The sequence below is a fragment of the Marivirga sericea genome, assembly GCF_900177665.1.
Classification (GTDB): domain Bacteria; phylum Bacteroidota; class Bacteroidia; order Cytophagales; family Cyclobacteriaceae; genus Marivirga; species Marivirga sericea.
The window spans coordinates 57,672-288,357 of the sequence record NZ_FXAW01000001.1; the positions used below are offsets into that span (position 1 = coordinate 57,672).

Genomic DNA, 230,686 nt, shown 5'->3' on the forward strand with positions numbered 1-230,686 from the left:
CTTAGTCAATCCTTCATAGGCTGCGAAATGGAAATAAGTAAATACCAACTGATCTTCCTTGATCAATTCGTATTCTTCTTCAATAGGCTCCTTCACCTTCATTATCATCTCAGCTTTCGCATAAGTGCTTTGAATGTCAGGTAAAATTTGAGCACCTGATTCTACATAATCTTCGTCTAGAAAACCGCTGCCTTCTCCTGCAGTAGCCTGTACAAATACTTGGTGGCCTCTTTTGACCAATTCCTGTGTACCGGCCGGTGTCAAGGCGACACGGTTCTCGTTGTTTTTGATTTCTTTTGGTACCCCAATGATCATAACGCAATAATTTTAATGTTTCCGAATGGGCGCAAATATAAAGTAAACAATAGAATTTTCAGTCTAAGCCAGTAGTTTTTTCCGACACTTTATACGATAATTTCAAAATCAAATTAATATTTTATTTTGAATAGGTATAGTTAGTGTTTGTTTGGTGGAATATTATTTTGACAGAATGAAAAAAGCTAAAAATATAAACTGACTTACGCTTTCCAAACGCTTGTTAGGCTCAACTGTTGAATTAGGATTTGAAAGCCTCATCATTTTGGTTATTTTTGTTGAACTTACTGTAAAGTGGGTGCGTACTTAATTTATAAAACACTTAGCTGATGACAACCACCAAAAGCAAAAAAGATATAAAATCTAAGATCTCAAAAGAAGAAGTATTAAATGACTTTCGTTTAGGATGGGAGAGCAGGCATGCTAGTCTAATGGGCCGAAAAGAGGTTTTTATGGGCAAAGCGAAATTCGGGATCTTTGGTGACGGTAAGGAGTTAGCCCAGTTAGCAATGGCAAAATCTTTTCAAAATGGAGATTTTCGTTCTGGTTATTATCGTGACCAAACCTTTATGTTTGCTATTGGCGAGTTAAGTATTCAGGGGTATTTTGCTCAGCTATATGCTCATACCGATGTAAATGCTGATCCTGCCTCTGCTGGTCGTTTAATGAATGGCCACTTTGCAACGAGAATGCTGGATGAAGCAGGTAAATATACCAAGCTTACAGATAGTAAAAATAGTTCTTCTGATGTTTCACCGACTGCAGCACAAATGCCTAGGTTAGTGGGTTTAGCTTTTGCTTCTAAGCTATTCAGAGAAAATAAGGAGTTAAATAAGAAGGAATTTGAACAATATTCCATTAATGGAAATGAAGTGGCATTTGGTACTATAGGAAATGCATCCACTTCTGAAGGGATGTTCTATGAGTCTATCAATGCTGCTGGAGTTTTGCAAATCCCTATGTTGGTTTCCATTTGGGATGATCATTACGGGATCAGTGTACCTCAGGAATTCCATACGACTAAAGGAAGTATATCAGAGGTTTTAGCAGGTTTCCAAAGATCGAAAGATAAAAAAGGATATGAGATCTTAACCGTGAGAGGTTGGGATTATGAGGCACTTATTGCTACTTACGAAAAGGCTGCCAAAGTATCTCGTGAGGAACATGTTCCTTCAATGGTCCACGTTTTAGAAATGACTCAGCCACAAGGGCACTCTACTTCCGGTTCTCACGAACGATATAAGTCTACAGAGAGATTGGAATGGGAAGCAGAATATGACTGCCTAAACCAGTTTAGAAAATATATCATAAAGGAAAAAATTGCTACTGCTGAAGAGCTAGATGAGATTGAAAATAACGCTAAGAAAACGGCTAAAGACGCAAAAGATGCCGCGTGGAAAGCTTTTATTGGCGAAATTAAGGATCAACAAAAAGAGGCTTTAGGTTTACTGAATAATTTAGCTGAAGAATCAGGTAAAACTGAAATTGCAGAAATTGCTGCAGAGTTAAAGTCAGCAATGAATCCTTTAAGGCTTGACAATGTAAAAGCCGTTAAAAAGTCCTTGAGATTAGTTATTAACCAGGAAGGTGATGCTAAAGATAAGGTCGTGAATTGGTTGAAAGCTGTGATGGAAGAAGGTCGTGATCGATTCAGCTCTCACTTATACAGTGAATCGGAAGAATCTGCGCTAAAAGTAGAAGTCATAGGCGCCAAATATTCAAATGATCCTAAAAAGGTAGATGGTAGAGAAGTTTTACAGGCTTGTTTTGATGCTGCCTTAGATAGAGACCCGAGAGTTTTTGCCTTCGGTGAAGATGTAGGTAAAATTGGGGATGTGAACCAAGCTTTTGCTGGTTTGCAAGATAAGTATGGGGATGTGAGAGTAATGGATACAGGAATTAGAGAATGTACCATAATAGGCCAGGGAATAGGAGCTGCATTAAGAGGCTTAAGACCTATAGCAGAGATTCAATATCTGGATTACTTACTTTATGCTATTCAGATTTTATCTGATGATTTAGCAAGTTTACATTATAGAACTAAAGGTGGACAAAAAGCACCATTAATTATTCGTACCAGAGGTCACCGATTAGAAGGTGTTTGGCATTCTGGATCACCAATGGGTATGATTTTAAATTCCATTAGAGGGATTTACGTTTTAGTGCCAAGAAATATGACGCAAGCGGCTGGTTTCTACAATACCATGTTGCAATCAGATGACCCAGCTTTAATTATTGAGTGTTTGAATGGCTACAGATTAAAAGAATCCTTACCGGAAAACGTAGGTGAATTTACGGTTCCTTTAGGTCAGGTGGAAACTATTAGAGAAGGATCTGATGTCACAATTGTGACTTATGGTTCTATGTGCCGAGTTGTAATAGATGCCGCTAATAACCTAGCTGACCACGGAATTTCTTGTGAAATTATAGATGTGCAATCTTTATTGCCTTTTGATCTTGATTATCAGATTGTAGAATCCATAAAGAAAACGAATAGAGTGATTTTTGCTGATGAAGATGTGCCAGGTGGTGCAACAGGTTTTATGATGCAGAAAGTACTAGAAGAGCAAAAAGCTTACAGATTTTTAGATGCCCAACCTGCTACAATTACTTCAAATGAGCATAGACCAGCTTACGCCTCAGATGGAGATTATTTCAGTAAACCACAGACAGAAGATGTTTTTGAAAGAGTGTATGCAATGATGCACGAATTTGATCCAGAGCAGTATCCAGCTTTGTACTAATATAGAAATTTAAGAGTCAACTTTTCTAAAGTTTTGAACTTTAGGAAAGTTGTTTTTTTAAAAGAGGGTTCTAATTATAATTGATTTTGCACTAAAATTCTTCGCTAATGCTTTTTATAGCATTTTATGATTTTTTTAAACAATAAAAAACCTCAAAAAATAAGGGTTTAATTAAAAAGCGAGGTTTCTTATTCCGTCTTTAGTATTTCATCACCAAATTTTCTTTTACTTTCTTTTTTCTTGACAAAAAAGAAACAAAAAGTCAAGACAAAAAGATGCTTCCACGCTTCAATCCAGCACCCTCCCCGCCTTTTTGTCCTCCATCCCGCTCTCTCCGAGCAAACTTCATTTGGTTTTGAGATATTGAGGTATTAATCAAGAGTACCCTAAAATATACCTTCCGCGATCCTATAAATAGGATCAGATTTTCCCATAGAATAGTAATGCAGACAAGGAGCACCAAATTCAATTAGCTCTTTTGATTGCTGAATGCACCATTCAATTCCTACTTCTTTAGCAGCTGCATTGTCTTTACATTTTTCTAGTTCATCCACCAAAGCATCAGGCAGGTCCAAGAAAAAGGTTCTTGGTAAGGCCGACATTTGTTTTAATGAAGTAATAGGTTTTAAGCCAGGAATAATAGGTACATCAATACCTTCAGCACGGCAAAGCTTCACAAAATCGAAATATTTTTGATTGTCAAAAAACATTTGTGTGACCACATATTCAGCACCTCTTTCTACTTTTTGCTTTAAAATTTTCAAATCAGATTTCATGCTAGGAGCTTCGAAATGCTTTTCAGGATAACCCGCGACACCAATACAAAAATCGGTAGGAGTAGCTGACTGCAATTCTTCGTCAATGTACCGACCGTTATTCATGTCTACCACTTGTTCCATCAGATCAATGGCATAAGCATGTCCGTTAGGATCGGGAACAAATTTATTTTCTGATTTTATGGGGTCTCCACGCAAAACTAAAACTGAATCTATTCCCAAGAAATCAAGGTCTATTAAGGCATTTTCGGTTTCCTCTTTACTAAAACCGCCACAAATGATATGCGGAACCGTGTCGATATCAAATCTATTTTTGATGGCCGCGCAGATCCCTACTGTTCCCGGGCGTTTTCTTGTTGTCCGCTTTTCTAGTAGGCCATTGCCCTTGTCGCGATATATATATTCTTCTCGATGATAAGTGACATCAATAAAAGGAGGTTTGAATTCCATTAGTGGTTCAATGTTCTCAAATAGAGCTTTAATATTCTGCCCTTTCAGCGGTGGTAATATTTCAAATGAGAATACGGTGTTTTTTGCGTTTGCTATATGTTCTGTTACTTTCATAAGTTAGATTTTAGATTCAAGACCCTAGAATCAAGACATGTCTATTGTCTAGGTTCTAGGGTCTATGTTCTGTTAGTAGTTTAGATTTGGTCTAAGCCATCTCTCTATCTCTTCAAATGACTGATTCTTCCGGTTTGCAATATCTTCTACCTGATCTTTCCCAATTTTTCCTAAGCCAAAATAGCGACTTTCAGGATGACCGAAATAAAAGCCGCTAACTGAGGCTGTTGGCAGCATGGCTAGGCTTTCAGTCAGTGTGATACCTGTCTTCTTTTCTACATCCAATAAGTCAAATAAAGTGATCTTTTCAGTATGGTCAGGGCAACCAGGATAGCCTGGAGCCGGTCTGATGCCTTTATATTGTTCTTTTATCAAGCTTTCGTTATCTAATGCCTCATCTTTTGCGTAGCCCCAATATTCAGTTCTGACCTTTTTATGTAGAAGTTCGGCAAATGCTTCTGCTAAACGGTCAGCCAATGCCTTTGCCATTATACTGTTATAGTCATCATGATCCGCTTCGTATTTTGCTGTTAATTTATCTAGGCCAATTCCAGTAGTCACAGCAAAACAGCCCATGTAATCGGTATAATTAGCCTCAGATGGTGCTAAGAAGTCGGAAAAAGCATAGTTCGGATTCTTTTCGCCTTTCTTGTTTTGCTGACGAAGCGTATGGAATTCCGTGAGTTTTTGTGATTTATTTGCATCCTCAAAAATCTCAATGCTATCATGATTTTTGGTGTGAGCAGGATAAAGTCCGAATATCGCATTTGCTGTTAATAGCTTTTGATCTATGATTTCCTGCAGCATTTTTTGCGCATCAGCAAAAAGTTTTCTTGCTTCTTCTCCTTTTTCAGGATCCTTCAATATTTTAGGGTATCGGCCTTTCATTTCCCACGTCTGGAAAAAAGGAGTCCAGTCAATGTATTCTGCAATTTCTTTCAAATCATAATCATGCAGTACCTCACTTCCGATTTTCTTCGGAGTATGAGGTTGATAGTTCTCCCATTCAATTTGATATTTATTTGCCCTTGCTTCTTCTATGCTAACATAATTCTTCGCTTCACCTCTTTTACCATGACCTGCTTTTGCTTCTGCATATTCTCTTTCGATTTCTTTATAAAATTCTTCTTTATCCTTACCCAATAGCTTTCCAGCAACTGTCACAGACCTGGAAGCATCATTTACATGAATTACTGGCCCGCTGTAATTCGGTTTGATTTTCACTGCTGTATGAATTCGGGAAGTAGTAGCCCCACCAATCATAACAGGTGTTTTTAAGCCCCTTTTTTCCATCTCTTCTACAACATAAATCATTTCGTCCAATGAAGGTGTAATCAATCCGCTCATGCCAATAATGTCGACTTCATGCTTTTCCGCTTCCTCCAATATTTTTTGAAGCGGCACCATCACGCCTAAATCGATAATTTCATAGTTATTACAGGCTAAAACTACAGAAACGATGTTTTTGCCTATGTCGTGGACATCACCTTTTACTGTAGCCATTAATATTTTTCCTTTGCCAGATCGCTCTTGTACAGGTTCTTCCGCCCCCAAAGGCCCCCCAGCCCCCAAAGGGGGAGTGCTGAGTGCTTCTAGGATTTTTTTTAGGACAATATCTAACTGGGTTATTACTTCAGAATTGGTAAAACGGAGTACTTTATAGCCTTGTTCCTCTAGCCATTTTGTTCTTTCTTCATCATTGGCTTTATTTTCAGGTAATTGATGAATGAGTCCATCTACTTCTATTATTAGATTTTCTTTTAAATAAAGAAAATCAGCGATATAGCCTCCAATTATGTGTTGTCTTCTAAACTTATATCCTTCAACTTGTTTTCCTTTTAATGCATCCCATAGGACTATTTCGGCATGAGTAGGATGATCATGCCTCATTTGTTTTGCAAAATCTTTCATCAAACCATAAAGTATCGGGTCAGCAGTCTGCCAGTGCTGAGCCTGTGCCACCTTTGGGGGATAGGGGGCTTTGGTGCTGTTTTTTTTCTTTTCGGCTTCAATATAGGGGAGTAGGATAGCCACTGCCTTCTTCATCACTCTAGCACTCTTCACCACTTGTGGTAGAAACATTTTTCCTGATCCAAATAAATCACCCACCACATTCATTCCGTCCATTAGTGGCCCTTCGATTACATCAAGAGGTCGTTCTGCTTGAAGTCTGCTTTCTTCCGTATCCTCTTCTATATATTCTGTAATCCCTTTTATTAAAGCGTGTTCGAGACGTTTGTTTACTGGCTGATTTCTCCATTCCTGTGTGGCCTTTTCTGCTTTTTCTCCTGGTTTAAGATTTTCAGCATAGGCCATTAATCGTTCAGTTGCATCAGGTCTTTTGTTGAATAATAGATCTTCAACATAATCAAGCAGTTCTTTGTCGACTTCATCGTAAACTTCTAGCATGCCCGGGTTTACAATTCCCATATCCAGACCAGCTTTAATAGCATGATATAGGAAAGCCGAATGCATGGCTTCTCTTACTACATTATTTCCTCTAAAAGAAAAGGAAATATTACTGACCCCGCCACTGGTTTTAGCGTAAGGGAGGTTTTCCTTTATCCATTGGACCGCATTGATGAAGTCAACCGCATAATTATTATGCTCTTCCATTCCTGTACCCACCGTGAGTATATTAGGGTCGAAAATAATGTCTTCAGCTGGGAATTCAGCTTCATTCACCAATAGATCATAACACCGTTTACATACCTCGATTTTTCTATCAAAGGTATCGGCTTGACCTGTTTCGTCAAAAGCCATGACCACCACTGAGGCTCCATAATTTTTAATCTTTTTGGCTTTGGCAATGAAATCTTCTTCACCTTCCTTTAAACTGATGGAATTTACAATTCCTTTGCCTTGCATGCACTTTAGGCCTGCTTCAATCACCTCCCATTTGGATGAATCGATCATGAAGGGGAGTCTTGCGATGTCTGGTTCTGAAGCAATGAGGTTCACAAAGTCAGGTAGAACGGTAACAGCATCTAACATGCCGTCATCCATATTGATATCGATGATTTGAGCTCCTCCTTCTACCTGATCTACAGCAATAGCAACTGCTTCTTCGAATTTCTCTTCTCGAATAAGTCTGGCAAATTTTTTCGAACCTGATACATTGGTTCTTTCGCCTATATTTACAAAATTCAGTTCGGGAGTGATGCTTAAAGGCTCTAATCCACTTAATCTCATTAATTTCTTTTGAGGAGCAATTTTATGAGGCTGAGATTTGACAGCGTATTCAGCAATGGCTTTAATATGTTCCGGCTGAGTACCACAGCAACCGCCAATAATATTGACTAAACCTTCATCAAAGTAGCTTTTGATTATTCCGCTCATTTGACTGGGTGTTTCATCATATTCACCGAATTCATTCGGTAAACCAGCGTTTGGATGACAAGAAATAGGGACATCCGAAATTCTAGCTAATTGTTGTAAATACACTTTTAACTGATCGGCACCTAAAGCACAATTAAAACCTACGCTGAGTATTGGGAAATGGCGAATACTGTTCCAGAATGCTTCAACCGTTTGCCCGGAAAGTGTTCTGCCGCTGGCATCAGTAATGGTTCCAGAAACCATAACCGGAATATCAATGCTTTTTTCATCTTTCAATTCTTGAATAGCCATCAATGCGGCTTTACAATTCAGGGTGTCAAAAACGGTTTCTACCAAAAATAAATCGACACCACCCACAGCTAAAGCTTCCGCTTGTTGTTTATAAGCTATTTTTAATTCATCAAATGAAGTCGCTCTGAATCCGGGGCGATTTACATCTGGTGATAAGGAAGCAGTTCTATTGGTCGGGCCGATTGAGCCGGCTACAAATCTAGGTTTATCAGAATATTCTTCCGTTACTTTCCGGGCAATTCTGGCTGATTGCTCGTTGAGTTCCCAAACCAAATCTTGCATATCATAGTCAGCCATTGCAATGGTCGTGCCACTGAAAGTGTTCGTTTCTATGATATCTGCCCCTGCATCGAGATAAGCTCTGTGAATATCTTCAATGATTTTAGGCTGGGTTAAGGACAAGAGATCATTATTCCCTTTCAAATCTGATGGATAATCCGCAAAACGTTCCCCACGGTAATCGGCTTCTGTGAGTTTATAGTTTTGAATCATAGTGCCCATAGCACCATCTAATACTAAGATTCTGTCTTTTAAAATATCTTTTGAAAATCGACTCATTCTGAATATTTCTTTATTTGTATCCAGAAAGTGCCGTGAGGAAGGCTGTTTCTTATCTTTACCAGACTATTTGTCCGGATGGGAGTTAGCACCTTTTCCTTTGGCAAATGCATTGGAAGGGTTGCTAAGACTTCAAAGGGCCCAATCCCTCAGTCTTTCTGGATAAGTATTCCAAAGTAAAGCATAAAAACCCAAATGGTAAAATGAAAGTTCAAAATTTTACAGTAGTAATTTTTTCTCTAGATAAGGAATAAATTTTAATATGCTTATTTACACTATGGGTGAAAGTGAAAATACCTTCGAAAGAGAGGACCGCTATGCAGTGAATGCCGGTAGGAAGTTTTTAAGTTGGTAAGAACGCAGCTTTTTTGTGCTTGCACTATTTCAATTATAGTGGAGTATTTGCTTTCTATTGATCATTTGAAATTAGTATGTTTTTGGTGACCGTTGGTATTCAATGTTAGCTAAAGGTGATGTATGCTAGTCCTATCAAAATAGCGAATCCAAAACTTAGTAGCGTACCAATAAGGATGTATTCAGTTAGTTTTCGATCTTTTGCTCTGGATAAATCTCCGAAGCGAAAAACAGATTTAGCAGCAATTAAGAAACCTATTGCTTGAAATTCTTCTATGAGAATAAAAGTAAAAACAAGTAGCCGTTCTAGCATTCCGATGTACTTGCCGGCTTTAGATAAAGAATCTTGATCTGAATCTTCCTTCAAATCCCATCTTGACATGATGATTTTCATCAGGACAGCTAGTCCGGAGGTTAGGATAATGATACTTAAAAAGAAGAAGTAAAGCTTGTCAGAAAGCTGAAAATTCAAGTTGACTTTTTTAGGAAAATAATATACTGCTAGTCCTAAAACAATTGATAAATGTGCCAATTGATCTAGTGAAAATAATAGCCGTTTGTTAATCTTTTTTTCTAGATTAGTTTTAATGAGATCAATTAGGTAATGACTAGTAGGAATAATTATAAATGCTAGTATGAATTCATTGCTTAATCGAAATAATACTAATAGTAATCCTGCATGGATAATAATGTGGAAGTACAGATATTTTGATTTAGCTTTTTTTAGTTGTTTGTCTTGAATCCATCGGTCTGGTTGAAATACAAAATCACCCAATATATGAGCAATTAAAGCTTTTAAGAGAAATGTTATCATAATAGTTGGGTTTGTTGTTCGAAGTATTTTATAAGTCGGTTTAACTCTTCAAAGCCTGCTCTTTTCAAAGCTACGCTGATATTACTTTGCTTTTTATTTAAAATCTTCGCTATTTCTTTCTGTGTTTTCTCTGGGTTTTCAAATACTGTTTTGATGATAGTTGCTTCCGTTTGAGTCCAATTATTTGCCGTTAGCATGGAGAGAGCGATCATCAAATTAAGCGGTTTGTCCCAGTCTGCATAGGGAGATTTAATTTGGAGGGTTTCTTTTTTAAGATTTTCGAAACAATTGCCTGAATTCTGATAAGCTTCTCCATTTGCTTCGCTTATGGACACTGATTGATGTGATACATCCCCGATTCCTATTGCCATTCGTACATCCTTATTTTTGATTTGCTTAATCGATGCTTTGATGTGAAATACGGAATACAATGCCTGATCAACAGCTAATTTAATTTGAAAGCTATCACCTCTAAATATTTCCCATTCTGCTGGTGACTGACCATATTGATTTAAAACTAGTTTGAGCTCAGTTAGCCAGTCTTGATTTCTGTTTGCTGAGGACTTAATGATGTCTCCTGTTACTACTGCAATCATAGGTGCAAATATACTAAAATATATGACATTATACATATAATACTATTTATATGTATTTGAGCATATATTTATAAATATATGATTTAAGTAATATAATTTCTAGATCTTAAGTCTAAAGTTTTCCAGTGAATTGTAGTAAAATTTGTTTTTTGAAGATCTTAAAAAAATACTATGACAAGGCTATCTCTTACTATCCTCTACTGTAACCTCATTAAGTTTTATAATATCAGTATTTGAATTTGCAGCTTGATCTAAGTCGATATAATAGAAGCAAATATCTCCCTCTTCGTCTTTTTCTCGGTAAAATGCTCTTGATTTATTGAGTTTGTTCTCCATTATAGCGGGTGAAAAGCGATATAATTATAAGGAATACATTTCCGTGTATAGGCAATAAGTTAGTTTTTCATCAGTTAAACTATTAATTCAATTTGAACTATAACCTTAAGGTATGCAAGATATTATTAAAAGAGTAGAAAAAATAGGAGCAAGGTACTCAAATTTTAAGTTTATAGTTTTTCTGGTTCTTTTCTTGATTTCGACAAATTTATTCGCTCAATACTATTCCAAGCAATCAAACATTCATATTTCTGCTTTTCCTGGTTTTAGTAATCATTCTGTGGATGAAATTTCCAATCATTACAAATTATCCTTGAACTTGACCTCAGGTATTACAGGAAGCGTTAGTGGGATAGAGTTGGGTTTGATTTCAAATTACAATTATGAAAAATTCCAGGGTATTCAATTGGCTGGTTTGGTTAATATATCGGGAATCAATAATAGAATTAATCCGAAAGAAAAGTTAGAAGAGACTTTTAAAGGTTTTCAATTTGCTGCAATAAGCAACAAAACTTTCGGAAATGGAGCAGGTGTTCAGATTTCGACTTTTAATACTGCAGTATCAGGTTTTAACGGGCTTCAGATAGCTTTTTTAACCAACAAAGCTAGAAATATAGCTGGATCCCAGATAGCTGGCTTAATCAATTCCTCCACGCTGGGTATGGTTGGTTTTCAAATTGCGCCTTTACTCAACTATTCTGATGGGCAGACCAATGGACTACAATTGGGCCTATTTAACTATGCGAGAACGGCAGGATTTGGTCATGAGCTCAGTAGTTTGTTTAGTGACACATGGCAAATCGGTCTAATTAATTTCAGTAAAGTAAATAACGGGAATCAGATCGGTTTGATTAATATTAGTGGGAATAATGAGGGGGTGCCTTTGGGTATCATTAATGTAGATGCCAGTAGAGGTCATCTCAGTTATAGGGCTACTGATTTATATCTACTCAATATTGCTGCAGCAGCTGGCAGTCGCTTCTTTAGTAACCTACTCCAGTTTGGCTATAATTGTTCCATAAACGGATTACCGGTTTGGGGAATTGCCTATGGACTGGAAAAGGAATGGAGTAACCCAGAAAACTCCAAATTTCTTTCAATGAGTGCTTCCTTGTGGCAACAAAAAGTGAAAGATTTAAAGCTGTTAAAAGGACCAAAAATATTGAGATCTGAATTAATATATGGTTTTAAAATAACTAAACGTAGGGAATTAGAGCTGGGGGTAGCAATCAATTACCAATTAACTAAAGTAGAAAACCAAGAACCTTCCTTGTTAACAATTGGGAATTTCTTTCCAGGCTTGATAGTGGGTATTCAGTAGATAATTGCCATTTGACTTATAATTCTTTAAAAAAAACGGTAATAAATTATTGAAAAACAATAATTATATATATAATTGCAATAACAAATTAGAATTGTAATGAATAATAATCTTTTAAAATACGCAGTGGTTCTTTCGAGGTTAATGCAAATAGGCTATGGCTTACTGATAGTGTTATTTGTATATTTGCTTTTAAAGCCAATATTTAGTTGGCCCCTACCAGCTGATTTAACTACTGATGGAAATAGTATGCTCTTAATAGTGGAATTTACTTCTTTTCAAGAAATTTTAGCAAGCGACTTCAATACTATCTTTTTTGCGGCTAGGGCAATTATTTTGTTGTCTCTATTTATAATAGGGTTACAGTCTTTGATTAAAATTATAAAGTCTATTGAAAGCTTATCAACTTTTAAATTAGACTCAATTATATATTTTAAAAGGATTGGTTTAGTAATGCTGTTGAGTTTTGTTTTATCATGCTTTGACTTAAGTTACCTCGATCACAGCCTTTCCATTTCCTTTTCTCTAGAACTTCAATACCTACTTTTTGCATTTATCGCCTACACAATGGCAGAAGTTTTTAAAGAAGGAAATAGCCTATTGGAAGAAAATCAGTTAACCATTTAAACTATGCCCATTGTTGTAAATCTTGATGTTATGATGGCAAAGCGGAAAATGAGATCTAAGGTCTTAGCGGAAAAGCTGGGAGTAACGGAAGCAAATCTTTCGATTTTGAAAACAGGTAAAGCTAAAGCCGTCAGATTCAGTACCCTTGAAAATTTATGTGAAATTTTAGAATGCCAGCCAGGCGACTTATTAGAATACCAGGAATAACTAAATAAAAGATCATGACAAATTTTAAAATTTTAAATACCCTTGTGGTATTAACAGGATTGCTATGCTCTTTTTATTGTAGAGCGCAAGTAGACAATTGTGATTTACCAGCAATAGATAGAGAGCTGGAAAAAAGAGAAGATAAGGAACAAAGTGTGCGAATGGAAGTAATTCCAGTTGTGCTTGAATACAAGAAAACTGGAGACGGTTTATTCAAACTGATGCGACTAGTCCATAAAATGAATAAAATTGATAAAAAAAATCAAAAGTATTTGGATGAATTATTCTCTGAATGCGGTTGGGATGAGAATTTAAGTGATGCTAGCCATTCTGCCATATTTTTAATTATCGACCATGGTGACATAGAATTTATCAATAAATATATTCATATGGTTAAAGAAAAAGCAGAAGCTGGAATATTGGATCCAGGTGATTATCCAACGGTTCTGGATCGGAAATTGATGTATGAGGGAAAGCCTCAATTATTTGGTACACAAACTTTTAGCGTTTCAGATAGTTCCGATGAAAATAACTATGTATGGCCTGTAGCTATGCCAGAAAAGTTATCACATAGACGAGATTCGGTCAGTCTACCACCTATGTCGGAGTATTTTAAAATAGCAATGGATGAGATGGGAATAAAGATGGTCTGGGATGAATCTATAACAATTGAGCAAGCGTTAGAAATGAATAGAGACTAGCTCGTATCAAACTCATAAAAGACATTTGTTATATTTTTTTTACGGAAGAAGATGTGATTTTCTGATATTCAATTATAGATAACAATTGTAATGATAAATTAGAATATCGTTAAAAATGACGGTAAATTGTAATATAGTTATACAGAGCAATGCTTATGCAAGTTATCTTATAGCTCCGTTTAAGCATGCAGACAAATTATATTCTTTAGTGCAAGTTTGCAGTAGAAATGGTAGTGCTAGAAGCGCAGTTGCTTTTTTAATCATTTGCACTCATTTAAATGGTATTGCTTGCTTAAAATCCGACGGGGTTATTTTGTAAGAGTAAATAAATATGCCATTTTCTTTCCTACGTTTATAACCGTAACATTCTCTCACTGGATCACCATTTATAGCCTTTTCCATACAGTCAGAAGGTAAATCTTCATATAGTTACCTCAGAGAGTCTTGAAAAATAATTTCTCCAAATGCTAATCTTGTTGTCCAGTCTAAAGAACAATATTCACTCGCTCCAAAAAAGCAACTACCCTCTATATTGAGAGAATCCTGCGGCATGATTTCATATTGAAAGCTTTCAGCTCGTTCATCTCCGTAAATAATTATTTCCAACCTATAATCGGTTTCGTTAATGATTCTTCTAATTGCTGTCTGCTCATTTACTTCATGACATGCTGATAATAAGAATAGGAATAAAAGTGGTGTTAAATATTTCAAAGTTGATTATCCTCCCTGATTTGGTCATAAAAACTTGAAATAGCTGTTAATAGACTCTCAGTTGAATTGATATAATTGTTGCGTAAATGGGTGGCAATGCCCGAGAGTGTAGTTCGACTGTAAAGTGCCAGTTGAATTTGTTCTAAAGTGTGGGCTCTCATTTTATTTGAGAAAAACAAAAGCATAAGATTTTAGCCTAATGCTTCTGTATTAACCATTTTTTATTTAAAACTTCTCTGCCAGTTCATAATCAGATTCTTCGATAGTGAAAACAAAAACCTTATCTTCTATTTCCTCATAACCATTATTGGCTACGTCTGGATTATTGAAAATGTTAAAATCCATGATGTTCTTTTTGTTGATCTCACTGCAATAAGCATCTGATATGCAGTATGTAAGTACACTCTCATTGTCAAAAATAACCTGGACTGAATCAGCCCCTTCGGACCATCTTGCAACAGGGTTACAGTTTTGTACTTGACCCCTTTCAATATCACACATGCTTTTCAAAGTGTCTGCACTATTTTCGGCAATTTTAATTTTCTCAAATAAGTTATTGGATACCCATATATTTATCTCTACCAATTTATCAGTTTGATTATCAATTATCCTAGTAACCATTATCGTAGATTCCTGATGGCATGCATTTATAGATAGACAGAAACACAAAAGCCAAACTATTCTTATTATATTCTTCATAGTCTTCATTAATTATCCTCTCTAATATCATTGTAAAAACTGGTAACAGCTGTTAATCTACTCTCAGTTGAATTGATATAATTGTTGCGTAAATGGGTGGCAACACCCGAGAGAGTGGTTCTTCTATCCAAAGCACCTTGAATTTGTTCTAAAGTATATCCTTCAACATCATCATCGGCAAAGTCTAAATTACCATTATTATCATTTCTTTGGTTAGAATTATCAATCAGGTCAATAAAGTATGGTGTGTACTTCCAACTATCATCACCACAACACTCAATACCTGGTCTATCTTCGTCAATCAAACCATTCACTTGAGCAGGATAATACGGTAAAGTAAAATAGTACTCTACAGCTGTAGCCCAACTTTCTCCTTCAATGCCTATACTTAATATCGCATTTGCAGGTGATTTTAAAAAGTGAGAAACATGTGCGAGTTCATGCATGGTTACCTCATACAAGTCGTCTGTTAAAAGCCTATTACCATTATCAAATCTAGTATAAATTTTCACATCATTTCTCAAGACATTAAAGGTTGGGGATATGGGGATATGCCGCGCAACACCCAAAGCATTTGATCTCCCGCTTCTCAGTATGGGCCGTATTTTAGCCGTCACCAAAACCCCGGGTAATTTTAATCGATGTCTTGACGCTTGCGTTCTAAAATGGTAAATAGCGTTTAAGATGGTAGTGCTATTCCAAGCTACTGATTCGTTACCAAAGGGAATGTTCCAGTTCCAGGCACCTCTTCTTTTGGGTCCGTTCAAGTTTATGGAAAAACCTTTCCAGTCCGTTACTTTATGTCCTGCCGTTTCCACCTCAATAGAGTAATTTACCTCTCCTCTAAACCTTTTAGAAATTCTAAACTGTCCGTTGGTAACGCTTGTATTAGCCGACCCCCATTTAAGCAACTTTCGGGCTCTTACTTTACAATATCGTACAGGAACATCTCCTCTATCTACACCAGTTCCAAATCCAGTTCTCTCTTCAACCTGAATTCTTCCAGATGGATTCCATCTCGAGGCACTTCTGCCATTAAGCAGGCTCTCTTCATCCAGATTATTGGTGATCCTTAGGGACTCATATTCCAGAGCGTCCCATACGTCATAAAGCATTCGATTTGGTGCATCGTCATTTTCTTCATCCATCATAAATACTTCATCCAATACTTCGTATTTAATGGCAGGAAATTCATAGTCGACTGGCACTACCGTATATAGCCATGTGAAAGCTTGGCCATCTAATTTAGGATCGTGATACCACTGCCCCATCACCTCAATTTCATAAAGCAAGGGATGATCAAATAAAACCAACGTAGTATCGTCTTCTAGCTGAATCGTTTGGGTTGTATCGCTTGGAAGAAAACGCACATATAAATGTGTGGTATTAATTTCCAACTCCTCAGCAAAGCGAGCATTTCGGAGTAAGTTGTTTAAAGCCTTTTTCATATTTTCAACAGAATAAGGGTTTTGCAATTGCTTACCTAAAACGATTTTTTCGCCTTTTAAGTATTCCTCCGAAATGTAAACGAGCTTTTTGTTTAATTCCTCTTCGCGGTGACACGCCAATGAGTTAAATAGGACTATCACTAATAGTGCTATTCTAAGGAGATGGTTGAATTTATTCACGTAGTAATTATATTATTTTAATTCGACTTTAAATATACAATCGTCAATAAAATAAACTAGCAACCTAGTAGATTTTTATCATAAATAATTTTTACTGATATTGAAATTGCTATGGTGAAACAAAAAAAGCAGCCTTAATTGGCTGCCTTCATGATTTTGCAAGTAATTATCTATAGCTATTATTCTTCTTTTTTTGCTTTCCCTTTATTATTCTTTACTTCTACTAAATCCCCGTCTTCTAAGGTTTTAGAAATAGCTAAGAATGGTCCTTTTACTATGGTTTGTCCGGCAGTTAATCCATTAACTTGAATGAACTCAAAATCGCTAATTCCCGTTTTAACTTCTGTCATTTTAACAGTGTTGTCATCCTGAACTACAAATACTACTTCCTGCTCTTTTTTAGGAGCCCTGGCATTACTTTCAGCCTCAGAAGAAGTTGAATCCTTTTTAACCTCAGGAGATCGTAAGGTAACCGAAGAAAGAGGGACAGTCAGGATATCTTTTTTAGTTTCTGTCATGATTTCGACACTAGCAGTCATCCCTGGTCTAAATGGAGAGTCACCTTCATCATTGATTAGGTCGTTATAAGAAGAATTTAGGATTTTTACTTTAACCTCAAATTCAGTTACGGCATCTTGAGATGCTTTATCGTTGGCGGTGTTAGCAATGGCAGTAACCACCCCTTTAAATTCTTTCTCCATATAGGTATAAGAATCAACTTCAATATTTGCTGTATCCCCAATATTAATCCTAATGATATCATTTTCATTAACATCAACACGAACTTCCATGTTGTTAAGATTGGCAATTCTCATCATTTCAGTACCTGCCATTTGTTGCGTCCCTACTACTCGCTCACCGAGCTCTACGCTCAATTTAGATACAGTTCCGTCTACAGGAGAATAGATGGTTGTTCTTCTCAAATTTTCATTTGCTTCATCTACTGTAGCCTGACTACTTTTAACAGTGTACCTTGCAGCTAATACATTTTTTTCAGAAGCTACTTTGTCATTCTGTGCCACTTGATAATTCGCCACAGCAGATTCATAATCTGAGGTAGAAATCACTTTTTCTTCATAAAGCTTTTTCTGGCGCTCGAAGGTTTGTTTTGCTTGAGTTAGTTGAGCTTTTGCTCTTTCAAGTGATGCTTCTGATTGAGCTAGAGTTGCTTTTTGCTGATTGAGATTAGCTTTCGATCTTTCTAATGCACTTACAAAGTTATCAGGTCTGATTTTAACTAATAGATCACCTTTATTGACAGGATCTCCTTCTTCCACTGCCAGTTCAGTAATCTCTCCCGCCACATCCGGACTCAATTTAACTTCTACCACTGGCTGAACGGTACCACTGGCATTTACTTTTTCAATTATGGTTCTTTTTTGCACTTCTTCCACTTCAACAGTGGTCGATGGCGGTTGACCTATAACACCTGATTTCTTTCCTATAATTGCTGCTACTATTAGAACTACAACAATTCCAACTAGGATATATAATGTTTTTTTATTTGATTTTTTCTTAGCCATGGTTAAAAGTTTAAAGGTTTCCCTTGATAAAAGTCCAGTACTTTAAGTTTAAATATGTAATCGTATTTTGCTCTAATGAGATCAGATTTTACTCTTTCGAAGTCATTTTTTATTTGTGTAAACTCTACCGCATCACTTGCGCCAAGTTCTAATCTTTGCTCTGCATTTCTAAAACTGAGTTCAGAGGCTTCAAAACTATTTTTCAATGCTTCATATGATTTTGCTGCTGCTTTTACATCTAAGTAAGCTTGTTCTATGGTTTGCTGTAACTGATTTTTAACGGAAGTCAATTGGTATTCGCTTCTTTTTTCGCTAATAATAGCTTGCTGAACATTGTTTTTTACTTGAAATCTACTAAAAATAGGAATATTCAAACTTAGTCCTACAAATCTTCTTTGATTAAAATCTAATTGATTTAAATAAGTATTATCTGTAAATTCGGAAGGAACTTCCTGCTGCGTAACGACCACCTCTCCTGTATTTTGAACAACTCCTACAGGACGAGTGATTGTAATATTTTCAGAACCTAAAACTGGGAATTGCTCCGGTGCAGCATCAGAGTAGTTTGTGGATATTCCAGCATTTAGGCTCAAAGAGGGATAATAGCCGCTTCTTGCTACTCCAATACCTCTAATGGCACTTTCTTTTCTGTATTCAGCAGCTTTTATTACTGGTTGATTTTGTAAAGCATACTGATAAACATTTGAAGAAGATTCCATTAACTCTCCTTCATTTGGTTCTGGTAAATTCGGTATTTCAATATCAAAAGACTGCTCTGCAGGTATCTGCAGCGCTTGCTTTAACTGCAGATAGGAGATATTCAAATTATTCTCTGCTCTAACTACTTCTAACTCATCATTTGCCTTTTGTTGTCGGATTTGCAAAAGATCAGCTTGTGCTAAAGCCCCAATTTCCACCTGCTTTTCGATTCTACTTTCTTGGCTTTCAGTTGTCAATAGTCTCAGCTTAGCAGTTTCTAGCAATTCTTTATTGAAAAGGATGTTAGTGTAAAATGTAACCACATTTAAAGTGACGTCATTTTGAACGCTTTGCAAATCCTGTCTTGCCGCTAATTCCCCATACTGATCCCTTTTGATACTGTTATAACGCTGGAAACCGTCAAATAGAGGTAAACTTGCATTTAGACCAGCATTTTGAGAGTTGATACCTCTATCTATGATAGTGTTCGTGAAAGGATCAATAGAACGACCAGTGGAAGTATTAACCCCCAAATTTCCGTTTACTCCGGGTAGATTACTCATTTTAGAACCGAATAAATTGATTTCGGCACTTTCTACATCTAATCCGGATTGTTTGACCTGAAGATTATTCTCCAAGGCATAATCAACACATTTCTGCAATGACCATTTGTCTTGACCGTTTGCATTGAGTCCGATAGTCAAGAAAAAAATTACGATAAAAGTTCTAAGCATAATTATAATTAATAGTTTACATGTCAATATCTGGTATATAGATAACATCCATTACCCAGTCCAGACTTTTAAGGTATTCAAGTGTAATAGTTTTTAATCCAGTATCCATCTCAATTGCTAAACAAGCAATATCATTTTTACCTTTACGGGAAACGCTCATCGTGGCTATATTGGCAGCATCATTACTGATTATATTTGAAATAAAAGCGATACTTCCTTTTGTATCTTTAGCAGTAATGATCAATGTATGCGAAGCGGCTGTAATGTTTGCTGTAAATCCATTGACTTTGGAAATGTTGATAACGCCTCCTCCCAAGCTCTCACCTATAACTTCAACCTTATTCTCCCCCTTAGTTAGATGCAATTTAATTGTATTGGGGTGATAGGTACCAGCACTTCCGACAGATTTGAAAGTATACTTTAGTCCAGCCTCTTCTGCTAACTCAAATGCTTTTTTGATCCGAATATCATCCGTTTTGTAATTTAAAAGACCTGCTACTATAGCTTTGTCGCTTCCATGTCCTTCATAAGTACGAGCAAACGAATTATAGAAAGTGATGATAGCTTCATCAGGGATTCCGCCTAAAACCTTTAGCGCTGCACGTGCAATTCTTACGACTCCGGCGGTATGTGAACTTGAGGGACCAATCATTACGGGGCCAATCATATCAAAAATACTACTTCTTTCTGCCATTTTTTAAAATAAAACCCAATATTAGACAATTAATTGCAGTGGCAAAAGTATTATTGATGAATGGATTAAGGAAGTTTTAAATGAGAAATATATATGATTAATTACAACGGTAATTTAATCCCTTCTGGTTCAGAGACTTTGGAGGTTTCGAACCGGGCTTTTCAATACGGGGATGGAATTTTTGAAACGATAATTTTTAGGAAGAAGGAAATCATGTTTTTCAATGAGCATTGGGAAAGAATTTTAGAGGGGTTAGCATGTTTGAAAATCAATTTGCCTTTTAAAAAGGAAGCATTGAAAAATACGCTTCTTGATTTATTAGATGTCAACGGTTTAATGCGGCAATCAGCTAGAATGAAGCTCTACATTTGGAGAAAGCCAGGTGGTCTATATGCTCCTGAGCAGCAGGATGCGCAATTTTTGGTGACAGCTGAACAATCACAAAGAAAGAAAATACAGAAATTCGATAGGGTGGGCATTGCTAAGACTGTTTTCTTGCAAAACTCAGCTTTCAGCCATTTGAAGACGCTATCAGCCTTGCCTTATGTAATTGCAGGTCTGGAAAAGCAAGAGCGAAAATTCGAAGAACTTATATTGCTCAGTCAGGATGGCTTTATTGCAGAAGCCTCTTCTTCTAATATCTATTTTTTCAATCTCGAAAAAAGGACAATTTATACGCCTTCATTAAAAAATGGATGTATTAATGGCGTTAGCAGAAGGCATCTTCTGAAAAGTGCAGATAAATTTGACTTGAAGGTGCAGGAAATAATGTGGAAACTGGAGGATTTAACTGCAGATTTATCTGTTTTCACTATTAATGTGGCAGGTATTAATTGTATTCAAAAGATTGAAATGAAGAAAATGCAAGAGGGTACGGAAGGAATAAGAATATTGGAGGAGATTTTTAAGTGGTGATTTAGGTATTCGAAAATGGTGGAATGTCTTTTTCAAAAATCAGTTTTCCGGCATCCGGTCTGAAGCAATAGTGCTCCATTCCATTAGTAATGATCATATATTTCGCAGGTAACTGACGATAGTAATTAGAGATTTGAGAAAAAGCTTTGTCTGTTATTTTAACCTCTGGAGCTTTACATTCTACCAAAAAATGGGGTTTCATTTCTCTGTTGTAGACTACTAAATCTGTTCTTTTCCTTCTTTCGTGATATTTTAAGCCTGATTCCATTTTCACAAGACTAGCAGGATAGGATTTATCTTGAATCAAGTACTGTAAAAAATGCTGTCGCACCCATTCTTCGGGTGTTAAAACCAAATACTTCTTCCTGATCGGATCAAAAATATGTATCTTGCCGTCCATTTTACGCAAGTTCACATCATAAGGTGGAAGATTTAATTTTTGCATTCGTTTCGCTTAACTTTGTGGCAATTTAAATGCAAATTACTGACAATTATTTAATCAAAACTCATAAATGAAGACAAAAAAAGAAATCGTAGACAATTGGTTACCACGTTACACAGGAACTGGATTAGATGAATTTGGAGAGTATATTTTACTGACCAATTTCATTAACTATGTAGAAATGTTCGCTAAGCAGTATGACGTGGAAATCAAAGGGCGAGATAAACCAATGCAAACTGCTACAGCGGAAGGAATCACCATTATTAATTTTGGAATGGGGAGTTCCGTTGCCGCTACAGTAATGGATTTACTTTCTTCTATTATGCCTAAAGCAGTATTGTTTTTAGGTAAATGTGGTGGGATTAAGAAAAAGTCGAAAATTGGTGATTTGATTTTACCTCTTGCCGGAATAAGAGGTGAGGGGACAAGTAATGATTATATGCCGCCTGAGGTTCCTGCATTACCATCTTTTCGTTTGCAAAGAGCGGTTTCTTCGATGATCAAGAAGCATGAAATGGATTACTATACAGGAACAGTATTCACTACCAACAGAAGAGTGTGGGAGCATGATGATGAGTTTAAAGACTATCTCAGAAGGATCAGAGCTATGGCAGTCGATATGGAAACAGCTACTATATTAACTGTAGGCTTTGTGAATAGCATTCCAAGAGGTGCTTTACTGTTAGTTTCAGATAATCCTATGACTCCGGAAGGTGTGAAAACGGCCCAAAGTGACCAAAAAGTCACCGGTAGTTATGTCAATTACCACCTTCAAATCGGAATTGACGCTTTGATTGAATTGAAGAATTCGGGAGAATCAGTGAAGCATTTGAAATTTACTGAAACTTTGTTTGATCAGGATTAATAACATACACCTAACAAGTTCTAACTACAGCTAAATCTTAATGATAGAGGGCTTACTGTGAGCGATAAATTCAAATTATATCCAATGGTTTTATAATGCTTCAAAAGTGAATAAGCCTTCACTTAATACATAATTCAATGAGAAACTTATTACTAAGCTTAATTTTAATCACGCTACTTTTTTCTTGCAACAGTAGAGAAAAAGTGGATTCCATTTATTTTAATGGCATTGTCTATACAGTGAATAGTAACTTCGAGAAGGCAGAGGCTTTTGCGATTAAAGATGGAAAATTTTTAGCTGTAGGTTCTTCGAAAGATATTCGAAATCAGTTTCAATCTGACGAGGAAATCGACTTGATGCAAGCGCCTGTTTACCCTGGATTTATTGACGGGCATTCACATTTTATTCGCTATGCAAAAGGCTTGCGAGAAGTTGATTTATTTGGAACTACATCCTTCAACGAATTAATTGAAAGATTACAGCAACATGTAGAGAAATATCCTGATGAGGCTTCTTTGCTTGGTCTAGGGTGGGATCAAAATAATTGGGTTGGAAAACAATTTCCGGACAAGGATACATTGGATTTACTATTCCCAGATAAGGTAGTGATATTGAGAAGGGTGGATGCACACGCTATTTTGACAAATCAAAAAGGCTTGGATTTGGCCGGAATTACGGCTAATACTAAAGTGTCTGGAGGAGAAATTATATTGAAAGCGGGAAAACCAAGCGGTGTGTTGATTGACAATGCAATGGATCTGTTGACAGGCAAAATGCCTGAAATGGATGAACGCAAAAAGCGAGAATTGATTAGCCAGGCGCAAGAAAACTGCTTTTCAGTAGGGATTACTTCATTAGCTGAAGCAGGATTAGATAAATCTCAAATTGATTTACTGGATCAAATGCAGAAAGATAGTTTATTAAAGATGCGAATATATGCTATGATCAACCCTACAGCTGAAAATATGGAACACTATTTCAGTACGGGTCATTATAAAACCAATCATTTAAATGTTCGATCTTTCAAGATCTATGGAGATGGTGCATTGGGTTCCAGAGGAGCTTGTTTATTGGCTCATTATTCCGATGATGAAGACAATTACGGCTTTTTAAGAAGCAAACCACAAGTTTTCGATAGTCTCGCTAGAATTATTTTTGCTAAGGATTTTCAGATGAACACGCATTGCATAGGTGATTCTGCAAACAGGGCTATTACGAATATCTATGCCAAGTATTTGAAAGGTAAGAATGACAGAAGATGGAGAATTGAGCATGCTCAAGTATTAGCAGACAATGATTTTAGTAAATTTGGAGATTATAACATATTACCATCTGTGCAACCGACTCATGCCACTTCAGATATGGATTGGGCGCATGAAAGAATAGGAGAAGAAAGAGTAAAGAATGCCTATGCCTATCAGGAGTTATTACGACAAAACGGGAAACTGGTATTGGGTTCTGATTTTCCGGTAGAAGACATTAATCCAATCTATGGATTTCATGCCGCAGTGGCACGTCAAGATGCAGATGATTTACCCGAGGGCGGTTTCCAGCCGGAAAATTCTTTAAGTAGAGAAGAGGCGCTCAAAGGCATGACACGCTGGGCAGCTTTTGGTCAGTTCGAAGAAAAGGAAAAAGGCAGTATTGAAAAAGGCAAATTTGCTGATTTTGTGATTTTAGATCGGGATATCATGGAAGTGGCTCATGAGGAATTACGCGAGACTAAAGTTATGCAGACAAGATCGGCAGGAGAAAAAGTTTATGCGATAAAATGAAAAAGGACCTAACGATAGCAGAAGCACAAGCGCAAGTAGATGAATGGATTAAAACTATAGGCGTACGCTATTTTAATGAGCTAACCAACATGACGATTTTAACGGAAGAGGTGGGTGAATTGGCTCGCATTATGGCACGTAAATACGGGGAACAATCCTTTAAAGAAAGTGACAAAGGTGCTGAGCTAGGAGATGAAATGGCGGATGTTCTTTGGGTACTGATTTGCTTAGCGAATCAAACTGGGGTGGATTTAACAGAAGCTTTACAGAAGAATATTGAGAAGAAAACTAAGCGAGATAAAGATAGACACAAAGATAATGAGAAGTTGAAATGATGAATAGGCTTTTACTTCTAATCGCAGTATCTTTTGTCGGATGCCAATCAAATACCGATGATTTACCTACTCAAGAATTTATAGACAATGTTTTTACTTTGGAACAAAAGACCAATGCTTACGGGGATACATACTGGCAACCCGATTTGAATGAGGGGATTAGAGAAGTAGATAAATATTATACGTTTTTTAATGATAATCAGCTAGCCTTAAGTTACCTACGATGGAATTTGATCGATGAAAGATTACCTGATTCTATTAAATATTCCATTAAGAGTTATGATGAGGTTCAGAAGAGTTTTCAAAATTTTGCGAATCAAGATCCGCAGATAGTTTCTGCTATGCAAAAGTTAATTTATCCTCAAAATTTCAGAGATGATAAGGAGGTCAGTATTGATAGCTTAGTGGAGTTAAGTGCTAAATTGTACTATGCTCAGTCAGCTGGAGAAGGTAAGGTCGGATGGACATTTTGCGCTGGTAAAAGTAAATTTCCCGAAATCTATGGTGAATCTAAAAGCTATGAATCCATTGTTCTTCAAGCTCTATGTTTTCAAGCAGTATTTGAAGATGAATACTCCACTGGTCAGAATTCAGTATGGGATTTCTTTAATCAAAAAATTCCAGAAGTCTCCTCAGAGATGAATGAAATTGAATACGAAAACTATATAGATCAAGCGAATTTATTGATGTGGGAAAAGATGTCGCAGAGTAAAGAATTACTTAATTTGATGGTGAGTTTTACTAGGCATGAAAAAGCTAAGCACTACTTTCAGATCCGTGAAAAGTAAATAGGGATTCCCCGTAGTATTATTTGTTTGAGCGTAATCATAGCGATTTGATTTAAATTGCCTTCGGAAACTGCATACTAAAACTAGTCAGCTCTCCCGGTTTTGAAACCACATTCAGTTTCCCATTATGCAATTGCATGATTTGTCGGGAAAGACTCAGCCCGATCCCGGAGCCATCTTTCTTAGTGGTAAAAAATGGAATAAATATCCTTTCAATTGCTTCTGGGACAATGCCTTGTCCGTTGTCTTCTACATTGATATAGGTATTCTTTTGTGCCACAATCAGCTTTATGGTAATCTGTGGATTTTGGTGCGTATAAAGTGATTCGCGTGCATTTTTAATGAGGTTAATCAGGATGAGCTGAATCTGCTCCTCATCTGCCCAAATTTCTACTTCATTCTCTGGTAATTGAAGGTCGATTTTAATGTTGGACTTATTTAGTTCTTCAGAAAGTAAGCGAGATACATACAAAATCAGTTGTTTGCTATTTACTTTTTCAAATTGCGGACTTGGTATACTAGTATAATCGCGATATGCATTGATGAAATTGATTAAGCCTCTGCTACGGTTTTCTATGGTCTTTAAGCCTAATTTCAAATCTTCTTGTGACTCTTCAGGAATCAGATAACCCTCCTTCATTTTAACGCCATCTTCACGAAGTATGTCGGTCAATGATCCCACCAAAGTTGCAATAGGCGTGATGGAGTTCATGATTTCATGACGAAGTACTTTCGTCAGATTTTGCCAGGCATCTAATTCATTTTGCTGTAATTCGGTGTAAATGTTTTGGATGGATGCAATCTTCCAATCTTTTTCCCCCATCCTGAGAATGCTGCAATTAATGGATAGTTTTATTTCACTGTTGACTTCAATTAATTCATTTTTACCGGGTTTTAACTCTATCAATCGTTGATGTATTTCGGGTCGAGATTTCTTGATGTCGTCTAAATGTTTTATTTGAGGGGTTAAGAGCAGTTTTTTGGTCATGGTGTTGATAATACCGATCTCACCCTTGCTGTCGAACTGAATTATCCCCGTTTGGATATTCTGGAGGACTGCGGAAATGATTAAGAGATTCTGTTCTTTCTCTGCACGCGTCTGCTTAAAAGCATTGGCCACCTCATTAAAGGCAAGATTGATTTCTTTATAGGATTTTCCAAGGGAATTATCTGCTCCAAAACTAGAGGTAAAATCCGAATAGCGCACAGATTCAAGGAATCGTACCAATTTGTAATTAGTTGCATTTAGAAAACGGACCAGGCCATAAAATTGAATAACAAGCAATCCGAGTAGAATAGTGGGGGCCAAATAATTTTGGCTTTGAAAAAGTAAATAGGCGATAAAAGCCATATTGACAAAAATAAATATCAATCGGAGAATTATTCGAAGACTAAAATGCTTAAGTATCACTTTTTAAGATGTTTAGAGGAGTGCATCATAGGTCATATTTTTCTAGTCTTCTATAAAGAGAAGAGCGTGTGAGTCCCAGCTCCTTTGCAGCCTCGGTGATATTTCCAAAATTCTTATCAAGCGCTTTTCTGATGAGTAGCTTTTCTACTTCTTCTATGTTTAAGTGATTTAAATCAAATTTTGAGTTTTTCTTATCGTCCTTATGGCTAGCATTAAAAAAGAAATCTTCCGGTTGTAAAATGCTGCTGGCACTCATGATCACAGCGCGTTCGATGCTGTGCTGCAGCTCTCGGATATTTCCCGGCCAGTCATATTTCATTAATCGGCTCAGCGCTGCCTCGCTGGCTTTGTGTACTTCCTTATTGTATTTTTTAGCATAGGTTTTAATATAATGCTCTACCAATAATGGTAAGTCCGCTATTCTATCTCTCAGGGCAGGTAGCTGGATTTCTATCGTATTGATTCTGTACAATAGATCCTGTCGGAATTGGCCGGTTTGGATCATTTCTTGAATGGGCATATTTGTCGCGCTGATTAATCGAATATCAATATCAATTGGCGTATTACTTCCAACACGGGTAATCCTACGGTTCTGCAGGGCCGTGAGGAGTTTAGCTTGTTGTGGGGCACTAATATTTCCAATTTCATCTAAAAACAGGGTTCCGGCCTGTGCCATTTCAAATCTTCCCGGGCGATCTTCTTTGGCATCCGTAAATGCCCCTTTTTTATGACCGAAGAGTTCGCTTTCAAATAAGGATTCCGTTACGGCTCCCAAATCAACGGTAACAAAAGCCTCTTCATCCCTATAAGAGTTTCTGTGGATTGATCTGGCAATTAATTCTTTACCCGTTCCGTTTTCACCTGTTATTAAGATATTAGCATCCGTTCTAGCAACGCGTTTGATGGTATCAAAAACCTGTTGCATAGGCTCGCTATTGCCGATGATATCTTTAAACTGCTTATCCAGATCAGCATAAAGCTGCTTGTGTTGAGATTTAAGGGAACTGTTTTCATTACTGACTTTCTTGAGCTTCATAGCCGAATGAAGTGTAGCCAGTAGTTTGTCATTATCCCAAGGCTTCAATACAAAATCAGTAGCGCCTTGCTTGATGGCTTTCACGGCAGTATTTACATCACCATAAGCCGTTATCAAAACGACAATAGCACTAGGATCGATTTCCAGTATTTTATCCAGCCAAAAGTAACCTTCCTGGCCTGTGCTGACATCAATCGTGAAATTCATGTCGAGCAGTATAAGATCGTAATTGTCAGACTGAAGCAGATGAGGGATTTTTTCCGGATTGCACTCCGTATCCACTCTAGAGAAATGCCGCTTTAGGAAAATTTTTGCAGCATTTAAAAGGTCTTGATTATCGTCAATAATAAGTAGCGTACCTGCTTTTTTCTCATTCATTGTGTAAAAGTATTGTTCGGTTGCGATAATAAAGCCAAATAGTCAAAAGCTATACCGTTTTGATAAATATAATTAAAATAAAGATTATAAATGTGGAAAAAGACGGTTTAAGTCATATTGAGGCAATTTTACGGGATGCTAACACATTCATGTATTTCACTACCATGTCCGATATCGGACGTTTACGGTCAGTAGTGGACGGCTTCTTGTTTTGCACGGACTTGTATAAAACTGCGAGAGCTTCCCAGCTCGTGATAAAAAAATCTGGGTACGAGCTGGGAAGCTCGTACCATCCGTGGGTGCAATTATTTTACTTTTTATCATTAACTTGACAATAAGGATTAACAAAACTATAAACTACTTAAATATGAATAATTCAGTCAAATTGCCACAGCTGATTTATAAGGGCAACGAGCAGAAGAAAATGACCTTACATTTGTTTTTACAGATTATAGGCAAGATTCGCTTAAAATCTACTCCACGAAAAAATCACTGGTGGTATGTTACCGAATATGTGTCCACTAAAGGCATTACCAGCGGTGCGGTGCCTTACAATAATGGGTTGGATACTTTTGATATTCTGATCAATGTAAATGAACATCTATTAGAAGTGAGCACCAGTAAGGGTGAATTCGGAAGTTTTTCATTGCTGGGAGGAATAAGCGTAGCGGATTTCTATACCAAGCTTTTCGAAATTCTTGAGCGATTTAACATATCTATTGCTATTATTGATAAGCCTTATGATTTAAATATTGATCAAACATTTGGTGAAATTACAGACTACCATCACTATGATGCAGCCTATACGCAAGACTTCTGGAGAACGATGCTTTGGGTAGATGGGGTATTTAAAGAATTCAGTGGTCGCTTTTATGGAAAGACTTGTCCAGTGCACCTTTACTGGCATTCCATGGATTTGGCTGTGACCCGATTCTCCGGCAGGCGAGCACCCGCTATGGCAAAGGACGCGCGCTTATCTGACAAGGATGCCTATACGCACGAATGCATAAGTTTTGGTTTTTGGGGAGGAGATGAAAATATGCAAGAACCGGCTTTCTACTCCTATACCTACCCAGCTCCGGAAGGATTGGACAAAGAGCCTTTACAACCCTCTGCCGCTCAGTGGGTGGAGAGCAATGGGAGTCCGATGGCGATTTTAACCTACAATAATCTTTTAAAATCAGCTGACCCTTATGCTACATTACTTGATTTTATGGAATCTGCTTATACCGCTGGAGCTAAGAGAGCCAATTGGGATATTGAAGCATTGAATGTACCGAAATTAGAAAATATTTAAAATTTAACAACACTATGATAACTAAAGAATATTCAAATGGTGAAGTAACCATCTTATGGAAAGCCGAAAAAAGCATTTATGCTGGCATATGCGTCAAAACATTGCCGAAGGTTTACAATCCCAAAGATAGGCCCTGGATAAAAGTCGAAAACGCAAGTTCAGAAGAACTGATTGACCAAGTTTCAAAATGTCCTTCAGGCGCTTTAAGTATTAAGAAATAGTAAGACCATGACAAGAATAGAAAGAGAAGATAACGGCAAAAAAGGCCGCTTCATTATTTATGAAAATGATGAATTTGCAGGTGAGATGACCTATGTGTGGGTGGGAGAAACAAAATTCATTATTGATCATACAGGAGTTGAAGAAAATTTTAGCGGAAAAGGATTTGGAGAAAAACTGGTGATGGAAGCAGTAGAATTTGCCCGCAGTAAAGATTTGAAAATCCTGCCGCTCTGTCCTTATGCAAAAAAAGTATTTGAGAAAGACGATAGTATTCAGGATGTTCTTTCATAAGTGCGATTAATACAATACTGTTAGCGCGAGCTTCCCAGCTCGGGCTTTTTTAGCCCGAGCTGGGAAGCTCGTACCATCAGTGGGGGCAGTATTTGACAAATAGAAGCAATGAATAAATCAATTAGTTTAGAATATAAAATAATCAAGGAGGACATCTCCAAATACATCTCTTTGTCGGATGATGAGTTCGATTACTATTTTGGTTTATTGAAAGCTAAAAAGTTTGCTCGTAGCGAAAACCTGCTTCAAAGTGGGGATGTGTGCAAAGAAGCCTACTTTATACAATCCGGATGCATCAGATATTACAACCTAGTGGATGGCGAAGAGCAAACAGGTCAATTCTTTTTTGAAGGAAGTTGGTATAGCGATTACGATAGCTTCCTGTTTGAAAAGCCTACAACTCAAACAATTCAGGCTTTAGAAGAAACCACCGTTGCGGTACTTAGCAAAGCAGCCTTGCAAAAACTATATAAGGAAGTACCAAAATTTGAGCGTTTCGGTCGGCTCATGGCTGAAAACGCCTTCATGGGATTAAGAAAATATACAGAATCCCTGACCCATATCTCCGCAGAGGAAAGATACAAATTATTGATTAAGTCCCGTCCTAAAGTTATGCAGCGAGTTCCACAGCAATATATTGCCAGCTATTTGGGCATCAGGCCACAGTCCTTAAGCAGAATCCGAAAAAATTTGGAGTAGGCTTTCATTTCTTAACATATGTGAATTTCTGAGATAGCGAGTAGAGCTAGTTTTGTATCAATTCAACAATATAAAAGATACGAAATGAAAAAGTTTATTCTACTGGCCATCTTAGCCATTTTAACAGCACAGATCATTCAAGCGCAAGATCAAAAAGTTCCCGTTTACGCTCACCTGGCAATCGGCTACGGGAATACCTTTTTTTATGGTTCTTTGGCAGAAAAAGAGACCATAAACGATGGTAGAGGTTTTGGCCGAAATCAAGGAAATACCCTAAGCACTTTTTTTTATGCAGCTCCGAAAAATTGGAACGGCCTAGGAATTGGAAGCGGAGTTAAAGGGTTCTTTGCTACCCCCAACAATGGAGGCAACAATGAGACTTACCTCTTTAATTATTACCATGTTGGGATTGGTTTAAAGTATCATCCTTTCTCTCGTCAATTTAATGAAGGTTTTTATACCAAGTTCAATTTTGGCTTTGGTCAAATGACAGAGAAAATGAAATATAACGATGAGAACCGCTTTGAACATCAGTTTGCTATTGGCAGCACCTTACTGGGTGCCATTGGTTATGCATTCCCCTTAGGGAATTCGGATAGATTTGCTTTGAATATCGATTTAGAAGCAGAATATTCGGCCCGTAGAGGAGATGTAACCGACTTAGGTGAAGATCAGGAATTTCAGAATAGCCACGTGAGCATCAATTTCGGTCTGAGTTTTTAAGGGCAAAGCTTTCGGGAGGGATTGGGAGTGACAGCATTAAATCTGTTTGTTTCCCAGCAATACTCAATAAAACTAAGTTGCAAAATATATCAGGATCTTGAGAATGAAAATACAGATACATTTTTTTTAATTGTTGCCTTTCCTCCGTCAGCGTGAACTACCCAGATCGTGCCTAAAAAATGCCTAACTGGCAGGGAACTCAAAAGGAAATTAACTAAGGTTGAATTCGGATTTGCAAGTAAGACCACGTTGTAAAACATGGCGGGAACTGAGAGACGGCCTTTTGTTTTTACAAACTTTTACTAAGCTGTTAGTGCGAGCTTCCTAGCTCGCACCAGCAGTTTAAGCTCGCATAAACAGTGATGTAGGAAGTGGTAATATTCCCGCAGGACTCGGAAAAATCCCAACAGGAAGGGTCAATAGTCCAACAGGAAGCGCTCGAATTGTAACAGGAAGGGGTCTCATGTGGCAGGAAAGGAAAAAATCCTGACAGGAAGGGTCATTAGTCCGACAGGAAGGCTAAAATCCTGACAGGAAGCCCCCATAGTCAGTTAGGAAAGCCAAATAGTGGCTTAGTAAGGGGTGAAACGGTCTAGGGAGGAGGTGAAATGGTTGAGGAGTGGGGCGAAGTCATCTAGGAGGCACCAAAGCGCCACTTCCTAGACACTCGGAAAAGTGCGCATTATTCAGGTAGCTTTGGTACCGGATCAGTTGGGATACGATTAAAAAAATAATAAATCGCTGTAATTCCTTTATTTGATGCAACTTATGGTCATTTAGTGTATCTTAACATTACTCAATATCAATTCCCACCCTAAAAAACTGACATGAATACGATCCATAATGAGTTAAAAAATACAGCAAGAGTAGCCGGTATTTGGTATTTGCTAATGGCCATTTCTGGCATTTTTGGATTTCTTATTTTCCATTCAGAAGTATATACATCAGACCCACAGGAGACCTTAACTAATCTGACGGAAAGTGAATCAACAGCGAGAATTCGCTTATTGCTAGAATTTGCTATCATAATTTCTCAAGCACTTACCGCATTGTGGTTTTATAAACTTTTTAGAAATATTAGTCAAACCGCTGCTTTAGCTACTATGATTTGGGGAACAGTAAATTCAATGGTGATTATGTTAAGTGCAATTGCCATGGCGGTCGCTATTTCAGTAGCGGCTTCTGAACTCATAGTTGCAGATAAAATTTTAATGGTGGACTTATTAACAAAAATTAGTGCTAAGTCCTGGAGTATTGGCTCACTATTTTTCGGACTATGGCTGATCCCTTTAGGATTCATGATTACCAGTTCAAAAAGAATGCCTGTATGGTTGGGAAGAGTTTTAATGCTAGGAGGAATCGGCTATTTGCTTAGTGCTTTTATAGGATACGGTGGTGTATCTGCTTCTTGGGTAGGATACCTCACTATTCCTGCTTCTGTTGCTGAATTTTGGATGATTGGATATCTATTGATCTTCGGTATTCGACCAGAAGTTGATGCTGCAACTACAGAATAGATGGATAGAGAAGTCTGGGAAATACCAAAATCGGTAAAGTCATTTTATGAAATTATCCCGCAATCAGAACTTGATGAATATTTTAGAAAAGTAGTAAATCGATAATCAGTTTTCAATAAATAGCTAGCAAAGAACTAACACGCCCAACTTCCGAGGAACTCGGAAAAGCGGGAGGGAGGAAAGTTTAGCGGGCCTGTCTGCCACAGGCAGGCCTGCTTGGGCAGACAAGCCAGCGTTGGTGTCGCGCGTGGAAGCATTAGACTTTCTCTGTGAGGCTATCCTGCCAGCTGGCGGGGATTATAGGGGTGTTGTATTGCTATCAGTTTAGCAGATGTAGCATTAGGTATAGCAGGAAAAGAATAAAGTAAACCCATACAATTTCCCATTCTCACCAAAACCTCCTTCATAAAATCTAAAAATCCCCTTACTTTTCGATTAATTATTGATTTTTGAAGATGTGTTTTATAATTTTCAACCTATATTTAATCATTAATTTCTTCAACAACCAAAACCGGCAATTAATCAATTTTTCTTTTTCCGATACACTCGGTACTGGTTCATGAGAACATTGAATCTGATATAACATGGTATTCGTTGTATCATTTTTGAAATAATGAAGCGTTGGTGTTATTTTCTATGCTTTACAAAGTTAAATAGATAGTAACCTTAATTTTTTGAAATAAAATTTTCAAAATTAGTGAGTGGGGTTTTGAGTAGTTTGAGATTAATTAAGGTATTGATTTTTCAGTAATTCAAAATGAGAATTAAAGTGCTATAGAAGTCCAGAAGTTAGCTAGAAGAAAAGTAATGGACGTAAATAATTAATTAATTTAATTAAATAACTAAATACCTAAAAATAAAATCATGCTTTCAAGAGAAAAATGTATACTAGCCATCAGGAAATGGGAAAAGGCAAGAGCTAATTACAATGAAATTAAATCTTTAATAACCCCTTCAGCTGCTTTCAATTTTAATCAAAAAGATTGTCAATGGCTTAAAGAAAATAATGAAAACAGTAAATTTCACACCTACATAGGAGTTTATGAGGATCGACTTATTTTAATTGTGGCCCCCTTAAATAAAAATGGGAAAGAAAAAGAACTCCCTTCTTATTTATATTCAGAATTAACGAGCTTAACTCAAGAAATAGTAATAACAGAAACAGATACTATTACGATCAAAAAGAGAACAGTGCTCTCTGAGAATCTAGAGATCACAAAATATAGTGAAGAAACGGATTATCCTACCTACAATGAACCAACTATTACTGAAAGAGCTTCTGTAAAAGACATAGAAAAATGGAAAAATGAATGTTTAGATTGGTTTTTTTATGAGTCTAATAAATCAAGAGGAAAAAATATCTTTAGGACCTTTTCTGTCCCTTTTTCAGATATTTCAAGAAAAGATGGACAAGCAAATGAAGTAATTGCTTTCTTTGGATTTATAAAATCTTCCATTTATCAAACACAGTTACCCATATTAGTTTTTGTAGCTATAAATGGTGAAACTAAATCTGCAGAGATTATTCGTTCACAGAACACAAATGGTACTGTTGAAACTAATACACAAGATATGGCGCGTCCATGTCCACCTCTTTGTAAAGATGATATGGATTATATGCTATTAGATTGATGAATAATTATATTTTATCCTCTATTATCTTATCTTATTCATTATTGGTTGTCGCTTTTGCATATGGAATCACCAATGAAAAGATGCGAAATAATGAATTAAGCAGAGGGTACCTTGTCTATTTAGGCTTTATCCTAGTAATAGAGGTAATCAATCATATTTTAATTACATTTTTAGAAACCAAAAACACGCATTATCTCTACCCTTTATACTTTTCAGGTGAGTTTTTGATATTAATGAGCATATGTTTAAAAGGGTTAAAAGCGACTAAAAAGTGGAAAATGATTACCGGCTTAGTTGCAAGTTACATCTTTATTGAAACCACTATTTTGTGGTTTATTTATCAAGATGCATCTACTGGATATGCTAAGATAATCTCTCATTTAATTATTATTTGTGCAGTGGCTATTCTTCTTATTAAGAATATAAAAGAGGCAGAAAAAAATGATCCCAGATGGTTTATTTACGGAGCTTTATTCCTCTATTATAGTGTCTCCTTATTTTTATTTTTGTTGATGAGTCAATTGACAGAACAGAACATTAATATCTGGATTATAAATAACATTCTATCTTCCTTATTATACAGTAGTTTCATCTACACATTTTACAAATTAATAAAATGGAGGTCAAAATAGAATATATAGTGGTTATGATTATCGTACTGTCGATAATCATTACTACTTCTTTTGCGGTATACAGAGCCTTTGTTCAAAAGATATTGAAAGAAAAGTCTCGGCAGCATCAACTGGAGTTGGAATATCAAAAAGAAGTTTCTTTACAATACACTGTTGTCCAGGAAAACGAACGAAAAAGGATCGCAGAAATGCTGCATGATGATGTGGGTAATAAATTAAACATTCTTTCACTTTGGATTAATAATGAAGATACATGGAATAATGATCGCTCTAAGGAGATAATTAGTCAACAAATACCAGAATTAATTGAAGCGGTAAGGACTATATCTCACACTTTATATCCCGCCAATTTGGAAAAATTTGGGTTAATTCTTGAAATTGAATCCTTAATAGCTATGGTTAATGCATCTCTCTCCACTCAATTAATATTGACTCATGATTACCATAGAAAAGATCTTTCATTTGAAGTTAAAATCTACCACATAGTGCAAGAGTTTTTAACTAATGTCATTAAACATGCCCAAGCCACTCAAATGACAATTCATATCCGTGATACTCATTCTTTATTTGCTATGATTTTATCAGATAATGGTATTGGTTTTACTAAAGACTCAGTCCAAAACGGGATAGGACTTAGTAATATCAATGGGAGAATTCGATCCATTAATGCTAAAAGCAAATGGAAGAGTAGAGAAGAAAAGGGCACAAAATTAATTGTAGCATTCCCTAATCATGAATAAGGTAATAAATCTAGCAATAGTCGATGATGAGGCCCTGATATTAGAGGGAATTGCACTTTTGTTTTCAAATGTAAGTCACATTAATGTTGTGCAAGAAGCTAAAAGCGGTTTAGAGTTTCTTGATGCAATTGCAGAGATTCTAGATGAAAACTTTCCTGATATTGCCTTAATTGATATTCAAATGAAACCAATGGATGGGTTTGATTTGGTAGAAGCTTTGAGAGCGAATTATCCCGAGTTAAAAATCATTATTCTTTCTTCTCATTATAAAAGTAACATAATAGGGCACATGATCAAGTTGGGCGTGTCAGCTTTTATTCCAAAAAACTCAAATAAGAAGGAGCTTTTGCAAGCTATAGAATCAGTACATGAAATGGGAGTGTACTTCACAAAAACTGATCAAGAAATGTTGATGCATTTCATGAGAAGTAAATCAAAAGGACCCACTTTAAATCCTGAGCAAGAATTATCTAGCAGAGAAATTGACGTTTTAAAATTAATTTGCCAGGAAAATACAAATCAAGAAATTGCAGATCAACTGTTTTTAAGCAAAAGAACTGTGGAAAGTCACCGACAAAGAATTCTAGAAAAAGTTGGGGCTAAAAACACAGTAGGCTTAGTGGTCTACGCTATAGCTAACGACATACATCCGCTTCCCTAATATTTTCATACCGTATAAATACGGAAGATTTAATTTGGTATTTTCTACTCTAAAATAGCCTAAGATAAATCCGTCTATTTGTAATGTTCATTTACATGAAGCTTCAAACAAAACATGAACAGTGGTGAAATCCGAAAAGCCAATACAATAGAGTAGGAAAATTTTACTATTTAAAAAGAACTAAAGATGTCATTTAAAGATTCACAATTCGATTATCTGTTCAGTGCGATTGCAGACAAATATCCTGCTATTGCCCAAAAGACAGATACTACACAATTTCAATTTGCAGGAAGCCCAATGGCTGCTGCTTGGACTAAAGGGGACTCTTATGAGGCACACCAATTTGCAAATCATGTACCGGCTGATGTAAATGGTTTTTATACACCTAATCCGGGAGAATTAAGTAACGCTTATGGTTCTCTGATTGCTTCTATTGATCCAGGAGTTGATGGAAGTAAGGACCCAACGTATATCAAATTAATAAAACAAAAGCAGGACGCTGAGAGCGCCCAAAAATCTAATTTGGATCAAATGAAGGCAGCTTGGGCTACTTATGTTCAGGCAAATACTGACCCAAAAACTGGACAACCAGCAATGTCTTTTGATGATTGGAAGAACTCTGAAATTGGCGGGCTAGAATATCAAAATGCTATTGATTCTAAACAGGCCGAGTTGGATGATATTACTAAAAATATTGCCACTTTGGTAAAATCTTTTAATGCTGCACTAGCACAAGATCAGGAGAAATTTACTGATGACAAATACCAAGCTCAATACACTAGAAAGGGGACTCCTGTTCAGCTGCCAGAAATTACCATTGAAGGTGACTTAGGACAAGATGTCTCGAATTGGGATAATGCACCTGAGGGAAGTTATGATCTTGACGTTACCTTAACAAAAGATTCTGAGGTTAAAACACCTTGGAAAACGTTAACAAGAACGGATGTTTCTCAACACTGCTTTAAAACTTCAGTTACGTCAAAGACCACCTCATCACGAATTATCAATGATTCGCACTATAAATTGCGTGTAATGTTGAAAGGGTTTAAATCTTATAATATCACTTTTGGTGGTTGGTACGATTCAACCTATGTTAGTCCGAATACTGCGAAGTTTTCTCCAGCTTCCACAGTAAATTCAGAAACATTCTTTGCTGCGAATGGTGGTGCATTACATATGATACCTTCTCAGGTGTGGGTAATGTATCAGCCTGAGATTGAACTAACTATTAGTTCTGAACTTTACAAAGAAACAGTAAAGGGAGATTTAGAATCTAATATCGACTGGTTGGATATATTATCCATGCGCTTTAGCGCTGATGCTGGACACTCAATTGTGAAAGAGGGTGAAACAGTAACGACCATCTCGTTTAAGTCGCCTACGCTTCAAGGCCCTCAGGTCTACGGTGTTACATCTCTTTTAGAAGTTAAATAAATTCATCAATCCAGACTCTTCATCTTGAGTCTGGATTTTAAATCAAAAAATCATGGCAACAATTACAAATGCAGGGACAGGTAGTTTTACTCCAGATTGCTCTAATAAAACCAAAAATCTAGTTCTAGGTGATTATTTAGACGCAAAAATTGCAAATTATATGGGAATTAGCATATCTAGTATTAATGATTTCACGACAGTACGTGTAGACTCACCCTATGCAAATAGCGAAGGTGTTATCAAATCTATGGAAAGTGAAAAGGGATTTGTGAGAGGCTTACGTATTGATCTTCAGAAAGAACAGGATGGTTATGCAACCTTTCAAGTTCAATGGGGAACAGGAAATGGTGCAAAGGGAGGTGCTTATGCAGGTGTTTTAATGCGAGTTAATACCAATTTCACAATGAATGACCTAAGAACGGCTCTTGCTGCAAGCTTCAATTATATTCCGGTAAAATATGCCAGGTTAGATCCTTAATCATAAAATTGATCATTATGAATACTGTTAAATGGAAAAATACAACGAAGAAACATCCTAATGGGGTGTGTGAAGCGGCCACTTCAATCTGGCTTGAACGAATTGCTCAAGCTGGAATTGATTTTGCTAATAATATTACGCCTGAAGATTGTGATAGTCTTCAAAGTAAAGTTGAGAATGGAACCTATACTTGGGCTGTAGACCTTTTGCCATTACTTGGTGGACAAGCAACTTTCCAAGCTTTTGAGGGAGAAAACCCAACGAGTGAGGGAAAGTTCTTATCAATAATATCGGAAATGAATGACAATGATTTTCGTTATATAAGCGCAACAAATTCAATGGGTGGAGGACATGCGTTGGCTGTTTTCAGGTTTAGAGGAAAATACTATGCGTTTGATCCCAATTATGCAATTTATAGTTGCAGCGCATTGGAATCTGAGCTGAAGCTTTTGGCAAAACAAATCTGGTCAAATTTAAGACCGTGGTCAGATATTGCTGTCCGTCATGGAACTATTAACTAGCTGGTTGATAGAGGTCTTTGATAAATACCTATGATTGCACCATCGATTGAAATATGTTGATGGTGCTTTTATAAAATTTTGGTTTTAAAAGTGCTCCCTTTCATTTCCATAATAGATGAAACAGAAAGTGTATAGTTCTTTCTAGAATTATTCGTAATCACAAAAACTCGAAAGTCATTCAAAAAAGTCTAAAAAACCCTCTAAAAGCAATTTTCTTACCATTAAAAATTTCCCTTTTTCACCAAAAACCCTTCATAAAATCTAAAAATCCCCTTACTTTTCGACCAACTACTATATTTTTAGGATGTATTTTATAATTAATCCACTAACTTTATCTTGTAATTTCATCTGCAACCAAAACCTGTACCTATTCAATTTTTCATTTTTTTTGGTTTAAGTGGCATTATAGCTGATGTGATAATGTAGTTTTTATTATATCTGGTATTGTAGGGTAGTGACAGCTTTTGTGTTATTATCCACCTGTTATCAAAATAGCAAATAACAAAATTGAATTTTATGAAAACATCGATTTTTGCAATCTTTATTACTATTCTAACTTTTGGATTAGCGTACTCGCAAAATGCTGAACAAGAATGGTCTTTAAGAAAATCCTACACAACACAGGTTGACTTAGTAGTCAAATTTATTGAAGGTGCAAACGTTAAGCAAAGAACAGCAAAAGCAGGCTTGAAATATCGTTATATTGAAACAATAAATAATAGTGTGTATATAAAATTTTTGGATATAAAATCCTCAAATGATCCCTTTAGAGATGATGATAATTTTGTAAATTCTACGAATGATGAAATAAAATATTTTATTGATCAAGACGATTTAACTAAAATTCATAAAAAGAAGAATGCAAGTTTAGTTTCTGGTACACTATTGGCACCAATAAAAATAAGACCGGAAGAAGAGATAAACGGAGAAACTGTACCTTGGGAATTGTCTACAGATTTAACTTTAGGACAATACATTGGATTTAGACTGCCAATAAGCAAAACAAATGCATACTATTTGACTGTACCAACTGTTACACTTGGGACTAGTTTACTCTCAATAAATAGCTCCAACACAAACCCAGAAACGGAAACATCTACAACTTTGGGTCTTACTTGGTCATTAGGAGTGTTGATTGATTTGAATGGTTTTAATATTGGAATGATGCTTGGTAGAGATTATGCCCCAGGCAGCGCAGGAAAAGATTGGATATATAATGAAAAAACTTGGTTTAGTTTGGGGTTTGGAATAAACCTAACATCTAAAAATAGAGATTTGTAAAAATACTTTAGCTGATAAACTATATAATGACTATGTAAACTAAGTTATTTGACACAACATCTGCAAACCATAAACCTAGGTGGTCCTAGCCAAGGGAGCATATTATAGTTTTAATATACCGTTAAAATATGATAAATAATTTGAAAGAGTGCTTTAAAAAATGGAACCCCCTTTCCCGCCATGCTCCGCATGGTGGCTGCATAAGCTAGCATATTTTTATAATTTGAATTCAAATCTAAAAACCCCCTTATTTTTCGATCAACTCCTGTATTTTTAGGATGTATTTTATAATTAATCCCCTACATTTATCCTTCAAGTTCATCTGCAACCAAAACCTGTAAATATTCAATCTTTCTTTTTTTGGTTTAAGTGGATATAGTTTTAAATATTTAGGATAGTGATAAGTTTAAAATCACTATTGATTTGTTTTGAGTAGTAACATGAAGAAACCTGTCACCATAAATTCCATTGAAGAGATAAAATCTAAACTTTCCAAGATTGATGATCAAGGAAAGAAATCAAGAATCACTAGATTCATTATATCTGCTCTTAGCAGTATTCCTTGGGTTGGAGGTTTTATTGGAGCAAGTTCAGCTTTTCATTCAGAAAAAGAACAAGGGAAGGTAAATGACCTTCAAAAACTTTGGTTAGAAGAACACCATCGAAAGATTGAAGAATTAGCGAATACAATTTTTCAAATTATAGACAAACTTGAGTCATCTGGTGTTGATGTTCAAGACCGAATGGAAACTGAAGAATATTTAACATTAGTACGAAAGGGATTCAAGGAATGGGACAATGCCGAAACTGTAGAGAAAAAAGAATACCTTAGAAAACTGTTGACTAATGCAGCAGCAACAAGTCTATCAACTGATGACATGATCCGATTATTCATTGAGTGGATTAAAAACTATCATGAAACACACTTTATGGTCATTAAAGAAATCTACAAAAACAAAGGGATAACAAGGAGCCAAATTTGGAGTAACATTAGTCAATCGAGACCTGCTGAAAATTCAGTGGAAGCTGATTTATATAAGCTACTTATACGAGACCTAAGTACTGGAGGTATTATTCGTCAGCATAGAGAAACTGACTACTATGGGAATTTTATAAAGAAACCTTCTTCCAGAAGATCAAAATCAGGTTCATCGAGTTACAAATCTGCATTTGACGAAAATGATCTATATGAATTAACCGAAATGGGTCAAAGGTTTGTACATTATACTATGGAAGATGTCGTTACTCAAATTGGTGAATAAAAACAGAATAGAAATAAAGATAATTTATCATATTAATTAAGAAATTGAATCCTCACAAGGCAATCAATCAATCAATCAGTCAATCAATCCAAATCTACAGATTTATACATTATGTGTTCGCCTTCCCCCACCAAAACCCCCTTAATCAAACCTAAAAACCCCCTTATTTTTCGACCAACTCCTGTATTTTTAGGATGTATTTTATAATTAATCCCCTACATTTATCCTTCGAGTTCATCTGCAACCAAAACCTGTAAATATTCAATCTTTCTTTTTTTGGTTTCGGTGGATATTATAGAAAATATAGTGGCAAACGAATTGTCACTATATTTAATCTTTTAGGATAGTGACAACTTTTATGTTACTATCGATTTGTTGTATTTAATTCCTTTCTTAAAATTATTCTGCTAGGCAGTTGGCAGAAAGAGGGCATAAAAAGCGGATTGCTTAGCCTTGAAAAGGCCTAAGTTTTGCGGGCGAGCCGTGGAAGCAGTGTGCTTCTAAACGGTAGAGACCGTTAAAAAACTTAGAGTGAAGTTAGCCGATTCCAGCCATAAAGTCAAGGAATTCAGAGGCTAATGAAAAAGTAATCCTTTTTATGAGGGATTGGATTGGGCTTTCTACCGGCATGACAACGGATTACATAGCCCCAGCTATATACCATTAGGTCATGACTCCAACTGACATGGCAGATGAGGATGAAGGATTTAAGAAAGGAACATCGTATTTTTCAATTACCATTATTTCTACTACTTTAGGAGGAATTGAAAATATACTAAACACAACATCAGCTATCAAATCATTATGAAAGGTCATCAAATAACTAAGATTTCCAATCAAAACGATTGATAGCCTAACGTTACCACCCATTACACCAGAAGTCAATTGCGAATTAGAGAAACCATACTGATATTTCTTTTAAGCTTTCCAACGCTGTCGTTTGGTCAGATTGAAAACAGATGGCAACCAGATAGTGTATACGCAAAGCATGCTATAAAAAGAATTTTGGTTTATCTTAATTCACCGAAAGACTTATCCGAAATAGTTGAATTTGATAAAGCTAGAAGAAAAGTACGTTCAGTAAAGTATAGTGCTTCTTACAATCGAAGAACTAGAAAAAATAAAGCAGTAGAGAAAATTAAACTTTATAATTATGATTCTTTAGACCGACTAATCAATATTAAGGATTCTTTAGGAACAGATTCTATTATTTACCGATTCGGACCTGACGGAAGACTTATTTCGTCTAGAAAGAACTTGGGAAATTTCATTTATCACACAGAGTATTTTTACAATCCCTTCAAGACGACTACAACGCAAATGAGAGATTCAATAGTTGTCTATGAAAAAACTAAAGAATATGAAAAGAGCTTTTATGTTAAAAAGACAAGTGGGTACAATTATGAACCCAAATTAAAAAAAGATTCATTCTTGATAAATGGGGAAATTAACATTGCTTCATTTAAAGATTATCAAGACTTAGAGCGGTTTGAGAATGAAAAAATCCTGAAAAATATCTTCAAACATAACGGACAATTAATCAATTCTGAAGTCAAATCAGTATTTATGAACGACAGAATAAATGAATATGAACTACATTATAATTACTAAAAAAATGGACTCCTCAAGAGCGTAAGAGGATATATATCACGACATTTCAAGTATGAGTACTGGGAATAGACGTGTGGTAACATTCTGTATAAATCATGGCTGTTCACTAGGTTATTGTTGCTTCGGTTCTTCGTAGAGAGTCCGGCAATCCGAAGGATTGGCCTTATTGTATGAAATTAATTTAATAAGCCAATCCTGCGGATTGCCTCGGTAGTTAACGCAAATTTTTATACTTTTAATCAGCCACGAATTTATACAGTGGCGTTATCGGTAATTAAATATCCGTCATTTGAAAGAAATTAATTTAATAGGTCATTTCAAGATTCCTGGCATAAGTGAGCGTGATTTATTGACTTACTTTCAGCAGGGTGATGCTCATACTGAAAATGGCACATATTTCTTTTTAGCAGATCAGATTAAAGTAGAATTCAACAATAAGGAGCATATCAAGTCTATTATGGGCTCTTTGGACTCGATATTTGTAAAACGTGCTCTAAGCGATTTAAGGGAGATTGCCAAAGAATCTGATTTGGAAATTGGAAGGGTTGTCGTACAAGGAGTCAGTCCTTTAACTAGTTATTATCGATATAAAGACCTAATTCAGATATGTCCTTTGAAATCAAAACCCCAACATTTGGCATCAGGTAGATCAAAATTCCCGTTTCCATTTTTACTAGAATTCAAATACAGAACAAGTAAGAATAATGGAATTAGAAATCAAAGGATGCAGCAAGCAAAAGAAAACGCAATCTTGATTTTAAACCTCCTTTTATATGGTGGTATTACAGATGTAAATGCCACTAGCAATGATACACTTTGGGTTTCAGTCCCAACAGACTGGCGAGATCCTACTGATGAAGAAATAGAAATGTTTTGCGACTACAAACACCCAACATCAATGAATCGCACAAATATGTACTTAAATCCTAGCTTCGGTTTAGATGAGAAAGATGTCAATTATGATAGTTTCGCTAACGTAGAAGGGTTGAAATCTATCGAATTAATAGATTTTAAAAAATACTATCAGAGATTAGGTGTAGGATCAGATGATGAAATTAATCTCCCTTCAATAGTAGATATAAACCTTGACAAGTATTTTTCTATCGAAAACAAAACCAAAATTAATCGGGCTCTATATTGGTTGTTAAAGCATCATGAGACATGGAAAGTATCAAAATCTATTTCCTTTAATTGTCTTATACAATCTATTGAAGTGTTAATGGAAACTCAAAAAAACACAGCTCCCTGTAAGGAAAATAATTGCGAACACACGAAAATACTAAATGACATTTGTGAGAAATGTGAGGATCCAATTACCGGCATAGGTCCTACTAAAGCCTTCAGAGATTTCGTGGAAAAATATGCTGGTGATATTCCGAAGAAAATTAAGGATAATCTCTACGGTTTAAGATCCTCAATTGCCCATGGGTCTCTGACTTTAGAAATGGATTCAGCTAGTTTCGGTGGCTTTGACGCTAAATCTCACAATCAGCGACACCTTATGGACATTGGAAGGGAAATTGTCGTTGTTTGTTTATTGAACTGGATGATGAAAGAAAATTAGAATACCGATAACACTGTGTAAAATGCATTAAAACGCATTTTACACTAAACGTTGGCAACAATTTAAGAAAAACCGAAATATATAACATATGAATTATCCTTATTCAACAGCAACCGGAACAATCCAAAAAATATTATCTAAAATACAAAGTGTAGGACAACCAACGAAGCTTGATAAAAATTGGATGTCGTCAATTGGATTTACAAAATCATCTGAACAACGAATGGTTGGAATTTTAAAATTCCTTGGTTTTGCTGAAAAGGACGGAACCTCTCTCGTCCTCGTTTGTAACGAGGATGAGTAAAATCAAGCATTTGTAATGCGGATGAAATGATCCCCCCAATGACGCAAAGCTCTTGAAACTATCTGGTCCAAGCGGACGCTTGAACGAGTGCTAGATTGAACCAGTCTGCAATAGCGCAAGCATCCGCTTGTGCTGTTCACCCTAGCTGATTTCGCAAGTACTTCATTAGGGTCATGTTTTACATAGTGGTCAATCATTCCCAATACCTCTTAAACCTAAAAGAAAGGAAACCGCAACCAAAAATGACTCAACCGCCCCATAAAATGATCTAACCGCACTGAAAAATGACTGAACCGCATTAAAAAATCATTCCCCCGCTTACTAAAATCATTCACCCGCACTAAAAAATCACTAAACCGCGCATTAAAATGATATATCCGATATAACAATTGACTAAACCGCTATCGAAAATGGCTTATCCGCTCCCTTGAGCCATTTTATTGTCCATCTGAGGGATTTCAGGTCAAGATCCTACATGTTAATGCATGGAACATGCTTGTCCCAACTCGTCCTCGTTTGTACCTAGGATGCCTAATCTTAGCAATTTGAAATGCTTTATTCATAAAAATCTTGCAAAAAGCCTTAATTTCAACCAAAGCAGCAGAATGTTTAGACAGTTCAGCAAGAGATTATATTAGAAGAACTGATTTAGTAAAGATTAGCTTCTTGAGTTAAAAACTCCGTTTTTTTTTTTAATCCTCCTTGAAAACGAAGACTAGAAGGGGAAATGCGGGAGGGAAGGAACCGCATCATTACCTTTATTCTACTAGAATTGATTATTAAGGTGGAAAATGCTTGTTAGATGTTCATTTGATGCTGTAGTTAGGCAATCTGGACCACCATGCGGGGCATTTAAGGAAAGTAAACATATTTTTTTTTAGTTGTAGAGATAGTATAAATCTCACTTTTTCCTCTTATATTTCATACTAAACCACGTTTCTAATACCCATCATTAGAAACGATTTAAAATGCATCAGATGAAAAGAAATTATTTTATTATTGTACTGATTACTTGCTTTTATTTAGTGGGTTGCTCAGCTGAAGATGATTTAATTGAAAAGGAGAATATAAAAATATTTAAAAAAGTAGAGAGGTATAGGGATGGTTTGTTTTTTGACAAAGTCATAAACTATGATTCAGATAACAGGATCGAATCTATTGTAGCTAATAAGTATATGGGCGGTGCAGCACCTTTTGAAAGGGTTGTCAGCGTTGCTTATTCTGAATCTACAGTATCCACGATAACTGATGCTTATGACTATGAAGATCCAAATGATACTGATACTGAGATAACCTATAACGTTTCCTCAAACGACAATACCATAGATCTAATATCGGATGATGTAGAAATAGAAATAGCACATTCAAATGGCTTTGTTGATGCAATAATCACAAATTATGGAGGTAGTTACATTGATACTACTTTTTTAAGTAGAGATTTGAACCAAAATTTAATAGCTGTTACTTTTAATAATAGAGCTGTTGTAAATAGGTATTCTAACTTTGATACTGATAAAAAAACAGACCCAGATGGAATTGTTGTTGAGGTTATACATCGAGATATTCTTAGAATATTAGGCTTAAAACTAACGGAAAATAACCCCAGCACTAGTTCACAAACTATATTAGAGGCACCAAGTGTAGTTAAAAGCTATACCTATGAATATGATGAAGAAGGATACATTACCAGAACTTACGATGAAAATTTAATTTTCTATACAGATACATTCTACATAGAAGAATAAAAATGTTTGGACAGTGAGCTAGCATTAATGACTAAAAAATAGAATATACCTGCGGATTGAATAGTCTTTCAAAAGCCCCATTCGACCTCGTATCTCAGGAAAATGCTTAATCCTAGCATTTGAAATGTAATATTATTGAGAATCCTATAAGTTTAATTGTAGAGAATGTAGCCAAATATTTATTAAGTTTAGAAAGAGATTATATTTGAAGAACTGATTTAGTAAAGATTAGCTTTTGAGTTAAAAACTCATGTTTTATAATTCCCCTTTGCAAAGAGGGAATAGTTGCCACTTTGGTAAATTTAATCACCATGCGGAGCATTTCAAGAACGCAGAAAATCAGAATAATTAGTTATTAATTTGTATCTTAGTCAATCAGGAAATAAAAAGACTATGATTGTTCAAGGATCACAACTACCTCAATTCAGTGAGTTGATAGAGGCTTTAAAGACTCAATTTTCAGGCTACTCAGTTTATACTTTAGGGTCTAATTCACAAAAAAGTATAATCGTTCAAAAGTCTTCTTTAATCGGTGCTCAAATTACCGTTAGAGATCAGGAAATAAATGTCGATGCATGTTGCCCTAACTTATTTGTATCGGCAATTTTAGGCTTTATAAGTGCTATTTTTACTCCTTATGCTAAATTTGAAATGAAAATCACTGATTTCTTGAAAGAGAGGTATAGCTGAACGTTCGCGTTCCATTCATGCTATGCAATAAGGTCGCATTAACTCAAATATTGCTTAAAGGCAGCAGAACTATTATTTTCAAAGTGCGGTCCCTATTTTTTCTCCCATTTTCACGTAGGTCTCTAAATTGTTTTTAGTATTCTCAATTAAATCTTTGTCCAATTCAAATGACTTAGAATTGAATAACAAAACAACAGTGGAACCTCCAAAGGCAAAGTAGCCCATTTCTTCTCCTTTTTTGACCGATTTATCAGCTTCAAATGTTGAATTCAAACTACCTACCATAGTTGCTCCAACTGGAATAATCAAAATTTCGCCTCTTTCTGTTGTTTTTAATTTGCAGACCTCTTTTTTATTCTCCGTGAAAACTTCTGTGAATTTTTCTTTGACGCTAATAGGCGATACCGAATAATAAACGCCTTTTATTTCTTCTGTTTGTGTTGGAACTCCATCATATGGGAAATGATACCGATGGTAGTCATTGGGTGCTAGCCTCAAAATGACCATTGATGAATTCGCGTGTTCTTCAGCTAAGGTGTCATTTCGTAAAAATTCTTTTAAAGTGAATGTTTTGCCCTTCACGAAAAAAGTGGATAGCTCAGAAATATTTTCAAATGCTAAAAGTCTACCATCTCCGGGCGAGACCAATCCTTCTTCTATCGGTCTAGCTCCTGGCTTTAACTTTCTGTAAAAGAAATCATTGAAGGTTTCAAATTCGCCTATTTGTTTCTGTGCCTCTGACATATCGATCTTCAAAGACTTCACAAAGGGTTCAATTCTTTTTTTAGATCTGGGGCTGTCCATTCTTTTCCCATACAATTCTGAAATAAATTTTTGCTTGGCTATCGGCAAAATTAATCTTTCTCCAAGGAGATTATGATATAGAAAATTTAATAACTTTTCTCCTGGAGGTCTTTCTATTTCTACACTATTATTAGACCTATTTATGAATTTTATTTCCATTAAATCAGATTATTTTATTCTGGAGCCACTTTTTTTACTTAGGCAAAACATGCTTAACATGCCTTCAAATATATTGCTTTGTTATCTATTTCTAGCAATCTAATGGATAATTAAGTGTTTGGAAAACATTTGTAGTGGCATTCTTATGGTCTCTGATCCGGTAGTTGCTTGGTTCGATCTCAATCATAGTATTTCATTTCTTAAAATGTCTCCCCCTCGGCCTCGTTTGTAAAGTAATTTTAGGACAATTCACTTGAACCAAAAAGACCCGCTTTCGCGGGCCTAATTGTTAACCTAAACAAATCTTATTAAGAGTCTTTTCTTACAATTCGATATTCTTCACTACATCAGCAGCTTTAACTTCGAAATATAACGCTCCTTGAGCTTGTAAAATGTTGAATTTCTGAATGAAGCTTACCATGTCTGTTACTGTTGCTTCATAAATGATATTTTCAGACTCATCTCTCAAAGTGATGAAAACCGGATTGGCATCAGTTTGTAGAACCTTAAGTTCCACCTTGTTATTGTCAGTTCTGCTGGCAGTAGCTACTAAAGCATTAGATGTAGCAGTTATTTCTGTAGTTCCTATAGAAATTTTTTCTTCGTAAGTTGAGTTGCCTTCTTTAACAACAATAGTATACTGTGCACCATTTAATTGGCTCAAGTTGTAAGGTCTGCTAAACCCATCTTTATTCAGGATTTGCTCCTTGAATATCACGTTTCCTTTTTCATCTAAAATCTTTACCGTTACTTTTTCAGAGTTAGAAGGAATAAAAGTAAGGTTCGCCATTTTGTCTGTTTTGTTGGTGGTTACCTTAAATTTTGCAACAACTGTTTTATCATCCTTGTCATTTGCAATTATTGATAAACTTGAAAATAAAATACACGCAACTACTAATAATTTTTTCATCGTCTTTTTTTGTTTTTGTTTTTTGACTCTGCAAAGATGTGGTAGTTATTTTGAATTATAACTATCCATGATATGATGTAATTATTAAGGCAATGTAATTGTGGTGTAAGATTTATTCTCAATAGTTCTCAAATGATTGTTCTGTTTGAGTAAATATATGTATTCTTAACCATATATTATTTGGTTTATAGTCAAAAAATATATGAAAATAGGTTTTAGGATTTCAATGGAACAAATTCTCTTTGTATAGCCTTACTTGCTGTAGAAGAAAAGACCGGACATAACTTTTGCTTAATATTATTCACTTAAATAAATGAATATTACACTTTTTTAGACTAACTATTTTTAAGTTTTCTTCTGTGAGCTAAGAATATAGCTTCTTGTTCTCGCCATATTTTACATGGAGGTAGGCCAAAATGATCTAAACCTCATCCTTTCTCTCCCCAAATCTCCTTGGCTTATTCGCAAAAATCACCACGTCCGAAATCGGACGTTCGCGTGCTATTATGAACGCAGGCATATCCTGATTTTTGCCTTTAAATGCAATTAAAGCTACTTTTATGATACTTGGCACAGAGTTGGTAAAAGTGAATTTGCATTATTACAAAAATTAGATGGATAAGAAAATTGTACAAAAAAAGTGGACGACCAAAAGGTTACTAATGATTGGGGTGGGAGTGCTCGTGTTGAGCCTCATTGTGTACCAATTGCTTTTTGCTGATAACCGTTCCACGCTTAATGTAGATAAAGACCGATTGAGCATCGCTACTGTGCAAATGGGCGAGTTCAAGGATTTTATTCCGGTTACCGGCAATATTGAGCCGGGCCAAACTTTTTTCCTGGACGCCATAGAAGGAGGTATTATTGCGGATATTACCCGAGAATCGGGAGCCAAAGTGGAAAAGGGCGATACCATTTTGACTTTAACCAATTCTAATCTTCAGTTGGAAGTCATGCAGCGTGAAACCCAGCTCTATGAGCAAATCAATAATTTAAGACAAACCCGATTGCTTTTAGATCAAAATGATTTGAGCCAACAAGCGCAATTAGCGGAAATCGATTATCAATTGAAATTATTAAAGCCTCAGTATTCCCGATTTAATACCCTTTATGAAAGTAAGCTGATCTCGGAAAGAGAATTTGAGCAGGTGAAAGAGGAATACGAATACAATCGCAGAAGAAGAGAGTTGACCTACAAAAGCTATAAGAACGATTCCATCGCCCGAGTGTATCAATTACGCCAACTGGCTAATTCAGAGTCAAGAATGCAACGCAGCCTTGATGCTGTCGGGAATATCCTCAATAATTTGACCCTCAAAGCCACCAGAAACGGTCAGCTCTCCACTCCGCAATTGGAGGTAGGGCAGTCAGTAGTTTCAGGTCAGCGACTCGGCCAAATTGATGTCATGAACAATTATAAAGTAAGAGTAGGTATAGACGAATTGTATCTGCCTAGAGTAGATGTCGGCCAGAAAGGAAGTTTTACTTTTTCAGGGGCTGAGTATCAACTCATCATCGATAAGATTTATCCAACTATTAGCAATGGAAGATTTGAGGTAGATATGGTTTTTGCAGGGGAAAGTCCATCTGGTATCAAGAGAGGGCAGACCATCAGAATTAAGCTTGAATTGGGCGCTACTGAAGAGACATTGCTGCTGCCGGTAGGTGGATTTTACAAAGATACAGGCGGTAATTGGGCTTATGTGATTAGTGAGGGAGATGCTTCGGTTGCTTATAAGAAAGCGATCAGATTAGGCCGTAAAAATACCGATTACTATGAAGTGATGGAAGGCCTGGAAGCTGGTGAACGAGTGATTGTGTCAGGTTATGATAATTATGGGGATAATGAGAAGTTGGAGTTGAAGTAGCCCCATAGACCCCAAAAGCCCCCTAACCCGCCAGCTGGCGGGGAACTGGGTGGGTGCGAATGGAAAGGGAAGTGGGGAGTTAGAAGTTAGAAGTTGGATGAGGGATGATGGGTGGTAGCAATGAGGTCAGTACCGAAGGTCAGACCTGGCTGAAAATTGGCTGAGGGAAGTAGGGATTTGGAAGTTGGGTGAGTGATGAAATAGCCCCCTAGCCCCCAAAGGGGGGACTGGTGGGTGCGACTGGAGAAGGAAGTTGGGTGTAGGGTGATGGATGAAGGGTGATACCACATAGGTCAATACCGAAGGTCGGAGCGGTTACGGCTGGAAGTTGGAAGATGGAAGATGGATGAGGGGTGTTGGGTGAAGGGTGATGTGATTGATGAAATGAAATTAGGAAATAGATTATATAAATATTAGAAAGCCCCTTAATCCGCCAATTGGCGGGACATTGGATGACTAATAAAAGTAGATAAACATAAATTGGAATAGGACGGAAGTAGAACTTGCCAACCTGTCAACTTGATAATTTATAAAACGAAAAAATATGGATCATGTAATTAAAACGGTAGAGCTGAAAAAATTATACACCACAGAAGAAGTGGAAACTACGGCTTTGGATGGTATTAACATAGAAATAAAGAAGGGAGAATTTGTCGCCATCATGGGGCCTTCAGGATGTGGGAAATCTACTTTGCTGAATATTTTAGGCCTATTGGATAATCCTAGCGAAGGTGAGTATCACTTTGTGGATCACGAAGTTTCAGACTATTCCGAAAGGCAAAGAGCACAGCTAAGAAAAGGGTCAATAGGATTCGTATTTCAAAGCTTTAATTTGATTGACGAACTAACGGTTTTTGAAAATGTGGAACTGCCTTTACTATACATGAAAGTGCCAGCAGCAGAGCGAAAAACAAAAGTAGAGGAAGTGCTGGGCAGAATGAATATCATGCACCGAAGAAATCATTTTCCGCAGCAGCTTTCAGGAGGTCAGCAGCAAAGGGTGGCCATTTCCAGAGCCATCGTGGCCAAGCCGGATGTGATTTTGGCCGATGAACCAACGGGTAATTTGGATTCAGCCAATGGTGAAGAAGTGATGAAGCTCTTGGAGCAATTGAATAATGAAGGAACCACTATTGTGATGGTAACGCACTCTCCACACGATTCAAACTATGCGCACAGAGTAATCAATTTATTTGATGGAAAAGTGGTCACAGAAAATATCAGGGAGCAATTCCATGTGTAAAATATATTTTTAGAGTACTATTCCAATTGTAGATAAAGAACCGCTATGCTAAAAAACTATATCAAAATCGCTGTCAGGAACATTAAAAGGTATCCATTACGCCATTTTATCCATGTATTTGGATTGGCTATTGGGATTACATCCTGTTTTGTAGTCTTTAAATTAATAAATTTTGAGTATAGCTTTGATAGCTTTCATCAGGATGGCGATCAAATTTATAGGGTTAATACTATGGTGGATTATGGCCGTATGATTAGTATTAGTCCAGGAACACCTCAACCTTTAAATGAAGCCTTAAAGAATGAAATTCCTTCCATAGAAATTACTGCCCCCTTGTATGATGCCGGCAAGTTAACAGTTAGGTCTGGAGATGAATCTAAGAATCTTGGTGTAACTGATCATGTGAGCTATGTAGATAATGGTTATTTCGAACTATTCAATTATAAGTGGCTGGCAGGAGAAGCTTCTTACGCTTTAGATGAACCAAATACAGTGGTATTAACGCTTAAATCTGCTAAAAAATACTTTGGAAACCAGTCACTGAATCAAATTATTGGAAATGAATTATTATACGGAGATACCATTCGGGCGATTGTAAAAGGAGTAGTGGCCAACCATACCAAAACATCTGATTTTGTGTTTACCGATTTCATATCTTACTCCACTGTTTTCAATAAGCAGGGAGAAGATAATTGGTCTTCATTAAGCACTTTGAGCCAAATGTTTGTTAAGCTTTTACCCCAACAGAAGGAAGCCACACTTGACGGGTTGGCTGCCGTTCATAAAAAATATGTGAGTCCGGAGAATGATTGGATGACTGGTTTTGATCTGGAGCCCTTACAAGAAGTCCACTTTTCGAGCACCTTCAACGGTCATGTAGGGAATAAGAAGACTTTAAATGGACTCATGATCATAGGATTTCTGATCCTGATCATAGCATGTGTAAATTTTATCAATTTGGAAACCGCTCAGGCTCAATTGAAATCAAAGGAAGTAGGTATCAGAAAGTCGCTAGGTAGCTCAAGAAAACAATTGATTGGGCAGTTTCTATTAGCGACTTATTTAATCATTTTGTTCGCCATTATTAGTGCTATTCTATTGAGCCATGTGGTCGTTATTTATTTCGAAAATTTATTGCCAAGCGGATTTCATTTAAATTTTTTCGCTTGGGAGAATATCGCTTTCGTTTTGACAGTTTCACTCTTTGTTTTATTTGTTTGTGGAATTTATCCTGCCTTTGTGATTTCGAAATATTCGCCCGTAAAAGCTCTAAAAAGCAAAATTGGTAAACGTAAAAAATTTGATATAAACTATTTCCTTCGAAAAAACCTCATTGTTGTTCAATTTGGTTTTTCAATAGTTTTCATCATTGTGGTGCTAGCTATTAAATCGCAAATGAATTTTCTGTTGAACAAGGATTTAGGTTATGAGAAAGAGGCGATAGTCTATATTGATACACCACGCAATGGCAGCTTTGCTAAAAACAGCACCTTAAAAAATGAATTACTTATAGTCCCCGGAGTAGATGCTGTTAGTTTAAGTTTTGATGAGCTCATGTCCGGGTCGCTCTTTACTGCCACAGTAGGACATGAAACAAGTGGTGAGTTGGAAGAGGTAGAATTACAAATGAAAATGTCGGACACTTCCTATTTGCGATTACATGAAGTACCACTTTTAGCTGGAAGGTATTTTCGAAATAGTAAAAATGAAATTATCCTTAATAATGCTGCCTTAAAAAAAATAGGGTTTGGTAGTCCTGCAGAAGCCATTGGTAAGCCACTTAATTATAGAGGTTCCGAATTAATTGTGGTAGGAATAATTGATGATATCCATACCAGATCTATGTATGAAGCAGTGAAACCTACTATGTTTACTTTCAGCGAAACAAGTTTCAATGTCAATATTAAATTGGCATCTGAAGTAAATATTCCTGCCACTTTAGATGATCTCCAAAAAAGCTATAAAAAAATCTACCCTAACGAAGCACAAAGCTTTCAATTTCTAGATGAAACTGTTGCTAATTTTTACAAAAATGAATTTAGGCTAAGGAAAATACTCTTCTTCGCTACCGCACTTGCTATTTTCTTAAGCGCATTGGGCTTGTTTGGTTTGGTTTCTTTTACTATTTCACAAAGGTTAAAAGAAATAAGTATCCGTAAAATTTTGGGTGCATCCATTGCTGATATTTTACTATTGGTTTCTAAAGAGTATGCCTTACTAATGGTCGTTTCATTCTTATTAGCTATTTATCCTGCATGGTATTTCCTTAACGACTGGTTGAGCAATTTCTACTACAGAATTTCCATGCCAATAGGTATTTATTTGTTATCTGGTACAATAGCATTGTTTTTATGTCTTTGCATTGTCATTCTTCATTCATTTAATGCAGCTAACAGAAATCCTGCAGAAGTACTGAAAGATGAGTAATCAATGAGGATATTTAGAACTGTTTTAAAATACAAAAAAATAGAAGTAAAAGATTTCTAGCTCCGCTATTTAAAAAAATTGAAAAAGTAAACTGGACCAAAATGCTCAAGAACTACATAAAAATCGCTCTTAGAAACCTTACTAGAAACAAAGGATTTACCCTCCTCAATATTACCGGTTTGGTTGTCGGCATGGCGGGTGCAATGCTTATCGGATTATGGATTATGCGCGAAGTCAGTGTGGATCGATTTCATGAGAAGGGTGAGCAAATTTATCAGGCTTGGAATAGGGATAAAGTGGACGGAGAAATCTGGTGCTGGACGACCACGCCCAAACCTTTAGGTCCTGTTCTAAAACAGGACTATCCTGAAATTAATAACATGGCACGCTACAGTAATGCGGGGAACTTAATCTACAAAAAAGAGGAGACTAATTTAAAAGGGAATTCTGCTTTTGTTGATTCTACCTTTTTGCAGATGTTTAGTTTCCCTCTTATTTCTGGAGATCTCAGAAGCGCTTTAGATGAGCCCATGTCAGTAGTGATTACCGAAGAGCTGGCATTGAAGCTTTTTGGTAAAGAAGATGCTGTTAACCAAATGGTGAAAGTGGAAAACAGAATGGAGTTAAAAGTGACAGGGGTTTTAAAAAGCTTACCTGATAATACAGATTTTGATTTTGAAGCGCTTATACCCTGGTCATTAATGGTGCAGATAGGCTATTCCGATAATAGTTGGAGCAATAATTCTGTTGCCACTTATGTAGAGTTGGAGAAAGGGGTCAATGTTTCTCAGCTCAATGAAAAAGTAAAAGGTGTCACTATGGCTCATCGTAGCGGAAGCAGCACAGAGGTTTTCCTGTATCCTTTGGAGGAATTGTATTTAAGAAGTGATTTTGTCAATGGAGTTCCTGTAGGTGGAAAAATTGATTTGGTTTATTTTTTCGGGATGATCGCTATTTTGATCATCGCAATTGCATGTATCAATTTCATGAACCTAAGCACTGCCCGAAGTGAAAAAAGAGCCAAGGAAGTCGGCATAAGGAAGCTTTCAGGAGCACACAAGGGAATGCTGGTAAGCCAATTTCTGATCGAGTCTTTTTTGCTCACAGCTTTCAGTGCCGTGCTCGCTTTTATACTAGTGCAGTTGCTTTTACCTTCTTTTAATACGCTTACAGGAGTACAATTCAGCATGCCTTTTACCAATGTTGTTTTCTGGTCAGGCATTGTCGGTTTCGTGTTGATAACCGCTCTGCTTGCAGGCAGCTATCCGGCATTCTTCCTTTCTTCCTTTCAACCCGTAAAAGTTTTAAAAGGGAGTTTTAAAAAGTCAGGATCACAGTTTTCTCCCCGTAAAATATTGGTGGTAAGTCAGTTTACTTTTGCTATTGTTTTGATTGCTTCCACATTTATCATCAAGCAACAGATTGAATATGCACAGAACAGATCAAAAGGCTATGATCAATCTCAGCTAGTGTATCATAATATGAATGAAGAGATTGAGAAGGGGTTTGGTTCTTTTAGGGAGGAGGCCATCAAACTTAAGTTGGTCGAAGGGATGACGAAATCTATGTCGCCCATTACTCACAGCACTACCAATAGTTGGGGCATGGAGTGGGAAGGCAAGAATGAGGAGAATAAACAGCTGATTCATCGCTTTGGCTCGGATATAAGACCCGTTGAAATTTTCGGTCTTACTTTGGTAGAAGGGCGTGATATTGATGTTACGAAATATGCTACTGACTCCACGGCCATCCTATTAAATGAGGAAGCAGTAAAAGTGATGGGGTTTGAAGAACCCATCGGTCAAATTATATCCGATGGACCAAAATACCATGTAGTGGGTGTGGTGAAGGATTTTGTGATAGGTTCACCTTTTGCAAAGACGATTCCTTTGGTGATAGAAAGCTCTGCAAGCTGGTTTAATACATTTCATATAAAGCTTAATTCCGAATTGAATACTAAAGAAAACTTAGCCTCCATTCAGCAGCTTTTTAGTCGACATTATCCAAACATTCCATTCGAATTTGAATTTGTAGACGAGGCTTTTGCTAAAAATTATCAAGAACAAGAGCGCTTCGCTGACTTGATTACTTTATTCAGCGGCTTAGCGATCATCATCTCATGCTTAGGTTTGTTTGGTTTATCAGCCTATGCAGCCGAGCAAAGACGCAAGGAAATTGGCGTGAGAAAAGTGCTAGGAGCTTCAGTATCACGTATTTTGGTTTTGCTCTCAAGCGATTTTGTGAAATTAGTATTAATTGCGATTGTTATTGCTATCCCGGTTTCTTGGTACCTCATGAGTGCCTGGCTCATGAACTTTGATTATCGCACTGCTATATCAGCTGATACTTTTATAATAACAGCGATTATCGCACTGGTCATTGCTATTGTAACAGTGATTGGCCAGGCGTACAGAACAGCCAACCTGAATCCAGTTAATTCTTTAAAAGATGAATAAGCTCATTGTAAACACAGAAGATCATGCTTAAAAACTATATAAAAATCGCTTTCCGTAACTTAATCAAACATAAGTTATATACAGGAATTAATGTCATTGGGCTCTCGCTGGGTTTAGGTATCAGTATTTTGTTATTTATTTTTATCCAAGATGAGTTCTCCTTTGATAAATTTCATGAAAGGGGAGACCAGATTGCACGTGTGTTGTGGGAGGAAGAAGTTCAGCCAGGAGAAGTTTCTCTATCGGCCTCTGCACCCATGGCGGCTCCCAATGCAATAAAGTCTAGTTTTGAAGAAGTAGTAGGGACCTCTCATGTTATTTCCACTAGTAATTTAACTAAAACTGAGGGAGAAAATGCATTGCTGCAACAAACCACTATTGTAGGGCCTGATTTCTTAAAGATGTTTTCTTTTCCTGTGTTAAAGGGTAGTGAAAACCCTTTGGAAGACAAGTATTCTGTTGCAATCACTGAAAGTACGGCAAAGAAATTTTTTGGCCGGGAGAACCCTCTTGGGAGATCTCTACTGATTCAATTAGGAAAGACCTATGAAGCTTACGAAGTCAAAGCTGTTTTAGCAGACCCGCCCGTGAATTCCAGCATCAATTTCGGATTATTGATTTCCGATCAAAATTTGAGTACCTACATTGGCCAACAAGGGCTGGAGAGCTGGTTTAATAACTATGGTGAGAGCTATGTATGGCTAAAGGAAGGCTATAGTCTAAAATCACTAGAGGAAAAGTTTCCTAACATGATCATTAGTGGGATTGGTCAAGAGCAGTATGATGAAGCAACTTATGCCCTCTATTTGCAACCAATTAAAGAAGCGCATTTAAATCCGGATATCAGTGGTGGTAGCATGGCCGTCACAGATCCTCAATTGCTGTGGATTCTATTTAGTGTAGCCCTTATGATCATGTTGATTGCCTGTATCAATTTTACCACTTTGGCCATAGGCCGGTCAGCAACACGCGCCAAGGAAGTTGGGGTTAGAAAGACCATGGGAGCTGCTTATAAACAGCTTTTCGGTCAATTCATGACGGAATCTTTGATTCTGACCATTGTTTCAACCCTACTAGGTACCTTGATCGCTCAGTTACTATTACCAGTTTTTAATGATTTATTTGAGAAGTCATTGGTCATCAGTTATTCTCTAACCCAAGTCTCGATTATCCTGGGATTGATGCTTCTAATCACCATTGTGGCAGGATCCTATCCGGCTCTATTCTTGTCTAACTTAAAGCCTATACAAGTGCTGAAAGGCAGAATGAGTGTCAATTTTGGAAAGCATAATTTGCGAAAGACTTTAGTAGGTGTTCAATTCTTTATTTCCCTTTTCTTAGTGGCTTGTACCTTAATTATGTATCAGCAAATGAAGAAAATCAATACCTATGATTTAGGTTTTTCATCTGACAATATACTCGAAGTAAAAGTACCGCTAGTTTCTTCAGGTGGAGGTTTTGGTTCTGGGATCAAGATGTCATTTGAGAAAGCCAATCGGTATAAGCAAGCCATCAAAAAACGAGAAGGTATTGCTAATGCAGGTATAGCCATGAGTACTTATGGGAATAATAGTTGGTGGAATGCCGGTTTTCCACAAGATGACGGTACTACCTTTTACTATCGATTCAACATTATTGACACAGACTATGCAAATGTATTAGGGTACGAATTTAAGGAAGGGAGAAATCTTTCTACAGAATTTCCTTCTGATAGTACTGCATTTATTATCAATGAAACCTTCGCAAGGGCAGCAAAGATGGAAAGCCCTTTGCAAGCACAAGTAGGCAGCCCGGGCAGTTATGATGATCACCGAATTGTAGGGGTTGTAAAGGATTTTCACCATGCCGCATTATACTCCGAAATTGAACCAGTGATGATGGCCATGAGCCCGGATGTGGGTCTTTCAGGTATAAATACATTAAACATACCGGGAGGAATGAGTCCTACGGTATTTGTGAAAGCTGGCAGCAATGATTATGAGGAAGTGCTTTCGAGCCTAAAAGACGAATGGGTGAATTTATTTCCTGATGAGCCATTTGATTATAAATTTTTCGATGAGTCTATTCAACAACAATATGAAGCCGATCAACGATTAGGGAAAATGATTGCCATGGCCGCTATTATCGCCATTATCATAGCATCTATGGGCTTATTTGCTTTAGCTTCACTAGCTATCACGGGTCGCTTAAAGGAGATTGGGATTCGAAAAGTGATGGGTGCCAGTCCAGCTAATATCTCTCTGATGTTTAATAAGGAATTCTTGAAAATCACCACAATAGGTATTGTTTTGGCCTTGCCTGTCAGTTATTGGCTTATGAGCAAATGGTTGGATCAGTTTGAAGTGAAAGCGGTTCCCGGCCTGGGTGTATTGATTACGACTGTCCTTCTAGGATTGATATTCACCATCACCATAGTCTCCTTTCAAACGATTAAAGCGAGCTATATGAACCCTGTGAAAAGTTTGAAGGAGGAATAATCAATTTTCTACACACTCTTAAAGAAAAAGAAAATGTTCAAAAACTATCTAAAAATCGCCTGGAGAAACCTTATTAAAAATAAGCTTTATTCCATTATCAATATTACGGGTTTATCAGTAGGTGTAGCCTGTAGTATGCTGATTTTCTTGTATGTTTCAAATGAGCTTTCTTACGATGAATTTCATGAAAATCGCATTTTTAGGGCGACTAGAGACTTAAAGATTGGGGACAATGAAGCCAGTTTTCCCTTTACACCGGCTCCTTTAGCTTCGGTTTTAAATAATGAAATACCCGAGGTGAATCAGGCGATAAGAATTAGAACTTCAGGGTCTTATTTAGTGAAGCGCGCAGATTCTGATGAGTCTTTCAAAGAAGAAGGACTGATGTTCGTTGATTCGGGATTTTTTAAGGTGTTTAGCTTTCCTCTTTTAGAAGGAAAACCAGAAAGCCAGTTTAACGGTCCAAATACTATAGCGATAAGTAAGCGGATGGCAAATAAGTACTTCCCTAACCAAAGTGCCATAAATAAATCTTTGATTTTAGATGGAGAAGATAGGTATATGATCACAGGTGTTTTTGAGGACTTTCCATCAAATTCTCATTTTCAGGCTGACTTTTTGATGTCAATGGCCAACCTCAGCAGAGCTCAAAACACATCCTTTACCAGTAATAATTTTTACACCTATTTTACTGTGGATGATAATGTGGATCCAAAGGCACTGCAAACTAAAATTAATGAGGCGGTAAATGTCTATTTAGAACCGGAAATCATGAGGTTTATGGGGAAAAGCTTGCAGGAGCTTGAGGCCCTTGGAAATTATTATGTGGTTGAAGTTACAGCACTCAAGGACGTCTATTTGAATTCCGATTTTACAATAGATATCGGGTTGATGGGGAATAAGGACTACATCTATCTATTTGCTGCTATTGCTATTTTCATTATCATTTTGGCCTGCATTAATTTCATGAACTTATCCACTGCTCGTTCATCTAATCGCTCCAAGGAAATAGGAGTAAGAAAGGCCTTAGGCTCGAGAAAATTAAATTTGATTAGGCAGTTTCTAGTGGAATCTATCATGGTGAGTTTTATATCCTTCTTAGTGGGTATATTGTTAGTGATCTTGGTTTTGCCAGTTTTCAATAATATTACTGGTAAGACTTTAGTAATGCCTGATGTCAATTTGCTATTTATTGGGGGCTTGTTTGTGCTGGCCTTGTTTGTAGGGCTCTTAGCCGGGCTTTACCCAGCATTTTATTTGAGTTCCTTTAAACCAGTTGAAACGCTAAAAGGAAAGGTATCATTAGGGTCTGGTAATGCTTTTATTAGAAGTGGCTTAGTGGTCTTTCAATTTTTCATAAGTATTCTACTGATTATTGGGACTATAGCGATCTACCAACAAATCAACTTTATTCAAAATAAGGAATTAGGCTTTAAAAAGGAGCGTGTATTGCTGGTAAATGATGCTTATATGCTAAATGAGCAAAGGCAAGCATTTAAAAAAGAAGTGCAGAAGCTCCCTAATGTAGCAGCAGCATCTTATAGTGGCTTTTTACCCGTTAGCGGGTATAATCGAAGTGATAATACCTTTTGGCGTGAAGGGCAGCCACCTACTCAAGATAATGTCGTAGGTACTCAAATTTGGTCAGTTGATCATAATTATTTGGAGACCTACCAAATGGATTTAATATGGGGACGCGATTTCAAGCCCGACCTTGCATCCGATTCTTCTGCTGTAATTATTAATGAAGCAGCTTTTCGAGCTTTTGGCTTTACGGATATGGAGGCAATTAATCACATACAGACCAATGCATTTGATGAGGAGACAGGACAGTTTTCTAACGAAAAATTTGATACCTATAGAGTGTTAGGAGTAGTAAAGGATTTTCATTACGAGTCACTGAAAAATGATATTGGCCCACTGGCCTTCCAATTAAATGATAACAGTAGTGTATTAGCTGTTCAATTGAAAACGAATGATATTCAATCTTCATTAAAAGGCATTGAAGGAGTATGGAACCAGTTTGGGTCCAACTTACCCTTTAGTTATAATTTCTTAGATGCGGAATTTAATGATATGTATAATTCAGAGATTCGGCTTAGTAAAATTTTCACTGTATTCGCGGGTCTGGCCATTATGATCGGTTGCTTGGGGTTATTCGCTTTGGCCTCCTTTATGGCAGAGCAGCGTACTAAAGAAATAGGGATCAGAAAAGTGTTAGGAGCAAGTATCAATGGAATAGTTTTTATGCTGTCCAAGCAATTTTCAAAGCTGGTGGTGATCGCCTTCCTGATTGCGGTGCCATTGGCATGGTGGGGCATTTCAAGCTGGCTGGAAAGTTATACCTACAGAATCTCAATTGGATGGGAATTGTTTGCGCTATCCGGAATAGCGGCTTTTGTTATTGCCTGGATCACGGTTGCTTATCATTCCACTAAAGTGGCATTGAGCAATCCTGCCAAAGTGTTAAAAAGCGAGTAGTATTAAAATACACATTTAGAAATGAGCGCATGCTGAAAAATCACTTAAAAATAGCATTTAGAAATATTAGAAAGTTTGGGCTTAGGTCCTTCATTCATGTCATTGGACTTTCCATTGGAATAGCAGCTTGCTTTGTTGTATATAACTTAGTGAGCTATGAATATAGTTTCGACACTCATCAAGAGGATCGCGATCGAATTTATAGAATCACCTCTGTAACGGGTAATGGACAGGAAGAGTGGCCTAATCCGGGAGCTCCCATTCCGCTGGTAGAAGCCGTTCGAAATGAACTGTCTGCAGCAGAAGAAGTAGTTCCTATTTTTAGTGCTTACAGATTTCTGGTGGAGTCAGCGGATGAAACTGAAAACTTTGGAATCAGTACAAAGGTGGTATTTGCTGATGAAAAATACTTTTCGCTTTTCGAATATAATTGGTTAGCAGGTTCTCCTTCTAGTGCTTTAGATCAACCTAATACGGTTGTCCTAACAAATTCCGTGGCTAAAAAATATTTTGGTGAGCAGCCTTTAAACGAGATTTTAGGGAATGAATTAGTCTACACCGACAGCTTGCGTGTAGTGGTGACTGGAGTAGTAGAAGACGTTAAACAAAAAACGGATTTAATTTTTACGGATTTCATATCCTATGAGACGCTATTGAGCAATAAAGAGATTAGAGCTCGAAGGAATGTAGATGACTGGGGATCCGTAAGTTCAAATGCTCAGCTTTTTGTCAAGCTTGGTGCAGATCAGAAAGAGAAAGCAGAGCATGAGTTGCTTGCGATTAAAGAAAAATACGTTGAGTCTGATGGCAACTGGACGACCAATTTTGAATTTGAGTCATTTGAGGATTTACATTTTTCGGATACATTCAGTGGAAATTCAGCTGATAGAAGCACTTTAAACGGCTTGATTATAATTGGTTTCTTTATTCTGTTTATTGCTTGTATCAATTTTATCAATCTTGAAACTGCTCAGGCTAAATTGAGGTCGAAAGAAGTTGGAGTTAGAAAAACCTTGGGTAGCTCTAGAAAACAGCTGATTACTCAGTTTTTGGTAGAGACTTATGTGATTATACTCTTAGCCATTATTGGGGCTGCATTACTAAGTCAGTTGGCTACATCGTACTTTCAAGAGGTTCTTCCTGCAGATTTTAAATTCGATTATTGGAATATCAATAATGCCCTATTTTTGATCGTACTTTCTATAGTGGTGTTGCTATTGTCTGGTTTTTATCCTTCCATGATTCTTTCTGGCTATAGCCCAATAAAAGCAATGAAGGATAAGTCAATAGGGCATCGGAAGTCTAATTTTCAATATTTCTTAAGAAAAAATCTGATTGTATTCCAGTTCGGATCCTCCATTGCTTTTATCATTGTCGTTTTAGCCATAAATTCTCAGATTGATTTCCTTTTAAATCGAAATATAGGCTTTAATAAAGAAGCTGTTTTGCATATTTCTACACCCTTTCAGGGGACTTTAGACAAAACCAAATTACTAAAAAACGAATTGGAAGCAATTGCTGGAGTGGAAAAAGTCAGCTTAAGCAGCGATATGATGATTTCTGGATCATTGTGGACTAGCACGGTCGAACATGATTTAAATGGTGCTCCTGAAGAAGTAAGCATGCAATTTAAAACTGCTGATACCAGTTATCTGTCCTTGTATGAAGTTCCGATTTTAGCAGGAAGAAATTATACATTAGATCAATCTGAAATTGTCATTAACGAGGCGGCCGTAGAAAAGCTGGGATTAGAAAGTGCTCATGCTGCTCTTGGCAAGCAAGTAGAATATGATAGTATGTATCTTTCGGTTGTGGGAGTGATCCCTAACATCCACACCCAATCTATGCATCAAGCCATTAGACCCATGATGCTGGGCTATGATGAGCGGAACTTATTTACAGTCAATACTAAGCTTGCTCCAAATGTAGATCTAAAAGCTAGTGTGGATGCCATGCAGCAGGCTTTTAAGAAAATTTATCCGAATGAAACAAGAAAATTTCAATTTTTGGATGAGACTGTTGAGCAATTTTATACAAGTGAAGTCCGATTGAGAAAAGTACTGCTTTTTGCTACTGTGATAGCCATTCTGATTAGTTGTTTGGGATTGTTTGGTTTAGCTTCTTTCACCATTGCGCAGCGAACCAAAGAAATTAGCATTCGAAAAGTTATGGGTGCCTCACTTTCCAATATACTCGTGCTGATTTCGAAGGAGTATGTGGTCCTTATCGGCTTGGCATTTCTTTTGGCTGTTTATCCGGCTTGGTATTTTATCAGCAACTGGTTAAATGATTTCCAATTTAGGATAGAAATGCCACTGGGTATTTACTTCATATCAGGAATAATCGCTTTTGTATTGAGTATAAGTATTGTTTCTCTTCATACGTGGAAAGCAGCAAACAGAAACCCCGCAAAAGTTTTAAAGGATGAGTAATGTAGGTCCTTTTGCTAAAGTAATTAAACAGTATTTTAAGTCGCAATCATGATTATATATTTCATAAAACTGGCCTACAGGAATTTTAAGAGGAATTGGATTTTCTCCATGATCAATATATTGGGGCTTGGCATTGCTTTGGCCTCCTGCATTTTAATCTACGAATATGTTTCTAAGGAGTGGAGTTATGATAAATTCCACACCAATTATGAAAGAATTTTTCGAATTCAGCAAACGACTGAAACCTCAGATCAACAGAAGAGAGAAAGTGCTACTACTTTTTCTGCTGTAGCTACCGAACTCAATACTTCCTACGCTTCTATTGAATCATTTACACGGATTCATATTCCCCCTGGTGATGCTGTTTTGCAATACGAAGACAAATTTTTTAGAGAAGAAGGACTCTTAGGGGTGGATACTTCTTTTTTTGATATTTTTAATTTTGCCTTTAAGTACGGAAATGCAACCACTGCCTTGAATTATAATAATGCGGTAGTGCTTACAGAAATAGTAGCGAAGAAGTATTTCGGAGATAGCAATCCTGTCGGAAAGGAAATTGAAATTGAAGGAGCTTACGGATATTATGAAAATGGCAGATATGTAAGAAGAAGCACCCATGTCGTGGGGGGTGTTTTGGAAGAACTACCAAGCAATACACACTTAAAGTTTGATGTTTTAATATCCTTAAATCTATATTATAATCTCGAACAACAGTTATCAAATTGGGGAGATAGCTTCTATACTTACGTAAAATTAAAGAATTTGTCAAAGCAGCCTTACATAGCAGAAGAATTGGATGCTATTGTTACAAAATACAGATCTGATAATAATATGAAGCTTGAATTGCAAAGAATGCAAGCTATTCACTTAGCATCTAACCTAACGAATGAGATTGCCTTAAATGGAAGCGAAAGCTTAACCTGGATCATTACCATTATAGCTGTACTTATTCTCGTAATCGCTTCAACCAATTATGTCAATTTTTCGATCGCTCGATCAATCGATCGGACCAAAGAGGTAGGAATTCGCAAAATTTATTGGGCGAACTCTACTCAACTATTCTTTCAGTTGCTAATCGAATCCTTTTTAATTAATGCTTTTGCTTTACTAGCAGCTTGCCTGTTGATTATAGTGACTCAACCTATCCTAGCTGATTTGCTTGAGATTGATTTGCTCCAGAAATTATATAATCTTCAGTTTCAGATTCTTCTGTTCGGTTTGCTAGTAATAGGTACTCTATTTTCAGGCTTTTACCCCGCCTTTTATATTTCAAGACTTCAAGTAGATAACGCACTAAATAATGCTATCAAAAAACCAAAAGGCCAGTTGCGAAAAGTACTCGTTACCTTTCAGTTTGCTTGCTCTGTTTTAGCAATTGGCAGCACCTTAATTTTATATCAGCAAATGAACTTTATGAAAAGTAAAGACTTGGGAATTGATATTGATAAAACCCTAGTGATTAATGGCCCCAATATTAACACAGGAAATGATTCTATTTATAATTCAAAAGTAAACACATTTAAAATTGAAGCCAACAAGTTGAGCGGTATTGACGGAGTTACACTAGCCAATTTTATTCCTGGGAAAGAAATAAGGGGAAAGGCGAGAGGTTATGTTCGAAGGCTTGGAGTGAATGAGGACCAGGCTGGGACTTACGCATTTTCACAAGTCGACTTAGATTTCTTACCGAGCTTCAATATTGAAGTGTTGGCAGGAAGGACTTTTAATAAATCCTCAGGATCCGATTTGAATTTTAAGAATTCTGTAATCATCAATAAAGAGGCTAGCGAGTTATTAGGTTTTTCTACGCCCGAGGAAGCCTTGGGAGAAAAAATTTATTATAGAATTAATTCAACGCCAACAATTATAGGGGTGGTTGATAATTTTCATCAATATGCGATGGATCAGCGTTATCAACCGATTATTTTCGAAGGTAAAATTGATCCTGAAAAGTATTATTATCTTAAATTATCTGAAAAGATTAACCACAGCAGTTTGCTAAATTTGCAATCAATTTGGAGCAATAATTTCCCCGGGAATCCTTTCAATTACTTTTATTTAGATCAATATTATAACCGACAGTACGAAAGAGATGACCTTTTTATGAAAGCTTTTGTTCTATTTGCAGGACTTTCTATTTTAGTTGCAACCATTGGCTTTTTCGGGTTAATTTATTACACCGCTTCAAGCAAAGTCCAAGAAATTGGCATCAGGAAAATCTTAGGTGCTGAAAGATGGGATATTAGCATCTTTCTTAGTAAAGATATATCTATTATGATATGTTTGGCTACCATCATTTCTCTACCGATTTTGTATTATTTTTCATCAAATTGGCTGCTGAATTATGCCTTTAAAATTGATTTAGTGTGGTGGATGTTCGTCATTCCAATTCTGCTCTTAGTTGCCATTGCGGCTATGGTCATTATAGTCCAAACCTTAAGAGTCTACAATATAAATCCCTCCATTACTTTGAAAGAGGAATGATAGTGAGTCAAACTCTTACTGATTTAATGGCCACCAAAGTCTTATTAAAATTGAAATGCCCGAAATCGGGCGTTACAATTACAAATTTGAACATTCATTATCCCAAAGTCTTCATTTTCAAGTCTTATGGGTACTTTTTATAATATGGCACCTTAATTGGAAAATCAATTAAGATTGAATTTTTTAATAAAAACACTTACCATGTTCAAACATAACCTACTGATCATTTATCGCAATTTCAAACGATTCAAAAGTACTTTCTTTATTAATCTTTTAGGACTCTCCACGGGTATGGCTTGTGCCTTGCTTATCTACCTATGGGTGACTGACGAACTCTCTATGGATAAATTTCATGAGAAGGATTCTCAGCTTTATCAAGTCTATATGCATCATGAAGAAAATGGAGAAATTCGATCCGCTCCCCATGTACCCGCACTTTTAGCAGATGCCTTAGAAGTGGAAATACCTGAGGTGATCACAGCAGTAGAAGATACTGATGCAGATGAATTTGGAGAAGGGTTTTCTTTATCTGTGGGAGAAGATAAAATGAAGGCAAGAGGGAAATTTTCAGGAGCAGAATATTTTCAGTTATTCTCTTTTCCGTTTTTGAAAGGAAATCCAGAAACAGCTTTATCAGATAAGAGGGGAATTGTATTGACTGAATCCCTTGCCAAAAAACTCTTTGGCTCGACTGATGTCATTGGAGAAAGTCTGGCGTGGCAAATACTAAAATTCAAAGGACAGGCGAAGGTTGCTGCAGTTATCGCAGATTTAACTGATAATACTACAGAATCTTTCGAATTTGTACTGCCTTTCACAGTTTTTATTGACGATTTGATGGGGCCAGAACGAAATCACTGGGGCAATTATATTGCGCTAACACAAGTGCAATTGGTAGAAGGGTCAGATGTGGCAGCGGTTAATAACAAAGTGGGCTCTATAATTAAAGAAAAAGTACCCAATACAAACGTAGAGCCTTTTTTTAAGCAATATTCCAGTCGGTATTTACAAGGTAATTTTGAGAATGGGCAGGAAGTAGGAGGCAGGATAAACTACGTGAGATTGTTTGCTATCATTGCCATATTTGTATTGGCTATTGCTTGTATCAATTTTATGAATTTAAGTACTGCACGTGCTTCAAGGCGATTAAAAGAAATAGGGGTGAAGAAAACCATGGGAGCTAGTAGAAAGCACTTGGTTTTTCAGCATCTTGGAGAATCCATTAGCTTGACGCTCATTTCTTTAGGAGTGGCATATTTGTTAGTATTTGTGTTGTTGCCACAGTTTAATGCTATTACCGCTAAGCAGCTTAGCCTAGATTTGACTGTAGATTTAGTGCTAGCCACTATCATGATCACTTTATTCACAGGATTGCTTGCAGGTAGCTACCCGGCTCTTTATTTATCCGGTTTTAAGCCTGTAAGTATTTTGAAAGGTAAGTTTACCACCTCTACAGGCGAATTATGGACTAGGAAGGGTCTAGTAGTTTTTCAGTTTGTGATATCGATCATTCTTTTGGTGTCCGTTTGGGTGGTGTACAAGCAAATTGAATATGTGCAGGATAAAAACCTGGGCTATGATCGTCATTATGTGATTAAATTTCCTATTGAAGGAACGGTAGCCGATCGACTGGAACCCTTCATTAACCAGCTGAAGCAAGTTCCGGGTGTAAAGCATGCTTCGGCTACGACACACTCCATAGTGAAAAGTGGCGCCTCTACAACCGGTGTCACCTGGCAAGGAAAGAATCCCGATAGCAATATATTATTTGAGCAAGCACGGGCATATTATGGTTTGATTGAAACCTTAGGCATAGAAATGAAAGAGGGGAGGAGTTTCTCTGAAAAATTTGGAGCTGAAGAAGAAAAGATAATTTTTAATGAGGCGGCTATTAAAGTGATGGGTTTGGAAGATCCGATTGGCAAAACAGTGACCATGTGGGGCAAAGAAAAACAAATCATCGGTGTGGTAAAGGATTTTCATTTCTCTTCTTTACATGAGGAGGTTTCCCCCATGCTATTTCATTTTGACAAGAGCTTTATGCTGAGCGTTTTCGTAAAAATGCAAGCAGGTCGGCCAGCTGAAGTGATTCAAGGGATACAATCATTGTACAAAGAATTTAACCCGGGATTCACCCTAAATTACGAGTTTCTTGATACGAATTACCAAGCACAATATCAGGCAGAGCAGAGAGTATCTCTATTGTCTCGATATTTTGCTGGAATAGCTATTATTATTTCATGTTTAGGTTTGTTCGGACTTGCGGCTTTCACTGCAGAACGCAGACAAAAAGAGATTGGCATCAGGAAAATATTAGGGGCTGGGGGATTTCAGATTGTAAGGCTTTTATCAGCCGATTTTACTAAAATCGTGCTGATCGCTATTGTGATTGCTTTGCCTATTAGCTATTGGGCAGCACAAAGCTGGCTGCAAGGTTTTGCTTATAGCATTGAACCTTCATGGTACTATTTTGCTGGAGCAGGGGCAGCAGCCTTAGGTATTGCTTGGATCACCATCAGCTTCCAAACCATTAAATCTTTACGAATTAACCCAGCAGATACTTTAAAAGATGAATAATTGGCCTTAATAGCATGTTGAATTTTCTACAAGTATTGTGTATTTTTTGATAAAATACTTTGCGAAAACTGGACTATGAGAGACTGGTTTTGATCAGAAGATGCGCTTTGATATCAAGGTTTTATTGCTAGTTGTTGTCTTGTTTTCTTGAATTAGAATTAACCCGACCACTTCCGAGGAACTCGGAAAAGCGGGAGGGAGGAAAGTTTAGCGGGCCTGCGGAGGGCTGGAGGGAGGAAGCATTAAACTTTCTTGTCCGCCAGCTGGCGGATGGTTCTTTTTTGTCAAGAAAAAAGAATAGGAAAGGACTATTTGCAAATGAAATTCAGAGACTTCAATAATAGATTTACAGTGAATTTAAAGAGATTTAGCACATGATTATTCCTGATGAAATGCATAAATCATTGTCCGATTTCGGACGTATCCTTCCGGTTTTGAACAGGAACGGAAAGAATAAAGCCCTTCATTGGCTTTTAGAGTAAGTAATCGGTAATGGCACACAAATTGAAAAAACACATTAAAAAATATAGAAATGATACAACTTTCAGATATTGACAAATCAATCGCAAATCGATTTAGCAAACAATTCATATTGAAGGGCATAGACCTTACCATTGAAAAAGGTGAATTCCTAACCATAATGGGACCGAGTGGTGCTGGGAAATCTACGCTACTGAATATTATCGGCTTACTGGATGATGCTTCTCAGGGCGAGTATCTTTTGGAAGGTAATTTGATTCATTCACTCAATGATAAAAAGAAATCAGCACTACATAAGGAATATTTTGGCTTCGTTTTTCAGGCCTATCATCTGATAGATGAACTGACAGTCTATGAAAATATTGAAACGCCATTATTATATCGAGGTGTAAAATCTAGTGAGCGGAAAAGCTTGGTGGCTGAAGTCCTGGATAGATTTGGGATTGTTGCCAAAAAGGATCTTTTTCCTGAACAGTTATCAGGAGGGCAGCAACAATTGGTGGGAGTTGCACGCGCTATAATTGGAAAACCGGCAATTCTACTAGCAGATGAGCCCACCGGGAATCTACATTCCTCCCAATCGAAAATTATAATGGAATTGTTCCAAGAGCTTAACAATCAAGGAACTACAATTATTCAAGTAACACACTCAGAAGAGAATGCATCATACGGTTCTAGGATAATCGAATTGGAAGATGGTGCAATTACTAAAGACTATTTGAATGAAACGAAAAATGCAGTATTGTAAACAACTACTACTAGTCCCTTTTATGCTCATTTGTTTTGCTGTTCAAGCGCAGGAAAGCACGAAAATATTAACTTTTGAGGAGGCCATGAAAGTTGGTTTAGAACAAAATATAGCGTTGCGAAAGAATTTGAATCAATTGAGCGCTCTTTCCATGCAGGAAACGCAATCGAAAATTGATTTTTTACCTTCGGTTTCAGCTAATGTTCAAGCAGCGCGTCAAGGTGGGCAACAGTTTCAGCTGGTGGAAGATGGTTTTGAGATTAATAATGTTCAGGCGAACCGATTGTCAGGAAACCTTTCTGCTTCTGTTGATATTTTCCGAGGACTTGGTAGACTTAATCAAATCAAAATGGCCGATCTAAACTATCAAGCTCAAAGGAGTGCAATTGAAAGAAGTAAGCAGCAAGTAGTATTTGACATCGCACAACAATATTTGCAACTATTACTTGATAAAAAGTTGATGGAGATTTCCTCCAATGCAATTCAAGATCAGAAAAATCAGCTAGAAAGAATAAAAGGCTTTGTTTTGACGGGTTTACGACCCCAAGCAGATGCTCTCGCACAAAAAGCTACCTTAGACCAATTGGAATTATCTTTTATAGAAACAGAGAATACTTACTTATTGGACAAGGCACGTCTGGCACAGACTTTACAGCTTGATTTATTAGAAGAGTATGAAGTGTCCGAAGCTTTTGGATCTGCAAGTACATCACTCGAGGCTTACCAATTATCAGAATTGTTTGAGTTAGCCATTCAGAATAGATCAGATCTTCAGCAACTAGATTTGCAGCGCCAGGCGACCAATAAAAATATTGATCTTTTGAAGTCAAATTATCTGCCGACCTTATCTGCTTTTTATCAATATGGGACACAATATAGCTCCTTGAATTCGCTTGGTATTAGTGAACAGTTATTTGATTTATACCCCAATAATACTGTTGGACTGAACCTAAGTATTCCCTTATTCAGCAATTACGTGAACAAATCAAGAGTTGCAACAGCACAAGTAGAATTGGCCAATAGCCGACTTGATGTGGAGGACCTTAAAAGAAGCATATTTCAAGATGTTCAAAACGCATATTTGAATTTCAATGCGGCTATAAAAAGAGTAGAGGTGAGTGAATCAGCATTGAATTCTGCTCAAGAGGCCTATAAGATGCAAAATGAACGCTATGCGGAAGGGATAGCGAATCTTTCAGAGTTATCAATTGCACAGCAAGCTTTAATCACGGCACAAGCTAATCTAGAGCAGGCAAAATTCACTTTATTATTTCAACAAACTATCCTTGATTTTCATACTGGAGTCTTGCAAGTTGAAACACTGAACCAATAAGGGAATTCAATTACGACCTTTCGTCTAGTTTTATTTTTGAAATCATTCAGGCTAATTTATGAATACCAAGTAATGTAAAGAAGGGGCTCAATAGCAATTGTATGACTCCAAATGACATAAAACTAGCTTCTGGGATAGATTTAACAATCTTTAAATGCCATTGGGAAGGATAATTTGAAATATACGCTGGACAGATTTCTCAAGTTGTATTTAACAAAATGTATAAATATCCGTTTTATTTAGAATTTATTTAAATAAATAGTTAGCCTAAACTTAGTGGAAAATGGTACTTATACACATTGTAACAGATAATGAGGAGCAAGCAATTGAAATTACTGATTTGTTAATTGAGAAGAAGCTTATCCTGAATGCTTTAATGATTGAAAAGGCTAAAATGCGTAAACGCTTGAAAGATGGTACTTTTGAAACGCATCCGCAGACATTAGTCATCGGAAAAACAAAAGGCTTGCTTTTTAATGACATCGATTTGTTGCTACGCGAAAAATATGGGAAGATGATGCCAACCTTATACTCTATTGCCATTGTAAATATGGATTGGGACCAAGCTGATGAATTAATGCAAGAGACGCTTAAGATTTAAGAACTTCGTAATTGTAAGCTCTAATAGAACTGCATATTCCATTGCTTTTCGAGTTTTGGAAGGTCATCTATGATCGTAGGCAATCGAGAAAGCTAGAATTTTAAAATAATGACAGAGGCTTTGAGGATACGTGTATTTTATACTAGATTGAAGTACTTTACAGATCAATTAGCTCCTTGATATTTCAATCGTTATGGTAGGAGGATTAAAGTGAGCTTCTGTTATTCTTATGACTCAAGAAGAAATTAAATCCCAGTTTATAGAAAAGGCCTCGCTTAGTGCTGATGCTGTTAGTGATTTCTTTGAAAATGCTGAGTTGATTTCTTTAGCTAAGAACCAGCATCTCATTAAATCAGGATCGTCCCCTGTTTACTTTGTATTAGTCAAATCGGGCTGTCTGATGACCTATTTTAAAGACCGTAACGAGCAGGTGCATGCCATCCAATTTGGTCAGGAAATGTGGTGGACGGGCGATTTAGATGCTATTTTTAATCAACATGCTTCTAATTATGCGATTAAAGCCTTAGTCCCTTCTGAGGTTTACTTGTTAAGTAAAGAGAAGTTTGAAGATCTTAATCAAAAGCATCCTGCATTTGAAAGATATTTTAGAGTGCTGTTTCAGAACGCTTTAATTAGTCATCAAAAGCGTATCATTAGAAATATCTCCTATACGGCAGAAGAGAAATATCTAGAATTCGTCAAGCTCCATCCCCGATTAGAACTAATCGTCCCTCAAAAATATATTGCGTCCTTTATGGGCATCACCCCAGAATTCCTAAGCAAGCTCAAAAGGAAAATGGCAGAATCTTAAACTAGATTAAGATTTATGTTCAAATAGTAAACATTTGTTTAAATAGTAGAACAAGCTGTATAATCTTTGGTTAAATTCACTGTTGTAAATTAAAATATTACTACTATGAATCCGAACGAATATATTACGGGACTACACCACTTAACAGTGAGCGTGGGTAGCGCCCAAGAAGACATTGATTTCGTGACCCAAGTAATGGGCATGAGAATGATCAAGCAAACAGTTCTATTTGATGGATCTGCAAGTGTTTATCATCTATATTATGCAAATGCTGATGCGGAAGTAGGTTCCGTTTGGACTACTTTTCCATTTAAGAAGGCTGGTTTAACAGGTAAAAAAGGCTCTGGTCAAATTGAAGTATCAGGCTTTTCTGTGCACCCAGATGCTATTCCTTTTTGGAAAGAGCATTTAGATAAACACAAGGTAAAAAATTCAGGTATCCTAGAGCGTTTTGGTCAAAAAATGATCCATTTTGAAGATCCCTCAGGTGTAGGGATTGGCGTATTTGGAGATGCAAATGATAACAGAAATGCATGGCAAACAGATGAAATCTCTAAGGAGAATGGTATTAAAGGAATCCACAGTGCTGTTCTTTCTGTAAGAGAGGTTGAAATGATGGATAAATACTTGACCGACATATTGGGATTCTACAAAGTTGGACAAGAAGGACAGTATCACAGATACCACATTAAAGATGGAGGAGCGAGAAAAGTAATTGAATTGCATCATCAACCGGATCTTCCGCAGGGAAGTTGGACTTTTGGAGTGGGTATTCCGCACCATATTGCTTTTGCCACAGGTAACGATGAAGAAAGCGCAAAATTGAAAGCTTATATTGAAGGAACAGGTTATACAGATGTTACAGAGATAAAAGATAGAAATTATTTTCATTCCGTTTACACCAGGACTCCTGGCGGACAATTATTTGAATTTGCAACTTCAGATATCGGATTTGCAGTAGATGAGCCCGAAGATTTGTTGGGGCATGAATTATTATTGCCTCCTTTCTTTGAGAATAGGAGAGAGGAATTAACAAGTTCTCTGGAACCTATTACAGTTCCGCACTATTTGCAAGATAAATAAACGATAGTCATTAACCGACTAAATTGAAGTGAGCATATCCCAAGTGATTGAGATATGCTTTTTTTATGTAAAAAATGTTGAAAGTAAAGTTTATGTATAAGAATTCCAGTGCCTCAAACTGGACATTTTTTCATAGCAAAGACCAATTGAAGGGAGCTTAACCTTTGCTATTAAGTGTCTAAATTTACGCTAAGTTATTTATAAATTCCACTCCAGTTGAATTTTGCACTTCTTCTAAACTGACTCCAGGCATCAGTTCAATTAGCTCAAAGCCCGATTCACCAATTTTAAATACTGCTTTGTCGGTGATCACGATATCTACAGCCTTCATAGCGGTAATGGGCAATGCACATTCTTTAACGAGCTTCGGACTTCCATCTTTATTGGTATGGTTCATGGTAATGATGAGCGTCTTAGAACCAGAAGCTAAATCCATTGCTCCACCTACGCCCAATAAAGGCTTTCCGGGTACAGCCCAATTGGCTAAATTTCCTTGGCTGTCTACTTCTAATCCTCCCATAATGGCCACATCTACATGCTTTCCTCTGATCATGCCAAAAGAGGTGGCGGTATCAAAATAGCTGGCTCCTTTCACTGCAGTCACGGGTATCTTGCCTGCATTTACAGGATTTACCATAGCGCCTGTACCATCGGTAGGTTCTGGCCCTACGCCTAGCATGCCATTTTCAGTATGAAGAATTATTCCGTCTTCTTCTTTGATTAGGTCTGCCACTAAAGTGGGGATACCAATTCCTAAGTTTACGATATGCCCTCTATTTAATTCCTTCAAAGCTCTTCTTGCAATATTCATCCGGTCTTCACCGGCTTTTTTGCTTCCGACTGAAGCGGAAGAACCAAGATGTTCTTTTTGTAATTTGGCTTCTACTAGAAAATCAACAAAACAGGCTTGTGTATGAATTTCATTAGGGTCTAGCTCACCTACCGGTACAATTTCTTCAACTTCTGCAATCACCAAATCACAAGCAGTAGCCATAGCAGGATTGAAATTTTGTTCCGTCATCCGATAGGTCAAATTACCCGCTGTATCTGCTTTCCAGGCCCGTACAAAAGCGATATTTCCTCTAATTCCCTCTACAAATACTTGTTCTATTCCACCAATTGTTTTTGTTTCCATCTTTTCAGCTAAAACTGTTCCAGCTGAAGTCGGAGTGTAGAAACCGCCAATGCCCATGCCTCCAGCTCTGATGGCTTCGCCTAATGTTCCTTGCGGTAGTAAATCATACTCTACCTTGCCCTCCTGCGCCCACTTAACAGCGTTTGGATTGCTGGTAAAGTAGGAGCCAATCATCTTTTTTAATTGACCATTGGTCAACAATCTGTCTCCGCCCAAACCCGGCTCACCCACGTTATTGCCGATGTAAGTCAAGCCTTTTGTGTCAGTTTCAGCAAGAGCATGCAGTAAGTGAACGGGAGCTCCCGTCATGCCAAAACCTCCGCATAAAAGAGTATCATTATTTTTTACTTTTTGAGCTGCTTCTTTCGCTGATATTTGTGGAACTATTTTCATATTATTAAAGTCCTAAGACTTGATTTAGCGCGTTAAATAATTGTTCTTTTGCATCCTTGCGAACTTCTGTAGCTCTGAATGCGATGTGAAAGTCCGGTCGGATTAGTAAACAACCGGAGTCTTTGATGTTACGGATTGTTACCCATTCTCCATACAAATCTGTATAATCTCTATCGGGTCCAATTTGCACCACCTTTATGTCTATATTTAGAGATTTACTTATTTCTATTGCTGATTGAATCCATTCTTCCCCACCTATCCCTGTAAATAGCGTGAATTTGCCTTTTCCAGATACGTCCAAAGTAGATATTTGATGTCCATTGTCTCCCAACCAAACATGGGGCAAATGTGCTCCCGGTCTTGTGGATGCTTGGTAATACAATTCCTGGTCCCGTAAATACTCTTCTTCAGCAGTTCCATCCGAGAAAATAGCGTTAGAGGTATAGCGTTGATTTAATTCTACCCCATGACAGTTAAATTCATACGACTTTAGCGCGATTGCTTTTCTTAAATCTTCTCTTTGTTGCTCTGAAGCAGGATTGTTGTCCTTCAGCTTTTCCATATTGGCTTTCATCTGCTCCGGTTCTATGTTATCTCCTAGTCCTAGGGATTGGAAAATGGGACCAAATTCTTCTATGCTTTTGTTAGCTCTGTCCACTATCTGCTTTGCAATGGGGCCTCTTTCTTTTTGATAGGAATCAAGTATGCCTTCATTTGCTTCACCTTTCACTACTGATGCCAATTTCCATGCTAAATTAAAGGCATCTTGAATAGAAGTGTTAGAGCCTAATCCATTTGAGGGTGGGTGTCTGTGAATAGCGTCTCCCATACAGAAAACCTTCCCGTCTGAAATTTTGGTTGCATAACAGTGATTGACTGTCCAGGTGGAGGTTTGTAATATTTCGATCGGAATGCTGTCGTCACCTACGAGTTTGATGGCGATTTCTTTAGCTAAATCATCATTTACTTCAGGAGGTCCGTCATTAATATCGTAGCCCCAAACTATAAGCCACTCATCCCATGGCCTCACCATGCGAACCAAGCCCATACCGATTCCGCCTACGTTTGATCCGGGCTGCATAACCCAATAGAGTGCACTAGGCCTATGGGCAACATATTTTGTCAGATCCATTTTGAAGACAATGTTCATACTGCCGCCTACTCCCATTTCACCTTCGTAGGGTAGGTTTAAATTTTCAGCTACCTTACTGTTTCCGCCATCTGCTCCTACTAAATATTGAGCTCTAATGCTAAATTCCTCTCCTGATAGCCGATCTCTACACAATACATTTACTCCTGCTTCATCTTGTTCGTGACTGATGTATTCAGTGTCAAATTTATATTTCGAACCTTTTCTTGCCCCAGCGCCTACAATAATGGGTTCTACCAAATTCTGTGGTATATCGCATATTTTTGTGGGACTTGCTAAAGTGTAATCAGCCATTCGGTTAGGTTGATTTCCCCAAGAGTATAATCGCCCCAGTTCTTCACCTGCTAGACTGGTGCAAAAAACATTATTCCCCATTAATTCTTGAGGAACTGCTTTCTGAATTATTTCCTCTTCGATGCCCAGGTCACGAAATACCTCCATGGCTCTTTGATTGGTAATATGTGCTCTTGGTGAGTTAGCTAGCCAACCGTATTTGGTCACGACCATGTTCTTTACACCATAATTACTAAGGAGTGCGGAAGTAGTTGAGCCAGCCGGGCCACTTCCAATTATTAAGACTTCAGTTTCATACCTGGGATTTGACATAACTTTTTCTTTTGTTTGTAAGTTTATATAACGTACATTTGTTTTATAATGAAACAATACTACGAAAATATTGTTTACAAAAAAAACTGTTATGAGAAATTTGACCGAAGAAAATCTTACCGATATCGTATTGGAGCGCATAAACAGCACAGACAAGAGAGGCCAAGAAGTGCTGACCAAATTAATAAAATATCTTCATGCTTTTGTGAAGGACTTAGAACCAACAGAAGAGGAGTGGTTTACAGCGATTGATTTTTTAACTCGAACAGGTAAAAAATGCGATGATAAGCGACAAGAATTTATTTTATTGTCCGATGTATTGGGTGTATCCATGCTAGTTGATGCTATCAACCATAGATCAAAGCAAGAAGTGACTGAAACCACTGTTACGGGTCCATTTCATGCGCCTGCAATGGAAATGAAAATGGGGGATAATATTGCAAGAGGTAAAGAAGCCACCAGTGGTGAGCCTGCTTTATTTCGAGGGAAAATTTTAGATCCGGACGGGAAACCCATTGCAAATGCAAAGATAGATGTGTGGCAATCTAATGATGAAGGATTTTATGACATTCAAGATGACACCCAGCCGGAAATGAATTTAAGAGGGATTTTTACAACGGATGCTTCAGGGGATTTTTGGTTTAGATCAATCAAACCCTCACCCTATCCGGTTCCAACCGATGGTCCGGTCGGTGAAGTGTTAAAAGCATCAGGTAGGCATCCTATGCGACCCGCACATATTCATTTTTGGATTGAAGCTGAGGGCTATCAAACCTTGATTACACATATTTTTGTGGAGGGTGATGAATATTTAGATTCGGACGCTGTTTTTGGGGTCAAGGAATCACTCATATTAGATTTTCCGCTTAACAATAATAAGGAGGATGCGGAAAAATGGGGAGTGAAGTCGCCCTTCAGCGAAGTGATATATGATTTTAAACTAGCAAAAAAGTAACTTATGCAGGACGCTTTTATAATTGATGCGATCAGGACACCCATTTCAAAATTTAGAGGTGGGTTATCCAGTGTAAGGGCAGATGACTTAGCTGCCTTTGTGATAGAGAAGCTGATGCTTCGAAACAGCAGTGTGGATCCAAGCTTAATAGATGATGTGATCCTAGGATGTCATAACCAAGCAGGAGAAGACAATCGAAATGTAGCTCGAATGGCCGCTTTGCTTGCGGGCTTGCCGGAAAGTGTTCCTGGAGAAACGGTCAACCGCTTGTGTTCTTCAGGCATGTCTGCGGTAATTCATGCGAATAGGGCTATTAAAGCCGGTGATGGAGATCTTTTTATTGCGGGTGGCATGGAACATATGACGCGTGGTCCCTTGGTAATGTCAAAATCAGGTATGCCCTATGGAAACGATGCTAAATTGTACGACAGCAGCTTTGGATGGCGCTTTGTTAATCCGAAAATGAAAGAAATGTATGGCACAGAATCAATGGGAGAGACCGCTGAGAATTTGCAAGGAAAGCATAACATTAGTCGCGAAGACCAAGATTTATTTGCTTTTAATAGTCAACAAAAAGCTATTAGAGCTCAAAAATCCGGTCGGCTGGCAAAAGAAATAGCGCTCTTAGAGATTCCGCAACGAAAGTCAGCGCCTGTAATTTTCAAGGACGATGAATTTATTAGAGCAGAGACTACAATAGAAGGTCTTGCTGCCTTAAAACCAGCTTTTAAGAAAGATGGTACTGTTACAGCAGGTAATGCAGCCGGACTAAATGATGGAGCTGCAGCTTTATTAATCGCCAGTGAGAAGGCAGTACAGAATCATCAGCTGAAACCAATGGCGCGAATCGTGGCCTCTCAAGTGGTAGGTGTTAATCCAAGTATTATGGGGATAGGACCGGTGCAAGCTAGCAATCGATCACTGAAGAAAGCGGGTCTCACTATGGAAGATATTGACATAATAGAATTAAATGAGGCTTTTGCAGCTCAAAGTTTAGCTTGCATTCGGTCTTGGGGATTGGCTGATGACGATCCTAGGGTAAATATAAATGGCGGGGCTATTGCTTTAGGACATCCTTTAGGCATGTCTGGCGCAAGATTATTACAAACTGCGGCCATAGAATTGCAAGAACAGAACAAGCGATATGCGCTTTGCACCTTATGCGTAGGGGTTGGTCAGGGCTATGCCACTATCATTGAAAGAGTTTAGATTTAGTGAAGTAGTAATTCTATTTCATCAATAATCTGCATATTTGCATCATGGAGCCAACGATCAAAAAATCAGATTTTGTACAATCGCTAGAAAAAGGATTGAAAGTTATTAGCGCTTTTGATGTAGATAATGCTCAAATGACCTTAACTGAAGTTGCGAAGAAAGTAGATTTGACTCGGGCAAATGCTCGTAGAATCTTGCTCACATTGCAATACTTAGGTTTTGTAAGCTGTGTAGATGGTAAGCAATTTAGTTTGAGCCCAAAGGTATTGACATTGGGGTATTCTTATCTATCCGCTTTACCTTTTCAGGAGCTTGCTAAGCCTTATTTGAAAACTCTGGCTGAAGAAGTAAATGAATCATGTTCAATGTCCGTTCTGGATGGCTACGATATTGTCTATGTGGCACGGGTTCAAACGAACAGAATCATGACCATCTCTTTAGGTGTAGGAACTCGCTTACCTGTTTATGCCACCTCAATGGGTAGGGTCTTGCTAGCAGGGTTGCCTGATAGCGAGATGCAAAGTTTTCTGAGAGGAGTTAAAGCTGAAAAATTAACAACTAATACAATTACTGACTCCGAACAACTAATAAAGCGAATTCAATTGGTAAGAGAAAGAGGCTGGGCACTTGCAGATCAAGAATTAGAGATAGGCGTAAGATCAATTGCCTGTCCTATTAAAGATAAAAATGGAAAAACAATTGCAGCGCTGAATATTAGCGGACATGCGAGTAGAGTGAGTAAAGATGAAATGCAAGAAACATTTTTGCCTCATTTGAAAAGCACAGTAGCGCAAATTGAAAGTGCTTTACATAAATTATAATGCTATGAATTTTAAGTATACATCATATCCTAATCAAGTATTTTTTGGAAAAGGTAAAACAGAAGAATTACCTGAGATTTTGAAAGAGTACAAGAAAGTAATGGCTTTTGGTGAGGAGCGATGGTCCACTCAAATTGAAGCAGTAGGGAATGCCATAGGAGGTAACAAACTTTATTACTTCCCCGAAATTATCCAACATGTTCCACAGCAGTTAGTGGACAAGGCAATGGAAAAGTTGAAGGAAGAAAAACCTGATGTGTTGCTTGCATTCGGAGGCGGATCATCCATCGGGCTGGCAAAAGCTCTTGCCCTAGAGACCAAGTTACCGATTATAGCAGTTCCTACAACCTATTCAGGTTCTGAACAAACAAACATTTGGGGGGTAAGCACAGAAGAAGGTAAAACCACAGGTAAATCAATGGATGTAATGCCGAAAGTAGTAGTCTATGATTCTGATTTGACTGCAGGATTACCCTTGAGTTTAGCCGTGACTAGCGGAATGAACGCAATGGCACATCTTATGGAAGCGATTTATGCGCCTAATGGCAACCCTGTTACGCGTCACCATGCTTTGTTAGGCGTAGAAAAAATCAAGAGCGGTTTAGAAGAGGTCGCCAAAAATCAAAGTTTAACCGAATCAGCTAATGTTGATATTCAGTTTGGAGCCTATTTAGCGGGCAAATGTTTATGTGAAGTGAGCATGTCCTTACATCATAAAATGGCCCATGTGTTAGGCGGAAGCTTCAAATTGGAGCACTCTTACGTTCATACAGTATTACAAGCCTTTGTGCTCAATTATCAGTGGGAGTACCTATCCGATGAGATTAAAAGAGATTTTACTCAGGTGTTAGGCCATCAGCCGGCACATAAGCTGCAGGAACTTTCCTCTCAAGCAGGAGGCCCGACAGATTTGAAAAGCATTGGCTTCAAGAGGGAAGATATTAATAAAGCAGTCGAAATCGTTTTGGCGAAACCTTACGAAAACGTGGCTCCACTTGAAAAAGCTAAGCTAGTTGATATGTTAGTCCATGCTTACGAAGGAAGTTTGGAGGGTTGAAGCTGTGTACTTCTAGTTGCCAATCCTTATCTATTGATCAAAAACCTATCTTAGAAGACATTTTTTCAATCCACTTAAACCTTTGTTTAAAATAATAGTTGTAGATACATATATTGTTGTTGTATTAAATAATTTCTTATGTCACAATCAATACATCTTTTCGAAAATACTGAATTTCAAGGAGCTTCCTTAGCAGATGCTAAAAGTGCTATTATCATGACACATGGTCGAGGAGATAATGCAGATAAAATGAAGAGTTTAGCTCAGGAATTGGAGATCCCTGAGCATACTGCAATAGTATATCCCATTGCTACTGACAATACCTGGTATCCAAAGGGATTCATGGAAGATTGGAGTGAAAATCAACCCTGGTTGGATGCTGCTTTGGATAATTTAGATAGCATATTGAGCCATTTGAATGAAAGCGGTATTGCAAATGATAAAATATTCCTATTGGGCTTTTCTCAAGGAGCGTGTCTATCTTTAGAATATGCCACTAGAAATGCACAGAAATATGCAGGGATAGCCATTTTGAGTGGAGGCTTGATAGGTCCACATATTGAAAAAAGTAACTATCAGGGAGATTTTAACAACACAGAGATTTTTATCGGCTGTAGTGATATAGACCACCATATTCCAGAGCACCGATTACATGAATCAGAAGAAGCTGTAGCCCCTATGGGTGCTAAGGTGGATAAGAGAATTTATCCTAGTATGGACCATATTATTTGCGAAGACGAGATCAATAAAGTGAACCAAATGCTGAAAGCATTATAAATAAACGCATTATGAATTTTAAAGGAATAGTTAAAGGCTTACATCACATTACAGCCACTGTTAACGATGCACAGGAGGACTATGATTTCTATACCAAATTATTAGGTCAAAGACTGATAAAAGAAACGGTTAACTTTGATAATGAAAATGTCTATCATTTTTATTACGGAAATGAAATAGGAAGTCCTTCAACTATATTTACCACTTTTCCATATAAAGGTCAGGGAGTAAAAGATGGAGTGATTGGTTCAGGTCAGGTGTTTGAGACGGTCTTTTCAGCCCCAAAAGGAAGTTTAAATTTCTGGGAAAAGAGATTGCAAGGCGCTGGTGTGGAATTTTCTACTATACAATCATTTGGTCAATCTAAACTACAGTTTAAAGATCCTTCGGGATTAAATATAGCGATTGTTGAAGATGAAAATGATCAAAGAACTCCAATCTGGAAAACCGATGATATTTCTCAAGACGATAATTTAATAGGAATCCACCATGTGGTTTTAGCTATTTCAGATGTGAAAGAAAGTTTAGAGTTTCTACAAGTTTTTGGCTATGAAGTAACTGCCAAGGAAGGCGATTTTACAAAACTTGAAAGCACCCAAAAAGGTGCAGGTAATTCTTTAGTTTTGATGGAGGCAGGAGAGTTGCCGAGAGGAAAAAATGGAATCGGAACAGTTCATCATGTGGCGCATAGAGTAAAAAAAATTGAAGATTCCCTCAAGATTCGAGATTACTTGGTAGACGAATTGGGTTTGAAAGTCACAGAAGTGAAAGATAGAAAGTATTTTCAGTCTATTTACTTCCGAATTCCCGGCGGTGTGCTATTCGAAGTTGCCACTGAAGGTCCAGGCTTTTTGGTAGACGAAAGTAATGAAGAGCTAGGAAGTTCTTTGAAACTCCCAGATTGGCAAGAACCTAAAAGAAAACAGATTGAAGCGGGTTTACTATCCTATAAGAAATAATTAGCATGTTAAAGTCTACAGTATTTTTAATGTGTTTAGTTTTCTTAGCGGGCGCAATTCTGCCTATTCAAGCTGGCTTTAATATTCAAATTGGTAAGTCCGTTCAGCAACCTGTTTTTGCGGCCTTTGCCTCTTTTCTTATTGGGACTATAGCCTTGTTTATTTATTTGTTGTCTGTGAGATTCAATTTTTCCAGCATTTCAGCTACACAATCTGTGTCTCCTATTTTTTGGACAGCGGGAATTTTAGGTGCTTTTTATGTAGCTTCAGTAATCATCATTGCGCCTAAATTGGGGACAGCCTTAACCTTCTCATTAATAGTAGGTGGCCAAATGATCATTTCTCTCATCCTAGATCACTTTGGCTTATTGGGTTTTTCCATTAAAGAAATTAATTGGCAGCGGCTCTTAGGCGTGGTGTTTTTGGTGCTTGGTGTACTGTTGATAAGGAAATATTAGTATCTAAGAATTACTTTATTTTTTGCTGCAATCTTGTTAAAACTGATAAACCTTCTTAAAGCCTTCTAGTCCCTTTTCAGTTAAAGTAGGTCTCACCAAGTTGAAGAATAACTGCATATAATAATCTAGTTTTTCTTCGTCTGCTCCTTTGTAGAATACCTCAGCATCGGAAATCCAAGAATTACTCACCATAAGTAGCGCATGAATCAACATATTTTTTTGCTTTTCGTCTTTGAATGGCTTCATATACCCATTTGCAACCAAGAATCCAGAAATAGTATCTAAAATATTCCATCTTTGGTCAAATTGGTCTTGCGCATGTTTCTTGATATGATCGAAATGGCGGACGACTTTTGTGATACCTAAATAGATAAATTTGTACTTATAGATTTCCTCAAACAGAATCTTCAGTCGGCTCAACATAAATTCCAGGTTGATGACTTCCTCTTTGATACTTTTAAATTGCTGTTCAACATTCTTCTGCATGTTCAGATATAATTGCAAAATAATATCATCCTTTTTAGGGAAGTGATAACATAAATTACCGTAACTAATCCCCATTTCCTCAGCGATAGATTTGCTTGAAATTGCCGAGATTCCATGAGTATTAAATAATATTCTTGCGGTTTCTAATATCTTTTCTTTCGTCTTCATTTATCAGGATATCCGCTACAATATTAATCAAATTTTAGCTCCAAATTAAATATTAGGCATATAGGCCTATTTTATTAAAACTTCTTAGTACATTTGTTAGGCATAAATGCCTAATAACAAAAAATGGAAAAACAGAATTTAAAAGCATATTTAGAATCAGCTGATTTTGTTGATTCGGATCATCCCATGGTGCAGCAGTATGCAAAAGAGGTGACCTACGGTGTGAATAGCATATTAGACCAAGTAAAGTACCTTTATTATGCAGTTCGAGATGGTTTCCGATACGACCCCTATCGATTAGATTTTTCAAAGGAGGCTATGAAAGCTAGCAGTTTACTAAAAAGAGATTACGGCTATTGCGTTGAAAAAAGTTGTCTGTTTGCCGCTGCTTGTCGAGTAATTGGAGTTCCCTCCAGATTGGGTTTTGCAAATGTTCGCAACCACATCGGTACTGCAAAATTGGAAGCTGTATTACAGACTGATGTATTAGTTTTTCACGGCTATGCTGAAATCTTTTTGAATAATAAATGGATTAAAGTTACACCTGTTTTCAATCGTGAACTCTGCGAAAAACTTAATGTAAAACCCTTGGAATTTGATCCTAAGGGCGATTCTATTTTTCAAGAATATAATGAGAAGGGCGCAAAATTTATGGAGTACCTCCATCAGTACGGTCATTTCGAGGATATTCCTTATGAATTTTTCATGGGAGAATTAATCAAGCATTACCCACATCTAAAATCAAAACTTCAAGAAAGAAATTTATTACTAATCAAATAAAAACTATGGAAACCAAAGAAGAACAGATCCAATCACAAACAGGAGGATCATTTTTAATTAACGCTATTCCGGAGAGTATTTTTATAGAAAGTGATTTTTCAGAAGAGCAAAAAATGATGGTCGCTTCAGCCCAAGATTTTGTGCAGCAAGAGGTTAAACCCTTGGCAGACGAACTGGAAAAGCACAAGGATTTAGCGCAAACTATAAAATTATTAGAGAAGGCTGGTGATTTAGGTTTGCTGGGTTTAGGTATACCTGAAGCATATGGTGGAATAGAAGTCAGCTTTAATACTACATTGCGAGTAATTGAAGAATTGGCTAAAACTACGGAATTTTCTCCCGCCTTTGGTGTACAGACCAGTATCGGAATGGCCCCTATTTTATTATATGGCAGCGAAGAGCAGAAAGCCAAATACATACCGAATATGGTAAGCGGAAAATGGAAAGGTTGCTATTGCCTTACAGAACCTGATGCTGGCTCGGATGCCAATTCAGGAAAAACCAAGGCGATTTATAATGTAGATGAAAAAGCTTATTATCTCACTGGACAGAAAATGTGGATTACTAATGCGGGTATTGCTGATGTTTTTACAGTTTTTGCTAAGATTGAAGACGATAAGAATCTTTCTGCATTTATAGTAGAAAAAGGATACGAAGGATTGACTTTGGGCGAGGAGGAAGATAAGATGGGGATTCGAGCTTCTTCAACTCGACAAGTATTTCTGAATGATGTGAAAGTACCAGAGGAAAACCTGTTAGGTACGAGAGGAGAAGGCTTTAAAATGGCATTGAACGTTTTAAGCACAGGTAGAATTAAGTTAGGAATTGGTGGATTAGGAGTTTCTAAAAATGCGATAGATTTTGCATCGGAATATGCTTTAAATCGAAAGCAATTTGGTCAAACTATTAGTTCTTTTGGTGCTATCCAGCAAAAATTGGCTAAAATGGTGGTCAAGACTTATGCACTTCAGGCAGCAGCTTATCGAACTGGTGAAATGATTGACCAAAAGGAACAAGAATTTCAAAAGTCAGGGATGTCTGTGGAGAAAGCTAAACAAAAAGCAGTTTCTACCTATGGAATTGAATGTGCCATTATAAAAGTATTTGGATCTGAAGCGCAGGATTTCGTAGTAGATGAGGGATTACAAATTTATGGTGGCATGGGTTTTTCGGAAGAAGCACCAATGGCAAGACTTTATCGTGATTCGAGGATTAGTAGAATATTTGAAGGAACCAATGAAATTAATCGGATGCTGATTGTTGATATGCTCTTGAAAAAGGCTATGAATGGGGAGTTGGATTTGATGAGTGCCGCTAGTGAAGTTCAAAAAGAATTAAGCAGTATACCATCTTTTTCGGATAATGGAAATACCGATAGTTTAGAAAGATCCGTTCAGATAGTAGCGAACCTTAAGAAATTAACATTAATAATTGCAGGATCAGCTGCCCAAAAGTTAATGATGAAGTTGAAAGATGAGCAGGAAATTTTAATGAATGTAGCAGATATGCTCATTCAGATTTATGTGTTAGAATCTGTGATTGTGAAAACCCAAAGAATGAAAGATAGGCACGGGAAAGAAGCGAGTGCTGCTCAAATTGATATTTGTCAATTATTTATGCTGGAGGCTGTTAAAGAAATTAAAAATTCAGCAGAAGAAGCGTTGTGGTCATTTTTAGAAGGCGATGAAATGAAAATGATGCAAATGGCATTGAAACGTTTTGCTAAAATTGAATCTTTTAACGTGAAAGAATCAAGAAGGCTAGTAGCCCGAAGACTTTTTGATGAAGGGAAATATAATTTTTAGTTGTTTTTGTCCTAATATTGATTGGCATTATTAATTATATATAAAAAGGGGGATTAATTCGATCCCTTTTTTGATAGACTATCGAATTTATACAACTTTTTCTGTGGACCACTTTACACAAACTCAGAATCCAACAATTTTAATATGTTTCATAAGTTTTCCGTCATAATCCAAGTCTGCTACCTTAGGCTGCTTTTTTTCATTGGTTTTATTGGTGTAAATTAATGGAAAAGCTATTTTAGATTTTACAGTTTGGCCTTGGTAAACTGCAGGAATCCAATATTCAGGAATTGAAGCAGTAACTTCCAAGATGGCTTCTTCAAGATATTCTTTATGTTTTCCTAATATATTTTTTTTAACCAAGACTCCTTTTTCGTCAAATTCTAGTTCAAGCAAAATTACTGTATTGATATTTTTTTTTGATGCTTCAGAAGAATAGGTGCGGGAAAGGTTCATTGCCAAAAAATCATATAAATGGACATAGCTACCTAAATATCTAATTTGGCGGTCAGGTTGTAAAGATTGCCATTCTTCATCGAATATAAAGTATGAAGAGCTGTCTTGTTTTAAATAAATTAATTGATTTGAATCATAATCAAAAGTAAGTGCTAATTCTTTGTTTAAATCATAGTAACTCCATTCTCCTACACGATATCCATTCTTTACTTTTCCTTTTTGGTATGGCTCATCGATGTCTTGAATTTGGGCTAATAGATTGAGATTTAATAATATTAGTATAGGTAAAAATAATCTTTTCATTAGGTGTATTTTGGTTTCTTTTTATACTCAAACTTTACAATAGTAATTTACAAAAAATATTTTATTTAAGAATTTTTCGATTGAAGTGTGAAATGACAAACTTCCTTTGAATAAAACTTCTATATTCATTTATCAGTCTAGTTCAAAGTAGTCTTGCCTTGATTCCCTCCATTGGGGTTACGATCTACTCTGTTAAATTAAAGTCTCCAACATAAAAGTTAGGGTCCACTAAAATTTCTGCATTTTCAGGTAGATTTTGCAAAGATTTATAGCTTTTGGAATTAGGTTGTAGCCATTCAGCTTCACCATTTATGAAAATCCTAATTGGCATTTCAAACCCATCAATAGTATTTTCCCATTTGTAAAGTAGTTGATTATTCAAAACCCTGTAAGCGAAGGTTGGAATCTGCGTAGTGCGAAGATATTGGTCAAAAATCTTATCCAAGGATTTGCCATAAGCTTCTGAAATATAATTTTCAACTTGTGAGGTAGTAACAGTTTGATGATAGAATTCTTGGTTCAAGCCCCTTAAAGTTTGTCTCCATTTTTCATCATTATCAAATAATTGACGGATTGTGTGCAACATATTAGCACCTTTGTAATACATATCTCCTGAACCTTCATAGGAAACACCATATTCTCCAATAATGGCTCTGTCATTTTGTATGGATGATCGTACTCCCTGTACATAAGCATTTGCCGCCAGTGAATCATAATGATAATCTAAAAATAGGTTTTCGGAATAGTGCGTAAATCCTTCATGAATCCACATATCAGCTACATCTTTATTCGTAATATTATTCGCAAACCATTCATGGCCGGATTCATGGATGATGATAAAATCGAATTTTAAGCCCCAACCGGTTTGGCTCAGATCTCTTCCTCTGTAACCATTTTTAAACTCATTGCCATAAGTGACTGAACTTTGATGTTCCATTCCTAAGTAAGGGGCTTCCACTAATTTATAACTATCCTCATAAAAGGGGTAGGGGCCGAACCAATATTCAAAAGCTTCCAACATTCTGGGGACTTCCTGAAATTGTTTTTTTGCCTTTGCAAGATTATAACTTAGCACCCAATAACTGCAATCTAAAGCACCTTTTTCACCTTTATATTTTTCTGTGAAATTCACATAATCACCAATATTTAAATTGACGCCATAGTTGTTGATTGGATTACTTACAGCCCAATGATAGGTACGGCTGTTTTTATGCTCTTCTACTTTTCTTAATCGTCCATTTGATACATCTACTAATGGTTTTGGAACGTTTACACTGATCAACATGCTGTCGGGTTCATCTGCTGGGTGCTCTTTGCACGGCCACCATACGCTGGCACCTATTCCCTGATTAGCTGTAGCAATAAAATGCTGTCCATTTTGATCTTTTTCCCATGTAAAACCCCCATCCCATGGAGCATTTTTGGCAACTCGTGGATTACCTGAAAAGTAAACTGTTAATTTCTGAGATGCTCCTTCTAGCTGGGCTTCTTTCAACTGAATGAAATGTGCATTGAATTCGGTTTTGAAGGCTAATTGCGCTCCGTTTTGCACCACGCTATCGATCTGCATTGGTTTTTGCAGATCAAGTTGCATGATTTGATATGGTTCAAGCACTTTATATAGAATAGTATTACTACCAGAAATGAATTTTTTATCGGGGTCCACTTTGGTTTGAAGATGATAATAGCTCAAATCCCACCAAATTCTTTCTTGTGTTAGGCCTCCTTTTAAACTGTCTGCTCTGCTAAACTCTTTTTGTGCAAATAGTACTCCTGTGAATAACGTTAGCGAAAGAATAAGTAGTGATCTAAATCCTATAAAAATTGAGTGACTCATATTTTTTAAAAAAGTTGAATGTTCAAAGACTTTGATTGGCGCTGTAGCCAGTACCTAAAAGTAGGTATTTCGATGAATTTTTTTCATTATTCTGTTGAATTTATCATCTTGCAAGGGTATGATCAGATATATAATTCAAATTGTAATATTTCTGGGTTTTTTCTTTTGCTGTTCATTCTTTGGCCTTACACAAGACACTTGGGATGAATCATTTACGGCATTGCAAAAGGCCGAAAAAGATGATCAATTAGAGTTAGCAGAATCACTTTTAAATAAAGCTCTTGAACAGGCGGAAAACACCTATGGTCAAAAGCATCAGGCTTACGTTCTTACCTTACATCTAGGAGTAAAATTAGCTTTCAAAACAGAAGATTATGCAAGAGGCTTAAAATTAGGCAAGGAAGAATTGCAGTTGATGAATGAAGTCTCGTTCGATCAACAGTCGCAGTTTTATACTCAGTTGCTAAACTATTTATCACAACTACACCTTCAAAATGGAAATATGGCAGAGGCACTGCAATTTTCTAAAGATTATATGGAGGTCTTAGAAAAGGAAGATTTGAACTCCCTTAGCCATGCCCTTGCTGTTTACGATTATGCAATACTTTTGTATCAGGATCAACAAGAAGAAGCTTTAAAATATGTTGAAGAGGCTTTATTACTTCTCAACCAGTACGCAGCTCAAGCAGGATCTCAATATTTAAACTCTCTTTACTATGCGGCTACATTATTGCAAGAAGCAGATCAAATAGATAAAGCCGCTGCTTATTATGACAAAGTAATTGGCATCACTCAGGATAATAACCTTCAAAGTAGTGATCTATGGAAGGTTTCAGCTTATCAAAGGGCATTAATATTTCAAGAGAATAGCCAAAATGATGAAGCGATCTCTTTTTACGAAGTTTTAAAAACTCAACTGGAAAATGATGAGGAAACAGGGAAGGAGTTATATGCCAGTGCCAAGAATAATTTAGGAGTTTTGTATCAAAAAACTGGTCAATCTCAAAAAGGGGAGATTTTATTGTCTTTGGGTGGTGAGGATTTACAAAGTCAATTGAACAGCGCGGCTGTCTCCTTCAATAATGGAGATTATACCACAGCTTTAGCCTTATATTCTTTAGCTCATGATTCGCTTAAGGTTCAAAATCAGTATGATAGTTTGCAGTCAGCTAAAATTCTAGCCCAAAAGGCGTTGGTTTATAAAACAATGGGGCAATTAGATTCCGCTTTACAGTTGTTGTTATTGGTTGATAATGACCTACTGCAACATATTGATGGTAAGAAGGAAGAGAAAGCCTTGACCTACAAAAACACTGGTGATATCTATTTAGAGTTGGCTGATTTTGATTCCGCAGAATTGTTTTTAACTAAAGCTTTGGATCAATTTAATGGCGAAGGCAAGTTAAAAACAGAGATTGAAATTCAAACACGCAATAGTTTAGGAGTTTTGGAGCAAAGCAGAACAAATATTGAAAAAGCTGCTGCTTACTTTACAAAAAATTTGAAACTGATCGAAAAAGTCTTAGGAAAGCAGACGGTTGAATATGCTAATACTTTAAATAATTTAGGGTCATTAAGACTGGAAAATGGCGATTATGATTTAGCTGAATCTTATTTTAAAGATGCGTCCTTTATTTACAGTTCTATTTTTGGTGCTACTCACCAAAGCAATGCCCGAGCTTACGAAAATTTAGGTACTGTAGCACAAAGTAGATCTCAATACAGAAAAGCAGATTCTTTATATCAATTGGCGGAGCGTACCTATTTAAATAGCTTAGGAGCTTCACATCCAGCTTTATTAAATGTGAATTCTAAACTGGCTTTGGTTAAATTAGCAGAAGCTGACTATCCAACAGCTGAGCGCTATTTTCGCAAGACTTTAGACCTTTCAAGTAGTATTTTTGGTGATCAATCAGTAGCTTATGCAGATGCACTTTCGGGAATGGGATTATATTATCAAAGTACAGGGAATTTAAAGGAGGCGAAAAATAATTTACAAAAGGCAATAAGTATTTACATTGATAAATTAGGGAAACTGCATCCTTCATATGTAACCTCTATTGAGAATCTTTCATCGATCTATCAAAGTGAAGGTAATATTGCTGAAGCTTTGCCTCTCCTCAATGAAGCCTTGGAGATGGATTCTATCATTTATGGAGTTCGTCATCCGAAATATGCTACAACATTACATAATCTAGCTTCTCTCTATCTTTCAAATGAAGACTATAAAAAGGCTAAAGATTATTATGAAAAATCTTTAGTAATAGATGAAGCAGTATATGGCATTGAGAATCCCGTATTTGCTAGCACTCAATACAATTTAGCGGTTCTTTTTCAAAAACAAGAACAACATGAAAAGGCAGATTCCTTATTTAGAAAAGTTACCAAACTGAGGAAAGAGGTATTAGGTCAAAATCATCCTGATTATATATTCACACTTTATGGATGGGGCATTCTAAAGCAAGTTGAAAGCGATGTGGATTCAGCCTATGCTCTTTTAAGTTCATCAGTTAACAGTTATTTGTTTTTATTTAAAGAATATTTTCCTGCAATGAGTGAAAGTGAGAAATCAGCTTTTTACCATAAAGTGAATCCTGTTTTTGAAGCTTATAAGGACTTTGCAATTGAAAATTATCAAACCATTCCTAAGTTGAAAGAAGACTTGTTCAATTTACAATTATCAACTAAAGCGATGCTTTTAAATGCTTCGGCTAAAATGCGTAATAAAATTATTAATAGTGGTGATGAAGAATTGATTTCTTTATTTAAAACATGGCAAGATGAAAAGGAAAGAGCTATACAATATTATTCTTATACCGTTGAAGAGCTGAATGCGCAAAATATTGATTTGAACGAACTGGAAGGTACTATCAATAGTATGGAAAAGGAGTTGAGTTTAAAATCTAATTTATTCAATGAAGGTTTTGGGACGGATAGTATTAATTGGAGGAAACTAAAAGAGAGTTTACCACCAAATACTGGAGTTGTGGAGTTGATCAGAGTCATGAAGAGTTTGAAAAATGATTCGATTATTTATGTCGGTCTTATTTTAACTGACACTATGGAGGAGCCTGAAATAGCAGTCTTACAAGAAGGTAGAAGGATTGAAGAACAATATTTTAATGCTTATCAAAATTTAATTAAATTTAAATTGATGGATAAGATCTCCTATGAGAATCTTTGGGAATGGGTAGATCAAAAGATACCACAAAATCTTGATAAATTATTTATTAGTCCAGACGGGATTTATAACAAGATTAATATCAATACTTTATATAGCGAAAATTTAGACCAGTATCTCTTAGAAAAGGATAATATTAGGATTATTACTAGTTCTCGTGACTTAATTAAGGTTCGTAAACCAAAAGAAGATGAAATCCAATATATGGCAGGGGCTGGCAGTGATTTGAATGCATTGCCAAGTTTGGTCTTGATAGGAGCTCCCGATTTTTCATTAGGGAGTACTGAGGACAATATGGATTTAACAGCACAGAATATTGGTCTGATGAGAAATTTTAGTGGAGGAATTCCTTCCCTTCCTGGAACCAAAGTTGAAATAAATGTTATTGACTCTATGACCAGAGCAAATAATTGGTCAGTTCAAAAATTCCTCGATGATGAGGCTAATGAAATTCTAATTGATAGTTTGACTGCTCCTAATGTTTTGCATATTGCTACTCATGGTTTTTTCAAGGCCTATGATGCTGATAAGAAAGTAGCTGGAGTGGAAAACCAAGGGAAAGAAGAGAATCCGCTTTTAAGATCTGGAATTTTGTTAGCAGGTGCTTCTATCGGATTGGCAGGTGGTTTACCTTACGAAAATAGTTTTGAAGATGGCTTATTAACCGCCTATGAAACTATGAATTTAAATTTGGATGGAACTGAGTTAGTGGTGCTTTCAGCATGTGAAACGGGCTTGGGTGATGTGAAAAATGGCGAAGGGGTGTATGGGTTACAAAGGGCATTTTTAGTGGCTGGCGCTGAAAATCTAATCATGAGTTTATGGACAGTGAATGATTATACCACACAGCTACTCATGACAGAGTTTTATAGGCATTGGACAAAAGGAGATAATAAATTCACAGCATTCCGTAAGGCACAGATGAAGATAAAAGAAGAGTTTCCGGAACCTTATTATTGGGCGGCATTTACAATTATAGGAGAATGAAAAAAACTATGAAGAATATTGATAAAATATTTTTATTCACCCTCTTAATATTTTGGTGTTTTTCAGGTTTGGGACAGTCTCAAAAAGACTCTATAGAGCAGGTATTGGACTCCATTTACCCCAAAAAAATTGTAAGTGAAATAAGTACTGAAAAATTTACAGAATATGCACCTAGTATTAGTGCTAATGGGAGGACATTGATCTACGAATCTAATAAGGATGGCTCTTGGAAACTGTATTTGACACGAGATGAAAATGGCACCTGGGGAGATGAAATTTCTTTAGATAGTATCAATAACTTCGGAGATTCTATAGATGTAATCAGTGGTCCCAATTTTAGTTACGATGGAAATAGAATTTATTTCCATGCTTCTTTTGACGATGGGTATGGGTCAGAAGATATCTTTTACTCTGAAAGAATTGGAGACACCTGGTCAAAACCGAAAAATCTCGGTCCAGAGATCAATAGTAGAAGTTTCGATGGCTTTCCTACCATTACTACTGATGGGAAAACGCTTTATTTTGCAAGAAATAGTAAAAACGTTCCGGAAGGAGTAACTGAATTTTGTTATGAAATTTACGTCAGTCAAAAAACAGATAGCGGCTGGACAGAACCTACAGTATTACCATATCCGGTTAATTTAGGGTGTGAAAAGGCTCCTAAAATTATGGCAGATAATCGCACTTTAATATTTGCCTCATTAAGAGAAGGGGGAATAGGTGGATTTGATTTATACCAAACTAATCTTAATGCTGATGGAGATTGGGTCAGTCCAGTTCCATTAGAATATGTGAATACGACTGATAATGACCTATTTTCCTGTATTTCAGCATCAGGAGAAATCATGTATTTTTCAAAAAAGGATGATATTTACAGTGTAGAGATTCCGCAAGAGTACAGGCAATTTCAAAATGTGACGATTCAAGGGTTGATTAGAGATGCTGATAGTCAGGAAGGCCTTTCAGCTGCCTTAAGAATAACAGATGCAAATACTTCAGAATCAATTACAAGCTTTGATAATAATCCTTCAGATGGCTTTTACTCTATCGTTTTGTCAACTGGGAGAGCCTATAATCTGGAAGTGCGTAAAGACGAGTACAGTAGTGCACTTTATTATTACGATCTAAGGGATATTGAAAGTTATAAAGAATACGAACAAAATATTGATTTATTTACAACGGCACATTTAAATGTCAATATCTATGATATTGAATTATATGATCCATTAACAGCTACTATTACAATTAAAAATGATATTGGTCGTACAGTAGAGATTGTGGAATCAGATGGGGAGACTTGGAAAACCAGATTAGACCTTCCCATAGGAAATGCATTTACAGTTGAAGTAGAAAGTGAAAATTTTAAGCCCAAGAGTTTTTCAATTGATTTGAGGGGGTTAATACTTTATAGAGAGTATGAACAAGATATTGAACTGATTCCTGAAAAAGTAGGAGTGCCCATCAATGTAAATGATTTGCTAAGTGGTGGTTCTGTTTCTTCTTCTCAATTAATTATTAGGAACAAAACCAGAAATGAAGAAATTGTAATTTCTGGCAATCAGACCGTCAACCTTAGAGTCGGAGACCGATATTTGGTGGAAGCATCAAGTGATAGAGGGTATGCATTTAATTCCACTGAGATTGGGATTACTAAAGAAGGTAAATTGCAGACAATTGATGAAGAAACTGGTGAAATTAAGAAAGACAGCAAAAGAGTTGAGTTGAGATTGCAGCCTCTGTCAAAAGATGCTAATTTGACATTGAAAGATATTTATTTTGAATCTAATTCCTCGGATCTTTTCGAAAGTAGTTTTGAAGAATTAGACAGAGTAATCAAGCTAATGAAATCCTATCCGAGCATGAAAATTGAGATAGCAGCACATACAGATGATATTGGAGCTGCTGAGTACAATGTGCGTTTGTCAAAAGAAAGAGCAAATAGTGTAATTAACTATGTTACGAGTAACAGTATTGAGGAGGAGCGCTTGATTTCTAAAGGATATGGCGAATCTAAACCAGTAGTGCTCAACGACTCCGAAGAAAATAGGGGCAAGAATAGAAGAGTAGAATTAAAAATACTGGATATTAAATTGGCTCAAAACGATTAAAGAAAATGAAAAATATAATATTCATCATATCGCTTTTAATCCTATTGCCGAATATAAACTATGCTCAGTCAGAGTTAGACTATGAAGATGATATCAATCCCTATTTCTTAGGCGACAGTGTAGATCTGGTTTTCCCATTATTATTTGACTTCTTTAAGAGTAATAATGGTCATCCCGCTACCAATATACAATTAGCGTTGATTTTTGAAGAACGCTACAGAAATGCTCACCCCATCTCTGATTACGAAGCGGCCATCGCCAATGCACAGAGGGCAAAGTTATTATTTGGCCGTGCCCGCGATCTAATTGACGAGCGTGAAGTTCGAAGAAATGCCTGGTACTATCCAAATTTCACTAACCAATTCAAGAGGAATGGTAAACCAGAAGTTGAGTTTGATTCTGTTAGAGTGATTCATGAAAAAGGCTTGAAAGAGGCGGATTCATTTTTGACTTATATGCCCGCAATACATCAGAATTTCATGAAAATGGTGGAGCACTATGATTTATCCTCAAAAAACTTTGTAAGAATAAATGGTGATTATAATTCTTTGAAAGATATTTATTTACTCTATGACGCTGAATTAAGCCAGCGATTTGAATTAGTCAGAAATAGCTATGACTCAACGCTTATTTATTTTAAGAAATATAAGGAAGCTGCTAATGATTATCCACCATTCAATTTAAATCAACAATTAGCATTTAAAGAGATCCAAACTTACAGGCTAGATGGTTTGGTGATTCAAACAGATTTTTTGGTGGATGAAATTGAGCTTTGGGATTACAGTAAATGGATTGTGCAGGTGCAAAAATTAATAGAGACTGAAATCGATCAGTTAAGAAAAGATATAATTGAAATAGAATCAAAGCTTGCGAGTTCTTTTTCTGAGATGGATAATTGGACACCAAATGATTCTATAGATGTAGACCCGATCGAAAAAAAATCGATATACAAAATACGTAAATATGATTTGAATTCTCCAGTCGCAAACGTATTTCAGTATAAAGACGATAAACTAGATTTAATGAATGCACAGAAGAGTCTTGCTGTTTATGATACTGCAATAGATATTTCTAATCAAGTTAAGCTTTATACAATCAATCGTGTTTTTCAACAAACAATTGCACTGGAAAACCAATTGAAAAAGTATAATAGTGAGATTGAAATGAGCAATTTAAATAAAAACAAAGTGTTTTATAAAAAGTACTATGGTGGAATAGAGGACTTTAAAGAATATTTTAAATCAGAAGAAGGAGAATTATTAAATATAAGAAAGGAAACAGCTAATAGATTAAAACGGCAAATTATTGAACAATTTGAAAAGCCATTTAGTCAAGAAATCCCTTGCTACCGGAGGATTCAATTCGACTGGCAAAATCTTGAATATCAGTATGATTCATTAGCCAAAAATATAGCATTTATTAATTTTTCGAAAACTAACGTAAATGAATTAGAATATTTTGGAGGGTACTACTTAAATGCAGACAGTGTTCCTCAAGGATTTTATGGAGCTAAAAATGGAACTACTGTTTCATGGTACAATGCGGTGTCTTCGAATTATAAATCAAATAAAGCTTGGCAAAAGATCACAGCAATGAATGTGGTAGGAGGTGGAGATCTTAACTACCTGTTATATGAAAGCCATATTGATTCCTTAGATTTTAGAAATCAAATAGTTGTTTCAAATGAAAAAGGACAAATAAAGAATAAAATTAAAGTCGATACTCAAGAAAAGCCTGTTGAATTGGTCGCTTTAAGAAATAGCAGCTTGCAATTAGCATTTTATCAAGGTGATGGACTAGGTAATGCTGTATGGCCTAATACCCTCACGATAGCAAAATTTCATCCTGACAGTACTGACTATTCCATCAAGGAAATTGATATAAATGGCAAATATGAAGGGGTCTTTCAAACTGATGCAGGCATTATTATTTTGTCTTCATCTGAAGATCAAAAGAATATTTTCGCCACTCTTCTAGACGTTGATTTCAATGAGCTGAAGAAAAGTAGTTTCTCTTTTTCAGCAGCTACAGAGATCAATTATTATTATCAGCTTAGTGATGAAAGCTTGCATTTAATTAGTAAGAGCGAGAAGGGACATTTTGTCTTTAATGACAATCTTTCTTTACGATATGCAGATATTCCAGTATCTAAGGAAGGTATTTAATATAAATGAATGGGAGATAAAGATCATTGGAAAAATTAAATAAAAGGAAAGCAGTTTAGCATATCAAAGCTGCTTTCCTTTCGTTTTCTATATCACAAAAGCTTTAATCCTACGCTTAACATGATTTGGTTTACTCTCACATTTCCTTCATCATTTCCTAATGTAGCTTGATTGCTTAAATTACCTTCATATCGCAAGTCAATTATTATTTTCGAAATATCCACACCAATACCTGCTTGATAGGCAAATACAGAGCTCTTATATTCTGATACTGCACTATTAGTGTTGTTTGGTATTTCATTATCTAAATTGAAACTCGCTACCGGACCGGCATTAATTCTTAAGGGACCCATCTTCCAACCAACTAAAATAGGTAAATCAATTTTATTTCGATTGAATTCTATGGTTTGATCTTGAACCGGTAGGTTTGGATTAGGATTTATATATTCACCTCTAACAGAATTAAAGTATATTTCAGGTTGAACATAAAAACCAGTTATTTTAATTCTTGCAAAAATACCTCCGTGATAGCTAAACTTGGCATCGCCAGATTTGTACTCACCAACATTGTCTTTTATGCTCAATGTTGTATTACTCACACCGAACTTAGGACCAATAGTGAATATTTGTGCTTTTGCGACTGAACCAATAAAAAATAATAATGCTGTTAATGTAAAAAGCTTTTTCATCTTGATTAATTTTAGTGTTTGGAATGGTATAACGTTTTTTAATATAAATGTTATACTTTCATCGAACAATTCATAAAAAATAGAATGAAGGCGGAAATTGAATTAGAGCTACAATTAAATAGAAGAAAGGAGGTAGGTGGTTACCGTTTTTTGAAAAAACCAGATGAAGGCTTACTTGATTTTAGCTCCAACGATTATTTAGGATTGGCTAAAATGAAGAGTATCCATGATCATAATAGTAATTTTGTTGATAATGGAGCTGCTGGTTCGAGATTACTGAGCGGAAACAAATCTTATCATGAAGAATTAGAAGGTTTTTTATCTGAGTTTTTTAAAGCTAAGTCAGCGCTATTATTTAATTCTGGTTATGTAGCAAATCTCGGAGTGCTTTCTGCTGTTCCTCAGAAAGGAGATACAGTTTTGATAGATGAGCTTTCTCATGTATGTATCAAGGAGGGTGTTCGTCTCGGTAGAGCTAAATATTTCAATTTTAAGCATAATGATTTAGTTGATTTAGAAGCTAAACTTAAAAATTCTGAGGGTAATGTTTTTATAGTAGTAGAATCGGTTTATTCTATGGATGGGGATTTGGCACCTCTAAAGGAAATAGTTGCTTTAGCTACCGAATATGAAGCAGCTGTAATTGTAGATGAAGCACATTCCACCGGTCTTTATGGTGAAAAAGGTTTTGGGTTATGTTGTGATTTAGGATTGGAAGATCAGATATTTGCTCGAATATATACTTTTGGAAAAGCAGTAGGGGCGCATGGTGCAGCAGTATGCGGAAGCAAAATTTTGAAAGAGTATTTGATTAATTATAGCAGGCAGTTTATTTATACTACTGCATTACCTCATTACAGTGTAGCGGCAATTCAAAATGCATTGACTTACAGAATGCATCATCCTGAGTTATGGAGCAATTTAAAATCTAAAATCGATTTGTTTAAGGCTCTCTTAAAGAAAGAGATAAATAGTTTAGAGAGCAAGCATTCGGTTCAAGGTATTATTTTGCAAAGTGCAGAGGAGGCTGTACACTTTTCCAATTATTTAAATAGAGGAGGATTTGATATACGGCCAATCTTAAGCCCTACGGTTGCAAAAGGAAAAGAAAGAGTAAGGATATGCATTCATGCTTTCAATTCTGAAGAAGAAATCACAAATTTGTGTGATCATATCAATCAGTATTTCAAATGAACTATTTTATAACCGCAATCGGTACTGACAGTGGAAAATCACTTTTCAGTGCTATCATCTGTGAAGCTTTAGAAGCAGATTATTGGAAACCTATTCAAGCCGGATTTCCCCGTGATACTGATTATGTTGGAGGGCTTTTGAGTAACTTGAAGTCCGATTTAATACCTGAAAAATACGTACTCAATACTCCAGCTTCTCCTCATTATGCGGCAGAAATTGATGGTGTTAGTTTAGAAGCGCAAGATTTCAATATTCCAAAAACTGACAATGAGCATTTAATAATTGAAGGAGCAGGTGGAGTTTTGGTTCCTATAAATGAAAGGGAGTTTGTAATTGATTTTCCCCAACAATGGGAAATGCCAGTTGTTTTGGTAGCTAACCTTTATTTAGGGAGTATAAATCATACTTTGCTGACTGTAAACGAATTGAAGAGAAGAGGGGTTGGTGTAAAGGGTATAGTTTTCAATGGACCATCCAATCCTGCTAGCGAAGATATCATTCTAAAGTATAGCGGTTATGCTTGTTTATTGAGAATAAAGGATGAAAAAGAGATTAATCATAGCATTGTTCGAAAATACGCTGCGGAGTTAAAAAAGAATTTATGAGTTGGTTAGAAAGAGATAACGAGAGTATTTGGCACCCGTTCACGCAATTGGTAGATGGGTTTGAGCATATAATGGTTGAAAGGGCAGAGGGAATGTATTTACATACTTCTGATGGCAGGAGGATTTTAGATGCCATTTCCAGCTGGTGGGTGAATTTACATGGTCATAGTCACCCTAAAATAGCGGAAGCGGTTGCTAAACAAGCACAGAATTTAGAGCATGTAATTTTCGCAGGATTCACACATGCTCCTGCGATTGAATTGGCAGAAAAACTACTTTCCATTTTACCCGATAATCAATCAAAGATTTTTTATTCCGATAATGGAAGTACGGCCAATGAAGTGGCATTAAAGATGGCTTTTCAATATTGGTACAATAGAGGTAATGAAGAGAGAAAGAAAGTTATAGCCTTTGAGGGAGCTTATCATGGTGATACGTTTGGTGCTATGTCGGTAGGAGACCGAGGACCGTTTTCTGCTCCGTTTTCTCCCTTCCTTTTTGATGTCGATTTTATTCCTATGCCCGTTAAGGGGAATGAGGATGAAGTTATTCAGAAGTTTTATCAACTGGTTGAGTCCGATCAAGTAGCCGCCTTTATTTTTGAGCCTTTAGTGTTAGGATCTGCCGGAATGAAAATGTATGATGCCTCTTTTTTGGATAAACTTATCAATATTGCTCATGATAATGATGTAATATGTATAGCAGATGAAGTTTTTACTGGTTTCGGAAGGACTGGAAAGCATTTTGCTTCAGATTACTTAGAAAATAAACCTGATATATTTTGTCTATCCAAAGGGCTTACAGGAGGGACAATGGCATTAGGAGTTACCTCCAGTACAGCTGATATTATGGAAGCTTATAAGAGTACTGATATCATGAAAACGTTTTTCCATGGTCATAGCTTTACGGCTAATCCCATAGCTTGTGCTGCTTCTATTGCTAGTTTTGAATTATTAATGGAGGAAGATACTCAAAATCAAATTACCAATATCAGTCATTGGCAATCAGAATTTAAAGAAAAGATATCAAAGCATCCAAAAGTTCTAAACAGTAGAGTGCTAGGAACCATCTTTGCATTAGAGTTGAAGACCGAATCCGATACGTCTTATGTGAATGAGGTTCGTCATAAGCTGTATCCTTTCTTTCTAGAAAGAAATATTCTTCTTCGCCCATTGGGAAATATTATTTATATCTTGCCGCCCTATATTATCAAGAAAAAGGAGCTAGAACAAGTTTATAGTGCTGTTGAAGAGATGTTGGAAAGTTTGTAGAAAAACAATAGTAGTAGGTTGATTGCATGTCCATGTAAGTGAATCACCTAAATCTCATTCGTATTTTTCCTTATTTTAATGCGGTTTATTCGTATTTTATTAAATAAGAATTCCTCTAATTTATCAGAGTAATATTATGTCGAATTTTGAAATATCATCAAAAGGAATTCGTCATGAAAAACTTCATCATCATAATCGGATTAGTATTATTAGGGTTTAATACTGCTTTTGCTGCGCAGGACCCGGATAAAAAACCCACCAAATTTCGTATAGTAGCTATAAATGCCTCAGATGATTCAATCGTGAGTGCTTCTAATATAATTACCTTGTTTCAGCCATTCTCACTTGAATTACCTACAGCATTCACACCAAATGGAGATGGTTTGAATGATGAGTTTGGTGCCGTTGCAGAAGGAGTGAAAGAGTATAGATTAGTGATTTATAATCGGTTCGGAGATATAGTTTTCACTTCTACTGATATTAATATGAAATGGGACGGAACTGTACAAAATGAAAGTGCACCCTCCGGAGGTTATGTTTATCAGGTATATGCAAAAGGCCATGAAGGACATGGAGTAGATAAGTCAGGTAAAGTAATGCTAATTAAATAATCATCATCATGAAATCTATATCTTTTAAGTTTTGGACAATTTTTCTTTTCAGTATAATAGCTGTAGCCTATCAATCTTTAGGTCAAATTCAAGCTGAAAAAACTTCAGGATGTTTACCGCTAGTGGTAGAATTCGAAATTAACGCTTATGATTTTCAATCTGTAATTTGGCAAACTGAAGACGGCCAAAGTTCAACTGCTGAAGAGCCAACATTTATTTTTGAAGAATCAGGCGAGTGGCAGGTGACAGCAGATTTGACGCTAGAATCCGGAGAAGTTGTTCAATTGACTTGTGAAACCCCCATTTCTGTATACGAAAAACCTCAAGTTGATTTTTCTGTAGATGATGAAGTTTTTTGTATAGGTGAAAGCATCTTATTTACAAACCTTACAGATAATGCAGATTCTTTTATTTGGTCATTTGGCGATGGTAATCAATCAACTCAAGAAAACCCTACTTATCAATATGAAGAAGCTGGGATTTACACTGTAACGCTTACTGCGAAAGTTGAAGGTGCTTGTCAAGAGATGAAAGTTTTAGAAAATGCTGTTGAAGTTAAAGAAGCCGCAGCAGTAACTATTTCGTCAAGTAGGAATGCTCAGTGTTTGTCTGACGATGAATCTCTCCTTTTCACTTTAGAAGGGAATGTGAGTGATGTCCAATGGAATTTTGGTGATGGAAATACAAAAATTGGTAAAACAGTAGAATATTTATACGCAGCAGTGGGAGAATACACTGTAGAAGTAAATTATTTAAATGAATTCGGTTGTTTGGTAAATGACCAATTAAACACTGTAATTGCAGTTGAAGAACTTCAAGCTCCCGCTGTCAAAGCAAGTGAGACTTCTGTTTGTCTTGGCGAAAACATAACTTTAAGTGCTGAACATCCTTCTCAAAATGGATTTGAGTGGGAGATTAATGGTCAAAATTACCAAGGCAAGAATATTACTTTTATTCCAGAAGTGCAAGGTGATATTACTGTTGTACTAACGTATACGAATTCTGCAGGATGTTCCATTTCAGCTGTTGAAAATGCTTTATTTAGTGTTCAGGAAGTTCAGCCAATAACTATTGATTATGCTTCTTTTACTGGATGCGAACCTTTCAATTTTCTGGCTTCAAATACTACTGCAGGAGCCTCTAGCTATGCTTGGAAAGTGAATGGAAAAACTATTCAAGGTAAAGACTTGAACTACACTTTTGAGAAAAATGGGAATTATAAAGTAATTGCTATCACGAAATATGAAACGGGATGTGAAGTAGAAAAAGAACTTGTTGACAGAATCCAAGTCTACAAAAGGAATACTGAGATAAAGGTCAGTGAATGGCAAGGTTGTGCGCCTTTCAATACCGAGTTCGTGATTTTGAACGGAGGAGCTACTGATGTAAAATGGTATTTAGATGAGCAACAAATTAGTGGGGATAAAGTAGATTTTCAATTCGAATATCCAGGTATTTATTATCCAAAAGTAAGCTATATCAATGATAAAGGATGTACTGTCGATTATGAGTTTGAAACGCCTATAACCGTTTTGGATAGGAGTATTCCCTTGGATGAACCGGAAGTAATTGAATCATGCACATTTACAGAAGTTCAGTTTAACGGTGCTATGGGGTATGATTTCTGGGAGTGGAACTTTGGGGATGGTCATTCTTCTACTAAGCAAAATCCAACGCATAGTTACAGTGATCCAGGGATATATGAAGTAAGTTTAACCACCAACAATAAAAATAGCTGCAAAACCACAATAGCAACATACAATTTGATTAAAATACCTGATTTAGATGTTGAAACTGACTTTACTGTCTCAAAAGGAGAAGAGTGTGGCTATTTTAGCGTTTCCCTTGAGGCTGACCTAGAAGATTGGCAGAACATAAGCTGGTTTTATAATGAAAGTCTTTTGGGAACAGATAATCAGCTGAATGTTTCCTTTATATCATTAGGTGATGTAGGCATAAGCTATAGCATTGGAAGCGGTGGAGAGTGCACAAAAACTAAAGCTATTATGATTCCAAATCCATGGTCTGATTGTGAAAACCCTGAAATTGAAGAGGATGCTGAAGTTAAAACTGGTGATAGCCCTATAGGTAAGTTTCAGTTTTCAAGTTGCAATGCTCCTTACTCAATTGACTTGTTAAATCCCCTGCCTAGTGTCAGTAGTTTTGAATGGAGGTTTGAAGATGGTGAAAAGCATTCGAAAGAGAGTTTTACTAAGGTCTTTAATGAAGCAGGTGAACATAGAATTGGATATTGGGCTAAAGTCAACAAAGATAGTGTGATTTGGGTGGAAGATTATATAACGGTAACCATTAATCAATCCGATATTGACTTTGAATATGAAGCAAGAAAAGTGTGTGAAGGATTTGAGATTTTTGTAAGTCCTGAAAATCCAGAGTTTGAAAATTATGAATGGAAGCTAAATAATAATGAAATAGAATTATCTGCTTCGGGAAGTTTTGTGATCGAAAGGGAAGGTTTGCATGCTATAAGTCTTTCTGCAAGTGGTCAGAATAATTGTGCTACTACTAAAATCAAAAATATTTTTATTGGTAATCGAGAAAATCAATTTATCAGTCCTAAAACATTATGCTTAGGAGAGGATTTAAGCGTTGAACATAATTTACATGGTTTTCAAGATATCAGGTGGGATATGGGAAATGGTGAGCTTATTGATGATTTTGATGCTCCCTATGTGTACAGCTCGTCAGGAGAGTATCAAATTAAAGCAATAGCAACAGACTTTGAAGGGTGCGAGTCCGTATTTGAGTTACCTCACAAACTGTCAATTAAAAATCCAACACCAGAATTTACTGCTAATAAGACGACTGGTTGTGGTGAGACTGTTATTAAATTTCGAAATCAGTCAGAAGGAGCTACATCATGGTTATGGGATTTTGGAAATGGTGCAAGCAGTACAGAAGAAAATCCTCGTATAAAGTTTTTGCCAGGCACTTACTCTGTAACATTGTCTTCTTCGAATGGAAATTGCAGCCAAACTATAACCAAATCTGATTTTATAGTGATTCAAGAGTTAACTAGTGAATTTAGTTTTGAATATAATCAGCCGTGTTTACCTGTAGAAGTACAGTTTACTGATAAAAGTGTCAATGCCGTTAGTTGGTTCTGGGATTTTGGAGACGGAAATACTTCGACCCTTCAGAACCCATTACACACTTTTCATGAGTTGCCTAAAAGCAAAGTAACGCTAACTGTGGAAAATGATAAGGGCTGTAAAGTGACTGAGGAAAAAGCGATGAGTTTTATTTTTATAGCTAGCTTCACGTCTGATATAGAAAAGGTTTGTTTGGGCAATAGCGTACAATTTTCAGCTTTAAACAATGACGCTGTAAGTTGGAAATGGGACTTTGGTGATGGAACCACAAGTACTGAAAAGAATCCAAGTCATTTTTATAAGTCAGAAGGAATTTATGATGTTAAATTGATTGCCGATAATGAAGAAGGTTGTGCCGATATGGTCGTAAAAGAGCAATTTATTCAGGTTTTTCCTGCGGAAGCCGACTTCGAATTAGCGGAGTCCCTTGCTTCTAGCTGTGTTCCAGTACAAGTATCATTTAAAGATTTATCTACTGGTGCTAAGAGTTATTTCTGGGATTTTGGTGATGGAACAACTTCAAAAGTCGCAAACCCCATTCACGTTTATAATAAGGTTGGTGAGTTTGATGTCTCACTGGTAATTACAAATGAACTAGGATGCCAAGATACCTTAATAAAAGAACAATTAGTGAAAGTAAGTGGCCCACAAACTGCTTTTGAGATAGAAGAAAAAGTAATATGTCTACCTCAAAAAGCCAAATTTACTGATAAATCGGTCAGCGCTGTAAAGTGGAAATGGGTATTTGGAGATGGTAATACATCACTGGAACAAAATCCTGAACATTTATATCAAGCGCCAGGTATTTATACTGTTACTTTGATTGCAGAAAATGATCAAGGTTGTGAGCAATTTTTTCAAATGGAAGATGTTAAAGTACTACCAACGCCTACAGTAGACTTTAAAATGGATATTTCGGGAGAGTGTTTTCCAGTCGAGCTTAAACTGACTAACGAAAGCACTGATTTATTAAAGCCATCGTACTTGTGGGAGTTTGGTGATGGACAGACCTCCACAGACGCAAATCCAACGATTTTAATAGAGAAAACTGGAACCTTCGAAGTTTCACTTACTGTAAAAAATGATGAAGGATGCCCTGTTAGCTATACACACAAGAATCAAGTATTCGTTCGAGATACAGTAGAACATAAGGAAGCTGACTTGACTCAAATATTGGTAGAAAACAATCAGGTTAATTTTCAATTAGAACCCTACCAATATAATAATATTTCGCATTACAATGTTTATCGAGATAGTCCAACTGGCTATAGATTGTTACAGAAAATCGATTTGGAGGGACGAGCAAATCAACGCATTATATACGATGATAAGAGTTGTCGTCCTCAAGATATGTCGCATGAATATGTTTTTCAGGCGGTGTCCTTTTGTGATGATACAGTGAGTAGAGACTTATTAACAGTATTTAATACAATACTATTGCAGCCTGAGATCAACGAGGAACATCAAAAGCAAATTAATTGGAATAAGTCAAAAGGCTTTGCAATTGATAATCAGAGGATATTTAGAAAACCGAAAGGAGAGGGGCAATGGCAAGAAATAGCCGTTGTTAAAACTGATGCGGTACAATACCAAGATGTTGAAGATTTATGCCCTGGTCTTTATGAATATAGAGTAGCGGCCTTCGAAAAAAATACATTAAGATCGATAAGTAACTACGTGGAAATTGAAGTAATTGATAAAATCTATGAAGAGCAGGTCGCGAAAATTCAAAACACCACTGTGATGGAAACGGGGGAAGTTTTTACGGAATGGAGCATACCAGAAGCAGGTAAAGGAAAGATCACCGCCTTTGAAATATATAGAAGTGAAAATGGAGGTGAGTTCCAATATTTTGATAGTGTAGAACCTCATGAGCAATACTATATAGATGATGAAAGTGATACTGACAATAATACTTACAAATACCAAGTTAAAGTGATCAATGATTGCTCGATTGATACTGAAAGTAGTGCCGAAAGTAATACTGTGCTGCTGCAAAAGGATGTACAGTTCAGGAAGTATGAACTAAGTTGGAATGCATTTGAAGGCTGGAAAGAAGGTGTTAAAAAGTATGTGATTCAGCGTTTAAACGAAAAAGGAGAATGGGAAACAGTGGAAGAAGTTTCAAGTGATCGCCATAAAATGATAATAAAAGATACTCAAGATTAATTATTGTATTTCTATGCATTTGTTAGAAGGTGATAATTCTAGTAAACTTAATACAGTACAGGAAGACATCAGTTATTGATGGAAATGTATATGATCGGCAGTAAACAAAAAAAGCCACCAAAATTTGGTGGCTTTTCTGCTTGTAGCCCGTAGGGGAATCGAACCCCTGTTTCCAGGATGAAAACCTGATATCCTAACCCCTAGATGAACGGGCCATCACTGCATTTAATCAAAAAATTAGTTTTGAATAAAAAAGGTTAAATCTATTAAAATCAATGACTTAATAACTTTTTTATTAAGTGTCCTAAAGTAGCCCGTAGGGGAATCGAACCCCTGTTTCCAGGATGAAAACCTGATATCCTAACCCCTAGATGAACGGGCCATTTTTAAATGGAGATGCAAATATAGAAGGCTCTTTTTTAATTACAAACCCAAGCATGAAAAAAATGTAAAAATATTTTCTTAACTATGCTTTAGGGCCTCATTTTGAGATTATTGGTATTTCAGAATTAAAAAGAATTCGATAGCTAAGACGAGCTTTCCTAAATATGGTTGGCCATAGCAAAAGCAGAAAAGGCCAGTTGGTTCTTTATATGCAGAAGCTTCCCCTCTCTATAGGTAGCAGTTAATGATTTTCCTTTTATGAAAAATTCTTTGCAAAAGCCTGCAATAGTTTAGGCATCTGAAGAGGAACACACATTTAAGGGGCTCTTTAATCGTAAATGTTGATCAAACTCAGGTTTTAAGCCTGTAATTTGATAATGCTGACAAGTAGGTTTATATTTACATCTTAATTTAACTTAACTAAATAAATTATATCAACATGTCAAACGTAAAAGTTGGAATTAACGGATTCGGGCGTATTGGAAGGTTAACTTTCAGAGCTCTACTGCAAAAAAATAATGTTGAAGTAGTTGGTATCAATGATCTTACAGATACTAAAACTTTAGCACACTTATTAAAGTACGATTCAGTTCATGGTAGATTTCCAGGCGAAATTTCTTTCGATGCTAATTCTTTAATTGTAAATGGAAAGAGCATTTCAGTAACTGCTGAAAGAGATCCAGCTAATCTTCCATGGGGAAAAATGGGAGTAGAAATCGTTTTAGAATCTACAGGTCTTTTTGTAGATGAAGAAAATGCAGGAAAGCATATAAAAGCTGGCGCTAAAAAAGTAGTGATTTCTGCTCCAGCTAAAGGAAATATACCTACAGTTGTCTTAGGTGTTAATGATGATACTATGACAGGAGATGAAACAATTCTATCTAATGCATCATGTACTACTAACTGTTTAGCTCCTATGGCTAAAGTTTTAGACGATACCTTCGGAATTGAAAAAGGCTATATTACAACTGTTCATGCTTATACTGCTGATCAGAATATTCAGGATGCTCCACATAAAGACTTAAGAAGAGCCAGAGCTGCAGCATATTCTATTGTTCCAACCTCTACTGGAGCTGCTAAGGCAGTTGGATTGGTTTTACCTCACTTGCAAGGTAGACTGGATGGTATAGCTATGAGAGTTCCAATTCCAGATGGTTCATTAACTGATTTCACTGTGGAATTGAAAAAAGAGGCTACAAAAGAAGAAGTTAATGCTGCTATGAAAAAAGCTTCTGAAGGTAGCATGAAAGGGATTATGGAGTATACTGAAGATCCAATCGTTTCTATAGATATTGTTGGAAACACTCATTCATGTATTTTTGACTCAGCTTTAACTTCAGTTTCAGGTAAATTGGCTAAGGTTGTGGGATGGTACGATAATGAGGCAGGTTATTCTAATAGAGCAGCAGATTTAATTGAAAGAATATCTAAATAAGTAACTGCAGTAGACTCTAGTTTCTTTGTAGAGTCAAAAACTTGAAAGGCTATCTTTGACATAATGAAAAAGATAGCCTTTTTTAATCCTCTTTATCTTTTCGCAACCATTTCTTCCGCATGATTAGCCCAAAAATAACAGAGAAAGCGATTGCCTTGAAAAATGATTCTTGAATTTGGGTACTCAATGTGGTTTCCTCTTTAAAAAGATACATAAGAAATGAATCAAGTATCCAAAATACTAGAGCAGTTATGCCGATTCGGATGAGAAATGTTTTATTCATTATGAAAGCTTAATTTTTTTTAAGCTACGAGGACTCTTTTGCAAACCCCGTAAATAATTTTGACTGCTTTATTTTGTAATTACTCTTCTAGGGTGTCTTCCAATTCTCTTAGATCCACAGGAACCACACGCGAAACTCCCAGCTCAACCATAGTCACGCCATAAATTACATCAGTGCTCGACATAGTCCTTTTGTTATGTGTTACAATTATAAACTGTGACTCTTTTGAGAATTCTCTTATTATATTATTGAATTTATCAATATTAGCATCATCTAGCGGGGCATCCACTTCATCAAAAATACAGAAAGGTGCTGGCTTTAATAGATAAATGGCAAAGAGGAGGGAAGTAGCCGTTAATGTTTTCTCTCCACCTGACAACTGATTGATGGTTAGAGGACGCTTCCCTTTAGGTTTAGCCATGATTTCTATTTTAGACTCCAAAGGATTGTCAGGATCAGATAATTGCAAATCACATTCATCTTCATGAGTAAATAGTGTTCTAAATACTTTTTGGAAATTATCTTTAATTTTTTCGTATGCTTCTATGAAATTAGTTCGAGCTACTTCATCAATTTCACTTATAGTATTTAATAGTGATTCTTTCGCATTGCGTAAATCTTCACGCTGCGTTAGAATGAAATCATTTCGCTCTTTGATTTCTTCATAAGCCTCCATTGCCATCGGATTAATTGGTCCAATGCGATCCATTCTTTCCTTGAGCTTACTCACAGCTTCTCTTAAATCTTCGGCACTCTCTTCAGTTTCGATTTCTTCTTCCTCTGAATTCATTATTTTATCCAGATCAATATCAAATTCTACTGAAAGTCTCTCCTTTACGCTATTGAGTTCTAGCTTTGTATCGTTCAGATTATTCTGAATTTGCATCAGAAGCTCGTCTACTTGTTCTTTACTGCGCTGAACATTCCGACTTTCCTTCTCAATTTCATCTATTTGACCGCGAGCAGCATAGTAATCTTTTTCCACGTCATTGACGCCTATTTCAATTTGTTCTTTTTCATCATACATACCCAATAATTCATCATCATTGGTTTCTGAGGTGTCAATTATGCCCTTGATTGCTTCTTCATTTTCTTTTAATTCAAATTGATTCTTTTCTAATCTTTCTTTACTGCTTTCAAAAGCAGTTTGCTTGTATCCTATTTCTTGTTCAAGGCTGTTGACTCTATTTTGTTGCTGATGAAATTCAATATTTTCCTGATTGAAAGCCGATGATTTTTGACTTAAAATTTCATCCTGAACACTGAGATCTTCACTGATAAGACTTAATCTTTGTTCAATCTCTTGAAGTTTCTCAGATTTTTCTTTTGCTTCAGGTTTTATACTTTCAATTTCCTCGGCTAAGGTTTCTCGTTGTTGCTCCATACCTTCACGTTTATTAGCGGCACTATTGAGCATTTGCGAAAATTGTTCCTGTTTTGTTCGGATAGAGACATATTCAGAATTTACCTCATTGATTTCAGACTGAAGAATTTCAATGTTTTCTCTGTAACTATGAACTTTTAGGTTATCCAAATCTTTTTGACGGCTTTCTAAGCTCTCTTTTATTTGACTTATCTTTTTGTTTAAGTCTTTAATTTCCACCTGTAGCTTTTCTAGGTTTTTTGCTCTACCAATTCTCTTTCCTTCAAACAGACCTACAGAGCCGCCCGACATGCTGAATTTCCTTTTGGTAACTTTCCCGCTTTGCGTGATGAAAATGCTTTCATTATCGTTAGGGATCGATTTATAGTCCCCTTTTACTACGTAGACGTTGTCTAAAATAAAACCGATTAATTTTTTGTACTTGGCATCGTATTCGACAATTTCCGTAGCTGCAATGGCTTGGTCATAGAGTTTTGAATCACTCGGTTTGAACTTTTCGAAATTATCCAGAATGAAAAAGTGAGCTTTCCCTTTGCTAGCATCACTCAATAAATTAACGGCCTCGAATGCTTGAGCTTCTGTTTCCACTATATAGTAATTCATATAGGGCTCTAAAAAATTTTCAATCGTAATTCGATAATCCTCAGAGCAGGTCAATACATCAGAGAGGAGTGGGGCGTTTTTACCCCATTTTGAGCTCTTTTTTAGAAATTTAATAGCTTCTGGAAAACCTTCTAAATTATCAACCAAGGATTTGGTTAGATTGTATTCATTTTCTCTTGCATCAAGCTTTCGTGAAGATTGGGTTAGTTCTTCCCTTATGAGTTCAATTGTATTCTTATGATCTTCGATTTGTTGATTAAGACTATCTTCCTTGTTTTTAAGATTAGTTAAATACTCATTTTTTTCCTTTAAGACTTTTGATAGCTCTTCTAACTTTGCATCAAACTCTTGCAAACTAGCCGATTGCTCTGTAGTATCGGTACTACTTTTTTCTAATTCTTGTTTTACAGAAGATAGCTGGATCTCTTTGATTTCTAATGATTTATTTAACTGATAAACTTCATTCTGTAAAGCTTTTTGTTGCTGATTTAAAGTATTAACTTCTTCTCGAATAGCAGATGTTTTGTTCTTTTGCTCATCAAATTCTGACTTTAGAACTTCAACTCTTTGCTCCGTTTCAAAGAAGATTTTCTCAGCTGAAGATTTTTCCTGCTCTAAACTTTTGATGCTAAAAGAAGCTCGCTCATTACTTTGTCTATCCTGCTCGATCTGACTTTTTAGACTGTCACTTTTATCTTGTAAAAAGCGTAATCGTTCATTCTTTATTTTCTTCTCACTTTCGTACTGTCTGATCTTATTGACATGTTCATTCAGTGCTTTTTGACGACTTGCCAATAATTTTTCTTTTTGTAATAATTCTGATTTACCTTTTTCTAAGGCAGCTTCTTGTTCAGCTAACTGTCTGTTTAAACTGACTTTTTTATCATTTTCTGCTTGAACTTGTTTATTTAACTTCAAAAAGACCTCTCTCTTATCAGCGACAGTTTTCTTTGCTAAAAGAATACTTTTCTCTTTGTATTCCCCTTTGTATTGATAGTATCGTTCGGCCTGTTTGGCTTGTTTTTCTAGCGACTTCAAGTTTTTCTCTATCTCGTAGAGTAAATCCTCAACTCGTTCTAAATCAGCATCAGTATCGGTTAATTTTTTTAAAGTTTCCTTTTTTCTGATTTTAAACTTGCTGATTCCTGCTGCCTCTTCAAACAATCCCCTTCGAGAATTATCTTTGTCTGTTAAGATATCATCCACCATCTTGAGCTCAATAATCGCATAGCTGTTAGAGCTTATTCCAGTATCCATAAAAAGATTAGTGATGTCTTTTAATCGACAACTTACTCCGTTCAGTAGATATTCACTCTCACCAGTCCTATAGTATCTTCTGGTAATTGTTACGTTAGAGTATTCGGTTGGTAGTAAGTTTTTAGTGTTATTGAAAGTCAGAGATACTTCGGCTAAATTACTTTGCTTACGTTTTTTTGTCCCATTGAAAATAACGTTTTCCATCTTGTCTGAGCGGAGCATTCGAGATTTTTGTTCTCCTAGAACCCATCTTATGGCATCTACTACATTGGATTTACCGCATCCATTTGGGCCTACGATACCTGTGATACCTTTGTCAAAGTTAATGACCATCCGGTCACCAAAGCTCTTAAATCCTTTTATCTCAAGTTTGGTTAGCTGCATAATTTTTACTCAAAAAATCTACGCTCGAAAAAGCGGATAACAAATTTATAATTTATTTGGAGAAGTGGGTAATGATAAGGAATCTTCTGTTTAAAAAATGCTATAACGGTTCGAATAAAACTAATCTATGCAGATAAGAATTGCTTCAAGTATTCAAAAATGATGTAAATAATATTGTAATTAGTTAATTTTTAGTTGAATTTTTATTATTTATGTAGCGGAAATAAAACCAATAATAATCACCAAAACTATGAGTCACCCAAACTTACTCACCTCTACCCGAGAGCCACTTGATATTGAATTGAAAGTTAAAGAAGGAACGATTCCAGAGGATTTATCTGGTTTCGTTTTTATCAATTCCGGCGCTGGAACTGTCAACAGTGGTGGATTGCCTTACGAAAGGAAGCTTCCAAACGGAGAGTTTAATCAAGAATTTGGTTCCCCTGTGATAAATGGTGATGGATATATGTATCGGTTCGATTTCACTGACTCAGGAAAAGTAAAGCTGAAAACGCGATTATTAAAAACCCCCTGTTTTTATGCTGATATTGCTTCGAGCCCGATTTTGAATCCCAACAATCCGTATGCTGAGATAGCTTTTAAGAATAGGGGCTTGGCAAGGATGTCAATGAAATTAGGGACAAGAAATCAAATCAACACCGCTATAACTCCTTTTCGAAAACCTGGTGATAAACAATCTCGATTGCTAGCTACTTTCGATGCTGGTAGACCATTTGAATTTGATCCCAAAAGCCTTGATTTAATTACTCCGATTGGAGAAAACAAATTCTGGAGGGCAGGGACTCCACCTTTTTTAAATAATCCTTTTCCAATGGTGCTAACAACAGCTCACCCTGTTTATGATCCGGAAACTAAGGAGGTATTTAGTGTTAATTTCACCAAGACCACTCGAAACCTATTAAGTGCAACTGAAATTTTTCATTTGATATTTAGTAGTGAAGAAGAGATTGAAAGGAGGTTGGAAGAGAGAATAAGTAGATGGGAGGAAATAGAGGATAAGGAGCAGGTAGTAAAAGAAGTTAATGATTTTTTTTACGAAGAAGCCGCTGAAAAAGAGCCAAAATCTATTTGGGATAAACTTCGACAATGGTACTGGAATTTGATTGGCAGGCATTTTTCAAATGAAGATGCAGTCTACTTAGTCCGTTGGACTGGAGAAAAGAATCCTAAATCTTTTAAAATTGTAAATGAAAATGGTTCAAATATCCAAATTCAGCACAACATGCATCAGATTGGTTTCACGAGAGATTATGTTCTCATGGCTGATACTAACTTCAAATTCACATTAGATGTTATGCTGAATAATCCTTTTCCAAATAATGCAAGAATTGACTCTTTTCTGAGAGAATTGTTGGATGGGGCACAAAATGATTATTCTACCCTTTATATCGTACATAGAAGAGATTTAGTTCCTGAAGCTGAAGAGGTCAAAGCTCATAAGGTGGTGCTTCCGGTCGAAACTGTTCATTTTTCTGCAAACTATGAAAACCCAGGAGGGGTGGTCACCTTACATGCTGCTCATAATTGTAGCGCATGTCCTGCTGAATGGGTTCGATATTATGACGAATGCAAATTACATAATAGGCCTATTGACCCTCAGCGAGTAGGTATGTTGGCTGTTGGCGAGATGGACATTGGTAAAATTGGAAAAATTGTTATTGATGTCAAGAACAGAGATAACCTCGAAGATAAAACGGTCTTTCTTCATCTAGAAGGTAGACCTGGTGAAAAAGATCCAGGCCCACATACTTGGGGAGTTGGGCTTTACACTTATCGTGATATGTTATCACCTGACAAGAATGTAGGAGAGATCAAGCATGTTTTTTGGCAGGCTTACGGTTTAGATGATCAACTTTTAACGGATTTTATTTACAGACTTTATCAAGACCCCAAAAGAAACCGAATTTACAGTGCTGAGCAAATGCTTGAATTCACTAAAAAAGGTGCTCCATTCGTTCTAGAGACCGTTGAGACTGATTCGATGAAGGTCACTGACCACTATAGTTTTCCTCAAGATTGTTTTATGTGGTCTTTACAGTTTATACCCAGTAACTCTTTAAATAATGATATTCCCGAATCTTTGAATGGTTATATTTTATGTACTGTCATCGGGAAGGAGGAAAATATTCCTAAAACTAGTTCTTATTTTTCTGAAATATGGATATTTGATGCGTCTAACCTACATAAAGGCCCTGTGGTTAAGCTAGATCACGATGAACTGCAGTTTGCTTTTACAATTCATTCTGTATGGGTGGAAGAAGCATCTGACGTAAGCCTTCCAGATTATAAAATTGATATAAAACAAGATTACGATGAACAGATAAGACATATTAAACGGAGGTGGTTACGTAAAAAAGTACAATCTTTAATGAAGGATCATGTTTACCCTCATTTTCGATAAATGATTTTTATATTTAGGAATTGTGTGCTAATCTCGCACTGAATTTTTTGAGAAAAATAGATGAAGCTAAATATAGCAGACAGTTTTGGGATCAATTTGAACGATGCTTGGAAGCAAGAGTATAAGCGTATAGGGCACATCTATGCACGGTGGGGGGCTCTCTTGGTTATTTTTCTATTTCCATTGAGCACTATTCCAGAACTTTCGATTGAAAAAGCAAATATCAATGTATGGTATGCATTTCGATACGGCCCATCTCTAGTAGTAGGGATAGTATATTTGCTCCATCAAAAATTTAAGTTTAGCCACGAATTACTTTTTGAAATAATTGCCTTTTGTCTTTTCACGTCTGCGGCTTATATGGTGGATTGTTCCGATTGGATGACTTACTTGATTTCAATTATTACGGTCTTTATCACAAGTGCGGTTTTAGTGATATTGAGGCCTTTCTATTTTGTGATTAATTTTTTTGCGGTTTTCTTGATTCAAGTTTTGGTGCATACCTATTTCTGCGATGCGGGAGTTCTAGATTATTTCATGATGAAGGGGGTGAATATACTATTGGTAGTTGGTATAGCTGCATTTTCGATGGCTGCATTTCGCTACTACATCATGAAAAACAATTTCATGCATCGAGTGGCATTGCAAGAGGCTCATTTTGAATTACAGGAGAGGAATCAGAGTTTAATCAAAGCACAGAAGGATTTACGGTTTAAAAGCGATCAGATTTCAGAGCAGAATGAGGAATTGAAAATGCAAAAAGAAGAGATTCTTTCGCAAAGAGATGCCATGCATTCACAAAAGGATTTCATCGAAAAGCAGAATAGAGATATAATCGGGAGTATTAGATATGCTCAAAGAATTCAATCCGCCATGCTACCGACCGATGCTTTTATCAAGAGCATGTTTCCGAAATCCTTTGTCTTATTCCTTCCGAGAGATATTGTGTCTGGAGATTTTTATTGGGCTGCAGAAGTCAATGGAAAGAAAATACTAGCCGCTATAGATTGCACGGGGCATGGAGTGCCGGGTGCTTTTATGTCATTAGTGGGCGATACGAATCTTAACCAGATAGTCCTTCAAGAAGGTGTAACTGATCCTGCAGAAGTTTTGAACAAGCTTCATGAGGGAGTAAATAGTTACTTAAAGCAATCTCAAAATGAAAATCAAGACGGCATGGATGCTGCCATTGCCGTTATAGACGAAAATGCAAAAACATTTCACTTTGCAGGAGCTCGAAATCCCTTGGTTATCGTAAGAGAAGATCAGCAAATAGAAGTGGTTAAAGGTGATAAGATTTCTATTGGAGGTAAACGAAAGGTAAACAATGACGATCAGTTCACTTCAAATGTTATTGATTATAATCCGAAAAACACTTATTATATTTTTTCTGATGGCTATCAAGATCAATTTGGTGGCCCCAAGGATAAGAAATTCATGGTAGGTAAATTACGAACGCTTCTTCAAGAAATTTCTGATAAGGAAACAACAGATCAGATGTTCCTTTTAAACAAGAAATTTGAGGATTGGAAAAGGGGTTACAGTCAAACGGATGACGTTCTACTAATAGGCTTTAAGCTTAATGAGTTCTGAATATTTATTTCCTTTAGTTTAGATAGTTTTTTTATCTAAAGTTTTAGTAATTTTATAATATGGAAGATTATAAAATCCTCATATATATTGTGCTCTCTATTCTCTATTTTTTATTCAAAGGTAGGGGAAAAAAGAAAAAGCCAGATACTAGAAAGAAAGAAGAGTCTCAATCAACTGAGCAAACCTCCGAAGGAAAGAGGAGACCTAAATCTTTTGAAGAGCTTTTGGCTGAACTAAGCGGTGAAAATCAGCAGCGAAGCATTGAATCGCAAAATGAGTCAGGTGAAATTTTGACGGATAGCGAGGATATTAGACCCCTTTCTGAGCAAGTTGATGAAAGACCTATAAATCAAGAGGTAAGCCAAAAAGATTACGAAAATGCGGATGAAACTCTAAAGGAACTTTACAAAAAAGGAGAGAAGCTGAAAAGTATAGACGAATTAGTAGATATTGAAGAGGTATCCACTCAAAGCAACAGATTTAGAGAGTTCGATGATAAAAAAAGCGAAAACCTTTTTGCAAAAGAAATAAGAGAAGGCTTATCAGATCCTGAAAGTGCAAAGAAAGCAATAGTTTATGCTGAAATCCTTAATCGGAAGTATTAATACTGACTTCGTCTAGATTATAATTTTCGACTATCCACTCATTATTACTGTTTTTCAGCAATTGAGCATTCAACAATATTTTTTGCTCTTTTTCATAATACATTCTGGAATTCTGATAAGAGAGCATGACTCTTGCTTTTGATTTTTTTAGATCAAATTCATCTATTCTAATGTAAAAATGATGCTCAAGCTCTTCAATTTCCTTTTCAGAGGTTATTCTGATAGATTTGTTTCGCACTTCAAATTGGACTTCATCGTTTTCTAGGTCGGGTAGGCCAACCATCAGTACTTCTAGCCTATTGTTAGTTCCCACAAACCGAGGTGAATAGGCAAGGTGCTTTTGAAACTCCTCTATATCAAAAACGCTTTGCATTACTGCTCTTTGTTGATTTCCATTATTAATCTTAGAAGGAAATATCAATGTACAAAAAATAAGAAGACTTGCTAAGTAGTTCATTCTCTAAGATATTAGTGTATTCGAAATATAAATAAAACTATTGAAAAGGAATATACTTTTCGAACCTAAATATGTCGTGAGTACTTTTTACAGCGGCATCAGTTTAATACGAATCTTACTGGAACTACTCTTCTTGAACGTACAGTTTCACCATTTTGCTTTCCAGGAATCCAATCACCGTAATTTTTAATCATATTAACGGCCACTTGATCGCACCCACCACCAATACCTTTTACAGCTTGAATATTGCTCAAACTTCCGTCTTTTTCGATTACAAATTGAATGTAGACTATTCCTTCTATTCCATTTTGAATTGCTTCTTGAGGGTAATTCCCCTTTAAGTCTTCGTTTAGAGCGTCATAAAAAGCTTGTACTCCTTCCCTTGGTTCGGCTTGGTTTTCCACTATAGAAAAGATGGTGTTTTCATCGACAGCTTTAGGTATTTTATCAGTTAGTTTTATACTGTCTTTTTTTAAGATAATCTCTTCAGTAGGGTTTAAGTCACAAGAAAAGAGTGCACTGATTAAGATGAAACTTAAAGCAACAATTACGGGCTTTGATTTCGATTTTTTGGAGCTTTTCAGCATATTTAGTCGACTCAAGATTGTTGGTTTTGCAAAATAGCTGACAAAATTAAGTCGATTTTGATTCAGCGTCTGGTGAATCAAAATTTGAGCATAATGTGATTTATCTGTCATCTCGCAGGCATATTCATCTGCTAGAAACTCGTGATTTTCCATTACATATTTTTTGATTTTCTTATGGAAAGGATTGAAAATCAGCAATGAGGATAGAATTTCTACCCAAATTATGTCAAAAAAGTGAAATGTTTTTCTGTGGGCTTCCTCATGCTTAATTATTACCTCTTGGTTTTCATCTTCCTGCAATTTTAGTGGTAAGATAGTTTTATTTAGGAACGTAAAGGGTGGGATATCATCTTCAATCCAGTACACGTTTCTTTTGTAATCCAATTTTGAAATTCTTTGAAGTAGATGAAACTTATTATAACTAGTAGCGAATCTAATGATGAAGATAATTACGGAAACGGAAACTAGTAAAGCGTAAATCCACGGAAGTAGGTTCTCAAGAATGAGAAAATTAGATTCTAATGCTGCCGAAGTGTCACCAGCAGTGGTAGCTGTTGATCCACTGTTAAAAAATTGGGGATCTATTATGGTTACATTATTTAGTAATTTGAAATCTAGCAATGGGGCAAGAATACTTGCCCCGTAAATTGCTAGAAGGTAATATCGATTAAAAGTGAAGTTCTTCTCATTTTTTAGCATAAAATGATAGAGACCACCTAAAATCAAGAATAGAATATGGGCTTTAAGAACGTAAATTAAGGTTTCCATGATGTTTACTTTTGATCTTTCAGATGCTTCATTACCTCATCAAGTTCAGAAGTGCTGAGGTTCTCTTCTTTTGCGAAGAATGATGCCATATTCGCAAATGAGCCTTCAAAATAGCCATGAATAAGTTTTTTTAAACTTTGTTTTTTGTACTCATCCTTTTTCAAAAGTGGGTAATACAAATAGCTTTTTCCCGTCTTTTCATGTCCAACTACTCCTTTTCTTTCTAAAATGCGAATAATTGTGCTTACAGTATTGTAGGCTGGTTTGGGTTCAGGTAAAGTCTCTAAAACTTCCTTTACATAAGCTTTTTTTAAGCTCCATAGCTTATGCATGATTTGTTCCTCTGCTCTGGTTAGTACTAACATAATTTTTCCCTATTATTTTGTTAAAAAAACTAATATAAAACTAATGCGTTAGTTTTGAAAGGAATTTTAATATTATTATTAGAAAAATCTAAATTTTTTGATAGGAGGCTATTAAATGACTAATGTGGAGACTAGCATCAGTCATTTTTGTTACTTGACATATTATAATTTCTATTCTTTAAAAAGATTAATCGGTCGTCTTTATTGACTTCTTCAGGGTAACCTGAGATTATGTGAAGTTTTTTCTCAGAGGTTATAATAAACAATGGTATGATAGTCTTACCTTTCTCTTCTAGAAATTCTTCGTATTCAGACTCTCCGTAAAATTTAACTTCAGATATTTCACTGTTTTGTCTTAAGAGATGGTTCAGACTTAAGTAATCTAACCTGGATTTGAAGAGCACATTTTTTGGTAGCGGTAAATTCTCGTTATCAGCTTCTTCTTTACTAACAATTCTGTAAGTATTTTCCATTCCTAGTTCATTATCGAACCAGCTCAATGCTAGTGAATTAATCCCAGAGTTACTTGTCACAGCCATCATTTTGCCAATTTGTGACAGATCTATCTCTTCAAATATCTCTTCAGAAAGTATATTACCTTCATAAACAGGTAGGTTAAGCTTTCTAGCCTCATTTACATTATGCTTGGCAGTATCAGCTAGTAAAACGTAAAATCCTTCTTTTTTTAAGAATAGAGCTAATTTTTTAGCTATTTCGTTAGCTCCTACAAAAAGCACACCCTGAGGTTCTTTCCTTAGCACTCCTAGCCATTTGCCTACGTATTTTGCACTGGTGCCTTGAATAACTACCGTACCTACAATGACTAGAAACACGAGCGGTAACAACAATTCTGCTTCTGATTTAATTGCGGCACTAGTTGAATCGGAGCTCAATAGATCTAGTGAGAATAGTGAAGCCACAGCCGCAGCAACAATTCCTCTAGGTCCGATCCATGCTATAAATAGCTTTTCTTGCCATCGGAGAGTAGAGCCAATAGAGCTCAGCCATACACCTAGTGGTCTCAAAATGAATATAACTACTGCGAATAAAACTAAACTTCTTGTACCTAATTGTTCAATCTGGGCAATGTCAATTCTACTGGAAAGTAGAATAAATAGCAGTGTCACCAGTATTAGACTGATATCTTCTTTAAAAGACAGTATTTTTTTGAAATCATCTAATTTCATATTGGCTAGTACGATTCCCATAATGGTTGTTGCCAATAAGCCAGCTTCTTTTTGTAGTAGATCAGAAACAGAGAACACCAATATTACAGTACCCAAAGTGATCACATTTCGCAGGTAGTCCGGAATTTTATTTTTACTAATGATATACCAAATTAAGACAGCGCCAAACCCACCGATGAAGAACCCAACGGAGATTGTGGTGAAGAAATCTTTCAGAGCTTCTACTGTATAATACTCTCCATTAGAAGAACTTTTTATAAACTCATAAACTAAAACGGCTATTAATGCTCCTAATGGATCTATTAGAATGCCCTCCCATTTTAAGATGGTATTAATTTTAGCATTGGGACGAACATTTCGTAAGATTGGCAATACAACTGTGGGGCCTGAAACAATTATTAAACCTCCAAAGAGCAATGCCATAGATAAACTTAAGTCCAGAATAGCAACAGCGGCAATTGTGCCTCCGATGAAAGTGATGATAACACCCACCACTAACAAATTTCGCACAGTGCTAGCTACAGTCCTGACTTCCTTTAAATTGAGCGTTAGTCCTCCTTCAAAAAGTATGACTCCAACAGAAAGGGATACAAAGGAGAAAAGTAAATCTCCTGAGAATATATTATCCCCGTTAATGAGCTTATTACCATCTGGGGTGAAAAAAGTGGAAATAGGTCCCACAAGAAGCCCAAACAAAATGAGGGGAAGAATAGCAGGTTGTTTTATTTTCCATGCCAGCCACTGCGCAAAAACGCCTAATACTAAAATGCTCGCTAATTCTATCATTTTGTAAGATTTCTGATTAAATCAATTCTAAAAATAGAGATTAATTGCGGGAATTGTTATCTAATTTGAGATTTATTTGTTTGACATTAAATGAATGAAAATCAAAATGAAAATAGTATAATTTAAGGGTTTATGGACTTGCTGTGGTTGAAGGTGGAACGATTTATTATTTCTTTATGTAAAGCTTTTCATTATTTGGCTCTAGTGCTTCGTTAATGCCAACTAAAGGAAATTTTAAGATAAATGTGCTACCATTATTAATGTTGCTGTTTATTTCAATTTTACCTTTTAGGATATCGATAGCTTTTTTTACTATGTATAATCCTAGACCATTTCCTGTCGAGATTTGAGAAGTTCGCTTAAACATACTAAAAATCTCTTTTTGCATTTCATCAGATATTCCAATTCCATTATCATGCACACTTAGCATAAGCTCATCATCCTCTACTACCACATTAATTTCAATTTCGACTGTCGTTGAGTAATTAAAAATCAAGCTATTTTCAATCAAATTTTTCAGGCAAATTTCAAGTATCAGGGGGTAGAACAATACGGCTTTAGTAGAAGTTTTAATACTGATATTGCTATTGTAGTTGCTTCCATCAATCGATTTGTTTGTAATCACATCGTCAACTATTTGTTTAACTTCATTTTCTAAATCAAGGATTTTTGGTGATTTGAAATTTTCAAAATCGCCTAAGAGACTCACGGCTTGTAGTTTTTTAACTAGGCTATCAAGTTTTTTTACGGTGATGTTTACCTTGTCGAAAAGAACAGTAGCCTCTTCCGAAAGAATATAGCCCCTAGAAATACTTACCAACCCCATTAAAGTGGTGAGAGGCCCTCGAAAGTCATGCGAGGCCCTGTAGAAAAAATGATCTAATTCTGAAAGTGCTTCTTCTAAAGCTAGTGTTCTATCTTTAACTCTTTTCTCTAGAAATTCATTAAGCTCGTGGACATGATCATTGGCTTCTTTTAATTCTTCTGATTGAGCTACAATTTCTTCTTGTTTTTCCTGAATTTCGTAATTGAGATCTCGTAATTGATGATTAGTTTTAGTTCTAATTTTAAGATATCTAAAAATGATATAGCTGAGAATAAGTAGAATTAGAATGCCAATGGTTAACAGAATCAATGTATTTCGTTGTGATTCTATCGTTTTCTGATTTAAAGCAATTGTTTGCTCATTGTTCTCTTTTTGAAGATTTAGCAGAGATAACTCTTTCTCTTTATTTTTTAGGTCATAGGTCGTTTCCAGAGTGGCTAATTCGAGTTTCGTATTTTCTTCCGATAGCTCTTTTTGTGTTTTTAGCGCTTCTTTAAGATATTGACTTGCTAGTAGGTGATTATTAATTCTGGAATTTAAATTTGATTGAGCTTCTAGGATTTTTAAGAGAAAGTACTTTTCGCCTAATCCTTTTGCTCTTTTCTCACCTACTCGGAAATAATATTGAGCTGAATCCAATTGGTTTTTTTTCATAAAATATTCACCAAGTATCCAATCTCCTTCTATTAAACCTATTGTGTTTCTAAATTTCTCATCTACTTTATAGCCGTATCTATACAAATCAAGTGCTTCTTGGTCCTTCCCTAGTTTCTCTAATACTATGGCCTTATTGAATTTGGCAGCGGCTATGGATCTGATGTTTTGCGTGATTTCTTGATAGTAGATAGATGAATCAAAATAGAAATTAGCAGAGTCGTACTTTTTTAGATCAGTATATAGGGAACCATAGGCATTATGAACATTACCTAGATATTTTAGGTTGGAGATATTTCTTGCAATCACGATCGATTGTTTTAAATATTTCTTTGCTCGTTCTTCCATTTGCATCGAAAAGAAAATCCAGCCTAATTCATAATAAGCTATCATAGTTTCATTCTGATTGCCATTCTTTTCAAATACTCTTAAAGCCTCAAAAATGTAATCACTGGCATCATTGTACTGACCCATCCAGGAAAGCAGGGATCCTGTAAAAAGATTCACGTTTGCCTGTCCAAATTCGTAGCCTAGGCTATCATAAACAGTTTTTGCTGCTAGAAGTAATTCTGAACTTCTTTTATACTGACTTATTTCCATTGCATTTTGAGCTAAGAGCAAATGAATTTCAGCAGCGTCCATTTTATTATGGGGATCGATATAATCCTGTAATAATATGCTCAATAGAGAATCTGATTTCTGATATTGAGCGGTAAGATGGTAGTATTTAGCTTTTAGTTTGTAAGCTTTTTGTCTAGATTCTAAAGTAAATTCATCTTCTTTAAATTGATCTAAAATTGTAATAATTGATTTGGACTTTTCCGTTGAACCTAAGGATATGGAAGCGGATAATTTGATCATTAACAATTTGTAATACTCTGCATCTTTGAATCTAAGTTGACTAATCCTTTTGTTAGCCAAATTTATTACATCCATAAATCGACCAGTTTTTGACATAGCGGAAGTGGTAATAGCCATGTATTTATGAACGATTATTCCATTTTGAGCTGCGACTTCCGTAGCCTTTTTATAATAAAATATAGCGCTATCGTAATTTAAGTCTGTATAGAAGGAAATTCCATATTGAGCATAAGCTTCAGCTTTTAATAAAGGGCTCGTTTCGCTGTTAAGCTGTGAAAATGCTTCTGCAGCTGCTCTTTGCGCTTTTGGTATGTTATTATGCCAGTTCTCATCCGCCTCTTTTAATAAGGTTGATATAGTTTCTCTATCTTCCGTAGGTTTGGATTGACTCAATAAACCCCTTGGAACTAATATTATACAGAATAATAGTAGTAAATACTGAAAATTTAAGATATATGAATTTACTCTTCCCAAAGTGCAATTTTGTCAAGTAAATTGTTTATTTTTTTTCTAATAGTAAACTAAATTGATAAATAAGTTCTTTATTTTCGATAATCTTTAACATTAGCTAGTTTAAAATCAGATGATTAAATTTGTGATTGTCAAATTCTAAGCAAATTATTACAGCTTCGAATTATTTTAAATGCTATCTTTTTTATCCGTTTTATAAGAATTTTGTATGTCAATTAATCCATGGAAGCTTATAAACTCCAATATCCAATACAATAATCAGTGGATTAGAGTGGAAGAACACGATGTCATTAATCCAAGCGGGGGAAAAGGGATTTATGGTAAAGTACACTTTAAGAATATAGCTGTGGGTGTGATCCCTATTGATGATGACGGAAATACTTGGCTTGTCGGTCAATATCGGTATCCATTAGATGAATACAGCTGGGAAATACCAGAAGGAGGCTGTCCCCTAGGTGAGAAAGAGCTTGATGCTGCCAAAAGGGAACTGAAGGAAGAAACGGGTTTAACGGCTCAACACTGGGAGGAGCTATTAAGAATTCATACGAGCAATTCTGTCTCTGATGAGCGCGGTGTAGTTTTTATCGCAAAAGAACTCTATCAAGGGAAAACTCAATTTGAAGAAACAGAAGACTTGAAAATTAAAAAGCTCCCTCTAAAGGAAGCTATTCAAATGGTCATGGATGGAAGCATTACTGATAGTATCAGTATGGCCGCACTGTTGAAGTTGAAGGTTCTTCTCCAACACAGTGATCTTAACTAGACTTTTTCTACTATTTCATATAAAGCTAAAATTAAACTTTCATTTTGACTTTCAGTCCCCACTGTTACTCTTAGGCAATTATTGCATAATTTCACATTAGATCGGTCCCTAACTACAATACCTTTTGCAATAAGTTTTTGATAGACTGCTCTTGCATCATTTAGTTGCACTAAAATAAAATTCGAATCAGTCGGAAACACTCTTTTGACACCAGGAATATCTTGAAGCTTTTGGTAGAGTTTATCTCTTTCCGATAAGATTGTGTTTATTTGTTGTTCAAATGCCTCTATATTTTTGAGCGATGTTGATACTAGTCTCTGGCTTGGTCCGCTAATATTGTAAGGAGGTTTAACCTTATTTAAAATTGCAATTAATTCTTGATTTGCAAATGCAATTCCCAGTCGAGCCGAAGCTAATCCCCAAGCTTTACTTAAAGTTTGTAGCACAACCAAATTGGGATATTTTGATAGTTCATGTATCCATGAATTTTGAGCAGAAAAGTCAATGTAAGCTTCATCAATTACCACAATCCCCTTGAAGCTCTCTAATAGTTTCTGAATATCATCTTTTCTTAGGCTATTGCCGGTCGGATTATTAGGAGAACAAATAAAAAGCATTTTGCTTTGCTCATTGGCATTTTTCAAAATTGAGTTGATTTCCAGTTGAAAATCTTCGGATAAGGCGACTTCTATATTTTCAACATTATGAATAGAAGAGGAAACCTTATACATTCCGTAGGTAGGGGGACATGTAATAACATTCGATTCTCCCGCCTTGCAAAAGATCCTGAACAATAAATCAATGGCCTCATCACTGCCATTACCTAAAAACATATTCTCGGACGGAATTCCTTTTATTTTGGCTAGTTGATTTTTGATTTTTTTTTGTAAAGGGTCAGGGTAGCGATTCCAGTTTTGCTGTTCCTCATCAAATGGGTTTTCATTGGCATCTAAAAACACCTTTGCATCCCCTGAAAATTCATCTCTAGCTGATGAATATGCTTGTAAACTCAATATGTGAGGAAGTACTAATCCCTTCCAATTAGGAATATTGCTCATTTTGGCAAATCATTTATTTTTTCAAACTATTCAATCGGAGTGTTACCGCATTTTTATGTGCAATTAATGACTCAGCTTCTGCCATGATTTCAACATGGGGTCCAAGGTTCTGCAAACCTTCAGGTGTAATCTCTTGGTAGGTGATGTTTTTAACAAAACTATCTAAAGAAACCCCGCTATAAGCTCTTGCAGCACCATTAGTGGGTAGTGTGTGATTAGTACCAGACGCATAGTCACCTGCAGATTCGGGAGTGTAATATCCAAGAAAAATAGAACCTGCGTTTTCAATTTGGTCTGCAATTAGTCTAGCATTTTTGGCAAGTAAGATTAAATGTTCAGGGGCATATAGGTTTATTAAATCTATACATTCCTTTTCGTTTTTAAGGATGAAGACTGCACTGTTTTGCAAACATCTATCCGCTATTTCCCACCTTGGTAGTTCGCTTAATTGATGATAAATCTCCTTTTGCAAGGCGCCTAACATTTCAGTAGAGGTCGTTACAAAGATCACCTGACTATCCACTCCATGCTCTGCTTGAGAAAGTAAGTCAGCTGCGATGAAAGCAGGGTCTGCTTCTGCATCAGCATATACTAATACCTCCGAGGGACCAGCAGGCATGTCAATAGCAACTGCCTCCAAGCTTGCTAATTGCTTTGCAGCTGTAACGTATTGATTACCAGGGCCAAAAATTTTATCTACTTTAGGAATACTTTCTGTTCCATATGCTAAGCCAGCTATTGCCTGCGCTCCACCCACTTTAAAAATTTGCGTGATGCCAGCTACTTCTGCAGCATACAATATGGCAGGGTGGATTTTCCCTTCTTTATTAGGTGGGCTGCATAGAACTATTTCTTTACATCCAGCTATTTTGGCTGGAACTGCCAGCATTAATACGGTACTGAAAAGAGGGGCTGTTCCACCAGGAATATAAAGCCCTACTTTTGGAATCGCTACTGATTTTCTTTCGCATAGAACTCCAGGCATAGTTTCAATTTTCAGTGGAGCCATTTTTTGGGCTTCATGAAATTTGGAAATATTATCGTGTGCAACTTGAATTGCTTCTTTGAGTTCGCCTGATATCTTGGCAGCTGCGGATTTAATTTCATCTCTCGTCACCAATAATTTCCCTAGCTCAATCCCATCAAATTTTTTGGTGTAAGATTTCAAAGCGATGTCACCTTTGCTTTGAACCTCATCCATTATGGGTTGCACCACTTTTCTGATATCTGAAAGTGATGCAGTAGGTCTTTTCAGTAGTTTTTCCCAGCTTTCTCTTTTGGGGTATGTATAGTCTTTCATTTTATATTTAAATCAAGCAATTACTATCTCGCTATTCTAAAACTCTCAGTTTAAATGAACGATAAATAGAATAAATCAACTTCAAACAATCATCTTTTCAATTGGAGCTACTAATATTCCTTGAGCACCAGCTTCTTTGAGTTTTTCGATTACTTCCCAAAACTCATCTTCTTTAACCACCGAATGTAAAGAACTCCACCCTTCCATAGCTAGTGGTAAAACAGTAGGACTCTTCATACCAGGTAATAGGTTTATGATTTTATCAATGGATTCGTTTGGTGCATTTAGTAAAATGTATTTATTACTTTTTCCGGCCTGAACAGCTTCCATTCTAAATAAAAGCTGGTTTAATGTCTTCTCTTGTTCAGCGGAGAGATTCTTCCCTGAAACAAGTACCGCCTCAGACCTCATGATCACATCTGCTTCTTTTAGCCCGTTACTCAAGAGCGTGCTTCCTGAACTTACAATGTCACAAACCGCATCTGCTAAGCCAATGCTTGGAGCAATTTCAACTGAACCACTGATTTCATGAATCTCAGCATTGATTTTGTTTTCTTTTAAGTAATTGCCTAAAATTTTGGGGTAGGAGGTAGCAATGCTCTTCCCATCTAGCTCTTGAATGCTTTTATAGTTCCAGTTGCGATCAACTCCAATGGAAAGTCTACATTTTGAGAAACCTAATTTCTTTACGAGCCTTACATCTTTTTCGTATTCTACTAATACGTTTTCGCCCACAATTCCTAAATCCGCAACGCCATCTTCGACATATCCGGGAATATCATCATCTCTTAAAAATAGAAATTCTAAAGGGAAATTATCGGCAACAGCTTTTAATTTACCTTTCCCATTGCTGAATTTGATACCGCATTCTTTTATTAATTTTAGTGAGTCTTCGCTTAACCGACCCGACTTTTGTATAGCAATTTTTAATGTATTCATCTTTGATTTTTGAGATTTAAAAATAGTATTTAACTAAGAGATTTTCTAAGGAAATGTTTAATGATTTTTTCCTCAAAAGACTAAAATGTGCAGAAACCTGCTTTTGGCGATATGGTGAATTTATTCCTCTTAAAACGAGGAATGATGGAATACATGAACAGCATGAAATGCTTGAGAGGCATTTTTCTTGACAGTGATATTTATGATTGACTTGCTCATGTACAGGCAAATGTAATAAGGAATTTTTAAATTGCTACTATTATTGAATTGCTTTTATTGTTTTATGAGAAAAACTAAGCTGGAAGTGCTGACTTATTGATTCATAAAAGAAATTTATCTATTTTAGATTCATGAGAAAAATTGATACATTATTAGAAGAATATGGTGCTAGCCATAAGAATGAAACCAATAAAATGGTTCATTGGATCTGTGTGCCATTAATTTTTTGGAGTGTAGTTGCACTTTTATATTCTATTCCCAATGATATGCTCACCTATGTTTTTGGAGTCGGGTATTTTAATAATTGGGCCGTTGTAGTTTTAGGATTTGTTCTGATTTATTATATCAGTTTATCGATTCCACTCTCATTCGGTATGGTTGCTTTTGCCATTTTGTGTATTGCCGTTGCTCGCTGGGCTGATCAATTTAGTTTCTTACCGCTGTGGGCCATTGCATTGATCGTATTTTTTGTTGCATGGGTAGGGCAATTCTGGGGGCATAGAATTGAAGGCAAGAAACCTTCTTTTCTCAAAGATTTGCAATTCTTGCTGATAGGCCCTGCTTGGTTGATGCATTTTATTTATAAGAAGGTGGGTGTTAAGTATTAATGTGATTTTATGGTAAGGTTTTCAGCGGGGCTATCAATAGTCCTTTATTGTTTTGTTTGCAACATTGAATTAATTGCACAAAAGGGAGTAGTAGATTCTTCCTTAAAAGTAAAAAGTGAAGTTCTAAAGCGGCAAATGCCCTATTCAGTTTATTTGCCGGATAGTTATGATAAATCTTATAGGTCATACCCAGTTTTATATTTATTACATGGTATGTGGGGTGATCATACAGATTGGGTAAATAAAGGAGAAGTCAATAGGATAGCTAGTAATTTAATTGAGCGTGGAGAAATTCCGGAAATGATTATTATTATGCCTGATGGACTTACCGATGCTTTTTATATTAATAATTATGACGGTTCAGTAAAATGGGAGGATTTTTTCTATGAAGAATTTATTCCAACTATAGAGGATCGATATAGAATTGTAAAGAATAGAAGTAATAGAGCTATTGCAGGACTGTCGATGGGCGGATATGGTGCTTTATATCATGCTATTAGTAATAAAGATATGTTTAAAGCATGTTATGCACTAAGCGCAGCAGTTTTAGAAACCGAACCTAAGGATGCATCTAGCCAAAATAGTGAGTTCAATCAAAAGAATTGGGGACCTTTAAATGAAGAAGGATTACCTGAAAACTACAAAAAGCATTCAATACAAGAGATGATTAAAGGAATGGAAGTCTATAAGGCTCCCAATCCATATGGAGCTGACGGAAAAACGAGTATGCCAGCTATTACACTAGATTGTGGTGATGATGACTTTTTGTTAAAACAAAACACTAATCTGACTCATATCATGAAGGAAAAGAAAATCCCTTTTGAGCTCAGAGTGAGAGATGGAGGGCATACTTGGGAATATTGGAGAACAGGTTTAGACCTTGGGTTAAAGTTCGTTGGAGAGTCTTTTAGAAATTAATTTTTATCCTCTAATTTTGCATTTAAGAAAAGTATAACTGATTTTTTAATTCAATCAAATTTTATAACCTTTATTGCATATTACACTACTTGTTTTTTGTCTAATATTAACTTTAAAAAAAGTGTTGATTATTCCCGATACAAGTACAACCATCAATTTGTCAAAAAATGAAGAAATATTATCTGATTATTTAATTATTAGCCTTTTCACAAATTGTATTAGCACAAAGACCATTTATTACAACATGGGAAACAACAACGGCTAACGAAATTATTACCATTCCAGCAACTCGCGGAGGCAATTATGATTATTCTGTAGATTGGGGAGATGGTACAATCACTCAAAATAATAGCGGGCCAGCTAATCATCAATATTCAGAGCCTGGAATCTACACTGTTCAAATAACTGGAAAATTGCCTAGCATTCATTTCGGAGCTGATGATGTAACAAACAGGGAGAAAATTTTATCAATAGAACAATGGGGTGATATTGAGTGGAACATATTGATTAACTCTTTCGAAGGATGTAAGAACTTAAGCGGGAATGCTTCTGATGTACCCGATCTATCCAAAGTGCAGTCTCTTCAGGAAATGTTTTCAGGTTGCTCGTCTTTTAATCATGATATTTCCAACTGGGATGTTTCCACTATTACTTCTATGACAGATATGTTTTTAAATGCATCATCTTTTAACCAAGATATTAGCAGTTGGGATGTGAGTAACGTGAGCACTATGAATGGTATGTTCTCTAATGCTTCTGCATTCAATCAAGAAATTGGAAATTGGGATGTTAGTAAGGTCACTAGTATGCTAGGAATTTTTTCTGGTGCAATTTCTTTTAATGGTAATATTTCAAGCTGGGATGTAAGTAATGTAATAAGTATGTTCGGTTTATTTAGAAATGCAACATCTTTTAATCAGGATATTGGAGATTGGAATGTTAGCAACGTGGTAAATATGGTAAGCATGTTTGCAAATGCAACATCTTTTAATCAAAATTTAAGTAATTGGAATGTTAGTAACGTTTCAAATATGGTTAATATGTTTAATAATGCAGTACATTTTAATCAGGATTTATCTGACTGGGATGTCAGCAATGTTACAAACATGGGAAGTATGTTTGAGAATTGTTGGGATTTCAACCAAAATATATCTCTATGGAATGTAAGTAAGGTTGCAAACATGTCTTTTATGTTCAGAAGCGCTGAATCATTTAATCAGAGTCTAGGTGAATGGGATGTAAGCAGTGCAACATCATTAACTGCGATGTTTCAAAACGCTAAATCTTTTAATCAGGATATAAGCACATGGGATGTTAGCAATGTACAATCCATGTCCTCTATGTTTAATGATGCCATATCTTTTAATCAAAATATCAATAGTTGGGATGTTCATAACGTGAACACGATGAGTCAAATGTTTTCAGGGGCCTCGGCTTTCAATAAACCACTAGATCTGTGGAATACGGACAATGTTGGGGATATGTATGCTCTTTTTAATGAAGCATCTTCATTTAATCAGATTATAGGTGGTTGGGACGTGAGTAGCGTAATTGATATGGATTATATGTTTCGATTCTCATCTTCTTTTAATCAAGATTTAGGTGATTGGGATATTAGTCAAGTTAATACTATGGTTGGAATGTTTGATAGATCTGGATTAGATTTTATTAACTATGATAAGATTTTAGAAGGCTGGATACAATTAGATTCACTTCAGTTAAATGTTGAGTTTGGTGCTGATGATATAGAATATTGCAATGCAGAATTAGCCAGGCAGAATTTAATAAATGACTTTAATTGGTCCATAAAAGGAGATTTAAAAAATTGTAAATTGAGCCAAACAATATTTTTTGATTCTCTTGAAGCGAAAACTGCAGTGGATCCTGATTTCACATTAAAAGCCACTGCCACATCAGGTTTAGAAATTAGCTATATTAGTAGTGACCCATCTGTGGCTACTATTTCCAGTGATGTTGTGTCGATAGAGGGAGCAGGTACTACTGAAATAAAAGCTACTCAAACTGGTAATGATAATTACGAAGCAGCGCCTCCCGTTACGCAGATACTGGTTGTAAATGGTGTATTGAACAATGCTAAAGTAGTAGGTTATACTATGCAATTATATCCTAACCCTATAAAAAATCATTTATCAGTAGAATCCTCACAAAAAATAGATAGAATTACAGTATTTGACTTGAGTGGTACAAAAATAATAGAACAATACCCAACTAAAAGCGGTAAACTGATTTTTGATTTCAGTGAGTATCCTGCTGGTATCTATATAATAAAATTTAATGATTCCTCACAAGTTCATCGATTGGTGAAGCAATGAAGTATATCCCTTCTTTAAGTTAGCTTATCTTAAAAGTAACGTCATCAAAGACAGAAAAGAAGATTCCGTTTGAATTGAGAATTAGAGATGGTGGACATACTTGGGAATACTGGAGGACTGGCTTGGATTTGGGTTTAAAGTTCGTTGGTGAGTCTTTTAGAAATTAAACCTTCTATTTTCTGAGCTTCTGCTTCAAAATTATCTCTCAAAGATTGTTTAATCCCGATCATGGCAGTACAGTTTTCAGTGAATTCTTGATTTTTAATATCCGCTTCAAAATCAGATATTAAGCGCATAACCTCATTAGTGATTTCATAACCATATTCAATGTCATAAATTTCTTCAATGGTAACTTCTATTAGCTTCGAGTGCTCTAATGCTTCAAAAGCAGCAGTTTTATATGCATTGATTAATCCAGGTACTCCTAGCTTTGTTCCACCGAAATATCGCACTACAACTATCAATACCTCTGTTAAATTTTTTGATTTGATTTGACCCAAAATAGGATCACCAGCTGAATGATTGGGTTCACCATCGTCATTCGCGCGCATTTTATCTTCGGATAAGAGGTAGGCATAGCAGTGATGACGGCCATCATGATATTGTTTTTTGACTTCGTCCAGCTTTTCTTTTACCTCATCCTCATTCCTCACTCGAAAAGATAAGCCAATAAATTTACTTCCTTTTTCCTTGTAAAAACCTTCTCCACCTTCAGAAACTGTATAAAAATAATCTTTCATTGATTTAATTGAATTTTAGCAAAAGAGTGCCTTAAATAGAGTTTTTCAAGCAATTTAATGCTAAAAATGGCATTTATTGCGTCATAAAAAGTATTTTTACCCCTATGAGGCAAAACTATCAAATTTCTGAGCAATTCCCTTCCATGCAGGAAGAAGAAGCACTGGAGTTTCCTATTTTTGCTAGGAAGAACTATTGGTTACTTCATCTAAAAGAGGAGGAATTATGGCCCTTTACTGTTCGTGATCAAAAGCATGATATCATAGCCTTTTGGTGCTTTTGTAGAATTGAGGATCGATTTGTGACACCTTTCAAAGCCCCGTTTTTCACTCCACACCTTGCTGATATAGAACAGCAAGAAATTCTTTTCTCAAAAGTGATTCATTATCTAAGTGAAAAATACACTAAGCCAATCCAGTTTTCCTTGAATTCCAATTTAAATTTTCAAAAACTTCAAGATTTAGTTCCCTTTCTAACGATTTTGAATATTGAGGTGGGAACTTATCTATATGTCGCCAAAGATAGTTTTTTTGAGCAGATTCTACAGAAACGGAAACGCAGGAAATTAAACTCTATTTTGCGTGAAGACACTTTTGAGATTCTAGAAGTTTCTGATCATGATTGGAACAAAGTATACCAGCAGAATTTAATTTGGAGAAGGGAAAAAGGACATAGAAACACCATGAAATTAGAGGATATGGCAGAAGCGAAAAGACAGTTCCCTCAACATTATCATGCTTTTCAGCTGCTTAGAGGTGAAGAATTAATGGGGACAGCTTTCTTTTTAAACGTTCACCATGATCTTGTCTACGTTTACTCTCTTGTAACTGCCCCTTCTACTGCTGAAAAGGAGCCAGCACTTTTACTATGGAAAGCTATTTATGATTGGGCTAAACACAATCAAATTTCATGCATCGATATGGGTACTTCTATGGCTTCAGATAGAGAAATTAATAAAAATCTGCTTCGCTATAAACAATTTATAGGAGGGTTAATCTATAGGAAATATACTTTCGAATGCTAAAAATTTGGACTAGATATCACCACAGTATCTGGAGCGGAATACTTTTAGCTATTCGAGTTCTCGTAGGTTTTGGTGCGCAAAAAATTGTAGCTGTTTTTTATGGCCCTGTTGGAACAACATTATTTAGTCATTTTCAGAACTTTATTGCTTTATTTACGCAGCCTATTCAAGATGCTGCTGGGAACGGCCTCATTAATGCATTTCCTAAAAAATCTCTAGCAAGGGCTCAAGTGGTAGGTGCGACTATTATTATCTTAGTTTTTTTGACTTTTTCGAGTGGGTTGATCTTACTAATAAGTACTCAATTCAATCAAAGCTTTTATTCATTTAGTTTACATAATTGGCTTTTAATAATCCCTTCTCTACTCTTATTCTGTTTTGGATTAATCGTGTCTGCTATTTATGTAATCCAACAAAAATTGAAGCTTTATTCTTTTATAATTTTAGGTCAATGGAGTATTTTTTTTATTTCGGTTTTGTTTGTCGATCTACAACTCAATCATTTTTTAATTTATTGGTTAACATTGCAAGCTGTTTTTTCTCTTTTTCTAATCCTACCGGTTCGTTCTTATTTGAAAATTGATTTAAAAATTGATAATAAAGTAAAATCTCATTTTAAGCAATTTTTATTGATGGCGCTAACTGTATGGATAAGTAGTAAATGGGTAGATTATTATGTTCGTGAATTTGCTATTGAGCAATATGGAACGATCCAGACAGGTTTATGGCAATCTGTTGTCCGAATCTCCGAGGCTTATAGAGGGCTTGTGATTAGCTTTTTGTTCCTAACTTTGTATCCTTTAGTTGCTCAGAAGTTAGGTGAGGCTAAAACGGTAGTTGAAAGTTTTAAAAAATTTTATGGGATTTACGTGGTGGTTTCTATCCTATCTTTGATCATGATTTTTCAGTTTAACGATTTGATATTAAGAATTTTATATGATACACAATATGCTGAGGCAGGAGGCTTATTGCAAGCACAGGTAATAGGGGATTTGTTTGCATTTCTGGCTTTTCCCTTCACTATTTTCTTGATAGCATCAGTAAAAACAAAAGCATATATCATTACAGAATTAGTAAGTGCTTTAATATTCGTAACTCTAATAACAGCTCAGTTTGAACTAGGTATTGAAGTTCTGGTATATGCCCATATTGTGCGCTTTTTCTTTTATGCGATAATGGTTTCAGTAATTGGATTAAAAAGTCTGAGTGATGTCCGCTAAAGTAGCTATTATTTGTTTGTGCTATAATCACGAGAAGTACGTGGAAGAGGCCATGGAATCTGTTCTCAATCAAACCTATGCTTCAGAGCTGATAGTAGTAGATGATGCTTCAACTGATAATAGCGTAGATAAAATAAGAAATTTTATAAAACAGCACCCAGAAGAAAACATTAATAGTATGTTCTTTGATGAAAATATAGGGAACTGCAAGGCATTTAATGCAGCTCTGATGACCACTGATGCTGATTATATTATTGATTTAGCTGCTGATGATGTGTTGTTACCGACAAGAGTGAGTGAAGGCACGAAGAATTTGGATGTAAATCCATCAGTTGCTATCAATTTTACAAATGCAGAGTATATTGACGAATATGGTCGTTTTATCAAATCGCACTATTTAACTGATCAGAAGGGAATGGCTAAAGAACGCATTTTGGAAGGTGATGTGTTTAAAGAACTTCTGCAGCGTTACTTTATTTGTTCTCCAACCATGATGTATAGAGCTTCTTTCTTAAAAAGAATCGGAGGCTACGATGAAGAGCTGGCTTATGAAGATTTCGATATCATGCTTCGGCTTTCTCGCAGCAACCCTTTTAGTTACACGGATAAAGTTTTGGTAAAAAAAAGGGTTCTGAAGGCTTCAATGTCAACTAAACAATATAAAAAAGGAAATAAACAATTAGAGTCTACATTGAAAATTTGCAAGAAAGCTTTCTTAATGATTCAAAGCGAAGGGGAGAAAAAAGCTTTGTTGAGACGAATAGTTTTTGAAGCCAAGCAGGCTTTTATTCATAAAAGATTCTTATTGTTCTCAGCATTTATTAATTTAGGGGTTAAAACCATTTTGCAAAAATGAGAAAAATACTTTTCGTGTGCTTGGGAAATATCTGTCGGTCGCCATTGGCTGAAGGATTGATGTCAAAAAAAATAGCAAAATTAAATATTGAAGAGCAATTTAAGATTGATTCTTGTGGAACAGCTGATTATCATATAGGTGAATTACCAGATGAAAGGACTCGAGAAAATGCTTTGAAAAATGGATTGCAATTAAAGCAAAGAGCCAGGCAGTTTGAGGCTGCAGATTTCAACCGCTTTGATCAGATTCTAGTCATGGATAATGCTAATAAATTAAAAGTGATAGCTTTTGCAACTTCTGAGGAACATTTGCAAAAAGTCCAATTGATGAGAGATTTCGAAATTGATGTTAATTTGCAAGGAACAGATGTTCCTGATCCTTACTATGGTGGGGTAGAAGGCTTTCAAAATGTTTATGATATACTGGATAGATGCACGAGCAATCTTCTAAATAACCAACTCCAAGCGATTGAGAATTGATTTAAAAGTAGACTAGTTAATTATCCCACCAGCTTCTTCTTCTGTTCAATTTCAAATCTTGAAGTATCGAGGCTTTAACTCCAATATCTACACTAAATGACTGAAACCTACCGAATGGTACCCAATTGGCATTTATTTGCCAGCAATGCAAATTTCTGAAAATATTAATGGAAGTTTGTGTGAAATCTTGACTTTCGAAGTCATAACCTGAAGTGAAACCAACTTTCCAATTTTCAGTGAAGTTTATATCTCCACTAAAGTTCATTGTTTGCTGAATATTGGCTTCTTCAAATCCTTGTCTACTCCACCTAATATTATATCGTACTCTTAAATTCCATGGCACATTAAAATCGACATACATAGCTGGATTATTAGATAATGCTTGAACTTGATCTTCTGAAGCACCGGCTTCTCTTGCTTGATCTTCTAAATTATCTCTGTTTTCATCGTCACTCTTTTTGCCCGCTGGATTTAAATTTGTTGATAAAGCGATATTCGCAGTTGTCAATCTCCCAATTCCTTGCCCACCTTCCCATGCATATTGGTCAATTCTCCTTTGAAAAACTTCTTCTGTTCCATTTTCCCTAGTGGTAATACTATCCAAGACCATTACATAAGGATCAAAACCCGTTTGAATATTTATATCAAGTTTATTGTTAAATAGATTTGTCCGAGCGTTGATGGATATTGGAGCTAATCGAAAAGAATCAGCAATAACGTTATAGCTTGTTGCGAAGGAGAGGTTGTCGAAAATTTTAACTTTTTTCGCAATGTCGGAAGTATCACTATCCTTTTTAACTTTCATTTCAACAGTATTAGCTAGTGAAATACCAATTGTCCCCGATTCCCCTCTTCCAGGACTTCCGTAAACAAAGCCTTCATATTTTGAAAATACTCTTGTGTTTCCCAATGAATCTGTTTGCACTTCTTTGTAAATACCATATTCTTCTTCTCCAAAATCAGGTCTCCAATTAAGATTGACCGATGGTGTCATGATGTGACGTACTGCCTTAACAGGCCCCTTTTTAGGATAGATGGTTCCGTATAACCTGGTTGTAAAACCAATGCCAGCATTATAGGATGAAGCTCTGCTAAATGTGTTTATGGTGTCGATTACAACACCTTTTGTTTCTTCACTATACCGATGATTCAATTCTCGCAAGTACCAAATTTCATCATAATTAAAACTAGGGCTAGCGGTAATAAATTTTAACAAATTGAAAGATGTTGATACAGGTATTCTGTGTCTCCCGCCATTATTAGCCCTTTCCAAAAAATATGGTAGGTTTTCTTGACTGAAGTCAGCAATACTATCTTCTCTAGCCTCTGGTCCAACCCTTCCAATATTGTTGGTAATTCTATTTGTGGTGGTGAAGTTGTACGAATAGTTGACTTTTTGAATCCAATCTAGTCCGTTTACATTTACCTTCTTGAAAGGGTACTGCCGATTCATGTTCAAGGCGACCTCAGGTAGCAATAGATTGATTTCATTGGTTCTTACATCCTGATCATGCCTTGCGCTAACAGCATAGTTGAATGGTGTCCCTTTTATAACGTTCGAGTAAGAAATATTTGAGTTAAAGTTTGCTGTAACTTGTTGTTCAAAATTTTGAGTTGGATTATTGTTATTGAACGAGGAGGTACCACCGTTTACCGAGGCAGAAAATCTACCTGTACCTTTAGACTCTGGCCTGTGTGACCATTGCACCCAAAAATCTCGAGATATTGATGAATCAGCTTCTGTTTCCCCAATTCTTTGTTGATTAAAGCGAATGTTTAAAGTTCCGTTATAACTGTATCGTTTCTTGTAGTTAGACGCTAAAGATAGGCCATAGCTACCTTTAGAGTATATTTCACCTCTTAACGCCATGTCTGCGTATTCATTTATGGCCCAGTAGTAGCCACCATCTCTTAAGAAAAACCCTCTTCTATTTTCTTCACCATATGTTGGAAATAGTATTCCTGAAGTTTTATTATTAGGCATGGGGAACATTCCGAAAGGGAAAACGAAAGGGGTCGGCAATTCTGTAATTTCAAGATTAAAAGGACCTGCTAAAATCTTATCACCAGGAATCAGTTTTATTTTATTAGCTGCAATTCCAAAATGAGGATGTTCTAAATTACAAGTCGTGTATAAAGCGTGATCACTGAACATCTCGTCTTTTTCATTTTTCTTGGTCCAGTTTGAGTGCATGAAAGCTTCTCCTTGTTGTGTTACTACACCTTTAATAATTGCTTTCTTGGTATCGAAATTATATACGATTTGATCGGTTTGATAGACTTGACCTTTGTCTGTGAAAACTGGTTTTCCCGTTACTTTTTCTGTAGAGTCTTTTAGTCCGCTTGCCTCTAAAATCTTAGTATTATAATTGACTTTGATTTTGTCTGCATCTAGCTCAATCTCTCCATAATCAACATGCGCTGTCTTAAACATAATAATGTCTTGCGTTTTCATGTTAAAGTTCATAGAGTCCTTGGCACTGTAATTGACAGTAGTTGCAATGTCTCCTTTTTTCTGAGTTTTGACAGAGTCAGTAGCTGTAGCTTTGGTAGAATCTGTAAGATTGGCGATAGTGGAGTCAGAAAGGATTTCTTTTGTGGAATCCGATAGAGATTGGGTAGAATCAATTTTAATAAAATTACTAATGACTGAATCAGATTTCTGACTTATAGAGTCAACTTCTTGAGCTAAACCGAAAAATGGTGCAACAATTATGAAAATACTTAAAATATACCGCCTCAAATTATTCTGTGGATTTTTCCGATTTGATGAATTTTTGCAATCTTTGTGTAAAATTATACTATTCAAATTTAACAACCGAAAGATTGTGAAAAATATTACCATCCTTTCTACACTTACTATCTTGATGGTCCTTGGCTCATTCACAAATCTTAACAAACCATCATATAAAGTTGATAAAGTTGTGATCGATGCTGGACATGGGGGCAAAGATAGTGGAACAAGAGGCGTAATGTCAAAAGAAAAAGACATAGCTTTAGAAATTGCCTTGGAGTTAGGTGAAATAATAAAAGAATATTTGCCTGATGTTGAAGTCATTTACACTAGAACTGATGATCACTTTATTGAGCTTGATGAACGTTCCAACATCGCAAACAAAAATGGTGCCGACCTGTTTGTATCGATTCATTGCAATGCTGTAGAGTATAGTGATGAAGTTCACGGTACAGAGACGTGGATAATGGGTCTTCATAAATCAGAGACAAATTTAAACGTGGCTAAGAGAGAAAATTCAGTTATCTTGATGGAAGAAAATTATGAAGAGAAATATGAAGGCTTTGATCCTAATGATCCGGCTTCACATATTCTTTTTTCATTGTATCAGAACGCCTATTTATCCAATAGTTTAAAGCTAGCGGAAAAGGTTGAGTATCAGTTTGATAAAAGGGTAGGTCGTCATAGCAGGGGGGTTAAGCAGGCTGGATTTGTAGTTTTATTTAAGAGCTCAATGCCGAGTGTTTTAATAGAAACGGGCTTCCTTAGCAATCCTAAAGAAGAAAGGTATTTGAACGATGAGCTCGGACAAACGTATATAGCTTCTGGTATCTTCCGCGCAGTGCGGGACTACAAAGTCGAAATTGAATCAATGAACTAAAATTATACAAATTGAAAATAGCTAAAGAAATTAAAGTTGCCGTATTGGCAATTGTTGCAATCGTCATATTTTACTTTGGATTTAATTTTTTGAAGGGGATTGATTTTTTTGATCCCTCCAATGAATATTATGCCATTTATGATCAAGTAGATGGGTTAACAGCCGCTAATCCTGTACTGTTGAGTGGACTATCGGTTGGTCGGGTAAGTAAAATTGAAATCCTTCAAGAGCAAGAAAACAAATTAAAAGTCTTTTTTGAAGTAAGAGAAGATATAACATTAGGTAAGGAATCTGTTGCACTTTTAACTTCCGATATCTTAGGATCACAGACAATTGTCATTAAAAGGAATCTGGTCAAGGATCCTTTGCCGGAAGGTAGTGAGATTAAGGGAAATATAGAACCTGCTTTGACTGCTCAAATTCAAGAACAGGCTTATCCTGTTCTGAAAACATTGGATTCCGTGGGTCAGCATTTGAACGGTATTTTAGCGAATATTGATAAGAATGAAGAGGCTATTCAAAATATCATGTTAAACGTAGAACTTACCACTCAAAATTTGGCGAAAATTTCTGAAAAGCAATCTACGATAAATGCTGTTATTGACGATTTCAAGAAAATTTCTGCTACCCTAGCAAATGAGAAAAACGGATTGAAAGCTTTACTACAGAAGACCAATGGTATTGCAGACTCTGTAAATGCGCTTGAATTAGCAAAAGTTGTAAATAGATTAGATACGACCTTACTTACTATCAATAGCACAGTCGCAAGCATGCAAGATGGAGAAGGAACTATTGACAAATTACTTAATGATGATTCATTATATTTGAATCTTAACCAAACGCTGCTTGATCTGGATGCACTTTTAATTGACATGAAAGATCAACCGAAAAAATATGTTCATTTCTCTCTTTTTGGAAGAAAGGACAAAAAGAAAGACTAAAGGAAAACTCAAATAATTATTAAATATACCAGGAAACGACTCAATGGATATCGCATTTAATAAAAACGAAGATCTCAACAAACAAGAGGTAGACAAGCTCAAACACAAATTAGAAAAAGTATATTTAGGAGGGGGGGAGAAAAAGATTGCTTCCCAACACGACAAAGGCAAACTTACAGCAAGAGAACGCATCGATTATTTAATCGATGATGATTCAGATTTTCTTGAAATTGGTGCTTTTGCAGCTGACGGTATGTACGAAGATGTGGGAGGCTGCCCTTCTGCAGGAGTTGTAACAGGAATTGGATATGTAGAAGGAAGGCAAGTGGTAGTGGTAGCTAATGATGCCACTGTAAAAGCAGGTGCTTGGTTTCCAATGACAGCAAAAAAGAATTTAAGAGCTCAGGAAGTGGCTATGGAAAACAGATTGCCAATTATCTATTTAGTAGATAGCGCTGGAGTTTTCTTACCTATGCAAAATGAAATTTTCCCTGATAAAGAGCACTTCGGAAGGCAATTTAGGAATAATGCTAAAATGTCGTCAATGGGGATTATTCAGGTGGCAGCTATTATGGGAAGTTGCGTTGCAGGAGGTGCATATTTGCCCATTATGGCAGATGAGGCTATGATTGTGAATAAAACTGGTTCTATCTTCTTGGCGGGATCTTATCTAGTGAAAGCAGCAATAGGAGAGGATATTGATAACGAAACTTTAGGCGGGGCTTCTACACATTGTGAAATATCAGGAGTTACTGATAATAAACACGAAACGGATCAAGACTGCTTAAATGATATTCGTAAAATCTTTAATAAAATAGGCAGCTACGAAAAAGCTGGTTTTAATAGAGAGCAACCAGCTACTCCTAAAAAAGATGAAAAGGAGATTTACGGTCTTCTTCCTAACGATAGAGTTAAACCTTATGATACTAAAGATATCATAGAAAGGTTAGTTGATAACTCTGAATTTGATGAATATAAGGCACTTTACGGAAAATCTATTATATGCGGAACCGCAAGGATAGATGGTTGGGCTGTTGGAATAGTAGCTAACCAAAGGAAAGTGGTAAAAACCAAAAAAGGGGAAATGCAAATGGGTGGAGTGATCTACTCCGATTCCGCTGATAAGTCTGCACGCTTTATCATGAATTGTAATCAACGTAAAATTCCTTTGGTTTTTCTCCAAGATGTAAGTGGTTTTATGATTGGCAGTAAGTCAGAGCACGGGGGAATCATTAAGGATGGAGCTAAAATGGTGAATGCTATGGCAAATTCTGTCGTACCAAAATTTACTATAGTGATCGGTAATTCATACGGAGCTGGAAATTACGCCATGTGCGGAAAAGCTTATGATCCACGTTTAATTTATGCGTGGCCGACAGCACAGATTGCTGTGATGAGTGGAGCTGCCGCTGCTAAAACCTTGTTGCAAATAAAAGTAGCTACACTTAAGGCTAAAGGTGAAGAAATTTCTGAAGAAGATAAAGAGAAAATGTTGAAAGACATTACGGATAAGTACAATGAGGAATTGTCACCATACTATGCTGCTTCAAGATTATGGGTAGATGGCATAATAGATCCTCTGGAAACAAGAAAAGTTATTTCAATGGGAATAGAAGCCGCAGATCATGCGCCTATTGAAAAACCGTTTAATGTTGGCGTAATCCAAACCTAAAATCAAGCGTAATTGAAATTAAATAAGAAAGAATTTCAGGCATTAGTTTCCCTTTTAGAGGATGAAGATCAAGAGGTCAATCGTCATGTGGAAGGGAAAATAATGTCCTTAGGAAATGAAGTGATTCCATTTCTAGAAGAACAATGGGAGAATAGTTTTGATCCCAACATTCAACGAAAAATTGAGGATATGATTCATACGCTTCAATTTTCTCAGTTGAAAGAGCGCTTCAGAGCATGGAAAGAGCAGGGTGGAGAAAGCCTACTGGAAGGAATGTGGCTGGTTTCGCTTTATCAATATCCTGATACAGAATTGAGTGAGTTAACTAAAGAAATAGAGCAAATCTACTATGATATTTGGGTTGAGTTGAAGGAAGATCTGCATCCTTATGACCAGATTAAAATTATAAATGGTGCACTGTTCACTAAACTGAAATTTAGAGCCAATACGAAAAATTTCCATTCGCCTAATAATTCTTTTTTGAAGTCAGTTTTGGAAAGCAAAAGAGGGAATCCTATTTCGCTATCCGTGGTATATATGTTGGTGGCGGAAAGGCTGGGGTTACCGATTTATGGAGTGAACTTGCCTAACTTGTTTATCATTACCTATAAAAGCGAAGAAATTCAATTTTATGTAAATGCATTCAATAGAGGATTAATATTTTCAAAAAAAGATATCGATAATTATCTAGCAAACTTAAATCTCACACCAAAACCAATTTTCTATGAGCCCTGTTCGAATGAAGATATTATCAAAAGAGTTTTGCGGAATTTAATAATGGCCTTTGAGAAACTAGGAGAGCATCATAGATCGGAGGAAGTAAAAGAGCTTTTGATTGAGGTTTCTGGTGGGATTGATTTTGATGCTTTGGGGCTATAATTCGAAATGTTTTATCCATTTTGTTCAAGTCACATTTAAACAGATAAAATATTCCCCCAATTCATAAAAAGCTAATTGATAGCTTTTTTGAAAGCCATCTTTTTTAATAGTTCCATTCATTAAAGTCCAATCCTTATTTTCCGGCTTAACACTCATATGCTCTTTGAAATCAAGTTCTCTTTTCATAAATAGCTTATACAAGACTTCTTTGGCTGACCATACCTTAGAAAAATAGACGAGATTATTTTGGCAATAATCCATTTCTTCTTCAGTAAAAAGTCTTGGCGCAACTTTGGCCATTTTTGCCTTGGGTTTTTCGATATCAATACCTACATCGAGCTTGTGTCCAATGGCAAGCGCAATATAATTTTCAGTGTGGGAAAGGGAAATGTCATATTCTGAATTGGATATCTGGGGTTTGCCATAAATGTTGCGGAAAATAGGTTCCTCAGAGATTTGAAGTTGATGTAATACAGTTTTACACAGCATTCTTCCTGCCATGAATTCTAACTTTTTTTCAGAGTGGGTAGTTTCTTCAAAAATTCTTTGGTCAATTGAGCTGAGTTGGACATTTTTCTCGTAGAAGGCTAAATGCTCTTCGATTTTCCAAACAGCTAAATGAATATTCTCGTTGATTTGCTTAATAAAATCTAATGCCATCGTTTAACTTTACAATATGCCTAAAATTAATGTAGAAAAAATTCAAAGCCTAACAGGACACAAAGATTGCTTGTATGTTGTGGAACCTGCAAGCGAAAGCCACCTATTTTTTTCAGCTGGGGGTGATGGAATGGTTGCACTTTGGGATTTGAAAGATCCTGAATTGGGAACTATGGTAGCTAAAGTTCAAAATTCTGTTTATGCACTTCATTATTTGAAAGGTCAAAATCGATTGATTGTAGGTCATAATTATGAAGGGATCCATCTGGTGGATGTAGAGGAGAAACAAGAATTAAAATCTGCTAAAATCACAGAGAGCGCAATATTTGATATTAAAGTGGTGAAAAATATCATTTTAAGCGCTTGTGCAGACGGACAATTGATTTTGTCGGACTTGAAGGATTTGACCACTATAGCAAAGTTAAAACTAAGTGATAAAAGTGCTCGAGCCATTGCAGTTCATCCAGATGGAAATCAAATAGCAGTTGGCTTTAGCGATAATACGATTAAAATACTATCAACTTCAGATTGGCGTTTGAAAAAAGAGATTAATGCTCATGATAATTCCGTATTTACCTTGCAGTATTCATTTGATGGGAAAATTTTGCTGAGTTCTGGTCGAGATGCTCATTTGAAGATTTGGGATGTAGAAGCTGACTATCTTTTAGTAGAAACGATAGTAGCTCATATGTATGCCATTAATAATATCTGTTTTAGACCTGATGGGAGATACTTTGCCACTTGTAGTATGGATAAAAGTATAAAGATTTGGGATGCTACTACATTTCGTCTTTTAAAAGTGATAGATAAAGCTCGACATGCAGGTCACGCCACTTCCGTTAATAAATTGCTTTGGACTGACCATAAAGATCAATTAGTTAGTGCAAGTGACGATCATACTTTGTCTATTTGGGATATTGACATAAATAAATAAAAAATATCGCTGTATATTTATATCTTGAAAAAGTGAAAAACTTTTCTTAGCATTTAGACAAATCACAGTTGGATGCGTTATTTAATAAAACAATAGTAGAGCAATATGAAGATTACTCCTTTAGAAATACGACAAAAAGAATTCGAAAAAGGCTTTAGGGGCTACGATAAAGATGATGTCAAAGCATTCTTAGCTTCGCTTTCCCAGGAGTGGGAACGTGAGATGGATATGCAAAAGGAGTTAAAATTAAAACTGGAAGGTGCTGAAAAAGAAGTTGAAAAGCTTCGTCAAGTAGAAAGCTCGCTTTATAAAACCTTAAAGACAGCAGAAGACACCGGAGCCAATGTAATTACCCAAGCCAACAGAACAGCCGAATTGCATCTGAAAGAAACGCAAATGAAAGCCGACAAACTATTATCTGATGCACAGCAGAGAGCAAAAGATATCGTGGAAGATGCGAATCAGAAAGCTCAGACAATACTCGAAGAAATGGAAGATGAGCTGAAAGAAGTAGCAGAGGGATTCAAAATGTTGGAAAACCATAGAGATAATGTTGCTGAGGAGCTTAAAAATTTGAGTACTGGCTTGAACGACAAAGTGAAAAAAATTGAGGACCGCATGCAGCATGTGGATATTGAAACTCATCTTAAAAGAGCAAGAAAGGCAGTAAAGAAAATCCAGAATGCTGATGGATATGAGTTGGAGGAAATTAAATCCAAACCGATAAAGCAGGAAGAGGCAAAAGTACCTAAAGCTGAAGCTCCAGCAAAGAAAGAAGATCCGGCTAAAAGTAAAAAAGAGAAAAAGCAGGATGGTGGAGAGGATACTTCTTTCTTTGATGAAATAACTGGAGATTAAGTACTAATCAATTTCAATTAGCATTTTATGAAAGGAAAAGTAGCATTGTCTGGAATGGCCTTTTATGGTTATCACGGTTATTATGTGGAGGAGAATAAATTGGGTAATCATTATACAGTTGACTTGGTAGTGGAAACCGAATTTAAACGTATGGATGATAGCTTAGAAAGTACCTTGAATTACGAAACGCTCTATAAAATCACTGCTGAAGTGATGCATAAACCCCTCAAATTATTAGAGACCCTTGCTTTCCACATTGGGAAGAAAATTTTAATCGAAAATAAATCTGCTACTAAAGTAATGGTGCGCGTAAATAAGCAACAACCACCAATCGGAGCAATTTGTGATAAGGCTTATGTGGAATTAGAGGTGGATAGGGAAGATATTTATTAACAGAGTTTCATTTTCGTTTTCCTACGGAATTAGATTAGAACGTCCCCGACCTACGGGTACAGGGCTGGCTATCCCTTTGAAGAAAGGGGTCTTGTTTTATTGAAACAAGGTTTCAATAACCTTAAGTAGCTATAATCTTCTGAAGTCTCACAAGTAGTTGTACAATAACCATCTGCCATATATCATTAAATATTTTAGCCAAAGGTTAAAAATCTATAAGTCCCTTTCTTCAAAGGGATGACACACGGAAGAAGTTTCATATCAAAAATAAATAATTCAGCTCATGATATTATTTCCGGATGGATTAATTGAAGTCTAAATATAGAATTGATAGAGTGGCAAAAACAATATATAGTCGAAAGAAACAAGCTGACCATATTTAATCCCTTAATTTAGTCACCAATTCATTTAGCGATACATAAACTCCTGACATTATTACCATGTTTTTAGCTGCAAATAAACCTTGTTGAGACCATGTGCCATAAGTAAATCGAAAATAATTACTTAAATATTTATTCCATTCAAACCTTAGGCCAATAATAGGCGAGAATTCTAGCTCAGTTGGGTTGGAATAGGTAATCATCTGGTTAGAATTATTGATATCATAATTTAGCATATAGCTTAATTGCCCTCCAGCTTCAGCATAAAATCTTCCCCAAAACTTATAGTCCAAAAATAGAGCTAAATCAAGATAATTTAAAGTGAAAATAAAATCTACATTGCCATATTGAGGAAGTGGGATATTTTCAAATTTCCAGCCTTTTTGATTAAAAAGAATCTCTCCATTTATTGAAAAGGATTTATAAGAAAGTAGTTTTCGCCCTAAACCTACGTGAAATCCATATTTTTCTCCTATAAACATACCTTGTGCTACCTCAGTAGTATAGTTGGCAATGCTTAAACCAGATTTTATGTAAATTTCATTTTCTGTCTGAATTTGACCAAAGGCATTAAAGCCAATGAGGAATACTAAGACAATGATGATTTGACGCATGGGTTGATTTTGGTTTTAGTATAATGGAAATATTTCATATTCGGGTTTTCAATACTTGCTTAGCACTATGGAATAGGGGTATCTATTAAAATTGCTTTTTTGGGCTGACTCCTTATCCATGAATTCCAGTATAGTCTCGTTGCCGTCAAAAAAGACTTCAATATTGTGAGCTTTAGCAGCAAAAGGGGCTTTTCTTAAATCATCTATATCCTCAAAATCTGCTACGAACCACATTGATCTTTCATCGTAGATATGATACTCCAATGTTCCCGCTGTTTTGAGTGGTTCTATGTAGATATCACCACCACAAATAGACTCAGAGGTGGTTTTATGGTATCCGCAATTATCAAAATAAATCGTACCAGCGTCAAATATAGTCGAATCAGCGCCTTGACTGGAAATATAATTTAGCTGGGCTATCTCATAATTACCTGATAATTGATCAAGGAAATCATTGTAATATTTCTTTTTGCTGTTGCAGGAGCAAATCATAAGGAAGAGTAGAAGTGCAATTGATATTTTTTTTAAAAACATAATGCTTGTTTTGGTTCTAATTGCTTGAAACAATTTCAATACTAAAAAAAAGAAAAATTATCAAATAACCAAGAAGGTAGTTGGTTGAACTGTAGGATTCCTCTCTTATCTATATTGAAATTTGCCTTTTTGTTGAATTTACTGCTATTTCACAGTCGGAAAGATTGAACAGAATAAATTGCTATGGAAACGACAAAAAAATACAATCCCGAAACTTATAAAACTCCCACAGGAACCAAGCTAAATTGTAAGGGTTGGGTGCAAGAAGCTGCTCTTCGTATGTTGCTGAATAATCTTGACCCAGAAGTGGCCGAAAAACCGGAAGAATTGATTGTGTACGGAGGCAGGGGTAAGGCTGCAAGGAATTTCGAATCTCTGGATTTAATCATCAAGGCTTTGAAGGATTTAGAAGAGGACGAAACCTTAATTGTACAATCCGGCAAACCAGTTGGTATTTTACAGACTCATAAAGATGCCCCTAAAGTATTGATTTCCAATTCACAGCTTGTGCCGAATTGGGCAAATTGGAAGCATTTTGATGAATTGGAGAAGAAAGGCCTGATGATGTACGGTCAGATGACCGCTGGTAGCTGGATATACATTGGCTCTCAAGGAATTGTGCAAGGAACTTATGAGACTTTTTCAGCTATAGCGAACAAAGATTTTGACGGAAGTTTGAAAGGCACCTTGACAGTTACTGCTGGATTAGGTGGGATGGGAGGAGCTCAACCGTTGGCTGTTACCATGAACGATGGAGTCTGTTTGGTTGCAGAAGTTGAGCAGTGGAGAATTGATAAAAGGCTATCTACAAAATATCTAGATGAATCAATTCAGGATATGGATGCTGCAATAGACAGAGCTTTAGAAGCAAAAAAGAATCAGGAAAGAGTTTCTATTGGGATTCCTTTTAATGCTGTTCACCTCCTAGAGCGATTGAAAGAAAGAAATGTGATCCCAGATATTTTAACTGATCAAACCTCAGCCCATGATCCATTGATTGGCTATGTGCCCCATCAAATTAGTTTAGAAGAATCAAATGTATTGCGCGAAGAGAATCCTGAACGCTACGAAGAGTTATCTTATGAATCCATGTATCGACATGTGGAGCTGATGCTAGAACTGCAGAAATTGGGAGCGGTCACTTTCGATTATGGCAATAACTTAAGAGCAAGAGCACAAGAAAAAGGCTTAAAAAATGCATTTGATTTCCCTGGCTTTGTACCGGCTTACATCCGCCCATTATTTTGCGAAGGTAAAGGACCATTCCGTTGGGCAGCACTTTCTGGTGACCCAGCTGATATAGCAGAAACTGATAGCGTAATAAAAGAATTATTCCCGGAAAATGAATCTCTAATGCGATGGATGGATATGGCGCAAGAAAGAATTGCCTTTCAAGGATTGCCTTCAAGAATATGCTGGCTCGGCCAAGGAGAAAGAGAAAAAGCAGGATTGGCCTTTAATAAATTAGTAAAAGAAGGAAAAGTGAAAGCGCCTATTGTGATTGGAAGAGATCATTTAGATACAGGGTCTGTGGCATCACCTAATAGAGAGACAGAAGCGATGCTGGATGGTTCTGATGCTGTAGCAGACTGGCCATTGTTGAATGCCTTAGTGAACACTGCAGGAGGCGCTAGCTGGGTGTCATTACATCATGGAGGTGGAGTTGGAATGGGCTATTCAATTCATGCGGGTATGGTGATCGTTGCTGATGGCACCAATGATGCTGAGAAGAGATTGAAGCGAGTTTTAAGAAATGATCCTGGAATGGGTGTCATTAGACATGCTGATGCAGGATATGATATAGCGGAGGATACAGCTAGAAAACATAAATTAGATATTAAAGAAAGATTGAAGTAGTATTATTGATGAGTTTTAATCCTGTTAGGTTGCTGCAACCTGACAGGATTGTACGCTAATTCCCCTAGTGCATTTCTCTTTGCCTCATGGGCATAGCGTCAATTGTATTGAAAAGTGTCTGATTAGAAATCGGAGAGTCCTGTCTCAATTTAACGCCACCATCTTTTCCTATTAATAGATTTTGATAGCTGATTCCTACACTGATTTTCAAATCCTGTACAATTTGATCAAACTCTAATTGATGTACAGTTGAGGAATTCCAGACGGTTACTTTTTGATCCTTGAGAATAATTACCTTCAAATCTCTTTCATCATATTCTTTTCTAGCTTGTGTGATGTTGGCTAGTTGATCCTCTTGCATAGATTGATCATCGCTATATATTATTAGCAATCGATTATTCCATCGAAAATCGTCAAGGCTTTCTATTTGGGCTTTGGAGCAGCTCATCTCGAAAATGATTAAGGTAAAAAGTAGTAGGCACCTCATTTCATTATAACTGACTGATGCCAAGGATGTTTATGCAAATTTAAATGAACCTAATGACATCAGGCTGTTTTAGTCTTTATGGAGATAAACTTATTCCAAAGGAACAGCTGTAGTATCCGTGATCTTTTTCATTACAAAAGAGCTCTGAATATTAGCTAGGTTTTCATTGGTAGATAGTTTATTCACTATGAAATCCTGAAAGGCATTCATATCCTTCACTAAAATCTTCAGATGGTAATCATATTGGCCTGCTAGGTGGTAACATTCCGTAACTTCAGGTATTTTAGCAACATGAGCTTCAAATTGTGCTAGCTTATCTTTGGTATGTTTTTCCAATCGTAACATACATAGCGCCATTAAACCTTTACCGGTTTTATCAGCATCAATAAGGGCCACATATTGCCCAATCACAGCTGTTTTTTCGAGTCTTTTTACCCTTTCATAAACAGGGGTTATGGTCAAATCAAGCTGTGCGGCCAGCTCCTTATTGGTTATCCGAGCATTCTTTTGCAATAGCTTAATGATTTGTAAATCGATGGCGTCTAATCGTATAGTAGAATTATTTTCCATTTGAGGATTTTTATTAGGCTCGTAAAAGATTTAATTTCTTAATATCTTAAAAATATAGGTTTATTTTCTTAAATATATACATTTCAAGAATTATTTTCTAATTTTATAAAAAACAAAAGAAATTATGAGCGAGCATTCTTTTTCACCCGAAAGTCAAATGATGTCCTTCGGCTATAAGCCGGAATTATCAGAGGGAGCCATCAAATGTCCTATTTTTCAAACTTCAACTTTTGCTTTTAAGAAGGCGGAAGATGGTAAAGCCTTTTTTGAAGTAGCTTATGGGAAAAGGGAAAAGACTGATGAGGAAGAATTAGGCTTGATATATAGTCGCTTAAATAATCCAAACCTTCAAATTACAGAAGATCGCCTATGTTTGTGGGACAAAGCAGAAGATGCCGCCATTTTTGAAAGTGGTATGGGGGCTATTAGCAGTATGCTAATGGAATTCTTAAATCCCGGAGATGTATTACTTCATTCTGTACCTGTTTACGGTGGAACCGATCATTTCATTAATCATGTTTTACCAAAATGGGGAATTCAATCCATAGGAGTGAACCCCTATCAGGATAAAGCTGAAGTGATCAAAGAACTTGAAGTCAGCGGGTTAAAAGATAAAATCCGTTTCATCTATTTGGAAACTCCTGCAAATCCTACTAATGCTCTCGTAGATATAGGTATGTTCCGTGAAATTGCAAATGAGTTACAGTCAACAGATACACTGATTTATATTGGTGTTGATAACACTTATATGGGCCCAGTATGGCAGCATCCTTTGCAATTAGGTGCTGATTTGGTTATTTATTCCGCTACCAAGTATATTGGCGGACATAGTGATTTAGTGGCCGGTGCTTGTCTGGGGGCCGCTGATTTGATTAAGAGAGTGAAAGGCTTTAGAACTTTTATGGGAAATATGGCTGGACCGCATACCGGTTGGTTGCTCATGAGAAGTTTGGAAACGCTAAAAATCCGTATGGAAAAGCAGGCTGCGAATGCAGAAAAAGTAGCACATTTCTTAAATGATCATCCCAAAGTTGAAAAAGTATACTATTTAGGCAATCTGAAGCCAGAAGATGGTCGTCAGTACGAAATATTTAAAAAGCAATGTAGTTCTAATGGAGCTATGCTAGCTTTCGATATCAAGGGAGGTGAAAAGGAAGCCTTTAAATTCTTAAACAGCACTAAGCTGATCAAATTAGCTGTGAGTTTAGGAAGTACGGAGTCCTTAGCTGAGCATCCAGCTACCATGACGCATTCAGACGTCAATGAAGAATTAAGAAATAAAATTTCTATCACTTCTAAGCTGGTTAGAATTTCAGTGGGAGTGGAGGATGCCAAAGATCTTATTTGGGACATTGAGCAAGCCTTAGCAGCGGTTTGATTTTTTGGTACGCAAGAGTCTAGTGGCTGAAAGCTAGACCCTTGCTTATGTTATTTAGAAATGATACTATGCATCTATCCAGCGCATGATGGTCAGTAGTCAACACTTCCCTCATCATATGCCTAATCTTTTTAAAAGATTTAACTTTCGATTTATTTTTTATAAATAATCCCTTACCTTTGCGCGCTTATTTAGGAAACGGCTTAAAATTAATTAGTTAAGACTAAAGCCATTAATAAGCAAATGAAGCAATATTTTAAATTATTTGACCTTTCTCAAAAAGTAGATTACAAAACAGAAGTGCTGTCTGGTGTTACTGTTGCAATGGCTTTAATTCCAGAAGCAGTCGCTTTTGCTTTTATGGCTGGCTTATCTCCTTTAACGGGTTTGTATGCTGCTTTTGTGATGGGATTAGTGACAGCCATTTTTGGTGGACGTCCCGGTATGATTTCAGGTGCAACAGGTGCAATAGCAGTTGTTATTGTGGCCTTGGCTCAGAAATTTGGCATTGAATATGTACTTGCCGCAGTAATTTTATCCGGCTTAATTCAAGTGCTTGCTGGATTTTTCAAGCTAGGGAAATTTATGCGCTTAGTTCCACATCCTGTAATTTTTGGATTTGTAAATGGATTGGCTTTTATCATTTTCAGTTCTCAACTCAAGCAATTTCAAGATGATAATGACAACTGGTTGACAGGTGAGCCTTTGTATATCTTATTGGCATTAGTATTAGGTACCATGTTAATTGTTTGGGGTCTGCCTAAGATTACCAAAGCAGTCCCCTCTTCATTAGTAGCTATTCTAGTGGTTTTTGGAGTTGTAGTATATTTCGGGATAGATACGAAGACCGTTGGAGATGTTGCTTCTATTAAAGGAGGCTTTCCGCCATTCCACATTCCAAATATTCCTTTAAAGTGGGAGACTTTGATGATTATCCTTCCTTATTCAGCTATTATGGCAGCAGTAGGTTTGATTGAAAGTCTTTTGACGCTTAATATTATTGATGAAATAACAGAAACCAGAGGTAGAGGTAATAAAGAAGCAGTAGCGCAAGGAGCAGCTAATATAGTGTCAGGTTTATTTTCTGGGATGGGTGGCTGTGCTATGCTAGGACAAAGCTTGATTAATATTTCTAATGGCGCAAGAGCTAGATTATCAGGTATTGTAGCGGCCGTAATGTTATTGGTGTTTATCATGTTTGGTTCTTCTTACATAGAATTGGTGCCAATGGCAGCATTGACTGGTTTGATGATCATGGTGGCCATCGGAACATTCGAATGGGCGAGTTTGAAAACGCTGAATAAAATGCCTAAGTCTGATATTTTGGTCATGGTCTTGGTGACTTTGGTAACCATAATACTACATAATTTAGCCCTGGCAGTAATAGTGGGTGTCATAATAGCCGCCTTGGTTTTTGCCTGGGATAACGCAAAAAGAATTCGAGCTAGAAAAAGTGTTGATGATGATGGAGTTAAGCACTACGAGATTTATGGTCCTTTATTTTTCGGTTCAGTGGCAGCATTCAATGAGAAATTTGATATCATGAACGACCCTGAGGAAGTGATCATCGATTTTAGGGAAAGTAGGGTAGTGGATATGTCTGCGATCGAGGCCTTGAATAAGATCACAGAACGCTATATGAAAGTAGGTAAAAAAGTACATTTAAAGCATTTAAGTCCTGATTGTAGAAAGCTTTTACAGAATGCAGATAAAATAATTGACGTAAATGTAATAGAAGACCCTAATTATAAATTAGCGGTTGATAAAGTTTAGTTTTTAGTTTTTCATAGTGAGTAGTTTGGTTTAGGTTAGAAAGCTGGGGGTAGTGTCCCGGCTTTTCTTTTTCTAGGGAGGAAGTTAATTAAGCAAATGATCATCCGCGACCGTTCTGAATAGCCTCTATTAATGGAATCTTTGATCTCAGCTTAATTATTCAGAAACAGTATTCTCATTATATTTCAAGTCCTTTATTTCTAATCGTAACCAGGTCCAATCCCGATTCTCTAGTTTCCAGGTTGCGCTCATGCTTGATGGCACCTTTATTCCTTCAAAGGTTTTGTATCGGTCCACTTTTAGAATCCATTCGAAGCGTCTGGAATTCTCTTCATTATCTCTAAAGCGAAAAGTTGCGAACTTGACAAAATCGCCTGCTGAATTAAAATAGAAAGTTCCGCTAGCATTGGTTCCTTTATAATCCATAGTGGCTAAGGCAGTAGTGTCGTTGATTTTTTCCCAAGTGATGTACTCGCTAAGAGCCAATGATGGAAACCACACCATTTCGCCTAAATATCTTTGCATTGTACCTTCATCTAGCTTCTTGCCTTCTTCATTTACCACATTGAATAGTGAATTGAGTTTAATTAACATTTCACCTTTTCCGTTCTTAAATTGGTCTCGACCTTGAAAGTTTAGAAGAGCATTCATTTTCACATCTACTATCCATATAAATCCGGGGGTGTCAATTGTTGAGTATTGCACAGCCTTGGCATCCATCCAATCTTCCTGTTCAGGTTTCATTTTCATTTTAGCTTCCTGAATCACTTTCCCTTTTGTGATAAAAGGCTTTCCTACAGCTCCCGAATTTTGCAACCATGTTTTTACTGGTATGGGTAAAGCTTCTATTTCATTTGGAGTAACAATTTTGGCCTTTGAGGGCTGATTTTGGTTTAAAAGACTAGCACTTTCGCGGGTGGTCATCTTATGAAAATGAAACTGGCCATAGGATAGGATGCAAACTATCAGGATCAATACATTGGGAAGTGTTCCAAACTTGGCATCGTTCCAGAACAGCATGATCAGAATTTGAGAAAGGACTAAAGCTATACAACCAACAAGCCATGCATATTGAGTTGATAATAGGAAGGTAATCCCATAAAGCAGAAGGAGAAAACTTGCTAATAGCCATAAGATGGCAAGTAGTTTTGAAATGGGTAGTGATAATTCCTTCACTTCATATATTCCAACGCCTTTTAGAAATCCAAGTATATGTAGCAGGCCGTGGATAAAGACAATAATCAAAAATGCTATTCTCATTTTCTTACAGTTGCTTTTCGCTAATTCATAATTAAATAAGAGAATAACAAGTTACTGATAAATGCAAAAAGAGAAGTGATTTAATCTGCAAAATTTGCGAAAAACACTTTAAGATCCTGCAAAAGGAGAGCCAAAATTCCCCACAGCTAATTCTGCCCAAGTCAGGAGGAAAGTCAATAAGATTGCTCCACAGAGTGTTTTTCTGGCCTTTAGACTTTTTACTGCTCTTAATACCAGTTCGCAAACTACCGCAGTCCTCAATAATAAATAATAGTCCCAAATCACTCTTTTTTATGTATTAGTTTTATTCTGCACCGCACTATTGTAAACCGCAGCTCTTCAAGGGTAAAATAATAGGTATTGAGAAATATTAAGCCTCCAGCTTTATTTAGATTATTTCATACAGAATTCAATCGGTTTTTATGGAGTTAACGATTTTCCTGTGTTTCGATTGGGCTCTAATATCTGTGATATTTCAACTAAGGTTTCGAATAATGCTATTGCAAGATAGTTAGATATTTTTTTAGAAGCAGTTTAGGTACAAGCCATCCTATTGGTAATAACGAGATAATTTTAACCATTTTACTCAGATTGTTTTAAAGAAGATAAATATACGTACTAATCAGTCCTTCTGATCGTTAGCTGTGTTTCACAGCATATTATGGCTTGTCGAACGCATGTCTGTCAAGCGAATGCTTACTAGTTGAAGAAGTTGATTTTGGGAATAAAGCTCCCATTTTTACCTCATCAGTTATTTACACACTTAAGACCAACAAGTAGAATGAAGAAAATACTAGGTGTAGCGCTTCTAGCTATCATGATTTCGTGTAGTACAGAAAAAAAGCAGGAGCAGCTTGCAGGCATTCAATTAACCATCTCTTCCTCTATTGATCAAGAAGACCCCTTAAATCAAGAGGTCATCAGTACGCTGAAGAAGTTCTTACAAACAAAGAATGATTCCTTCAAGGAGAATGAGTATTGGTTGGCGGAAGACTTTGATACCTTCTGGTTCCCCTTTCAGGATATTTATAAAATTGAACATAAAGGCAGTGCACTATATTTTTATCAGCCGTCTTTAATGGAAATTGTCAATACTGAGGAGGAAGATAAGAAGTTATTGAAGCTGGCTTTTATAGGGCATAATGATACCACAAAAGAAAATACTCTCAAGAGCATTTATAATATTGTGGCCAACAAAACGGATACGGGCATAGTGCTAAGTAATCCACTCCATTACTTCACCCGAGACTGGGAGAAAATTTATAAAGGCAGCATAGAATATGTTGTCTCACCGGATAGAGAGTTCAATGAAGAGGAGGCTGAAAGGCAGCTTGAAGATGTGGCTAAAATTTGTGATTTCTTTAGTACCGATCCTATGCCGATTACTTATTATTCTTGCGTGGGTCTTGAAGAACTATTTCAAATCAAAGGCTTTGACTACAATCCGATTATGTATTGGGAAGGAGGAGGTGGCTTAGCTGCAAATCTCAATATTGTTTTTTCAGGGAATAGATCCGAGCTCTACACCCATGAAATTATGCATCTTTACACCAGTGCCTGGTATCCTTCTAACATTGATCTGATTGATGAAGGATTGGCCACCTATGTTGGGGGAAGTAGAGTCTATTCTTACACATGGCATAAAAAAAACTTAAGAAGTCATATAGAAGAGTATCCTGAGATTGATTTTTCCTCACATTTAGAGCCTTACGAACGATTCTTTGCAGGCGAAACCTCTATTCCGTATATGGTTGGTGCTTTGGTATGTGAAAGAACCTACCGTTTATATGGAAAAGCAAAACTCTTAGACCTACTAGATGGAGCCGCTGATGTTTGGGAGCTTTTGGGTACTGTGGGATTGACGCAAGAAAATTTTGATGCAGAACTAAAAAAGGAATTGCTATTAGCTCCGACTTTATGCATGTAACTGAAGCAGCAAAAGGGACAGCTTGCTTAAGTTCAAGCGTTTGCTTGGATTTTTCTTCTGTTTGGAATATAATCGTTTTTCTATTGTCTTAGCTGTTGTTCTTCTGGTAGGAAGAAATTTATAATCCGGATAGCAATTGAAGTTCGTTGTGCTTGGTCAAGTGTTGGTCAAGCCTTATAGAAAATAGAGCTTAGACTAGCCTAGATGTAACAAGAGTTACCATTTCTTTCAGCTACTAATGTTAAATTTAGACAGTATTAAAGCTAAAAGTCATGAAGGCCTTATTTTTCTATATCACCATAGTTTTTTTCCTCCCCATCATGTCCTGTAGTTCAGGAAATGATGAAATTACCCCCGAAGAAGTTGTTTTTATCAGAACGATTGACACCCTTCCCTTGGAACCGCTCAGCGAGGATGAGCAGCTATCCCTTTTATTTATGAGAGAAGAAGAAAAGTTGGCTAGGGATGTATATGATTTTCTTTACAGCAGATGGTCAGCACAAATATTTGATAATATTTCATCGAGTGAGCAAACCCATATGGATGCTATTTTAGCGCTACTCAATAGATACGACCTGGAAGACCCGGTAGAAGGGCAAGAGTCAGGAGCTTTTGTGAACTCCGACATTCAGCAATTATATGATGATTTAACGCAACTCGGAGAAGAGAGTAGTATAGATGCTTTAAAAGTAGGTGCTGCAATAGAGGAAATCGATATTATAGACCTGAAGAATGCTCTTGATTCTTTTGTTGATAATCAAGATATCGAGTGGGTGTATGATAACTTAAGATCGGGCTCTGAAAATCACCTTAGATCCTTTGTGAAGAACTTGGCCATGCAAGGAGTGACTTACCAGCCACAGTATTTAACGCAAGAAGAATTTGATGCCATTATCAATTCATAAATTGGAGGAAAGAGGATTAAAAAAAGTAATTAAATACTACCATGAAAAAAGAAGTAGTCTATTTAGGAATAATTCTTGCAACATCTCTCTTTTCTTTAGGATGTCAGGATACAAGAAAAAAGGACGCAAGTAAGTCGAGTAACGAGACCTTCATGCCTTCTTCCATTACTTCTGACTCCGCAGCAAATTTATTAGCCGTCAATTGTTATGTCTGCCATGGTCGAAACAGCAGTTCACATGAAGACTTGCTTGCTCCGCCACTGGCGGGTATAAAAAAACGTTATATGAATGCCACCGGGAATCGGGAAGTGTTTATAGAACGCATGACTACTTTCGCTTTTAACCCTACTAAAGATGCTGCTATGATGAAAGGGCCTATTAAAAGATTTGGCTTAATGCCCAAGACTGCCTTAAAACAATCTCAGATTGAAGCAATAGTCACCTATATCTACAATAATGAAATTCCTGCCCCAAGCTGGTTTGGAGCGCATGAAAAACAAATGCACAAAGGGCAGCAATAAAAATTATCAAAGGTTCAAGTATTTCTTAGGTTTATTGACGACTGCACTATAAGTTTTAGACAGAATTTTCGATGAATTGTATCTTTTGAATGTCTAAAGTGTTAATTTTTCACCTATATTAGTAGTTCAACTATACAATAAAAACCTACAAGCCTACCTATTGACGGTTTTCTGTTTTGAGAAGTGTTAGAGTAGTTATAATTGAATTAATGGCAATGAAGTTGTCTGTATTTTGATATTTGGGATAAAATGACAACTTTTATGTTATTATCTAATTTTTGTGTTTCATACAGAAAAAACCACCGCACAAACAGGATATTTGGTTTTTGTCAACGCTAAAACCCAACGCTGAAAAACCAAAAGAGCTGTTTTTTCCTAAGCTCGAAAAATATACAATCTGAATACTTGCCTTAAAAAATTTTATTTATATTTGACACATACTGTCAAGTTATAAATTTCAAATGGAAACAATCGGACAAATATTAAGGAACAAAAGACAAGAGTTAGGACTGCTTTTAAGACAAGTTTCTGCTTATGTCGATATTGACCAAGCAATATTGAGTAAAATTGAAAGAAACGAGCGAAAACCAACGAAGGAAATGTTGGGAAGGCTTGCGGAAATTTTAAAACTCGATAGAGATGAATTATTGATTCAATTTATAAGTGACAAAATCGCTTACGAAATTGTAAATGAAGATTGTGCAAACAAAGCTTTAAAAGTGGCAGAAAGAAAAATAAAATATTTAAAATCTCATCCCGTAATAAATTAACTATGCGAACATTAACAACTGATATTGAAAACGCAAGCGTAGTTGAAGAACCACAATTAGCTGTAAAATTCAACTCAAAAGTTGAATTACAAAAAGAAGAAGAAGAGGGCAAATCAACTTTAAATATGCTCTCTTTATTTTCAGGCTGTGGAGGAATGGACTTAGGTTTTGAGGGCGATTTTTCTGTCTTAAAATCTTCTGTAAACGATATTTTAAATCCTGATTTTATAGAAAAGGAACTTGACAATAATTTCATAAAACTTAAAAAAACTCGATTCAAAACAGTTTTTGCAAACGACATTTTAAAAGATGCAAGAAATGCTTGGGTACACTATTTTTCTAAAAGAGGACACGATATAGAAGATTATCAAACCGACAGTATAGTTGATTTAGTAAAACTGCATCAAAGCGGTACTAAAGTATTTCCTGAAAATATTGACATCGTTACAGGAGGTTTCCCTTGCCAAGATTTTAGTATTGCAGGAAAAAGAAACGGCTTCAATTCTAATAAAAACCATAAAGGTGAACTAAATACTGAAACTTGTGCCACAGAAGAAACCCGTGGAAAGCTTTATATGTGGATGAAGCAAGTGATAGAAATTACTCAACCTAAAATTTTCATTGCAGAAAATGTAAAAGGCTTGGTAAACCTCTCAAACCTAAAAGACATTATTCAAAGTGATTTTTCATCTACAGGAGATAATGGATATCTAGTTTTAAAGCCAAGAGTTTTACACGCAGCTGATTATGGAGTTCCGCAATCAAGGGAAAGGGTTTTCTTTATTGGAATCAAGAAATCTGCCTTAAAAAAATCCGCACTAGATGAATTGGAAAAGGAAATTATATCAGATAAATACAATCCTTATCCAAAACCAACTCACGCTTATACAACGGATGGCGCTGATTTAAATCGCCACGTAGATTTAAAAGAGCTTTTTGCAAATATAGAAGAGCCAGAAAAATCTAAAGATTTATCCCAAAAATTTTACTCCAAAGCAAAGTTTATGGGTAAACATTGTCAAGGACAAATAGAAATTAAGCCTGATGGTATTAGCCCTACAATTAGAGCCGAACATCACGGAAATATTGAGTTCAGACGATTATCAAAGAAAAATGGAGGAATATTAACCGAAGAACTTTCAAAAGGATTAAAAGAGAGACGTTTAACGCCAAGAGAGTGTGGTTTAATCCAGACTTTTCCGCCCGATTATGAATTTGTAATTGAGAACAAACAAGGTCGTAAAGGTTCATATTTGGTAAGTCCTTCAAAAGCATATAAAATAATTGGAAATGCAGTTCCGCCTCTTCTCGCTTACAATTTGGCAAAACGAGTTGAAAGTGTTTGGGATTTATATTTTAAAAAATAATGGTAGTATCAGTAAATTCAGAACCGCATAAAAACGAGTTCAACACTTTGCTCAATTCAACAATTATTGAATTAAATGCACACGCAATAAAATCACCTGAAAAGATTGAACAATTAAAAGGTAATAAACTTGAACCATATGTTGGAGATGTAATGACTGAATTAGCAGTCGGAACTGCTTTTGAAAATTCAATAGAAGTTATTGGTGGACAAAAGTTCCCTGACATCGTAGCAAATAAATTTTACGGAATAGAAGTAAAAACTACTACTCAAAATCATTGGAAAACAACAGGAAATAGTGTTTTAGAATCCACAAGAGTTGAGGATGTTGAACGAATATTTATGCTATTTGGGAAACTCGGCAAACCGATTGAATTCAAATGCAGAGCATATGAAGAATGTTTGTCAGAAGTTGTTGTAACTCATTCGCCAAGATATTTAATAGATATGAACTTGGAAAAAGGCAAAACAATATTTGATAAAATAAATACGCCTTACGACACTTTGCGACAAAAGGATAATCCGATTAAACCAATTACTGATTATTATAAAAGCAAACTGAAACCCGGACAAGATTTGTGGTGGATTCAAGACACCGAACAAGCAAGTAATCTTGTCATTAACATTTGGAACAATCTAAACCAAAAAGAAAAGCAAGAAATAAAAAATAGAGCAATGGTATATTTTCCCGAGGTTTTCAGTAATCGAGGAGACAAGTTTTCTCGACTTGCCATTTGGTTAGTTACAAGGGAGTCTATTGTATGCCCAAATATTAGAGATTTATTTACTGCAGGTGGAAAGGACAATCACCTTATCAAAGGTAAAACGTACAAAAATATTCCAAGAATCTATATCAAACTTTTTGAGAATATAAACTCGGTTTTAGAGATTTTGATTAACACTTCTGCTATTGAATTATCAGAATATTGGAACGAGAAAACGAGCGAAAAGAAAAAAATTATGGATTGGATTGACTTGGTATCAATGAACTCAAAAACTGTTCAAGGTGCAAGGCATTTGGATTTAAAACAGATGTTGAACGAATTAATATTGTGATGGAAAAGCCAACGCTAAAAGCCATACACATTTGCAATTCTCACCAGCCGACACATAAGCCAAAAATTGCCAAAGAGTATGTCTTTGCCAACGCTGACAGAAGGATGAAAAAATAAAGTACGAAAACACAACAATGTAAATAAAAAATAGGCGAAATAGTACTGAAATCATGGATTTTCGCTCGTATCAAACTCATTGTTTTACCGAAAGTTTGGTGCTTCATAACCGCCTACTTTTCATATACTAAACGTTGGGCATTAATTCAACTCTGGCATCATCTTTGGAAACGAACCGGTGTATGAAAAAATTCAGAACCTGCTCACTTCTTCTGTTTTTACTCAATTCTGCAATATTATCGCATGCACAATCAATTGATTGGCATAAATTAGAATCTGAGGCAAGTAATTTAATAACACAAAATCATGGTGTTGGAACATCGGTAATCGTAGTAAATAAGGATAGTGTTCTATTTTACAAAGGATTAGGAAATGCTAGTCTCGAAAGCAAGTATCCAGTTACGGATTCTACTTTATTTGTTTTGGGGTCTATCACTAAAACATTTACTGCTCTTGGCATTTTAAAGCTTGTAGAAGAAGGCAAATTAGAACTAGAGGATGAAGTGAGGAAACTAGCTCCAGAATTACCTTTTGTAAACGAATGGGAGGATGAATATCCGTTAAAGGTTTATCACTTATTGGAGCATACTTCAGGTTTTGATGAGCTCCATTTTAAAGATAGAAGTATTCCAGTCAGAAATGATGAGTTTCCATTATTGCATGGTCTAGAGATTGTTAAAAACTCATTAAAAACTCGCTGGAAGCCAGGAACACAATACGCATACTCCAACGTAGGTTATTTAGCAGCAGGTTATTTAATAGAAAAAGTTTCAGGAAGAGGTTACAATGACTTTATAAGTCAGGAGGTACTAAAACCATTGAGAATGACAAATTCTTCCATACGCCTAAAAGACGTCAATCAACAGCTTCTTGCTAAATCTTATTCTTACTCTAATAAAGAATTGCCCTTCAAACATATTTTTACTAGACCTACAGGTTCATTAATAAGCTCCTCCAGAGACATGGGGTCCTTTTTAATGATGCTTTTGAATAAAGGTGAGCCATTTTTAGATCAAAGTGAATTTAAAGAATTTGAAAAGCACCATAGCATTGAAGCCTTTGCTAAAACGGAAAATGGCTACAGACTTGGTGTTTATCCACGATTTCGAGAGGGTAGAAAATGGCTAGTGCATGGTGGCTCAATTAATAAATACAACTCTGAATTTGAATATTGCCACGAACTCGGATTGGGGATTTTTGTTGTTTCAAACGGGCCTAATGCTACAAAAACTGTGGACGGTGTCATTAATGCCTTTCATAACTTAGTTCCAAAAACTGCTCAGAAACCAATGAAATCAAAACAAATAAATATAGAGGCTAACCTAACGGCATTAGAAGGATATTATATTTTGACAAGTCCTCGGAACCAATTGCTTTATCCTTTTACCGAACTATTTACAGAAGGAATTTTTGTTGATTACGATAGCGGGAATATCTTGATGTCTAGTCAGAAAGGCTGGGAATCAAGAATGAGTCAAACAGGACTGAACAGTTTCTCTCCCAACGGAATTGACAATGAATACCAATACATATTTAATGCATCCAATGATCAATTGTACACTTCATTAGGATTTTCTTATAAGAAGGTTCCTTACTTCTTTATATTATTTCTAGGCTTCATTTTGATTATTTCATTTGTAATTATCTGCTCATCGCAAATTTCACTTTTAGTTCATCTAATAATTATAATCAAAAAGAAACAGATTGATTTCAGCCCACAGTTGATCTTTGAAATTGGCTCATCGCTTTTTCTACTTGGTGTTATTTTCTATCTCATTATGGGGACAATAGAAAAAATTCATGAGCCACAAATGTTAACTATATTGCTAGCTCTTTGCACCATCCTATTTCCAATTTTCACAGTTCTCGGTATAGCTCTGTCCTTTAAAAGGAGATTTCAAAACTCAATAGACAAAATTTGGACGATAAGCCTAGCAAGTTCAATGACAATAATGAGCTATTATCTAATATATTGGGGTTTCTTTGGATTTTCTGTTTGGCTACATTAAAATATGGATGACACCACATCACTACCATATAGCTTATGGTGAGTGAAACGGTGAAGGAAAATTTAGTACATTTAAGTAAATTTAATGCGGGTAGATAAGTAAGTACTCCGAAAACCGCCACAAAACCATATTCTTAACGTTTCCACTAGTTAAAAAACTACACCATTACTAAAATTCTATTCATAGTGCCCCCAAATGTACATCTACTAGATGTGAATGGTCCTGCTCATATTTTTTATGAAGCTAGAGAATTTGGGGCAAATGTTGATTTACATTTTGTGTCAATGAGTGATAAATCAGAAATTGAAAGTAGTGCAGGTTTATTTTTTTCTAAATTGACAGATTTCGACAGTTTCGAATTATCGAAAAATGATTTTGTCATTGTTCCTGGTTTAGAATTTGAACTTCTCTCTGATAACACCTTTTTAAAAGAAAGTAAGCCCTTTTTTGATTGGTTGCATTTGCAATACAAAAATGGCGTAAATATTTGTTCAATATGCACTGGGACATTTTTATTAGCGGAATCTGGAATTTTGAATGGCAAAGAATGCACTACACATTGGAGATATACATCAAAATTGGCAAATAAATTTCCTGAAATAAATATACAGAAAGACAGATTATTTGTAGCTAAGGATAATTTATATACTAGTGCAGGCGTATCTTCAGGCATTGATTTAGCGCTTTACATTGTAGAAAACTTATTTGGTTCGAAGCTTTCATCAGATATTGCCAAGGAAGCAGTCATATATTTCAGACGAAGTGAAGCTGACTCTCAACTCAATATTTTTCTGCAATACAGAAATCATTTGGATTCACGAATTCATAATGCACAAGATTATATGATAAAGCATATATGTACAGCATTTACGATACAAGATATTGCAGAAAAGGTAAATATGAGTATGCGAAACCTTACCAGACTTTTTAAGAAAACTACAGGAGTGACAATTGGTACTTATTTAGAGAAACTTAAAGTTGATAGAGCTTTACAGTTACTATCCGAAAAAAATAAAGTCGATACAGTGGCTAAATTGTGTGGATATAAAAATTCGAATCAATTAAGAACTCTCCTTAAAAAGCATAAAAGCGTTCTGCCTACAGATACTTCCTCCTTAAAGTAGAATTTGTCCTTATACGGTGTATGTTTGTCCTTTAATCATACAATGCTAATTTCTACTTTTGTTCTACAAAAAACAGAAACGTATATGAAATTCCAGCTCTTAATTCTCCTTCTAAGCACAATTGCAATTACTGGATACAGTCAACAAAAAAATAAATCAATTACTCCAAGCTCTTGGATCGGAAAAATAAAAATGGGAGATGCAAATCCAGAACTAGTATTTAATATTTTCAGGGATAGTTTAGGACAACTCGCTGGGCATGTTGGCATTCCTAGTAAAGGAATTCAAGGGATTCCTTTAAGTAAGGTTTATATCAACCAAGATTCAATCTTTTTAGAAATATCTGCTGCTCAGGCAAGTTTCAAGGGGATTTTTGAAAATAATAGAAATACTATTAATGGTATGTGGACAGAACCACAAAATACCACGGCTCTTATACTTGAACCTTTAACCAAAGAAATTGACTATGATAATTTTAAAAAGGAAAACACTTCATCTTTAAATCTAGCCCTAACCAATCCACATTTTAATTTTTATTCAGAAGAAGAAGATAAAAATGTGTTGGAAGACTTATCAAAAACATTAGAAAGCAATTATTTGCGTATAACCAAGGATATGCAGACTAGTTTTATTTCAAAAATTGATGTTTTTATTTATCCAGATCTAAAAACATTCCACATTGCAATAAACTTTCCCAATACACCCGACTGGGTGGTTGGAGCTGCAAGTAAAAATGAGTTGAAAATGGTAAGCCCTTTAAACCCGGGAAGTGAACACTCTTACGAATCGCTTATGAAAGCAATTGTTCACGAACTTGCTCACACCATTGTACTAAATTTCAGAAAACAAGGACTTGTAGGTTTGCCAAATTGGTTAAATGAAGGTTATGCCTATTATGAAGCCAAACAAATAAACGAAGCGCAACGAGAGCTGGTACATAAACAACTTCTTCAAAATAGAATCCCTTCCTGGGACGAATTAGAAAAGGCTAATACTGTCCAATTTGGAGATATTAACGGATATCCTACTTCAGCAACAATTATTGAATATCTCGTAGAATCTTACGGTCTTGCCAAGTTGAAGCAATTTATAATGGAACCAGAAAGCGTTGAAAAAATATACTATACGTCTAAAGAAGATTTGGAGGATTTATGGTTGAATGATTTAAAACGCAATTAGAAGTCAAAGAAACTAATGGCAACATTGTGTATATTTCATGGGGCAGTTTAGCTTGTAATACAAGCTGTTTCTCTATATCTCGCTTAAGAACTACCGGAAAAAAAGTGCTTAAAAAAAGCACCACGATATATACACTTAGCGTTGATTTAGTAAAAAATAAGTCTCCTTGCTTAGATCCCCATAAACTTCTGCCCCTCAACCCCGCATTTCTTCCAGGCTTTTCCCCTATATTTGCAGCACTACAAACGACTATAAAAAATGAAAATATATACCAAAGGCGGAGACAAAGGTAAAACTTCTTTATTGGGTGGTTCACGGGTTTCTAAGGCACATTTGCGTATTGATGCATATGGCAATGTAGATGAGCTGAATTCTTGGATGGGCGTTTTGCGTGACTATAAAGAAAATGTGTCAAGAAATCTCTTGTTTATTGAAATTCAGGATAGACTTTTTACCATTGGCTCACAATTAGCGAAAGAGCCGGGCGAAAGTAAATTTCCCATTCCCGATATTGCTGAATCGGATGTGGAACGACTGGAAGCAACAATCGATGAAATGAATGAAAATTTACCCCCTATGAAAAATTTTATTTTGCCGGGCGGTCATCAGTTAGTTTCCTTTACACATGTAGCGCGTACGGTTTGCCGAAGAGCTGAAAGGGGAGTAGTGGCTTTGAAAGAACATGAAGAAGTCAATGATTTGATTATCACTTATTTAAATCGCTTGTCCGACTATTTATTCATGCTCTCACGTAAGTTAACAAAGGAATTGGATGCTAATGAAGTCCCTTGGATACCAAAAAAGTAATTGGAAATCTCCTCTTTTTTTTGTACTTTCGTGGAATTTTAAACTAAACCGACCATCATGTTAGATACTCTAGATATTTCTATACAGAAAGTGCCAAGTTCCCGCATCAATGAGGTGGATTTTGACAATATCCCGTTTGGGAAAGTTTACTCTGACCATATGTTTATTGCAGATTATGAAGATGGGCAGTGGAGTGATTTAAGAATTGTACCTTATGCTAACCTCTCAATGGCACCGGCTTCTAGTGTGATTCATTATGGTCAGTCTGTTTTTGAAGGCTTGAAAGCTTATAAGAATAATGATGGTGAAGCGGTAGTTTTTCGTCCGGATGCTAATGCTAAGCGATTGAATAGGTCTGCAGAAAGAATGTGCATCCCAGAAGTTCCAGAAGAGCTTTTTATGCAAGCCATGACAGAGCTCTTGAAAGTAGATAAAGATTGGATTCCCAATAAAGAAAATACAGCGCTTTATATTCGTCCTTATGTTTTCGCTATGGATGATTATATTGGTATTAAGCCATCAGAAAAATATAGGTTTATGATTATTACTTGCCCGGTTGGTGCTTATTATAGCGAGCCTGTCAAAGTGAAAATCGAAACAGAATTTACCAGAGCAGCAAAAGGTGGAACGGGTTATGCGAAAGCTGCGGGAAATTATGCAGGCTCTTTATATCCTGCCAAATTGGCCCAAAAGCAGGGTTACCACCAATTGGTGTGGACTGATGCTACTGAGCATAAATACATTGAAGAGTCCGGAACCATGAATATTATGTTTGTGATCAATGATACTTTGATTACGCCTGAGGCAAGCTCCACTATATTAAAAGGAATCACTAGAGATTCTGTTTTAACACTAGCTAGAGATTGGGGTATGAAAGTAGAGGAAAGGAAAATTAGCATTACTGAAGTAATTGAAGCGGCCAAAAATGGTACTTTGCAAGATGCTTTTGGAGCTGGCACAGCTGCCACTATTGCTCATATTAAGCTTATTGGGCATGAAGGGGTAGATTACACACTTCCTCCAATTGAGCAAAGAGCATTTTCTAACAAAGTTTTAAAAGCAATGGATGCTATAAAACTAGGCGAAGCAGAAGATAAATTCGATTGGATATATAAGTTTTAACTTATATAATAAAATATTGAATTTGCCGTACGATAAATGATTGTACGGCATTTTTTATGGACAGATGTAACATCCCCCTTCACCCCCTCAAAGGGGGAGACGCACGGAATTACTTTTGTGAACTTATAAAAATAGTGATACAATTCATTATCTTCTGCTCAGCTAAATCTATGCAGCTGTGCCCTTTAGGGGACCGCAGGGGTGGAGATGCTACTGATAGAAATAAGAGATAAAGAAGAAGCAGACTTAAGTGCTGTAGAATTTTAATAAACAACATAAAACAAAGTCCTAATGACTAGTGACGATTTAAAAGACTTAAAGGCCCGAGTGAAAGCACTTCGGGGGTATCTTTGACTACGATAAGAAAGTAGAAGAAATAAAAGAATTGGAATTGGTTTCTGCTCAGCCTGATTTCTGGAATGATTCAGATGAGGCAGAAAAAACGATGAAGGTCATTCAAGGTTTGAAAGACTGGACCAAGCACTTCGAAGAGCTACAAGAATATTTTGAGGAAGTAGAAACGTATTACGAATTCCTTGAAATGGGTGAATCTTCCGAAGAGGAGGTAGCCAAAGCTTATAAGAAAGCGCTTACCAAAACTGAGGAGCTGGAATTAAAGAAAATGCTCTCTTCTGAAGAAGATCAACTATCTGCTATGCTGCAAATCACGCCAGGAGCAGGTGGTACTGAAAGTAACGACTGGGCCGGGATTCTCATGCGGATGTACATCATGTGGGGAGAAGCTAATGGCTATAAAGTGCGTGAAGTAGACTTTCAGGAAGGCGATGTAGCAGGGGTGAAATCTGTTACCTTAGAATTTGATGGAGCACAAGCCTATGGTTTTCTAAAATCAGAGAATGGGGTGCACCGTTTGGTGCGTATTTCTCCTTTTGATAGTGGTGGAAGACGGCATACTTCTTTTGCTTCCGTCTATGTGTATCCAGTGGTAGATGATACTATTGAAATCGACATTCATCCTAATGATGTGGAACTCCATACATCACGTTCTGGTGGTGCTGGTGGTCAGAATGTAAACAAGGTAGAGACCAAAGTGCAGTTGACCCATAAACCAACGGGCATTGTAGTAGTTTGCCAAGCCAATAGAACGCAGCTAGGCAATAGGGAAGAGGCCATGAAAATGTTGAAGTCGCAATTGTACCAGAAGGAAGTAGAAAAGCGAAGTGCGGAAAGAAACGAAGTGGAAGCTGGTAAAAAGAAAATCGACTTTGGTTCTCAGATCAGAAACTATGTATTGCATCCTTATAAATTGATTAAAGACGCTAGAACGGGAGTTGAAAGAACCGATGTACAAAACGTTTTAGATGGTGATTTGAATGATTACATCAAAGCCTATCTGATGGGAACTGACGAGACGGAAGAGTAGGATAATGAAGCTTGCAAGGCATTATTGGGCTACTTGAATACTAGCATACAAGATAAAAAGAAGTTAAAAAATCCCATATTAATGTGATTTTTTAACTTCAATCTATTGACGAAAAACTAAGGGTGAATCATAAATTTAGCCATTTTCGTGCTTGAGAAGATTGAATCGCTTTCTCGATAAATAGCATTCCTCTGACACCGTCATCGATAGTAGCTTTTACAAAGTCTTTTTGGCTTTCATTATTTTGAATAGTATCAAAAAATCCTTCATAAATCCTCTGGAATGCCTCTGTAAAATAAGGAGAATGACCAGGAATATTGACCTCTCTACTTTCTCTAATTTCATGATCTAATCCTTTGATCGATTCTTCTCTAAAATCAGGATATTTTATGGTCAATAAATTGGGAGTGTTGTGGTTCCACACCAATCCTGCTTTACTACCGTAAATATGTAAACTCAAGTCTTGATCTTCTCCTGTGCAAATTTGACTGCATGAAAGGTAGCCCTTTGCCCCATTACTCATTTCTAGCAGTATATTGGTGTCATCATCTATTTTCCTACCCTCTACCAATATTGACACATCTGCCATTAGTGATTTTACTTCTAATCCGCTCACTGATTCTAATAAGTTAAAGGCATGGGTTCCAATATCGGCTATAGTCCCCCCTTTACCTGATTTTTCAGGATTAGTACGCCAGCTTGCTTGCTTATGACCTTCTGCTTCTATCAATTGTGCGAGCCAGCCTTGAGAATAATCAACTTTTACTTTTCTAATATCTCCTAAATGACCGGAATCTATAATCTTCTTGGCTTTCTCTAATAAAGGATAACCTCTATAGGTATAAGTCATTGCAAAGTGAGAGTTGGATTTTTCTACCACTTTTTGAAATGCAGTAGCTTCTGCATAATCAAAGGCAAGTGGTTTATCGCAAATAACGTGAAAACCAGCTTCTAGAGCTAATTTTGCTGCTTCAACATGTAAGTGATTTGGAGTGACTATGGCAACGAAATCCATTCGCTCACTTTCCGCCAACTTCGCTTCCTTATCGATCATTTCAGCAAAGCTTCCATATATTCTGTTTTCATCGAGACCTAAGGATTTTCCCTTCTCTAAAGATTTTTCCTTCGTTGAGCTGAAAGCACCACATACTAATTCAGCCTTTCCGGCAGCGGTCGCTGTAATTCTATGAATATCCCCGATCATGGAGCCAGGCCCGCCTCCAATCATTCCCATTTTTAAGGTTGAGTTCATAATTTATTTTTCAAAGATTAAACGTATAATTTAGAAAAAATTAAATAGAATTGTCTAGTAAAAAAAACTTTAATCATCTGATCATACTTCCTTTTATATAAACTTTTTCCTAATTAACTTCTTATTCCTTGAAACTAAAGGATAACTTACTTATTATTAAATTTGAATACGAAAATTTCAGGAATGAATAGAAGAGAAGCGATTAAAAAGACGGGTCTAGCTTTAGGTTTTGCAGCTACTTCGCCACTGTTGATGCATTTGCTTCAATCTTGCGACAGTGAGAAGCCTTTAGGTTGGAAACCGCAGTATTTTGATGAAAAACAAGCTTTATTAGTTGCAGCATTGGCTAACCAAATTTTACCGAGAACAGATACTCCTGGCGCTTTAGATGTAGGTGTGGATGTTTTCATTGATAAGATGGTCGGGGAAGTTTATAGTGAAAAAGAGCAAAAACAATTTTTAAATGGACTTAAAGACCTAGAAAAAAATAGTGAATCGAAAAACGGTAAGCTTTTTACAGACCTTGAAAGCAAGAAACAGTATGATTTTTTATATGGATTAGAAAGTGAAATTCAGCATTTATCTTTCGATTCAGCCCCTCAAGAAAAACCCTTCTTTCTAATGCTTAAGGAATTGGTACTTTTAGGTTTTTTCACTTCAGAGGAAATTATGACCAAGCATTTAGATTATCAACCCGTACCTGGACAGTTTATTGGGTGCGAACCAATGAAATCAAATCAAAAATTAAGGGTAGGAAATTATTTTTAAGAATGAGTAAAGAAAAGAATCAGTTTGATGCCATCGTAGTAGGATCAGGAATTTCGGGAGGATGGGCAGCAAAAGAATTGAGCGAAAAAGGGTTGAAAACCTTAGTGCTGGAGAGAGGAAGAAACGTGGAGCATATTAAAGACTATCCTACCATGAATAAAGCTCCCTGGGAATTTGATCATAGAGGGAAAGAGTCTCAAAAAGTACAAGAAGAATATTACGTACAAAGCAAGACTTATGCTTTCGATGAAGGGTCAAAGCACTTTTGGGTCAATGACAAAGAGAATCCCTATACCCATCCGGACGATAAAGAGTTTCGTTGGATAAGAGGCAACCACGTAGGAGGGAGATCCTTAACATGGGGCCGTCAAAGTTACAGATTAGCCCCTATGGATTTTGAAGCCAATGCTAAAGATGGAATTGCAGTGGATTGGCCCATTCGCTATGAAGACTTAGCCCCTTGGTATGATAAAGTTGAGGAATTTGTTGGGATTTCTGGTCGAAATGAAGGCTATGCACAATTGCCTGATGGTAAGTTTCAGCCACCAATGGACATGTTTTGTGTGGAAGAGAAAGTAAAAGGAGCTATAGAGAAAAACTGGGACGACCGATTTATGACGATCGGGAGAACTGCTAATCTGACGCAAAACAAACATAATCGCACGAAGTGTCAATACAGAAATTTATGCAGTAGAGGTTGTCCTTTTGGAGGATATTTTAGTAGTCAGTCCTCTACTTTACCCGCTGCGTCTGCCACTGGCAATATGACGCTAAGGCCTAACGCTATTGTAGAGTCAGTAATTTTAGATGAAAACACCAATAAAGCCAAAGGAGTTAGAGTAATTGATGCAGAAACAAACGAATACCATGAGTATTATGCAAAGGTAATTTTTCTATGCGCCTCTACTCTAGGTTCTACATGGATTATGCTGAACTCAAAAAGTGATCGTTTTCCTGATGGATTGGGAAATACCAGCGGTACTTTGGGTAGAAATTTAATGGATCATCATTTTGAAGTTTATGTAAAGGCTGAATTTGATGATTTTAAAGACCAGTACCATACGGGCTACAGACCCAACGGAATTTATGTCCCCCGTTTTCAGAATATAAAATCTCAACATCCTGATTTCATAAGAGGTTATGGATTTCAAGGAGGAGGAAATAGAGTAGGATGGGGCTATGGCAATAGATTGGCCGGATTTGGTGCAGATTTTAAGGATGCGCTGATGAAGCCAGGTCCATGGGAAATGTCTTTTATGCCATTTGGAGAGACTTTACCTTATGAAGATAATCAAGTGACTCTGAATGAAAACGTCCGAGATAAATGGGGACTTCCGACTTTACATATCGATTGTGAGTTTAAAGAAAATGAGCACAATATGCGAAAAGATATGGTGAAGACGGGTAAAGAAATGTTAGAAGTAGCCGGAGGAAAAAATATTGAAGCAGTGAATTTACCTGCAGTTCCCGGTTTCGGAATTCACGAAATGGGTACCGCCCGTATGGGTCGAGATCCTAAAACTTCTATGTTGAACAAACATAACCAATTGCACGAAGTGCCCAATGTATTTGTAACCGATGGTTCAGCAATGACCTCTTCTGCATGTCAAAATCCAAGTTTAACTTATATGGCTTTAACGGCACGAGCCGTAGATTTTGCGGTTTCTGAATTGAAGAAGATGAATTTGTAGTTTCCTATGGAAATATCGTTGACCACACCGGCTTTACTTTTCCCAGCAATCTCTTTATTGCTTTTGGCTTATACCAATAGATTTTTGGCTCTAGCTAACTTGATCCGCAATTTGCATGGCAGGTATATGAATGAGCAAGATGTAAAAATAAAAGCTCAAATTGCCAACTTAAAGAAACGTGTTATTTTGATTCGTAACATGCAGCTTTTGGGAATATCATCTTTGTTCTTTTGTGTAGTAAGTATGTTTACTATTTATCAAGAATATCAGATGGCGGGGAGTATTATTTTTGGCTTCTCTTTAGTGTTATTGATGATTTCCCTATTGCTTTCTATAGTAGAAATTCAAATCAGTGTAAAAGCGTTGAATATTCAGATGGGTGATATTGAGAATTAGATTTAAAGGTCATTGTAACTTTCTGTGTATTAATCACAAACCAGGTGCAGCGCCAAGATTAAATATTTGGCATAGCTGCCCAATTTTTTATTATAATTTCTAATCAATTTCCCGATTTATGAGTTAACCATAGTGTGCAAACTCAAACAATTAAATACCCTAATAAAGCCCTAGATTTAGCCCGGAAAACAGGTGATGAACTGGCTGATAAAACGGTTAAAGACTTATTTGAAAATGGCTTTAATCCTTTATCAAATGATGCTTACAATGATTTGATCTTTAATCATCAGCCGATTCCAAATGAGTTTCCAGACAGTTTAAAGCGCTATTTTGATTTTATAAAATCTAATGAAATAGATGATAATGTAGACGAAAAGGGTGCTGATTTTTATGTAAAACATGCTTCCGCAATTATGTTATGTTTAGGCATGCTGTCTTTACCCTATTGTTATGCAGCTGCGGAAGGTTCAAAAGTCTTAAGTTTTTCTAAAAGAATATATGAACAGCCTGAAAAGCGCTTAACTGAAACTGCCGAATTTGTCTTTGATGTGTGTAGTCCTGAAGCTTTCACAGCCGGTGGAAAAGGCTTTATAAGCATTGGTAAAGTCCGCCTTATGCATGCAGCGATACGATATCATCTGCTAAAAAGTGATAAATGGACCAAGGAATTAGGAATTCCTGTTAATCAAGAAGACATGGCTGGGACTAATCTCTCCTTTTCACTTATCGCTATACGGGGCTTAAGAAAATTGGGTTATACTATTTCTGCAGAGGAATCTCTCAATTATATAAACTATTGGAATAAAATAGGAGCAATGCTCGGAGTAGCTCCAGAATGGCTACCTACTAGTAATGATGAGGCCTTTATATTGGATAAAAAGATTAAAAGCCGAAATTTTAGATATTCTAAAGAGGGTGAGTTACTCGGGGTAAACCTACAAAACTATATTAAGAGTCAGCCTTTACCGTTTTCATTTCCGATCGAAAGCATGATGGCTTATCTGTTAGGAGCAGACATTTGCGAAATGATTGGTCTGCCTTATGATCAATTAGAAGTAGATATAATTAGCAACATTAAAAATCTGAATTCGATTCGGAATGTATTTCCAACGAATCATCAGAAAGAATTTAAGAAGTTGAAGAAACAGTTTGGCGAACGAAATTCGGGAACTATGCCTTTTCAATTTCTAATGAGACTTGATAGTTAGGAAGTACAACATTCTTCGATTGAAATAAATAACCGGCTCTATTTTATTGAAACTTGAGAATACCTTCAAAGAGTAACTGTTTTCAGAATAGTATGGCCGCAGGTAGCTGTTTTAGATGAGAACAAACTGATTTAATAGATAACAATCATATAGTTTGCTGGGATAAATCTTCTGTAAAAGTTGTTCGGTAGCGATAAATATTTACTTTTGTATTTACACAAAAAAACAAAAATATGATTAAAAAATTAACATTATCATTTTTGGCCTTAACGCTAGTCTTTCAAGTATGTGGACAGGAATTATTAAGTCCATCATTTACTTATTCTCACAAGAAAACATCTTATGTTACTTTAAAGGATGGTTCAGAAATTACAGGAACTCTTAAAGACTTAGACCGGAAAAAAGGCTTAATCAAACAAGTAAAGATTGAAAAAGAGGATGGAGATAAAGTGAAGCTGAAGCCAGAGGATATCAAGAGTATGTATTTACCGCAAAGTGGTCTTGATAAAGTTAGCCAAGCGATGGATGCAGCTACTGATGCACAAAAATGGAATAACGAACAGATGAATCAAGATTTGCTTGATGATGGCTATGTCTACTTTGAAAATGCAGATGTGTATTATAAAAAGAAAAAGAAGATGGAATTGCTCATGCAATTGCTTAATCCTCATTTCAGCAAAGAAATAAAAGTTTACCACGATCCAATGGCAAAACAGTCTATGGGTGTCGGAATCGGTGGTGTCACATTAGCGGGAGGTTTGGAAAAATCTTACTTTATAATGACAGAAGGCGATGAGGCTGCTTACAAACTAAAAAAGAAAGATTACGATGATGAGTATGAAGTGATGTGGAAAGGTTGTGATGACCTATTGAATTCAGAAGAACGTGCATGGAGAGATTTAGGTAAGCATGTTGTTGAGTTTTCCGAATGTCAATAATTTAGATTAATAATTTAGAACAAAAAAAGGCCTTAAAAAGGCCTTTTTTTGTTACTAATGAAAAAATTTTGGAATCTAGAGAGTCCGCTGTTCTGCTACTTTGCTTTTATCTTTTCCTGTTTCGTTTAGGGAAGAGATGATCTCGCAATATTAGTATATATTACATCGTTGGTACAAAAATATAACAAATGAGAAAGACATCCATCATCTTACTTTTCATAGCTGTATTAATTGGGTCTTGTAAAAAAGAACAACTTGAGCCAAGCTGTCTTAATGAGTTTATTAGTGAATTGAAAGACAGCCCCTGTGAGGACGGAGTTCAAATAAGTCTTTTTAAGTTTCAAAGTACAAATGTCTATTTACTGGAACAAGGTAACTGTATCGCAGATGGAACCACAGAAGTAATTGATGCTGCATGTCAGTCACTTGGTTTTTTAGGCGGTTTAGCTGGATCTGATGAAATCAATGGCGTTAACTTCTCTGAAAATTCGACTTTCATAGAAGTGGTGTGGAGAAAATAATAGCTAGCTTCCAGACGGATTTATTTTAGTATAAGATCAAGTGAATACTCATTCGAAAGTGATCATTTTCTACTGCACACTCTCTACTTTTCCTTTTCTCTATAGATTTAGTAGATTTATAGTATTTCCATCCTATATTTGTGCACACAAACCTGATTTATGGATTTTCAAACTATTGCTACTTTAGCAGTTATCTTATTGGCAATCATACTTTTTATCACCGAAAAGCTTTCGGTTGATTTAATCGGATTGGTGATTATCTGTGCTTTGGTGATAACAGGTGTGATTAGCCCGGTGGAAGGGATTAAGGGGTTTAGTAATACTGCGACTATAACAGTTGCCTTCATGTTTGTCATGAGTGCAGCTCTTTTGAAAACAGGGGCCTTGCAGTTCGTTGCTTATAAACTGTCCGATATATTTAAGCGCAATTTTCGATTAGGATTAGTACTGATGATGCTGTTGATTGCTTTAATATCGGCATTTATTAATAATACTCCGGTAGTGGCAGTTTTTATTCCTGTTGTGATTCAAATAGCAAAAAGTACTGGTAAAAGCCCCTCCCAGCTCTTGATTCCGCTTTCCTTTGCTTCTATCTTTGGAGGGACTTGCACTTATATTGGTACTTCTACTAACGTATTGGTAAGCGGTATCGCGCAAGATTTTGGTTTTGAAGGATTCAGCATGTTTCAATTATTACCCTTCGGATTAGTGTTTGTTGTAGTTGGCACGCTTTATATGATGTTGATAGGTTCTCGCATTTTGCCTAAAAATAGAAAGAACGATGAAGATCTGGAAGAGAAATTTGGTATGCGAGAGTATCTAACAGAAATCGAATTACAGGATAACACAGATTCAATCGGTAAAACCATCATGGAAAGTCCATTGGTGAAGGATTTGAAAATCGATGTACTTGAAATTAAGCGCGAAGGGACTCGTTATAATCTTCCTCAAGGTGATTTTATTTTGCATTCTGGCGATATATTAAAAGTCAGATGTAATTTGTCCAACGTTAAAGAATTGAAAAGTAGGGCCAAGATACTGGATGGATCTTCATTGAAGATGGCAGGTGATAATTTAAAAGGTACTGGCACTTCTTTGGTGGAAATGGTCATTAGTGCTAATTCAGAATTTGATGGCAAGAATTTACAAGAAGTTGATTTCAGGAGACGATACAGAGCATCTCCTTTAGCTATTCGTCATCGAGAAGAAGTGCTCCATGAAGATTTATATGCCATTAAGCTCAAAGCAGGAGATGTACTATTGGCGGAGGTGAAATCCCACTACGTCAAAGAATTGCGCAAGAAGGAAATGAGCCAGAATGCGCCATTTGCATTATTATCCTCTGATAATGTGATTGATTTTAATAAGAAACAGTTCCTCATTGTTACAGCAGTTTTGGCAACCGTTATTGGATTGGCAACATTTGAAGTGCTAGATATTGTTATTTCAGTTATGGCTGGTGTAGTGGCTTTAGTTTTGCTCAACATTCTAAATATGCGGGAAGTATATAAAGCCATTAATTGGAAAATTGTATTTCTGCTTGCTGGAGTACTTAGTTTTGGAGTGGCTTTAAGTAATACCGGATTAGATCAAAAAATTGCAGGAGGTCTGTTGAATCAATTGGGTGCATTTGGGCCAGTAATCGTGTTGAGTGGTCTATACCTGGTGACCTCTTTTTTAACTGAATTGATGTCGAATAACGCTACTGCCGCTTTGATGGCACCTATTGCTATTGCCATCAGTACTCAGTTAGGCTTGGTTCCTACACCTTTTTTAATGGCCGTTACTTTTGCTGCTTCAGCAAGTTTTATGACTCCCATAGGCTATCAGACTAATACCATGGTCTATACAGCGGGTAGCTACAAATTCACTGATTTCACGAAAGTTGGGGTGATGTTGAATCTATTGTTCTGGATACTGGCCACAATCCTCTTGCCCATGATCTTTCCTTTTCAGTCTATGTAAAGAAGCGCTATAAAGTTCCCTGTAAAAAACAATCTAATGCATCTGTAAACATGTGAAATAGCAATCCTATCGCAACTAATCGGCTTCTTTTTGGAAATAATAAAAAGAAATAGATCAAAATAGCATAATAAGAGTGCAGAGGATGAAAGCCAATACTGCATCTATTGGGATCGAAAATAGGATTCGCCAGCAGATGGTCTATATCCACTAGCATAGTAGCTATCAAGACCCAATAGGCTTTTTTCCAGTTGTTTCGATTATACAAATAGGCAATTCCTGCTGGGGCTATAAAATGAAAGCTGTAATGTATAATAGTCGCTATCATTAATGGTCCTCTTTTGCTTTCGGGAATGTTAAAACGAACAGAGTTCCTTTGTTTTCTTCACTTTCTATTGTTATACTGGAGTTATTGAAGGTTAAAAACTGTTTGACTAATAGCATTCCCAGACCTGTGCCAGTTTCCATTCCCGTGCCTTTTCTAGAAAAGGAGCGTTCATTTAATTCCCCTTTCAAATTCTGCAATGTTGCTTCATCCATCCCAATACCGCTATCCTTAATATGTAATAATATAAACTTCTCATTTTGCGAGTAGCTTATTTCAATTGAGTCTCCATCAGAAGTGTATTTTATAGAGTTGCCCAATAAATTGGTGATAATGATATTAAGTTGTCCGGGATCAATATTAATTAAGCTCTCTAAAGGATTATGCTGTAATGTAACCCCTTTTTCTTGAGCGATATAGGTGAGGGAATTTAAATTCTGTGTAACTATATGATCTAATTGGACTGTTTTTGGACTTGTTTTGAAGCCATCCATTTGCGTATTAGCCCAATTTAATAAGCTATTTACTTGTTCGTTAACCTTACCAACTTCGTGCTGTAGCCTGTCCATATATTTCTTAATATCATCTTCAGAGATATTATTGCGAACGTCCAGTAACTGTTTTAAAGAATTAATTGGAGACCGTAAATCATGCGACAAAATGGAGAAAAGTCGATTTTTCGTATTATTGATCTGCAATAGATCCTTATTCTGCTTTTCTATCAATATCTTTTTCTCTGCCAACTGTTTGTTAATGCTACCTAAATTCTGGTTGTACTTATCCTTCTGCTTGATATGTCTACGATATAAAAGAGCTAGAAAGACGAGAGATATTACAATTGTTGAAAGTAGTGCGATGATCAACTGATTGCGATCTCTCACAGAAGAAAGTAGGTCCTTTTGAACAATGAGTTGCTCATTTTCAGCCTTTGTTACTTGTAACTCTGCCCAATTGATTTCACGATTCATTTCTTCATTTAGTAAGCTATCACTGTACGCCTTATGTAATTTATGGTACTTTAGGGCATAATCTAGTGCATTCAACTGCTCGTAGGCGTCACTTAATTTAAGAGCTACTTCCGCGACATCCCACTTAGCTCCAATTTTCTTTGCCAGTTCAAATGATTGCAGTCCATATTGAACGGCTTTTTTGTAGTTGCTTTTCTTGATGTGAAGTTCCGTTAACCCACTCAGATTATAGCTTTTTTCCCAATTGTTTGGCTTTTGATTTTTCACTCCTGTTAGATAGTATTCCGCAGAATCTAGTTGATCTTTTTCAAGGAAAAGTACTCCGAGACGATTCATATTCATTAAAGTGTAGGTCTTCCAATCGTATTGTATTGAGCTTTTCAATGAGGCTTGATAGGAATGATAAGCTTGATCTAATTTTCCTAATTCTTGATAGCAAATCCCGATGTTAAGCAAGTTCACGGTTACGTTTTTTTGGTTATTGATCGACCTATTGACTTCAAGAGATTTAATAAACTCAATTAGTGCTTCTTCATATAATTCTCGACCCAGGTAAATTAGTCCTCTTCCATTTAAAGCTCTAGCAATGCCTAAATCACTGCCAATTTCCTTCGAAATATCATGGAGCTCTTTATAAGAATTGCGTGATGCTAAATAATTGCTTTGTATATATTGAATAGCTGATTTAGTAAAAAGTAATTCAGTATAGTATCTAGTTTTTAAATCAGTAGTATTTTTGATCTCTGCTTCAACAAAAGCCAAGGCCGAATCAGGATAGTTATATCGTAGTTTATTGAGTGCCTGCACAGTGCTATCTTGATAATTTGTTAATTGTCTCGCGTCACTGTCAAAATTCAGATGCAAGCAACTTATTAAGAGAATTGAGCAGGCTAATTTCATCAATAGCTTTACATTTTTAAGTTTAAAATACCAATTTAAGCCATAATTCTTTACAAGCTATTGTATTGATATATTTTCGATCAAAGCTTTATATGTAGGGTCCGACTCGAGGGTTTTAGGGTTTCCAATGATGACTAGTTTTCTTTTCGCTCGTGTCAGGGCTACATTTAATCGTCTGTAATCTCGTAGGAAGCCGATATTCCCTTCTTGGTTTGATCTTACTAAACTAATGATAATTACTTCCTTTTCTCTGCCCTGGAAGCCATCTATTGATTTTATTTCAATGTGATAATCTCGTAAAGCAGATTTCAAACGACTTACTTGCTGATCGTAGGGGGAGATAATACCGATATCTGCCGGGAACAAACGTGAAGATAGGAGGGCATCAGTAATCTCTTTTGTCAGTTGTATTTCTGCTTGATTAAAAAAGGAATAACTATCTGCTAACTGCTCTTCTAGTCCTTCAGTGCAAGGGATAAATACGATCGGTTTAGTAGCTTTCACTACCTCTTCGATCTTTGGGTTGATGTACGGAAATGATTCAAAGCCGGGCAAGTCTAGTAGTGTATGATGCTTAACAGATGGATGCGCCTTCAATTGATTTTGGTAAAATCGATCATTAGAAAAGCGCATGATTTCCTGATGCATTCTATACTGAATCGTTAAAATATCAATTCTATCTTCAGGTAATTCTTGCTGAAATCGTTCGAATAAACTAATGCTTAGACTACTCGCTTCTCTTGCTTTTACCGTAGGAGGGAGCTGCTGGTGATCACCGGCCAGCACCCATTTTCTACCCTTCACTAGAGGTATTAATGCTTCCGGTTCTGTAGATTGAGTAGCTTCATCTATGCATACAATATCGAAAATGATGTCCTTCAATAACTCACTCCCCGCAGTGGAATTTGTACTACAAATGACAGCGCTTTTTTCTAAAATGCTTTCGATTGCTTGCGTTTGCAAAGCTTGGGCTTCTTCATAGTTTCGATTAATTTCTTGCTGTATTTTTATCCATCTTGCCATCTTTCGAATCTTTGAATTCTGGATTCCGCGGTAAGATTTTTTAGCACTTGCTAATTGTACTATTTTTTGATCACTCAGTCCTCTTCTGTTTTGGCCAGAAGCTGGAATATAGTCATCTTGCTCTTTCTTTAAAATCTGAATTTTATTCCAAATCCCATTAGCTTGCTGATAATCCGGATGGTCTTGCAACTGAACATCCAAACTCAGATTCAGTAAATCCTCATCCATTCGAACCGGATTGCCAATCCGAGTAGAAGGAATTTTTAATGCTTGCAGTTTCTCTAAAATATTATCTACTGCTGTATTGGAAGGTGCGGTTACTAATATTTTTTTACCACTCTCGAAAAATGATTTTATTAAATAGGATAGGGTAGTGGTTTTCCCTGTGCCCGGTGGGCCATGTATTAGAAAAATATCATTTGAGGCAAATGCTTTTTGAATGATATTCATTTGCTTAGGATTTAAAAAAGCACCATCTATAGTTAGGTTTGGGTCAATTACTTTTTCTTGATTAAATGCAATATTTGCTTTAATGTATTCTTGTAAGATGGGCAACTGATTAAGCTGCTTGATTGCATCGATCATTCTTTGAAAAGTGATATCATTTGAGAAGAGATCTAATCTTAAGTTTTTACCGTAAACTAAGTAGGGTGGTACCTTATTGTAGGCAATCGTAATACTCCTTTTTGTCTTGCCTACAACGGTGGCTTGTTCTTCTTTTCCAGTGGGTTTGTCTTTAGAAACAATCACTACATCACCATTTGATATTTCGTTGTCGGGAAGACCAGAACCTCTTACCAACTTTACTAAGTAAACACCGCCAATCCCAGTGCCGGCATCACGCCCCGATAAGGTTAAGAGCGCTCTGCCTTTTTGCTCCCGTTGCCGACCTGTTAAAAGTAGAATCTCATTTAAGTGAAAATCCATTTCAGCTTTTCTCTCCTCTTGGATCAGTCCTTCAAAATAGACCTGGTACTTAGTGATGTCAGTAAACCTCTTCATTGATAGTATTCTTTTTCTTGGATTCACAAACTTAACTAAAACAGAATGGTTTTTTTGCAAGTCCCTACAAAGTGGGAGGGAGTTGTAAAAGTGCAATTCGTACTCCGAATTTGTTAATGGTAAAGCGATAGTAGCAATGCTGGTTTGCGGGTTTTATGATCTTTTAAGCTGAATTTCTCTTTAGGCTCATATTGCAATATTTCTATAGGAATGTGTATTTTCGATAAATTATTCGATTTTCGATCTTTGTACAAGACTAAACGGATAAAACGTGTAACCGAATTTAATTCTGTGATATTTTTGTACTTAAAGTAGAGTATCAGTAAGTACGTTTAATTAATTCTAAATGAGTAGGTAATATTTGTTAAATGAAGTGATAGTTTAATATATTACTCAGGTTACATTCTTCAGAAAAGGAGGTGTGGCCAAAGAATATTCTGTGTCTCTAATATGATGTTTTTCGTCTTTTGATGAATGCTTCGTAAGGTATGTTAAGCAAATGCATTATTTTATTGAAGAAGAGAAATTGTATTATTGTAGTGTAGTGTACTTGTTGGTTTTGTAAAGACTTTTAATGTGCTCCCTTCTGTAGTAATTTTGTTTTGTTGGATGGTTTTTTTTGGATATTAAAATAGTTTAATTTCAATTTTTTGTAATAGAATGATTTTGTTGGCCTTGAGAACTTAACTTTATGATTTTTTAACTATTATAGTTTTATGAAAAAGCTAATAGTTGTTATTGTTTCGGTGTTGGTTTTAGGTTTGCTGATTTTTTACTTTTGGGGGAGTTCTAGTACTTCTAATCAGGACGAGTTCGATAAGGTGGTGACCTATACTTCGCCCGTCCAAAATGAGCCGGATACCTTATCAGTTCTAACATTTAATATTGGGTACCTTTCTGGGATGACCAACAACCTTCCGGTAAGTAGAGACGAGTCTTTATTCTCAAGTAATTTGAAGAGATCTGTAGATGTATTAGAGCGCTACGACTTTGATTTTATAGGACTTCAAGAAGTTGATTTTAATTCCGCCAGAAGTTTTGAGTATAATCAATTTGATAGTCTTGGGAATGAACTCGATTTTTATCAAGGAGCCTACGCAGTGAACTGGGATAAGTCATATGTTCCTTTTCCTTATTTACCTATTAGGAATCATTTTGGTAAGATGCTTTCTGGTCAAGGAATACTAAGTAAAATGCAAATAGTGTCTAACGAAATTATAGTGTTAGATAGGCCAATAAATGCACCTTTTTATTATAATGCTTTTTATCTCGATCGATTATTGCAAATTAGTAAAGTGCAAATAGAATCTGATACTTTGGTTCTAATGAACGTACATTTGGAAGCCTTTGATAGAGAAACGAGGGAGCAACAAGCCGATAAAGTATTGAAGGTTTTTAAGTCCTATGCCTACGATTACCCTGTTATATTAATGGGTGATTTTAATAGTCGGCCGCCTTTCGCTAGTGAGATTTTAGAAGTGGAAAGAACAATTGATATTTTTATGAAAAACCCTTTGCTCGGTGAGGCAATTTCGAAGGATCGATATCTCCAAGATGAACAGCGGTTTTTTACTTTTAATACAGAGCAGCCATATGAAAGACTGGATTATATATTTTATAATAAAAACAAGATTCGTAAAATCGAAAGCGAGGTGTTGCGGGAGGCTGGAGATATTTCCGATCACCTTCCTGTGTGGACGACATTTATGATAATGGAGTAATGCTTGTCAATATTTCTTTTTAATTTGAGCTTTTAAAATTTACTTAAAAATGATGAATTCTAAAATTCAAAAACATTGGGCACGTCTTGAAGAAAGCAAGGGATATTACAGTGCACTATTGGAGGTGTTCAGTGATGAGCAACTAAATTTTCATCCCGAGCAAGGGGCATGGTCTATGTTGGATGTGATGCAGCATCTTTATACTTCAGAAAGCATTAGTTTGAAATTTATGCAGAATTTTGATTTCAACCGTAAAGATGAAAAGGTGGGGTTGAAATCTCAGATTAAAACGATCTTGTTAGTTAATAGATTGAATTCTAAAAAGAAGTACAAAGCACCCAAAGTATTAGCAGAGAAAAAAGACAGTTTAAACATCAGCCAAGATGCCCACCAGTTTTCACATCAGTGGGAAGATTTGAGAAACGAGATGTTTAGCTTTTTGGAAGAATTTAGGGATGAAAAGATTGGTCACTTTGTTTTCGCACATCCTGCAGTAGGTAAGCTGAATGTCTTGCAAACTTTACAGTTTTTTGTCGCGCACTTGAAACACCATCAATATCAAATTGAAGCGATCAATCATCACAAGGATTTTCCTAAATAGAGTTCTTTTCTTATGTTGAATAATAGATGGATGAAAAGTGGTTTCTGGCTTTTATTATTAAGTGGGTCAATTTATGCTACCATAAAATTTGATTCATTCTTTATTTGTGAAAGGTCATTACCACTTGATGGTTTAGAGTCATGGCTAATAATAATTTTTACTGTGTTTTTCTTGTACAAATTCTTTTTCTCAGTATTCTTAAATTTAAATAAAGACCATGTTTTTGGTCTGTTTGGTATAGTAACCTTAGCTTATTTTGCCATATTTTTGAAGATAAGTAATAAAAATAAAATTGATGATTTGAAAGAAAATGGTGGAATTGTGATCTCTTCGGAAATTGTCGATAAAATGCCGATTAAGAAAAGAGATTCTAAATTAAATGTCTTGTACAATTATGAAAATAATTCCTTTGAAAAGTGGATCGAAGTCAGTGATGAAGATTTTAGAAGAAAAAAGAAAGGTGATACCGTATTGCTATTGTATTCACCCACATGTCGCTCCACTAGCATAGCTTATGACCTATATCCCTCCAAGTCTGATATCAAAAAATGCTTGAATGGTTGTGAGTTTGAGTACGGTAAAAAGGGATTAAGACAAATAAAAGGGAAAAAATAAAAGGCAAAAGACTAACTGTTTTTACATCAATCAAAAATAGTAATTAACGTACTGAAACATGAAAAAAACTTTACTGATATTCTTTATTACACTAAGCGCTTTAGGGCAGCTGCTGGCTTTTTCTGGCAGCAAGAGTACAAGTAGTTTAGGCACAAGAAGCAAGCTTATTGAATATGATTCCAGCACTGGGCACGCATTATCCTGCGCACCGCGCGTGAGGGGAGTGATCAATGGATTCAGAGTTCAAATAAGTTAGAGTATATTTTAGATAATGATCTAGCTCAAGATTTAAAAGACTTTGGTGATTACAAGAGAATTTTAGCGAATGTAGAACCAAATGGAAATGTTATTCTTAAGGAATTAGATGAAAATGGTAATATATCAGGTAATTTTTAACAGAAAGGTATGATGGCTATCGATTTTCCTAAAAGCTATTGGCACAATTATATAGAAGAATTAAGCCGAATTATATATAGAAGTCAGAATAGACTAACTTCGGAAGAGTTTCCGAAGGAAAGAATAAATTATGTCGGTAGAGGTCTTGCTTCAAATTATTTAAAATTGACAATTGCCCATTACACTTCTTCAAAAAACATTGAAGTGGCAAGGGAATCAATTCTAAAAGTAATTAGATATACTCATACAAGTTGGGATGGTTTTTGGAAACTCAAGAATTCTAAAGGAAAAGTTTTAAATCAATATATTTTATCCGCCTATGATGAAATGTTATGGACTTTAAGCCTGACTATTTTATTAAGAATAGATAATTCCGAATTTAAAAAGCTAGTTGAAATTATTGATCGAGATAATGTAAAAGATGAACTATTTGAATTTATAATAAACGGTAAAATTTCTTCACGAATTTCCTCATCAGAGGAAAGTTATGAAGAGTATTTTGCGATTCCCACTATTTTCGAAAAATTAAGACTGGCTATTAAATCGGAAAGCAAGAGAGAGGCAGAACTATTAATTAAAGATTTTTTAGAAAAAGATTGGTACAAAAAGCATAAAGATGCAGGATGGCATAATTCGCACAAAAGTAAAAATAATATTTACTTTGGTTATTGGAGTTTTGAATCTGCTGCTATCACTTGTCTAATGGATTTGGATGATAGTGATTATCAGGGTAATGAATTTTATCCTAGAGCTTTGGTAGATTACTATAAAAAAACAAGTAGCAAATGAAGCGAAATCAGAAAAAAGAAAAACCTGCATCTGAATATTTTGTAATAGGAGGATTAAATTTATTAATATCTATTTGCTTACTTTTCAATGGATTCAACTACTTGACTAGTCGTTTTATAGAAAATGGTGAAATAGTTGGGGGTAATAATAAACATAAGGCTTTGTTAGCTCTATTTTCGATATTAGAAAATGGCTGGTGGAAATACTTATTTGTTTTGTTTTTTGGTCTGATCGGGTTTTTGATGATAAAGGAAGGTAGACAAAAACTTAAGGATAGAAATAAGAAGTAGAAATTTAAAAACATCTAGGTAGAATAGCAAAAAGCAAAAAAATAGTGAAGGCAAAAGACTAACCAAATTACCTCAACCAAAAAAAATAAATTAAGGTCCTGAAATATGAAAAAAACTTTACTGATCTATTGGTTACCTTCAGTGCTGTTGTCATCAAGCACGCATGGTAGGAGCGGTGGAAATGACAATAGTGATGGGAAGTGTTTTAATTAGCTATTGATCATTTTAATTAAAAGAAATGAGATTGGTAATTTACACTATGCAGATGGACACACGCGAAACGCCTGCGACAACAGGGAAAAGATAAATAATGGATTATAAAGTTTTTGAAGGTGTAATTAAGAAAGGGGATTACTTAAATTTTTTTCTAGGAAAAGGAAAGTATTTCATTTTAGATAGGGAGTATGGTGAGCATTGGGTGTATGCGATCTTTAAGGAAGTACTTTGGCCTTACGCAGAAAAGTATGGTGATTGTAGATATGAGACCGAATTCTGGAGAGGTATTATGAATTTGCTCCAAGGAAGAGATTATAAAGATGAAAATTTGATGTTAGACGCAATTGTAAATAATACATTTGTTTTTTATGAATTTGCTAATCCTTCAGTAAATTCTAGAAGAATTTTATCTACTCCGAAACATTTTTCTACAGCTTTCAAAAAGCTTTTTATAAAAAATAAAATCTCATTGAAACAAGATAAAAGATCTGTTGGAGTTGATTGGAATTCAGCCAATGGAGGTGAAGGGGTATGGGGAGGGATATTATATAACCTCAAGTTAATGGAAGAAAAAGGCGGCCCTAACGTTTACAGTGAAATAGTAAATGATATTTAGAGAGATATGTTTGAAATGAAATAGTCTAGCTCAATAAAGGATAGTTAGCAAATAGTAGGTATGGGACTACAAAATGAAACAAACAAATTAAATAAATCAAAATACAATGACATTGATTTTACACCAGATTGTTGATCATTTTAAATTGAAATAGAGAAATGTATTACTTATATATTCTTTTGAGGTTAATCATAATTCAAGCTATATGTTTCACGCTGGCATCAATATTCATTGATATGAGAAAAAATGAAGCACCAAAATACAAATTGAATAGGCTAGAAATCTACAAGGGCTTAACATCAAGTTCAGTGGTTTTACAAATAGAAACTAATGGAGGGATTATTTTCACTAGATCATTTTTTGTTCCTTATCAAAAACCGGAGAAATTGATTAGCTATTTCGAAGAGTATCAAATCATAAACAAGGAGAATTGGATAGAACAATTACCAATAGGTGTTGTAGCGCAAGAATTAGATTTAAAATCAGATAGTGTTATTCTTTTTCAGAAGAATGGCAAGATTGAGAAATTAGCTTTTGGCGAAACCTTTGTAATTGGAGAGAATGAGAATTCAAGTGAAATAAGTCTCGTTGACTTTTTTGGCATCTTAATTCTCTTAATTGGTTTATATTTTACCTACTTGTTTTTTGTAATAACCATTAAATTACTCATGCATTATAAACAGACTGGTGAATTAGCAAATTTTGAATTTCCAGATTTAATCGGTGATTCGATAAGCGGTTGGAAGGAGCTATTAGGCAAGAAAAAATGAAATATTAAATGAAGTACCATAACATGAAAAAAACTTTACTGATATTCCTTATTACACTAAGCGCTTTAGGGCAGCTTTTTGCCTTCAAAGGTTATAAAAGCAACTATATTTGAGGCAATAGTTATAACAAATCGAAAGCAGAGAATTTAAATCTTGCTTTAGAATTGATATTAAACCACCATGCAGGGCATGGCGGGAACGGGGGCAAGTGATGGTAAACCACCAAGAGATCTTCCGGATTGGAATCATGCTAGGGATTCTTGGTTAAATGATTCAACAATGGCGAGGGAAAATGATTTTAATAAATTTGCTGAAGTAAGTGGTTGGTATCCTTTTTATGAAATTCAATTGGCAAATGGCAATATTCTTATTTACCTGGCGAATACGTTGTATCAAGAAAAGCGACAGATTTGAGTGAGATTTCTTTGGATACATTTGATAAACACTTAAAAGAGATGGTCAATAAATATTTACCTGGAGCCAAAGTGAATTCAACTAAGTATAAATAAGAGTCTAAAAAATTTGGTGTTACAGAACTTGAGGGTAAAATGATATTGGAATTACTAGAACCAAATAGCTCTTTTTCATTATTTAATGAATATAAAAATTATGCTGAAACCCATTATTCAATTGAAATTGTTTTAAAACCAAAAAGACCTTGAAAAAACTTACCAAAGAAACAATTACGTTTATTGAGTCTTCCCGATTGACAGAGAAGTATTCAAAATTATTAGAGAAACACTCTGTAGTAAATACTATGAGTGCTCATGATGTTGAAGAAGTTGAAAAGTTAATAATTAAGAATGGATACCCAAATTCAAAATATCTTTCAGATGAAAATTATTATTTATTGGAACAAAGTGATATTTCAGAATTTAAATTGAGTACTAAGGGAGGATTGGTAGAATTTATATTAACTGTAAAAAGGCATAATATTTCTTTCGCTGGAAATTTTGGTTTTATTGTTTATATGGCAGGGCAAGGAGCTATGTTTAAAAAGCCAAGTTTTTCCTCATATGAAGAATTAGAGGAAATCTTAGTTGAAGGTTTTGGGATTTATGAAGATATCAAGAAAGGTCTATCAAAAAGTCAGGCTTAGCAATTACTGCATTAATGAAATAATTCAATGAAAAAACTTTCAGATAAAATGAAAAAGGAAAGAGAACTTTCTTTCTTGAAATGGTTGGAGGAAAAGGATACCTTAATTAAGAATTGGCTAAGATTAATACCTGATTCTTTCTCAAATGGACTTGACTACAGCTTGGAGTCTTTGGTTTTATTAAGTGATTATTTAATTCTGAATTACAAAATGCCTGAATCCACTGAGTCTCTGACTAATCAAGATGAAATGATGGCGGTAAGTGGATATATTGGAGAGGTGTATATTCGCAATATTCCTGGGAATAAAGAATGGATAATGAGTGAACTTACCCCAAGGAAAAATAATAAGTTTGAATTTTTTTACTTGGTTGGAGAAAGAAATAAAGACCAAATTAACCCTTTTAGCGCTTATATTCCCAGCCTTATCTACTCTAAGGATAATCAGGAAATTTATCTTAGTCTTAAAGCAATTAAGAATAATTCGGAAGAATTTATTAAAAAAAGTAATGCCGCAAAAGTAATCCCTGGCAAAGGAGGGTTTAGCTATCAGTATTTTATTCTGGTAAAGGATGAGTCTTTCGAGCTAAACGAGATAGAGCAAGCATTGAAAATCTATTATGCTAAGAAGGGTTCAAGGGATAGAGTTTACTCCCATAATGAACGACACCTATTAGTAAACATGGGAGACAATTACTACTTCCACTTTCAACTGGATACAGGCGAGGGAGTTTTACAAGAATCAAAGGAGATAGCAGAAAACTACAAAGGAGATAAGGATAAATCTGTGATAGCCTCTTGTAAAAGTCGTGTTGAATTTTGGGGAGATGAAGACCCTGATGGAGATTATATCAATGATCACATGTATCTTTTGGAGCAGCTAATGCAAAATGCTAAACTGCTGATCTTCGATTTTAGAAACGGGGTGTTTTATGATGAACAATGATTAAAAAATATAGTGAGAGTAGGTGTTCTCCAATTTAGCGCACACGAGCCGCGTATTTCTGAAAAAAAATAAAAGGAATTAAATAAGCAGGAAACATAAAAGTCATCGAATCAAGTAACAGGCGAGAAAGACAACCAAAAAATTTATATTAAGGTCCTGAAATATAAAAAAAACTTTACTGATATTCTTTCTTACGCTAACTGTATTGGCTCCAAGGCTGGCTTTTTCTGCCAGCACAAGTGTAGATAGACGCTTAGAGGTAGAAAAAAAAGTAAAGCAATTGTCATTGATTATAGTAGCAGAAAAGGTGTTTTAGCTATTGATTATGTTAATTAAAAGAAATGAGGTTGGTAAAGACTTATGATATCGGCAGAATAAGTTACATACGAAAGGCGTGGGCCAGCGGGGAAATTTAGGCAATGACTATGCACGATACTAACATTAATAATTGTATATACCTCCTGACTGGCCTAGCCCATTTATCAGTCACTCATTAACTTTTTTAAAAGTGGCACAACTAGTTTGCTTCAAATTTAAACAAACAATCTTAATTTAAGGTAATAGTATTATTGCAGTAATAAATATAAACTATTTGTTTTATCAGATTTTATGATTGTTTATATTTAAATCATGCAAGCTGTTGAAACACTTCTCGGGAGGATGGATTATCATATTGAATGTTGGGAAAAGATAAGCGATAACCGACAGGTTTTCTTGCGTTGTTACAATATGATGAGTAGCAATATGTATGAGGCTGTCAAGAATGGTAGATTTTCAGATGCCAACTGGGTAAATCAATTGGTAGTCAGATTCTCCGAGTATTATTTTGAAGCTTTAGATCATTACGAGCAATTTTCAACTCAAACTCCTGAAGTTTGGAAACAAGCACATGACAATACCCTTAAGCAAAAACTTCATGTATTACAAAATTTACTGATAGGGGTGAATGCGCATATTAATTATGATTTGCCATTAGCCCTTTATGATTGTCTGAACAATGATTGGAATACATATGATGAAAAAACTAAAGCTGGAAGAAAAAGTGATCATGAGCTGGTTAATATCATTATTGGAGAAACCATAGATGCGGTGCAGGATGACGTGATTGCTCCTATGTCACCCGCTATGGCAGTGCTCGATAAACTAATGGGCCGAATGGATGAATGGCTACTTTCTCGCTTAATTAGTAGTTGGAGAGGTGACGTTTGGGAAGTAACTCAAAAATTGCTTCAAGCGGATTCTCCTGAAAGCATAGAAGTCATTCGCTTACAACAAGAAATGAAAGTGTTAAATTTAAATAAGCAGATCATAAAAGTTTTTTAGAAAGAATAACCACCTAATGACCAATCACCTAATAACCAATCAACTAATGACCAATCACCTAATAACCAATCAACTAATCATAAATAAGCCAATCACCAATAAGCGAATCACCAATAAAGTCTCAAACGGATGTTATATTTAATTATAAATTACATTGTGTATTGTAAGTGATGAAGCTGCCAAACCTTGCCTTTAAATCATAAATAGTTGATTTAATGGAATATATATAATCTCAAACTCATGTTTATGTGTTTAATTTAAAGTAAAATATTACATAACTTTTTACATGTTTAAACATGTACTTATGTTATTATTCATTTCAGTTCCTTACATTTGGAATAAATAAAACTAAAAACCAAAGTCTATAAGCCAAAACTTTACTCCATTCATTGAATTTCAACAAATCTCTTCACTCCCTCTTTAAGGCATTATATGCTATAATCGTTCTCTTTTTCTTAAGTGAGCACGGATTGTTTTCTCAAAATTTAGAATCTATCGGGAAAGAAAATCCGATAACCGTTTCGGGAGGCGTGTCGGTGAATCAAATATTTTACGCAAACAATGGATTAGATTCCCGTAGAGATCCTTACTCTTTCTTTGCTAGCGGTAATATTAATTTCGATTTGTACGGATGGAGTGTGCCCTTATCTTTTGCATATTCAAACCAGCAAGTTAGTTTTCAACAACCATTTAATCAGTATAGTGTCAATCCCACATATAAGTGGATAAGTGGCCACTTTGGCTTTACTAATATGAATTTTTCTCCTTATACTTTGGGAGGTCATAATTTTTTAGGAGCAGGAGTAGAGGCTAGACCGGGGAAATGGCAGGTGAGCGCTATGTATGGCAGATTGCTAGCTCCCGTTCAACCCGACTCTACAAGTGAGACTAGAGGGATACCATCTTTCCGAAGAATGGGGTGGGGCGTTAAAGCTGGATATGCTGATGGACAAGATCAATTGCATTTTATTATATTTAATGCAAAAGATGATGTCAACTCTATAGACTATGTCCCTGAAGAAGAGGATATCTTACCTGAAGAAAACTTAGTTATTAGTTTAATTGGGAGCAAAAAGCTATTTAGCAGAGTGGTGTTAAATGCCGAATATTCGATAAGTGGCATTACTCGGGATACACGAACAGAAGCTATATCTCCAGAGGAATATAGGTTTTTTAATAATGTTGGTGGACTTTTTCAACCACGAATTAGCACAGGCTACTACAATGCTTTCAATTCAGGGATCAACTATCAGGCGGATGCTTTTACAGTAGGGGTGGGACTTGAAAGAATAGATCCGGGTTATAGAACTTTAGGTGCTTATTTCTTCAACAATGATTTAATCAACTATACGGTGAATGCTGCTACTTCGATTTTCAGTGGAAAGGTGAATTTGGCAGGAAATATAGGCTTACAAAAAGATAATCTGGATGGCGAGAAAGTCAGTACAATGGAAAGAACGGTAGGTTCTATAAATGTAGGTTTCGCAGCCAGTGAAAAGCTGAATATTTCTACTTCTTATTCTAACTTCACCTCTTTTACCAACATAAGGTCGCAATTTGTAGATATCAACCAACTGACGCCCTATGACAACTTAGACACACTAAATTTCACTCAAATTTCTCAGAATGCCTCTGTAAACGGGAGTTATATATTGCAGTCATCAGAAGACAGAAGGCAGAATCTCAATGTTAATTTTTCATTTCAAGATGCAGCTGATCAGCAAGGTGGGGTAGAACAGAACAGCGGTTCGCAATTTTACTTGATGAATGCCTCTTACAGCTTGAGCTTAGTGCCTAAAAGCATGACCATTTCAGGTTCATTTAATTACAATGAGAATAAGGCTTTGAATAATAACACCCGAACATTGGGACCAACGCTGGCCATTAATCAATCATTTTTGGATAAAGCATTACGAGCGACTTTATCAAGCTCTTATAATAGTTCATTCAGCAATGGTGATAACACAGCTAATATTTTAAATATAAGAAGTAGCGGAAGTTACAGCATTAAGAAAAAGCATAATATCAATTTGGGTTTGGCAATGGTAAATCGCCAGTCTAAAAGAGAGTCAGCGACCAGCGATTTTACTGAATTTACAGCCACGCTGGGGTATAGTTATAATTTTAGCTCTCGATAATGATGGGATATCTTGAAGAAAATGAATTTTGAGAAGGAAATAGATACTGGACATTAGATAATTAGTGATTAGTCATTTGGAATTAGTTGTTAGGAGTCACCAATGACCATTGACTAATGACCAATGACTAATATCCAATAAACCAATGACCAATGACTAATATCCAATAAACCAATGACAAATCAACCAATAAGAAATGAACCTAGAAGATTTGAAAATATACACTATGTCAATGGAGGTAGGAGATAAAGTTTGGGGGATCGTGGAGAAATGGGACTATTTTAAAAAGGATACTATTGGAAAACAAATGGTGAGATCAGCAGATAGCGTGTCGGCTAATATTAGCGAAGGTTATGGTCGATTTCATTTTAAAGACAGTAAAAAATTTAATTATTACTCTAGAGGAAGCTTGTACGAAACAAAAACTTGGCTAACAAAATCTTTCAGAAGGGGACTAATTAGCGAAAGTGATTATAAAGAATTAATTCAGGATATTAACACATTAGGTAAAATGTTAAACTCGTATATAAAATCGATAGGGAACGGTCATTAGGAATTAGTCATTAGGAACTGGTCATTCGTAATAAGGAACTGGTCATTAGGCATTAGTCCTTAGGGATAAACCAATAACTAATTTACCAATAACCAATGACCAATTAACCAATGACTAATCAACCAATAACAAATCAACCAATGACCAATAAACCAATAACTAATTTACCAATGACCAATGACTAAAAATAGATGTTGAAAAAAGTCTACATATATCTTTTGCTTCAGGCACTATTAGTTGCCACAGGTTCGGTGTTCGCTCAAACCTTCCCTGTAACCGTATCTACTAATATAACGCCCCCTTATTCTACTTACTTGGGAGATTATGTAGCGCCTGGTTCGCAGAAGCTGGCACTCAATATCTTTGTCAATGACCTTAACCGACCGGAACTGCAAACTCGCTTGCGATTACGAATTGAAGGGCAGGGTATTTTAATTGAAACTAAACCGGAATTCTTACCACAGCCACTCCTTTTACAAGGAGGTGTACCGGAAAGACTTATTGCCAGTGATTTGGCGCCTTACTTTTCAGCGCAAAATCTGAACTTCAACGGCATCACTCGTCAGCAATTTGAAAGAACAGGACAATTACCGGAAGGCCTTTATTCCATTTGCTTTGAAGTGCTGGAATACAATAGAGGAGCCAAAGTGTCCAATAGTGGCTGCACCATGGCTTGGCTGATTCTTAATGATCCACCCATGATTAATCTGCCTAGGCAGAATGAAAAACTGAGACCTCAACAACCTCAATATGTAACTTTTCAGTGGACACCACGCCACACAGGTTCTCCTAATTCAGCTTTCAGTACCGAATATGAGTTTACCTTAGTTGAATTATGGCCGGAAAACAGGAATCCTAACGATGCCATATTGACTTCTCCGCCCATTTACCAAACTACTACACAGAGCACCACCTTGATATATGGGCCAGCTCAAACTCCATTAGAGCCAGGCAGACGATATGCATTTCAAGTGAAAGCTAAAAGCATTACAGGGGTAAATGAATTGGATCTTTTCAAAAATCAGGGGCGCAGTGTGGTGCACAGCTTCCAGTATGGTGATGCTTGTGAAATTCCTGCTAATATCCGGGCAAGTGCTAGCAGTAGTGGTGCTTTTAAAATTACATATGAGTCTAATTTCAACAATACAGCATTTAGCGTACGCTATAGGAAAGCGAATGACCCAAAGGCCAGATGGTTTGAAGAAGATAGCTACCTGGAAGCATTAGAGATCAATGGCTTGCAGGCCGAAACGACTTACGAATATCAAGTAACAGCCGGCTGCGGACCTTTTAATTCAGAATATAGCGCTGTTGCACAAGTGACTACTGATGCCATGCCGGAAGTAACTTATGCCTGTGGTTTGCCTCCTGAAGATTTTGATTTCGGCAATAACGAGCCACTCCCCGCCTTGCAGAAAGATGATATACTCTATGCAGGTGATTTTAATGTGAAAATTTCTGAAGCCACTGGCTCAGCAGGTACTTTTACAGGGAAAGGTACGGTGGTAGTGCCTTATCTAGATAATCTGGCCGTTTCTGTAGAATTTGCGAGCATTAGCGTGAACACTGATTACCGTATGACGGCCGGAAGCATGGATGTAAAAGGCGTTGGAGTAGATGTGCTGCCTGATGATTTTACAGATTTTCTAGATAAGTTGGATGAAACCATTGCCTCAGTAGATGAAGTGCTAGATGATGTAAGCGATGGCTTGGATGTGGCAGATGAAATTCTGGATGAAGTAGGCGATTTAGCAAATGACATTCTTGACAATGGCCCTTTTACAGATGAAGAAGAAGAGGAGATGGAGGATTTTACGGTGGAGCAATATGAAGAAGCTGCCGAGGAAGCAGTAGGTGCAGCGGCATCTGCTTTAAGTGGGGGCGCCACTAAGCAAAATATCAGTGATGCCGCCAGACAATTGGCAAAAGCTACTGCTTTAAAGAACAGAGCCAATAAGCTGCAGAACATCCACAACAATTCTGATACCCTGAATATTCGAGCAGTTGAATTTCATGAGAATCTGAGCCAGTTCAATGGCAACAAGATGGGATTTGACGCAAAAGAACACAAGGCTCATAGATTGCACTACAACATTATGGTATTGCCCGATGGAAACGTGGCGGTGCCATGGGTGGCCACCAAAGCAGGGGAGGCAGGTACTGTAAAAGCGAAATTTTTGCCTAACGATAGTGTCACAACTGCAGATATTAGTTTCAAATCAGGTTCAGATGGATCAACGCTCTCTGCTTCATTATCAGGAAATGATTGGACTATTACGCTTCCTTCAATTGCTACAGAGGAGTCCATTGTTATTAATGCAGTTGATAAAAAGGGACAAACTGTAGGGAAGCTTAATGCGATTGGTTGCCAGGAACTCAAAAGAAAAGTACACATAGTGCCTGTGGGTAATAGCTCAGCTAGCTTCTCCAAGGAGCAATTAACTGGCTACCTCAACCGCATTTATGCACAGGCAGGAGCCAGTTGGGAAGTTGACATCGAAGATGCGATTACTGTTGAAGGATATGATGGAATTTTACAAGATGATAAGCAAGCCTTATTCTCTACTTACAGCGAAGGGATGAAGGAAATTATCAATGCGTACAAAAATGATATAAACGTAAGCATTGTTAATAATGAATTCTACTTATTTCTGGTAGATCAATCACAAACTGGTAAAAGTGGCTATATGCCACGAAAGCACCAATATGGCTTTATCTATATGGGTGAATCTGGCGATAAGCTAAGTACCATCGCCCATGAGTTAGGCCATGGTGCCTTTAGGTTGCAGCATGTTCATGAAGAATACCCTACCATTTCCGAAAGCACAGACAACCTCATGGATTCTATTGGCACAGGCACCAACCTGCGCAAATACCAGTGGGACTTAATTCACAACCCGCCAGTTGTGGTTGGGTTAGTAGAAGACTTGGAGGAGGGTTCACTAGCAACAGCTAAATGGTTTACACCAGACTGGAAAGTATTTAAAGTGAAAGAATCTAAAACGATTTATGGTTCTACAATTGAACAGGTACCACAAGGGACCATTCCTGGATTTACAGAAAATGGAGTTCAGTACAAAGCAACTTTTGAAGGAGAAACATTTAAAGGGTATTTTTCTGAAAATGGATTGGCACCTACAAGTGTAGTTTATTTTCCTGATTCAAAACCATCTGATGCAGTATATCTATTTGAGAATTGGGGAGGTTGTGATCAAAATAAATATTACAAGACAACAAAAGAGTATGCTCTTGATAATAGAACTGAAACTACTTTCTTTTCTGCTTTAGGAGAAGGTAAGATAATTAAATGTAAACCTGATATTAACATTAGCGAACTTTATTATACAGAGGGGATAATTGAAACAGATGATGATTTGACCTGCGAAGATTTGTTAGCTGAATTTCGAAAATCAGAATTAAGCAAAAGTGATGTTTTACGTACCGCAATTGAGAATGATCCTTGTATATTAAAGACGTTAAGACCCATTGATGAAGGTTTAGGTTATCGAACAGAGTGGATGAATGAATTAGATCGAGTGATAGCTGGCTTTTCTTTTACTTTTATCGGAATTGCAGGTACAACAATTTTACTGCCTCAGTTGGTGGAGATGGCAGCATACATTGTAGAGTATTATGGTGCGGAAGCATCTCGGAAATTTATGGAGGGAGTTTTATTTGAAGCTTATACCTATCAATTAGTAAATGAGTATTTTAATGATGGAAAAGAGATTGATCCTTTAGATTTTTCAACTGATGTGTTGATTGCAGGAATTAGAAACGTTGTGAAATATGAGAAGACTCCGCAAGCAGTGGCTGCTTGCATTCAAGGAATGGATTTATCTAAAATTAATGAGATTATTCAAAAAGGGGATATCTCCATAAAAGATTTTGCACAATTAACCTCTGAGTGTGGCATTGCATTCATCTTAGAAAGGTTATTTGGCAGTAGTGCTTCCAATGAACTGGCTACTCAGATTAAAAGAAGTGGGTCCAATAAATTAGCAAGAGTACTACAAAAACTGGACATGCCTTCTTTACAGCAATTTGATGTGATGGTTTATCTATACAATTTGGATAATATAGTAAACAATAGGGGGCGTTTCTGGAAAGAAAAAATGGTTGAACTTCTTCCTACGGAAAATGGATCTAAAGCTTTTGATGTTTTAAGAGAAGCTAATTTTGATTTGGGTCGATTGTCATGGCGAAATTTTGAGCGTTTGAAAGATATTGTAGCGAGGAACGGTACCACTGGCTTGAAAGAATTATTTGAAGGGACTAAAGATGTGAATAGAATGTTAGTCTATTTAGATAAGACTTCTTCTAGTTATCAAGAGTACATTATAGCTATGAATAAGATTAAATCGGAGGATTTATTTGAGGGGACGGTCACTATAAATGGAAAGCCTATGAATACCCTTGGTTTTTTCGAAAATGAGGTGAAAGGAAGTACTTATTATTCTTTAGATAATGACGAAACAATCAGTTTGGTAAAAGCTTTTGAGCAAAGTGATATAGCTATAGAAATGATAGTGGATAGAACAACGAATACAATAATATCAGTAGATCAAGGTGCATTTGGTACAATGACAACTGGGTACATTAAAGAATTAGTTTCTGATGATCAAGAATAGAAAAATGAAATCTAGCTTTTGGCTTTCTTTATTATGTGTATCTATTTATGCAATGATAAAGTTTGTTGCATATTTTACTTGTGCAGATTTGCCGTTGAATGGTGTAGAAATCTTAATATTAATAGTTTTTACGGGATTTTTCACGCACAAATTTATTATAACATCATTCTTAAGCTTAAGTAAAGATCATAGGGGCGGGTTGTTTGGTATTTTAATGGTGGCTTACGCTATTTTTATTCTAGGTTTATCTAGAGATAATCAAATTAGAGATTTAAAAGAAAATGGAGGAATTGTGATTACTGCAAAAATAATACGCAAAATTCCAAGTCAGAAGTCTGATCAAGAAATCAGGGTAGTGTTTACAAATAGTGGCGAAACTGATAGTAAAAGCATGAGTGTAAGTGTTCAAGATTTTAAAAAAAAGCATAGAAGTGATACTATATTGCTACTCTACTCATCTACTTGCAGTTCTACTGGCATAGCCTATGATCTGTACCCCTCAAAATCAGACATTAAAAAATGCTTAAATGGGTGTGAGTTTGTGTATGGTAAAGAAGGATTGACTAAGATAAAAAGTAGCAAACAAAACTAAAAGACTAACCGCTTTTAACTCAACCAAAAATATTAATTAAGGTACTGAAATATGAAAAAAACTTTACTGATATTCTTTATTACACTAAGTGCTTTGGGGCAGCTGTTGGCTTTTTCTGGCAGTGCAAGCACAGATAGTGTAAGTGTAAGTAGCAATAAATCAACTGATGTAGCAATTTCACTTTCTGAAGAGTCTGCTTTAGCTATAGTTACTCATAATTTATTAATCGACAAAGCAGAAACTCATCCGCTAGACTCAGCCAATATTGCTTCAACAGTAAATCCCCGTACCCCCAAAGCCCTAACAACCAATACCCATTTTCCAATACCCAATGTCCATTTACCAATTACTAATGACCAATTACCAACTACTAATGACCAATTACCAACCACCAATGACCAATTACTAATTACTAATAACCAATTAACCAATCCCAATTCAACTAATGTCCAACCAACCAATGACCAATTACTAACACCCAATGTCTCATTTCATCCAGAAGGTCTAATCCCTACTACAGACCCAATTGACTCCGCACAGTACTACATCGCCAAAGCGCAGGCAGTAATTGCTGAAATCCGTGAGAAGAGAAAATTTATCGGTTATTTGGACGGTGAATCATTACAATCCTTGCCGGTAGGAATTCACAAAGAAATAGGTGGTTTAGATTATGACATTGCTATTGCCAGCATTAAACTGAAACCACAATATGCAGAACTAGAAGTGTACATGACTTTTACAATGCCACAAAATGGTAAAGTACTCACCTTTAGAGGTACAGGAATTAAATTTACAAAAGCAGGAGCCATAGTAGGTGATGCTAATTTAGAACTAGTAGCAGATTATGCCATCAACCTGCAAGGTGATAAATCACAAATCATTTTAAAATCGGGCACGCAAGTGAGTTTCGATTGCTCAGGATTTTTGGCCATGGCCATAGAAGCAGATGTCAAATTTGCTCGCTCGCTCTTAATTCCCGAAGGGCCACAAGGAGATACCCTAGGCGGTAATGTGGTCGGAAATTTTAGCACTTCTATTACAGATTGGAACAACCTGATAGCTGAAGTGAGTCTTCCTCCTTTTCAGCTAAGAAGTTTGAAAGGGGTAGGCTTTAAAGTGAGCAATGCCGTGATCGATTTTTCCGATCTGGAAAATGCTCTGTCTATGAAATTTCCTGTTGACTATCAATCCCCCGCAGTTATGGCTGGTTTACCCAAGCTATGGAGAGGATTTTACCTGCGAGAGCTTATCGTATCTTTGCCATCAGAATTTAATAAAAGTGGTGCGAGTGAACGAACCCAGTTTTTCGCTGAAAATGTTTTGATTGATGAATTGGGCTTCAGTGGTGTGCTCACAGGAACCGAGCTGCTTGATAAAAGCAATGCAGATATGAATGGCTGGGCCTATTCCTTGGATAGTTTACAGATTGACCTCATGGCCAACAGCATCCGAAGCGGCAGTTTTTCCGGTGATATTGTTATTCCTATTTCAGGAGAAGAGCGACCGTTTACATATTCGGCCCTCATACAATCAGGTAGCGACTATGTCTTTAACGTGGCAGCACCGGATAGCCTTGAATTTCCGATGTTCAAAACCAGTAAATTAGAGCTTTATCCCAATTCTTATGTTGAAGTAAAAGTGGTTGATGGGAAATTCAGTCCTAAAGCCAACTTACATGGAAAAATGAATATTCAGGCGCAGCTGGGCAATAACGAACAGAAAAAGGGAGTAGAGCTAGCTGATATCACCTTTGAAAATCTACAGTTGCAAGCGGTGAAGCCTTACATTCAAGTAGGTAATTTTTCCTTTGGTTCCGAAGCGGCACAACAGGCCATGGCCAATTTCCCAGTGAGCATTAACAATATCGGCATGAAAACCATTTCCGATACGGAAGTAGGCTTAGAGTTTGATTTGTTGCTGGGCCTTACCGGTTCCGGAGGAGGATCATATGGTGCAGAAGCAGGGCTAACTATAGTAGGTGAACTGCCGGAAGGGGAGAGTATTAAGAAATGGAAATACAAAGAAGTTCAAGTACGCGATATCGCCATTGATATTGATGGGGGTGCCTACAAATTTCAAGGACAGTTGACCTTCTTTAAAAATGACCCCATGTACGGGGAAGGTTTCAATGGACAAGTGCAAGCAGAATTTAAGCCGGGGATTAAACTGCAAGCCACTGCAATCTTTGGTAATGTAGATGGCTATCGCTATTGGTATGCTGATGCCTTGGGATCATTCTCAAGTGGTATCCCGATTTTCACAGGCGTAGGTATTTATGGCTTTGGTGGAGGTGCCTATTACCGCATGGCGATGGACACTGAAGGCGTAGGCAGTGCATTAGGCGAAACAGTTTCAGGAGTGGTGTATGTACCCAAGGAATCAGCAGGCTTAGGGCTTAAAGCAACAGTAGAATTAGGTTCTCATCCTAAGCCCGAAGCATTTAATGGAGACCTTACCTTCGAAGTAGCTTTTAATAAGGGTGGTGGTATGCGTTATATCTCTTTTAAGGGGAATGGTTATTTAGCCACACCTCCTGCGGCTGGTACATTGGCTAAAATGAAAGAGAAAACGCAGAAGTTAGCTTCAGTTGTCGCCAAAGCAGAAAAGGTAGCAGGAAATATTCCTGGAGGTGCACTTTTAGCAGAGAATGCGGAAGCTGACCAAAGTGTAACTCAACTTTATGGGCAAATAGGAGCCGCTGCAGGCAAGAAGGGGCAAATTTCCGCTAGTGTGTTTATCAGCTACGACTTCAATAACAAAGAATTGCACGGCAATTTTGAAGCCTACGTGAATGTAGCTGGTGGAATTATACAGGGAAGCGGGGCAGGCGGTCGTGCTGGATGGGCAGTTTTACATTTTGCACCGGATGAATGGTATGTTTATGCTGGTACACCCGATGATCGGATCGGCTTAAGTATGGGAGTTGGTCCTATAAAAGCTGAAACTACTAGTTATCTAATGGTTGGGACAAAGATTGAAGGTAGTCCTCCACCTCCTGATAATGTTCTAACTAGTTTGAAAAAGAAGGGGGAAGAATTAGATTATGCCAGGAATATTAATGCTTTAAAAAATGGTGGCGGATTTGCATTTGGATCCTCTTTTTCAATTGATACCGGTGACTTAAATTTTTTGATGTTTTATGCAAGCATGTCGGCTGGTGCAGGCTTTGATGTAATGTTAAGAGACTTAGGAAATGCAAGCTGCAGCAACAGAAGTGGTACTATTGGCGTCAATGGTTGGTATGCCAACGGCCAGGCTTATGCTTATTTTGATGGAAATATAGGTATAAAAGTCAAGCTCTTTGGTAAAAACAAGAAAGTAGATATTATAGATTTAGGAGCAGCGGCCGTATTACAGGCTAAATTACCTAATCCTTTCTGGATGAGGGGGATCGTAGGAGGGCGATTTAATGTTTTAGGTGGACTAGTGAAAGGTGATTGTCAGTTTGAGGTTACAATTGGTGAAGAATGTGATATGGAAGGTGGAAATGCGCTGGAGGGAGTAAAGGTAATTGCTGATATTACTCCTGCATCTGGACAAAAGGATGTGAATGTTTTTAACAATCCGCAGGTTGTATTCAATATGGCGGTGGGCGAAATATTTGAAATGATTGATGCTGATGACAGAAAAAAGACATTCCGCATCAAATTGGATGAGCTAAAAGTACTAAACGGTACTACCGAAATAGCGGGAGATCTGAACTGGAATGCTACAAATGATGTAGTAGCATTTGATTCATATGACATTTTCCCCTCAGAAAAGGAATTGACTTTATCTGTAAAGGTAAGGTTTGAAGAGAGACTTTCCGGCAGTTGGCAGACTGTAAGAGTAGATAACAAGGATTATACAGAGGAGAAAACGGTTAAATTTACCACAGGAATAGCGCCTGATTACATTCCTCATGAAAATGTGGAATACTCTTATCCGGTGGTGAGTCAGCTCAACTTTTATAAAGATGAATACAATCAAGGATATATTAAATTGGATAAAGGTCAACCTGAGTTGTTTCAGGTGAGTGATGAATGGGCTCAAAGAGCAAGATTCACTGCTGCAGGTGGAGAGGAAGCTTATTTAAACTATAACTATTCTAATTCTAGCCGAAAAGTTACCTTTAATCTACCTGCAAGTTTGAGCAAAGATGAAGTTTATAAGTTTGAGCTGGTTAACCTCCCGGCACAGGAAGCCGAAGCTATAGACCGAAATGTCAGTGAAAAAAGTGATAAAGTAACGGTGGGAAATAATAAGCTTGATACTGAAATTACAACCAAGACTGCGGAGGGCACAATAGATCAACTGCAGGAAAAACAGGTGTTTGGCATGAATTTCAGAAGTAGTAAATATGCTACATTTAGTGAGAAAGTGGATGCTCAAAATATAACAAGTGCAATAAGAAATGTCGTGATTCAATGGTATGCAGAAAATTTAATAGCTTACTCTACAGTGATAGAAAATTACGATGAAGCTGAACTGGAGGGTAATCAATTTACAAATAATATCCCATTAGTGAGCATAGAAGCAGATATTGCGGGTAATTCTTATTTTGATGATAAAATAATACCACTAGTTTATGAGGGCTATCCTGTTGGTGGGAGTACAATCACGCATCGGGATACAGATGTACTAGGTTTGATCCCAGTAAAGGCTATGGATATATATCAAACAAACAGGAGCAAGAAACTGAATGAGGATAATTTAGGAGGTACGTATTTTTCTTCTTCCGAAACCTGGGGTTACAAATTTGATATGCATTTACCCATGGCTCTTGATTTCTTTGAAATTCAAGAGAAGGTGATAGATAAGTATGCAAGTGGAACAAGCAATGATGATCGTATACAGGAAATAATTATGGGTCAGTTTCCATTAATTAGGCAAGGTGATTATAAAATCACACTTAAGTATACTTTACCGGGCAAAACCACAAGTCATAGTACCACAAGTAAAACATTGAATTATTAAAGGACTCAATAATGAATAAGATATTAAAGATAGTTTGTTTAGGACTAATATTAATTATAGTTCCTGATATCGTTTTTTCACAACAAAAGAGCGGAATTGCGCTCATTAGTCAGGCTAAAAAAGATAAAATTCTTTTGCGATGGGCGCCCAAAGATGCCAATTCATGGGAGATGGCTAATAAATACGGTTATACTTTAGAGAGGTATATAATTTTAAGAGATAGTGCTATTCTTTCTTCCCCTGAAAAAAAGGTAATTGGTGATTTTTCACCCGCTCCTCTTCAAGATTGGGAAACTAAGATTGATGAAAACGATTATATAGCAGTTTCTGCTCAAGCCATTTATGGAGAAACTTTCGAATTGACCGAAGATTATTCCAACGATATCATGCAAATTGTTAATAAGACTAAAGAGCAAATGCAGCGCTTTTCATTCGCACTTTTTGCGGCTGATCAGTCTTTTGAGGCTGCTCAACTATCAGGATTAGGCTACATTGATACCGATGTGAAAGAAAATGAAAAATATCTTTATAAAGTGTTTGCTAATATTCCTGAAGAGATCCTTGTCTTGGATTCTGGGTTAACATATCTGTCCATAGCGGACTATGCCCCTTTGACTCCAATAGATGATGTTTCAATTACTATTGCCGAAGGCTTGGCTACAATAAAATGGAATCAGGCACAGTACGAAAGCATTTATAATAGTTTTATAGTAGAACGTTCTGCTGATGCAGGTGCGAGCTATCAGTCAGTTAGTAAGCGACCAATTATTAATAGCTTTAATGGTAAAACTCAAAGCAAATATGCAATCAAAACAGATTCAGTAGCAGATGGAAAAGAGTATACTTATAGAGTGAGAGGCAGAACTGCTTTTGGTGAAATAAGTCCTGCATCCAAAGTAGTCAAAGGAACATCTTATAGCACTGCAGCTATAAATATTAATTTCTCTGATGTAAATATCTTAGAAGGAAACAGAGTTCAGCTAGCCTGGGAATTTAAAACAGAATGGGAGGACCAAATTAATGGCTTTCATATTTTGAGAGGAGGTGCCTCAGATGGCGATTTCACTAAGATTAATACAGAGATTCTCGGCCCTGATTACAGGAGTTATGTTGATGAAGAAGCATCCCTTACTAATTACTATAAAGTAGAAGTGGAAAGTGAAAATGGAGTTAAAAGGTCTTTTCCTTATTTAGTGCAATTGGAAGATAGCATACCTCCGGCAGTGCCTAAGAACATCAAATATGTGATTGCTACTTCAGGAGAAGTTTTTTTAAGCTGGGATAGTAATTCAGAGGCTGATTTTTTGGGCTATAGAGTATATCAGTCTAATTTCAGAAATAGCGAGTTTGCGGAAATAACCCCTTCACCTATCACTACCAATAAGTTTACGACCAGCATAAGTATCAACAACTTGACTGATTCTATTTATTTCAGGCTTAAGTCTGTGGACAATAGATATAATGCATCGCAATTTAGTGCTATTAGAGGAATTGGAAAGCCTGATTTGATAGCTCCTACGCAGCCTTTGATTCAGAACTTCAAAGTAAGAGGCAACATTGTGGAAATAGAATGGCAAGCCAGTTCAAGTTCAGATGTGAAGAAGTATAAATTGTATAGTAGAATGGAAGGAGAAAGTGAATGGGAAAATGTTCTTATTGAAAATGCCTCTGCGACTAAATTGGATTTTAAATTGCAAGGCGAAAAAGAGTATGAGTTAAGAATTACAGCTCTAGACGAAAATAATAATGAATCTGTTTCTTCTCGTTCTATTAAAGTAAAAGCAGAGCAACTATTAAAAGAAGGAGTGGAAAACCTAAGATATGCAATTGATAATAAAGATAGAAGTATCACTTTGGCATGGGATTACAATCAAGAGGATGTGATTGGATATAAAATTTATAAGAATTCAAATGAGAGCGGTTTTAGTCTTTTGAGCTTTATCAGTAGTGATCAAATGACTTTTACAGATTCAAAAATTTCATTTAATGAGAAATTAAGTTATGCCATTTTGCCATTACTAAACTCCAAAAATATTGGGACAATTAAAGAAATAGACATTCAATTCTGAAAATATGAAAAAGTTATTAATATTAATATTCATTTTTTTTGTTAGTTTCTCTTTGTACTCTCAGCAATATAGAGTAAGGTTTACAGGATTCCCTGGCACAACTGAATCGGATTTTGAAAGGATATCTGTCACACTGGAAGGAGAGGGAACTAAGAACTTTAATAATAATTCATTTAGTGAACCATTTATTCTTTCTCCATTTACCGAATCAAAAAATTTTTCTTTATATTATGAGAAAAGGAATACCTTTGGAAATTTAGTGGCAACATGTACCAGAAGTGGAACATTGGATCCAATTAATTCAAGTAATTGTGCTGGTAAAACGATAACCGTTACTAGATGTAATAACGATGTAGGTATTGCTAATTTAACTTATACAGTTTCACCTATAATTGATTTTGTTGAAGCAGGAACAACAGCCCCAGGCGGTGCGGATAGACTTTGCCAAGATGAGTCGATTTCTTTAGAGGCTACTGGTGGTTTTTCAAATTATAAATTTCAGTATCAAATTGACGGTGGGACCTGGACAAATTTACATGATCCACCAGTAAGTACTAACACGATTGATGTTTCAATTTCAGATGTAGGTTCAAATTTATTAAAAAATATCAGTTTTAGATATGCCGTAGACAATTGTAGTTATTCACCTAGCGTAGTAACGGGTCCTTATGTTTTCGCACCTCTGCAGGCTAGTGTAACAGGAATTGCACCGCTTGATACCGTAGAATGTTTTGGTGGAAATATCGATGAAATAGTCTTAACACCAAGTAGACAGCCAATTGACGGAGAAACATTTAAATATGATTTAAGGAGAAAAGACGATGAAGGAGTTTTTCAGGGACTAATTAACAAGGACAGCAATACTATAACTCATGAAGACGTTCTTGCAAAAGTTGGACAAGGTTTAATTGCAGGGGAGTATGATGTTTTACTTGTAAGTTTCGTCTATGACGAAGATGATGATGATTTATCAACAGGTTGTGAATTTGTTGATCGTTTCTCATTTACAATTGTAGGGCCTGAAGAAGAAATGTCTGAGGCCAATGCAGGTGAGGATCAGATAGTTTGCTCAACAAGTAATCCCACTTTAAGTGCGATTGGTGATCCATTAAAAACAGGAGAAAAAGCAAAATGGACAAGGGTTTCTGGTTCAGGTACTATTACTAATTCTACCTCTCGAATTGCTTCCGTATCTGGTTTAGGTATAGGAGAAAATAAATTCCGATACACTATTACTGCAGAGTTTGGTTGTACTGATTCCGATGATGTAATAATTACACGAGTAAGTGCTCCAACCTCTGAGGCGGGTCCTGGTCAAAATGTATGTGTTTCTAGTGCTAATTTGAATGCATCAGGTGTAGGTGACTCAGGAGAATGGACAGTAGTTTCAGGTAATGGTTCCTTTTCAAATAGTGCCAGTGCCACTGCAACTGTTACTGCACTTGATGAAGGTATTAATACGTTTCGATGGACTGTGAGTAAAAATAATTGTGACACTGTATCCGATGACGTAAATATTAATTATATAATTGTTACAACATCTAACGCTGGTTTAAATCAAAATATCTGCGAGAATACGATAAGTCTCAGTGCTAATGCTCCTAAATCAGGTGAAACAGGTGAATGGTCTTTAGTTAGTGGCGAGGGAACTATTGCCGATGAAAACAATAGAAATACCAGTGTTTCTAACCTCTCGGTGGGTACCAATACCTTTAGGTGGACTATTTCTGAAAATACTGGTACTTGCCCTTCAACCAGCAGTACGGTCGATGTAATTGTTACTGATTTGGAAATCAATGAAGTAGTTACTAAAAGGACTAATCCAACTTGTCCTGGTGATCCGGATGGGAGTATTGCAGTGGTGGGGACTGGGGGAACTCCTTTTGTCCCCGGATCTGACTATGAGTTCACTATTGATAGCCCTTCTGGAGAATTAAAGTTTGGAGACGAGGGGGACGAAATCACTTTTGAAAATTTAGAAGCTGGAATCTATTCTATTACCATCAAAGATGCTCAGGGATGTGAAAAATATATTAAAAATATTCCTATAGTTGATCCCGATGAAATAGAAATTAATGCTTCCACAGCAAATATCTCTTGTTATGATGGATCAGATGGATTTATAGATCTATCAATTGTAAATGGAGTTCCACCTTTTACTTATAATTGGACTAAAAATGGTGATGATTTTGCTTCCACAAAAGATATTTCAGGTCTTAAAGCGGGAACTTATGAGGTAGTGGTAACTGATGATAATAATTGTTCAAAATCAAAGGAAATCGTACTAACAGAGCCCTTTGCCTTAGAATCTGATGCTATATTCAGCGATTATTCCGGTTTTAACATTAGCTGCTTTGGATTAAATGATGGTTCCATTCAAGTAGAGGCCACTGGTGGAACCACACCCTATTCTTATTTGTGGTCAACAGGAGAAACGACATCTACCATTAATGATTTAACTGTCGGTGATTACAGTGTAGAAATTACGGATTTCAATGGCTGTTCCATAATAGAAAATTATACACTTACTGAGCCCGATCCAGTGCAGATGCTGAATCCTCAAATCTCGAACGTAGATTGTTATGCCAATGCTACCGGCCAGGTAGTGCTGAACGCTTCTGGAGGTGCAGGTGATAATACTTATTCTTTGGATGGTACGAATTTTCAGACCAGCAACAACTTCAGTGGTCTAACTGCAGGAGATTACACTTTTCAAGTGAAAGATGCTAATAATTGCATAGATGAAATAGATGTTACTGTAACGGAACCTGAAGAATTAAGGGCAATTATTACCAATGCATATAATGCTAGATGCGGGGATCCTGTTGGCTATGCTAAAGTAGCTGTAAGGGGAGGAGTGGAACCTTACGATATCATTTGGGAAAATTCTAATGGAGAAGTGGTAGGGACTGGTATTGACTTAAAGGATATCTTTGCAGGCATCTATAGAGTTATTGTTACAGATGCAAATAGCTGTATAGATTCAGATATAATAAACATTTCAAGCACAGATGGTGCTAAACTTAGTGTTGAGTCAGTTAGTCCTACCTCTTGTTTCAATACAGCGGATGGGCAGGCTACTATTTCTCTTAGTGGAATAGGCCCTTTTGATATAGAATGGGCAAATGGGGAAATAGGTACTACAGCAGTTAATTTAATTGCTGGTCTAAATACTGTGAGCATTACTGATCTCAATGGATGCTTAGTGGTGGAGCAGGTAGATATCCCTTCTCCTGATCCAATTGTAATCTCTGTTACAGAAAAAAGTATCCCAAGCTGCAATGGTAGTTCAGATGGTGCAATTGCAGTAAATATTACTGGTGGTACAGCTAACTATGATATCATATGGTCTAATGGAGGCACCACTAGTTCGTTGGAAGGTATTGCTAGTGGTAATTACAGCATCACAGTAACGGATGAAAATGCTTGTACCATCACAAAGAATATTTTCTTGGAAGAGAAAGAAGCTCTTGCCTTAGAAATAAGTGAAACTATTTCCCCTTCTTGCGTAGGAAGTTCAGATGGAAGATTGACAGTTAATGCTTTAGGTGGGAATGGCGAATATTCATACAGCTGGGATAACGGATTTGATGGTAATACTTTAAGTAATATAGCAGCGGGATCTTACAGCGTAAATATTGTCGATGGTAAAGGTTGTACCTATCAAGAATCAATTACACTGACTGATCCTGAACCTTTCGAAATAGTTGTAGACAATATTTGGGAAATTTGTACGGGATCTTCCTACATCACTGATTATGATATACCTGGAGCTGTTAATTATAAATGGAGTTCTGAGAATGGTTTTGAAAGTGATCAAAGAGAAGTTGAATTAAGTGAAGCAGGCATCTATCAACTTACTGTTGAAAATGAAAACGGGTGCAAAGCTACACGTGATTTTGAGTTGATCGTTTCCGATGATTTGTTGAGTGCAGATATGATTGTGGCATCAGAGGCTTACGTTGGAGATACAGTGATGGTCATTGATATTAGTTGGCCTATTCCAGACTCGGTTTTTTGGCAAATTCCACCGGGTGTAACCATCTTAGAGCAAAATATGGAATATACTTCGCTAGTTTTTAATGAACCAGGAGTGCATGATTTAAGCATAGAGATAGCACAGGCTGAATGCAGTGATTCTTATGCGCAGAGCATAAATATTTTACCTGATTCTGAAGCAGAAGATTCCAATCAGCGACATTTGGGTAATCCAGAAAAGCTCATTAAAACTTTAAGCGTGTTTCCGAACCCTGCTTTAATAGATTTTAATATGAATATCGAATTAACTCAAAAGCATAGTATTTCAATAAAAATAATTGATTTACTAGGAAATGCAGTAATTTTTAATGAAAGCTATAAAGGAGATGATACCTATTCAATTCCAATGCAGAATGTTCTGAATTCGGGAGTTTACGTTATAGTTATGAATGCTGGAAAAGAAAGTGCTTATAAAAGAATCGTGATCAGGTAAAATAGAGAGGAACTCAAGGGAAGGAGAAAACAGTGAAAGTAAATAATCTCTTTTAGTAATTACTAATTAATCAATAAACCAATTACTATTTTTTATGCAAATTTCCCCTTCAATCCCTATCTTGCTTCTTAAAATTAAAACTACCCCATCAACTATGATATCAGAATTAAAGAATTTATCCGAATCTGAAATAGATTTATTGAAAAAAACACCGGCTATGGTTGCTATATTAATAGCGGGTGCTGACGAAGAAATCAGCAAAGGCGAATTGAAAGAAGCTGTAAACCTCACCAAAATAAAGCAAAGTAAAGCTAGAAAAGAGTTGTTAAGCTACTATCAAGAAATAGCTCCTGATTTTGAGAAAAGTCTGAATGAATTATTAGAAACCTATCCGCAAGATGCTGAAATTAGAAGTAAGCAGGTGATTGAAGAATTAGAAAGGTTAAATGATGTGCTTAAAAAAGTAGATAAAGATTGGGCAACGCAATTTGTCAGCTCGATGAAAGACATAGCGAAAAAAGTAGCAGAGGCTGCGGGTGGCGTTTTTGGTTATATGTCCATAGGTTATGAAGAATCGAAATTGATTGATTTGAAAATGATTAAAGTGCCTGCTTAAGAGGATCTTTGATCATTTTTTACCTAAAGTCGATTCCCTAAGTACCAAGGAAGTTTCCATTACATAGGTCTGATATTCAATCGGTTTATTTTCTCTAGAGAGCTGAATTTCTTGAGTAATCAATTCGATAGCTTTTTTCCCCATTTCATAATCTGGTTGAGAAACGGAAGAGAGGGGAGGGTCAACCACTGAGGACATGTTCCAATCGCTAAAGCCGATCACAGCAATGTCTTCAGGAATTCTAAAACCCTTTTCCTTAATGGCCTTAATAGCTCCTATGGCTGTAGGATCTGTTGCGCAGAAAATAGCATCTGGAATTATTTCTCCGGCTAACAAAGTTAAAGTAGTGGTGTATCCCTCTTCGGTGGAGACTAAATTACATTTCTTTACAAGGTGCTCTGTAAAAACTAAGTTATAATCTTTCAATGCAGTTTTGTACCCTCTAAATCGCTCTTTAGTCGTGTAAGGGTTTAAAGAACCTGTAATATGGGCTATTTTAGTTTTCCCCAAACTTATTAGATGCTCGGTGGCGTAATATGCTCCTTTATAATCATCACATATTATTTTTGCTGCATCCATGGCATTTGTAATTTTATCGATCAATATTACGGGAACATTATGTGCTTGCAAATATTTTAAGTGTTCAACATCATGCGTATTATCTGAAAGTGAAATGATTAAACCATCGATCATACTTTTCTGAAATGTTTTCACTCCTTTTAGTTCTGATTCAAAAGACTCATTACTTTGGAAGAGCATAATATTATAACCCATTATATCGGCTTGATTGATGATTCCACTAATGACATTAGAGAAAAAATGATGGACAATTTGTGGAATGATGACCCCGATGATGAAGGACTGCTGGTTTTTGAAATTGATGGCAAACTCATTCCGTTGATAATGTAACTTTTCGGCTAATTCAAACACCTTTTTCTTAGTCCCTTCGCTAATATCAGGTTTGTTATTCAGCGCCCTTGAAACAGACGGAATACTTAAACCTAACTCTTCTGCAATGTCCTTTAACCTAATATTATGTTTGCTCATACTGATATTATATTGATAAAAAAAGCGATAATTATTTAGAAAAATTCTAAATAAGGTCTTAAAATATTCACGTAACCGATTACGTAAACTAGTAAGTGTACAAAATACACTGAAAGCCTTGCAGGGAAATATTGTAATTTTTACATTGTTGTTATGTTAAAGTTAAAAACCAAATATAATATAAACTGTTATGAATTAGAATGTATGAATTAAAATGTAAAATGAGAAAAATTAAAATTTAATTATGGAACTATTAAACGGCTAAAATTCATGAGACACTTTTTACTAATAATGGCAAGTGTATGCTGGTTTTCTATGGGAAGCCTTTATGCACAAGAACGGACGGTCACAGGTACTGTCACAGACTCGAAGACGGGAGAAGGACTTCCAGGAGTAAATGTATTGGTTGTAGGAACCTCTAATGGTGCTACTACTGATTTTGACGGAAAATTTAAATTATCCATCGAGGGAGATGTGAGCTTAAAATTTTCTTATATTGGTTACAAACCCCAAACAGTAAAAGTCGGCACTAGAAGCGTACTCGATATTAAACTGCAAGAAGATGTTGAACAACTTTCTGAAGTAGTGGTAGTAGGTTACGGCCAAGTTGAATCTAGAGATGCAACGGGTGCAGTAGAACGAGTTACTTCAAAAGAGTTTAATGGTGGTGTAATTTCATCCCCCGAACAATTGATCCAAGGTAAATCTGCTGGTGTTCAAATTACATCTGCTTCAGGTGAGCCGGGTGCTGGTGTAAGTATTCGAGTAAGAGGTAGTTCATCGGTACGAAATGGTAATAATCCACTCTTTGTGGTTGACGGAATCCCTTTATCCGGAAATGACGTTACAGCCGGTGGTCCAGATGGTGGGTTGGGAACTTCTGCTCCTAGAAACCCTTTGAATTTCTTAAATCCTAATGATATTGAGAGTATGGATATCTTGAAGGATGCTTCTGCCACTGCTATTTACGGAGCAAGAGGAGCCAATGGTGTTATTTTAATTACCACTAAAAGTGGTAAAGGATTAGGGAAGCAAATTACTTATAATGCAAATGTCAGTATTTCTGCTCCTGCAAATCGTTATGACTTACTAAATAGAGAGCAGTATTTACAAGGAGTAGAGGATTTTGGCGGTGATTTAACTGTTCTACGATTTGACAATGCTGATACTGATTGGCAAGATGAAATATTCAGAACTGCTGTTTCTACTAAGCATGACGTTTCCTACGGTGATTCTTACGAAACAGGAAGTTACAGAGCATCTCTAGGATACGAAAATCAGAATGGTATTATTGAAAGTGCTTCTTTGGAAAGATTTAATGCAAGGTTAAATTGGAATCAAAGATTATTGGACGATAAATTGACTTTTAATACTTCTGCAAACGTTTCTAGAGTAAATGACAGTTTCGCACCAATTACGAATAATGCTGGTTTTCAAGGTGATTTGTTGGGTGCCGCTTTAATTGCACCCCCTACACTAAATCCAGACTTTCAAACTTTAGGGTTTTTAAACCCCAATAATTTACTGGAATATAATCAAGATTTAGCTGAAACAAACAGAGTCTTAATCAATATATCTGCAGATTATGATATAACGGAAGATTTGAATTTTAGAGTGAACGGTGGTTTGGATTATGCAACTTCGGTTCGAAATACTGCTACTTCAAGAGATTTAGTAATAGACGCAAGAGGAATTACTAACAATGGTAGAGCTTCTAGTGTTGAAAATGTTAATAGAAGTACATTGTTTGAGGCTTTATTGAACTACAATAAAAAAGTAGGAGAGGGTAACTTAGACATCTTAGCGGGTTATTCATACCAAGATTTCAGATTTACAGGTACAAGTGTGGGAGGATTCGGATATGAAACTTCCGACTTGTCGGCGATGATTAATCAAACAATAGAAGCAGGAAACACAGTTCGAGGAGCTATTAATGGTGACTACCAGCAATTTGGATATGATCCTGATGCAACTGATAATGCTTTCTTTACCAATCAATTCGGTCAAGCGCCTACATTGGGTAACCCTGGAAGTATACCAATAGATGCAGTAGTGGAAAATAACTTTGGAAACTACAATGAATTACAATCATTCTTTGGTAGAGTAAACTATAATGTCTTAGATAAATATCTTTTCACGGCCACCCTTAGGACAGACGGCTCTACTAGGTTTGGTGGAAATAACAAATACGGTGTATTCCCTTCAGGAGCATTCGCTTGGAGAATTTCTGATGAAGATTGGGCTTCAGACGCTTTTGATAATTTGAAGCTTAGATTGGGTTATGGGGTTACAGGTAATCAAGAAATCCCGCATAACTTACACCAAAGAAGACAGTCTTTTGGCGGAATTGATATTAATGCTGATGGAGGAATTCAACAGCCGGGTAGATCTAATGTCGCATATGAAAATCCTGATTTACGATGGGAAGAAACTGCAATGTACAATGGCGGTTTTGATTTTGGATTTATTAATAACAGATTAACAGGTAGTGTGGATTATTACTACAAAAATACGACTGATTTATTAATTCAAATTTTTTCACCTCAACCTGCCGCAACAGATTTTACTTGGAGAAACTTAGATGCTAATGTTATCAATCAAGGTTTCGAATTGATGATGGATTATGTTGTAGTTGATAATGGTGATCTCACTTGGAACGTAGGTTTTAATGTTTCAAGAAATGAGAATAGAGTGGAGAATTTAGGTGCCTTTTTCTTTGACACTGGCAATATTTTCGGCCAAGGGCTTTCCGGAGATTTTGCTCAGCGAATTGCAAATAATCAACCACTTTTTGCTTACTATATGATTGAATCTGATGGTTTTGATGAGGACGGGTTCAATGATATACAAGAAGGAGAACGACAGTTGACTGGACAATTCCCTATTCCACTTTGGAATTTCGGCTTTAATACAACTGCTTCTTACAAAAACTTTGACTTTGCAGTTTACATGAATGGACAAGGTGGTCATCATATATATAATAATACTGCCAATGCATTTTTTACTGCAGGTAGTTTAGGAAGTGGTAGAAATGTTACTGAAGATGTAGTGGAAAGCGGGGAATCGCCTTCAAATACCCCTATTGTTTCTACTAACTTTTTAGAAAAAGGAGATTTTTTAAGATTGCAGAACCTTTCAGTAGGATATAATTTTGACTTAGGTGAGAACAGCTTTATTAAAGCAATGAGAGTTTCAGCTAATGCTCAAAACTTGTTCGTCCTTACAAATTACAGTGGTATCGATCCTGAAGTTTCTAACACTGCAACAAGAAATGGAATACCTTCATTCGGTATAGATTACACTCCATTTCCAAGACCGCGAACTTTAACAGTGGGTCTTAATGTTACATTTTAAAAAAGATATGAAAATGAAAAATTTTAAAAGTTTCTTATTAACAACTTTAGCGATAACAGCATTCAGCTGTACTGACCTAGAAGTTGAGGAGCTCGACTCTGAGGTAATTGATGAGGATTTGAGTTCAGTGAATGTGAGTGAAAACTTGACTAATTTGTATAATTCTTTTGGAGCTGCCTTGTTAAATCAAGAAAACACATATGGATTGATGGAGATAACTGCAGATGCACAATTGGTACCAACAAGAGGAACTGATTGGGGAGATGGAGGAAGATGGAGACAGTTTCATCAGCACACATGGACTTCAAGTAATCCTGATGTCTTGCGTTCCTGGAATGACCTTAATAGATTAACATTTATTACGAATCAAATTTTATTATCTGGTCCAGATGCACAAGAAGAAGCTGAGACTAAATATATGAGGGCTTTAGCTACTTTTTTGATCTTAGATTTATGGGGTAAAGTTCCTGATAGGGATCCTAGTGCTCCAGTTATTGAAGACCCTGTTATTTTAAATAGGGAAGAGGCTGTGGCTCGAATTATTGAAGATTTATCTGATTCTCAAATTAGTAATCTTCCATCTGCTGGTCCTGGTGATCCTTCAAATTTAAGAGTGGCCTCAAAGGCTTCAGCTTTATTCTTGAGAGCTAAATTCTTTTTGAATAAACATATTTTGTTAAATGGAGGAAATAGTGGAGCTACTGCAGAAAATGCAGATATGCAACGCGTAATTTCTGATGTTGATGCAATTACAGCAGAAGGGTTTTCAATCCAAGATGACTATTTTTCGATATTTGAAGAGCCTGCAACTAGTAGCGAATCTATTTACATCATTACTGGTGATAATGGGTCAACCTTTAGAATTGCCAATACGTTGCACTATAATCATAACTTTATTTTGAGTGGAGGTGGTTGGAATGGATTTGCTACTACTTCTGATTTCTATTCTCTATTTGAAGGACCAGAAGATACCAATGCTCCTGGTAGTGGTCAAGAAGAAAGAAGAGGTTTTGTACCTAATGATAATTTAGGTCGGGGAATGATCTTTGGTCAACAGTATAATTTCGATGGCGAAGCATTAGAAACTCGTGGTGGTGCACCATTGTTTTTCACGAGCGAAATGCCAGAGGAAATTACAGGGCATGGTGAAGCTACAGGTGTACGTCTTATTAAATACCCCCCAATCCCAGAAGTTAACGAAGAAACTGGTGAACTCGAACCAGGTAATGGAGGGCCTCCATTTCAAATTTTTATGCGTTATGCGGATGCTTGGTTAATGAAAGCAGAAGCACTCCATAGAAATGGTAATACTAGTGAAGCTTTAGTTATGATTAATGAATTACGGGAGCTACGTGAAGCAACCCCACTGGCTAATCTGTCTGATCAGGATATAATTGATGAAAGAGGGCGAGAATTGTATATTGAGTTTTGGAGAAGACAAGACCTAATCAGATTTGGAGATTTCTTAGAACCATGGTTGTATAAACCACAATCAGATGAATCTAAATTGGTGTTCCCAATTCCAATTACAGCAGTGAGTACCAATCCTAATTTGGAGCAAAATCCAGGTTATTAAATTTATATACACTCTAAAAAAGGGTAATGGATATGTTTCCATTATCCTTTTTTTATACATTTAAGCTTCTAAAAGCCTAAAGTATTATGTCTGTTCAAAGATCAACTGTTTATTTAAGTCTTATTTTTATTACTCTTTTGGCTTGTCAAAGCAATCAAGAGAGTGAAAAGGCATCTGAATCTAAAAACACTACATTTGAATTACTTGATTCTACCCGTACTGGGGTAACTTTCCTTAATCAAGTAGAGAATAAAGACAAGTTCAACATTTTCTCCTATCGGAATTTTTATAACGGGGGCGGAGTGGGTATCATTGATATTAATAATGATGGCCTTCAGGATATTATTTTTACGGGAAACCAAGTCAATAATAAATTATATCTTAATAAAGGTGATTTTGAATTTGAAGATATTACAGAAAGTGCAGGCTTAAAGGGCTATGGGGGCTGGAGCACTGGGGTCAGTATTGTTGATCTTAATCAAGACGGTTTTAAGGATATTTATATTAGCAATGCTGGTTATGAAGAGGATAGCTCTCCTTTCAATGAATTATTCATCAATAATGGTAACAGTACTTTTACAGAGAAGGCAGCAGAATATGGGCTTGATGAACCTGGCTATACTACCCATGCAGCATTCTTCGATTACGATGGTGATGGTGATCTAGATGTTTATATTCTCAACAATTCTTTTATACCTGTGAATACCCTCAATAATAGTAATAAAAGAGATTTATATGCTGAAGATTGGGATGTAAAAGATTTTGTAAAAGGCGGAGGTGATAAGCTGATGCGAAATGACAATGGCAAATTTGTAGATGTAAGCAGGGAAGCAGGTATTTATGGTTCCTTAATTGGCTTTGGACTTGGCGTAACTGTAGGAGACGTGAATGGTGATATGCTGCAAGATATCTATGTATCCAATGACTTCTTTGAACGAGATTATCTTTACATTAATCAAGGAGATGGTACCTTTTCTGAGCACAGCAAAAAATGGATGGGACATATGAGTTTGGCTTCTATGGGAGCTGATATGGGCGACATTAATAATGATGGCTATCCGGAAATTTTCACTACGGAAATGATTCCTGAAACCGACCAATTGGTAAAACAAAAATTACAATTTGAGGACTATAATACATATCAACTTAAACTCAGAAGAGATTTTTATCATCAGTATATGCACAATGCATTACAGTTGAATACTGGTAACGGTAGCTTCCATGAAATAGCCTGGTATGCTGATGTTGCACAATCTGATTGGAGTTGGGGTGCTTTACTGTTTGATGCCAATATGGATGGTTATAATGATATATTTGTTTCGAATGGAGTGTACCAAGATGTAACCGATGCCGATTTTATGGACTTTTTTGCCAATGACGTTGTCCAGCGGATGGTCTTAACCGGAAAAAAAGATAAAATGGAGGATGTGCTGGCAAAAATGCCTAGTAATCCTCAAGCTAATAAAATGTTCATCAATCAGGGTAACCTGCAATTTCAAGCCGAAGAAAAGGCGATAGGACTGGGCCAAGAAACTTTTTCCAATGGAGCTGCTTATGCTGACTTGAATAATGATGGTAGTTTGGATTTAGTGGTCAATAATCTAAATCATCTTTCAACAATCTATAAAAGCAATGCTAAAACAGACAGTGCACATTACTTGAAAGTGACATTACAGTTTGAAAAGCCAAACAGGGATGCTATAGGAGCAAAAGTTCAGGTTTACGCTGCTAATATGCAATTTCACCGTCAGATGATGCCAAGTAGAGGATTTCAATCTTCAGTAGATTATACTCTCCATTTCGGATTAGGTGAGGTCAGCGATATAGATTCCCTGAAAATTATATGGCCAAATAAAATAGTCAGTACTATTGAACATCCTGCAGTTGATACCTTACTGATGATTAACTATGTTGATGTAAACAAAAAGAAAGTAAATGATGAAACTCCGTTTCTAAGAGATACTCAAGAGCAATATTTCAGAAGAGTTGATAGCGATTTTCAAGAGCATAAAGAAGATAATCATGTTGACTATAATTATGAAGGCTTAATTATGCGAATGCTGTCAAAAGAAGGTCCTGCAAATGCTGTAGTTGATTTGAATAAAGATGGTCTTGATGATTTAGTGATTGGTGGAGCCATCGGGCAGACTAGTAGTATTTATTATCAACAAGCAAACGGAAACTACATATCGACCGGAATTGATGATTTAGATTATGAAGTCACAGCCATACATGCTTTTGATGCTGATGCTGATGGGTTAGTTGATATCTATTTTGGCTATGGCGGAAATCATAAGTCTGCAGGTAATGTCGTCTTTAACGATCAATTGTTTATACAAAGTACTAATGGGAAATTTGAAAAAAAGTCGAATGGGATTCCAGAAACAGGATTTAACACTTCAGTAGCATTAAGCTTTGATTATGACGAAGATGGTGATTTAGACTTATTTGTGGGCAGCCGTTCAGTGCCTCAGGAGTATGGCCAAAGCCCTAAGAGTTTTCTTTTTGAGAATGATGGTAGTGGGACTTTTAAGGATATGACAGTGAGGAGGGCAAAAGAGTTAGAGGGTATAGGGATGGTCACCGATGCCAAGCTTATAGATATAAACCAAAACGGAAACCAAAATTTAATACTTTCTGGGGAATGGATGGGAATAGAAATCTTTGAAATATCGGGTAAGCAATTGGTAAGAATAGAAGAAAACTCTTTAAAGAACCTAAAGGGATGGTGGAATACAGTTGAAACGGCTGATTTCAACAATGATGGGTTGCCTGATTTAGTTTTGGGCAATAGAGGGGATAACTTCTATTTCTCAGCAACGGATGAAATGCCAGTTAAAATCTGGTTAGAAGATTTCGATGCCAATGGTGATAAAGATAAGATTCTAACAAGAAGAATCGAAGGAGACGATATTCCAATCCAGCAGAAGGGTGAAATGATTAGTCAAATCCCAAGCTTGAAAAAGCAAAGTTTGAAATATAAAGATTATGGCACTAAATCGATTGAAGATTTATTTGGGGTTGAAAAAATTGAATCTGCAGATTTTAAATCGGTTAATACTTTCCAAACATTGGTAATGCTAAATAAAGGAAATGGAGCATTTGAAAAAGTTGATTTACCGATTGAAGTGCAGTTTTCTGCCATTCATGCTGTAGAAGTCTTAGATATTAATCAAGATGGTCATTTAGATTTGATTCTCGCTGGAAATGAGGGTGATTTCAAACCACAATATGGTAAACTCGATGCCAATGATGGATTAGTATTGTTTGGCGATGGAAAGGGAGATTTCGAGCTTATTCCAGCACTAAAAAGCTTAGGAATTGATGGCGAAATTCGTTCAATAAATCCCATTCAAATTCAAGGTCAAAAACATTTGATCATAGGAATAAACAATAAAGAATCGGTTTTATTAAAAATCAGAAAATAATTAATGAGAGTCTCTAGAGTAAAAATAATTAATAGGAATTCTATGATTTCCTACCTGATAAGCAGTTTTTCGATACTAATATTTGTAAATGTGCTTACATCCTGCAACAATTCAAAAGAATCTCATTTTGAATTATTAGGTGCAGAAAAAACTGGTTTACTTTTCGAAAATACTTTGAAGCAAACCACTGATTTCTCTTTTTTCGATTATATGTATTTTTTCAATGGAGGAGGAGTTGCAGCTGGTGATTTCAACAAAGATGGTTTGGTTGATTTATTTTTTACTTCCAATATGGGGGAGAATAAGTTATTCTTAAATCAAGGTGATTTCCGTTTTAAAGATGTCAGCCTAGAGACCGGAATCATTGGCGAAGGGTATTGGTCAACGGGCGCCTCAGTAGTTGATATCAATCAAGATGGAATGCTGGATATCTATGTAAATGTAGTCGGAGACCATGAAATTTTGAAAGGCTCAAATCAACTTTTCATTTGTAAGAAGATAGAAAATGGGATCCCAATTTTTGAAGATGAAGCTATTGCTTATGATTTAGATTTGGCTGGTTTTGGCACGCAAGCTGTTTTTGCTGATTTTGATAAGGATGGGGATCTGGATATGTTTCAGCTAAATCATAGTATTCACCAAAACGGGACATTTGGAAAAAGAAAAGAATTTGCTGGAGAAACAAGCAATGTTTCTGGTGATCGTTATTTTCGTAACGATAATGGCACTTTTGTTAACGTCAGTGCAGAAAGTGGAATCAACAGCTCCGTGATTGGATATGGCTTAGGTGTAGTGGTAGGAGATGTTAATAATGACGGCTATCCAGATATCTATGTAGGTAATGATTTCCATGAAAATGATTATCTATACATCAATCAACAAGATGGAACATTTAAGGAAGAGCTAACCAATCAGATCAATCATACAAGCCGATTTTCAATGGGTGTAGATATGGCAGACATCAATAATGATGGTTTTAATGATATCATTTCGCTAGATATGCTGGCTTATGATCCTCAAATTTTGAAAAGTAGTTTAGGAGAAGAAGCATTCGATGTTTACCGATTTAAGAAAGAATTTGGATACAATGATCAATTTGCCAGAAATAACCTGCAAATTAATAATCAAAATGGCACCTTTAGTGAAATGGCACCTTATGCAGATGTGTATGCTACCGATTGGTCGTGGGCGCCTTTATTGATGGATTTTGATAACAATGGGCAAAAAGACTTATTTGTTTCCAATGGAATTCCACGCAGAATGAATGACATTGACTATATCAACTACATGAGTTCAAATGAGGACCAGCGCAAAAAAACTGAAATGGGTATAGTCGACAAAGAGGACCTGGAAATTGTGGAGCGTATGCCAAAAGTCAAATTACCGAATCGATTTTTTATCAATAATGCTGAACTAAAATTTGAAGATATAAGCTCAAAAATTGAAAATAATTTGGATTCCTATTCCAATGGAGCTGTTTACGTTGATTTGGACAATGATGGAGATTTAGATATTGTGGTAAATAATTTAGAAGATAAACCCTTCATTTATAGAAATTTAGCAATAGAGCGTAACAGGAGTGGTAAATATCTTCAATTGGATTTAAAGGGATCTGACAAAAACCTTAATGCTATTGGCACAAGAGTAGTTGTCGAGCAAACAGATAACCAGACATTGAGTTATGAGCATTTTCCTGTTAAAGGATTTCAAAGTTCTGCCCAACATAATTTCCATATTGCTTTAGGTGACAGCACTAAGATTAGAAATATTCAGTTGATCTGGCCTGACGGAAGTACTCAAAACTTGAATGATCTAAAATATAATACTGTACACAAAATTGAATATAGAAAGGGTTTAAGCATTTATGATTATAGTCTTTTGCAACCAAAGAATTTTGATTTCCAAGTATATGAATTGCAAGATTCAATGGGAATCGATATAACACATCAGGAAAATCAATTTGTGGAATTCATTAGAGAGCCTTTGATGCCTCATATGGTTTCTTCAGAGGGACCTGCTTTGACAGTAGCAGATATCAATGGTGATGGAAGAGAAGACTTCTTTATTGGGTCGGCAAAACGTGAAAAGAGTCAGGTTTGGATACAAACTGTGGATGGTAAATTTGACCTTATGAATCAGCCGTTAATTGAGAGTGATGATACTTTTGAAGACGTTGACGCGGTCTTTGCCGATATTGATAATGATGGTGATCAGGATTTGATTATCGCTTCTGGAGGTAATGAGTATAGAGGAGATTCGGAGTTTATTACGCAAAGGATTTATTTGAATGATGGTAAAGGCAATTTTGATCAAAAATATATTTTTGAAGATAGTTATATGACTGCTTCGTCTCTTGCAGTTGCCGACTTTAATGACGATGGCTTTCAAGATGTGTTTTTTGGAGGAAGAGCTATTCCATATGGATACGGCATAGCACCTGATTCTAAATTCTATTTAAACAATCAAGATGGTACTTTTAGTTTAGCCAATAGTACGTTTGCTCCATTTTTAGAACAATTAGGCATGATAACAGATGCAGATGTGGCTGACATCAATGGTGATGGGAAGGCCGATATTGTTTTAGCAATAGAATGGGACACTATTAAGATCATGATGAATGAAGGTGATAAATTTAGTATTAAAAGTGTCGGAAATGAGCAAGGCTGGTGGAAACATGTAAAAGCTGGAGATTTCAACGGAGATGGACTTATTGATATCATCGCTGGAAATACAGGCGAAAACTCAAGATTAAAGCCCACTGATGAAGAACCTGTGAACCTGTATGTTGAAGATTTTGATGACAACGGTCAAACCGATCCACTTCTCACTTATTTTCTTGACGGCAAAGAGATTCCATTTGCCAATCATGCTGAAATTTTAAAGCAATTGCCAAACTTGAAAAAAGAATGGAAGTATGCCCAAGACTTTTCCAAAGCGAATCTACAGGAAATTTTTGGTGATGATAATTTAAAAAACGCAAAGAAATTATCAGCTAATGATTTTTCCAGTTATTATTATCAAAATAATGGAGATGGTAGTTTTGAGGCTATTGCATTACCAATGGAACTGCAAATATCTACTTTAAATTCAGTTGAATTTATAAATGAACAAAACAGGGAACTATTGGGTGCTGGTAATTTTTATGATAGCAACATTGAGATGGGTAAATACGATGCCCAGTTTGGTACAGTTTTTCAGGTACAGGATTCGATTGTTACTATTAAAAAGTCCAAGAATTTGAGGCTTGATGGGCAGGTCAGAAAACAGATGCCAATTCTTGTGAACGGAGCTACCTATATTTTGGTAGCTCGAAACGATCAAACTGTTAAATTGATTGCCTTTGAAAATTTAAATAAGTGATAGATGAGAAGTACAGTAATTTATTTTTTAGTGATTTTTGGGTTCTTTTTTTCTTGTTCCCAGTCAGATCGACCAAAGACGAAGGTCGAAGCTGAAGATTTACATTCGCTGATGCAAAAAGTGACAGATGTGACTGTGCATGACATTTTCTCACCTCCTGTAGCAAGTCGGGTTTATGTTTACTCGGCAATTTCTTGTTATGAGGTTTTAGCATTACAAGATTCTACTTACTCTTCTTTAGCTGGGCAGATTAATGGCTTAAATCCAATTCCTAAACCTAAGAATGAAAAGGTGAACTTAAGGATATCTGCACTTTATGCTAATTATTTAATGTCTAAGAAATTAATTTTTTCAGAAGAGAAAATGGAAGAGTGGCTGCAAGAGTGGAAGGCAGAATTAGAAGAGAGAGGTTTAACTGATGCTGAGTGGGATGCTTCTTTGGACTATGCTAAGAGTGTTCACCAACATATTTTAGCATGGGCTGGAGAGGATAATTATAAAGAGACCAGAACCATGTCAAAACATCCTTTAAGTGATAAACAGCAGCACTGGGAACCAACACCACCGGCTTATATGGCAGCAATAGAGCCGCATTGGAATGAAATAAGAACCTTTGTGCTCGATAGTGCTAATCAATTTGTACCGCAGCCTCCATACGATTATAGCATGGAAGAGGGTTCTCCTTTCTATCAACAGGTAATGGAAGTATACAATGTTGTTAAGAATGATTTGAATGAGGAAAAGAAGGCAATAGCCTCATTTTGGGACTGCAACCCTTATGTGATGAACGTGACAGGTCATGTGATGTTTGCTACTAAGAAGATAACGCCCGGCGGTCATTGGATGGGAATTGCTAAAATCGCTTCTATTTTAGATGGTGCTGATTTAATGAAAAGCAGTCATGCATATACAAAAACCTCAATTGCTTTAGCAGATGGTTTTATTGCTTGTTGGGATGAAAAATACCGCTCTAATTTAATTAGACCTGAAACAGTGATCAATAGAAAAATTGATAATGACTGGACACCAACCTTGCAAACTCCGCCATTTCCAGAATATACGAGCGGACATAGCGTGATTTCTACTGCAGCAGCAAATGCTTTAACTGATGTGTACGGTGATAATTTTAACTTTGTCGATAGCACAGAAGTAAAATTCGGACTTCCTTCAAGAGCATATAGTTCTTTCATGGAAGCCTCTCAGGAAGCTGCTATAAGTCGCTTATATGGTGGAATCCATTACAGAAGAGCGATAGATGAAGGTATTTGGCAGGGTCAAAAAATAGGAGACTTAATTAGGAGTAGTATTGAATTTAAAAAGAATAATACCGTAGCTAAAAAATAAATATGAAAAAACATATCATCCTCGCTGCTTCTCTTTTTCAAGTACTTGTCCTTTTTTCATGTGATCCTACAAGAGAAAAAGAAAATAATAATAAGGCGATTTACGAAGAGAACGACTTAGAAGATTTTCATGAGTTTTACGATTCGGAATTATTTAGAGAAGTGCAACTAGCGGGCATTTTTAGTGATTCTAAGACTTTTGCAGACAGCAAGCCAATGATGGGGCTTGAAAAAATTAACACTAACTATTTAGCGGAGAAAGATACTAAAGATTTTGAGTTAGAAGAGTTTGTAACTAGGCATTTCGAAATGCCTGTTAATCCTAAAACCGATTTTGAGTCTGATACCGAGAAAGATATGTACGCACATATCGAAAGTTTGTGGCCAGTGCTCACACGTACTAAGGATAGCATTAAGAACTCATCCCTAATTCCTTTACCAAATCCTTACGTAGTGCCGGGAGGCCGTTTTCGAGAGATTTATTACTGGGATTCGTATTTCACCATGCTTGGATTGAAAGCCGCTGGTAAACAAAAGTTGGCCATAAATATGCTCGACAACTTTGCATTTTTAATTGATACCTTAGGTTTTATTCCGAACGGGAATAGAGCTTACTATACTGGAAGAAGTCAACCACCGTTTTTTGCTTTGATGGTCGATGAACTCACGTCTGATAATCGTTCGAAATTTATTTCTTATCAACCTCAGCTCTTAAAAGAGTATAGCTTTTGGATGCAAGGAAGCGAAAAACTGTCAGAAGCAAATCCCACTAGTAAAAGAGTAGTATTATTGGAGGACAATATAGTACTCAACCGATACTTTGATGAATTTGCGAAAGCAAGACCGGAGTCATTCAAAGAAGATTACGAATTAGTACATGAAAATAATCTAGAAGAAGAGAAAGCCTACAGAGATTTAAGAGCAGGAGCGGAATCAGGTTGGGATTACAGCAGCAGGTGGTTTGCAAATCCGAAAGAAATGAAAAGTATTCAAACAACTGATATTATCCCCGTTGATTTAAATGTACTTCTCTATTTCTTAGAAATAAAAATTGCGCAGGCCTACAATTGGAATGAACAACTTGACAGTGCTAATATCTATCTGGAAAAAGCAAATAGCAGAAAAAGTGCCATCAACAGTATTCTGTGGGATGAAAAGGCAAAACGATATGCTGATTTTAATTTCACTAAGAATGAACATACATCCATTTTAAGTATGGCTACTGCGTATCCGCTTTTCGCTAAAATTGCTCCTAAAGACAAGGCTAGAATGGTCATCAAGCAAATGCAAGATAGTTTGCTTTTAGCAGGTGGCTTTGTAAGTACTACAATTGAAAGTGGTCAGCAGTGGGATTATCCGAACGCTTGGGCACCGCTGCAGTGGATTGGTATTCAAGCATTGTTTAATTACAGTGAGCATGAGCTTGGCTTAGAGGTTATGGATAGATGGTTAACCGTAAATGAGAAAGTGTATCAACAAACCGGGAAGATGATGGAAAAGTACAATGTCGCGGATACAAGTTTGCAAGCTGGAGGAGGGGAGTACCCTTTACAGGATGGTTTTGGTTGGACAAATGGCGTTGCGGTTGCAATGAAGAAGATATTAGAAGAAAAAGAAGCAGTGGTGATGGATTGATTTTTTTATAATGATAAGAAAGGACTTTTTTTAATGCTAAATAGAACCTGACGATGAGTTAAAGTAAAGAAAGATGAATGAAATTGGTTTGAGTCCAATCGATGGGGGTATAATCATCATTTACCTAGTCGGAATCATTTGGTATGGCATCAAAAAAGGGAAACAAAAAACTTCTGAAGAGTACTTTTTGGCTGGAAGGAATATGGTTTGGCCCATAGTGGGAATTTCTCTTTTTGCCGCTAACATTGGTAGCAATACTCTAATAGGGCTTACCTCCGAAGCATATAGTACTAATTTAGCTGTTTACAATTATGAATGGATGGCAGCGGTGGTCTTGGTGTTCTTCGCTATCTTTTTCCTTCCGTTTTACCTTCGATCTAAGGTATATACTATGCCTGAGTTTTTGGAAAGAAGGTATGACAGTCGCTCTCGGTATTACTTTTCAACCATCACTATTATTGGCAATGTTATCATTGATACAGCATCAGGATTATATGCAGGAAATTTGATTTTAAAAATCATTTTCCCTGAGCTAGATTCAACCATTATTATTTTGATTTTAGCGGGTGCAGCAGCAGCTTATACCATTCCGGGAGGATTATCTTCTGTGGTGCACACAGAAGTGATACAAGCCTTATTACTTTTTGCGAGTTCAATGGTTTTAACTTATTTCTGTTTTGCAGAAGTGGGAGGATGGTCTGGCATGTTAGCAGGTCTTGAAAGTTTACAACCTCAAGGGAAAAGCCCAGAAGAAATATTAAGTTTAGTTAGACCGTTAGAAAGTGATTATATGCCGTGGACGGGATTACTATTTGGGGTTCCGCTTTTGGGATTCTATTTCTGGGCAAATAATCAGTTTATGGTACAGCGTGTGCTAAGTGCTAAGGATATTAATCACGGGCGATGGGGTGCTATATTTGCTGGCTTACTCAAGTTACCCGTATTGTTTTTTATGGTAATTCCTGGAGTAATTGCTATTGTGATATTCTCAGGGTTGGATATCACTGCTCTGAATTATTACATGAAAACAGAAGCAGGAGAGGTCCTTTGCACTGATTTGGCTGATTGCCCAAATATGACCTACCCCTTATTGATTTATAGTTTATTGCCAACAGGTCTGTTGGGTGTCGTGATTGCCGGTCTTCTGGCGGCTATGTCTTCTAGTATAAGTGCTACCTTGAATTCCTCTTCAACGCTTATTACAATGGATTTTGTAAAGGCTCTCAAGCCTGACATGACAAGCAAGCAATTAGTAAGAACAGGTCAGATTGCAACGCTTGTCTTGGTTCTGCTTGCAGCCCTATGGGCTCCTCAGATTGATCGATTTGGTTCTCTATTTGATTATCTTCAAATTATTCTGGGATTAATAGCACCGCCTATTGTCGCAGTATTTGTTTTGGGGCTATTTTGGAGA

Annotated in this window: 175 protein-coding genes, 2 tRNA genes, 1 pseudogene and 1 riboswitch (2 of these 179 only partly in view); of the genes and pseudogenes, 129 read left to right on the forward strand and 49 right to left on the reverse strand. The window is 36.3% G+C overall.

The window, feature by feature from the left end; translation table 11 throughout:
* Nucleotides 1–315: the 5' end (the start) of an alanine dehydrogenase gene (gene ald / locus B9Y84_RS00255; RefSeq protein ID WP_085515086.1), read on the reverse strand. 819 nt of this gene lie to the left of the window's left edge; the window shows 315 of its 1,134 coding nt (coding positions 1–315); its start codon is at nucleotides 313–315; its stop codon lies beyond the left edge, outside the window.
* A 329-nt stretch (nucleotides 316–644) separates the two neighbouring features.
* On the opposite strand from ald, the gene B9Y84_RS00260 reads away from it, so the two are divergent.
* Nucleotides 645–3,059, forward strand: coding sequence for an alpha-ketoacid dehydrogenase subunit alpha/beta (locus B9Y84_RS00260; protein ID WP_085515087.1), 2,415 nt, complete (start codon nucleotides 645–647; stop codon nucleotides 3,057–3,059).
* Between the two features lie 386 nt (nucleotides 3,060–3,445).
* Here B9Y84_RS00260 and metF read toward each other — a convergent pair whose 3' ends face one another.
* The 5 genes from metF to B9Y84_RS20485 form a co-directional block, all read right to left on the reverse strand.
* A complete protein-coding gene (gene metF / locus B9Y84_RS00265; RefSeq protein WP_085515088.1) occupies nucleotides 3,446–4,399 on the reverse strand; it encodes a methylenetetrahydrofolate reductase [NAD(P)H] in 954 nt (317 codons plus the stop codon).
* 72 nt (nucleotides 4,400–4,471) lie between these two features.
* The gene (metH, locus tag B9Y84_RS00270) at nucleotides 4,472–8,587 is read right to left on the reverse strand and encodes a methionine synthase (protein WP_085516006.1); all 4,116 of its coding nucleotides are present in this window, start codon (nucleotides 8,585–8,587) and stop codon (nucleotides 4,472–4,474) included.
* Between the two features lie 49 nt (nucleotides 8,588–8,636).
* Nucleotides 8,637–8,756, reverse strand: a riboswitch (SAM riboswitch).
* A 291-nt stretch (nucleotides 8,757–9,047) separates the two neighbouring features.
* Nucleotides 9,048–9,755, reverse strand: a complete 708-nt coding sequence (locus B9Y84_RS00275; RefSeq protein WP_085515089.1) for a DUF3307 domain-containing protein — start codon at nucleotides 9,753–9,755, stop codon at nucleotides 9,048–9,050.
* Nucleotides 9,752–10,387, reverse strand: a complete 636-nt coding sequence (locus tag B9Y84_RS00280) for a SatD family protein (RefSeq protein ID WP_245830796.1) — start codon at nucleotides 10,385–10,387, stop codon at nucleotides 9,752–9,754. The genes B9Y84_RS00275 and B9Y84_RS00280 overlap by 4 nt, the downstream gene beginning before the upstream one ends.
* A gap of 144 nt (nucleotides 10,388–10,531) precedes the next feature.
* A complete protein-coding gene (locus B9Y84_RS20485) occupies nucleotides 10,532–10,687 on the reverse strand; it encodes a hypothetical protein (protein WP_176223669.1) in 156 nt (51 codons plus the stop codon).
* A 112-nt stretch (nucleotides 10,688–10,799) separates the two neighbouring features.
* Here B9Y84_RS20485 and B9Y84_RS00285 point away from each other — a divergent pair, with 112 nt between their 5' ends.
* From B9Y84_RS00285 to B9Y84_RS00300, 4 genes are all read left to right on the forward strand, one after another.
* A complete protein-coding gene (locus tag B9Y84_RS00285) occupies nucleotides 10,800–12,008 on the forward strand; it encodes a hypothetical protein (protein ID WP_085515091.1) in 1,209 nt (402 codons plus the stop codon).
* 99 nt (nucleotides 12,009–12,107) lie between these two features.
* The gene (locus B9Y84_RS00290; protein ID WP_085515092.1) at nucleotides 12,108–12,635 is read left to right on the forward strand and encodes a DUF2975 domain-containing protein; all 528 of its coding nucleotides are present in this window, start codon (nucleotides 12,108–12,110) and stop codon (nucleotides 12,633–12,635) included.
* 3 nt (nucleotides 12,636–12,638) lie between these two features.
* Nucleotides 12,639–12,842: a helix-turn-helix domain-containing protein gene (locus tag B9Y84_RS00295; RefSeq protein ID WP_085515093.1), complete on the forward strand. Its 204-nt coding sequence runs from the start codon at nucleotides 12,639–12,641 to the stop codon at nucleotides 12,840–12,842.
* Nucleotides 12,843–12,856: 14 nt separating this feature from the next.
* Nucleotides 12,857–13,543 (forward strand): DUF6624 domain-containing protein, encoded by a 687-nt coding sequence (locus B9Y84_RS00300; RefSeq protein ID WP_085515094.1) that lies wholly within the window; start codon nucleotides 12,857–12,859, stop codon nucleotides 13,541–13,543.
* A 429-nt stretch (nucleotides 13,544–13,972) separates the two neighbouring features.
* Here the strand turns inward: B9Y84_RS00300 and B9Y84_RS00305 are convergent, their stop codons facing one another.
* The 6 genes from B9Y84_RS00305 to sdaAB all read right to left on the reverse strand — a co-directional run bounded on the left by B9Y84_RS00305 (nucleotide 13,973) and on the right by sdaAB (nucleotide 20,231).
* Nucleotides 13,973–14,254, reverse strand: a complete 282-nt coding sequence (locus B9Y84_RS00305) for a hypothetical protein (protein ID WP_085515095.1) — start codon at nucleotides 14,252–14,254, stop codon at nucleotides 13,973–13,975.
* Between the two features lie 225 nt (nucleotides 14,255–14,479).
* The gene (locus tag B9Y84_RS00310) at nucleotides 14,480–14,875 is read right to left on the reverse strand and encodes a hypothetical protein (protein WP_139827897.1); all 396 of its coding nucleotides are present in this window, start codon (nucleotides 14,873–14,875) and stop codon (nucleotides 14,480–14,482) included.
* A gap of 86 nt (nucleotides 14,876–14,961) precedes the next feature.
* Entirely contained in the window at nucleotides 14,962–16,581 is a 1,620-nt protein-coding gene (locus B9Y84_RS00315) for a hypothetical protein (RefSeq protein ID WP_139827898.1), read from the reverse strand.
* A gap of 179 nt (nucleotides 16,582–16,760) precedes the next feature.
* Nucleotides 16,761–18,104, reverse strand: coding sequence for an efflux RND transporter periplasmic adaptor subunit (locus tag B9Y84_RS00320; RefSeq protein ID WP_085515098.1), 1,344 nt, complete (start codon nucleotides 18,102–18,104; stop codon nucleotides 16,761–16,763).
* 2 nt (nucleotides 18,105–18,106) lie between these two features.
* Nucleotides 18,107–19,537, reverse strand: a complete 1,431-nt coding sequence (locus B9Y84_RS00325; RefSeq protein WP_176223670.1) for a TolC family protein — start codon at nucleotides 19,535–19,537, stop codon at nucleotides 18,107–18,109.
* Between the two features lie 16 nt (nucleotides 19,538–19,553).
* Entirely contained in the window at nucleotides 19,554–20,231 is a 678-nt protein-coding gene (gene sdaAB / locus B9Y84_RS00330) for an L-serine ammonia-lyase, iron-sulfur-dependent subunit beta (RefSeq protein ID WP_085515100.1), read from the reverse strand.
* 93 nt (nucleotides 20,232–20,324) lie between these two features.
* Here sdaAB and B9Y84_RS00335 point away from each other — a divergent pair, with 93 nt between their 5' ends.
* Nucleotides 20,325–21,146 (forward strand): aminotransferase class IV, encoded by an 822-nt coding sequence (locus B9Y84_RS00335; protein ID WP_085515101.1) that lies wholly within the window; start codon nucleotides 20,325–20,327, stop codon nucleotides 21,144–21,146.
* A gap of 1 nt (nucleotide 21,147) precedes the next feature.
* Here B9Y84_RS00335 and B9Y84_RS00340 read toward each other — a convergent pair whose 3' ends face one another.
* A complete protein-coding gene (locus B9Y84_RS00340; protein ID WP_085515102.1) occupies nucleotides 21,148–21,591 on the reverse strand; it encodes a type I restriction enzyme HsdR N-terminal domain-containing protein in 444 nt (147 codons plus the stop codon).
* A gap of 67 nt (nucleotides 21,592–21,658) precedes the next feature.
* On the opposite strand from B9Y84_RS00340, the gene B9Y84_RS00345 reads away from it, so the two are divergent.
* From B9Y84_RS00345 to B9Y84_RS00360, 4 genes are all read left to right on the forward strand, one after another.
* Nucleotides 21,659–22,453, forward strand: coding sequence for an AMP nucleosidase (locus B9Y84_RS00345; protein WP_085515103.1), 795 nt, complete (start codon nucleotides 21,659–21,661; stop codon nucleotides 22,451–22,453).
* A 137-nt stretch (nucleotides 22,454–22,590) separates the two neighbouring features.
* Nucleotides 22,591–24,228, forward strand: coding sequence for an amidohydrolase (locus tag B9Y84_RS00350; protein WP_085515104.1), 1,638 nt, complete (start codon nucleotides 22,591–22,593; stop codon nucleotides 24,226–24,228).
* Nucleotides 24,225–24,563 carry a nucleotide pyrophosphohydrolase gene (locus B9Y84_RS00355; RefSeq protein ID WP_085515105.1) on the forward strand — a complete coding sequence of 113 codons (339 nt, stop codon included), beginning with the start codon at nucleotides 24,225–24,227 and terminating at the stop codon, nucleotides 24,561–24,563. The genes B9Y84_RS00350 and B9Y84_RS00355 overlap by 4 nt, the downstream gene beginning before the upstream one ends.
* Nucleotides 24,560–25,351 (forward strand): hypothetical protein, encoded by a 792-nt coding sequence (locus tag B9Y84_RS00360; protein WP_139827899.1) that lies wholly within the window; start codon nucleotides 24,560–24,562, stop codon nucleotides 25,349–25,351. Before B9Y84_RS00355 ends, B9Y84_RS00360 begins: the two co-directional genes overlap by 4 nt.
* A gap of 52 nt (nucleotides 25,352–25,403) precedes the next feature.
* Here B9Y84_RS00360 and B9Y84_RS00365 read toward each other — a convergent pair whose 3' ends face one another.
* Nucleotides 25,404–26,579 (reverse strand): sensor histidine kinase, encoded by a 1,176-nt coding sequence (locus tag B9Y84_RS00365; protein WP_176223671.1) that lies wholly within the window; start codon nucleotides 26,577–26,579, stop codon nucleotides 25,404–25,406.
* A gap of 208 nt (nucleotides 26,580–26,787) precedes the next feature.
* Nucleotides 26,788–28,176 (reverse strand): sigma-54-dependent transcriptional regulator, encoded by a 1,389-nt coding sequence (locus B9Y84_RS00370; RefSeq protein WP_085515108.1) that lies wholly within the window; start codon nucleotides 28,174–28,176, stop codon nucleotides 26,788–26,790.
* A 367-nt stretch (nucleotides 28,177–28,543) separates the two neighbouring features.
* Between B9Y84_RS00370 and B9Y84_RS00375 the strand changes: the two genes are divergently transcribed.
* The 15 genes from B9Y84_RS00375 to B9Y84_RS00445 all read left to right on the forward strand — a co-directional run bounded on the left by B9Y84_RS00375 (nucleotide 28,544) and on the right by B9Y84_RS00445 (nucleotide 41,569).
* Complete coding sequence (locus B9Y84_RS00375; protein ID WP_085515109.1) at nucleotides 28,544–29,473, forward strand: DUF5996 family protein; 930 nt, start codon at nucleotides 28,544–28,546, stop codon at nucleotides 29,471–29,473.
* A 14-nt stretch (nucleotides 29,474–29,487) separates the two neighbouring features.
* Nucleotides 29,488–29,694, forward strand: coding sequence for a (4Fe-4S)-binding protein (locus B9Y84_RS00380; RefSeq protein WP_085515110.1), 207 nt, complete (start codon nucleotides 29,488–29,490; stop codon nucleotides 29,692–29,694).
* A 7-nt stretch (nucleotides 29,695–29,701) separates the two neighbouring features.
* Nucleotides 29,702–29,986: a GNAT family N-acetyltransferase gene (locus tag B9Y84_RS00385; RefSeq protein ID WP_085515111.1), complete on the forward strand. Its 285-nt coding sequence runs from the start codon at nucleotides 29,702–29,704 to the stop codon at nucleotides 29,984–29,986.
* A 108-nt stretch (nucleotides 29,987–30,094) separates the two neighbouring features.
* Entirely contained in the window at nucleotides 30,095–30,685 is a 591-nt protein-coding gene (locus B9Y84_RS00390) for a Crp/Fnr family transcriptional regulator (RefSeq protein ID WP_085515112.1), read from the forward strand.
* 84 nt (nucleotides 30,686–30,769) lie between these two features.
* Complete coding sequence (locus B9Y84_RS00395; RefSeq protein ID WP_085515113.1) at nucleotides 30,770–31,408, forward strand: hypothetical protein; 639 nt, start codon at nucleotides 30,770–30,772, stop codon at nucleotides 31,406–31,408.
* Between the two features lie 827 nt (nucleotides 31,409–32,235).
* Nucleotides 32,236–32,925 (forward strand): DUF4386 domain-containing protein, encoded by a 690-nt coding sequence (locus B9Y84_RS00400; protein WP_085515114.1) that lies wholly within the window; start codon nucleotides 32,236–32,238, stop codon nucleotides 32,923–32,925.
* Nucleotides 32,926–33,789: 864 nt separating this feature from the next.
* Nucleotides 33,790–34,557 carry a hypothetical protein gene (locus B9Y84_RS00405; protein ID WP_085515115.1) on the forward strand — a complete coding sequence of 256 codons (768 nt, stop codon included), beginning with the start codon at nucleotides 33,790–33,792 and terminating at the stop codon, nucleotides 34,555–34,557.
* A complete protein-coding gene (locus B9Y84_RS00410; RefSeq protein ID WP_085515116.1) occupies nucleotides 34,557–35,192 on the forward strand; it encodes a hypothetical protein in 636 nt (211 codons plus the stop codon). Before B9Y84_RS00405 ends, B9Y84_RS00410 begins: the two co-directional genes overlap by 1 nt.
* Nucleotides 35,177–35,932: a sensor histidine kinase gene (locus B9Y84_RS00415; RefSeq protein WP_221406396.1), complete on the forward strand. Its 756-nt coding sequence runs from the start codon at nucleotides 35,177–35,179 to the stop codon at nucleotides 35,930–35,932. The genes B9Y84_RS00410 and B9Y84_RS00415 overlap by 16 nt, the downstream gene beginning before the upstream one ends.
* A complete protein-coding gene (locus B9Y84_RS00420; RefSeq protein ID WP_085515117.1) occupies nucleotides 35,925–36,593 on the forward strand; it encodes a response regulator in 669 nt (222 codons plus the stop codon). The genes B9Y84_RS00415 and B9Y84_RS00420 overlap by 8 nt, the downstream gene beginning before the upstream one ends.
* 186 nt (nucleotides 36,594–36,779) lie before the next feature.
* On the forward strand, nucleotides 36,780–38,027 hold the full coding sequence (locus tag B9Y84_RS00425) for a hypothetical protein (RefSeq protein WP_085515118.1): 1,248 nt from the start codon (nucleotides 36,780–36,782) through the stop codon (nucleotides 38,025–38,027).
* Between the two features lie 52 nt (nucleotides 38,028–38,079).
* Complete coding sequence (locus B9Y84_RS00430) at nucleotides 38,080–38,505, forward strand: hypothetical protein (protein ID WP_085515119.1); 426 nt, start codon at nucleotides 38,080–38,082, stop codon at nucleotides 38,503–38,505.
* Between the two features lie 17 nt (nucleotides 38,506–38,522).
* The gene (locus B9Y84_RS00435) at nucleotides 38,523–39,026 is read left to right on the forward strand and encodes a hypothetical protein (protein WP_085515120.1); all 504 of its coding nucleotides are present in this window, start codon (nucleotides 38,523–38,525) and stop codon (nucleotides 39,024–39,026) included.
* A gap of 516 nt (nucleotides 39,027–39,542) precedes the next feature.
* Complete coding sequence (locus tag B9Y84_RS00440) at nucleotides 39,543–40,307, forward strand: hypothetical protein (RefSeq protein WP_085515121.1); 765 nt, start codon at nucleotides 39,543–39,545, stop codon at nucleotides 40,305–40,307.
* A 440-nt stretch (nucleotides 40,308–40,747) separates the two neighbouring features.
* Nucleotides 40,748–41,569 (forward strand): hypothetical protein, encoded by an 822-nt coding sequence (locus B9Y84_RS00445; protein ID WP_085515122.1) that lies wholly within the window; start codon nucleotides 40,748–40,750, stop codon nucleotides 41,567–41,569.
* Nucleotides 41,570–42,232: 663 nt separating this feature from the next.
* Here the strand turns inward: B9Y84_RS00445 and B9Y84_RS20365 are convergent.
* Complete coding sequence (locus B9Y84_RS20365; protein ID WP_139827901.1) at nucleotides 42,233–42,439, reverse strand: hypothetical protein; 207 nt, start codon at nucleotides 42,437–42,439, stop codon at nucleotides 42,233–42,235.
* A 15-nt stretch (nucleotides 42,440–42,454) separates the two neighbouring features.
* On the opposite strand from B9Y84_RS20365, the gene B9Y84_RS00450 reads away from it, so the two are divergent.
* From B9Y84_RS00450 to B9Y84_RS00470, 5 genes are all read left to right on the forward strand, one after another.
* Entirely contained in the window at nucleotides 42,455–43,180 is a 726-nt protein-coding gene (locus B9Y84_RS00450) for a hypothetical protein (protein WP_085515123.1), read from the forward strand.
* Nucleotides 43,181–43,469: 289 nt separating this feature from the next.
* On the forward strand, nucleotides 43,470–44,744 hold the full coding sequence (locus tag B9Y84_RS00455; RefSeq protein WP_085515124.1) for a hypothetical protein: 1,275 nt from the start codon (nucleotides 43,470–43,472) through the stop codon (nucleotides 44,742–44,744).
* Nucleotides 44,745–44,832: 88 nt separating this feature from the next.
* Nucleotides 44,833–45,048 carry a DUF5343 domain-containing protein gene (locus tag B9Y84_RS00460; RefSeq protein ID WP_085515125.1) on the forward strand — a complete coding sequence of 72 codons (216 nt, stop codon included), beginning with the start codon at nucleotides 44,833–44,835 and terminating at the stop codon, nucleotides 45,046–45,048.
* Between the two features lie 977 nt (nucleotides 45,049–46,025).
* Nucleotides 46,026–46,793: a hypothetical protein gene (locus B9Y84_RS00465; RefSeq protein ID WP_139827902.1), complete on the forward strand. Its 768-nt coding sequence runs from the start codon at nucleotides 46,026–46,028 to the stop codon at nucleotides 46,791–46,793.
* Nucleotides 46,794–47,186: 393 nt separating this feature from the next.
* Nucleotides 47,187–47,483 (forward strand): hypothetical protein, encoded by a 297-nt coding sequence (locus B9Y84_RS00470; protein ID WP_085515127.1) that lies wholly within the window; start codon nucleotides 47,187–47,189, stop codon nucleotides 47,481–47,483.
* A gap of 78 nt (nucleotides 47,484–47,561) precedes the next feature.
* Here the strand turns inward: B9Y84_RS00470 and asd are convergent, their stop codons facing one another.
* Both asd and B9Y84_RS00480 read right to left on the reverse strand, forming a co-directional pair.
* Nucleotides 47,562–48,446 (reverse strand): archaetidylserine decarboxylase, encoded by an 885-nt coding sequence (gene asd, locus B9Y84_RS00475; RefSeq protein ID WP_085515128.1) that lies wholly within the window; start codon nucleotides 48,444–48,446, stop codon nucleotides 47,562–47,564.
* Between the two features lie 322 nt (nucleotides 48,447–48,768).
* The gene (locus B9Y84_RS00480) at nucleotides 48,769–49,356 is read right to left on the reverse strand and encodes a hypothetical protein (protein WP_085515129.1); all 588 of its coding nucleotides are present in this window, start codon (nucleotides 49,354–49,356) and stop codon (nucleotides 48,769–48,771) included.
* 614 nt (nucleotides 49,357–49,970) lie between these two features.
* Here B9Y84_RS00480 and B9Y84_RS00485 point away from each other — a divergent pair.
* The 14 genes from B9Y84_RS00485 to B9Y84_RS00555 all read left to right on the forward strand — a co-directional run bounded on the left by B9Y84_RS00485 (nucleotide 49,971) and on the right by B9Y84_RS00555 (nucleotide 74,857).
* On the forward strand, nucleotides 49,971–51,224 hold the full coding sequence (locus B9Y84_RS00485) for an efflux RND transporter periplasmic adaptor subunit (RefSeq protein ID WP_085515130.1): 1,254 nt from the start codon (nucleotides 49,971–49,973) through the stop codon (nucleotides 51,222–51,224).
* A gap of 544 nt (nucleotides 51,225–51,768) precedes the next feature.
* Nucleotides 51,769–52,467, forward strand: coding sequence for an ABC transporter ATP-binding protein (locus B9Y84_RS00490; RefSeq protein ID WP_085515131.1), 699 nt, complete (start codon nucleotides 51,769–51,771; stop codon nucleotides 52,465–52,467).
* Nucleotides 52,468–52,512: 45 nt separating this feature from the next.
* On the forward strand, nucleotides 52,513–54,894 hold the full coding sequence (locus tag B9Y84_RS00495; RefSeq protein ID WP_085515132.1) for an ABC transporter permease: 2,382 nt from the start codon (nucleotides 52,513–52,515) through the stop codon (nucleotides 54,892–54,894).
* Between the two features lie 101 nt (nucleotides 54,895–54,995).
* A complete protein-coding gene (locus B9Y84_RS00500) occupies nucleotides 54,996–57,350 on the forward strand; it encodes an ABC transporter permease (RefSeq protein WP_085515133.1) in 2,355 nt (784 codons plus the stop codon).
* 23 nt (nucleotides 57,351–57,373) lie between these two features.
* Nucleotides 57,374–59,827, forward strand: a complete 2,454-nt coding sequence (locus B9Y84_RS00505; RefSeq protein WP_085515134.1) for an ABC transporter permease — start codon at nucleotides 57,374–57,376, stop codon at nucleotides 59,825–59,827.
* A 33-nt stretch (nucleotides 59,828–59,860) separates the two neighbouring features.
* On the forward strand, nucleotides 59,861–62,308 hold the full coding sequence (locus B9Y84_RS00510) for an ABC transporter permease (protein ID WP_085515135.1): 2,448 nt from the start codon (nucleotides 59,861–59,863) through the stop codon (nucleotides 62,306–62,308).
* Nucleotides 62,309–62,337: 29 nt separating this feature from the next.
* A complete protein-coding gene (locus tag B9Y84_RS00515; RefSeq protein WP_085515136.1) occupies nucleotides 62,338–64,740 on the forward strand; it encodes an ABC transporter permease in 2,403 nt (800 codons plus the stop codon).
* A 48-nt stretch (nucleotides 64,741–64,788) separates the two neighbouring features.
* Nucleotides 64,789–67,224 (forward strand): ABC transporter permease, encoded by a 2,436-nt coding sequence (locus B9Y84_RS00520; RefSeq protein ID WP_085515137.1) that lies wholly within the window; start codon nucleotides 64,789–64,791, stop codon nucleotides 67,222–67,224.
* Between the two features lie 201 nt (nucleotides 67,225–67,425).
* Complete coding sequence (locus B9Y84_RS00525; RefSeq protein ID WP_085515138.1) at nucleotides 67,426–69,801, forward strand: ABC transporter permease; 2,376 nt, start codon at nucleotides 67,426–67,428, stop codon at nucleotides 69,799–69,801.
* 532 nt (nucleotides 69,802–70,333) lie between these two features.
* Nucleotides 70,334–71,029, forward strand: coding sequence for an ABC transporter ATP-binding protein (locus tag B9Y84_RS00535; RefSeq protein WP_085515140.1), 696 nt, complete (start codon nucleotides 70,334–70,336; stop codon nucleotides 71,027–71,029).
* Complete coding sequence (locus tag B9Y84_RS00540; protein WP_085515141.1) at nucleotides 71,004–72,362, forward strand: TolC family protein; 1,359 nt, start codon at nucleotides 71,004–71,006, stop codon at nucleotides 72,360–72,362. The genes B9Y84_RS00535 and B9Y84_RS00540 overlap by 26 nt, the downstream gene beginning before the upstream one ends.
* A gap of 283 nt (nucleotides 72,363–72,645) precedes the next feature.
* On the forward strand, nucleotides 72,646–72,963 hold the full coding sequence (locus tag B9Y84_RS00545) for a hypothetical protein (RefSeq protein WP_085515142.1): 318 nt from the start codon (nucleotides 72,646–72,648) through the stop codon (nucleotides 72,961–72,963).
* Nucleotides 72,964–73,192: 229 nt separating this feature from the next.
* On the forward strand, nucleotides 73,193–73,774 hold the full coding sequence (locus B9Y84_RS00550) for a Crp/Fnr family transcriptional regulator (RefSeq protein WP_085515143.1): 582 nt from the start codon (nucleotides 73,193–73,195) through the stop codon (nucleotides 73,772–73,774).
* Between the two features lie 105 nt (nucleotides 73,775–73,879).
* Nucleotides 73,880–74,857, forward strand: coding sequence for a ring-cleaving dioxygenase (locus B9Y84_RS00555; RefSeq protein ID WP_085515144.1), 978 nt, complete (start codon nucleotides 73,880–73,882; stop codon nucleotides 74,855–74,857).
* A 184-nt stretch (nucleotides 74,858–75,041) separates the two neighbouring features.
* Here B9Y84_RS00555 and B9Y84_RS00560 read toward each other — a convergent pair whose 3' ends face one another.
* A complete protein-coding gene (locus B9Y84_RS00560; protein ID WP_085515145.1) occupies nucleotides 75,042–76,385 on the reverse strand; it encodes a 3-oxoacid CoA-transferase in 1,344 nt (447 codons plus the stop codon).
* 4 nt (nucleotides 76,386–76,389) lie between these two features.
* Nucleotides 76,390–78,141, reverse strand: a complete 1,752-nt coding sequence (locus tag B9Y84_RS00565) for an FAD-dependent oxidoreductase (RefSeq protein WP_085515146.1) — start codon at nucleotides 78,139–78,141, stop codon at nucleotides 76,390–76,392.
* Nucleotides 78,142–78,232: 91 nt separating this feature from the next.
* Between B9Y84_RS00565 and B9Y84_RS00570 the strand changes: the two genes are divergently transcribed.
* From B9Y84_RS00570 to B9Y84_RS00600, 7 genes are all read left to right on the forward strand, one after another.
* Nucleotides 78,233–79,096 carry an intradiol ring-cleavage dioxygenase gene (locus B9Y84_RS00570; RefSeq protein ID WP_085515147.1) on the forward strand — a complete coding sequence of 288 codons (864 nt, stop codon included), beginning with the start codon at nucleotides 78,233–78,235 and terminating at the stop codon, nucleotides 79,094–79,096.
* Between the two features lie 3 nt (nucleotides 79,097–79,099).
* Entirely contained in the window at nucleotides 79,100–80,305 is a 1,206-nt protein-coding gene (pcaF, locus tag B9Y84_RS00575; RefSeq protein ID WP_085515148.1) for a 3-oxoadipyl-CoA thiolase, read from the forward strand.
* A 50-nt stretch (nucleotides 80,306–80,355) separates the two neighbouring features.
* The gene (locus tag B9Y84_RS00580) at nucleotides 80,356–81,132 is read left to right on the forward strand and encodes an IclR family transcriptional regulator domain-containing protein (protein WP_085515149.1); all 777 of its coding nucleotides are present in this window, start codon (nucleotides 80,356–80,358) and stop codon (nucleotides 81,130–81,132) included.
* A 4-nt stretch (nucleotides 81,133–81,136) separates the two neighbouring features.
* Nucleotides 81,137–82,189: a maleylacetate reductase gene (locus B9Y84_RS00585; protein WP_139827903.1), complete on the forward strand. Its 1,053-nt coding sequence runs from the start codon at nucleotides 81,137–81,139 to the stop codon at nucleotides 82,187–82,189.
* A 138-nt stretch (nucleotides 82,190–82,327) separates the two neighbouring features.
* The gene (locus B9Y84_RS00590; protein WP_085515151.1) at nucleotides 82,328–82,966 is read left to right on the forward strand and encodes an alpha/beta hydrolase; all 639 of its coding nucleotides are present in this window, start codon (nucleotides 82,328–82,330) and stop codon (nucleotides 82,964–82,966) included.
* 11 nt (nucleotides 82,967–82,977) lie between these two features.
* A complete protein-coding gene (locus B9Y84_RS00595) occupies nucleotides 82,978–83,925 on the forward strand; it encodes a ring-cleaving dioxygenase (RefSeq protein WP_085515152.1) in 948 nt (315 codons plus the stop codon).
* Between the two features lie 5 nt (nucleotides 83,926–83,930).
* Nucleotides 83,931–84,383 carry a DMT family transporter gene (locus B9Y84_RS00600; protein ID WP_085515153.1) on the forward strand — a complete coding sequence of 151 codons (453 nt, stop codon included), beginning with the start codon at nucleotides 83,931–83,933 and terminating at the stop codon, nucleotides 84,381–84,383.
* 36 nt (nucleotides 84,384–84,419) lie between these two features.
* On the opposite strand, the gene B9Y84_RS00605 is transcribed toward B9Y84_RS00600, so the two are convergent.
* Nucleotides 84,420–85,037, reverse strand: a complete 618-nt coding sequence (locus tag B9Y84_RS00605) for a TetR/AcrR family transcriptional regulator (RefSeq protein WP_139827904.1) — start codon at nucleotides 85,035–85,037, stop codon at nucleotides 84,420–84,422.
* A 123-nt stretch (nucleotides 85,038–85,160) separates the two neighbouring features.
* Here B9Y84_RS00605 and B9Y84_RS00610 point away from each other — a divergent pair, with 123 nt between their 5' ends.
* Together B9Y84_RS00610 and B9Y84_RS00615 are read left to right on the forward strand one after the other, a co-directional pair.
* Nucleotides 85,161–85,817 (forward strand): transglutaminase-like domain-containing protein, encoded by a 657-nt coding sequence (locus B9Y84_RS00610; RefSeq protein ID WP_085515154.1) that lies wholly within the window; start codon nucleotides 85,161–85,163, stop codon nucleotides 85,815–85,817.
* 5 nt (nucleotides 85,818–85,822) lie between these two features.
* A complete protein-coding gene (locus B9Y84_RS00615; RefSeq protein ID WP_085515155.1) occupies nucleotides 85,823–87,622 on the forward strand; it encodes an acyl-CoA dehydrogenase family protein in 1,800 nt (599 codons plus the stop codon).
* 123 nt (nucleotides 87,623–87,745) lie between these two features.
* Here the strand turns inward: B9Y84_RS00615 and B9Y84_RS00620 are convergent, their stop codons facing one another.
* Both B9Y84_RS00620 and B9Y84_RS00625 read right to left on the reverse strand, forming a co-directional pair.
* On the reverse strand, nucleotides 87,746–88,381 hold the full coding sequence (locus B9Y84_RS00620) for a hypothetical protein (protein WP_085515156.1): 636 nt from the start codon (nucleotides 88,379–88,381) through the stop codon (nucleotides 87,746–87,748).
* Nucleotides 88,382–88,565: 184 nt separating this feature from the next.
* The gene (locus tag B9Y84_RS00625; protein WP_085515157.1) at nucleotides 88,566–90,218 is read right to left on the reverse strand and encodes a M1 family metallopeptidase; all 1,653 of its coding nucleotides are present in this window, start codon (nucleotides 90,216–90,218) and stop codon (nucleotides 88,566–88,568) included.
* A 118-nt stretch (nucleotides 90,219–90,336) separates the two neighbouring features.
* On the opposite strand from B9Y84_RS00625, the gene B9Y84_RS00630 reads away from it, so the two are divergent.
* From B9Y84_RS00630 to B9Y84_RS00640, 3 genes are read left to right on the forward strand one after another with little or no spacing between them, the layout of a single operon-like run.
* Entirely contained in the window at nucleotides 90,337–94,386 is a 4,050-nt protein-coding gene (locus B9Y84_RS00630) for a CHAT domain-containing protein (protein WP_085515158.1), read from the forward strand.
* On the forward strand, nucleotides 94,383–96,494 hold the full coding sequence (locus tag B9Y84_RS00635) for an OmpA family protein (RefSeq protein WP_085515159.1): 2,112 nt from the start codon (nucleotides 94,383–94,385) through the stop codon (nucleotides 96,492–96,494). Before B9Y84_RS00630 ends, B9Y84_RS00635 begins: the two co-directional genes overlap by 4 nt.
* 5 nt (nucleotides 96,495–96,499) lie before the next feature.
* Nucleotides 96,500–98,659, forward strand: a complete 2,160-nt coding sequence (locus tag B9Y84_RS00640; RefSeq protein WP_085515160.1) for a hypothetical protein — start codon at nucleotides 96,500–96,502, stop codon at nucleotides 98,657–98,659.
* 92 nt (nucleotides 98,660–98,751) lie between these two features.
* Here the strand turns inward: B9Y84_RS00640 and B9Y84_RS00645 are convergent, their stop codons facing one another.
* Nucleotides 98,752–99,348 carry a porin family protein gene (locus tag B9Y84_RS00645; protein ID WP_085515161.1) on the reverse strand — a complete coding sequence of 199 codons (597 nt, stop codon included), beginning with the start codon at nucleotides 99,346–99,348 and terminating at the stop codon, nucleotides 98,752–98,754.
* Nucleotides 99,349–99,432: 84 nt separating this feature from the next.
* Between B9Y84_RS00645 and B9Y84_RS00650 the strand changes: the two genes are divergently transcribed.
* The 5 genes from B9Y84_RS00650 to B9Y84_RS20710 all read left to right on the forward strand — a co-directional run bounded on the left by B9Y84_RS00650 (nucleotide 99,433) and on the right by B9Y84_RS20710 (nucleotide 108,311).
* Entirely contained in the window at nucleotides 99,433–100,542 is a 1,110-nt protein-coding gene (locus B9Y84_RS00650; protein ID WP_085515162.1) for an aminotransferase class I/II-fold pyridoxal phosphate-dependent enzyme, read from the forward strand.
* Nucleotides 100,539–101,147, forward strand: coding sequence for a dethiobiotin synthase (bioD, locus tag B9Y84_RS00655; RefSeq protein ID WP_085515163.1), 609 nt, complete (start codon nucleotides 100,539–100,541; stop codon nucleotides 101,145–101,147). The genes B9Y84_RS00650 and bioD overlap by 4 nt, the downstream gene beginning before the upstream one ends.
* On the forward strand, nucleotides 101,144–102,418 hold the full coding sequence (bioA, locus tag B9Y84_RS00660; RefSeq protein WP_085515164.1) for an adenosylmethionine--8-amino-7-oxononanoate transaminase: 1,275 nt from the start codon (nucleotides 101,144–101,146) through the stop codon (nucleotides 102,416–102,418). Before bioD ends, bioA begins: the two co-directional genes overlap by 4 nt.
* Nucleotides 102,419–102,591: 173 nt before the next feature.
* Entirely contained in the window at nucleotides 102,592–103,029 is a 438-nt protein-coding gene (locus B9Y84_RS00665; RefSeq protein ID WP_085515165.1) for a T9SS type B sorting domain-containing protein, read from the forward strand.
* 8 nt (nucleotides 103,030–103,037) lie between these two features.
* On the forward strand, nucleotides 103,038–108,311 hold the full coding sequence (locus B9Y84_RS20710; protein WP_085515166.1) for a PKD domain-containing protein: 5,274 nt from the start codon (nucleotides 103,038–103,040) through the stop codon (nucleotides 108,309–108,311).
* Nucleotides 108,312–108,454: 143 nt separating this feature from the next.
* Here the strand turns inward: B9Y84_RS20710 and B9Y84_RS00675 are convergent.
* Both B9Y84_RS00675 and B9Y84_RS00680 read right to left on the reverse strand, forming a co-directional pair.
* Nucleotides 108,455–108,526, reverse strand: a tRNA-Glu gene (locus B9Y84_RS00675).
* A 95-nt stretch (nucleotides 108,527–108,621) separates the two neighbouring features.
* Nucleotides 108,622–108,693: transfer RNA gene (locus B9Y84_RS00680), tRNA-Glu, on the reverse strand.
* A gap of 441 nt (nucleotides 108,694–109,134) precedes the next feature.
* Between B9Y84_RS00680 and gap the strand changes: the two genes are divergently transcribed.
* Nucleotides 109,135–110,130 carry a type I glyceraldehyde-3-phosphate dehydrogenase gene (gap, locus tag B9Y84_RS00685; RefSeq protein ID WP_085515167.1) on the forward strand — a complete coding sequence of 332 codons (996 nt, stop codon included), beginning with the start codon at nucleotides 109,135–109,137 and terminating at the stop codon, nucleotides 110,128–110,130.
* Between the two features lie 82 nt (nucleotides 110,131–110,212).
* Here gap and B9Y84_RS00690 read toward each other — a convergent pair whose 3' ends face one another.
* Nucleotides 110,213–110,413 carry a hypothetical protein gene (locus B9Y84_RS00690; RefSeq protein ID WP_085515168.1) on the reverse strand — a complete coding sequence of 67 codons (201 nt, stop codon included), beginning with the start codon at nucleotides 110,411–110,413 and terminating at the stop codon, nucleotides 110,213–110,215.
* Nucleotides 110,414–110,492: 79 nt separating this feature from the next.
* Nucleotides 110,493–114,041: a chromosome segregation protein SMC gene (gene smc / locus B9Y84_RS00695; RefSeq protein WP_085515169.1), complete on the reverse strand. Its 3,549-nt coding sequence runs from the start codon at nucleotides 114,039–114,041 to the stop codon at nucleotides 110,493–110,495.
* Between the two features lie 250 nt (nucleotides 114,042–114,291).
* Here smc and B9Y84_RS00700 point away from each other — a divergent pair, with 250 nt between their 5' ends.
* The 3 genes from B9Y84_RS00700 to B9Y84_RS00710 are packed head-to-tail and all read left to right on the forward strand — an operon-like array spanning nucleotide 114,292 to nucleotide 118,661.
* Nucleotides 114,292–116,463 carry a carotenoid oxygenase family protein gene (locus B9Y84_RS00700; RefSeq protein WP_085515170.1) on the forward strand — a complete coding sequence of 724 codons (2,172 nt, stop codon included), beginning with the start codon at nucleotides 114,292–114,294 and terminating at the stop codon, nucleotides 116,461–116,463.
* A gap of 60 nt (nucleotides 116,464–116,523) precedes the next feature.
* Complete coding sequence (locus tag B9Y84_RS00705; protein WP_085515171.1) at nucleotides 116,524–118,056, forward strand: PP2C family protein-serine/threonine phosphatase; 1,533 nt, start codon at nucleotides 116,524–116,526, stop codon at nucleotides 118,054–118,056.
* 59 nt (nucleotides 118,057–118,115) lie between these two features.
* A complete protein-coding gene (locus tag B9Y84_RS00710) occupies nucleotides 118,116–118,661 on the forward strand; it encodes a hypothetical protein (RefSeq protein WP_085515172.1) in 546 nt (181 codons plus the stop codon).
* On the opposite strand, the gene B9Y84_RS00715 is transcribed toward B9Y84_RS00710, so the two are convergent.
* The 5 genes from B9Y84_RS00715 to B9Y84_RS00735 all read right to left on the reverse strand — a co-directional run bounded on the left by B9Y84_RS00715 (nucleotide 118,645) and on the right by B9Y84_RS00735 (nucleotide 125,545).
* Nucleotides 118,645–119,118, reverse strand: a complete 474-nt coding sequence (locus B9Y84_RS00715; RefSeq protein WP_085515173.1) for a hypothetical protein — start codon at nucleotides 119,116–119,118, stop codon at nucleotides 118,645–118,647. The genes B9Y84_RS00710 and B9Y84_RS00715 overlap by 17 nt on opposite strands.
* A 98-nt stretch (nucleotides 119,119–119,216) precedes the next feature.
* Nucleotides 119,217–120,473, reverse strand: coding sequence for a M56 family metallopeptidase (locus B9Y84_RS00720; protein WP_085515174.1), 1,257 nt, complete (start codon nucleotides 120,471–120,473; stop codon nucleotides 119,217–119,219).
* A gap of 5 nt (nucleotides 120,474–120,478) precedes the next feature.
* Nucleotides 120,479–120,838, reverse strand: coding sequence for a BlaI/MecI/CopY family transcriptional regulator (locus tag B9Y84_RS00725; RefSeq protein ID WP_085515175.1), 360 nt, complete (start codon nucleotides 120,836–120,838; stop codon nucleotides 120,479–120,481).
* 137 nt (nucleotides 120,839–120,975) lie between these two features.
* Nucleotides 120,976–122,811 carry a cation:proton antiporter gene (locus tag B9Y84_RS00730; RefSeq protein WP_085515176.1) on the reverse strand — a complete coding sequence of 612 codons (1,836 nt, stop codon included), beginning with the start codon at nucleotides 122,809–122,811 and terminating at the stop codon, nucleotides 120,976–120,978.
* 166 nt (nucleotides 122,812–122,977) lie between these two features.
* Nucleotides 122,978–125,545: a sensor histidine kinase gene (locus tag B9Y84_RS00735; RefSeq protein WP_139827905.1), complete on the reverse strand. Its 2,568-nt coding sequence runs from the start codon at nucleotides 125,543–125,545 to the stop codon at nucleotides 122,978–122,980.
* 286 nt (nucleotides 125,546–125,831) lie between these two features.
* Between B9Y84_RS00735 and B9Y84_RS00740 the strand changes: the two genes are divergently transcribed.
* Nucleotides 125,832–126,386 carry an NUDIX domain-containing protein gene (locus tag B9Y84_RS00740; RefSeq protein WP_085515178.1) on the forward strand — a complete coding sequence of 185 codons (555 nt, stop codon included), beginning with the start codon at nucleotides 125,832–125,834 and terminating at the stop codon, nucleotides 126,384–126,386.
* Here B9Y84_RS00740 and hisC read toward each other — a convergent pair.
* From hisC to hisG, 3 genes are all read right to left on the reverse strand, one after another.
* Nucleotides 126,383–127,444: a histidinol-phosphate transaminase gene (gene hisC, locus B9Y84_RS00745; RefSeq protein WP_085515179.1), complete on the reverse strand. Its 1,062-nt coding sequence runs from the start codon at nucleotides 127,442–127,444 to the stop codon at nucleotides 126,383–126,385. The two genes, B9Y84_RS00740 and hisC, sit on opposite strands and share 4 nt — an antisense overlap.
* Nucleotides 127,445–127,457: 13 nt before the next feature.
* Complete coding sequence (gene hisD / locus B9Y84_RS00750; protein WP_085515180.1) at nucleotides 127,458–128,744, reverse strand: histidinol dehydrogenase; 1,287 nt, start codon at nucleotides 128,742–128,744, stop codon at nucleotides 127,458–127,460.
* Between the two features lie 81 nt (nucleotides 128,745–128,825).
* Entirely contained in the window at nucleotides 128,826–129,683 is an 858-nt protein-coding gene (hisG, locus tag B9Y84_RS00755; RefSeq protein WP_085515181.1) for an ATP phosphoribosyltransferase, read from the reverse strand.
* A 350-nt stretch (nucleotides 129,684–130,033) separates the two neighbouring features.
* Between hisG and B9Y84_RS00760 the strand changes: the two genes are divergently transcribed.
* The 4 genes and pseudogenes from B9Y84_RS00760 (at nucleotide 130,034) to B9Y84_RS00770 (ending at nucleotide 133,761) form a co-directional block, all read left to right on the forward strand.
* On the forward strand, nucleotides 130,034–130,510 hold the full coding sequence (locus B9Y84_RS00760; RefSeq protein WP_085515182.1) for an Mpo1 family 2-hydroxy fatty acid dioxygenase: 477 nt from the start codon (nucleotides 130,034–130,036) through the stop codon (nucleotides 130,508–130,510).
* A 9-nt stretch (nucleotides 130,511–130,519) separates the two neighbouring features.
* Nucleotides 130,520–131,428 (forward strand): alpha/beta hydrolase, encoded by a 909-nt coding sequence (locus tag B9Y84_RS00765; RefSeq protein ID WP_085515183.1) that lies wholly within the window; start codon nucleotides 130,520–130,522, stop codon nucleotides 131,426–131,428.
* A gap of 278 nt (nucleotides 131,429–131,706) precedes the next feature.
* Nucleotides 131,707–131,829 (forward strand): annotated as a pseudogene (locus tag B9Y84_RS21015) (PKD domain-containing protein); the annotation flags it as partial.
* A 12-nt stretch (nucleotides 131,830–131,841) separates the two neighbouring features.
* Complete coding sequence (locus B9Y84_RS00770; protein ID WP_085515184.1) at nucleotides 131,842–133,761, forward strand: BspA family leucine-rich repeat surface protein; 1,920 nt, start codon at nucleotides 131,842–131,844, stop codon at nucleotides 133,759–133,761.
* A 134-nt stretch (nucleotides 133,762–133,895) separates the two neighbouring features.
* On the opposite strand, the gene B9Y84_RS00775 is transcribed toward B9Y84_RS00770, so the two are convergent.
* Nucleotides 133,896–134,501, reverse strand: a complete 606-nt coding sequence (locus B9Y84_RS00775) for an IMPACT family protein (RefSeq protein WP_085515185.1) — start codon at nucleotides 134,499–134,501, stop codon at nucleotides 133,896–133,898.
* Between the two features lie 104 nt (nucleotides 134,502–134,605).
* Between B9Y84_RS00775 and B9Y84_RS00780 the strand changes: the two genes are divergently transcribed.
* From B9Y84_RS00780 to B9Y84_RS00795, 4 genes are read left to right on the forward strand one after another with little or no spacing between them, the layout of a single operon-like run.
* On the forward strand, nucleotides 134,606–135,523 hold the full coding sequence (locus B9Y84_RS00780; protein WP_085515186.1) for a hypothetical protein: 918 nt from the start codon (nucleotides 134,606–134,608) through the stop codon (nucleotides 135,521–135,523).
* Entirely contained in the window at nucleotides 135,517–136,743 is a 1,227-nt protein-coding gene (locus B9Y84_RS00785) for an MATE family efflux transporter (protein ID WP_085515187.1), read from the forward strand. Before B9Y84_RS00780 ends, B9Y84_RS00785 begins: the two co-directional genes overlap by 7 nt.
* Nucleotides 136,733–137,599 (forward strand): glycosyltransferase, encoded by an 867-nt coding sequence (locus B9Y84_RS00790; protein ID WP_085515188.1) that lies wholly within the window; start codon nucleotides 136,733–136,735, stop codon nucleotides 137,597–137,599. The genes B9Y84_RS00785 and B9Y84_RS00790 overlap by 11 nt, the downstream gene beginning before the upstream one ends.
* Complete coding sequence (locus B9Y84_RS00795) at nucleotides 137,596–138,078, forward strand: low molecular weight protein-tyrosine-phosphatase (RefSeq protein ID WP_085515189.1); 483 nt, start codon at nucleotides 137,596–137,598, stop codon at nucleotides 138,076–138,078. The genes B9Y84_RS00790 and B9Y84_RS00795 overlap by 4 nt, the downstream gene beginning before the upstream one ends.
* A gap of 16 nt (nucleotides 138,079–138,094) precedes the next feature.
* Here the strand turns inward: B9Y84_RS00795 and B9Y84_RS00800 are convergent, their stop codons facing one another.
* Nucleotides 138,095–140,821, reverse strand: a complete 2,727-nt coding sequence (locus B9Y84_RS00800; protein ID WP_139827906.1) for a putative LPS assembly protein LptD — start codon at nucleotides 140,819–140,821, stop codon at nucleotides 138,095–138,097.
* A 124-nt stretch (nucleotides 140,822–140,945) separates the two neighbouring features.
* On the opposite strand from B9Y84_RS00800, the gene B9Y84_RS00805 reads away from it, so the two are divergent.
* The 4 genes from B9Y84_RS00805 to B9Y84_RS00820 are packed head-to-tail and all read left to right on the forward strand — an operon-like array spanning nucleotide 140,946 to nucleotide 145,184.
* A complete protein-coding gene (locus B9Y84_RS00805) occupies nucleotides 140,946–141,692 on the forward strand; it encodes an N-acetylmuramoyl-L-alanine amidase family protein (RefSeq protein ID WP_176223722.1) in 747 nt (248 codons plus the stop codon).
* 11 nt (nucleotides 141,693–141,703) lie between these two features.
* Nucleotides 141,704–142,633 (forward strand): MlaD family protein, encoded by a 930-nt coding sequence (locus B9Y84_RS00810; protein WP_176223672.1) that lies wholly within the window; start codon nucleotides 141,704–141,706, stop codon nucleotides 142,631–142,633.
* A 43-nt stretch (nucleotides 142,634–142,676) separates the two neighbouring features.
* Nucleotides 142,677–144,305 (forward strand): acyl-CoA carboxylase subunit beta, encoded by a 1,629-nt coding sequence (locus B9Y84_RS00815; RefSeq protein ID WP_085515193.1) that lies wholly within the window; start codon nucleotides 142,677–142,679, stop codon nucleotides 144,303–144,305.
* A gap of 12 nt (nucleotides 144,306–144,317) precedes the next feature.
* Nucleotides 144,318–145,184, forward strand: coding sequence for a transglutaminase-like domain-containing protein (locus B9Y84_RS00820; protein ID WP_085515194.1), 867 nt, complete (start codon nucleotides 144,318–144,320; stop codon nucleotides 145,182–145,184).
* 24 nt (nucleotides 145,185–145,208) lie between these two features.
* Here B9Y84_RS00820 and B9Y84_RS00825 read toward each other — a convergent pair whose 3' ends face one another.
* Nucleotides 145,209–145,844 carry a 4'-phosphopantetheinyl transferase family protein gene (locus B9Y84_RS00825; RefSeq protein ID WP_085515195.1) on the reverse strand — a complete coding sequence of 212 codons (636 nt, stop codon included), beginning with the start codon at nucleotides 145,842–145,844 and terminating at the stop codon, nucleotides 145,209–145,211.
* A gap of 16 nt (nucleotides 145,845–145,860) precedes the next feature.
* On the opposite strand from B9Y84_RS00825, the gene B9Y84_RS00830 reads away from it, so the two are divergent.
* From B9Y84_RS00830 to folB, 3 genes are all read left to right on the forward strand, one after another.
* Entirely contained in the window at nucleotides 145,861–146,778 is a 918-nt protein-coding gene (locus B9Y84_RS00830) for a WD40 repeat domain-containing protein (RefSeq protein ID WP_085515196.1), read from the forward strand.
* Nucleotides 146,779–146,883: 105 nt separating this feature from the next.
* Nucleotides 146,884–147,636 carry a DivIVA domain-containing protein gene (locus B9Y84_RS00835; RefSeq protein ID WP_085515197.1) on the forward strand — a complete coding sequence of 251 codons (753 nt, stop codon included), beginning with the start codon at nucleotides 146,884–146,886 and terminating at the stop codon, nucleotides 147,634–147,636.
* A 27-nt stretch (nucleotides 147,637–147,663) separates the two neighbouring features.
* Complete coding sequence (folB, locus tag B9Y84_RS00840; protein WP_085515198.1) at nucleotides 147,664–148,029, forward strand: dihydroneopterin aldolase; 366 nt, start codon at nucleotides 147,664–147,666, stop codon at nucleotides 148,027–148,029.
* 379 nt (nucleotides 148,030–148,408) lie between these two features.
* Here the strand turns inward: folB and B9Y84_RS00845 are convergent, their stop codons facing one another.
* Complete coding sequence (locus B9Y84_RS00845) at nucleotides 148,409–149,023, reverse strand: porin family protein (protein ID WP_085515199.1); 615 nt, start codon at nucleotides 149,021–149,023, stop codon at nucleotides 148,409–148,411.
* 48 nt (nucleotides 149,024–149,071) lie between these two features.
* Entirely contained in the window at nucleotides 149,072–149,557 is a 486-nt protein-coding gene (locus B9Y84_RS00850; protein WP_139827907.1) for a hypothetical protein, read from the reverse strand.
* A gap of 183 nt (nucleotides 149,558–149,740) precedes the next feature.
* On the opposite strand from B9Y84_RS00850, the gene hutU reads away from it, so the two are divergent.
* The gene (gene hutU, locus B9Y84_RS00855) at nucleotides 149,741–151,414 is read left to right on the forward strand and encodes a urocanate hydratase (protein ID WP_085515201.1); all 1,674 of its coding nucleotides are present in this window, start codon (nucleotides 149,741–149,743) and stop codon (nucleotides 151,412–151,414) included.
* 64 nt (nucleotides 151,415–151,478) lie between these two features.
* Here the strand turns inward: hutU and B9Y84_RS00860 are convergent, their stop codons facing one another.
* Entirely contained in the window at nucleotides 151,479–151,862 is a 384-nt protein-coding gene (locus B9Y84_RS00860; protein ID WP_176223673.1) for a DUF4174 domain-containing protein, read from the reverse strand.
* A gap of 129 nt (nucleotides 151,863–151,991) precedes the next feature.
* Nucleotides 151,992–152,471 carry an Lrp/AsnC family transcriptional regulator gene (locus tag B9Y84_RS00865; protein WP_085515203.1) on the reverse strand — a complete coding sequence of 160 codons (480 nt, stop codon included), beginning with the start codon at nucleotides 152,469–152,471 and terminating at the stop codon, nucleotides 151,992–151,994.
* 124 nt (nucleotides 152,472–152,595) lie between these two features.
* Between B9Y84_RS00865 and B9Y84_RS00870 the strand changes: the two genes are divergently transcribed.
* Nucleotides 152,596–153,849: a cystathionine gamma-synthase family protein gene (locus B9Y84_RS00870; protein WP_085515204.1), complete on the forward strand. Its 1,254-nt coding sequence runs from the start codon at nucleotides 152,596–152,598 to the stop codon at nucleotides 153,847–153,849.
* Nucleotides 153,850–154,092: 243 nt separating this feature from the next.
* Nucleotides 154,093–155,622: a SulP family inorganic anion transporter gene (locus B9Y84_RS00875; protein WP_085515205.1), complete on the forward strand. Its 1,530-nt coding sequence runs from the start codon at nucleotides 154,093–154,095 to the stop codon at nucleotides 155,620–155,622.
* 156 nt (nucleotides 155,623–155,778) lie between these two features.
* On the opposite strand, the gene B9Y84_RS00880 is transcribed toward B9Y84_RS00875, so the two are convergent.
* Nucleotides 155,779–156,882, reverse strand: coding sequence for a DUF6544 family protein (locus B9Y84_RS00880; RefSeq protein ID WP_085515206.1), 1,104 nt, complete (start codon nucleotides 156,880–156,882; stop codon nucleotides 155,779–155,781).
* Between the two features lie 781 nt (nucleotides 156,883–157,663).
* On the opposite strand from B9Y84_RS00880, the gene B9Y84_RS00885 reads away from it, so the two are divergent.
* From B9Y84_RS00885 to prfB, 12 genes are all read left to right on the forward strand, one after another.
* Nucleotides 157,664–158,809 carry a hypothetical protein gene (locus B9Y84_RS00885; RefSeq protein ID WP_085515207.1) on the forward strand — a complete coding sequence of 382 codons (1,146 nt, stop codon included), beginning with the start codon at nucleotides 157,664–157,666 and terminating at the stop codon, nucleotides 158,807–158,809.
* A 272-nt stretch (nucleotides 158,810–159,081) separates the two neighbouring features.
* A complete protein-coding gene (locus B9Y84_RS00890; RefSeq protein ID WP_221406397.1) occupies nucleotides 159,082–159,714 on the forward strand; it encodes a DUF2202 domain-containing protein in 633 nt (210 codons plus the stop codon).
* Nucleotides 159,715–159,755: 41 nt separating this feature from the next.
* The gene (locus B9Y84_RS00895; protein ID WP_085515209.1) at nucleotides 159,756–160,235 is read left to right on the forward strand and encodes a c-type cytochrome; all 480 of its coding nucleotides are present in this window, start codon (nucleotides 159,756–159,758) and stop codon (nucleotides 160,233–160,235) included.
* Nucleotides 160,236–160,696: 461 nt separating this feature from the next.
* Complete coding sequence (locus B9Y84_RS00900; protein ID WP_085515210.1) at nucleotides 160,697–161,005, forward strand: helix-turn-helix domain-containing protein; 309 nt, start codon at nucleotides 160,697–160,699, stop codon at nucleotides 161,003–161,005.
* Between the two features lie 2 nt (nucleotides 161,006–161,007).
* Nucleotides 161,008–162,372, forward strand: a complete 1,365-nt coding sequence (locus B9Y84_RS00905; RefSeq protein WP_085515211.1) for a DNA cytosine methyltransferase — start codon at nucleotides 161,008–161,010, stop codon at nucleotides 162,370–162,372.
* Nucleotides 162,372–163,427, forward strand: a complete 1,056-nt coding sequence (locus B9Y84_RS00910; RefSeq protein ID WP_221406398.1) for a hypothetical protein — start codon at nucleotides 162,372–162,374, stop codon at nucleotides 163,425–163,427. The genes B9Y84_RS00905 and B9Y84_RS00910 overlap by 1 nt, the downstream gene beginning before the upstream one ends.
* Before the next feature lie 298 nt (nucleotides 163,428–163,725).
* Nucleotides 163,726–165,552, forward strand: a complete 1,827-nt coding sequence (locus B9Y84_RS00915; protein ID WP_085515212.1) for a serine hydrolase domain-containing protein — start codon at nucleotides 163,726–163,728, stop codon at nucleotides 165,550–165,552.
* A 182-nt stretch (nucleotides 165,553–165,734) separates the two neighbouring features.
* A complete protein-coding gene (locus B9Y84_RS00920) occupies nucleotides 165,735–166,676 on the forward strand; it encodes a GlxA family transcriptional regulator (protein ID WP_262494116.1) in 942 nt (313 codons plus the stop codon).
* An 84-nt stretch (nucleotides 166,677–166,760) separates the two neighbouring features.
* Entirely contained in the window at nucleotides 166,761–167,855 is a 1,095-nt protein-coding gene (locus tag B9Y84_RS00925; protein ID WP_176223674.1) for a peptidase MA family metallohydrolase, read from the forward strand.
* A gap of 258 nt (nucleotides 167,856–168,113) precedes the next feature.
* Nucleotides 168,114–168,662, forward strand: a complete 549-nt coding sequence (locus B9Y84_RS00930) for a cob(I)yrinic acid a,c-diamide adenosyltransferase (RefSeq protein ID WP_085515215.1) — start codon at nucleotides 168,114–168,116, stop codon at nucleotides 168,660–168,662.
* 57 nt (nucleotides 168,663–168,719) lie between these two features.
* The gene (locus tag B9Y84_RS00935) at nucleotides 168,720–169,784 is read left to right on the forward strand and encodes a branched-chain amino acid aminotransferase (protein WP_085515216.1); all 1,065 of its coding nucleotides are present in this window, start codon (nucleotides 168,720–168,722) and stop codon (nucleotides 169,782–169,784) included.
* A gap of 291 nt (nucleotides 169,785–170,075) precedes the next feature.
* A protein-coding gene (gene prfB / locus B9Y84_RS00940) for a peptide chain release factor 2 (RefSeq protein ID WP_139827909.1) occupies nucleotides 170,076–171,168 on the forward strand; the annotation gives its coding sequence in 2 pieces (ribosomal slippage) (nucleotides 170,076–170,135 and nucleotides 170,137–171,168; 1,092 coding nt in all).
* A 127-nt stretch (nucleotides 171,169–171,295) separates the two neighbouring features.
* Here prfB and B9Y84_RS00945 read toward each other — a convergent pair.
* Nucleotides 171,296–172,420 (reverse strand): Gfo/Idh/MocA family protein, encoded by a 1,125-nt coding sequence (locus B9Y84_RS00945; protein ID WP_245830797.1) that lies wholly within the window; start codon nucleotides 172,418–172,420, stop codon nucleotides 171,296–171,298.
* A 183-nt stretch (nucleotides 172,421–172,603) separates the two neighbouring features.
* Between B9Y84_RS00945 and B9Y84_RS00950 the strand changes: the two genes are divergently transcribed.
* The 7 genes from B9Y84_RS00950 (at nucleotide 172,604) to B9Y84_RS00980 (ending at nucleotide 179,907) form a co-directional block, all read left to right on the forward strand.
* Nucleotides 172,604–173,188, forward strand: a complete 585-nt coding sequence (locus B9Y84_RS00950; protein WP_085515218.1) for a gluconate 2-dehydrogenase subunit 3 family protein — start codon at nucleotides 172,604–172,606, stop codon at nucleotides 173,186–173,188.
* A 2-nt stretch (nucleotides 173,189–173,190) separates the two neighbouring features.
* The gene (locus B9Y84_RS00955; protein WP_085515219.1) at nucleotides 173,191–174,879 is read left to right on the forward strand and encodes a GMC oxidoreductase; all 1,689 of its coding nucleotides are present in this window, start codon (nucleotides 173,191–173,193) and stop codon (nucleotides 174,877–174,879) included.
* A 6-nt stretch (nucleotides 174,880–174,885) separates the two neighbouring features.
* Complete coding sequence (locus tag B9Y84_RS00960; RefSeq protein ID WP_085515220.1) at nucleotides 174,886–175,275, forward strand: DUF2721 domain-containing protein; 390 nt, start codon at nucleotides 174,886–174,888, stop codon at nucleotides 175,273–175,275.
* A gap of 134 nt (nucleotides 175,276–175,409) precedes the next feature.
* Nucleotides 175,410–176,483 carry an oxygenase MpaB family protein gene (locus B9Y84_RS00965; RefSeq protein WP_085515221.1) on the forward strand — a complete coding sequence of 358 codons (1,074 nt, stop codon included), beginning with the start codon at nucleotides 175,410–175,412 and terminating at the stop codon, nucleotides 176,481–176,483.
* 233 nt (nucleotides 176,484–176,716) lie between these two features.
* A complete protein-coding gene (locus B9Y84_RS00970; protein WP_085515222.1) occupies nucleotides 176,717–177,421 on the forward strand; it encodes a hypothetical protein in 705 nt (234 codons plus the stop codon).
* 188 nt (nucleotides 177,422–177,609) lie between these two features.
* A complete protein-coding gene (locus B9Y84_RS00975; RefSeq protein WP_085515223.1) occupies nucleotides 177,610–177,942 on the forward strand; it encodes a DUF6970 domain-containing protein in 333 nt (110 codons plus the stop codon).
* Between the two features lie 159 nt (nucleotides 177,943–178,101).
* The gene (locus tag B9Y84_RS00980) at nucleotides 178,102–179,907 is read left to right on the forward strand and encodes an SLC13 family permease (protein WP_085515224.1); all 1,806 of its coding nucleotides are present in this window, start codon (nucleotides 178,102–178,104) and stop codon (nucleotides 179,905–179,907) included.
* A gap of 7 nt (nucleotides 179,908–179,914) precedes the next feature.
* Here the strand turns inward: B9Y84_RS00980 and B9Y84_RS00985 are convergent, their stop codons facing one another.
* The 3 genes from B9Y84_RS00985 to B9Y84_RS00995 are packed head-to-tail and all read right to left on the reverse strand — an operon-like array spanning nucleotide 179,915 to nucleotide 184,122.
* Nucleotides 179,915–180,232 carry a DUF6122 family protein gene (locus B9Y84_RS00985; protein ID WP_085515225.1) on the reverse strand — a complete coding sequence of 106 codons (318 nt, stop codon included), beginning with the start codon at nucleotides 180,230–180,232 and terminating at the stop codon, nucleotides 179,915–179,917.
* Nucleotides 180,232–182,097, reverse strand: a complete 1,866-nt coding sequence (locus tag B9Y84_RS00990; RefSeq protein WP_085515226.1) for a tetratricopeptide repeat-containing sensor histidine kinase — start codon at nucleotides 182,095–182,097, stop codon at nucleotides 180,232–180,234. Before B9Y84_RS00990 ends, B9Y84_RS00985 begins: the two co-directional genes overlap by 1 nt.
* 57 nt (nucleotides 182,098–182,154) lie before the next feature.
* A complete protein-coding gene (locus B9Y84_RS00995; RefSeq protein WP_085515227.1) occupies nucleotides 182,155–184,122 on the reverse strand; it encodes an IGHMBP2 family helicase in 1,968 nt (655 codons plus the stop codon).
* A gap of 716 nt (nucleotides 184,123–184,838) precedes the next feature.
* On the opposite strand from B9Y84_RS00995, the gene B9Y84_RS01000 reads away from it, so the two are divergent.
* The 19 genes from B9Y84_RS01000 (at nucleotide 184,839) to B9Y84_RS01095 (ending at nucleotide 213,529) form a co-directional block, all read left to right on the forward strand.
* Entirely contained in the window at nucleotides 184,839–185,843 is a 1,005-nt protein-coding gene (locus B9Y84_RS01000) for an endonuclease/exonuclease/phosphatase family protein (protein ID WP_085515228.1), read from the forward strand.
* Nucleotides 185,844–185,892: 49 nt separating this feature from the next.
* Nucleotides 185,893–186,444 carry a DinB family protein gene (locus B9Y84_RS01005; protein ID WP_085515229.1) on the forward strand — a complete coding sequence of 184 codons (552 nt, stop codon included), beginning with the start codon at nucleotides 185,893–185,895 and terminating at the stop codon, nucleotides 186,442–186,444.
* 12 nt (nucleotides 186,445–186,456) lie between these two features.
* Nucleotides 186,457–187,059: a hypothetical protein gene (locus B9Y84_RS01010; RefSeq protein ID WP_139827910.1), complete on the forward strand. Its 603-nt coding sequence runs from the start codon at nucleotides 186,457–186,459 to the stop codon at nucleotides 187,057–187,059.
* A gap of 405 nt (nucleotides 187,060–187,464) precedes the next feature.
* Nucleotides 187,465–188,244 carry a PoNe immunity protein domain-containing protein gene (locus tag B9Y84_RS01020; protein ID WP_085515232.1) on the forward strand — a complete coding sequence of 260 codons (780 nt, stop codon included), beginning with the start codon at nucleotides 187,465–187,467 and terminating at the stop codon, nucleotides 188,242–188,244.
* Nucleotides 188,241–188,534 carry a hypothetical protein gene (locus B9Y84_RS01025; RefSeq protein WP_085515233.1) on the forward strand — a complete coding sequence of 98 codons (294 nt, stop codon included), beginning with the start codon at nucleotides 188,241–188,243 and terminating at the stop codon, nucleotides 188,532–188,534. Before B9Y84_RS01020 ends, B9Y84_RS01025 begins: the two co-directional genes overlap by 4 nt.
* A 310-nt stretch (nucleotides 188,535–188,844) precedes the next feature.
* Nucleotides 188,845–189,366 carry a hypothetical protein gene (locus tag B9Y84_RS01030; RefSeq protein WP_085515234.1) on the forward strand — a complete coding sequence of 174 codons (522 nt, stop codon included), beginning with the start codon at nucleotides 188,845–188,847 and terminating at the stop codon, nucleotides 189,364–189,366.
* A gap of 236 nt (nucleotides 189,367–189,602) precedes the next feature.
* Complete coding sequence (locus B9Y84_RS01035) at nucleotides 189,603–190,136, forward strand: hypothetical protein (RefSeq protein WP_085515235.1); 534 nt, start codon at nucleotides 189,603–189,605, stop codon at nucleotides 190,134–190,136.
* Between the two features lie 189 nt (nucleotides 190,137–190,325).
* On the forward strand, nucleotides 190,326–190,550 hold the full coding sequence (locus B9Y84_RS01040) for a hypothetical protein (RefSeq protein WP_139827911.1): 225 nt from the start codon (nucleotides 190,326–190,328) through the stop codon (nucleotides 190,548–190,550).
* Between the two features lie 244 nt (nucleotides 190,551–190,794).
* Nucleotides 190,795–191,235: a hypothetical protein gene (locus B9Y84_RS01045; RefSeq protein ID WP_085515237.1), complete on the forward strand. Its 441-nt coding sequence runs from the start codon at nucleotides 190,795–190,797 to the stop codon at nucleotides 191,233–191,235.
* A gap of 27 nt (nucleotides 191,236–191,262) precedes the next feature.
* Nucleotides 191,263–192,180, forward strand: a complete 918-nt coding sequence (locus tag B9Y84_RS01050) for a hypothetical protein (RefSeq protein WP_085515238.1) — start codon at nucleotides 191,263–191,265, stop codon at nucleotides 192,178–192,180.
* A 630-nt stretch (nucleotides 192,181–192,810) separates the two neighbouring features.
* On the forward strand, nucleotides 192,811–193,503 hold the full coding sequence (locus B9Y84_RS01055; RefSeq protein WP_139827912.1) for a DUF5995 family protein: 693 nt from the start codon (nucleotides 192,811–192,813) through the stop codon (nucleotides 193,501–193,503).
* 389 nt (nucleotides 193,504–193,892) lie between these two features.
* Entirely contained in the window at nucleotides 193,893–195,641 is a 1,749-nt protein-coding gene (locus tag B9Y84_RS01060; RefSeq protein ID WP_139827913.1) for a porin family protein, read from the forward strand.
* A 196-nt stretch (nucleotides 195,642–195,837) separates the two neighbouring features.
* Nucleotides 195,838–196,194, forward strand: a complete 357-nt coding sequence (locus B9Y84_RS01065; protein WP_085515241.1) for a four helix bundle protein — start codon at nucleotides 195,838–195,840, stop codon at nucleotides 196,192–196,194.
* 191 nt (nucleotides 196,195–196,385) lie between these two features.
* Entirely contained in the window at nucleotides 196,386–200,825 is a 4,440-nt protein-coding gene (locus B9Y84_RS01070; protein ID WP_085515242.1) for a fibronectin type III domain-containing protein, read from the forward strand.
* Between the two features lie 4 nt (nucleotides 200,826–200,829).
* Nucleotides 200,830–201,417 carry a hypothetical protein gene (locus tag B9Y84_RS01075; protein WP_139827914.1) on the forward strand — a complete coding sequence of 196 codons (588 nt, stop codon included), beginning with the start codon at nucleotides 200,830–200,832 and terminating at the stop codon, nucleotides 201,415–201,417.
* A 51-nt stretch (nucleotides 201,418–201,468) separates the two neighbouring features.
* Nucleotides 201,469–206,373 carry a hypothetical protein gene (locus B9Y84_RS20520; protein WP_176223675.1) on the forward strand — a complete coding sequence of 1,635 codons (4,905 nt, stop codon included), beginning with the start codon at nucleotides 201,469–201,471 and terminating at the stop codon, nucleotides 206,371–206,373.
* 11 nt (nucleotides 206,374–206,384) lie between these two features.
* The gene (locus B9Y84_RS01085; RefSeq protein ID WP_085515244.1) at nucleotides 206,385–208,442 is read left to right on the forward strand and encodes a fibronectin type III domain-containing protein; all 2,058 of its coding nucleotides are present in this window, start codon (nucleotides 206,385–206,387) and stop codon (nucleotides 208,440–208,442) included.
* A gap of 4 nt (nucleotides 208,443–208,446) precedes the next feature.
* On the forward strand, nucleotides 208,447–212,913 hold the full coding sequence (locus B9Y84_RS01090) for a T9SS type A sorting domain-containing protein (protein WP_085515245.1): 4,467 nt from the start codon (nucleotides 208,447–208,449) through the stop codon (nucleotides 212,911–212,913).
* 154 nt (nucleotides 212,914–213,067) lie between these two features.
* Nucleotides 213,068–213,529 carry a hypothetical protein gene (locus B9Y84_RS01095; protein WP_085515246.1) on the forward strand — a complete coding sequence of 154 codons (462 nt, stop codon included), beginning with the start codon at nucleotides 213,068–213,070 and terminating at the stop codon, nucleotides 213,527–213,529.
* A gap of 12 nt (nucleotides 213,530–213,541) precedes the next feature.
* Here B9Y84_RS01095 and B9Y84_RS01100 read toward each other — a convergent pair whose 3' ends face one another.
* Entirely contained in the window at nucleotides 213,542–214,576 is a 1,035-nt protein-coding gene (locus tag B9Y84_RS01100) for a LacI family DNA-binding transcriptional regulator (protein ID WP_085515247.1), read from the reverse strand.
* A gap of 270 nt (nucleotides 214,577–214,846) precedes the next feature.
* Between B9Y84_RS01100 and B9Y84_RS01105 the strand changes: the two genes are divergently transcribed.
* The 7 genes from B9Y84_RS01105 to B9Y84_RS01135 all read left to right on the forward strand — a co-directional run.
* Nucleotides 214,847–217,930 carry a SusC/RagA family TonB-linked outer membrane protein gene (locus B9Y84_RS01105; protein ID WP_085515248.1) on the forward strand — a complete coding sequence of 1,028 codons (3,084 nt, stop codon included), beginning with the start codon at nucleotides 214,847–214,849 and terminating at the stop codon, nucleotides 217,928–217,930.
* 13 nt (nucleotides 217,931–217,943) lie between these two features.
* Nucleotides 217,944–219,506 (forward strand): RagB/SusD family nutrient uptake outer membrane protein, encoded by a 1,563-nt coding sequence (locus B9Y84_RS01110; RefSeq protein WP_085516011.1) that lies wholly within the window; start codon nucleotides 217,944–217,946, stop codon nucleotides 219,504–219,506.
* An 86-nt stretch (nucleotides 219,507–219,592) separates the two neighbouring features.
* Nucleotides 219,593–222,934 carry a VCBS repeat-containing protein gene (locus B9Y84_RS01115; protein ID WP_085515249.1) on the forward strand — a complete coding sequence of 1,114 codons (3,342 nt, stop codon included), beginning with the start codon at nucleotides 219,593–219,595 and terminating at the stop codon, nucleotides 222,932–222,934.
* A gap of 42 nt (nucleotides 222,935–222,976) precedes the next feature.
* Nucleotides 222,977–226,294: a VCBS repeat-containing protein gene (locus B9Y84_RS01120; protein ID WP_176223676.1), complete on the forward strand. Its 3,318-nt coding sequence runs from the start codon at nucleotides 222,977–222,979 to the stop codon at nucleotides 226,292–226,294.
* A gap of 3 nt (nucleotides 226,295–226,297) precedes the next feature.
* Nucleotides 226,298–227,638 (forward strand): vanadium-dependent haloperoxidase, encoded by a 1,341-nt coding sequence (locus B9Y84_RS01125; protein WP_085515251.1) that lies wholly within the window; start codon nucleotides 226,298–226,300, stop codon nucleotides 227,636–227,638.
* A 2-nt stretch (nucleotides 227,639–227,640) separates the two neighbouring features.
* Entirely contained in the window at nucleotides 227,641–229,272 is a 1,632-nt protein-coding gene (treF, locus tag B9Y84_RS01130; RefSeq protein WP_085515252.1) for an alpha,alpha-trehalase TreF, read from the forward strand.
* A 73-nt stretch (nucleotides 229,273–229,345) separates the two neighbouring features.
* A protein-coding gene (locus B9Y84_RS01135; protein ID WP_085515253.1) for a sodium:solute symporter crosses the window boundary here: on the forward strand, nucleotides 229,346–230,686 show its 5' portion. 342 nt of this gene lie beyond the right edge of the window; only the first 1,341 of its 1,683 coding nucleotides appear in the window; its start codon is at nucleotides 229,346–229,348; its stop codon lies beyond the right edge, outside the window.

What these genes read in the sequence shown, in the direction of transcription:
- B9Y84_RS00640 (WP_085515160.1), top strand. Translation starts at nt 96,500, where the DNA reads ATGAAAAATATAATATTCATCATATCGCTTTTAATCCTATTGCCGAAT.
- metH (WP_085516006.1), bottom strand. Translation starts at nt 8,587, where the DNA reads ATGAGTCGATTTTCAAAAGATATTTTAAAAGACAGAATCTTAGTATTA.
- B9Y84_RS00345 (WP_085515103.1), top strand. Translation starts at nt 21,659, where the DNA reads ATGAAGACAAAAAAAGAAATCGTAGACAATTGGTTACCACGTTACACA.
- B9Y84_RS00445 (WP_085515122.1), top strand. Translation starts at nt 40,748, where the DNA reads ATGAAGAAACCTGTCACCATAAATTCCATTGAAGAGATAAAATCTAAA.
- B9Y84_RS00900 (WP_085515210.1), top strand. Translation starts at nt 160,697, where the DNA reads ATGGAAACAATCGGACAAATATTAAGGAACAAAAGACAAGAGTTAGGA.
- B9Y84_RS01020 (WP_085515232.1), top strand. Translation starts at nt 187,465, where the DNA reads ATGATGGCTATCGATTTTCCTAAAAGCTATTGGCACAATTATATAGAA.
- B9Y84_RS00995 (WP_085515227.1), bottom strand. Translation starts at nt 184,122, where the DNA reads ATGAAGAGGTTTACTGACATCACTAAGTACCAGGTCTATTTTGAAGGA.
- B9Y84_RS20365 (WP_139827901.1), bottom strand. Translation starts at nt 42,439, where the DNA reads ATGGGTGGTAACGTTAGGCTATCAATCGTTTTGATTGGAAATCTTAGT.
- B9Y84_RS00355 (WP_085515105.1), top strand. Translation starts at nt 24,225, where the DNA reads ATGAAAAAGGACCTAACGATAGCAGAAGCACAAGCGCAAGTAGATGAA.
- B9Y84_RS00805 (WP_176223722.1), top strand. Translation starts at nt 140,946, where the DNA reads ATGGTCCTTGGCTCATTCACAAATCTTAACAAACCATCATATAAAGTT.
- smc (WP_085515169.1), bottom strand. Translation starts at nt 114,041, where the DNA reads ATGCAGCTAACCAAACTTGAGATAAAAGGATTTAAGAGCTTTGGTGAC.
- B9Y84_RS00260 (WP_085515087.1), top strand. Translation starts at nt 645, where the DNA reads ATGACAACCACCAAAAGCAAAAAAGATATAAAATCTAAGATCTCAAAA.
- B9Y84_RS00275 (WP_085515089.1), bottom strand. Translation starts at nt 9,755, where the DNA reads ATGATAACATTTCTCTTAAAAGCTTTAATTGCTCATATATTGGGTGAT.
- B9Y84_RS01040 (WP_139827911.1), top strand. Translation starts at nt 190,326, where the DNA reads ATGGCGGGAACGGGGGCAAGTGATGGTAAACCACCAAGAGATCTTCCG.
- B9Y84_RS00930 (WP_085515215.1), top strand. Translation starts at nt 168,114, where the DNA reads ATGAAAATATATACCAAAGGCGGAGACAAAGGTAAAACTTCTTTATTG.
- B9Y84_RS00865 (WP_085515203.1), bottom strand. Translation starts at nt 152,471, where the DNA reads ATGGAAAATAATTCTACTATACGATTAGACGCCATCGATTTACAAATC.
- B9Y84_RS00725 (WP_085515175.1), bottom strand. Translation starts at nt 120,838, where the DNA reads ATGTTAGTACTAACCAGAGCAGAGGAACAAATCATGCATAAGCTATGG.
- B9Y84_RS00390 (WP_085515112.1), top strand. Translation starts at nt 30,095, where the DNA reads ATGAATAAATCAATTAGTTTAGAATATAAAATAATCAAGGAGGACATC.
- B9Y84_RS01075 (WP_139827914.1), top strand. Translation starts at nt 200,830, where the DNA reads ATGAAATCTAGCTTTTGGCTTTCTTTATTATGTGTATCTATTTATGCA.
- B9Y84_RS01055 (WP_139827912.1), top strand. Translation starts at nt 192,811, where the DNA reads ATGCAAGCTGTTGAAACACTTCTCGGGAGGATGGATTATCATATTGAA.
- pcaF (WP_085515148.1), top strand. Translation starts at nt 79,100, where the DNA reads ATGCAGGACGCTTTTATAATTGATGCGATCAGGACACCCATTTCAAAA.
- treF (WP_085515252.1), top strand. Translation starts at nt 227,641, where the DNA reads ATGAAAAAACATATCATCCTCGCTGCTTCTCTTTTTCAAGTACTTGTC.
- B9Y84_RS00510 (WP_085515135.1), top strand. Translation starts at nt 59,861, where the DNA reads ATGTTCAAAAACTATCTAAAAATCGCCTGGAGAAACCTTATTAAAAAT.
- B9Y84_RS00435 (WP_085515120.1), top strand. Translation starts at nt 38,523, where the DNA reads ATGAATACTGTTAAATGGAAAAATACAACGAAGAAACATCCTAATGGG.
- B9Y84_RS01120 (WP_176223676.1), top strand. Translation starts at nt 222,977, where the DNA reads ATGATTTCCTACCTGATAAGCAGTTTTTCGATACTAATATTTGTAAAT.
- B9Y84_RS00535 (WP_085515140.1), top strand. Translation starts at nt 70,334, where the DNA reads ATGATACAACTTTCAGATATTGACAAATCAATCGCAAATCGATTTAGC.
- B9Y84_RS00415 (WP_221406396.1), top strand. Translation starts at nt 35,177, where the DNA reads ATGGAGGTCAAAATAGAATATATAGTGGTTATGATTATCGTACTGTCG.
- B9Y84_RS00615 (WP_085515155.1), top strand. Translation starts at nt 85,823, where the DNA reads ATGGAAACCAAAGAAGAACAGATCCAATCACAAACAGGAGGATCATTT.
- B9Y84_RS00875 (WP_085515205.1), top strand. Translation starts at nt 154,093, where the DNA reads ATGAAGCAATATTTTAAATTATTTGACCTTTCTCAAAAAGTAGATTAC.
- B9Y84_RS00410 (WP_085515116.1), top strand. Translation starts at nt 34,557, where the DNA reads ATGAATAATTATATTTTATCCTCTATTATCTTATCTTATTCATTATTG.
- B9Y84_RS01010 (WP_139827910.1), top strand. Translation starts at nt 186,457, where the DNA reads ATGTTGAATAATAGATGGATGAAAAGTGGTTTCTGGCTTTTATTATTA.
- B9Y84_RS00540 (WP_085515141.1), top strand. Translation starts at nt 71,004, where the DNA reads ATGAAACGAAAAATGCAGTATTGTAAACAACTACTACTAGTCCCTTTT.
- B9Y84_RS01085 (WP_085515244.1), top strand. Translation starts at nt 206,385, where the DNA reads ATGAATAAGATATTAAAGATAGTTTGTTTAGGACTAATATTAATTATA.
- B9Y84_RS00790 (WP_085515188.1), top strand. Translation starts at nt 136,733, where the DNA reads ATGTCCGCTAAAGTAGCTATTATTTGTTTGTGCTATAATCACGAGAAG.
- B9Y84_RS00650 (WP_085515162.1), top strand. Translation starts at nt 99,433, where the DNA reads ATGAAGGCGGAAATTGAATTAGAGCTACAATTAAATAGAAGAAAGGAG.
- B9Y84_RS00500 (WP_085515133.1), top strand. Translation starts at nt 54,996, where the DNA reads ATGCTCAAGAACTACATAAAAATCGCTCTTAGAAACCTTACTAGAAAC.
- B9Y84_RS01105 (WP_085515248.1), top strand. Translation starts at nt 214,847, where the DNA reads ATGAGACACTTTTTACTAATAATGGCAAGTGTATGCTGGTTTTCTATG.
- B9Y84_RS00565 (WP_085515146.1), bottom strand. Translation starts at nt 78,141, where the DNA reads ATGTCAAATCCCAGGTATGAAACTGAAGTCTTAATAATTGGAAGTGGC.
- hisD (WP_085515180.1), bottom strand. Translation starts at nt 128,744, where the DNA reads ATGAAAGACTATACATACCCCAAAAGAGAAAGCTGGGAAAAACTACTG.
- B9Y84_RS00550 (WP_085515143.1), top strand. Translation starts at nt 73,193, where the DNA reads ATGACTCAAGAAGAAATTAAATCCCAGTTTATAGAAAAGGCCTCGCTT.
- B9Y84_RS20520 (WP_176223675.1), top strand. Translation starts at nt 201,469, where the DNA reads ATGAAAAAAACTTTACTGATATTCTTTATTACACTAAGTGCTTTGGGG.
- B9Y84_RS01000 (WP_085515228.1), top strand. Translation starts at nt 184,839, where the DNA reads ATGAAAAAGCTAATAGTTGTTATTGTTTCGGTGTTGGTTTTAGGTTTG.
- B9Y84_RS01095 (WP_085515246.1), top strand. Translation starts at nt 213,068, where the DNA reads ATGATATCAGAATTAAAGAATTTATCCGAATCTGAAATAGATTTATTG.
- B9Y84_RS00585 (WP_139827903.1), top strand. Translation starts at nt 81,137, where the DNA reads ATGAATTTTAAGTATACATCATATCCTAATCAAGTATTTTTTGGAAAA.
- B9Y84_RS00470 (WP_085515127.1), top strand. Translation starts at nt 47,187, where the DNA reads ATGATTGTTCAAGGATCACAACTACCTCAATTCAGTGAGTTGATAGAG.
- B9Y84_RS00760 (WP_085515182.1), top strand. Translation starts at nt 130,034, where the DNA reads ATGAGAAAAATTGATACATTATTAGAAGAATATGGTGCTAGCCATAAG.
- B9Y84_RS00495 (WP_085515132.1), top strand. Translation starts at nt 52,513, where the DNA reads ATGCTAAAAAACTATATCAAAATCGCTGTCAGGAACATTAAAAGGTAT.
- B9Y84_RS00635 (WP_085515159.1), top strand. Translation starts at nt 94,383, where the DNA reads ATGAAAAAAACTATGAAGAATATTGATAAAATATTTTTATTCACCCTC.
- B9Y84_RS00690 (WP_085515168.1), bottom strand. Translation starts at nt 110,413, where the DNA reads ATGAATAAAACATTTCTCATCCGAATCGGCATAACTGCTCTAGTATTT.
- B9Y84_RS00905 (WP_085515211.1), top strand. Translation starts at nt 161,008, where the DNA reads ATGCGAACATTAACAACTGATATTGAAAACGCAAGCGTAGTTGAAGAA.
- B9Y84_RS00610 (WP_085515154.1), top strand. Translation starts at nt 85,161, where the DNA reads ATGGAAAAACAGAATTTAAAAGCATATTTAGAATCAGCTGATTTTGTT.
- B9Y84_RS00460 (WP_085515125.1), top strand. Translation starts at nt 44,833, where the DNA reads ATGAATTATCCTTATTCAACAGCAACCGGAACAATCCAAAAAATATTA.
- B9Y84_RS00710 (WP_085515172.1), top strand. Translation starts at nt 118,116, where the DNA reads ATGGAAGATTATAAAATCCTCATATATATTGTGCTCTCTATTCTCTAT.
- B9Y84_RS00570 (WP_085515147.1), top strand. Translation starts at nt 78,233, where the DNA reads ATGAGAAATTTGACCGAAGAAAATCTTACCGATATCGTATTGGAGCGC.
- folB (WP_085515198.1), top strand. Translation starts at nt 147,664, where the DNA reads ATGAAAGGAAAAGTAGCATTGTCTGGAATGGCCTTTTATGGTTATCAC.
- B9Y84_RS01030 (WP_085515234.1), top strand. Translation starts at nt 188,845, where the DNA reads ATGGATTATAAAGTTTTTGAAGGTGTAATTAAGAAAGGGGATTACTTA.
- B9Y84_RS00705 (WP_085515171.1), top strand. Translation starts at nt 116,524, where the DNA reads ATGAAGCTAAATATAGCAGACAGTTTTGGGATCAATTTGAACGATGCT.
- B9Y84_RS00440 (WP_085515121.1), top strand. Translation starts at nt 39,543, where the DNA reads ATGAAAACATCGATTTTTGCAATCTTTATTACTATTCTAACTTTTGGA.
- B9Y84_RS01100 (WP_085515247.1), bottom strand. Translation starts at nt 214,576, where the DNA reads ATGAGCAAACATAATATTAGGTTAAAGGACATTGCAGAAGAGTTAGGT.
- B9Y84_RS00370 (WP_085515108.1), bottom strand. Translation starts at nt 28,176, where the DNA reads ATGAATGAGAAAAAAGCAGGTACGCTACTTATTATTGACGATAATCAA.
- B9Y84_RS00885 (WP_085515207.1), top strand. Translation starts at nt 157,664, where the DNA reads ATGAAGAAAATACTAGGTGTAGCGCTTCTAGCTATCATGATTTCGTGT.
- hisC (WP_085515179.1), bottom strand. Translation starts at nt 127,444, where the DNA reads ATGAGCAATATTCCTAATTGGAAGGGATTAGTACTTCCTCACATATTG.
- B9Y84_RS00320 (WP_085515098.1), bottom strand. Translation starts at nt 18,104, where the DNA reads ATGGCTAAGAAAAAATCAAATAAAAAAACATTATATATCCTAGTTGGA.
- B9Y84_RS00825 (WP_085515195.1), bottom strand. Translation starts at nt 145,844, where the DNA reads ATGGCATTAGATTTTATTAAGCAAATCAACGAGAATATTCATTTAGCT.
- B9Y84_RS00860 (WP_176223673.1), bottom strand. Translation starts at nt 151,862, where the DNA reads ATGAGCTGCTCCAAAGCCCAAATAGAAAGCCTTGACGATTTTCGATGG.
- B9Y84_RS00830 (WP_085515196.1), top strand. Translation starts at nt 145,861, where the DNA reads ATGCCTAAAATTAATGTAGAAAAAATTCAAAGCCTAACAGGACACAAA.
- B9Y84_RS00380 (WP_085515110.1), top strand. Translation starts at nt 29,488, where the DNA reads ATGATAACTAAAGAATATTCAAATGGTGAAGTAACCATCTTATGGAAA.
- B9Y84_RS00785 (WP_085515187.1), top strand. Translation starts at nt 135,517, where the DNA reads ATGCTAAAAATTTGGACTAGATATCACCACAGTATCTGGAGCGGAATA.
- B9Y84_RS00895 (WP_085515209.1), top strand. Translation starts at nt 159,756, where the DNA reads ATGAAAAAAGAAGTAGTCTATTTAGGAATAATTCTTGCAACATCTCTC.
- B9Y84_RS20710 (WP_085515166.1), top strand. Translation starts at nt 103,038, where the DNA reads ATGAAATCTATATCTTTTAAGTTTTGGACAATTTTTCTTTTCAGTATA.
- B9Y84_RS00880 (WP_085515206.1), bottom strand. Translation starts at nt 156,882, where the DNA reads ATGAGAATAGCATTTTTGATTATTGTCTTTATCCACGGCCTGCTACAT.
- B9Y84_RS00835 (WP_085515197.1), top strand. Translation starts at nt 146,884, where the DNA reads ATGAAGATTACTCCTTTAGAAATACGACAAAAAGAATTCGAAAAAGGC.
- B9Y84_RS00525 (WP_085515138.1), top strand. Translation starts at nt 67,426, where the DNA reads ATGTTCAAACATAACCTACTGATCATTTATCGCAATTTCAAACGATTC.
- B9Y84_RS00395 (WP_085515113.1), top strand. Translation starts at nt 30,770, where the DNA reads ATGAAAAAGTTTATTCTACTGGCCATCTTAGCCATTTTAACAGCACAG.
- B9Y84_RS00620 (WP_085515156.1), bottom strand. Translation starts at nt 88,381, where the DNA reads ATGAAAAGATTATTTTTACCTATACTAATATTATTAAATCTCAATCTA.
- B9Y84_RS01115 (WP_085515249.1), top strand. Translation starts at nt 219,593, where the DNA reads ATGTCTGTTCAAAGATCAACTGTTTATTTAAGTCTTATTTTTATTACT.
- B9Y84_RS00780 (WP_085515186.1), top strand. Translation starts at nt 134,606, where the DNA reads ATGAGGCAAAACTATCAAATTTCTGAGCAATTCCCTTCCATGCAGGAA.
- B9Y84_RS00605 (WP_139827904.1), bottom strand. Translation starts at nt 85,037, where the DNA reads ATGAAGACGAAAGAAAAGATATTAGAAACCGCAAGAATATTATTTAAT.
- B9Y84_RS00480 (WP_085515129.1), bottom strand. Translation starts at nt 49,356, where the DNA reads ATGAAAAAATTATTAGTAGTTGCGTGTATTTTATTTTCAAGTTTATCA.
- B9Y84_RS00815 (WP_085515193.1), top strand. Translation starts at nt 142,677, where the DNA reads ATGGATATCGCATTTAATAAAAACGAAGATCTCAACAAACAAGAGGTA.
- B9Y84_RS00300 (WP_085515094.1), top strand. Translation starts at nt 12,857, where the DNA reads ATGACAAATTTTAAAATTTTAAATACCCTTGTGGTATTAACAGGATTG.
- B9Y84_RS00740 (WP_085515178.1), top strand. Translation starts at nt 125,832, where the DNA reads ATGTCAATTAATCCATGGAAGCTTATAAACTCCAATATCCAATACAAT.
- metF (WP_085515088.1), bottom strand. Translation starts at nt 4,399, where the DNA reads ATGAAAGTAACAGAACATATAGCAAACGCAAAAAACACCGTATTCTCA.
- B9Y84_RS00870 (WP_085515204.1), top strand. Translation starts at nt 152,596, where the DNA reads ATGAGCGAGCATTCTTTTTCACCCGAAAGTCAAATGATGTCCTTCGGC.
- B9Y84_RS00580 (WP_085515149.1), top strand. Translation starts at nt 80,356, where the DNA reads ATGGAGCCAACGATCAAAAAATCAGATTTTGTACAATCGCTAGAAAAA.
- B9Y84_RS00955 (WP_085515219.1), top strand. Translation starts at nt 173,191, where the DNA reads ATGAGTAAAGAAAAGAATCAGTTTGATGCCATCGTAGTAGGATCAGGA.
- B9Y84_RS00555 (WP_085515144.1), top strand. Translation starts at nt 73,880, where the DNA reads ATGAATCCGAACGAATATATTACGGGACTACACCACTTAACAGTGAGC.
- B9Y84_RS00485 (WP_085515130.1), top strand. Translation starts at nt 49,971, where the DNA reads ATGGATAAGAAAATTGTACAAAAAAAGTGGACGACCAAAAGGTTACTA.
- B9Y84_RS00490 (WP_085515131.1), top strand. Translation starts at nt 51,769, where the DNA reads ATGGATCATGTAATTAAAACGGTAGAGCTGAAAAAATTATACACCACA.
- B9Y84_RS00295 (WP_085515093.1), top strand. Translation starts at nt 12,639, where the DNA reads ATGCCCATTGTTGTAAATCTTGATGTTATGATGGCAAAGCGGAAAATG.
- B9Y84_RS00915 (WP_085515212.1), top strand. Translation starts at nt 163,726, where the DNA reads ATGAAAAAATTCAGAACCTGCTCACTTCTTCTGTTTTTACTCAATTCT.
- B9Y84_RS00700 (WP_085515170.1), top strand. Translation starts at nt 114,292, where the DNA reads ATGAGTCACCCAAACTTACTCACCTCTACCCGAGAGCCACTTGATATT.
- B9Y84_RS00990 (WP_085515226.1), bottom strand. Translation starts at nt 182,097, where the DNA reads ATGAAATTAGCCTGCTCAATTCTCTTAATAAGTTGCTTGCATCTGAAT.
- B9Y84_RS00405 (WP_085515115.1), top strand. Translation starts at nt 33,790, where the DNA reads ATGCTTTCAAGAGAAAAATGTATACTAGCCATCAGGAAATGGGAAAAG.
- B9Y84_RS01070 (WP_085515242.1), top strand. Translation starts at nt 196,386, where the DNA reads ATGTTGAAAAAAGTCTACATATATCTTTTGCTTCAGGCACTATTAGTT.
- B9Y84_RS00950 (WP_085515218.1), top strand. Translation starts at nt 172,604, where the DNA reads ATGAATAGAAGAGAAGCGATTAAAAAGACGGGTCTAGCTTTAGGTTTT.
- B9Y84_RS00720 (WP_085515174.1), bottom strand. Translation starts at nt 120,473, where the DNA reads ATGGAAACCTTAATTTACGTTCTTAAAGCCCATATTCTATTCTTGATT.
- B9Y84_RS00945 (WP_245830797.1), bottom strand. Translation starts at nt 172,420, where the DNA reads ATGAACTCAACCTTAAAAATGGGAATGATTGGAGGCGGGCCTGGCTCC.
- B9Y84_RS00385 (WP_085515111.1), top strand. Translation starts at nt 29,702, where the DNA reads ATGACAAGAATAGAAAGAGAAGATAACGGCAAAAAAGGCCGCTTCATT.
- B9Y84_RS00350 (WP_085515104.1), top strand. Translation starts at nt 22,591, where the DNA reads ATGAGAAACTTATTACTAAGCTTAATTTTAATCACGCTACTTTTTTCT.
- B9Y84_RS00795 (WP_085515189.1), top strand. Translation starts at nt 137,596, where the DNA reads ATGAGAAAAATACTTTTCGTGTGCTTGGGAAATATCTGTCGGTCGCCA.
- B9Y84_RS01050 (WP_085515238.1), top strand. Translation starts at nt 191,263, where the DNA reads ATGAAAAAACTTTCAGATAAAATGAAAAAGGAAAGAGAACTTTCTTTC.
- bioA (WP_085515164.1), top strand. Translation starts at nt 101,144, where the DNA reads ATGAGTTGGTTAGAAAGAGATAACGAGAGTATTTGGCACCCGTTCACG.
- B9Y84_RS00645 (WP_085515161.1), bottom strand. Translation starts at nt 99,348, where the DNA reads ATGAAAAAGCTTTTTACATTAACAGCATTATTATTTTTTATTGGTTCA.
- B9Y84_RS00970 (WP_085515222.1), top strand. Translation starts at nt 176,717, where the DNA reads ATGATTAAAAAATTAACATTATCATTTTTGGCCTTAACGCTAGTCTTT.
- gap (WP_085515167.1), top strand. Translation starts at nt 109,135, where the DNA reads ATGTCAAACGTAAAAGTTGGAATTAACGGATTCGGGCGTATTGGAAGG.
- B9Y84_RS00420 (WP_085515117.1), top strand. Translation starts at nt 35,925, where the DNA reads ATGAATAAGGTAATAAATCTAGCAATAGTCGATGATGAGGCCCTGATA.
- asd (WP_085515128.1), bottom strand. Translation starts at nt 48,446, where the DNA reads ATGGAAATAAAATTCATAAATAGGTCTAATAATAGTGTAGAAATAGAA.
- B9Y84_RS00925 (WP_176223674.1), top strand. Translation starts at nt 166,761, where the DNA reads ATGAAATTCCAGCTCTTAATTCTCCTTCTAAGCACAATTGCAATTACT.
- B9Y84_RS01005 (WP_085515229.1), top strand. Translation starts at nt 185,893, where the DNA reads ATGATGAATTCTAAAATTCAAAAACATTGGGCACGTCTTGAAGAAAGC.
- B9Y84_RS00290 (WP_085515092.1), top strand. Translation starts at nt 12,108, where the DNA reads ATGAATAATAATCTTTTAAAATACGCAGTGGTTCTTTCGAGGTTAATG.
- B9Y84_RS00960 (WP_085515220.1), top strand. Translation starts at nt 174,886, where the DNA reads ATGGAAATATCGTTGACCACACCGGCTTTACTTTTCCCAGCAATCTCT.
- B9Y84_RS00730 (WP_085515176.1), bottom strand. Translation starts at nt 122,811, where the DNA reads ATGATAGAATTAGCGAGCATTTTAGTATTAGGCGTTTTTGCGCAGTGG.
- B9Y84_RS01065 (WP_085515241.1), top strand. Translation starts at nt 195,838, where the DNA reads ATGAACCTAGAAGATTTGAAAATATACACTATGTCAATGGAGGTAGGA.
- bioD (WP_085515163.1), top strand. Translation starts at nt 100,539, where the DNA reads ATGAACTATTTTATAACCGCAATCGGTACTGACAGTGGAAAATCACTT.
- B9Y84_RS01110 (WP_085516011.1), top strand. Translation starts at nt 217,944, where the DNA reads ATGAAAAATTTTAAAAGTTTCTTATTAACAACTTTAGCGATAACAGCA.
- B9Y84_RS00890 (WP_221406397.1), top strand. Translation starts at nt 159,082, where the DNA reads ATGAAGGCCTTATTTTTCTATATCACCATAGTTTTTTTCCTCCCCATC.
- B9Y84_RS00980 (WP_085515224.1), top strand. Translation starts at nt 178,102, where the DNA reads ATGGATTTTCAAACTATTGCTACTTTAGCAGTTATCTTATTGGCAATC.
- B9Y84_RS00910 (WP_221406398.1), top strand. Translation starts at nt 162,372, where the DNA reads ATGGTAGTATCAGTAAATTCAGAACCGCATAAAAACGAGTTCAACACT.
- hutU (WP_085515201.1), top strand. Translation starts at nt 149,741, where the DNA reads ATGGAAACGACAAAAAAATACAATCCCGAAACTTATAAAACTCCCACA.
- B9Y84_RS00775 (WP_085515185.1), bottom strand. Translation starts at nt 134,501, where the DNA reads ATGAAAGATTATTTTTATACAGTTTCTGAAGGTGGAGAAGGTTTTTAC.
- B9Y84_RS00765 (WP_085515183.1), top strand. Translation starts at nt 130,520, where the DNA reads ATGGTAAGGTTTTCAGCGGGGCTATCAATAGTCCTTTATTGTTTTGTT.
- B9Y84_RS00310 (WP_139827897.1), bottom strand. Translation starts at nt 14,875, where the DNA reads ATGGTTACTAGGATAATTGATAATCAAACTGATAAATTGGTAGAGATA.
- B9Y84_RS01025 (WP_085515233.1), top strand. Translation starts at nt 188,241, where the DNA reads ATGAAGCGAAATCAGAAAAAAGAAAAACCTGCATCTGAATATTTTGTA.
- B9Y84_RS00560 (WP_085515145.1), bottom strand. Translation starts at nt 76,385, where the DNA reads ATGAAAATAGTTCCACAAATATCAGCGAAAGAAGCAGCTCAAAAAGTA.
- B9Y84_RS00715 (WP_085515173.1), bottom strand. Translation starts at nt 119,118, where the DNA reads ATGAACTACTTAGCAAGTCTTCTTATTTTTTGTACATTGATATTTCCT.
- B9Y84_RS00325 (WP_176223670.1), bottom strand. Translation starts at nt 19,537, where the DNA reads ATGCTTAGAACTTTTATCGTAATTTTTTTCTTGACTATCGGACTCAAT.
- B9Y84_RS01125 (WP_085515251.1), top strand. Translation starts at nt 226,298, where the DNA reads ATGAGAAGTACAGTAATTTATTTTTTAGTGATTTTTGGGTTCTTTTTT.
- B9Y84_RS00375 (WP_085515109.1), top strand. Translation starts at nt 28,544, where the DNA reads ATGAATAATTCAGTCAAATTGCCACAGCTGATTTATAAGGGCAACGAG.
- B9Y84_RS00285 (WP_085515091.1), top strand. Translation starts at nt 10,800, where the DNA reads ATGCAAGATATTATTAAAAGAGTAGAAAAAATAGGAGCAAGGTACTCA.
- B9Y84_RS00430 (WP_085515119.1), top strand. Translation starts at nt 38,080, where the DNA reads ATGGCAACAATTACAAATGCAGGGACAGGTAGTTTTACTCCAGATTGC.
- B9Y84_RS00340 (WP_085515102.1), bottom strand. Translation starts at nt 21,591, where the DNA reads ATGCAAAAATTAAATCTTCCACCTTATGATGTGAACTTGCGTAAAATG.
- B9Y84_RS00935 (WP_085515216.1), top strand. Translation starts at nt 168,720, where the DNA reads ATGTTAGATACTCTAGATATTTCTATACAGAAAGTGCCAAGTTCCCGC.
- B9Y84_RS00335 (WP_085515101.1), top strand. Translation starts at nt 20,325, where the DNA reads ATGATTAATTACAACGGTAATTTAATCCCTTCTGGTTCAGAGACTTTG.
- B9Y84_RS00595 (WP_085515152.1), top strand. Translation starts at nt 82,978, where the DNA reads ATGAATTTTAAAGGAATAGTTAAAGGCTTACATCACATTACAGCCACT.
- B9Y84_RS00985 (WP_085515225.1), bottom strand. Translation starts at nt 180,232, where the DNA reads ATGATAGCGACTATTATACATTACAGCTTTCATTTTATAGCCCCAGCA.
- B9Y84_RS20485 (WP_176223669.1), bottom strand. Translation starts at nt 10,687, where the DNA reads ATGGAGAACAAACTCAATAAATCAAGAGCATTTTACCGAGAAAAAGAC.
- B9Y84_RS00545 (WP_085515142.1), top strand. Translation starts at nt 72,646, where the DNA reads ATGGTACTTATACACATTGTAACAGATAATGAGGAGCAAGCAATTGAA.
- B9Y84_RS00505 (WP_085515134.1), top strand. Translation starts at nt 57,374, where the DNA reads ATGCTTAAAAACTATATAAAAATCGCTTTCCGTAACTTAATCAAACAT.
- sdaAB (WP_085515100.1), bottom strand. Translation starts at nt 20,231, where the DNA reads ATGGCAGAAAGAAGTAGTATTTTTGATATGATTGGCCCCGTAATGATT.
- B9Y84_RS00600 (WP_085515153.1), top strand. Translation starts at nt 83,931, where the DNA reads ATGTTAAAGTCTACAGTATTTTTAATGTGTTTAGTTTTCTTAGCGGGC.
- B9Y84_RS01090 (WP_085515245.1), top strand. Translation starts at nt 208,447, where the DNA reads ATGAAAAAGTTATTAATATTAATATTCATTTTTTTTGTTAGTTTCTCT.
- B9Y84_RS00625 (WP_085515157.1), bottom strand. Translation starts at nt 90,218, where the DNA reads ATGAGTCACTCAATTTTTATAGGATTTAGATCACTACTTATTCTTTCG.
- B9Y84_RS00975 (WP_085515223.1), top strand. Translation starts at nt 177,610, where the DNA reads ATGAGAAAGACATCCATCATCTTACTTTTCATAGCTGTATTAATTGGG.
- B9Y84_RS00465 (WP_139827902.1), top strand. Translation starts at nt 46,026, where the DNA reads ATGAAAAGAAATTATTTTATTATTGTACTGATTACTTGCTTTTATTTA.
- B9Y84_RS00845 (WP_085515199.1), bottom strand. Translation starts at nt 149,023, where the DNA reads ATGCGTCAAATCATCATTGTCTTAGTATTCCTCATTGGCTTTAATGCC.
- B9Y84_RS00280 (WP_245830796.1), bottom strand. Translation starts at nt 10,387, where the DNA reads ATGTATAATGTCATATATTTTAGTATATTTGCACCTATGATTGCAGTA.
- B9Y84_RS00630 (WP_085515158.1), top strand. Translation starts at nt 90,337, where the DNA reads ATGATCAGATATATAATTCAAATTGTAATATTTCTGGGTTTTTTCTTT.
- B9Y84_RS00515 (WP_085515136.1), top strand. Translation starts at nt 62,338, where the DNA reads ATGCTGAAAAATCACTTAAAAATAGCATTTAGAAATATTAGAAAGTTT.
- B9Y84_RS00590 (WP_085515151.1), top strand. Translation starts at nt 82,328, where the DNA reads ATGTCACAATCAATACATCTTTTCGAAAATACTGAATTTCAAGGAGCT.
- hisG (WP_085515181.1), bottom strand. Translation starts at nt 129,683, where the DNA reads ATGAATACATTAAAAATTGCTATACAAAAGTCGGGTCGGTTAAGCGAA.
- B9Y84_RS00360 (WP_139827899.1), top strand. Translation starts at nt 24,560, where the DNA reads ATGATGAATAGGCTTTTACTTCTAATCGCAGTATCTTTTGTCGGATGC.
- B9Y84_RS00425 (WP_085515118.1), top strand. Translation starts at nt 36,780, where the DNA reads ATGTCATTTAAAGATTCACAATTCGATTATCTGTTCAGTGCGATTGCA.
- B9Y84_RS01035 (WP_085515235.1), top strand. Translation starts at nt 189,603, where the DNA reads ATGAGAAAAAATGAAGCACCAAAATACAAATTGAATAGGCTAGAAATC.
- B9Y84_RS00400 (WP_085515114.1), top strand. Translation starts at nt 32,236, where the DNA reads ATGAATACGATCCATAATGAGTTAAAAAATACAGCAAGAGTAGCCGGT.
- B9Y84_RS00665 (WP_085515165.1), top strand. Translation starts at nt 102,592, where the DNA reads ATGAAAAACTTCATCATCATAATCGGATTAGTATTATTAGGGTTTAAT.
- B9Y84_RS00850 (WP_139827907.1), bottom strand. Translation starts at nt 149,557, where the DNA reads ATGTTTTTAAAAAAAATATCAATTGCACTTCTACTCTTCCTTATGATT.
- B9Y84_RS00520 (WP_085515137.1), top strand. Translation starts at nt 64,789, where the DNA reads ATGATTATATATTTCATAAAACTGGCCTACAGGAATTTTAAGAGGAAT.